At 43.0% G+C, this 230686-nt stretch carries 192 protein-coding genes and 1 other RNA gene (2 of these 193 running past the window's edge); 111 read left to right on the top strand and 82 right to left on the bottom strand.

Annotated elements, in window-relative coordinates; translation table 11 throughout:
• Nucleotides 1-1067: the 5' portion of a flavohemoglobin expression-modulating QEGLA motif protein gene (locus GNIT_RS13115; RefSeq protein WP_014109730.1), read on the bottom strand. 88 nt of this gene lie to the left of the window's left edge; only the first 1067 of its 1155 coding nucleotides appear in the window; the start codon lies at nt 1065-1067; its stop codon lies beyond the left edge, outside the window.
• 339 nt (nt 1068-1406) lie between these two features.
• Between GNIT_RS13115 and GNIT_RS13110 the strand changes: the two genes are divergently transcribed.
• The 5 genes from GNIT_RS13110 to ung all read left to right on the top strand — a co-directional run bounded on the left by GNIT_RS13110 (nt 1407) and on the right by ung (nt 7192).
• Nucleotides 1407-1619, top strand: a complete 213-nt coding sequence (locus tag GNIT_RS13110) for a hypothetical protein (RefSeq protein WP_014109728.1) — start codon at nt 1407-1409, stop codon at nt 1617-1619.
• 92 nt (nt 1620-1711) lie between these two features.
• The gene (gene thrA, locus GNIT_RS13105) at nt 1712-4177 is read left to right on the top strand and encodes a bifunctional aspartate kinase/homoserine dehydrogenase I (RefSeq protein ID WP_014109727.1); all 2466 of its coding nucleotides are present in this window, start codon (nt 1712-1714) and stop codon (nt 4175-4177) included.
• Entirely contained in the window at nt 4177-5130 is a 954-nt protein-coding gene (gene thrB / locus GNIT_RS13100) for a homoserine kinase (RefSeq protein ID WP_014109726.1), read from the top strand. The genes thrA and thrB overlap by 1 nt, the downstream gene beginning before the upstream one ends.
• A 49-nt stretch (nt 5131-5179) precedes the next feature.
• Entirely contained in the window at nt 5180-6463 is a 1284-nt protein-coding gene (thrC, locus tag GNIT_RS13095; protein WP_014109725.1) for a threonine synthase, read from the top strand.
• A 21-nt stretch (nt 6464-6484) separates the two neighbouring features.
• Complete coding sequence (gene ung / locus GNIT_RS13090) at nt 6485-7192, top strand: uracil-DNA glycosylase (protein WP_014109724.1); 708 nt, start codon at nt 6485-6487, stop codon at nt 7190-7192.
• Between the two features lie 74 nt (nt 7193-7266).
• On the opposite strand, the gene GNIT_RS13085 is transcribed toward ung, so the two are convergent.
• The 4 genes from GNIT_RS13085 to tal all read right to left on the bottom strand — a co-directional run bounded on the left by GNIT_RS13085 (nt 7267) and on the right by tal (nt 11640).
• Nucleotides 7267-8259, bottom strand: a complete 993-nt coding sequence (locus GNIT_RS13085) for a fatty acid desaturase (protein ID WP_014109723.1) — start codon at nt 8257-8259, stop codon at nt 7267-7269.
• Between the two features lie 179 nt (nt 8260-8438).
• Nucleotides 8439-8615, bottom strand: a complete 177-nt coding sequence (locus GNIT_RS17945; RefSeq protein WP_083822486.1) for a DUF3545 family protein — start codon at nt 8613-8615, stop codon at nt 8439-8441.
• 187 nt (nt 8616-8802) lie between these two features.
• Nucleotides 8803-10440, bottom strand: a complete 1638-nt coding sequence (pgi, locus tag GNIT_RS13075; protein ID WP_014109721.1) for a glucose-6-phosphate isomerase — start codon at nt 10438-10440, stop codon at nt 8803-8805.
• 246 nt (nt 10441-10686) lie between these two features.
• Entirely contained in the window at nt 10687-11640 is a 954-nt protein-coding gene (gene tal, locus GNIT_RS13070; protein ID WP_014109720.1) for a transaldolase, read from the bottom strand.
• A gap of 154 nt (nt 11641-11794) precedes the next feature.
• On the opposite strand from tal, the gene yaaA reads away from it, so the two are divergent.
• Complete coding sequence (gene yaaA, locus GNIT_RS13065; protein ID WP_014109719.1) at nt 11795-12616, top strand: peroxide stress protein YaaA; 822 nt, start codon at nt 11795-11797, stop codon at nt 12614-12616.
• Nucleotides 12617-12669: 53 nt separating this feature from the next.
• On the opposite strand, the gene GNIT_RS13060 is transcribed toward yaaA, so the two are convergent.
• The 4 genes from GNIT_RS13060 to GNIT_RS13045 all read right to left on the bottom strand — a co-directional run bounded on the left by GNIT_RS13060 (nt 12670) and on the right by GNIT_RS13045 (nt 15421).
• A complete protein-coding gene (locus tag GNIT_RS13060; protein WP_014109718.1) occupies nt 12670-13146 on the bottom strand; it encodes a DUF4426 domain-containing protein in 477 nt (158 codons plus the stop codon).
• Nucleotides 13147-13238: 92 nt separating this feature from the next.
• Nucleotides 13239-13781 carry a YggT family protein gene (locus tag GNIT_RS13055; protein ID WP_014109717.1) on the bottom strand — a complete coding sequence of 181 codons (543 nt, stop codon included), beginning with the start codon at nt 13779-13781 and terminating at the stop codon, nt 13239-13241.
• A gap of 17 nt (nt 13782-13798) precedes the next feature.
• Nucleotides 13799-14620 carry a pyrroline-5-carboxylate reductase gene (gene proC / locus GNIT_RS13050; RefSeq protein ID WP_014109716.1) on the bottom strand — a complete coding sequence of 274 codons (822 nt, stop codon included), beginning with the start codon at nt 14618-14620 and terminating at the stop codon, nt 13799-13801.
• A 111-nt stretch (nt 14621-14731) separates the two neighbouring features.
• A complete protein-coding gene (locus GNIT_RS13045; protein WP_014109715.1) occupies nt 14732-15421 on the bottom strand; it encodes a YggS family pyridoxal phosphate-dependent enzyme in 690 nt (229 codons plus the stop codon).
• Nucleotides 15422-15504: 83 nt separating this feature from the next.
• Between GNIT_RS13045 and GNIT_RS13040 the strand changes: the two genes are divergently transcribed.
• From GNIT_RS13040 to GNIT_RS13025, 4 genes are all read left to right on the top strand, one after another.
• Nucleotides 15505-16548 carry a type IV pilus twitching motility protein PilT gene (locus GNIT_RS13040; RefSeq protein ID WP_014109714.1) on the top strand — a complete coding sequence of 348 codons (1044 nt, stop codon included), beginning with the start codon at nt 15505-15507 and terminating at the stop codon, nt 16546-16548.
• A 63-nt stretch (nt 16549-16611) separates the two neighbouring features.
• Entirely contained in the window at nt 16612-17727 is a 1116-nt protein-coding gene (locus GNIT_RS13035; protein ID WP_014109713.1) for a PilT/PilU family type 4a pilus ATPase, read from the top strand.
• A 496-nt stretch (nt 17728-18223) separates the two neighbouring features.
• Nucleotides 18224-18559 carry a putative signal transducing protein gene (locus tag GNIT_RS13030; protein WP_014109711.1) on the top strand — a complete coding sequence of 112 codons (336 nt, stop codon included), beginning with the start codon at nt 18224-18226 and terminating at the stop codon, nt 18557-18559.
• A gap of 123 nt (nt 18560-18682) precedes the next feature.
• Nucleotides 18683-20827 (top strand): sensor domain-containing diguanylate cyclase, encoded by a 2145-nt coding sequence (locus GNIT_RS13025; RefSeq protein ID WP_014109710.1) that lies wholly within the window; start codon nt 18683-18685, stop codon nt 20825-20827.
• A gap of 31 nt (nt 20828-20858) precedes the next feature.
• Here GNIT_RS13025 and ruvX read toward each other — a convergent pair whose 3' ends face one another.
• The 5 genes from ruvX to GNIT_RS13000 all read right to left on the bottom strand — a co-directional run bounded on the left by ruvX (nt 20859) and on the right by GNIT_RS13000 (nt 24087).
• The gene (ruvX, locus tag GNIT_RS13020) at nt 20859-21278 is read right to left on the bottom strand and encodes a Holliday junction resolvase RuvX (RefSeq protein ID WP_014109709.1); all 420 of its coding nucleotides are present in this window, start codon (nt 21276-21278) and stop codon (nt 20859-20861) included.
• The gene (locus GNIT_RS13015; RefSeq protein WP_014109708.1) at nt 21279-21857 is read right to left on the bottom strand and encodes a YqgE/AlgH family protein; all 579 of its coding nucleotides are present in this window, start codon (nt 21855-21857) and stop codon (nt 21279-21281) included.
• Nucleotides 21858-21874: 17 nt separating this feature from the next.
• Nucleotides 21875-22822, bottom strand: a complete 948-nt coding sequence (gene gshB, locus GNIT_RS13010) for a glutathione synthase (RefSeq protein ID WP_014109707.1) — start codon at nt 22820-22822, stop codon at nt 21875-21877.
• Nucleotides 22823-22881: 59 nt separating this feature from the next.
• Nucleotides 22882-23610: a 16S rRNA (uracil(1498)-N(3))-methyltransferase gene (locus GNIT_RS13005; protein ID WP_014109706.1), complete on the bottom strand. Its 729-nt coding sequence runs from the start codon at nt 23608-23610 to the stop codon at nt 22882-22884.
• Nucleotides 23611-23895: 285 nt separating this feature from the next.
• Nucleotides 23896-24087: a hypothetical protein gene (locus GNIT_RS13000; RefSeq protein ID WP_041246429.1), complete on the bottom strand. Its 192-nt coding sequence runs from the start codon at nt 24085-24087 to the stop codon at nt 23896-23898.
• 523 nt (nt 24088-24610) lie between these two features.
• Between GNIT_RS13000 and GNIT_RS12995 the strand changes: the two genes are divergently transcribed.
• Nucleotides 24611-25435 (top strand): mechanosensitive ion channel family protein, encoded by an 825-nt coding sequence (locus tag GNIT_RS12995; protein ID WP_014109704.1) that lies wholly within the window; start codon nt 24611-24613, stop codon nt 25433-25435.
• 56 nt (nt 25436-25491) lie between these two features.
• On the opposite strand, the gene GNIT_RS12990 is transcribed toward GNIT_RS12995, so the two are convergent.
• Both GNIT_RS12990 and metK read right to left on the bottom strand, forming a co-directional pair.
• Entirely contained in the window at nt 25492-26304 is an 813-nt protein-coding gene (locus GNIT_RS12990) for a M48 family metallopeptidase (RefSeq protein ID WP_014109703.1), read from the bottom strand.
• 74 nt (nt 26305-26378) lie between these two features.
• Complete coding sequence (gene metK, locus GNIT_RS12985) at nt 26379-27530, bottom strand: methionine adenosyltransferase (protein ID WP_014109702.1); 1152 nt, start codon at nt 27528-27530, stop codon at nt 26379-26381.
• A gap of 442 nt (nt 27531-27972) precedes the next feature.
• Here metK and tkt point away from each other — a divergent pair, with 442 nt between their 5' ends.
• From tkt to GNIT_RS12965, 4 genes are all read left to right on the top strand, one after another.
• Nucleotides 27973-29967, top strand: a complete 1995-nt coding sequence (gene tkt, locus GNIT_RS12980; RefSeq protein ID WP_014109700.1) for a transketolase — start codon at nt 27973-27975, stop codon at nt 29965-29967.
• A gap of 47 nt (nt 29968-30014) precedes the next feature.
• The gene (epd, locus tag GNIT_RS12975; protein WP_014109699.1) at nt 30015-31028 is read left to right on the top strand and encodes an erythrose-4-phosphate dehydrogenase; all 1014 of its coding nucleotides are present in this window, start codon (nt 30015-30017) and stop codon (nt 31026-31028) included.
• Between the two features lie 29 nt (nt 31029-31057).
• Nucleotides 31058-32227, top strand: a complete 1170-nt coding sequence (locus GNIT_RS12970; RefSeq protein ID WP_014109698.1) for a phosphoglycerate kinase — start codon at nt 31058-31060, stop codon at nt 32225-32227.
• A 156-nt stretch (nt 32228-32383) separates the two neighbouring features.
• Nucleotides 32384-33283, top strand: coding sequence for a fructose bisphosphate aldolase (locus GNIT_RS12965; RefSeq protein WP_014109697.1), 900 nt, complete (start codon nt 32384-32386; stop codon nt 33281-33283).
• 97 nt (nt 33284-33380) lie between these two features.
• Here GNIT_RS12965 and ppx read toward each other — a convergent pair whose 3' ends face one another.
• The 3 genes from ppx to GNIT_RS12950 form a co-directional block, all read right to left on the bottom strand.
• On the bottom strand, nt 33381-34910 hold the full coding sequence (gene ppx, locus GNIT_RS12960; RefSeq protein WP_014109696.1) for an exopolyphosphatase: 1530 nt from the start codon (nt 34908-34910) through the stop codon (nt 33381-33383).
• Nucleotides 34911-36980, bottom strand: a complete 2070-nt coding sequence (gene ppk1 / locus GNIT_RS12955; RefSeq protein ID WP_014109695.1) for a polyphosphate kinase 1 — start codon at nt 36978-36980, stop codon at nt 34911-34913.
• A gap of 83 nt (nt 36981-37063) precedes the next feature.
• Nucleotides 37064-37567: a glycine cleavage system transcriptional repressor gene (locus GNIT_RS12950; RefSeq protein WP_014109694.1), complete on the bottom strand. Its 504-nt coding sequence runs from the start codon at nt 37565-37567 to the stop codon at nt 37064-37066.
• A gap of 93 nt (nt 37568-37660) precedes the next feature.
• Between GNIT_RS12950 and GNIT_RS12945 the strand changes: the two genes are divergently transcribed.
• The 10 genes from GNIT_RS12945 (at nt 37661) to prsR (ending at nt 52572) form a co-directional block, all read left to right on the top strand.
• Entirely contained in the window at nt 37661-39811 is a 2151-nt protein-coding gene (locus GNIT_RS12945; protein WP_014109693.1) for an ABC transporter permease subunit, read from the top strand.
• Nucleotides 39804-41375, top strand: a complete 1572-nt coding sequence (gene pstA, locus GNIT_RS12940; RefSeq protein ID WP_014109692.1) for a phosphate ABC transporter permease PstA — start codon at nt 39804-39806, stop codon at nt 41373-41375. Before GNIT_RS12945 ends, pstA begins: the two co-directional genes overlap by 8 nt.
• Nucleotides 41376-41484: 109 nt before the next feature.
• Nucleotides 41485-42291 (top strand): phosphate ABC transporter ATP-binding protein PstB, encoded by an 807-nt coding sequence (gene pstB / locus GNIT_RS12935; protein ID WP_014109691.1) that lies wholly within the window; start codon nt 41485-41487, stop codon nt 42289-42291.
• A 19-nt stretch (nt 42292-42310) separates the two neighbouring features.
• Nucleotides 42311-43024: a phosphate signaling complex protein PhoU gene (phoU, locus tag GNIT_RS12930; RefSeq protein WP_014109690.1), complete on the top strand. Its 714-nt coding sequence runs from the start codon at nt 42311-42313 to the stop codon at nt 43022-43024.
• A 219-nt stretch (nt 43025-43243) separates the two neighbouring features.
• Entirely contained in the window at nt 43244-44512 is a 1269-nt protein-coding gene (locus GNIT_RS12925; protein WP_014109689.1) for an inorganic phosphate transporter, read from the top strand.
• Nucleotides 44513-44537: 25 nt separating this feature from the next.
• Nucleotides 44538-45449 carry a hydrogen peroxide-inducible genes activator gene (locus tag GNIT_RS12920; RefSeq protein WP_014109688.1) on the top strand — a complete coding sequence of 304 codons (912 nt, stop codon included), beginning with the start codon at nt 44538-44540 and terminating at the stop codon, nt 45447-45449.
• Between the two features lie 204 nt (nt 45450-45653).
• The gene (locus GNIT_RS12915; RefSeq protein ID WP_014109687.1) at nt 45654-47471 is read left to right on the top strand and encodes a choice-of-anchor I family protein; all 1818 of its coding nucleotides are present in this window, start codon (nt 45654-45656) and stop codon (nt 47469-47471) included.
• Nucleotides 47472-48032: 561 nt separating this feature from the next.
• Complete coding sequence (locus GNIT_RS12910; protein ID WP_014109685.1) at nt 48033-49157, top strand: beta-ketoacyl-ACP synthase III; 1125 nt, start codon at nt 48033-48035, stop codon at nt 49155-49157.
• Entirely contained in the window at nt 49157-51193 is a 2037-nt protein-coding gene (gene prsK / locus GNIT_RS12905; RefSeq protein WP_014109684.1) for an XrtA/PEP-CTERM system histidine kinase PrsK, read from the top strand. The genes GNIT_RS12910 and prsK overlap by 1 nt, the downstream gene beginning before the upstream one ends.
• 11 nt (nt 51194-51204) lie before the next feature.
• Nucleotides 51205-52572, top strand: a complete 1368-nt coding sequence (gene prsR, locus GNIT_RS12900) for a PEP-CTERM-box response regulator transcription factor (RefSeq protein ID WP_174268980.1) — start codon at nt 51205-51207, stop codon at nt 52570-52572.
• A 54-nt stretch (nt 52573-52626) separates the two neighbouring features.
• Here the strand turns inward: prsR and GNIT_RS12895 are convergent, their stop codons facing one another.
• On the bottom strand, nt 52627-53307 hold the full coding sequence (locus GNIT_RS12895) for an AAA family ATPase (protein WP_014109682.1): 681 nt from the start codon (nt 53305-53307) through the stop codon (nt 52627-52629).
• Between the two features lie 174 nt (nt 53308-53481).
• On the opposite strand from GNIT_RS12895, the gene GNIT_RS12890 reads away from it, so the two are divergent.
• The 3 genes from GNIT_RS12890 to GNIT_RS12880 all read left to right on the top strand — a co-directional run bounded on the left by GNIT_RS12890 (nt 53482) and on the right by GNIT_RS12880 (nt 56380).
• Entirely contained in the window at nt 53482-54231 is a 750-nt protein-coding gene (locus GNIT_RS12890; protein ID WP_014109681.1) for a glutathione peroxidase, read from the top strand.
• Nucleotides 54232-54392: 161 nt separating this feature from the next.
• The gene (locus GNIT_RS12885) at nt 54393-55511 is read left to right on the top strand and encodes an alpha/beta fold hydrolase (protein WP_014109680.1); all 1119 of its coding nucleotides are present in this window, start codon (nt 54393-54395) and stop codon (nt 55509-55511) included.
• Nucleotides 55512-55513: 2 nt separating this feature from the next.
• The gene (locus tag GNIT_RS12880) at nt 55514-56380 is read left to right on the top strand and encodes a HEAT repeat domain-containing protein (RefSeq protein WP_014109679.1); all 867 of its coding nucleotides are present in this window, start codon (nt 55514-55516) and stop codon (nt 56378-56380) included.
• Nucleotides 56381-56425: 45 nt separating this feature from the next.
• On the opposite strand, the gene GNIT_RS12875 is transcribed toward GNIT_RS12880, so the two are convergent.
• Entirely contained in the window at nt 56426-56707 is a 282-nt protein-coding gene (locus tag GNIT_RS12875; protein WP_041246428.1) for an RNA recognition motif domain-containing protein, read from the bottom strand.
• A 129-nt stretch (nt 56708-56836) separates the two neighbouring features.
• A complete protein-coding gene (locus tag GNIT_RS12870; protein ID WP_014109677.1) occupies nt 56837-58051 on the bottom strand; it encodes a dipeptidase in 1215 nt (404 codons plus the stop codon).
• Between the two features lie 399 nt (nt 58052-58450).
• Here GNIT_RS12870 and GNIT_RS12865 point away from each other — a divergent pair, with 399 nt between their 5' ends.
• From GNIT_RS12865 to mutT, 20 genes are all read left to right on the top strand, one after another.
• Nucleotides 58451-59221 (top strand): SapC family protein, encoded by a 771-nt coding sequence (locus GNIT_RS12865; protein ID WP_014109676.1) that lies wholly within the window; start codon nt 58451-58453, stop codon nt 59219-59221.
• Nucleotides 59222-59503: 282 nt separating this feature from the next.
• Nucleotides 59504-59962 carry a division/cell wall cluster transcriptional repressor MraZ gene (gene mraZ, locus GNIT_RS12860; protein ID WP_041246427.1) on the top strand — a complete coding sequence of 153 codons (459 nt, stop codon included), beginning with the start codon at nt 59504-59506 and terminating at the stop codon, nt 59960-59962.
• Nucleotides 59959-60897 carry a 16S rRNA (cytosine(1402)-N(4))-methyltransferase RsmH gene (rsmH, locus tag GNIT_RS12855; RefSeq protein ID WP_014109674.1) on the top strand — a complete coding sequence of 313 codons (939 nt, stop codon included), beginning with the start codon at nt 59959-59961 and terminating at the stop codon, nt 60895-60897. The genes mraZ and rsmH overlap by 4 nt, the downstream gene beginning before the upstream one ends.
• Entirely contained in the window at nt 60894-61226 is a 333-nt protein-coding gene (gene ftsL / locus GNIT_RS12850; RefSeq protein WP_014109673.1) for a cell division protein FtsL, read from the top strand. Before rsmH ends, ftsL begins: the two co-directional genes overlap by 4 nt.
• A complete protein-coding gene (locus GNIT_RS12845; RefSeq protein WP_014109672.1) occupies nt 61216-63021 on the top strand; it encodes a peptidoglycan glycosyltransferase FtsI in 1806 nt (601 codons plus the stop codon). Before ftsL ends, GNIT_RS12845 begins: the two co-directional genes overlap by 11 nt.
• Nucleotides 63008-64588, top strand: coding sequence for a UDP-N-acetylmuramoyl-L-alanyl-D-glutamate--2,6-diaminopimelate ligase (locus GNIT_RS12840; protein WP_014109671.1), 1581 nt, complete (start codon nt 63008-63010; stop codon nt 64586-64588). The genes GNIT_RS12845 and GNIT_RS12840 overlap by 14 nt, the downstream gene beginning before the upstream one ends.
• Entirely contained in the window at nt 64585-65994 is a 1410-nt protein-coding gene (locus GNIT_RS12835) for a UDP-N-acetylmuramoyl-tripeptide--D-alanyl-D-alanine ligase (protein WP_014109670.1), read from the top strand. Before GNIT_RS12840 ends, GNIT_RS12835 begins: the two co-directional genes overlap by 4 nt.
• Complete coding sequence (mraY, locus tag GNIT_RS12830) at nt 65988-67076, top strand: phospho-N-acetylmuramoyl-pentapeptide-transferase (protein ID WP_014109669.1); 1089 nt, start codon at nt 65988-65990, stop codon at nt 67074-67076. The genes GNIT_RS12835 and mraY overlap by 7 nt, the downstream gene beginning before the upstream one ends.
• Nucleotides 67077-68516, top strand: coding sequence for a UDP-N-acetylmuramoyl-L-alanine--D-glutamate ligase (gene murD / locus GNIT_RS12825; RefSeq protein WP_014109668.1), 1440 nt, complete (start codon nt 67077-67079; stop codon nt 68514-68516).
• Entirely contained in the window at nt 68516-69811 is a 1296-nt protein-coding gene (gene ftsW, locus GNIT_RS12820) for a cell division protein FtsW (RefSeq protein ID WP_014109667.1), read from the top strand. Before murD ends, ftsW begins: the two co-directional genes overlap by 1 nt.
• Nucleotides 69804-70979, top strand: a complete 1176-nt coding sequence (gene murG, locus GNIT_RS12815; RefSeq protein ID WP_014109666.1) for an undecaprenyldiphospho-muramoylpentapeptide beta-N-acetylglucosaminyltransferase — start codon at nt 69804-69806, stop codon at nt 70977-70979. Before ftsW ends, murG begins: the two co-directional genes overlap by 8 nt.
• Nucleotides 70980-71089: 110 nt before the next feature.
• A complete protein-coding gene (gene murC / locus GNIT_RS12810; protein ID WP_041246861.1) occupies nt 71090-72520 on the top strand; it encodes a UDP-N-acetylmuramate--L-alanine ligase in 1431 nt (476 codons plus the stop codon).
• Complete coding sequence (locus tag GNIT_RS12805; protein ID WP_014109664.1) at nt 72517-73506, top strand: D-alanine--D-alanine ligase; 990 nt, start codon at nt 72517-72519, stop codon at nt 73504-73506. The genes murC and GNIT_RS12805 overlap by 4 nt, the downstream gene beginning before the upstream one ends.
• Nucleotides 73507-73510: 4 nt before the next feature.
• Nucleotides 73511-74407 carry a cell division protein FtsQ/DivIB gene (locus GNIT_RS12800; RefSeq protein ID WP_014109663.1) on the top strand — a complete coding sequence of 299 codons (897 nt, stop codon included), beginning with the start codon at nt 73511-73513 and terminating at the stop codon, nt 74405-74407.
• Nucleotides 74408-74424: 17 nt separating this feature from the next.
• Entirely contained in the window at nt 74425-75654 is a 1230-nt protein-coding gene (gene ftsA / locus GNIT_RS12795; RefSeq protein WP_014109662.1) for a cell division protein FtsA, read from the top strand.
• 81 nt (nt 75655-75735) lie between these two features.
• Nucleotides 75736-76893 carry a cell division protein FtsZ gene (gene ftsZ, locus GNIT_RS12790; protein ID WP_041246426.1) on the top strand — a complete coding sequence of 386 codons (1158 nt, stop codon included), beginning with the start codon at nt 75736-75738 and terminating at the stop codon, nt 76891-76893.
• Between the two features lie 151 nt (nt 76894-77044).
• Entirely contained in the window at nt 77045-77959 is a 915-nt protein-coding gene (gene lpxC, locus GNIT_RS12785; RefSeq protein ID WP_014109660.1) for a UDP-3-O-acyl-N-acetylglucosamine deacetylase, read from the top strand.
• A 205-nt stretch (nt 77960-78164) separates the two neighbouring features.
• On the top strand, nt 78165-79037 hold the full coding sequence (locus tag GNIT_RS12780; protein WP_014109659.1) for a M23 family metallopeptidase: 873 nt from the start codon (nt 78165-78167) through the stop codon (nt 79035-79037).
• Nucleotides 79038-79196: 159 nt separating this feature from the next.
• Nucleotides 79197-81893, top strand: a complete 2697-nt coding sequence (gene secA / locus GNIT_RS12775; RefSeq protein WP_014109658.1) for a preprotein translocase subunit SecA — start codon at nt 79197-79199, stop codon at nt 81891-81893.
• A gap of 43 nt (nt 81894-81936) precedes the next feature.
• Nucleotides 81937-82332 (top strand): 8-oxo-dGTP diphosphatase MutT, encoded by a 396-nt coding sequence (gene mutT, locus GNIT_RS12770; RefSeq protein WP_014109657.1) that lies wholly within the window; start codon nt 81937-81939, stop codon nt 82330-82332.
• Here the strand turns inward: mutT and GNIT_RS12765 are convergent.
• Nucleotides 82307-85387: an efflux RND transporter permease subunit gene (locus GNIT_RS12765; protein ID WP_014109656.1), complete on the bottom strand. Its 3081-nt coding sequence runs from the start codon at nt 85385-85387 to the stop codon at nt 82307-82309. The two genes, mutT and GNIT_RS12765, sit on opposite strands and share 26 nt — an antisense overlap.
• A gap of 11 nt (nt 85388-85398) precedes the next feature.
• Nucleotides 85399-86634 carry an efflux RND transporter periplasmic adaptor subunit gene (locus GNIT_RS12760; protein WP_014109655.1) on the bottom strand — a complete coding sequence of 412 codons (1236 nt, stop codon included), beginning with the start codon at nt 86632-86634 and terminating at the stop codon, nt 85399-85401.
• 286 nt (nt 86635-86920) lie between these two features.
• Here GNIT_RS12760 and GNIT_RS12755 point away from each other — a divergent pair, with 286 nt between their 5' ends.
• A complete protein-coding gene (locus tag GNIT_RS12755; protein ID WP_014109654.1) occupies nt 86921-87544 on the top strand; it encodes a TetR/AcrR family transcriptional regulator in 624 nt (207 codons plus the stop codon).
• Here GNIT_RS12755 and GNIT_RS12750 read toward each other — a convergent pair.
• The 8 genes from GNIT_RS12750 to nadC all read right to left on the bottom strand — a co-directional run bounded on the left by GNIT_RS12750 (nt 87541) and on the right by nadC (nt 94173).
• Entirely contained in the window at nt 87541-88440 is a 900-nt protein-coding gene (locus GNIT_RS12750; protein ID WP_014109653.1) for an aspartoacylase, read from the bottom strand. The genes GNIT_RS12755 and GNIT_RS12750 overlap by 4 nt on opposite strands.
• 115 nt (nt 88441-88555) lie before the next feature.
• A complete protein-coding gene (gene yacG, locus GNIT_RS12745) occupies nt 88556-88795 on the bottom strand; it encodes a DNA gyrase inhibitor YacG (protein WP_041246425.1) in 240 nt (79 codons plus the stop codon).
• A gap of 36 nt (nt 88796-88831) precedes the next feature.
• On the bottom strand, nt 88832-89584 hold the full coding sequence (gene zapD / locus GNIT_RS12740) for a cell division protein ZapD (RefSeq protein WP_014109651.1): 753 nt from the start codon (nt 89582-89584) through the stop codon (nt 88832-88834).
• A 65-nt stretch (nt 89585-89649) separates the two neighbouring features.
• Nucleotides 89650-90258 (bottom strand): dephospho-CoA kinase, encoded by a 609-nt coding sequence (gene coaE / locus GNIT_RS12735; protein WP_014109650.1) that lies wholly within the window; start codon nt 90256-90258, stop codon nt 89650-89652.
• Nucleotides 90255-91130, bottom strand: coding sequence for a prepilin peptidase (locus tag GNIT_RS12730; protein ID WP_014109649.1), 876 nt, complete (start codon nt 91128-91130; stop codon nt 90255-90257). The genes coaE and GNIT_RS12730 overlap by 4 nt, the downstream gene beginning before the upstream one ends.
• Before the next feature lie 222 nt (nt 91131-91352).
• Entirely contained in the window at nt 91353-92561 is a 1209-nt protein-coding gene (locus GNIT_RS12725; protein WP_014109648.1) for a type II secretion system F family protein, read from the bottom strand.
• An 82-nt stretch (nt 92562-92643) separates the two neighbouring features.
• The gene (locus tag GNIT_RS12720) at nt 92644-93108 is read right to left on the bottom strand and encodes a prepilin-type N-terminal cleavage/methylation domain-containing protein (protein ID WP_014109647.1); all 465 of its coding nucleotides are present in this window, start codon (nt 93106-93108) and stop codon (nt 92644-92646) included.
• A 207-nt stretch (nt 93109-93315) separates the two neighbouring features.
• Nucleotides 93316-94173 (bottom strand): carboxylating nicotinate-nucleotide diphosphorylase, encoded by an 858-nt coding sequence (gene nadC / locus GNIT_RS12715; protein WP_014109646.1) that lies wholly within the window; start codon nt 94171-94173, stop codon nt 93316-93318.
• A gap of 192 nt (nt 94174-94365) precedes the next feature.
• Here nadC and ampE point away from each other — a divergent pair, with 192 nt between their 5' ends.
• The 10 genes from ampE to GNIT_RS12665 all read left to right on the top strand — a co-directional run bounded on the left by ampE (nt 94366) and on the right by GNIT_RS12665 (nt 106806).
• Nucleotides 94366-95247 (top strand): beta-lactamase regulator AmpE, encoded by an 882-nt coding sequence (gene ampE, locus GNIT_RS12710; protein WP_014109645.1) that lies wholly within the window; start codon nt 94366-94368, stop codon nt 95245-95247.
• A gap of 382 nt (nt 95248-95629) precedes the next feature.
• A complete protein-coding gene (locus GNIT_RS12705) occupies nt 95630-96385 on the top strand; it encodes an FCD domain-containing protein (RefSeq protein ID WP_049787000.1) in 756 nt (251 codons plus the stop codon).
• A 95-nt stretch (nt 96386-96480) separates the two neighbouring features.
• Nucleotides 96481-99153, top strand: coding sequence for a pyruvate dehydrogenase (acetyl-transferring), homodimeric type (aceE, locus tag GNIT_RS12700; RefSeq protein ID WP_014109643.1), 2673 nt, complete (start codon nt 96481-96483; stop codon nt 99151-99153).
• 15 nt (nt 99154-99168) lie between these two features.
• Entirely contained in the window at nt 99169-100947 is a 1779-nt protein-coding gene (gene aceF, locus GNIT_RS12695) for a dihydrolipoyllysine-residue acetyltransferase (protein WP_014109642.1), read from the top strand.
• A gap of 111 nt (nt 100948-101058) precedes the next feature.
• Nucleotides 101059-102477 (top strand): dihydrolipoyl dehydrogenase, encoded by a 1419-nt coding sequence (gene lpdA, locus GNIT_RS12690; RefSeq protein ID WP_014109641.1) that lies wholly within the window; start codon nt 101059-101061, stop codon nt 102475-102477.
• Nucleotides 102478-103154: 677 nt separating this feature from the next.
• A complete protein-coding gene (locus GNIT_RS12685) occupies nt 103155-103397 on the top strand; it encodes a DUF1289 domain-containing protein (protein ID WP_420492361.1) in 243 nt (80 codons plus the stop codon).
• A 163-nt stretch (nt 103398-103560) separates the two neighbouring features.
• Nucleotides 103561-104388 carry an HDOD domain-containing protein gene (locus GNIT_RS12680; protein WP_014109639.1) on the top strand — a complete coding sequence of 276 codons (828 nt, stop codon included), beginning with the start codon at nt 103561-103563 and terminating at the stop codon, nt 104386-104388.
• A gap of 24 nt (nt 104389-104412) precedes the next feature.
• A complete protein-coding gene (locus GNIT_RS12675) occupies nt 104413-105225 on the top strand; it encodes a DUF481 domain-containing protein (RefSeq protein WP_049786938.1) in 813 nt (270 codons plus the stop codon).
• Nucleotides 105226-105326: 101 nt separating this feature from the next.
• Nucleotides 105327-106079 carry a DUF481 domain-containing protein gene (locus tag GNIT_RS12670; protein ID WP_014109637.1) on the top strand — a complete coding sequence of 251 codons (753 nt, stop codon included), beginning with the start codon at nt 105327-105329 and terminating at the stop codon, nt 106077-106079.
• A gap of 241 nt (nt 106080-106320) precedes the next feature.
• Nucleotides 106321-106806: a transcription elongation factor gene (locus tag GNIT_RS12665; protein WP_014109636.1), complete on the top strand. Its 486-nt coding sequence runs from the start codon at nt 106321-106323 to the stop codon at nt 106804-106806.
• A gap of 48 nt (nt 106807-106854) precedes the next feature.
• Here GNIT_RS12665 and GNIT_RS17940 read toward each other — a convergent pair whose 3' ends face one another.
• The 7 genes from GNIT_RS17940 to ssrS all read right to left on the bottom strand — a co-directional run bounded on the left by GNIT_RS17940 (nt 106855) and on the right by ssrS (nt 112069).
• Nucleotides 106855-107055 (bottom strand): DUF1289 domain-containing protein, encoded by a 201-nt coding sequence (locus GNIT_RS17940; protein ID WP_083822454.1) that lies wholly within the window; start codon nt 107053-107055, stop codon nt 106855-106857.
• 9 nt (nt 107056-107064) lie between these two features.
• Entirely contained in the window at nt 107065-108294 is a 1230-nt protein-coding gene (gene serA / locus GNIT_RS12660) for a phosphoglycerate dehydrogenase (protein ID WP_014109634.1), read from the bottom strand.
• Nucleotides 108295-108410: 116 nt separating this feature from the next.
• Entirely contained in the window at nt 108411-109064 is a 654-nt protein-coding gene (gene rpiA, locus GNIT_RS12655; RefSeq protein ID WP_014109633.1) for a ribose-5-phosphate isomerase RpiA, read from the bottom strand.
• 108 nt (nt 109065-109172) lie between these two features.
• Nucleotides 109173-109793: a 5-formyltetrahydrofolate cyclo-ligase gene (locus GNIT_RS12650; RefSeq protein WP_014109632.1), complete on the bottom strand. Its 621-nt coding sequence runs from the start codon at nt 109791-109793 to the stop codon at nt 109173-109175.
• 36 nt (nt 109794-109829) lie between these two features.
• Entirely contained in the window at nt 109830-110771 is a 942-nt protein-coding gene (locus GNIT_RS12645) for a nucleoside hydrolase (protein ID WP_014109631.1), read from the bottom strand.
• A 124-nt stretch (nt 110772-110895) separates the two neighbouring features.
• A complete protein-coding gene (locus tag GNIT_RS12640; RefSeq protein WP_014109630.1) occupies nt 110896-111789 on the bottom strand; it encodes a ribokinase in 894 nt (297 codons plus the stop codon).
• A 96-nt stretch (nt 111790-111885) separates the two neighbouring features.
• A non-coding RNA gene (ssrS, locus tag GNIT_RS17935) (6S RNA) lies at nt 111886-112069 on the bottom strand.
• A 554-nt stretch (nt 112070-112623) separates the two neighbouring features.
• Between ssrS and GNIT_RS12635 the strand changes: the two genes are divergently transcribed.
• The 3 genes from GNIT_RS12635 to GNIT_RS12625 all read left to right on the top strand — a co-directional run bounded on the left by GNIT_RS12635 (nt 112624) and on the right by GNIT_RS12625 (nt 115951).
• Entirely contained in the window at nt 112624-113193 is a 570-nt protein-coding gene (locus tag GNIT_RS12635; RefSeq protein ID WP_014109629.1) for a UPF0149 family protein, read from the top strand.
• 113 nt (nt 113194-113306) lie between these two features.
• Complete coding sequence (pepP, locus tag GNIT_RS12630) at nt 113307-114653, top strand: Xaa-Pro aminopeptidase (protein ID WP_014109628.1); 1347 nt, start codon at nt 113307-113309, stop codon at nt 114651-114653.
• A gap of 92 nt (nt 114654-114745) precedes the next feature.
• The gene (locus GNIT_RS12625) at nt 114746-115951 is read left to right on the top strand and encodes an FAD-dependent oxidoreductase (RefSeq protein WP_014109627.1); all 1206 of its coding nucleotides are present in this window, start codon (nt 114746-114748) and stop codon (nt 115949-115951) included.
• 55 nt (nt 115952-116006) lie between these two features.
• Here the strand turns inward: GNIT_RS12625 and GNIT_RS12620 are convergent, their stop codons facing one another.
• On the bottom strand, nt 116007-116465 hold the full coding sequence (locus tag GNIT_RS12620) for a PGPGW domain-containing protein (RefSeq protein ID WP_014109626.1): 459 nt from the start codon (nt 116463-116465) through the stop codon (nt 116007-116009).
• Nucleotides 116466-116520: 55 nt separating this feature from the next.
• Between GNIT_RS12620 and GNIT_RS12615 the strand changes: the two genes are divergently transcribed.
• Nucleotides 116521-117975, top strand: coding sequence for a phospholipase D-like domain-containing protein (locus tag GNIT_RS12615; RefSeq protein ID WP_041246424.1), 1455 nt, complete (start codon nt 116521-116523; stop codon nt 117973-117975).
• 59 nt (nt 117976-118034) lie between these two features.
• Nucleotides 118035-118847: an endonuclease/exonuclease/phosphatase family protein gene (locus GNIT_RS12610; protein WP_014109624.1), complete on the top strand. Its 813-nt coding sequence runs from the start codon at nt 118035-118037 to the stop codon at nt 118845-118847.
• A 1-nt stretch (nt 118848) separates the two neighbouring features.
• Here GNIT_RS12610 and GNIT_RS12605 read toward each other — a convergent pair whose 3' ends face one another.
• Nucleotides 118849-119754, bottom strand: coding sequence for a DMT family transporter (locus tag GNIT_RS12605; RefSeq protein ID WP_014109623.1), 906 nt, complete (start codon nt 119752-119754; stop codon nt 118849-118851).
• Entirely contained in the window at nt 119755-121389 is a 1635-nt protein-coding gene (locus GNIT_RS12600) for an amidohydrolase family protein (protein WP_014109622.1), read from the bottom strand.
• A 284-nt stretch (nt 121390-121673) separates the two neighbouring features.
• Here GNIT_RS12600 and GNIT_RS12595 point away from each other — a divergent pair, with 284 nt between their 5' ends.
• Together GNIT_RS12595 and GNIT_RS12590 are read left to right on the top strand one after the other, a co-directional pair.
• Complete coding sequence (locus GNIT_RS12595; RefSeq protein WP_014109621.1) at nt 121674-122798, top strand: alkaline phosphatase D family protein; 1125 nt, start codon at nt 121674-121676, stop codon at nt 122796-122798.
• A gap of 88 nt (nt 122799-122886) precedes the next feature.
• A complete protein-coding gene (locus GNIT_RS12590) occupies nt 122887-123402 on the top strand; it encodes a hypothetical protein (RefSeq protein WP_014109620.1) in 516 nt (171 codons plus the stop codon).
• On the opposite strand, the gene GNIT_RS12585 is transcribed toward GNIT_RS12590, so the two are convergent.
• The gene (locus tag GNIT_RS12585; protein WP_014109619.1) at nt 123378-124223 is read right to left on the bottom strand and encodes a LysR family transcriptional regulator; all 846 of its coding nucleotides are present in this window, start codon (nt 124221-124223) and stop codon (nt 123378-123380) included. The genes GNIT_RS12590 and GNIT_RS12585 overlap by 25 nt on opposite strands.
• A gap of 247 nt (nt 124224-124470) precedes the next feature.
• Here GNIT_RS12585 and gcvT point away from each other — a divergent pair, with 247 nt between their 5' ends.
• The 3 genes from gcvT to gcvP all read left to right on the top strand — a co-directional run bounded on the left by gcvT (nt 124471) and on the right by gcvP (nt 129099).
• A complete protein-coding gene (gene gcvT, locus GNIT_RS12580; protein ID WP_014109618.1) occupies nt 124471-125553 on the top strand; it encodes a glycine cleavage system aminomethyltransferase GcvT in 1083 nt (360 codons plus the stop codon).
• Nucleotides 125554-125641: 88 nt separating this feature from the next.
• A complete protein-coding gene (gene gcvH / locus GNIT_RS12575; protein WP_014109617.1) occupies nt 125642-126031 on the top strand; it encodes a glycine cleavage system protein GcvH in 390 nt (129 codons plus the stop codon).
• Nucleotides 126032-126174: 143 nt separating this feature from the next.
• Nucleotides 126175-129099 carry an aminomethyl-transferring glycine dehydrogenase gene (gcvP, locus tag GNIT_RS12570; protein ID WP_014109616.1) on the top strand — a complete coding sequence of 975 codons (2925 nt, stop codon included), beginning with the start codon at nt 126175-126177 and terminating at the stop codon, nt 129097-129099.
• A gap of 239 nt (nt 129100-129338) precedes the next feature.
• On the opposite strand, the gene GNIT_RS12565 is transcribed toward gcvP, so the two are convergent.
• Together GNIT_RS12565 and GNIT_RS12560 are read right to left on the bottom strand one after the other, a co-directional pair.
• On the bottom strand, nt 129339-130349 hold the full coding sequence (locus GNIT_RS12565) for a zinc-binding alcohol dehydrogenase family protein (protein WP_014109614.1): 1011 nt from the start codon (nt 130347-130349) through the stop codon (nt 129339-129341).
• A gap of 294 nt (nt 130350-130643) precedes the next feature.
• Nucleotides 130644-131054 (bottom strand): hypothetical protein, encoded by a 411-nt coding sequence (locus GNIT_RS12560; RefSeq protein ID WP_014109613.1) that lies wholly within the window; start codon nt 131052-131054, stop codon nt 130644-130646.
• A 145-nt stretch (nt 131055-131199) separates the two neighbouring features.
• Between GNIT_RS12560 and GNIT_RS12555 the strand changes: the two genes are divergently transcribed.
• The gene (locus GNIT_RS12555; protein WP_014109612.1) at nt 131200-132195 is read left to right on the top strand and encodes a LysR family transcriptional regulator; all 996 of its coding nucleotides are present in this window, start codon (nt 131200-131202) and stop codon (nt 132193-132195) included.
• A gap of 28 nt (nt 132196-132223) precedes the next feature.
• On the opposite strand, the gene GNIT_RS12550 is transcribed toward GNIT_RS12555, so the two are convergent.
• The 3 genes from GNIT_RS12550 to GNIT_RS12540 form a co-directional block, all read right to left on the bottom strand.
• Entirely contained in the window at nt 132224-132415 is a 192-nt protein-coding gene (locus tag GNIT_RS12550; protein ID WP_014109611.1) for a hypothetical protein, read from the bottom strand.
• A gap of 15 nt (nt 132416-132430) precedes the next feature.
• Nucleotides 132431-132769 carry a hypothetical protein gene (locus GNIT_RS12545; protein ID WP_041246855.1) on the bottom strand — a complete coding sequence of 113 codons (339 nt, stop codon included), beginning with the start codon at nt 132767-132769 and terminating at the stop codon, nt 132431-132433.
• 76 nt (nt 132770-132845) lie between these two features.
• Nucleotides 132846-133253, bottom strand: coding sequence for a DUF4149 domain-containing protein (locus tag GNIT_RS12540; protein ID WP_014109609.1), 408 nt, complete (start codon nt 133251-133253; stop codon nt 132846-132848).
• A gap of 477 nt (nt 133254-133730) precedes the next feature.
• On the opposite strand from GNIT_RS12540, the gene GNIT_RS17730 reads away from it, so the two are divergent.
• From GNIT_RS17730 to GNIT_RS12515, 4 genes are all read left to right on the top strand, one after another.
• The gene (locus GNIT_RS17730) at nt 133731-134360 is read left to right on the top strand and encodes a DUF642 domain-containing protein (protein ID WP_014109607.1); all 630 of its coding nucleotides are present in this window, start codon (nt 133731-133733) and stop codon (nt 134358-134360) included.
• A 270-nt stretch (nt 134361-134630) separates the two neighbouring features.
• Nucleotides 134631-135647, top strand: coding sequence for a GGDEF domain-containing protein (locus GNIT_RS12525; RefSeq protein ID WP_014109606.1), 1017 nt, complete (start codon nt 134631-134633; stop codon nt 135645-135647).
• A gap of 251 nt (nt 135648-135898) precedes the next feature.
• Entirely contained in the window at nt 135899-141916 is a 6018-nt protein-coding gene (locus GNIT_RS12520; protein WP_014109605.1) for a hypothetical protein, read from the top strand.
• A 131-nt stretch (nt 141917-142047) separates the two neighbouring features.
• Nucleotides 142048-144714 (top strand): tetratricopeptide repeat protein, encoded by a 2667-nt coding sequence (locus GNIT_RS12515; RefSeq protein ID WP_014109604.1) that lies wholly within the window; start codon nt 142048-142050, stop codon nt 144712-144714.
• Between the two features lie 35 nt (nt 144715-144749).
• Here the strand turns inward: GNIT_RS12515 and GNIT_RS12510 are convergent, their stop codons facing one another.
• Nucleotides 144750-145745 (bottom strand): potassium channel beta subunit family protein, encoded by a 996-nt coding sequence (locus GNIT_RS12510; RefSeq protein ID WP_014109603.1) that lies wholly within the window; start codon nt 145743-145745, stop codon nt 144750-144752.
• A 237-nt stretch (nt 145746-145982) separates the two neighbouring features.
• On the opposite strand from GNIT_RS12510, the gene GNIT_RS12505 reads away from it, so the two are divergent.
• The 3 genes from GNIT_RS12505 (at nt 145983) to GNIT_RS12495 (ending at nt 151459) form a co-directional block, all read left to right on the top strand.
• Nucleotides 145983-146813 (top strand): SDR family oxidoreductase, encoded by an 831-nt coding sequence (locus tag GNIT_RS12505; RefSeq protein WP_014109602.1) that lies wholly within the window; start codon nt 145983-145985, stop codon nt 146811-146813.
• A 246-nt stretch (nt 146814-147059) separates the two neighbouring features.
• The gene (locus GNIT_RS12500; protein ID WP_014109601.1) at nt 147060-149729 is read left to right on the top strand and encodes a TonB-dependent receptor plug domain-containing protein; all 2670 of its coding nucleotides are present in this window, start codon (nt 147060-147062) and stop codon (nt 149727-149729) included.
• Between the two features lie 305 nt (nt 149730-150034).
• On the top strand, nt 150035-151459 hold the full coding sequence (locus GNIT_RS12495) for a hypothetical protein (RefSeq protein ID WP_014109600.1): 1425 nt from the start codon (nt 150035-150037) through the stop codon (nt 151457-151459).
• A 64-nt stretch (nt 151460-151523) separates the two neighbouring features.
• Here the strand turns inward: GNIT_RS12495 and GNIT_RS12490 are convergent, their stop codons facing one another.
• The gene (locus GNIT_RS12490; RefSeq protein WP_014109599.1) at nt 151524-152723 is read right to left on the bottom strand and encodes a DUF547 domain-containing protein; all 1200 of its coding nucleotides are present in this window, start codon (nt 152721-152723) and stop codon (nt 151524-151526) included.
• 378 nt (nt 152724-153101) lie between these two features.
• Between GNIT_RS12490 and GNIT_RS12485 the strand changes: the two genes are divergently transcribed.
• The 4 genes from GNIT_RS12485 to acnA all read left to right on the top strand — a co-directional run bounded on the left by GNIT_RS12485 (nt 153102) and on the right by acnA (nt 158744).
• Entirely contained in the window at nt 153102-153578 is a 477-nt protein-coding gene (locus tag GNIT_RS12485; protein WP_014109598.1) for a pyridoxamine 5'-phosphate oxidase family protein, read from the top strand.
• 115 nt (nt 153579-153693) lie between these two features.
• Complete coding sequence (locus GNIT_RS12480) at nt 153694-154620, top strand: formate/nitrite transporter family protein (protein ID WP_014109597.1); 927 nt, start codon at nt 153694-153696, stop codon at nt 154618-154620.
• Nucleotides 154621-154664: 44 nt separating this feature from the next.
• Nucleotides 154665-155972, top strand: coding sequence for a class II fumarate hydratase (locus GNIT_RS12475; protein ID WP_014109596.1), 1308 nt, complete (start codon nt 154665-154667; stop codon nt 155970-155972).
• 60 nt (nt 155973-156032) lie between these two features.
• Nucleotides 156033-158744, top strand: a complete 2712-nt coding sequence (gene acnA, locus GNIT_RS12470; protein ID WP_014109595.1) for an aconitate hydratase AcnA — start codon at nt 156033-156035, stop codon at nt 158742-158744.
• 201 nt (nt 158745-158945) lie between these two features.
• Here the strand turns inward: acnA and GNIT_RS12465 are convergent, their stop codons facing one another.
• Nucleotides 158946-159338, bottom strand: coding sequence for a diacylglycerol kinase (locus tag GNIT_RS12465; RefSeq protein ID WP_014109594.1), 393 nt, complete (start codon nt 159336-159338; stop codon nt 158946-158948).
• A 53-nt stretch (nt 159339-159391) separates the two neighbouring features.
• The gene (locus GNIT_RS12460) at nt 159392-161719 is read right to left on the bottom strand and encodes a YgiQ family radical SAM protein (protein ID WP_014109593.1); all 2328 of its coding nucleotides are present in this window, start codon (nt 161717-161719) and stop codon (nt 159392-159394) included.
• A 268-nt stretch (nt 161720-161987) separates the two neighbouring features.
• Here GNIT_RS12460 and GNIT_RS18490 point away from each other — a divergent pair, with 268 nt between their 5' ends.
• On the top strand, nt 161988-163766 hold the full coding sequence (locus GNIT_RS18490) for a methyl-accepting chemotaxis protein (protein ID WP_014109592.1): 1779 nt from the start codon (nt 161988-161990) through the stop codon (nt 163764-163766).
• Here the strand turns inward: GNIT_RS18490 and GNIT_RS12450 are convergent.
• Both GNIT_RS12450 and GNIT_RS12445 read right to left on the bottom strand, forming a co-directional pair.
• Nucleotides 163763-164503, bottom strand: coding sequence for a sulfotransferase-like domain-containing protein (locus GNIT_RS12450; protein ID WP_014109590.1), 741 nt, complete (start codon nt 164501-164503; stop codon nt 163763-163765). The two genes, GNIT_RS18490 and GNIT_RS12450, sit on opposite strands and share 4 nt — an antisense overlap.
• 25 nt (nt 164504-164528) lie before the next feature.
• Nucleotides 164529-165449, bottom strand: a complete 921-nt coding sequence (locus GNIT_RS12445; RefSeq protein ID WP_014109589.1) for an aminotransferase class IV — start codon at nt 165447-165449, stop codon at nt 164529-164531.
• A 201-nt stretch (nt 165450-165650) separates the two neighbouring features.
• Here GNIT_RS12445 and GNIT_RS12440 point away from each other — a divergent pair, with 201 nt between their 5' ends.
• The 3 genes from GNIT_RS12440 (at nt 165651) to GNIT_RS12430 (ending at nt 169146) form a co-directional block, all read left to right on the top strand.
• Complete coding sequence (locus GNIT_RS12440) at nt 165651-166187, top strand: hypothetical protein (protein ID WP_014109588.1); 537 nt, start codon at nt 165651-165653, stop codon at nt 166185-166187.
• Nucleotides 166188-166249: 62 nt separating this feature from the next.
• Nucleotides 166250-168241 (top strand): MFS transporter, encoded by a 1992-nt coding sequence (locus GNIT_RS12435; protein WP_014109587.1) that lies wholly within the window; start codon nt 166250-166252, stop codon nt 168239-168241.
• A 224-nt stretch (nt 168242-168465) separates the two neighbouring features.
• Nucleotides 168466-169146, top strand: a complete 681-nt coding sequence (locus GNIT_RS12430; protein ID WP_014109586.1) for a PEP-CTERM sorting domain-containing protein — start codon at nt 168466-168468, stop codon at nt 169144-169146.
• Nucleotides 169147-169198: 52 nt separating this feature from the next.
• Here the strand turns inward: GNIT_RS12430 and GNIT_RS12425 are convergent, their stop codons facing one another.
• The 7 genes from GNIT_RS12425 to GNIT_RS18410 all read right to left on the bottom strand — a co-directional run bounded on the left by GNIT_RS12425 (nt 169199) and on the right by GNIT_RS18410 (nt 173561).
• On the bottom strand, nt 169199-169903 hold the full coding sequence (locus GNIT_RS12425) for a GNA1162 family protein (protein WP_041246422.1): 705 nt from the start codon (nt 169901-169903) through the stop codon (nt 169199-169201).
• A 3-nt stretch (nt 169904-169906) separates the two neighbouring features.
• On the bottom strand, nt 169907-170254 hold the full coding sequence (locus GNIT_RS12420; protein WP_014109584.1) for a DUF4810 domain-containing protein: 348 nt from the start codon (nt 170252-170254) through the stop codon (nt 169907-169909).
• Entirely contained in the window at nt 170251-170592 is a 342-nt protein-coding gene (locus tag GNIT_RS12415) for a hypothetical protein (RefSeq protein WP_014109583.1), read from the bottom strand. The genes GNIT_RS12420 and GNIT_RS12415 overlap by 4 nt, the downstream gene beginning before the upstream one ends.
• 3 nt (nt 170593-170595) lie before the next feature.
• Entirely contained in the window at nt 170596-170745 is a 150-nt protein-coding gene (locus GNIT_RS18290; RefSeq protein WP_014109582.1) for a hypothetical protein, read from the bottom strand.
• Nucleotides 170742-171560, bottom strand: coding sequence for a CsgG/HfaB family protein (locus tag GNIT_RS12410; protein ID WP_014109581.1), 819 nt, complete (start codon nt 171558-171560; stop codon nt 170742-170744). The genes GNIT_RS18290 and GNIT_RS12410 overlap by 4 nt, the downstream gene beginning before the upstream one ends.
• 109 nt (nt 171561-171669) lie before the next feature.
• Nucleotides 171670-172368, bottom strand: a complete 699-nt coding sequence (locus GNIT_RS18415) for a hypothetical protein (protein ID WP_238526898.1) — start codon at nt 172366-172368, stop codon at nt 171670-171672.
• Between the two features lie 8 nt (nt 172369-172376).
• On the bottom strand, nt 172377-173561 hold the full coding sequence (locus GNIT_RS18410; protein WP_238526897.1) for a hypothetical protein: 1185 nt from the start codon (nt 173559-173561) through the stop codon (nt 172377-172379).
• A gap of 190 nt (nt 173562-173751) precedes the next feature.
• Here GNIT_RS18410 and GNIT_RS12400 point away from each other — a divergent pair, with 190 nt between their 5' ends.
• From GNIT_RS12400 to GNIT_RS12390, 3 genes are all read left to right on the top strand, one after another.
• Complete coding sequence (locus tag GNIT_RS12400; RefSeq protein ID WP_014109580.1) at nt 173752-174207, top strand: DUF3015 family protein; 456 nt, start codon at nt 173752-173754, stop codon at nt 174205-174207.
• 91 nt (nt 174208-174298) lie between these two features.
• On the top strand, nt 174299-176188 hold the full coding sequence (locus tag GNIT_RS12395; protein ID WP_158307653.1) for an Lnb N-terminal periplasmic domain-containing protein: 1890 nt from the start codon (nt 174299-174301) through the stop codon (nt 176186-176188).
• A gap of 158 nt (nt 176189-176346) precedes the next feature.
• Entirely contained in the window at nt 176347-178521 is a 2175-nt protein-coding gene (locus GNIT_RS12390) for a penicillin acylase family protein (RefSeq protein WP_014109578.1), read from the top strand.
• Nucleotides 178522-178549: 28 nt separating this feature from the next.
• Here GNIT_RS12390 and GNIT_RS12385 read toward each other — a convergent pair whose 3' ends face one another.
• A complete protein-coding gene (locus GNIT_RS12385) occupies nt 178550-180337 on the bottom strand; it encodes an alpha/beta fold hydrolase (protein WP_014109577.1) in 1788 nt (595 codons plus the stop codon).
• Nucleotides 180338-180560: 223 nt separating this feature from the next.
• On the opposite strand from GNIT_RS12385, the gene GNIT_RS12380 reads away from it, so the two are divergent.
• From GNIT_RS12380 to GNIT_RS12365, 4 genes are all read left to right on the top strand, one after another.
• Complete coding sequence (locus GNIT_RS12380) at nt 180561-181127, top strand: DUF2780 domain-containing protein (protein WP_014109576.1); 567 nt, start codon at nt 180561-180563, stop codon at nt 181125-181127.
• A 16-nt stretch (nt 181128-181143) separates the two neighbouring features.
• On the top strand, nt 181144-181716 hold the full coding sequence (locus GNIT_RS12375; RefSeq protein ID WP_014109575.1) for a SixA phosphatase family protein: 573 nt from the start codon (nt 181144-181146) through the stop codon (nt 181714-181716).
• The gene (pnuC, locus tag GNIT_RS12370; protein ID WP_238526896.1) at nt 181709-182329 is read left to right on the top strand and encodes a nicotinamide riboside transporter PnuC; all 621 of its coding nucleotides are present in this window, start codon (nt 181709-181711) and stop codon (nt 182327-182329) included. The genes GNIT_RS12375 and pnuC overlap by 8 nt, the downstream gene beginning before the upstream one ends.
• 75 nt (nt 182330-182404) lie before the next feature.
• Complete coding sequence (locus tag GNIT_RS12365) at nt 182405-183058, top strand: AAA family ATPase (protein WP_238526895.1); 654 nt, start codon at nt 182405-182407, stop codon at nt 183056-183058.
• A gap of 5 nt (nt 183059-183063) precedes the next feature.
• Here GNIT_RS12365 and GNIT_RS12360 read toward each other — a convergent pair whose 3' ends face one another.
• Nucleotides 183064-183477 (bottom strand): secondary thiamine-phosphate synthase enzyme YjbQ, encoded by a 414-nt coding sequence (locus GNIT_RS12360; RefSeq protein WP_014109572.1) that lies wholly within the window; start codon nt 183475-183477, stop codon nt 183064-183066.
• A 78-nt stretch (nt 183478-183555) separates the two neighbouring features.
• On the opposite strand from GNIT_RS12360, the gene GNIT_RS12355 reads away from it, so the two are divergent.
• Entirely contained in the window at nt 183556-184548 is a 993-nt protein-coding gene (locus GNIT_RS12355; RefSeq protein ID WP_014109571.1) for an alpha/beta hydrolase, read from the top strand.
• Between the two features lie 77 nt (nt 184549-184625).
• On the top strand, nt 184626-186005 hold the full coding sequence (gene kynU / locus GNIT_RS12350) for a kynureninase (protein WP_014109570.1): 1380 nt from the start codon (nt 184626-184628) through the stop codon (nt 186003-186005).
• Between the two features lie 43 nt (nt 186006-186048).
• On the opposite strand, the gene GNIT_RS17930 is transcribed toward kynU, so the two are convergent.
• From GNIT_RS17930 to GNIT_RS12330, 5 genes are read right to left on the bottom strand one after another with little or no spacing between them, the layout of a single operon-like run.
• Entirely contained in the window at nt 186049-188487 is a 2439-nt protein-coding gene (locus GNIT_RS17930) for an endonuclease/exonuclease/phosphatase family protein (RefSeq protein WP_083822452.1), read from the bottom strand.
• Entirely contained in the window at nt 188484-189761 is a 1278-nt protein-coding gene (locus tag GNIT_RS12340) for a glycosyltransferase (RefSeq protein WP_041246421.1), read from the bottom strand. The genes GNIT_RS17930 and GNIT_RS12340 overlap by 4 nt, the downstream gene beginning before the upstream one ends.
• Nucleotides 189758-192022, bottom strand: a complete 2265-nt coding sequence (locus GNIT_RS12335) for a hypothetical protein (RefSeq protein WP_041246420.1) — start codon at nt 192020-192022, stop codon at nt 189758-189760. The genes GNIT_RS12340 and GNIT_RS12335 overlap by 4 nt, the downstream gene beginning before the upstream one ends.
• On the bottom strand, nt 192009-192179 hold the full coding sequence (locus GNIT_RS18190; protein ID WP_014109565.1) for a hypothetical protein: 171 nt from the start codon (nt 192177-192179) through the stop codon (nt 192009-192011). Before GNIT_RS18190 ends, GNIT_RS12335 begins: the two co-directional genes overlap by 14 nt.
• Nucleotides 192180-192189: 10 nt before the next feature.
• Nucleotides 192190-192744: a TVP38/TMEM64 family protein gene (locus tag GNIT_RS12330; protein ID WP_014109564.1), complete on the bottom strand. Its 555-nt coding sequence runs from the start codon at nt 192742-192744 to the stop codon at nt 192190-192192.
• A gap of 258 nt (nt 192745-193002) precedes the next feature.
• Between GNIT_RS12330 and GNIT_RS12325 the strand changes: the two genes are divergently transcribed.
• From GNIT_RS12325 to GNIT_RS12305, 5 genes are all read left to right on the top strand, one after another.
• Nucleotides 193003-193302 carry a BufA1 family periplasmic bufferin-type metallophore gene (locus GNIT_RS12325; protein ID WP_014109562.1) on the top strand — a complete coding sequence of 100 codons (300 nt, stop codon included), beginning with the start codon at nt 193003-193005 and terminating at the stop codon, nt 193300-193302.
• 52 nt (nt 193303-193354) lie between these two features.
• Nucleotides 193355-194323, top strand: coding sequence for an MbnB/TglH/ChrH family RiPP precursor modification enzyme (locus GNIT_RS12320; RefSeq protein WP_014109561.1), 969 nt, complete (start codon nt 193355-193357; stop codon nt 194321-194323).
• Complete coding sequence (locus tag GNIT_RS12315) at nt 194320-195258, top strand: HvfC/BufC family peptide modification chaperone (protein ID WP_014109560.1); 939 nt, start codon at nt 194320-194322, stop codon at nt 195256-195258. The genes GNIT_RS12320 and GNIT_RS12315 overlap by 4 nt, the downstream gene beginning before the upstream one ends.
• Nucleotides 195259-195421: 163 nt before the next feature.
• Nucleotides 195422-196414 carry a calcium/sodium antiporter gene (locus tag GNIT_RS12310; protein WP_014109559.1) on the top strand — a complete coding sequence of 331 codons (993 nt, stop codon included), beginning with the start codon at nt 195422-195424 and terminating at the stop codon, nt 196412-196414.
• A 125-nt stretch (nt 196415-196539) separates the two neighbouring features.
• Nucleotides 196540-198291, top strand: coding sequence for a monovalent cation:proton antiporter-2 (CPA2) family protein (locus tag GNIT_RS12305; RefSeq protein ID WP_014109558.1), 1752 nt, complete (start codon nt 196540-196542; stop codon nt 198289-198291).
• Nucleotides 198292-198373: 82 nt separating this feature from the next.
• Here the strand turns inward: GNIT_RS12305 and GNIT_RS12300 are convergent, their stop codons facing one another.
• From GNIT_RS12300 to GNIT_RS12265, 8 genes are all read right to left on the bottom strand, one after another.
• Entirely contained in the window at nt 198374-200101 is a 1728-nt protein-coding gene (locus tag GNIT_RS12300; RefSeq protein WP_014109557.1) for a serine hydrolase, read from the bottom strand.
• A 53-nt stretch (nt 200102-200154) separates the two neighbouring features.
• Nucleotides 200155-201027 carry a bile acid:sodium symporter family protein gene (locus tag GNIT_RS12295; protein WP_014109556.1) on the bottom strand — a complete coding sequence of 291 codons (873 nt, stop codon included), beginning with the start codon at nt 201025-201027 and terminating at the stop codon, nt 200155-200157.
• Nucleotides 201028-201108: 81 nt separating this feature from the next.
• A complete protein-coding gene (locus GNIT_RS12290; protein ID WP_014109555.1) occupies nt 201109-201867 on the bottom strand; it encodes an SDR family oxidoreductase in 759 nt (252 codons plus the stop codon).
• An 8-nt stretch (nt 201868-201875) separates the two neighbouring features.
• Nucleotides 201876-202946, bottom strand: a complete 1071-nt coding sequence (locus GNIT_RS12285; protein WP_014109554.1) for a phosphotransferase family protein — start codon at nt 202944-202946, stop codon at nt 201876-201878.
• Entirely contained in the window at nt 202946-204166 is a 1221-nt protein-coding gene (locus GNIT_RS12280) for an acyl-CoA dehydrogenase family protein (protein WP_014109553.1), read from the bottom strand. Before GNIT_RS12280 ends, GNIT_RS12285 begins: the two co-directional genes overlap by 1 nt.
• A gap of 182 nt (nt 204167-204348) precedes the next feature.
• Nucleotides 204349-204930 (bottom strand): thymidine kinase, encoded by a 582-nt coding sequence (locus GNIT_RS12275; RefSeq protein WP_014109552.1) that lies wholly within the window; start codon nt 204928-204930, stop codon nt 204349-204351.
• Nucleotides 204931-204976: 46 nt separating this feature from the next.
• A complete protein-coding gene (locus GNIT_RS12270) occupies nt 204977-207022 on the bottom strand; it encodes a putative bifunctional diguanylate cyclase/phosphodiesterase (RefSeq protein WP_014109551.1) in 2046 nt (681 codons plus the stop codon).
• 273 nt (nt 207023-207295) lie between these two features.
• On the bottom strand, nt 207296-209569 hold the full coding sequence (locus tag GNIT_RS12265) for an acyl-CoA dehydrogenase (protein WP_014109550.1): 2274 nt from the start codon (nt 209567-209569) through the stop codon (nt 207296-207298).
• A 331-nt stretch (nt 209570-209900) separates the two neighbouring features.
• On the opposite strand from GNIT_RS12265, the gene GNIT_RS12260 reads away from it, so the two are divergent.
• The 3 genes from GNIT_RS12260 to GNIT_RS12250 all read left to right on the top strand — a co-directional run bounded on the left by GNIT_RS12260 (nt 209901) and on the right by GNIT_RS12250 (nt 212007).
• Nucleotides 209901-210164, top strand: a complete 264-nt coding sequence (locus tag GNIT_RS12260) for a DUF3081 domain-containing protein (protein ID WP_014109549.1) — start codon at nt 209901-209903, stop codon at nt 210162-210164.
• 68 nt (nt 210165-210232) lie between these two features.
• Nucleotides 210233-211318 carry an LpxL/LpxP family Kdo(2)-lipid IV(A) lauroyl/palmitoleoyl acyltransferase gene (lpxL, locus tag GNIT_RS12255; protein WP_014109548.1) on the top strand — a complete coding sequence of 362 codons (1086 nt, stop codon included), beginning with the start codon at nt 210233-210235 and terminating at the stop codon, nt 211316-211318.
• A 74-nt stretch (nt 211319-211392) separates the two neighbouring features.
• On the top strand, nt 211393-212007 hold the full coding sequence (locus GNIT_RS12250; protein ID WP_014109547.1) for a toxin co-regulated pilus biosynthesis Q family protein: 615 nt from the start codon (nt 211393-211395) through the stop codon (nt 212005-212007).
• On the opposite strand, the gene glnE is transcribed toward GNIT_RS12250, so the two are convergent.
• Complete coding sequence (gene glnE / locus GNIT_RS12245; RefSeq protein WP_014109546.1) at nt 212004-215213, bottom strand: bifunctional [glutamate--ammonia ligase]-adenylyl-L-tyrosine phosphorylase/[glutamate--ammonia-ligase] adenylyltransferase; 3210 nt, start codon at nt 215211-215213, stop codon at nt 212004-212006. The genes GNIT_RS12250 and glnE overlap by 4 nt on opposite strands.
• Before the next feature lie 79 nt (nt 215214-215292).
• Here glnE and GNIT_RS12240 point away from each other — a divergent pair, with 79 nt between their 5' ends.
• Nucleotides 215293-216198 (top strand): DUF350 domain-containing protein, encoded by a 906-nt coding sequence (locus GNIT_RS12240; protein WP_014109545.1) that lies wholly within the window; start codon nt 215293-215295, stop codon nt 216196-216198.
• On the opposite strand, the gene GNIT_RS12235 is transcribed toward GNIT_RS12240, so the two are convergent.
• Nucleotides 216163-216546: a GIY-YIG nuclease family protein gene (locus tag GNIT_RS12235; protein ID WP_014109544.1), complete on the bottom strand. Its 384-nt coding sequence runs from the start codon at nt 216544-216546 to the stop codon at nt 216163-216165. The two genes, GNIT_RS12240 and GNIT_RS12235, sit on opposite strands and share 36 nt — an antisense overlap.
• 53 nt (nt 216547-216599) lie before the next feature.
• Here GNIT_RS12235 and hldE point away from each other — a divergent pair, with 53 nt between their 5' ends.
• Both hldE and GNIT_RS12225 read left to right on the top strand, forming a co-directional pair.
• Nucleotides 216600-218021, top strand: coding sequence for a bifunctional D-glycero-beta-D-manno-heptose-7-phosphate kinase/D-glycero-beta-D-manno-heptose 1-phosphate adenylyltransferase HldE (gene hldE / locus GNIT_RS12230; protein WP_014109543.1), 1422 nt, complete (start codon nt 216600-216602; stop codon nt 218019-218021).
• Between the two features lie 43 nt (nt 218022-218064).
• Complete coding sequence (locus GNIT_RS12225) at nt 218065-219114, top strand: XrtA/PEP-CTERM system-associated ATPase (protein WP_014109542.1); 1050 nt, start codon at nt 218065-218067, stop codon at nt 219112-219114.
• 7 nt (nt 219115-219121) lie between these two features.
• Here GNIT_RS12225 and GNIT_RS12220 read toward each other — a convergent pair whose 3' ends face one another.
• From GNIT_RS12220 to GNIT_RS12205, 4 genes are read right to left on the bottom strand one after another with little or no spacing between them, the layout of a single operon-like run.
• On the bottom strand, nt 219122-220807 hold the full coding sequence (locus tag GNIT_RS12220) for a TIGR03016 family PEP-CTERM system-associated outer membrane protein (RefSeq protein WP_014109541.1): 1686 nt from the start codon (nt 220805-220807) through the stop codon (nt 219122-219124).
• A 26-nt stretch (nt 220808-220833) separates the two neighbouring features.
• The gene (locus GNIT_RS12215) at nt 220834-221880 is read right to left on the bottom strand and encodes an XrtA-associated tyrosine autokinase (RefSeq protein ID WP_014109540.1); all 1047 of its coding nucleotides are present in this window, start codon (nt 221878-221880) and stop codon (nt 220834-220836) included.
• Complete coding sequence (locus tag GNIT_RS12210; protein ID WP_014109539.1) at nt 221877-223454, bottom strand: XrtA system polysaccharide chain length determinant; 1578 nt, start codon at nt 223452-223454, stop codon at nt 221877-221879. The genes GNIT_RS12215 and GNIT_RS12210 overlap by 4 nt, the downstream gene beginning before the upstream one ends.
• A 22-nt stretch (nt 223455-223476) precedes the next feature.
• Nucleotides 223477-224106 (bottom strand): XrtA/PEP-CTERM system exopolysaccharide export protein, encoded by a 630-nt coding sequence (locus GNIT_RS12205; RefSeq protein ID WP_014109538.1) that lies wholly within the window; start codon nt 224104-224106, stop codon nt 223477-223479.
• A 186-nt stretch (nt 224107-224292) separates the two neighbouring features.
• Here GNIT_RS12205 and GNIT_RS12200 point away from each other — a divergent pair, with 186 nt between their 5' ends.
• The 6 genes in view from GNIT_RS12200 to GNIT_RS12175 are tightly spaced (at most 35 nt apart) and all read left to right on the top strand, a layout consistent with a single transcriptional unit that may run on beyond the window.
• The gene (locus GNIT_RS12200) at nt 224293-225705 is read left to right on the top strand and encodes a TIGR03013 family XrtA/PEP-CTERM system glycosyltransferase (protein WP_014109537.1); all 1413 of its coding nucleotides are present in this window, start codon (nt 224293-224295) and stop codon (nt 225703-225705) included.
• A gap of 35 nt (nt 225706-225740) precedes the next feature.
• Entirely contained in the window at nt 225741-226586 is an 846-nt protein-coding gene (locus GNIT_RS12195) for an XrtA system polysaccharide deacetylase (RefSeq protein WP_014109536.1), read from the top strand.
• Between the two features lie 32 nt (nt 226587-226618).
• Nucleotides 226619-227653, top strand: a complete 1035-nt coding sequence (locus GNIT_RS12190) for a FemAB family XrtA/PEP-CTERM system-associated protein (RefSeq protein ID WP_014109535.1) — start codon at nt 226619-226621, stop codon at nt 227651-227653.
• 9 nt (nt 227654-227662) lie between these two features.
• On the top strand, nt 227663-228874 hold the full coding sequence (locus GNIT_RS12185) for a TIGR03087 family PEP-CTERM/XrtA system glycosyltransferase (protein WP_014109534.1): 1212 nt from the start codon (nt 227663-227665) through the stop codon (nt 228872-228874).
• Nucleotides 228874-230319, top strand: coding sequence for an exosortase A (gene xrtA / locus GNIT_RS17725; RefSeq protein ID WP_014109533.1), 1446 nt, complete (start codon nt 228874-228876; stop codon nt 230317-230319). The genes GNIT_RS12185 and xrtA overlap by 1 nt, the downstream gene beginning before the upstream one ends.
• Nucleotides 230319-230686 carry the start of a glycosyltransferase gene (locus GNIT_RS12175; RefSeq protein WP_014109532.1) on the top strand. 790 nt of this gene lie beyond the right edge of the window, so the window shows 368 of its 1158 coding nt (coding positions 1-368); its start codon is at nt 230319-230321; its stop codon lies off the right edge, out of view. Before xrtA ends, GNIT_RS12175 begins: the two co-directional genes overlap by 1 nt.

Here is a 230686-nt window from a genome sequence, read left to right as displayed (position 1 = left end):
AAAATGCCTTTTTCGATTAAATTTGTAATTTGCGGTAAATAATCAATGGATGTTTTACCGGTAAAGAGCAGATCGAAGTTAGGTTCATTTTCATAAGCATTCAGCATTTTATGAAAACCCTGCATATACAAATAATCTTTCACAAAACCCCCGCCTCTGTATATGCGTGAACACACAGCAAAAGCGATATCGTTGCTTGCCCCGTATTCTTCTTTAAGCAGTAGAAAGCTTTTTCTAAAGCTCTTTTCTTTTATCATCGACTGCACTGCAACGACTCGCAATGCTAATATTTTTAAGCGTTTGATAGTTAAATTATCGGATAAGTATTCGCTTAATATAGCCAGGCCTTCTTGAGTCATTGTATTAAGTGGATTGCCTATTTCTAGTATCCGCAATGGCTGCTTTCGGGCATTTAATGTGGTGACTAAATGCACGCCAATTTCGTGTTGCGCCAAGGCATTTGTGTCGCTAATTGACAGTTTTGCATTTTTGTTGAGTTTAATTGTATTGCCCGATACTAAGGCATTGGCAATCATGTTTTCTTCGATTTTTAGATTGTAGGGCAGCTCATTAACTTCAGCAAAATCGACAAGTATTTGTTTGATTTCTTCAAATTTTAATACTTCTTCATTTTCTTCATTAAGATTGCCAGGCAAATGCAAAATGAATTTTGCGTTGCCGATATCCTTCTGTGTTGGTTCGCCAAAGTAACGCAATGAATCATAAATAAAGTCGTTCGTGCCAATAGAGTTGAATTGGTCAACTTTATCTAAGTAGCTATTGATAGTATCGAAGTATATTTCGCTGAGATCTTCGTCAACGACATTTTCAAGCGGTAAGTTCAATAACTTTCTTTTAGTGGCAAACACATCTAATTTACTGCCATCATAAGTAAACTCAGGTTCAATCGAAAAATGACTATCGAAGAATGTTTTCTTCTGTTGATCAAAATTAGTCGGGTTTACAGCACTCAGGATATTGATGGTTTTTGTGATGTCGAAAAACTCACTATCAAACTCAATTAATCCCTGCGAAATTTTTGGCTTACCTTGATTGGCCTCAGTCACTTTATATCCTTTGATTATTATGGGCAATTAACCAGCTAGATTCTATCAAGGGGCCAGGTTCGTTGATACCATTAACTTTCACATCAAGCATCAAGACATCAAGGGGCCAGGTACCTTGAATTACGTGTTTGTAGTGTCAACGCAACTCACGTCCTTTTTCAACGCACCTGGCCCCTTGGTTTATTTCAACGTACCTGGCCCTTTGATTGCTTTGATTGAACAATATTTCATTTACTGGTAAATCTAGGTTGACATATAGACGTCTATACGGCAAATTGGCTGCATAAAATAAAAATAATACTAACGACAAAGAATTAAACTGAGAGGGTTGAGCTTCGTATGGTTTACATTGCACTGAAAAACGTCAATAAAAATACCCATGCAAGTGCTCGTGCACCTCGCGCAGCGCTTTATGCTGTGAGTCTTGCCGCATTCATTACAATGACCAACACTTTTTTGGTTTCTGTAAATACGCTATTTACTAGCGCGACAACAATGATGCGAACAATGACCAGTATGATGATTATCATGCCAATTAAGGGCATTCGTTAGGTTTTGCAAATTAAGCAATCAACGAAAGCCCGCCAAAAGCGGGTTTTTTTGTATCTGGGTAAAATAAGCTCAGTCGAGCACAGGAGAGTGACATGAAGGTTTTAAAGTTTGGTGGTTCGAGTCTCGCAGACGCAACTAGGTATATGCGTGTACTTGATATTAGTGCCGACACTCACCAAACGGAGGGTGCTGCCGTTGTGTTGTCTGCACCTAAAGGGGTAACAAATGCACTTTCTCTACTATGCGAACAAGCACAACGAGGCGCTGATTATGGCGAACTTTTCGCAAAATTAAACATGACGCTGAACGGTATTGCGGATGATTTAAATAAGAGCCTGGACAATTTCTCCTATCAGCCTCTTAGCGAGTTTATTACCGAAAAGTTAGCGGTTCTCGAACAACAGCTCAAAGGTATTGCACTACTAAAAATTTGCCCAGATCAAATTACTGCGTCCATTTTGAGTTTAGGCGAGTACGTTAGCGTGCGCATTTTCAGCGAAATTTTGAATGCAAAAGGGATTAGCAATAATATCATCGATCCTGTTGACTGCATTGTCGCTCACGGTGATTACCTTGACAGCATTGCAGACCTGAGTGCGAGTAAAGCTCGCTTTGCAGATATCGATACCAGCGGTGCGTCACTCATTATTATGCCCGGCTTTGTTGCTGTGAATGAGCTTGGTGAAAAGGTCACATTAGGGCGTAACGGTTCTGACTATTCTGCAGCAATCTTAGCTGCCTGCATTGACGCTAGCTGTTGCGAAATTTGGACCGACGTTGATGGAGTTTACAATGCTGATCCGAATCAAGTCGACGGTGCTGTTCTACTCGACAAATTGACTTATCAAGAAGCCATGGAGCTGTCTTATTTTGGGGCGAAAGTATTGCATCCCAAAACCATCGGTCCTATCGCTCAGTACAGCATTCCCTGTTTAATCCGCAACACCCTAAATCCAGCGGCACCCGGAACGTTAATTAGTCATGAAGCAAGCGAAAAATGGACTAGCGTTAAAGGGATTTCGCACCTTGAAAATGTGGTGATGTTCAACATTGCTGGGCCTGGAATGAAAGGCATGGTCGGCATGGCCAGTCGTATATTTGACGTCATTTCAACGGGCAACATCTCAATCAGCTTAATAACCCAAAGTTCATCTGAGTATAGCATCAGCTTCTGTATCCAGAATAAAGATGCCGACCGTGCATTAGATTTGTTAGAAGACAGTTTTGCACTTGAGCTTAGTAATCATCTGCTAGAACCTATAGAAGTGCGTAAAGAGCTCGCTATCGTTACCTTAGTAGGGGACGGTATGCGTCAATCTCAGGGCATGGCGGCTAAATTCTTTAGCGCACTTGCTCAGGCTCGCGTCAACAATGTTGCAATTGCACAGGGTTCATCAGAGCGTTCTATTAGTACCGTGATTGAAAACGCGAAAGCTAAGAAAGCGGTAAAAGTGATACATCAGAATTTCTTTACTAAAAAACACACAATTGACGCATTCTTGGTGGGTTGCGGAAACGTTGGCAAAGAATTGCTTCGTCAAATTGCACAGCAGCAACCGGCCTTGATGGCGAGGGATATTAGATTAGAAGTATTTGGTGTCGCGAATAGCCGCAAGTTGTTATTAAACAGCAAAGGTGTCGATTTAAATGCCGATTGGCAAGCAGAGCTCGCTCAAGCTGATGAAGGATTTTCTGTCGCCCGCATCCACAAATTTGCGAACGACAACAGTCTAGTTAACCCTGTTATCATTGACTGCACGAGTAACGCTGTCATTGCCGATTTGTACGTTGAAATGATGACCTCAGGTTGTCATGTTGTGACGCCAAATAAGAAGGCGAACACCGCTTCAATGGCGCAGTATAAAAAGCTACAGAGAACGATGCAGCAAACCAATCGACAATATTTGTATGAAACGACGGTTGGTGCTGGTTTACCGGTTATCGATAACTTGCAAAAGTTAGTAGCGGCGGGCGACGAACTTGAAAGTTTTGAAGGTATCCTGTCAGGCTCGTTGTCCTATGTGTTCGGCAAATTGGATGAGGGCATGAGTTTATCTGAAGCTACCTTGATAGCGAAGGAAAACGGTTTTACTGAGCCCGACCCGCGCGACGATTTGTCTGGAATGGATGTGGCGCGTAAACTGCTCATCATGGCACGAGAGTCGGGATTAGAGTTAGAACTTGTCGATATCGAAATTGAGTCTGTGCTGCCGCCAAGCTTCGACGATACAGGAAGTATTGAAACATTCCTGAGCAATCTGTCTTCTTTGGATGCTGACCTCAAAGTAAGAGTCGAAAGCGCAAAAGAAGCGGGCAAAGTGTTGCGCTACGTTGGCTCAATTAAAAAGAATAAATGTAAGGTTTCTATTCAAGAAGTCCCTCTTAATCACCCATTAGCTGCGGTTAAAGACGGAGAGAATGCATTGGCTATTCACAGCAAATACTATCAGCCTATACCCTTCGTTATTCGCGGCTATGGCGCAGGCGCAACGGTAACCGCAGCGGGCGTATTTGCTGATGTCCTTCGCACCATGCCATGGACTCAGGACTTCGCATAATGACTGTAAAAACAACAAAAGCATTTGCACCTGCCTCTATTGGCAACGTCAGTTTAGGCTTTGATTTATTAGGCGCAGCACTCCATCCTATCGACGGTACAACGCTAGGAGATTGGGTGTCTGTAAGCGATGCTGATGAGTTTTCATTAAGTGTCGATGGTCAGTTTGCCGATAGATTACCTCCGGGAACTGAAAACAATATCGTCACCAAGTGTTATGCTTATTTTCAAAGTAGCTTAAGCTCAAGTGGGCATGCTCCGCTCAAGGTCAAAATGCACTTACATAAAACCTTGCCTATTGGCAGCGGTTTAGGCTCAAGCGCAAGCTCGATAGTTGCTGCGTTTCATGCGATGAATGAGCATGCTGGTAAACCGTTTTCTGAAAACACTCTGTTGGTGATGATGGGGGAATTAGAGGGGCAGATTAGCGGTAGCGTACATTATGATAATGTTGCACCAAGCTATATCGGCGGACTCGTGTTGATGACTGGTGAGGACTCACCCATTGCGGCGAAGCTTCCTTGTTTCGAAAACTGGTATTGGCTTGTGTGCTATTCTGGTATTTCGGTCTCGACGGCTGAAGCAAGACGATTGCTGCCTAAGCAATATACACTATCAGACACGCTAGATTTTGGCCGCCAACTCAGCGTATTCGTGCACAGTTTATACGCGAAAAATGAAGTGCTAGCGGCGAAAATGATGACCGACGTAATAGCTGAACAACATCGAAAAGTGCTGCTTCCTCGTTTTGATGATGCACGAGAAGCCTGCATGCGCAGCAATGCTTTAGCGTTCGGTATTTCAGGATCAGGCCCAACCGTGTTTGCGGTAGCGAGAGAACTTGAAGACGCAAAAAACATGCAGGCATGGTTAGAAAAAGAGTATATTCAGAACGACGATGGCTTCAGCCATATTTGTAAGTTAGATATTGAAGGGGCCATCCTCATTTCCTAAGTAGTGTTAATGCGGCCGTGAATAGAACAAAAACCAAAGGTTTGGACAAGTGAATTTAGTAAATTTAAAAGATGCGAGTGATAAAGTAAGTTTTGCCGAAGCGGTAAAGAAAGGCTTGGGTAAAAACCAGGGTTTATATTTTCCTCAAGAGATTACGCCCTTTGAGAATATTAACGACGTGTTGGCGTTGCCTTTTGTCGAAAGAAGTATTCGAATATTAAAGCAACTGATTGGTGACGAGTTACCTGATGAGTTGTTAAGTAAGATTGTTACCACTGCATTTCAATTTGGCGCACCTTTGGTAAAGGTCACCGAAAATATTTATAGCTTGGAGCTTTTTCACGGTCCAACATTGGCATTTAAAGACTTTGGCGGGCGCTTCATGGCGCAGTGCTTAGATAACATTAGTGCAGGTCAGCCAATCACTATTTTAACTGCAACGTCGGGTGACACCGGTGCTGCAGTTGCTCATGCTTTTCATGGCATTGACAACATTCAAGTTGTTATTTTGTTTCCTAAGGGGAAAATTAGCAAACTACAAGAGAAGCTATTTACTACCTTAGGTGACAATATTCATACCGTTGCAATCGAAAGTGATTTTGATGCTTGCCAGCAGCTAGTTAAAGCGGCATTTGATGATCCTGAAGTACGCGATGGACTGCACTTAAACTCAGCTAACTCGATTAATATCAGCCGTTTGTTCGCACAAGTTTGCTATTATTTTGAAGCGATTGCACAATTACCAAAAGAACAACAAGACAAGGCTGTTTTTTCCGTACCAAGCGGCAACTTTGGTAATTTAACAGCAGGTATGATTGCTAAGTCGCTGGGACTGCCTATTAAGCGCTTTATTGCGGCAACTAATGCAAATGACACTGTACCTCGTTATTTGCAAACAGGTGAATGGGCACCCAAGCCTACCGTTGCTACGATTTCGAATGCCATGGACGTTAGCCAACCAAATAATTGGCCTCGAATCGAAGCATTAATTGAGCAGGGATATATCGATAAAGATAGCCTGATTGGTGAGGCGATTGACGAAGAGTATACTCAAGTTGCGATGCGTCAACTCGCAAGCTTAGGTTATGTTTCAGAACCACATGCGGCCATTGGCTATCGTTCATTATCGCGGTCTTTAACTGGCGATGAAGTGGGTATTTTCTTAGGAACTGCACACCCAGCTAAATTTAGAGAAACCGTTGAAAACGTGCTAGGTCAGCCTATCAGCTTGCCACAGCCACTGGCTGATTGTGTCGGTAAGCCAGATTTCTCTGTGGAAGTTGAGAACAGCTACGAAGCGCTAAAGTCGCATTTATTTTCGATCTTGAAATAAGTCAGTATAGGAGCAACCTGAATGCAATCTTGGGATCCGCTCCTCGACCTTAAAGGGGTCAGCGTTGATGAAAGTGCTAAGCTAAACAACATTAGCGATACATTTACCGCAGGCTTACGAAGCGCCCTTGCTCATGTAGCGATAGAACGAGCTGCGGGCAAGGTTGTCTATCCGGCTGACGCAGAGGTGTTTAACGCTTTCAAACTAACTCAAGCTGACGCCTTGAAAGTGGTGATTTTAGGACAGGACCCATACCACGGCCCAAACCAGTCCCATGGTTTATGCTTCTCGGTTCGCAAAGGGAATAAAATCCCACCCTCGTTGCGCAATATCTACAAAGAACTCGCAGCAGACATTCCTAATTTCGTGATACCTAGTCATGGTGATTTAAGTCACTGGGCAGAGCAGGGCGTTTTATTGTTGAATACCGTGTTGACGGTCGAGCAGGGTCAGGCTCATTCTCATAAAAAAATAGGTTGGGAGGAATTTACTGACGGCGTAATTTCAACAATTAACCGTGAGTGCGAGAATCTGATATTTTTGTTATGGGGTGCGCCAGCACAGAAGAAAGCAGCACTCATTAATGAAAAACGGCACACTATTTTGACCGCGGTTCACCCATCTCCGTTATCTGCACATCGTGGTTTTTTTGGCTGTCAGCATTTTAGCAAAACGAATCAGATACTCAGCTCACAGGGTAAGAAGCCAATTGATTGGCAGCCTAAATAGATATTTATCAATGGGCTTTGCAAGATGACATTTTGCAGGTAGAAAAAAGGCGAGTTTCAACTCGCCTTTAACATTTACTTTGTGTACGCGTTGGCGTTTTTAATGCTTTCGAAATCGTTGAATCGGACACCTTCTCTTTTCATCAATTCATTAATTTTAGCGCTAATGAGCTGTCTTATGTAGAAAGGCTGATTTGGCGCATAGTGATGAATGGTATGGGTTTTGCCAAAGTTAAAACAAAACAAATGGAAGGGCGCGAACAAACGACTCGTTAGCACGTGCGTTTGTTCGAAAACATTATTTACACCGCCGTAGTAATGCATAGATGATGTCACGAAGTTTAGCGACGTGGAACGGACAATATTAGGTAGCACTAAAACCACCATTAAGAATTCAAACACACTCAATATCGAGAGCCCCCAGCTTGGCATATAGGCCGCTAGTGGGAAAAAGAAGTTAATTAGATGATAAAGTATCACGCTGTAAAGTACGATAAAATATGAAGTCGTAATTGGGAAGCCTGCGTTAAATACTTTTGAAAAGCTAAAATCTTTTATTTCTTGTTTGAAGCGGGCTTGATTAATGACAAGTCCTAACAAGCCATCGACAATGACTAATGCTCTTAGAAATGGGTTTTTGATCCCGTTTCCTACGAGTCTTTCTTCTAAGTCCTGATTAGTGCCTGATGTGTAATGATGGTGAAGGTGTATTTTTCTACGATACCAAGGATTTATCGTGTTAGGGCGCATCATCCAAACAACCAGCATCATAAAATTGTGGATAAGAGGTTTTTTGCTGAAGTATTGTTTATGAATTAAATCATGCTCTATTTCGTGAGAAATAGAAGTAATCACAGCAGCTAGAATCACGCATAACCAAGCAGGTATGAGTGCCATGTAGTAAAGTGAGCCAACGCCAATAAGGGCGGCGAGTGAAAGTAGAGTTATCGACAGACCTAAAACATTCTGATATGACAAAAAAGCGTACTTACTTCTAAGTAACTTTTCTTCAGTTTTGATTGCTCTTACGATGGTCTTAATAGTTTCTTTTGCGTCTTGATTTGTCATAGTCTAAAAATTAAACGTTCACATACGCTGACTATACCTGAATTTATCAAAAACCCGAAGAGCATTGTTGTAAATTTAAGGTATATTTGGAAAGCAAAACGTACGAATACGCAGTCTCGTTCTTGCACAAAATTAACGCAAAAAAAATGCCACTCTCATTAGAGTGGCATTTTATGGTGCTATCGCATCATTTCGTTTAATTCGTATTCTAGGTTCATATCCAGATCGCCTAACTCTCGTTCGAGTTTATACTGATCTTGGATAGCTTCAATCTCTCGCCATTTTCGTTTTTTGCTTTTAGTTTTAACTGGACGGGACTCTGTGTCGATTAATGACAATAACTCGGATCTTTCCACGGGCATCTCCTTATCGAAACCGCTTACTACATAAACCATGAGTTCTATGAACAGCATTGAGCCTCGCTGTTCATGCTTCATATGTACCATAAAGAGTGCAAAATTAAAACACATTAATTAACATTAATTAACGTCTTGTTTGCACCTTTATGACATTAGCAGCGGTTTTTTTAAAGAATAGCGTCTATTATCCTCGATTGAATTGGGCAATGAGAGCAGCCGTTGAAGCATCCAAGTGCTCGTTATCTTTTGCCCCCTTGATGACATCTAAAACATCATTCCCTAGCACTTTACCGAGCTCAACACCCCATTGGTCGAACGAGTTCAAGTCCCATATCGCGCCCTGAATCAGGACTTTATGTTCATATAGCGCGACTAAAGCCCCCATCGTTTTCGGATCAAGTTGGTCAAACAACAAGGTATTACTTGGTTTGTTGCCAGGCATCGTTTTATGTGCCGCTAGGATTGAACGCTCTTTGTCTGATAAATCTTGATCCGCTAGATCTTGGTAACACTCTTCAAACGTTTTCCCCTGCATCATGGCCTGTGTTTGTCCGAAGCAGTTTGATGCTAGCATTGCATGATGAGTATTATCTTGATTTGGGACCTTAATTGGCAACATAAAATCAGCAGGGATGGGTAGGTTGCTTTGATGAATTAATTGATGGAATGAATGCTGGCCATTGGTCCCCTCGCTACCCCAAATTATCGGGCCTGTACCATGATCTACGGTCAATCCATTCAGTGTTGTGGACTTACCATTACTTTCCATGTCAAGCTGCTGTACGTAGGCAGGGAAGCCCCTTAAATAATGATAATAAGGTAATAATACATGGGATTGAGCCCCCATGAAATTACGGTACCAAACTCCTAAAACCGCTAGAATCACGGGTAGATTGGATGCAAAAGGCGTTGTTTGAGTGTGCACATCCATTTCATAAGCACCCTGTAGAACTTGTCTAAAGTTATCAAAACCGATGGCTAGACAAATGGGTAGGCCAATCGCTGACCAAAGAGAGTACCTGCCGCCGACCCAATCTGCCATTGGAAATACATTCTCGGCGGCCATACCAAATTCTGTTGCTGCTTTGACATTGGATGACACCGCAACAAAATGTTTGGCAATATCAGCCTCAGTTGCACCTTGCTGCAGAAACCAAGCTTTTGCGGTTAAGGTGTTTTGCAACGTTTCTTGCGTACTGAATGATTTTGAGGACATGACGAATAGCGTTTCTTTATAATCACATTCAGATAAGACGTCGTGGATATGGCAGGCATCCACATTTGCTACGAAGCGAACGTCTAGGGCTTTGTTCTGATGTGATTTTAGCGCTTCGGTGACTATTTTCGGGCCAAGGAATGAGCCGCCAATGCCAATGCAGACTACCTTTTTAATCGATTTTCCCGTGCAGCCTTTGTGTGCGCCTGATTGGACACTTTCGGTGAATGCTTTCATTTTGTCCAGCGTAGCAAAAACACTGGGCATAACGTCTTCACCATCGACCATAACAGGCTCACCCGAAAAGTTTCTTAACGCGGTATGAAGTACTGCACGATGCTCAGTAGTATTGATTATTTCACCTGAGAACATCGCGGTGATTTTCTCACTTACCTGACGTTGTTCAGCAAGCTCAAAAAGCGCAGTCAACACGTCTTCGGTTATTCGGTTCTTGCTATAATCAAGCGTGATGCCGCAAGCGCTCGTTGTGTATTTAGCGGCGCGATTTTTATCATTGGCAAACCAGTCGCGCATATGTTGGCGCTTTACACTGGTTGAGAGTGTCTCGAGTGTTGCCCATGCTTGAGTATGACGAATACGTTCCACGGTTGAGTCTCCATTTTTGAAATTTTGCCCATTAACAGATGGGTATAAGGCATACTAAATTAAGAGCAAGCAGCGCATAAGTTACAATTTGAATGTATGCAAGCCCTAGACGGTGTCAACCGAGCAGAACCACAAAGCGGATGATCTGCTCGACTGTTTTTTTATAAAAATTAGTGGCGCATCGACTTTACACGCTATTGTTTGCATTCATCAGAATACATTTAGCAGTATGTAAGTCACTTGAATCTATAACATTTTGCTCAACAAGGCTTCTAATTTGACTTGATCGCCTGCAAAGTTGCGAATACCTTCGGCCAATTTTTCAGTTGCCATTGCATTTTCATTCATATCCCATTTAAATTGGGCTTCCGTTATTTTATCTCCGACATTTTTTACTTTACCACTGTCGACTAAATATGGCTTTACCTCACCCTGTGCGTTAGAAAGTTCTTCGAGCAATTGCGGACTAATGGTTAAGCGATCGCAGCCTGCTAGACACAGTATTTCGTCAATATTACGGAAGCTCGCGCCCATGACTACAGTTTTGTAACCGTATGACTTGTAATAGTTATAGATTTCGGTCACTGAAACGACACCTGGATCTTCACTGCCTGCGTAATCTGTTTTACCTGTGCTGGCTTTGAACCAATCTAAAATTCGACCCACGAATGGTGAAATTAAAAATACACCCGCTTCAGCACAGGCTCTAGCTTGGGCAAAGCTAAACAGTAGCGTTAGATTACAGTTGATGCCTTCTTTTTCTAGAATCTCTGCCGCTTTTATTCCTTCCCAAGTCGACGCAATTTTAATTAATATACGAGACTTATCGATACCGGCATCATCATATAATTTAATCAGCTTGTGAGCTTTTTTAACGGTTGCTGCCGTATCAAAACTTAGTCTAGCGTCGACCTCGGTCGAAATACGACCAGGAATGACGTTGACGATTTCATTACCAATGGCGACAGCTAATTTGTCGCCAGCGTCAACGAGCTGTTGTTCAGCGTTGCTTGATTGGGATTTTGCCCATGCCACGGACTCTTTGATTATCTCAGCGTACTGAGGCAACGAAGCGGCTTTTAGCAGCAATGAAGGGTTGGTTGTGGCGTCTACCGGTTGGTACTTTTTAATCGCTTCAATGTCGCCAGTATCCGCGACTACTGTCGTGAGAGTGCGCAATGATTCAAGTTGTGTTGTCATTTTTATGCCTTAGAATGAAATAATGCGTCTAGATTACCGATTGTGGCGGCAGCTGGCTATAACAGATTGATGGTTTTTATATGATGAAATATAGAAATGTGTAAAATTGCCCCCATATTCTTAACGTACACACAGAAAAGGACAGATAGTTACTATGTTAATGGTTGTTTCCCCAGCGAAAAATCTCGATTTTAAATCTCCACTGCCAACTGAAGAGTTTACTCAACCTAGCATGTTGAGTGATGCAAAAACGTTGGTCAAAACCTGCAAAAAACTAGCGCCGAGTGATTTAGCTAGCTTGATGCATATTAGTGACAAACTATCGATATTGAATGCAGAGCGATTTTCAAGTTTTACAACGCCTTTTACGCCTGATAATGCGCGCCAATCTATCTTTGCCTTTAACGGAGATGTGTATTCAGGACTCGATGCAAAAACCTTATCAGAGGACGACATTCAGTTCGCACAAAAGCATTTAAGAATTTTATCTGGGCTATATGGTTTACTGCGCCCACTCGATTTGATGCAAGCATATCGCCTTGAAATGGGAACAAAACTAGAAAACTCTCGCGGAAACTCATTATATGAGTATTGGGGAGACTCAATCACCAAGGAGTTAAATAAAGCGTTGCAGGATTCTAAGGATGCCAGCGAGCCTAAAAATAAGAGTCGCGCTCAAGAAGAGGGCGGTAATGTACTGGTGAACCTAGCAAGTAATGAGTATTTTACTTCAGTGAAGAAGAAACTGCTTGATGCAACCATCATCACACCTCATTTTAAAGATGAAAAAAACGGAAAATATAAAATTATCAGTTTTTACGCTAAAAAAGCGCGTGGCCTTATGGCGAGATATATTATCGAAAACCGCATTACCTCAGTATCGCAATTGAAAAACTTTGATAGTGCAGGATATCAATACAGTGATGCAGAGAGCACTGCCACAGAACTTGTATTTAAAAGAGCGGAGCAAGGCTGAAACTAAAAAGCCTGAGTCCGATGGTGTATCGAAATCAGGCTTTGATTGCCGTTTCAGTCTACGTACATTTCTTGCTCTAGTTGCAGCGTTTGTGTCTCGTTGCCTTGCTGAATATTAATGTCGAAACGAAACTTCTCTTTGTGCGCATGAGAGAAGACAGCCAAATAATAAATAGCGTCACCCTCTGTTACCTTCTTGAAAGATAACTTTTTGCTGTTGCCTAATAAATTTCTGGCGGTACCTGTAATCGATACGTTTTGTGCAGTCTTATCCTTGCTGTCTAATACTGAAATGTTCACCAACGCGCTGTATTTACTGCGTACGATGTTATTGGCTTTCGCAATTTCAGGTGTTAAAAAGGTGGTTGAAAGTACAATGTGATGTACTTCCCAGTTACCTAACAACGTTTTTTCCTCAGCGTTAGCCGTGGATTGCAGTAACAGTGATGCAAGCGCCAGTAAGGCTAGCGTTAAGGCTACATGCGCTTTTGGTATGAAACTCTTACTTAGCTGAATGACTGAGAATGTCATGACTTCTCCTTCTCGTAAATCGTATCGTTAAAAGTAAATAACGCATGCAGTAACTCTTGTTAGAGCTGCATGCGGTCTATATTAAATTGGCATTACAATAAGTACGGTAAATATTGACCAATCAGATCTAACGCAAATTGAAGTGCTAAAATCAGGATTAGCGGAGAAAAGTCGAGCCCACCCAGTGTTGGCAAAAATTGACGAATGGGCGCTAGCAAAGGGTCGGTCAGCTGATGTAAAACAAAACGAATTGAAGGACCAATGTTAGGTGCAAAACTCAATATCATGTTGGCAATTAACGCGATAAAAAGCAGCCAAAATGCACTTTTCAATAGGCCAAACAGCACTAAAATGAGCGTCGACAATACTGGAAACATCGTGCCGCTAAGTATAAAAATCACAACAAACTTTGCCAGAATTATTAAAAATGCAAACAAGAATGTGGCCGTGTCGAACCTACCTAAAGACGGAATAACCCGGCGCAAAGGGCCAACAGCCGGCTGGGTCGCTTTAACCACAAATTGACTAAACGGATTATAGAAATCAGCGCGCGCCCATTGCAGCCAAAGCCTTGCCAAAATAATCATGGCATAAGTATCAAATAACAAGGTAATTAAATTATTGAACGCTAACATCTTGGATTCCGTTTGAGTTAAAAGTCAGATGACATTTCTATCGCTCTTGCAACAGCAGCCTGCATGGCTTTGCTGACAATCGCTTCTAGGTTGTTTTCTTGGAAGGTACGAACTGCTTCGTGCGTTGTCCCCCCTTTAGATGTAACTTGGGCTCTGAGTTCACTTATTTCAAGGTCTGGATTATGACAAATCATTTCTGCACTACCCAGCAAGGCTTGTTGCACTAGTAAGCGCGAGTCATCTTTACTCAGCCCCATTTTAATGGCTTCATCCTGCATTGCTTGTGCGAATAAGTACAAATATGCTGGGCTGCTTCCCGCCGCTGCAATAACCGTATTAATCTGGCTGTCTTCTTTTACCCACAGTGTTTTACCAACATGGTTCATCACATGAGCAACAAAGTCGCGATCGCTCTGGGCCACTGAATCTGGAGCGTAAAGCCCGGTCATACCTTTGCTGAGAGAGGATGGCGTGTTTGGCATAGTGCGCACGACTTGATCGTAATCGCCTAGCATCTCGATTAGCCGATCAGTGGTTATGCCTGCCGCAATTGACACCATGATTTTACCATCAAGCGATGTCTTCTCTATCAAATCTGCACAGGTTGCTGCCATGATTTGCGGTTTAACCGACAAAATGACGACATCACCGGCTTCACATGCCTCAACGTTTGATTGAGTCGTGTTAATGCCAAAATCCTTTGATAGCGCATCTAATTTCGGAGTAGATGGATTGGATGCAGTAATCAGCTTCGGGTCATATCCGCCATTCACTAAACCACTGATAATGCTTCGGGGCATATTACCCGCGCCTATAAAACTTAACTTACGTGCTTGCATGTTTCTCCTTCATATTTGTTAATTAATGAATATTGTTTTAGCAACAAATGGGCGGCAACAAACTCGTGCCGCCACACATAATTGTGTCTGCATTAATTGCTAGCGTCATAATTAATCGCGAGCGCCAAAAATAGCAGTACCAACACGAACGATTGTGGAGCCGCATTCAATTGCCGCTGGTATGTCACCGCTCATTCCAATGGATAGGGTATCAAATTGTGGATACTTTTGCTGGCAAGTGGCGAATAAAGCCTGCACTTTTTTAAAAGAGGTCATCTGTTCCGATTTTACTTTGCTTGCTTTTGGAATGGCCATTAAACCTCTTATGCACACTCGGTCTAGCTTTTCGCAATCTGACAATAGCGGCATGAGTTCGTGCGGTAATATACCTGCTTTCGTTTCTTCTTCGTCTATATTAATTTGAATACAGATATTCAACGGTTTGGCATAGTGAGGGCGCTGTTCATGTAAACGCTTTGCAATTTTATAGCGATCGACGGAATGCATCCAATCGAAATTTTCTGCCACTAAACGACTCTTGTTTGACTGCAACGGGCCGATAAAATGCCAAGAGATATCAGTTAAGTGCTTTAGTTCAGCTATTTTGTCGACGCCCTCTTGGACATAATTCTCACCGAAGGAACGGTGTCCTGCTTCATACGCAAGGACAATATCCGATACGGGTTTGGTTTTACTTACGGCTAACAATTCAATATTGTTCGGATCACGACCAGCCTGCACCGCGCACTGTTTTATTTGAGCATGAACTGACAGAAGGTTTTCGGCAATATGATTTGTCATAAATTGATTTCTCAAGTTTTAGTATTACAAGATTAATTTGTATCAGCGTTCGCATCAGCAATTATTTTTTGGAGTAACCTACATTGGACATTAACGAACTACTCGCTTTTAGTGTAAGCAACAAAGCCTCAGATTTACACCTATCTGCAGGATTGCCTCCCATTATCCGTGTGGATGGTGAAATGCGACGTCTCAATGTTGAACCACTTGACCACAAACAAGTGCATGCTTTGATTTTTAGCATCATGAATGACCACCAACGTAAAGATTACGAAGAAAACCTAGAATGCGATTTTTCTTTTGAAATAAAAGATTTATCTCGTTTCAGGGTTAATGCTTTTGTGCAAAATCGCGGTGCTGCAGCTGTTTTAAGAACTATTCCAAGTGACATTCTAACACTAGACCAATTGGGTGCACCGGAAATATTTAAACAAATCATTAATCAGCCGACGGGCATTGTTTTGGTAACAGGTGCAACAGGCTCAGGTAAAAGTACCACACTTGCTGCAATGGTTGACCATATAAACACGCATAAGCGAGAGCATATTCTCACCATTGAAGATCCAATAGAATTTGTGCACAAGAATAAGATGTGTGTAATGAATCAGCGTGAAGTGCATCGCGATACGAAAAGCTTTAATAACGCGTTGCGCTCGGCGCTGCGTGAAGACCCAGACGTTATTTTGGTCGGTGAATTACGAGATTTAGAGACTATCCGTCTTGCAATATCAGCGGCTGAAACTGGTCACTTAGTCTTCGGAACGCTTCACACGAACTCAGCGCCAAAAACTATCGACCGTATTATTGACGTGTTCCCAGCGGAAGAAAAGTCGATGGTACGTTCAATGCTGTCTGAATCGTTGCGAGCGGTAATTTCACAAACCTTAATGAAAAAGGTTGGTGGCGGTCGAGTAGCTGCACATGAAATCATGATAGGTATTCCTGCCATTAGAAACCTCATACGTGAAGACAAAGTACCGCAGATGTATTCTGTGATTCAAACGGGACAGCAGCACGGCATGCAAACAATGGATCAATGTTTACAGCGCTTGGTTGCGATGGGCGTTATTACAGCCAATGATGCAGCATCTAAGTCGATAGATAAAGCGCCATCAATAGGTATGTAAGGCATTTGCAGATGCGGTGCGTTATGGGCAAGTAATGCATCCAAATAGCTCAGAGGATCAAGTATGTTAGGTTTACATCAGTATTTACAAGACATGGTGGTGCACAGTGCATCAGATTTATTCATTACGGTAGGCATGCCAGTCAGTGCTAAAATTAACGGACGCATGACACCGCTAACGACGATGAATTTAACTGAGCAAGAGGCGCTGGAGCTGGTTCACGATACAATGAATGAAAAGCAAAAAAAGAGCTTTGCTGATGACAAAGAGTGTAATTTTGCTATTTCGATAGACGGCATTGGTCGTTTCAGGTGCAGTGCTTTTTGGCAGCGAGATCAAGCGGGAATGGTTATTCGCCGCATCGTGACACAAATTCCAAATGCAGACGATTTAGGTTTACCACCTGTATTGAAAGACATCATCATGTCTAAAAAGGGCTTGGTGTTGTTCGTGGGCGGCACAGGCACCGGCAAATCTACCTCTCTAGCAGCACTCATCGGGCATCGAAACCAGCACTCTCATGGGCATATCCTGACCATTGAGGACCCAATTGAGTTTGTGCATGAACACAATAACTGCGTGGTTACTCAGCGTGAAGTAGGCATCGACACGCATACATTTGATGACGCGTTGAAGAGCTCATTGCGTCAGGCACCTGATGTTATTTTGATTGGTGAAATTCGCTCTATGGAGACCATGGAGTATGCAATGTCTTTCGCTGACACGGGTCATTTATGCGTCGCGACACTGCATGCGAATAATGCGAACCAAGCAATTGAGCGCATCATGCATTTAGCTCCACAAAACCTGCATCAGAAGCTGCGTTTCGATTTAAGTCAAAATATTCGTGCTATTGTTGCTCAGCAATTGGTCCCCACTATCGATGGTAAAGGTCGAGTTGCTGCAATAGAGATCCTTTTGAATTCGCCGCTAGTGTCAGATTTAATTCAGCGCAATGAGATAGGCATGCTTAAAGAAGCGATGATGAAAGGCAAAGAGCAGGGGATGCAGAGCTTTGACATGGCTTTGTATGAGCTGTTTAAAGAAAATCGTATTTCCGAAGAGCAAGCGATGCATAATGCTGACTCACCGAATGATTTACGCTTAATGATTAAGTTAGATAGTCAGGAGGGCACCGGTTTGGGCAGCTTGTCGAACGTATCATTCGATATGGGCTAATGGGAATGTTGCTAGTCTTCACTTCTTAGTTTGTCTACCAAGCCCCGCTATCAGCGGGGCTTGTTGTTTAATTTTATCTGCTCCACAGTGCAGCAATATTGATCACCGTAATAATTATCCTTGAAATTGCACACTTGAACAGTCTCTTTTTGTCTGATCAGCAGCAGGCGCTTGTTTAGTTGTATGATGATATCGTACATTGTGTTTTCCTTGTTTGAATATTAGTTTAGTTGGCGGGAGTTGCACTTAAGTGCTTTACCGCGAGCGTCTTTCATAACTGCAGAGTAAGATGAATTGGCTATCATTAAAAACGATAAAAACAAATCATTCTAATCGCTTTTTTTGGATTGGCTGTTCGCTTGATAACTTGAGTCAAAACGGTGTGAACGCACTACTTATTTTTTTAGAGGTTTATTTCGAAATGCACTATTTAGCCTGCGTTACAGTCGGTTTTAGACAAGAGTAAAAATAATAATAATCTGTAAAAGGAGATTCAATGCAGCGATTTTTTTGCCATCATGACAGATTTCATGTTTACCAAGTAAAAAGTATTTTAGATGAGGCTGGTATTCCCTGTTTTGTTAAAAATGAGCTAGTTCAAGGCGCTATTGGTGAAATACCACCGATGGATTCTGAACCAGAAATTTGGCTTCAGGATGACGAATGGCAACCGAAAGCGCAAAGAGTCCTAAAACGTTTTTACGAAGAGCAAGCCGAAATAAGCCCTGATAATAAAAATGATTGGGCTTGCTTGCATTGTGGACAGATGAATGAATATCAATTTGCAATTTGTTGGCAATGCCAAAACCCCAGAATTAGCGCTGAAAAATAGCTACCTCGGGACGGAATATTTCTTAATGTTTGCGTATTTAAGATAATAATTATTATTGAAAAGCTTTTACTCATTGTTGATTAAAAGCTTGTTCAACAGCGCTACTGGGTATATATTTTTACCATGAAAAAAATTGATTTTAGCAGTATCAACACGCAAGTTGTCAATAAGCGGTTTATATATATTATTGGAGCGTCTTTAGGTACTTTCGCTTTTATTTTTAATGCCTTCTTTGTCGTCAATATAGTGGGTGATATTCCTATATATTTCGGCAGCGCGTTTGTTCTTCTAAGTCTGCTGGCCCTGCCTTTTCATGTCGCCCTGTTGGTACTGTCAGCAAGCTTGGCTCCCCTTGTGATCTTTGATGGTGCTTCAAGTATAGCTTGGTTGCATGGCGTGCAGTTTTTTGCGATCGCGTTACTACTTTATGTTCAAATACGTTTCTTAACCGCACTGCTGCTGTTCTGGCTGCTCATTGGCTTACCTATAGCCAGTATGATAGTAGATTCCAATTTATCGCTAAGCTACCAAATTTCTGTTTTTATTGCCTTGCCCTTCGTGCTCAGCGGCCTTATTAGCGGAATGTTCGCTATTTTGGTTTACTGGTTGCTTCCGGTGAGTAGCCAGTTCAGGCAGAACCCTGTTTTGCCCAAGTTTTCAAAGGTAGTATTGGAGTTTAATCTTGTCAGCGTTATGCTGCCGTTTTTTGTGGTTCTATTGTTTCTTATTTGGCGCTCAACACATGACAGTCAGATTTCACTTAGTTTAGAACTAGATAATGCGTTAGAGGAGCTAAACAGGAGCTCTACTGTATTGCTAGACGACAAAGTCCATGCCTTAACGTCAACTGCAGCTTTGTTACTCAACGAAAAAAACATTCAAAATCACGCTAATATCCTTGATACAGTCGCAAACGCGAGCGCTGATATAGAGAGTATGATCGTCACTGATGAAGCTGGGGGTATACTCCTTGCTGCGCCTGCTCAATATGCAGCAAAATTACCTAACCTGTCGCAGCTTAATATTGCTTTTCGAGCGTATTTTCAGCAAACGAAAGAGCGCAAAATTCCGATCATATCAGAAGCAATAAGAGGTAGGGGCCTTGGATCGCTAGATATTGTTGCCATTACAGCACCAATCCTATCAGAGAGGGGCTTTGAAGGATTGGTTCAGGCTGCGATTAAGATTGATCGCCTTGTTGATCAAAGTGTCATTAATGCGGTTCAAAATAGTCAAATAGCCGTTATTGTTACGGATGCTATGGACTCTATTATTTATAGCTCTCCAAGATTAGATTTACAAAAACTTGATGCGTTTCAAAAAAATCAAGATGATGCGGCTAATACATTTCTCCTACCTAAAATGATAGTTTCTGAAAAGGACTACCTATACCGTTCTCTGCTAAGCCCAGCGGGATGGAAAATATACACGCTGACAGAACCTCGGCGAATTTTCAAAGACACGAATATGTATTTTATATTCATGATCATGATTTTTGTTCAAAGTATTATATTAATTGCCATATTGTCGAGAGGCTTGGCATCGAATATCGTTCGACCCTTACGCAATCTTGAGGCTTTTATTAAAGGAAAGAAGCTGCCGGATAAGCTGATTGCAGAGGCTAAAGTAAGCCAAGAAATGTTTCTCGTAACCGAGAGTGTCATTAATGCTCAGAAACTTACAATGGATTTTCAAAAGGAACTAAAAAAGCAGGTTGAAGAAAAAACAAAAGAGCTGCTTAGTTTAAACTCAGAGCTTTTAAGAGTTTCAAGGACAGATTCATTAACGGGTTTATTCAATCGAGGTGCTTTTGATACCCTCGCGCATGAGGCATACATGTATTGTCGGCGTAATAAAAAATCATTTACTTTGACGCTTATCGATATCGATTATTTTAAGAATGTTAACGATACACATGGCCACAATGCCGGTGATCAATGCCTTGTAAATATTGCTAATATTATTGCTAGTATGTGTCGCCGCGATACTGATATTGTCGCCAGATACGGCGGGGAAGAATTTGTATTATTTTTTGCTAGTGATAAACCTGGTGAACATATTGAGCATATAAAATCGATTGCGCAAACGGTATCTGAACATGTAATAAGCCACAATGATTGTGATATCCAATTAACGGTTAGCTGCGGTGTGGTTCGGGTTGAGAATGATTTTTCTAAGGAGATGATTGAGCTTATTTCTTTGGCGGATCAACAATTGTATTTAAGTAAGGATCAAGGGCGTAATCAGGTAAATTCAATCAGCATCTAAAACAAGCGCGGTATCGCTTGCAGTAAGAGCTTCAATACTGTTCGCTAACCCAACTTTCAAATATCAAGCAGGCTGAAACGCTGTCTACTTTCTCTTTAGTCAATTTCTTAAAACCGCCTAATTCAAATAAGCGCGCTTTTGCATCAACCGTACTCAGGCGCTCATCGTGTGTATGCACAGTAAGACCAAATCTACCATGTAAACGATTAGCAAATTTTCGAGCGCGCTGCGTAATCTCCTGCTCGCTACCATCCATGTTTAAAGGTAAGCCAACAAGCAGGTTGTCGGGTTGCCATTCAGCAAAAACATCGGCGATTGTTTGCCAGTTTGGAATGCCATCATTTGCTTTTAGCGCTGACAGAGGGGACGCAGTGCCAGTAATTTTTTGTCCTACTGCCACACCAATGCTTTTAACACCGTAATCAAAGGCAATAGTGGTAAAGTTTTTCATCTACGCATGGCCAACATCTTGAGTCAATTGCCAAACATCAACACCTAGTTTGTTGACTGCGGCTTGCCATTTTGCATGAATAGGTGTGTTGAACAATAAGTCATCATCAGCTTCTACGGTTAGCCAGGCATTTTCCTGCAGTTCTTGTTCAAGTTGTCCCGCTTCCCACCCTGCATGACCAAGTGCAATCAGCGCTTTGTTAGGGCCTAAATCATTGCCTAATACCGTTAAGATATCTTTTGAAGTCGTTACCATTAATGCTGGCGTTAGGGCAACGCTTGAGCTCCAACCCTCTTGAGCTTCGTGCAGCACAAAACCTCTGTCCTGATGGACAGGGCCGCCACAAAGCACAATTTGTTCACTCTTTTTTTCTTCAACAATAGCGTGTTCATCAGTTTGCGATATAAGTTCACGAAACGTCATGGTTGAAGCGAGATTAATAACGATACCCATCGCGCCCTCTTTCGTATGCTCGCAAACATAGATGACGGTGCGCTCGAAGAAACCGTCCTCTAATGAGGGCATCGCTATCAGCAAGTGGTTCTCCAAATTATTTTCCAGCATATTTAAGCTCTTCATGTATCTCGATCTTTTCCTTATTGAAGTCGTTTTTCAATCGCATCGAACAAGATGCCACAAATATTGATGTCGTAAGCGCTTTCGATTTCTCTTACACACGTAGGACTTGTAATATTAATTTCAGTCACTTTACTACCAATCACATCAAGCCCAACAAATAGTAAACCTTGGGAAGACAAGTTTGCAGCAATTTTGTTAGCGATCGCAAAGTCTGAATCAGACAAAGGCTGCGGCCGTCCTGTGCCGCCAACCGCTAAATTACCGCGTGTTTCATTCTTGGCGGGTAGTCTTGCTAGCGCATAGGGGATAACTTGGCCATCAACAATCAAAATTCGTTTATCGCCGTCCTTTATTTCAGGTAAATACTCTTGAAACATTGCATAGCGAGTGCCTAATTCGGTCAACGTCTCCATAATGACGCCTAGGTTGTTACCATCTTCTTTGACTCTAAAGATTGAAGTGCCGCCCATGCCATCGAGCGGCTTACAAATGATTTCTTTGTGTTTCGCATGAAACGCTCGAATCAATTTGTTATTGCTGGTAACTAACGTGTCTGGAATAAGCTCAGGGAACCAAGACGTAAAGAGCTTTTCATTGAAATCTCTGAGCGCCGAGGCTTTATTTACCACAAGACAGCCAAGGTTCTCTGCAAGCTCAAAAATTTGCGTTGCATACAAAAATTCACTATCAAACGGTGGGTCTTTTCGCATTAGCAAAGTATCTAGGTCACCCAAGCAAATATCTTGTTCCGATTCAAACGTATACCAATTTGCAGGTTCATTCTGCACTCTAAGTATTTTGCTGGTTGCACGGGGTTCGCCATTCAAAATATATAAGTCACCCATTTCGATATAGTAGAGCTCATATCCACGTTTTTGTGCTTCGGTGAGCATGGCAAAACTAGTGTCTTTTTTTATATTGATGGCGGAAATCGGATCCATCACAATGCCAAGTTTAATTGTCATAAGCTTATTGGTCTCTTGTCTTTAACTTCAATATTGTTACTGCGGAGCACGATTTCAAGCTATAGATCACCAAATAGTGCCTGCATTATAGAAATACTAGCCAAAGCGGCAGTTTCCGTGCGTAAAATGCGAGGGCCTAAATTTACAGATTCAAAGCCGGTTTGTTCACAAGTGTATATTTCTTGCTCCGAGAGCCCTCCTTCAGGACCGATTAATAACCTAAAACCTTTCGGAGGTCTTGTTAAATTCGACATATATTTGGAACTACCCGGCGTCAACATCACTTTTTGCTGATCTGTGGTTTGGCCTAACCATTTTTGTAAGGTAATAGCCTGATGAAGCGTTGGGAGAATATTTCGGCCCGACTGTTCACAGGCTGAGATGACTATTTTTTGCCATTGTTCGTGTTTCTTTTCCCATCGCTCCGATGAAAGCTTAACTGCGCAGCGTTCTGTTATCACTGGCGTTATTTCAGTAACCCCTAGCTCAACAGACTTTTGTAAGGCAAAATCCATTCTATCGCCTTTCGAGACGCCTTGAGCTAAATGGATATGCAGAGGAGATTCACTGCGCATCGAAAGCTGCGAGCCAACTATAACAACGACTTGTTTTTTGCTGATACTGAGTATTTCTCCGCAGTACTCATTCCCATCGCCATTAAAGAGCACAAGCGGGTCACTTTGTTTCAAACGCAAGACATTATTAATGTAATGACTGAGCTGCGAGTCGAGCTCAATTTCATCATCAACTTGCAATGGCAAAGGTGTATAAAAACGGGAAATTCGCATAATTTTTAGAATTAAAAAGAAATAATATCGCGATCCTATCACAACATTATTATTAGCGATGTTTTTATGAGTTATTTTATATAGGCCAAAAGCTCACCTTTTTTAGCGTTTGCGCTCTACAGCCTCCTCTTGAGCAAACGCTCTGCCGCTTCCTTTTGAGCGAAAGTGGTATTCGGCCAGTTGCTTAACGCACAGTTGTAAAAGAGCATGCAAGTGAGCATGACGAATTAACAATACAATTGAGCTAGTCCGAACAGGCTACAAACGCAATAAAACGAGGGCGAGTTAATGGTTTGACTGCGCCCTTGTATATTCGACAGCTCTTGATGCCGGTGGACTAGATGTTTCTATACTATGTTTTGCGTTAGCAAACTTGCCACGAGCTTTAGGACTGTTTCTGCCTTTCGATTCGCACAATGCGAATGCCAGTAAGGCTACAATAATGAGGGAGATTACTACAAAAAAATACGTTGCCATTTCTTGCTCCTAGCTTTCCTTGTTGTGCGCTTGACTACGATTTTGGATTCCTATCGTAACGCTTTATTGATTACGTCCATGTTTTCAATATCTTTTTTGTACACAGTTAACGGCGGACGCCAAACTGTCTTGTTCTGAAAATTTTTGATAACTATAAAATACAGTACACGCAGTAGAAATGTTTTCCAATGCTAAATTTCAATTGTATTTTAATTGCACAATTACAAAGTCCGGCAAGTTTAGTCAAAGCATCAAAAATATCAACCTTTAATATAGTATTTTTTTAACTTTTTATCGTGCATTCAGAATGACACTTAGCATACAAAATCAATACTGGAATCCTTTTTATTTTTTGAGAAGTAGTGCTGTAAAAAAGCCATTGGTTTGAAGTGAACGGCATAGTACTTAGGCGTTGAGGAGATCTCTTTATTTTGCTTTATTAAAAATAAATGCTATTTTGGCAAAAGTTTGTTACGAAATATTGCAAACAATACCAAAATAAAAATTACATAGGATTTGTACCATGTTTGATTTCACGCAAGAAGATATGACGAAGTATCTAGATGATTATATTCTGCCATTCGCAATTAACCTTGCTATGGCGATTGTCATTTACGTCGTTGGTAAGTTAGTTGTTAAGGTTTTAGTTTCTGGTTTTGGCAAGTTACTAGAAAAATCGAAATATGATGATATGTTGATTAACTTCCTCAAATCGATTTTTAACGCAATATTAATGCTGTTTGTCATCATTGCTTCTCTCAATGAGTTGGGCGTTGATACGACATCATTAGCTGCAATAATAGCTGCCGCTGGCTTAGCGATTGGTTTATCGTTGCAAGGTTCGCTTCAGAACTTCGCTGCCGGTGTGATGCTTTTGGTATTCCGTCCTTTCAAAAAGGGTGATTTTGTCGATGCAGCCGGTGTTGCAGGCTCAGTAAAAAGTATTGGTGTTTTTTCTACCATAATGAATACGCCAGACAATAAAGAAATTATTGTTCCAAACGGTAAAATCTATGGCGACAACATTATTAACTTTTCTGCAAAAGACACACGTCGCGTGGATATGAAGTTCGGTATTGGGTATGGCGACGATCTGTTGCTAGCTAAAAAGCTGTTGGAAGAAATGATTGTTGCTGATGAACGCGTCCTAGCTGATCCAGCTCCAGTAGTTGCGGTTGCTGAATTAGGCGATAGCAGCGTTAATTTCGTTGTTCGTCCTTGGGTTAAGTCAGGTGACTATTGGGGAGTTATGTTTGGTTTTACCGAAGCGGTTAAATTACGTTTCGACGCCGAGGGCATCTCAATCCCATTCCCGCAAATGGATGTACATGTTCACAAACAAGACTAGTTTTTGTTAGCTTGTTGATAAAAAGGCCCTTTGGGCCTTTTTTTATTTTCTTCGTTTTATTTTTGACAGTTCGGGCGCTTGTCTGCAGCTTTATAGCTAGCTAATGCCGCCTGCATATTGGCTTGTAAATCTTCAATTCTTGTTGCCGGGGAAGGGTGAGTAGAAAAGAATTCAGGTTGAGTATTACCACCACTTGCTTTCGCCATATTCTTCCATAGTTCAACCGACTCCAGTGGGTTGAAGCCTGCTTTTGCCATTAGCTCTAAACCTATTTCGTCTGCTTCACTTTCGTGTTTGCGGCCAAATGGCATGGTAACGCCATACTGAAAACCAAGTCCTAAACCCGCCATTATTAGCTGACTGCTTGCCACTTCATTAGTTTGTAAGGCAACATTCACTGCTTCTTGGCCTATTCCTATTAAGGTGCTTTGCGAAACTCGTTCATTGCCGTGATGCGCTATGACGTGTCCTACTTCATGACCCATAACCGCCGCAACTTGATGTTGATTAACGGCTACTTCTAATAAGCCTGTGTATACGCCAATTTTACCGCCAGGTAGCGCAAATGCATTCACTTGGGGGTCGTCAAAAACAACGACTTCCCATACGCCGGCAAATACGTCTTTAGACACATGCGCCGTAATACTGTCAGCAATACATTGGACGTAATCATTCTGCACAGGTTTATTGGAAATTTTGATGTTCTCTTTCATGCCAGCGAAAGCCTGCACACCCATTTCGCTTAACTGCGACTCTGGAAATAAGAGCACTTGTTTGCGCCCTGTTGGTGATGTTGCACAAGAGCTTAGCGTTAGTGTAGTAATAACGGTAAGTGATGCCAGTGCGAAGCGGTTAAATGTGAAGTTCATGGGATTTCCTTGTCTAAAAAAATACCTCCATAAGGGAGGTATTTAATAAAATATACAATTGCCTATGCTAGGTACTATAACCCAGCAGCATGCTTTAGGTCATCGGCTTTATCGGTTTTTTCCCACGGAAACTCTTCACGCCCAAAGTGACCGTACGCGGCAGTCGCCTTATAGATTGGTCGTTCTAAATCCAACATCTTAATTAGGCCGTAAGGGCGCAAATCGAAATGGTCTCTCACTAGTGCAGTGAGTAACTCATCCGATATTTTGCCGGTACCAAAGGTCTCAACGTTAATAGACGTAGGTTCAGCAACACCGATAGCGTAAGAAATCTGGATTTCACAACGGTCAGCCAACCCCGCTGCCACAAGATTTTTGGCAACGTATCTCCCGGCATATGCGGCCGAGCGGTCTACTTTAGATGGATCTTTACCAGAGAATGCGCCGCCGCCATGACGAGCCATGCCGCCGTAAGTATCGACAATAATTTTACGTCCAGTGAGTCCGCAATCGCCCATCGGGCCGCCAATAACGAAACGACCAGTTGGATTAATGTGAAACTTAGTTTTATTCGATAGCCATTGCTCAGGTAAAACAGGTTTGATGATTTCTTCCATCACAGCTTCACGAAGCTGTTCGTTTGTCACTGAATCACAATGCTGTGTAGACAGCACAACAGCGTCAATACCAACAGGTTTGTTATCTTCATAAATGAAGGTAACTTGGCTTTTTGCGTCGGGTCGTAGCCAGCTAAGTTTGCCGTTCTTACGCAGCTCAGCCTGCTTTTGCACTAGTCTATGAGCGAACGTCACAGGCGCAGGCATCAAAACTTCAGTCTCGTTGCTTGCATAACCAAACATTAAGCCTTGGTCTCCGGCACCCTGTTCTTCTGGGGATGAGCGATCAACGCCTTGATTAATATCGTTTGATTGTTTACCAATTGCGTTTAAAACAGCGCATGAATCGCCATCAAAGCCCATGTCAGAGTGTGTGTAGCCAATCTCTTTCACCGTTTTGCGAGTTAACTCTTCAATATCAACCCATGCTTTGGTATTAATTTCACCGCCAACGAGTACCATGCCAGTCTTAACGTATGTTTCGCATGCCACACGGGCTTTGGGGTCAATTTCTAAAATGGCATCAAGAACGGCGTCTGAAATTTGATCTGCAATTTTATCTGGGTGACCTTCAGATACCGACTCTGATGTAAATAAATGACTTGCCATGAATTATCCTATATTTGTTTCAGCACAGGCATATCGAAACCTATACTTCAATTCTCGTTAAGCGAAAACGACAGATGATTGATGAACTTAACGCTGTTTTTATATCATTAAACAACGATTTAAATGTTCAGGGTCCTTGGCTGGTATCGGCAAGGAATCAACTATCTCGACTTGTTAAACGTATTGTAGAGCAAATTTCGTAATTTACCAATATTTACTTCTAGACGTCTAAAGGTCTATTGATACTGAAGCTGTTTACGGTCTGCAACGTAATTTGGATTTTATCAAATAGTTGTTAGTCAAAAAAATGAGAGCAGAAAAGCCGAATAATGATTGAACAAAGCGACCTACTGTATAAGAATACGCGCTCTATTTGAGAATGCTCTGTATTTTCTGAGGTAATCTCACACGCAATAAGTAATTGAAGTTTCTAGGAGAGCTCATGCCATCACGTCGTCATCTAGCCAACGCCATCCGTGCGTTAAGTATGGACGCTGTTCAAAAAGCGAAGTCAGGTCACCCTGGTGCACCAATGGGAATGGCAGATATTGCTCAAGTATTGTGGACAGATTTTATGTCGCACAATCCACAAAACCCGAATTGGGCAAACCGAGATCGCTTTGTGCTGTCGAACGGTCATGGCTCAATGTTGCTGTATTCATTATTGCATCTTACAGGTTACGAATTACCCATTGAGGAATTAAAACAGTTCCGTCAATTACATGCAAAAACACCAGGTCATCCTGAATATGGTTATGCGCCAGGTGTTGAAACAACCACGGGTCCATTAGGACAAGGCATCACTAATGCCGTTGGTATGGCGATTGCTGAAAAAGTGCTTGCTGCACAATTTAACCGCGATAAATTTGCAGTTGTCGATCACCATACTTATACATTCCTAGGCGATGGTTGCTTGATGGAAGGCATCTCACATGAAGCTTGTTCTCTTGCGGGTACGTTAGGTTTAGGCAAGCTAGTTGCGTTTTGGGATGACAACGGTATCTCTATTGACGGTGAAGTCGAAGGCTGGTTTAGCGATGATACGCCAAAACGTTTCGAGTCTTACGGCTGGCAGGTGATCAGTGGCGTTGATGGTCATGACCCTGAGCAAATTAGTGCTGCTATTGAGAAAGCTAAAGGGGATACGACGCGACCAACGTTAATTTGCTGCAAAACAGTGATCGGTTTTGGTTCACCAAACAAGCAAGGCAAAGAAGATTGCCATGGTGCACCACTAGGTGATGCTGAAATTGAGCTTGTAAGAAAAGAACTGGATTGGCCATACGCGCCATTTGAAATTCCGGCTGACGTTTATGCTGGTTGGGATGCAAAACAAAAAGGTGCTTCAGAAGAAGCGGCCTGGGAAGCGCTATTTGCTGATTATCAGCAGGCTTATCCTGAGTTAGCCCAAGAGTTTGTTCGCAGAAAAAACAACGCATTACCAGAATCATGGAGTCACGAGTCAGCTAAGTATATTCGCAGCCTACAAGATAATCCTGAAAACATTGCAACACGCAAAGCATCACAAAATGCACTTAATGCATTTGGACCGTTGTTACCTGAACTATTAGGTGGCTCTGCCGACCTTGCTGGTTCAAACTTAACTATTTGGTCTGGTAGCAAGGGTGTAAGTAAAGATGATGCATCAGGCAACTATCTATATTACGGTGTTCGTGAATTTGGTATGTCGGCTATGATGAACGGCATTACTCTCTACGGCGGTTTTAAAGCTTACGGTGCGACCTTCTTAATGTTCATGGAATATGCTCGCAACGCTGTAAGAATGGCGGCGCTGATGAAGCAGCCTTGTATTTTCGTATACACTCATGACTCTATTGGCTTGGGTGAAGATGGACCAACGCATCAGCCGGTAGAGCAAGTTGTTTCATTGCGCGCGACACCAAACTTAGATAACTGGCGTCCATGCGACCAAGTTGAATCTGCGATTGCCTGGAAAGCGGCGATTGAAAGAACTGATGGGCCAACAACGCTGATATTTACTCGCCAAGGGTTACCACAGCAAAACAGAAGTGCGCAGCAATTAAGTGACGTAGAACGAGGTGGCTATGTGCTAGTTGATAGCGATTCGGCGCCGCAAATTATCTTGATTGCGACAGGTTCTGAAGTACATTTGGCGGTTGAAGCGGCAGCGAAACTAAACGCTGAAGGTTTACCAACGCGAGTAGTATCAATGCCATGCACTGACTTGTTTGATCGTCAATCAGCAGAGTATAAAGAAAGCGTGTTGCCACGAGCGACTACCAAACGCGTGGCGGTTGAAGCTCTTGCCAAAGACACTTGGTATAAATATGTGGGCCTAGATGGCGCAGTTGTGGGCATGGATACCTTTGGCGAATCTGCGCCAGCAGGCGATTTGTTTGCTTACTTCAATATTACAGCTGACGCAGTTTACAACGTTGCTAGAGGATTGAAATAAGGTTTGAGAATCAAGGTTAATTTGCTTGTAGAAATGAGCGCGGTGTAATGCTGCGTATCGCTATAAATGGTTTCGGTCGGATTGGCCGAAACGTCTTGCGTGCGCTCTATGAGTCTGGACGAAATGACCAAATTCAAGTTGTTGCCATTAATGAAATTGCGTCTCCAGAAGGCGTCGCACATCTTTTAAAGTACGACACTGCTCATGGCCGTTTCAAGGGCACTGTCGACTATACAGATCAATGTTTGATCGTTAATGGTGACAAAATTCCACTCTTTCAAAAGAACAACATTGAAGAGCTTGCATGGTCAACGGTCAATGTTGATATTGTTTTAGAGTGTACCGGTGTATTTAGTTCGAGAGAGTCGGCTCAGCAGCACATTGACAATGGTGCTCGGAAAGTTTTGTTTTCGCAGCCGTGCGGGCAAGATATGGACGCGACAATCGTCTTCGGCGTCAATCATAAAACTTTAAAACCGAGTGATGTGATTGTGTCGAATGGTTCATGCACGACAAATTGCATTGTGCCTATTATTCAGGTGTTAGACGAGGCGTTCGGTGTCGAAAGCGGCACAATTACGACTATTCATTCATCAATGAATGACCAACAAGTGATTGATGCTTATCATCCTGACTTGCGTCGAACACGCGCCGCAAGCCAATCCATTATCCCCGTGGATACGCGCTTGCATGTGGGAATTGAAAGAATATTACCGCGTTTTGCGGGTAAGTTTGAAGCAATAGCCGTGCGAGTACCGACGATTAACGTCACTGCTATGGACTTGAGTGTCACCCTGCGCGATAAAGTTACGGTTAGTGATGTTAATGCGGTTTTGAAGAAAAGCGCGCATGGCGAGTTAAAACGCATTATCGATTACACCGAAGAACCTCTGGTATCAGTAGATTTTAATCACGATCCACATTCTTCTATCGTTGATGGTACACAAACGAGAGTTAGCCATAAACAACTGGTTAAAACATTGGTTTGGTGTGATAACGAGTGGGGCTTTGCAAATCGGATGCTTGATACGGCGTTACACATGCATCAACTTGACAGTTAATTTTTAAAAACGTCTGAAAGGAAAAGGTTATGACTATTCGTAAAATGCAAGATCTAGACTTACAAGGGAAGCGAGTACTGATCAGACAAGATTTGAACGTACCGGTAAAAGACGGCGCGGTGACTTCTGACGCTCGTATTCGTGCATCACTACCCACTATAAAGCTTGCGTTGGATAAAGGCGCAACCCTAATGTTGATGTCTCATTTAGGTCGCCCTACAGAAGGCGAATCAGATCCCGCTTTTTCATTGCAACCAGTGGTAGATTACCTAAATAAAGCGCTTGATGGCGGCGTAGTATTAGCGACCGACTACCTGAACGGATTTGATGTATCGTCAGCAAAAGTGACGGTACTCGAGAATGTGCGTTTTAATAAAGGCGAGAAGAGTGACGACGAAACTTTAGCTAAACAGTATGCCGCTTTATGTGACGTATTTGTAATGGACGCATTTGGTACTGCGCATAGAGCTCAAGCATCTACCCATGGCGTTGCAAAATTTGCTAAAGAAGCCTGTGCTGGGCCACTGTTATCAGCAGAACTTGAAGCTTTAGGTAAAGCATTGGACAACCCAGCGAGACCACTTGTTGCGATAGTAGGTGGTTCAAAAGTATCGACCAAATTAACGGTGCTTGAATCCTTGGCCGGTAAAGTAGATCAGCTTATCGTTGGTGGTGGGATCGCGAACACATTCATTGCTGCACAGGGATACAACGTCGGTAAATCGTTGTTTGAAGAAAGCCTAATTCCAGAAGCTAAAAGACTTATGCAGGCTGCTAAAGACAATAATGGTGAAATTCCGGTGCCAACTGATGTTGTAACCGGCACCGAGTTTTCGGAACTAACACCAGCTGCGCTGAAAGCGGTAGACAGCGTTGACGATGCCGATATGATATTCGACATTGGGCCAGAGACGGCAAAAGCCTTAGCAGCTATTATCAAGAAGGCTGGCACGATTGTATGGAATGGACCCGTTGGCGTTTTTGAATTTGATCAATTTGGTGAGGGAACCAGAGCTTTAGCGATGGCGATTGCTGACAGCGATGCTTTTTCGATTGCTGGTGGCGGCGACACACTCGCTGCGGTTGATAAGTATGGTATTGAAGATAAAGTGTCTTATATTTCCACTGGCGGCGGTGCATTTTTAGAGTTTTTAGAGGGTAAAACACTACCGGCCGTGGCTATTTTAGATCGAGATTAAAGCGGTACTTGCTGGTTTCAGCGCCTTGCTAATGACTAAATCAGAAGTGGCAAGGCCTATAAAATCAAGCTAACATAGCGTTTATCAGAATACACAGACCATGATATGGGCTAGTTACAAACTGTAAAGAACTCACAAATACGAAAGGAGCGTTGGATGACAACTCAAGCACAACAAGACATGTTGGCAAAAGTAAAAAATGAAGTTGGCTTTATTGCCGCATTGGACCAAAGTGGCGGAAGCACACCGAAAGCGCTAAAGCTATATGGTGTTGATGAGTCTGCTTACGCTAACGACGAAGAAATGTTTACTTGTGTACACGATATGCGCACTCGTATTATGACTAGCCCTGCATTTACGGGTGAGCGGGTATTGGGTGCAATTTTATTCGAGAACACCTTGGATCGTGAAGTTGAAGGACTATCTAGCGCGCACTATTTATGGCAGCAAAAAAATGTAGTGCCATTCTTAAAAGTGGATAAAGGTTTAGAAGACGAAGCAAACGGCGTTCAGCTAATGAAGCCTATGCCTGGTTTGGATGACTTACTGGCAAAAGCGAACGCACAAAGCGTATTTGGAACAAAAATGCGTTCTGTAGTGAAATTGGCTAATGAAGCAGGCATTAACGCTCTTGTTGCACAGCAGTTTGCAGTTGGAAAGCAAATTTTAGCAGCAGGTTTAGTGCCTATCATCGAGCCTGAAGTGGACATCAACAGCCCAGAAAAAGCGAAGGCTGAAGCATTGTTAAAAGCGGCTATTTTAGCCGAGCTCAATGCCTTGTCTGATGATCAACACGTAATGTTAAAACTCACGTTACCAGAGTCAGCGAACTTTTATAAGGAATGCATCGAACACCCTAAAGTGATTAAGGTTGTTGCGCTTTCTGGTGGTTATTCTCGCGATGTTGCTAATCAGAAGTTAAGTGAAAATAACGGCATGATTGCTAGCTTTTCACGAGCATTAACTGAAGGCGTGTCTTTTCAGCAATCGGATGAAGAATTTAATAAAACCTTAGATAATGCAATTGAAGGTATTTATCAAGCATCAAAAACGTAAGCTACTTGTCGAGAAATTGATATTTTAGCTTGAATCGAAGAAGAGTCACTTTTTACTGGATACTCAATAGAAAGTGACTCTTTTTTTGTCTCTAAGTTTACTTAATACGAATACTCATTCCTGTCGCTTCAATATAACGGTTCTCTTGCTGCAAGTCGGCCAATAACAAAGGCGATAAATCAAACCAGTTTTCAGGAAAGCTGAGAATAATTTTCTCCTCTACAACTTCCAATCCAAATTCAGGCAATTGGCTTTCTTGTCGATTAATATTAAGCAAAATACCGAGCCTAAGTAAGACCAGTAATTTCAGAACAACGGCTTCGCTGTAGTTTACGAAAGCGGGTAATTCCGCAAGTTTGATTTTTTTTCTCTGGTAACGAACTAATGCCGCAAGTAGCTTCTGCTGTTCTTGGTTAAAACCAGGTAAGTCGCTCTGTTCGATAATATAACTAGAGTGGCGCTGCACGCCTCTAGAGTTGATTTGCAAGCCCACTTCGTGCAACAACGCTGACCAACCTAGCAGATGTCGCAAATCCCCCTTATCAATATCCCAGCTTTGTGCAGCTTGTTCATAAATCTTGATGCAGGTGGCCCATACTTTTTTTGCGAAGAGAGTGTCTACATCGTAGCGTGTAGCTAAGCTTTGCGCTGTGCGTTCTCTGATGTTTGTATTTGCACCCGTGTCATGTGCCTCGTATAAGACTCCCTCGCGCAACGCTGCGCTACTAACCCCCATAGTCTCTAAGTTCAAACTACGAAAAATTGCAATGAGAATACTTAGTCCCGCAGCAAATACTGGTTTTCTATCATCTGTTAAGCCTGGCAAGACCAAGTTGTCAGAGTGACCACATTCACAACACGCCTGCATTAATTCATTCATGCCAGTTTTGGTTATCGCCACATCGCTTTGGCTTTCGGCTTGTGCCGTTAACACTGAGCAGATTGATCGGATAGTGCCCGATGCGCCAATGTTAGTTTCCCAATTGAAGCGTTTTAAGTTACCGACCACTAGTTCAATTTCTAGTCTTGCGCTGGTTATCGCGGCCTGAAACGCTTTTTTAGTCAGTGTGCCGTCAGCGAAGTAGCGTTGCTGATAGCTCACACAGCCCATTTGCACACTTTTGCACATTACCGGTAGTAAGTGTTCACCAACAGCAAACTCTGTTGAACCACCGCCAATATCAACGACCAATCGATTGCCTTCTGATTGGGTTGTGTTTGCAATACCGGTGTAAATTAAACGTGCTTCCTCTGGGCCTGAAATGATCTCAATAGGGTATGGAAACACTTTGCGGGCTTTGGATAAAAAGACTTTGGCGTTACGTGCTTTTCGCAGTGTATGCGTAGCGACAACGCGAACATGCGAGGGGTCGAGCCCTTGCATACTTTCCGCCATACTTTGTAAGGTTGTTAGACCGCGCTCCATGGCTTCATCGGAAAGAATGTTTTTCTCGTTCAAGCCCTCTGCCAGTCTTACTTTATTTTTTATCTTTTGTACGGTCTGCAACGACCCGGCAACGACTCTAGCAATCACTAAGTGAAAGCTATTAGAGCCAATGTCCAGAGCAGCATAAAGATTGATGTCACGAGTTTCGACATCTTCAAAAACGTTTTCTAAGGTTTGCAATTAAAGCGCTTCCTTTTTAGTAAGGTAGTTGTGTATTTCTATTTGTGAGCGCAAGTTTTTGCGATTACCACGTTTAACGTAATTATTTATTTGATGCTCATCGATTACTCGCGCTTTGAGGGTATCTTCGAATTGCAAGTCCAAGAGGTCCTCAATCATTTCGATTGCATCTGGGTCATAAACAGGACAACCCACTTCAATTCTATATTCCATATTTCGCGTCATCCAATCGGCTGATGAAATATAAACGCGTTTATCGCCCCCGTTCTCAAATACCATAATACGCGGATGCTCTAAGTAGCGGTCAACAATACTAATGACTTCGATATTTTCACTCAGGCCTTTAACTCCCGGTATAAGAGAACACATGCCGCGAATAATGGCTTTGATTTTAACGCCAGACTTACCGGCGTGATAGAGGTTATCAATTAACTCTTTATCAACGAGGTTGTTTATTTTAAGCGTTATTTTACCCTCATGCCCTTCAGTAACACGCTGAATTTCTTGTCTAATTAACGACTGGATTTTGTTTCGTGCATTAATCGGAGAAAGCTGGAGATGCTGAAACTTCATCTTTTTATAAGGGTTTTGAATCATGTCAAATACTTGAATGCATTCCAATGCAAGCTCTTGGTTGCAAGTAAACAAACTCAAGTCAGTGTATATCTTTGCTGTTTTTTCGTTGAAGTTACCCGTACCGAAATGCGAGTAATGTTTCATTAAACCGCGTTCTTCGCGAGAGACCACACAAAGCTTACTGTGAATTTTTACATTAGGGTTGCCTAAAACCACCTTAATGCCAGCGTCAGTCATCCTTTTTGACCATGCAATGTTTGCCTCTTCATCAAAGCGCGCTCGCAATTCAACAACCACCGTGACGCTTTTGCCGTTGTCTACGGCGTCAATAAGTGAATTGATAATGCGTGACTGCGAAGCAACACGATAAATGTTGAGGCGAATATGCTTTACCTGCGGATCGAATGCTGCTTGGCGAACAAATTCGGTGAAATGTAAGAACTCGTGGTACGGATAGTATAAAAGAATATCTTTGCTAGCGATGGCTTGAAAAACAGTATCATGCGTAGAAAAAGCCTTGTTCGATATTTCAGGCAGAGTAGGGTTTTCAAGATAGCTGCGGCCTACATTAGGAAAGCCAATGAAGTCTTTAAAATTACGATAGTGACCCGCAGTTTGGATCGTGTCAGCCGACGAAATTCTCAAGCGCTTACGTAAGTCTTGGATCATATCATCGGGCATACCGTCGTCGTGAATAATGCGGACAGGTTCCGCTATTAAACGTTGCTTCATCCCTTCGGACATTTTTTCTACGTAACTTTCGTCAATTTCATCATTGATCGAGTATTCGGCGTCTCGGGTTATTTTAAACGAGTAGGCGTCCGCAGAATCGAATTTAACAAAGCCAGTAAAAATGTCAGATAAACAGAGCTTGATAAGGTCATCGATCAAAATGATTTGTTTTTTCTTTTTGCTTTTTTCCGGCGGTAACACAATAAATCGACTGATTGCATTGGTGGGTATTTCGACCACCGCATACTTTGTGTTGCGGCCCTCTCTGCGAAGGGCTACGTCAAGATAAACTGAACTATCATTTAAGCGTTGAATGAGGTGGCCTTTGCTATCAAGCAAAATAGGGGCGACATGCAGTAACACCTTACTTTTAAAATATTTGCGAGCCCAAATAAGTTGACTTTCACTCAGCTCAGAATGTCTAAGAATGTGGATATTGTATCGGCGCAAAGAAATAGTAATGTCGCGGTGGATCGCATCAAAGCGTTTGGATAAATGATGCACTTTTTCTTGGATGCGTTTTAAAAGCGCTTCAAACACATGCGCTTGTTCTTCGTTTCCATCGTTGTGAGAAATGGTGATTTGTCGCTTCACGTCGGCAAAGCGTACACGATAAAATTCATCTAAGTTGTTTGAATAAATGCCTAAAAAGCGAATGCGCTCGATGATGGGGTTATTTTCATCTGCAGCTTCTTGCAGAACTCGCTCGTTAAATGAAAGCCAGCTCAATTCTTTTGGGTAGTAAAGTTCGGTTTCGTTCATTTTTACTCTTTTAATTCTAATTAAGTCAAATAGCAGCGCTGTGCATCTCCATGCATATTAATGCCAAAATATGACAAGCATTGTTAACTTTTTTCGATTTCTACCATTAAGTCATCGGTAATGTCTTCTATTGCTAGTTTTACTTTATCTAAGTCCATTTGAGGCGACACTGAAACAACGACTTTTGCGGTAAAAAGGGGGCTGCCCCAGTTTGGCGCACTTTCGCACTGCGTGGTCATTTCAACAATATTAATATCAAAGGACTTTAACGTTGAAGTGATATCACTGACAATACCTCTTCTGTCATTGCCGGTGACCAGAATAACGGCTTTTGAATCAAGTGAACTCTCGAATGTGTCAGTAGGAATGAGCGTGATATGTAAATCCGCGAGTTGATGACAGGCATGAATTAACTCATTATGTTTTTCTTGCGGCAGCATAACTTCGATAAAGCCAGCAAATTGTCCCGAAAGTTGACAAAAACTACTCTTAAGCCAATTCCCTTCAGCATCAATAATGCACTTAGCGATCGCGTCAACTAAACCGGGTTTGTCTTTACCAATTAAAGTGAGTACCATTGATTGCATAATAGAATTTTCCTTAACTATTGATTTGTTTTGAGTATAGTGCTTTAGTAGCGCCAAGTCATTCCGTGTTTTCTAAGCAATTTAATATTCTAAATGAACCAGCAAGAACAACATCAATTCAACACTCGCAGATTCCGCAAAGATTGGGTAACGCAAAAGGTGGTAACGGGCTTTGGCTGGTTAGTGTTGGCTACGTTTTTGTTGTTGATTTGGCATATATTCAGTAACGCCTTCCCTTTATTTAAGTCTCCTAAACTCGTTTTAGAAAATACGTCTTTGCTCGCAGAAACAAGTAAATTGTCAGGCATCGTAGAGTTGAACAATGGCGTTCATTATGTAGCTATCGATAAATGCGATCTGATCTTATTGAACGCATCGGCCTCTGGGAATGAGTCAACAGAGCTTATTGAAGTTAAACGCTTTCCATTTACTTGCCAACATCAAATTCTAAGTCAAGATCAGGGCGACTTAAGTTATATCGGCGTGGTGTCGCCCAATAATTTATTTGAGCTATATCGTTTATCTCACGAAAAACAGCAATATAGCTTAACGCTGGAAAGCTCTATTGGTTTAAACCCAAAGACGATTAACAATGAAAAGCCATCTGCTGAAAAGCTGAAGTGGGAGTTTTCAAAGTCAGGCAATTTTGTCATGCTAAGCCAGCTTGAAAATTCTACGCTCAACACGTATTGGTTTGATAAAAAACACCCTTCTTCTTTTCAACATTTCATTTATCAAGATGTCGTTCAATATAAAAGTATACCTAGGTCTCGGCAGCTGCTGGTAATATCAAACAATATTATGTCGCTGTTTAATAGTACCAATGAGGTCATTGATCAGCAGCTCTTATCTCGTGATGTCGCGCGAATCTTTCTGTCTCGCAGCCAACGTTCATTCTTCACCCAAGATCCACAGCACGTGTTAAGCAAATGGATAATGTTGAATGAGCAAGGGGATTTTGTTTTTCGGCATAATGAAGCTGACATTAGCGAACTCGACGAAGCAATTGAATATATGGCTTTTGATAGCGATTCTAACGCTGCACTGGTTTTTTCAAAAGCGGGTAATACTGCGTTTGTTAATCGTATGACAAATGAGTTATTTCGTTCTCAAAACTTAGCATTTCCCGCGTCGGGTTTGCAATGGTTTGGAGACCGTCTTTATGTATTTCAGGGGAATAAAATGCATTCTCTTGATATACAAAACTTGCAAGGCATCACTACCATTAAGAGCTTGTTCTCGGAAGTCTGGTATGAAGGTTACGAGGAACCAGCATACGTATGGCAAACAAGCAGCGCTACTGAAAACTATGAAACCAAATTTAGTATCGTGCCGTTAATAGTAGGTAGTCTGAAGGCCTCATTTCTTGCTCTGTTTGTCGCCATTCCGCTCGCCTTAGGTGCAGCAATATACACATCATATTTTGCCGACCCAAGTGTACGCCAGTATCTCAAACCAACAATAGAGATGCTTGAAGCTGTGCCTTCGGTAGTGATTGGTTTTATCGCTGCAGTTTGGATGGTGCCGATAGCGGAAGAGTTTTTACTGTCAGTCATTCTGTTTATCGTGTCTCTCCCTGTTTTGCTAGTGACAGCAGCGTTATTGCAATCGAGAATAGCAAACATATTGGATGATAAATTTGATCGACGTTGGGAAATTCTTGTCATTGCTTTAGCCGTGGTGCTGTTAGGGCTATTTTGTTTTTCACTCAGCGATGTCTGGCGTTTTATGTTATTCGGTGCTCCAGAGTTAGGTGAACAGGCTGACACTATATTAAATATATCAAAAACAACAATAGTTGTTGCCATTGCGCTAGGTGTTGCTATCTCGCCAAGCATCTATTCCTTAGCTGAGGATGCTTTATTTGAAGTGCCTGAAAGTATCAAACAGGCCTCCTTTGCATTAGGAGCTACTCGGTTACAGACACTGCGCAGGGTGATTATAGCGGTTGCGTTGCCGAGCATTCTCTCTGCCATTATGCTGGGATTTGGTCGAGCTTTCGGTGAAACGATGATCGTGCTGATGGTAACTGGAAATACACCTATAAGTGATTGGAATATCCTTGAGGGCCTGCGTTCGATGACCGCCAACTTAGCAATTGAGCTGCAAGAGTCTAATGTAAATAGTAGTCATTTCAATACCTTGTTTTTAACCGCTAGTATTCTGTTTATTTTTACTTTTATTGTTAACACTGCGGCAGAAATTTTACGCAAGCGATTGCGCAAGGTGTACACGGATGCGTAAATTAAGTGCAAACGATAAGCAAACCATTTCGAGCTTCTCGAGCGGCCTGAGTGCTGCCATTTTGCTAATAGTATTAATCAGTTTGGTGTCTTTCATTGTATTAAAAGGCTCCGCCTATTTCTGGCCGGTGCAAGTATATGGAGTAACTACCTACAATGCGGACTACAATCACATTGATGGTGCTTCTGACCATGCATTAGATTCGGCGCGACGTGCTTTTGTGCCAAGTGCGCTTGATATTGATGAGTTTAATGAGGCTCTAGCGAATAAACTCAGCGCGCAGTTTGCCGGTTCGAATTTACCAATGCCTCGAATCGTTATAGAGAAGGTCGATGCTATCTATCAGATTAATTTGTATTCTGGTGCAATTCAATACGGAAATTTTCAGCAAATAAGTACGCCGGACAGTGAACGATATCAGCTTGACGAATTGAATAATGTTGTCGCTGATGTGGCGATTTTTCAAAATGAGCTGCGCGATATACAAAACAATTATTTGAGCATTTTACATCGTGATATCGCTCAACTAAATCAATCCGATGTTAGCGAGCAGGCTCCCGCTCGACTGAAGGAGCTGGAACAGTTTGAGTATTGGCAGCAAAAAGCGGATGTATTGAGTCAAAAAATAGCGTCTTATCATTTGGTGTTTATAGATGCCTCTGGGCAGCCCTTCGATATACTTGTAAAAGATATTCGCCTGCTTTTTCAACCTAATATGATGAATTTATTCGACAAAGTGTCCTACAGTGGCAAAAAGATTATAGAGTTTGTGTCGGATTCTCCAAAACAAGCATCGACTAGCGGTGGTGTTTTCCCTGCATTATTTGGGACGGTAGTAATGGTGTTACTGATGGCAGTTATTGTTGCTCCTTTTGGTGCAATGGCCGCTATTTATCTGCACGAGTACGCACCGAATAATATGACAACGTCAATTATCCGAATTTGTGTTAGCAACATGGCGGGTGTGCCGAGTGTTGTATATGGCGTGTTTGGCTTGGGGTTCTTTGTATATACACTTGGAGGTTCGATAGACACACTGCTATTCAGTGACGCATTGCCTTCGCCTACGTTTGGCACTCCCGGTTTGTTTTGGGCTGCATTAACGATGGCATTGTTAACGCTTCCTGTTGTGATTGTTTCTACCGAGGAAGGTTTGCGCCGAGTTCCAGAAGGATTGAGAGCCGGGAGTTACGCGTTGGGCGCAACTAAAATTGAAACTATTTGGAAGACGGTGTTGCCCGTTGCCAGCCCAGGTATAATGACGGGAGTTATTCTTGCCATTGCCCGTGCTGCTGGAGAAGTTGCGCCCTTAATTCTTGTCGGTGCGGTAAAATTTGCGCCGAGTCTGCCGGTGGATGCTGAATTTCCGTTCGTACATTTAGAGCGTCAATTTATGCATCTAGGGGTTTTCATATACGACGGTGCATTCCACAATCAAACTAATACACAAGGTTCATCGATGATGTTTGCGAGCTGCATGTTGCTGCTGTTAATCGTTTTCATCTTAAATTTATTTGCTATTATCGTGCGTAATAGACTGCGCGCTCGATACGTTCGCATGTAGTCTTGCGGTCTGTAATTATCTGCTCGCTAAAGAAACCGGTGGAAATAGCAAAAGATGGCCACAATGATGGTCAAAATATAAATAGTCACAGGAATAGTAAACAACGCCCATGTTAAAACTCTTTGAAACTGAAACTCTGTCTCTTGATGATCTTACCGATGAGCAAACAGCCATCAAAGTGCAGGATTTCAGCGTGTGGTTAAATGACAGTCTCGTATTGAACAAGATCAATATGTGCATTCCGAAAAATAAAATCACGGCAATGATCGGGCAAAGTGGCTGCGGCAAATCAACCCTGTTGAGCAGTTTAAATCGAATGAACGAACTCAATCAAAAGTATGCTTTTAGTGGCGAAGTATTGTTAGACGGGCGTGACATTTACAATAAGAAGGAAAATGTCGCCAAGTTGCGCACGACAGTTGGGATGGTTTTCCAACGACCAAATCCATTCCCAATGAGCATATATGAAAATGTGTGTTTTGGACTTCGAATTCAAGGCAAAACTGAACGCAGAATGCTTGATGACATTGTTGAACGTTCTCTGCGCAATGCGGCACTGTGGGACGAAGTAAAAGACCGTTTGTTTGATTCAGCACTTTTGCTCTCAGGTGGCCAGCAGCAGCGTTTAGTTATTGCAAGAGCACTCGCACTGAAACCTGAAGTGCTGTTACTTGATGAACCGACATCGGCGCTTGATCCGCTGACCACTTTGCATATCGAAGAACTTATTAATCAACTCAAAAAGACAACAACAGTGATTATTGTTACACACAACATGCAGCAAGCGGCGCGGGTTTCTGATTATGCTGCGTTTCTGCATCAAGGCGAGCTTATCGAATATTCCGATAGCGATTCGTTATTTACCATGCCAGATAAAAAACAAACTGAAGACTATATAACCGGCCGCTATGGTTAGTTAAGGAACGCATTAATTCATGAAGCGACATTTAGAGTTAAATACGCACATATCGGGCAAGTTCAACCAAGAGCTTGAGAACCTGACCAACTCTGTTTTGACTATGGGAGGGGAAGTTGAGCAACAGTTAATTGATACGATTACTGCGATCCGTGAAAACAATGCGAGTTTGGCTGAGCGAGTCCTGCTAAACGATTTAAAAGTTAATTCGATGGAAGTGCAGATAGACGACGAGTGCATGCGGATTATCGCTAAACGAAATCCAACCGCTAGCGACCTTAGGTTAATCATGACAGTTTCTCGAGCCACGACTGATATTGAACGGATTGGTGACGAAATATGTCGCATCGCCAAACTGGTCACTAAAGATAGATTGCCTCCTTCCGATGTGGTCCTCAGCGGTTTACTGATGATTGCTGAGAAAGTCGTTTTTATGATGCGCGGAACGTTCGATGCATTTGCCCGCCAAGATGAGAAGTCGGCGATTGCCGTTTATGAACAAGACGACAATATAGATAAAAAACATAAAGCATTGCTCAAACAAACGGCAATTGAAATGCAAAATGATCCGACAGAAATGCAAACTTGGTTTGATGTACTTTGGGCAATTAGGTCATTGGAACGAATTGGAGATCGCTGTAAAAACTTGTGTGAATACATACTCTTTCTTACCTACGGTAAAGATGTTCGGCATTCTTCGATGAAAAAAGTCGTTAAAAAATTAATGAAATAATGAAACAAATAATCGATTTTCTAAATTTTTATACTTTTGTACGCTTGCGATCATTCTCGCATGTTGTAACATAGCCGCGTCTTAATCATGAATCACAACTATGATTTTTAATTTCCCTTACAATTTTATTTTCGGACGCTTAGTGCGAAGTTCAAGCAATACAGGCTTGTTCACAATAAAATCATCGATAAAAACCTCACCTCTAGGCTTTTTAATATTATGGATATAATCACCAGTTACGGTTTGCTACTAGTACTTATGGCGGCAGTTGTCGGCTTTTTTATGGCTTGGGGCATAGGTGCAAATGATGTTGCAAATGCAATGGGCACCTCTGTAGGTTCAAAAGCAATTACGCTTAAACAAGCTATCATTATCGCAATGATTTTTGAATTTGCAGGCGCTTATCTTGCTGGTGGAGAAGTCACATCGACTATCCGAAAAGGCATAATTGATGTTGCTTATTTTACTGATATTCCTGAATACTTGGTCTTAGGGATGATAGCCTCGCTACTCGCGGCGGGTATCTGGTTAGCTGTCGCATCTTACTTTGGATGGCCAGTGTCCACCACTCACTCCATCATCGGTGCTATTGTCGGCTTTACCGCTGTAGGTGTCAGTCCAGAAGCTGTCGCATGGAGCAAAGTGGGTGGCATTGTGGGCAGCTGGGTAGTGACGCCAGCAATCTCAGGTATCATCGCCATACTGATATTTATTAGCGCCAAAAAACTCATTTTAGAGCGCACAACACCGCTGATCTATGCTGTTAAATATGTGCCTATCTACATGGGGCTTGCTGGTTTCATTATGTCGTTAGTGACCATTAAAAAAGGTCTTAAACATGTTGGTCTAGGATTGCCAACAGAGCAGGGCTACATGTTAGCTGTTGCCATCGGTGTAGTAGTGGGCTTGATCGGTATGGTTTTAATACGCCGTCTACACGTTGAAAAAGCAGCAACTACTGAAGAACAAACCATAAGCGTTGAAAAAATATTTGCTATTCTAATGGTACTTACTGCCTGCTGTATGGCATTTGCTCACGGTTCGAACGATGTAGCAAACGCAATTGGTCCTTTGGCTGCTGTTGTTAGCGTTGTTGGCAATAATGGCGAAATTTTGAGTAATGCCGCATTAGCATGGTGGATTTTACCGCTTGGTGGTTTAGGTATCGTGGCGGGTTTGGCACTGTTTGGCCATCGCGTCATGAAAACGATAGGTCAAGGAATTACACACTTGACGCCGAGTAAAGGCTTCGCTGCTGAGTTAGCCGCGGCCACAACGGTATTGATTGCATCAGGCACGGGCCTTCCCATATCTACGACACAAACACTCGTAGGTGCAGTGTTGGGTGTAGGTATTGTACAAGGTGTCGCTGCATTAAACGGAAGAGTTATCCGCAGTATTATTGTGTCTTGGGTCGTAACGCTGCCTGCTGGCGCCTTATTATCAATTTCTTTCTTCTTTATTTTAACATTTGCCTTTGGTGTATAGTTTTCAATTGGTATAAACTTCCCGAATGAAACTACCCAACTTAAAACACCTTTATTACCTCACAGTGCTGCATAAAGAGCAGCACTTTCTTCGTGCCGCAGAAAAATGCAATGTTAGTCAGTCAACATTAAGCGCTGCTGTGCAGAATCTTGAAGACAGCATCGGTCAGCAGCTGCTCGAGCGAGAGCACAAAAATTTTGTGTTTACTGATTTTGGTGAAGCACTGGTTGAAAAAAGCAAATTGCTGCTCAGTCAAACACACGAATGGATCGAGTTTGCAGAGTCGGCGGGGGATTGGAAGTCAGGTACATTGAGGATTGGTGTCATACCAACAATTGCACCCTTCCTATTTGAGGGCTTGATTAAAACAATCCATGCGAATTTACCCAATATCAACTTGCAGTTACGTGAAGATACTACCGACAATTTACTCGGCAGTTTAGGGGATGGCGAACTCGATTTGCTTATTCTCGCACTTCCAATGCAAACACCAGGTTGTCGTCAGCTCATTTTGGGGCATGACCCATTTCATTTGATAGCACACAAGAACAGTGCCATTGACCTAAAAGTAGCGCCGTCAGTTGATTCTCTTCCAAAGGACAGTATCTTTTTACTGCAAAAAGAGCATTGTTTGACGGATCATGCTGTCAGTGCCTGTGGTTTGAAGCACAAAGAGCAAGTGAACTCGCTAACTGCAAATAGTTTACATACGCTCGTATCACTGGTTAATTGCGAAATGGGCTACACATTTCTACCCGAAATGGCATTGCAAAAAAATATACTGAATGCTACAAACGTTGTTAGCTTGCCGGCTGAAGACAACGCTTTTAGAGATATCGGACTCGCATGGCGCAACGGAACAACGCGAATTCAATTGTTTAGGCACATCGGTAAAATGGTGGCGCCTTTGCTGCCGCAGCCGATTGATATTTTTTAACTAGAAAAGTTCGTGTTGATTCGTGTAGAACATATGTTTGGTGCATGTCATTAGAGCTTAATTAGGCCGTCATAAGATTGTCATGATGATTTGCCAAAATGCTCTTGTTAAGAGCACGACTTTAATCATGCTAGGTTGTTATTGAACAGACAATCTATTTAGTGGTATCGTCTTTAATATAATAGAAATTTGAGGGAACAATAAATGTTACAGTCAAAATTTAAAATTAGCCTACTAGCGATTGCTATGGGTTTTGTACTGACAGGATGTGGCTTAGATGGTGATGATGGTGTCGTCGGCGAAGCGGGCTCTCAAGGTCCACAAGGCGAGCCAGGTGCTGATGGTGCCGATGGCCAAGACGGCCAGGACGGTCAAAGTGGTCAAGACGCTTCGACCGGTGTGACGCTTTCTCTAGTTGCTAGAGCATTTCTAGGCGCTCAAGGTTCAGCTGAAATTGTTCAATATCACAAAGAAAGTCAGACCATTTACGCAACTAATTCTGCTACAAACAGTATTGCAATTATTGCAGCCGGCTCTATTACATCCGCAGACCTCACCAATCCGATCAACTCCATTAATTTGACTGTGGCATCGATTAATTTACCTGCTACAGCCGGCACGGTTCCGCTAGGTAAGGTTACGAGTATTGCAATTTCTGGTGATTTGTTAGCTGTAGCGGTTCCAGCCGCGACAAAAACAGACAACGGCTTTATCCTGTTTTATAACGGTTTAGCAAATAGTGCACCGGCATTTTTAGATAGTGTAGAAGTGGGCGCATTGCCAGATTCAATCGCGTTTACACCAGATGGTGGAAAGCTAGTTGTGGCAAATGAAGGTGAGCCCAACGGCGACTATTCAATTGACCCTGAAGGCACATTATCTGTTATCGATATTCTTGCTAATGGTGAACCAGAAGAAACCGCAGACACCGTTACATTTACTAGCCTCAATGGAACTCAGGCTGAATTAGAAGCGCAAGGTATGCACTTTCCAAATCCAGACGGCTTGACTATAAACGGTAATGCAATAACTACGACAGTTGCTCAAGACCTCGAACCGGAATATGTTTCAACGGCCATCGGCAAAGCGTATGTCACGTTGCAAGAAAATAATGGCTTAGCCATATTAGATCTTGAAGATCTGTCCGTACAAGTTATTGGTTTAGGCAGCAAGAGTTGGTCAGGTTTAAATTTTGACGGACAAGAAAACGGTGCTGTAAGCTTTGCTAAATATGAAGGTTTAAACGGCGTTTATATGCCAGATAGCATTGCAAACTACGAGTGGAAAGGCGCTACGTTTCTAGTCACCGCTAATGAAGGCGATGCAAGAGAGTACTTCTTTGACGTTGCTGACGAAGAGGCCTGCACAACAGCAATGGGTCAGTCATATGACGCTGAAGCAGGTTGCTTGTCTTATTCTGACGAAGTGAAGTTAGAAGACCTAACGGCACAAGCAGGTTCTGCACTTGAAACCTTACAAATGGACGGCCGCTTAAACGGCCTGCGAGTAACTAAGGAACTAGGTGATGCAGACGGCAATGGTGAATACGAATCAGCCTACACTTACGGCGCTCGCTCATTTACTATATGGGACCAGAACGGCCTCGTAGTATTTGACTCAGCTGATGACCTAGAACGGATTACTGCATCGGTACATGGCGCTCAGTTCAATAATGACAATGACGTAAACGAAGGTGACTCTCGTTCAGAAAACAAAGGCCCAGAGCCTGAAGCGCTTACAGTAGGCACTATTGGCGCGCGCACATACGCGTTCATCGGCGCAGAGAGAATGAGCGGCATTTTTGTATATGACGTGACTAACCCGTTTGAAGCATTTTTTGCTGACTACATCATTAATCGCGATTTAACTGAAGGCAGCACTGCAAACGACGTGATTGGCGACCTTGCCCCAGAAAGCATCGTTTTTGTTCCAGCTGAAGACAGTGCAACAGGCGAAGCGTTAATTATCGTAGGTAACGAAGTTAGCGGCACGGTTAGCGTGTTTCAAGTAACACCCAACTAAGTAATAAAAGCTAATAAAGCGCAACCGCCTTCGGCGTTTGCGCTTTTTTTTGTCCAAATATCTAACTCTACATATCTTCTGCGGTCTGCCCCAGTAAGTCATAATCACTGGTAAGATCTCCTAATATACGCGGCTTATCCTCCACCTAAAAACATCGACACAAGTGAAACCTACAACATAGCAAGCATTCCCTTTAAGCCTGCCGCTAGAAAGTGTCAATCGGCAGGACGCCGATTGCCAAGCGCCACATGGATGTGCTCGAGCGACTTTCTAGCGGCAGGCTTAAAGGGAATGATTGCGGTGCCAAACCGAAGAACGATGGACGATGACACGGATACAAGCGATGCCAAACCGAAGAACCTTGCACGATGGCATGGATACATATGGTGCAAACCCGGCGAACTCCTCTTGTATGCCAGGAACGCTTATATTTTCGCAAGGAAGCGTTCGACGAAATGCACATACACGCAATGCATCCGTTGTATTCAATTTAGTTTATGCAATAATGACAAAAATGTAATAAAGCGCTAAGCTAACGCAAAAAAATAAAAGGTTGAGCACATGACACGACAAGTGGTTATTAGTGGTACCGGACTGTGGACACCGCAGCACAGTATTTCTAATGAAGAGCTAATTGATAGCTATAATGATTACGCGGACAAATTCAATGCTGAAAATGCAGAGAAAATAGATGCCGGCGAGATTAGTGCCAAGCCACATTCAAGCGCCGAGTTTGTTGAAAAAGCTTCAGGTATCAAAAGCCGTTATATTTATGAAAAAGAAGGCGTATTAGATATTAATCGAATGCGTCCCGTAATTGCTGAGCGCAATGACGAGCAAATTTCAAATCAGGCTGAGATTGCTGTTGAAGCCGCGAAAAAGGCCATGAAGGCAGCTAACAAAACAGCGGAAGATATTGACGCTGTTATTGTGTCTTGTGCTTATTTGCAGCGCTCATATCCGGCTATTGCTATTGAAGTTCAGGCTGAGTTGGGTATAGAGGGCTTTGGGTTTGACATGCTTGTTGCATGCTCTGCAGCAACCTTTGGTATGCATCGCGCATATGAAATGATCAAGGCTGAAACAGCCAAAACGGTATTAGTAATAAATCCCGAATTGGTATCTCCGCAAATTAATTATACCGACCGTGACAGCCACTTTATTTTTGGCGATGTTGCGACCGCTATTATTTTAGAGTCCGAAGAAACAGTCACTAGTGAGAATGCATTCAACGTGCTTTCGACTAAAGCATTCACTCAGTTTTCTAGTAATATTCGTTCAAATCACGGTTACTTGAATCGTGCAAATGATACTGACCCCTATGGTGCTGATAAGCTGTTTCATCAAGAAGGGCGAAAAGTATTCAAAGATGTTTGTCCATTGGCTGCTGAACACATTAGAGAGCACTTGGCTAAACACGATTTACTTCCTGAAAATCTAACACGTTGGTGGTTACACCAAGCAAATATCAACATGAACACGCTAATTAGCAAGCGTTTGTTGGGACGTGAAGCAACTCGCGAAGAAGCGCCAATTGTACTCGACCGTTATGCAAATACCGCTTCAGCGGGTTCGGTCATTGCCTTTAACTTGCACAATGAAGATTTAGCGAAAGGTGATTACGGCATTCTTTGTTCATTTGGGGCTGGCTATTCGATCGGTAGCTTGTTAGTACAAAAACGATAATGTTCGCCGACTTAGGATATGCAATTGCAGCACTAGGGTACTTTGCTCTGTTGCTGTTGCTTTTTACAGGACGTAAATCCGGTATTGCCAAATACCTTTTAATAGCGGCCACCCTGACGACCTGCTTGTGGGCAGCAAGTAACATAAGCCTGTTAGGTTGGCAAACACACATCAGTCATTTTTTTACCGCTGATGCCCTGCGCCAGTGGATATGGATGCTGTTTCTAGCAGCTTGCTTGCGGTCCGATTTTAGCTCGTTTAAAGAAATTATTCTGCGTCCTACTAGTCTGTCGCTGTTAGTTTTACCGACAGTGGCCGTTATCGCTGGTGCAAGCTCAGCACTGCCTTATTTATGGCAGTATTCATTACATACCTTAATTGCCCTGCAGATGCTTATTGTGCTGGAATTAGTGTATCGCCAGTCTGGTGAACAGAAGTGGGCGTATAAACCTCTAGTACTATTTTTAGGTGCTCTGAGTTTGTTCGATTTTGTAACCTACGCAAATGCGACAATGATTAATCAAATTGGTGAAAACTACGTGTATGCCCGAGGTTACATTTACGTCGCGCTGCTGCCGTTTTTGATCCTTGCAATTCGACGCATTAGCTATTGGGGCGTTGCCATTTTCGTGAGCCGAGATGTTGTGTTGCACAGCACGCTGTTGTTGGTCGCTGGTGGTTATTTGTTTTTAATGGCATTGGTTGGCTATTTAGTTAAGTTCTTAGGTGGCTCTTGGAGTTACCCACTGCAGTTTGTGCTTGTCGGCGTCTCCTTGCTTTTATTAGTTAGCCTATTTTTGTCGCATAATTTTCGTACCAAAATAAAGGTATTTATAACTAAACACTTCTACGCAAACCAGTTTGACTATCGAGTTGAGTGGGTGAAACTCACCAATATATTAAGTGAACAGCAAGATAGTTTAACTGACGCGTATCAAATGTCGCTGAATGGAATGCTTCAGGCGGTAGAGTATGAGAGTGGCGTACTATTGAAACTGAACAAAAATGGGTGGCAGCAAGTTTCGGCAATTAACGTTGCAGACAGGCGAGACTACGATCTCGCAAAAGTAGATATTTTGCAGTCATTTTTTGATCAAAAAGCGTGGATAATCGATATCGGTGAGCTTCGCGTTAAACCGCATCAATACGAAGAGCTCGAAGATAAAACATATTTTATGGAATCATTTGATTATCAGCTAATAGTTCCGATCTTTAGGCATGAGAAATTATGGGGAATGGCACTCCTTGATGCAGAAAGCGACCACGTAAAGTCACTAAATTGGGAATTGCGCGACTATATTAATGCAGTAACGGCTCAGCTTTCTAACTATATCTTCCAGTTTGAAGGTGCTCATGCATTAGCTGAGAATGCACAATTTGCAGCCTTCAGTCGAATGTCCGCTTTCGTACTACATGACTTAAAAAACGTAATGGCGCAAATTGATCTCATTCTGGCGAACGCTCAACAGCATAAATCTAACCCAGAGTTCATAGACGATACCTTTGAGACACTTGAGCATACTAAAAGCAGGATGGACAAGATGCTTAAGCAACTAACGGAAAAGAAGACCAGTGAACGCCAACGTCAACTTCAGACCGACGTTGCGGCTATTTTGACAAGCGTTGTTGAACAACGTTGCCAAGGCTTTAAACCGCTGCCGATAGTTGAGAGCGAGTCAGCGTTATTAGTGCAAATAGATGCCGAAAAGTTTGCTAATGTCATGTATCATCTTATTAGCAATGCACAACAAGCAACCGCTGATAATGGTGAAGTCAAAATTCAGGCATCATTGACAACCGTGAACGAGCAAGACTTTATTGTCGTTAAGGTTATCGACACGGGCGAGGGGATGTCGGCAGAGTTCATAGAAACTCGCTTGTTTAAACCTTTTGATACCACCAAAGGCAACGCGGGGATGGGTATTGGCGCTTACGATGCTAAGAACTACATCGAAGAGATTGGCGGTGTGATTTCCGTTGAAAGTGAAATTGACCAAGGAACGGTATTTACGTTAAGTATTCCCGTGATGGATTAACACAAGGCGTTATGATGGATAAAGTATTAGTAGTTGATGATGACTTAGGTATTCAAAAGCAATTAAAATGGGCATTATCTGAATTCGATACAGTTTTTGCGGGTGACCGCAGTTCGGCAATAGCCCAACTTAGACGATTCGAACCCACCGTTGTTACGCTTGATTTAGGCTTACCACCCGATCCTGCTAATGCCTCTGAAGGCTTGAAAACTTTGCAAGAAATTATGGCATTGGCACCGCGCACCAAAGTTATTGTGGTAACTGGAAACAATGAAAAAGAGAACGCGCTTAAAGCTATCGACATGGGAGCTTACGATTTTTATCAGAAGCCCATTGATTCAGACACCATCAATATATTGATAAAGCGAGCATTGAAATTAGCTGAATTAGAGAATGAGAATCGACTGTTAACGCTGTCTAGTCCTTCTATGGGGCGCATCATCGGAAACAGTGAAGCGATCCAATCCATCAGCCGTAAAGCAGAAAAAATTGCACTTACCGATATTACCGCCCTTTTATTAGGGGAAAGTGGCACGGGTAAAGAAGTATTCGCTAGAAGTATTCATGAGCATAGCCACCGCAAAGCAAAGCCTTTTGTAGCAATTAACTGTGCATCAATTCCTGAAAACTTGCTTGAGAGTGAGCTGTTTGGCTACGAAAAAGGAGCCTTTACTGGCGCAAATAAAACAACCTTAGGTAAAATTGAAACGGCTCAAGGCGGCACGCTATTTCTCGACGAGATTGGAGATATGCCTTTGGGTCTGCAGGCTAAAATGCTTCGATTCTTGCAAGAGCGTGTTATCGAACGAGTTGGCGGCAGAAGCGAGATAGCCGTAGATATTCGGGTTGTTTGTGCTACACATCGCGACTTGCAAAACATGGTAAAAGAAGAAACCTTCCGAGAGGATTTATTTTACAGGGTCGGGGAAATCATTATTTCTATTCCACCATTGCGTGATCGCGATGAGGATGTCGTGTTGTTAGCAAAAACCTTTTTGAACCAATACAAAGAGGAGTATGGCACTAAAACAAAAGGCTTTAGTGATGAAGCCGTTGACGCCATGTTGAGCCATTCTTGGCCCGGTAATATTCGAGAGTTGCAAAATAAATTGAAGTCAGCCGTGGTGCTAGCCGAGGGTACAGTCATCAATGCCGACGATCTTGGTCTCATGATTAAAGCGAAAGAATCAGAACCGATGGTGCTAAACCTTCGTGAGGTGCGGGAGCAAGCCGAGAGTAAAGCTATTCGCCGAGCTTACAATCAGTCAGAACAAAATATTTCTAAAGCGGCAGAGCTGTTGGGCGTTACAAGACCCACACTTTACTCGCTAATTGATAAATATCACTTGGAAGATTTGAAAACACACACCCAAGGATAAGTCATATTATTTGAGCAAAAACCATGGTGTTTGCTCAATATTTTTACTTGAGGATTATGCGTAGTGAACTCGTGAGTCTTGTGATTCTGCGTGTTCATATCGAACAATATCAGTAAACAGGCTGCGAAGCTCATCTGCTGCTTTGCCTTTTGGCTCGCACTCGAGTACGGATCGCCCTGATTCTTCGCTGTCATCGTAGATATGGCGCTCGTGCAGCACCTGTTTTGCAATCGGAATATCGTACAAACTTGCGCTTTGTTTCGCTTCTTCAACTCGAGACTGCTGGTTTGGCTGAGAAGGGCATTGGGTAAACACAATGAGCGCTTCCAACTGCTGATTCACCATTTTACAGCTCTGCACCATTTCATCTAAATGAATGAGTGTTTTTAAGTCTCGACGTTTAGGGCGCATCGGTAAGAGAGCGACATCAGCAGTAGACAGTGTCGAGCGCAAAGCCAACATATCCTGTGCGCCACAGTCAACAATCACATACTGATACTGGCTATTATAACCCAGCAAATGATTTCGAATTTTGCCATTTAGCTGCACACAATCAATTGGGAGAGCATTCAGATTATTATTTCTCAACTTAATCCAATCAGCCGTTGTTCCCTGTGTGTCGCAGTCTACTAGCAACACTGTTGCCACTTTTTCCACGGCTAAAAAAGCAGCTAAGTTTTGCGCAATACAGCTTTTACCGCTACCGCCTTTTTCACCACCGACTAAAATTATCATAGTTCATCCTTCCCAAATAGTATTAAGGTTAATACTTTGTTAACCAACAAAATTATCCTATACCTACTTACTTATGTGATATCGGCCTATTAAAAGTTACACCTTTACTGGCTTTATTGTGAATATCTATTAATATTCACGGATGTAACTCAATACCCTAAGTAGAGGAATAATATGGCTCAACCAACAAGTTTACCGAATCAAGAAGGCAAGAAAGTCCCCGACGTCACTTGGCCTGTGAGGAGTGGAGACGAATGGAAGAAAATGTCGTCAAAAGAAATCTTCAGCGGTAGGAGGGTTATCTTATTCTCTCTTCCAGGCGCTTTTACCCCGACATGCTCATCTACCCATTTACCGCGTTATAATCAATTAGCTAGCACCTTCAAGAAGCTAGGCATCGACGAAGTCTGTTGTATGTCGGTCAATGATACATTCGTTATGAATGCGTGGCTTGCTGACCAAGAAGCTGAAAACATTACGGTTATTCCAGATGGTAACGGTGAATTTACTCATGGTATGGAAATGCTAGTGGATAAAGGCGACATTGGCTTTGGTAAAAGAAGCTGGCGCTATTCCATGGTAGTTGATGATGGCGTGGTAGAAAAAATGTTTATCGAGCCGAATATACCGGGTGACCCATTTGAGGTGTCTGACGCTGATACTATGCTTGCCTACCTTTCACCAGGAGCAAAAGCACCAGAAGAAGTGTCACTGTTTACTAAGCCAGGTTGTCCGTTCTGTGCTAAGGCTAAAGTCATGCTTAAAGATTCAGGATATGACTTTGAAGAGATCGTGCTAGGAACTCAAGCGACGCTTGCTTCATTAAAGGCAGTGTCTGGTCGTGATACGGTTCCACAGATATTTATTGGCGGTAAGCATATTGGCGGCTCTGAAGAACTTGAAGCTTATCTAAAGAGCGTCTAGCTCGACTCACTGATTAGCAAAACCTATTTATTTCAAGGCACATGTTTAAAGACTGTGCCTTTTTTGTTTTTGCAGAGGATAAAATGCCGTAGACTCCGCAACATAGTATTTAGCATAAACCCAGCTAGAATTAAAAAATGCATAGACAGGAATAATATTTGATGGGATTTAGTATCGCGAAAATGACGAGTTTTAACCATATTAAAGCCATAATCTTTATTGTATTTGTAGGCTTTTGGAATACTGCTGTTCAAGCGCAAGAGCCTGAAGGTAGCCGACTTGCTTTGCCGGTGCAGCTTTTTGAAGATTTTTCGACTCTCTATCAAACAGAATTGGGAAGCGTCAAACCTTGTGAAGACAGTGTAGGCTTGTATGAATACAAAGTGTGTTCACCGGCACTGCGAAATGAAGGCAATTCTCCATTTATTCTGTATTCGAAAGGCACGCCTAGTCAAACCGGTAAACGGCAGCGCGCCCCGATCGTAGTGCTCTTTCATGGTCTATCAGACTCGCCATTTTCGGTGCGTGGAGTGGCGGAACATTTGAATAGTATGGGCTTTACAGTAGTCGCTCCGCTTAATCCGGGCCACGGCAAATTGAATGCAGCGAGCGATATGCGCGATCCCAATTTACAGCAACGCTGGTACATGCATGTTAATAGCATCATGGAGCTGGTTAGCTCTTATTCAGAAAAAAACTACATTGGTGGTTTTTCAACAGGGGGAACACTCGCAACTCGATACATGCTGCTGCATCCAGAAGAGGTAGATGGTCTGTTGTTGTTTTCCGCTGCGCTGGCACTCTCTGATAGCGCAGAGAATCTAGGCAAAATATGGGGAATGAAGTGGATTGCTAAAATTGTCGACGGTGATTTTGTTAGCGCGGGCCCACATCCTTATCGTTATCCTGAGGTAGCGGGTTACGCTGGACTAACGCTTGCGGATGTTATTTTTGAAGTGCGTGATTTATTGGACAGTAGCACCGTTTCAAAGCCAATTTTTGTTGCGCACTCTCTTGCCGACATTATAGCGCCTTACTCCGGAGTCGAGGCGCTAATGAGCAAGGTTAAGGGTGATCATCAGGTTTTCACCATTGATAGCTCTTATGACACCTGCCATCAGGATTTGGTCGTGAGTCCTATGATGATGGTTGGTCTTAAAGTAGATAAAACGCAGCTCAACATCAGTGAACGCTGCGCAGTGCCAAAACCTAATCCTTTATTTAACAATATGATGGCAATGTTAGATTATTTTTTTGTTCAACAGTTAAAAGGTAGTTAGGCTTGAAAAAGGTTCGCTTTGACTTAAAGTATGAAAATAAAAGTGAAACCAGTATTTCTGTCGTCGAAAGGTACAGACGAGCAATTGAGCAGGAATATCGAGACAGCGGTTGGGAGGGCAGTTGGGATAACAGCCTTGCTCTGGTTCATTATCGAGGTGGCGAAGAAGAATTTCGACTAGGAAAAGCCTATCTCTGCAGTGACGATCCACTCGACCGGACAGTTGGTGCCGACATATTAGGCCAATTGGGCTGGCGCGACGAAACGTTTTTAGACGAGAGTGTCAGTTTACTCATATCGGCACTAAAGGATAAAGTTGATAGTGTTGTTTATTGCGCTTGTGTTGCTCTTGGTCATCGCTCTGATCCAAGAGCAATCACTCACGTTATTGAACTCGCAAAAAATCCTAGTACAGAAATTAGGAACGGAGTCGTATTTGCATTGCTAGGTCACACCTCGAAAGAAGCTATCGATACGATGTTAATGTTAACTTGCGATGATGATCCAGAGACGAGAAATTGGGCGATGTTTGGATTGGGCACACAAATAGACACGGACACACCTGAAATAAGAGAAGCACTAGTGAAAGGCACGTCTGACGATGACAGCGAGATTAGAGGTGAGGCATTAGTCGGGCTGGCAAATAGAAAAGATCATAGAGCACAAGAACTGCTATTAAATGAATGGAAAACTTACGAAGACGTTAGTATTTTGAGCGTCGAGGCCGCTGAGCTAATAGCAAGTCCAAGATTGTACTCTAGCTTATTAGAATTGTCCGCAACCTTGGATTTAGAGGATGACTTCTTTTTTGAGTCACAGCTGCAGCTTGCAATCGAAGCTTGTAAGCCTCAAATACTCAAGGCTGTTTAAGCAAATTATCGCAGGCAGTGCCTTTGATATACTAAAAGAGTGCTGCTAAATGTCAGTGCTCTCGTCTTTGTTACTTGCATCGCCTGCATGTTGTTCAGCTTTCTTGACGCGTATTTTAACACCGTCAAGTTCAATGTTATTGAGTTTACCGATCGCTATTTTAGCTTCACCATTTTTTGGCATTTCAACAAACGCAAATCCTTTCGATTTGCCCGTCGCTTTATCCATCACGACACTACAAGATTGCACTGAGCCAATCTCGGTAAAAAGCGCGTTAAGCGACTCTTGGGTTGTAGTTCGTGCTAGATTTCGTACGATTAGTTTCATTGCGAGATACCTCTAAATTAATTTACGCGATTATACATTAACAAGGCGAGTTTGCTGCAACTAAAGTTAACACTGCCTTCAGGTTTTATAAACCGATGGCAGTGCAGATTATCTTTACTTCAGTTGTTGCTAATTTGCTTTCGCAACCGCCTCAACGTCACGCCATACGCGCAGCACGTTTTCGTTCAGGATCTTTTTAATGTCGTTTTCGGAATACCCGCGCTCTAGTAATCCTTCTACCAAGTTCGGAAAGTCAGAAACATCTTTGAGATTAATCGGCAATGAGTCGCCCACACCATCGTAATCAGAGCCGATACCAACATAGTCAATCCCGACTAACTGTACCACGTGGTCAATATGATCAAGCACAATTTCAAGAGTGGCAAATGGGTAAGGACTTTCAGTGTTATATTTTTCCTCAAAGTCTTTAACTTCTTGACTATCTTTACCAAACACTTTGGCTAATTCGTCTGCTTTTTGCGTTCGGTTGTCACGCCATGAGCGTGCTACAGGGCTCACAAAGCTTGAGCCGAAGTTAATCATAATAACGCCTTGGTTTTTTGCTAAGGCTTTAATCATGTCGTCGTTCATATTGCGTTCAAACCCAGGCGTAAACGTTCGTAACGATGAATGTGACGCAATGACAGGGGCTATGCTTATATCAACTGCCTGATAAAATGCAGCGTCTGATACGTGTGAGATATCAACGATGATGCCAAGTTTGTTCATTTCCAGCACCATTTCCTTGCCGAAAGGACTTAAGCCTTTCCACTGCCTACGCAGGTCGTAAGAGGAATCGCTAATGTGGTTGCTCTGGCTATGGGCCAAGGTGATATATCGTATTCCGCGTTCATGAAACATGCGTAAGGTGTCGAGAGAACCTTGCACAGGGGAACCGTTTTCCATCCCCATCGGCAGCGAAATTTTATTATCTTTGAAATTTTGCTCTACATCGGCCACAGAATATGCCAACGCAAATTTATCGGGAGCACGGCCCACAATGGCTTCAACATAGTCAATTAACCTGTGTGCCAAAGCTGTCGACTCAGGGGAGTTATCCAAGCTTGCAGGGACGTAGATGGACATAAAAGGCGCATTTAAGCCTCCTTCGACTGCTCTTGGGTAATCAAAATCGCCATCTTCTGTACTTTTTGTTACGTCTACCCATTGATTTTGCAGTCGGTAGGGCACATCTATATGTCCATCAACAATAATATTTTGTTGCGTGATTCGTTTTGCTGCCTGAGCGTTGGTTTCGTTAATTGGTGCTGAGACTGTTGCATTGCAAGCAGTTAGCATTAGTGATGACAGTATCGTCAAGATAGCGGTGGATTGTTTTCGCATTGGCAGTCCTTTTGGATTAGTTATTTTAAAAGGTATTCTTAGTCAGTTACTTTTGTGTATTTCTTTTGCTTTTAATTGTTGTTTTACTGAAAACGATTAATTATCACAATTAGAATAAAAATTGTACGCTTTCAAGTTGGCGATATCAGTCACCTGTGAAGTATTGTGCAACTTAACACAAAAAAAGCCTAATTTTACTTGTTAATATTAGGTTACAGAGTGACTTCTAATTTTGTTTAAGCGATAATCAACATCTTTATCCTTTGGGTAAGATTCGAATTTTCATCGTCATGAAACTGGTTATTCGTAAACCTTTCATGGCAGTTTCATGACTGAACGATGTAGTGCTAACGATTAGAAATAGCCGCATCAAAAACAAGTAAAGAGAACTAAAACAACATGGCTATTAATTATATTCCGTTGGACAAAACAAAGCACAAAGATCTAAAAATCATTCCTCAACTAGATCTTAGCTTCGCAAAAGAGACGCATCTCGCAGCCGCAACTATTCGTGAGTTCGCGCATTTGGCATCAACAATGCCAGTAGTCTTCATTGAAGATCCGACTAACAAAAATATTCACACTGTCGCAATGCTTGGTGTTGATCAGAACGTTAACTTGTTTTGGTCAGAAGAAAGATGGCAGGGGCCACATGTACCATTGAATATACAGCGTTATCCTTTTGATATTCGTCCTGACGGCGACAAGTTGGGTGTATTCTTCGATGAAAACAGTCATCTAGTTGCGGATGAAGGTGAAGCTTTATTCACTGAAGACGGCGAACCGACTGATTTCTTAAAAAATCGTCAACAATTCCTAGCAGAATTAGCAAACAGTGAAATGCTGAACCAACGTTTCGTAAAACGCGTTGTGGAGCTTGACCTGCTAGAGAATATTCAAATTGGTATACAGTACCAAGATGGAACAGCTCGTAACGTTACAGGTATCATGAGCATCAATGAGAAGAAGCTTAATGAACTAGACGATACTGTTATTCTTGAATTACATAAAGCCGGTTTCTTAGGCGCGATGTATGCAGTGATGATGTCGTTGGCTCAATTGAACCGTTTAGTTGAATTATCGAACAAAGGCGACAAGCCGATCAAAACAGTTCAGATTAGACCGGTGCCGAAAGAAGACAAAGAAGCGAAAGAAGAAAAGAAAAGCTAAGTTAAGCGCTTAAAATATAAGCAGCTAAAAACTAACGTAAAAACCACCTTCGGGTGGTTTTTTTATATCTTAAATTTATGCAAAGCCTGTGTTTATGTACAGTTCAGGGTTGTAACTATTTACCAACTTTGATGCAAATGTGCTTGACAGTGGGGCATGATGGTACATAAACTGTCAAAAGTGGGTCAAAGTGGCGAAAAATGGTTTTTTTCGATAATGTGCAACCAGCTTAATAAAAATAATAAAAATATGAGCTACTAATAATAATAAAAGGCTAGGGGAATGTTCCGCGGCGCTAACGCAATTAATCTGGACAGCAAAGGTCGGCTAACGATACCTACAAGGTATCGTCAGTCGCTGTTGGATGATTGCCAGGGACAGCTGGTCTGCACTATCGATACGTCACAAAACTGTTTGCTACTTTACCCCCTCCCCGAATGGGAGGAAATTGAGCTTAAACTTAGTAAGCTTTCTAGTACTAATCCACAAGAACGTCGTCTTCAACGCCTGTTACTCGGCTATGCAATGGAAGGCGAAATGGACAAAAGCGGGCGTATATTACTCGCTCCTACACTTCGTCAACATGCCGCTCTCGACAAACAAATCATGCTTGTTGGCCAGCTCAATAAATTTGAGATTTGGGATGCGGACGTTTGGCAGAAACAAATTTCTGAAGACATCGAAACCGAAAAGCAAGGTCAATTTGAGCTTACTGAACGTCTTCAGGATTTCTCACTATGACAACCGACACGTTTGTTCATCGCGCAGTACTACTCAATGAATCAATCGCTGGCTTAAACATTAAGCCAGATGGCATTTATATTGATGCTACGTTCGGGCGCGGCGGTCATAGCGCTGCAATTCTCAAACAACTTTCAAGTAAAGGCAGGCTCATTGCATTGGATCGTGACGATACTGCAATTATGTCTGCTCAACGTTTTATCGACGACCCTAGATTCAGCATTCATCACGTCGCATTTTCAAACATTGAAGACGTGGTCAACGAACTTGAGCTGATGTGCAACATTGATGGTGTATTAATGGATATAGGGGTGTCGTCCCCACAGCTAGATGATGCCACTCGCGGCTTCAGCTTTCAAAAAGACGGTCCACTGGATATGCGTATGGACCGATCTAGCGGTATCAGTGCCGCCGATTGGTTAAATAAAGCCAGTCTTGAAGAAATCACCATGGTATTAAAAACCTATGGCGAAGAAAAATTTGGCAAGCGAATTGCCCATGCCGTTCTCGAACAAAGAGTCATTAAACCCTTAGAAACTACGTCTGAATTTGCTCAACTTATTGATAAAGCGGTGCCAGTAAAGGATAAATTTAAGCATCCAGCTACTCGAAGTTTCCAAGGCGTTAGGATTTTTATTAACGGTGAACTAGATCAATTGAACCAAGGCTTAGAAGGTGCGGTCAAAGTACTTAAGAGCGGCGGTAGATTAGCGGTCATCAGTTTTCATTCGCTTGAAGATAGAGTGGTAAAGCGCTTTATTAGAACAATGAGCAAGGGTAAAGATGTTCCTCATGGTATGCCAATAATGCAGCATGAGATTGATGCAGACAAGGTGGTGAAAGCCATCGGTAAAGCCGTTAAACCTTCCGCTGAAGAAATTGCGCAAAACGTGCGATCTCGCAGTTCAGTGCTTAGAGTGGCGGAAAAATTATGAACATGCCCAGTACCAACTTCAACTTGCTGTTGCTTATTACCTCTGATTTAGGTCGTAATTTGTTAAAGGTTATTTTGTTCATTGCTGTTATTGCAACCGCAATAGGTGTGGTATTGAGTGCCCATCACAATCGTCAATTGTCGATGCAGCATGAGTCTTTAATTCAAGAAAAAGATGAGTTAGATGTTGAGTGGCGTCACCTCATCATTGAACAAAGTGCCTTAACTGAGCATAACCGCATTGAGCAGCTAGTGAGTGAAAACCTAAATATGCGTCGTCCGGGTCCGGAAGACGAGGTATTGGTGCGAGGGAAACCGAATGGCAGGTAACGCGAATCGGCGTGTATCTGCTAAAAGAGCAACAAGCAAAGACCGCCAAGCCAAACAAAATACGTCTCCTATGCTCATGCAATGGCGTTTTCTCACGATCTTGTTTAGCGTGATATTAGTCTTTGTTTGTTTAGCCGCAAGAGCCGCTTTCATTCAGGTAATAGAGCCCGATCTATTAATCCAACAAGGCGATAATCGCACTATTCGAGTGCGTGATAATCCCAGCTACCGCGGTTTGATAACCGATAGACACGGCGAACAGCTCGCTGTAAGCGTACCTTCAAAAGCAATATGGGCCGATCCGAAAGTAGTCAACGCCTTTGATAGCGATACCGGTGAAACGCAGTCACTTGATACTCGCCGATTCCAAGCGCTGGCTGAAGTGTTAGGTCGAGATGTGCAAAGTCTTTATGACAAGGTCGATAATCCGAAGCGCCGATTTGTATATATTCAACGCCAAGTAACGCCAGCAATGGCTAATTTTGTTGAAGAGTTGGCTATCCCCGGTATCTATTTGCGTAATGAATCTAAACGGTATTATCCGACCGGAGAAGTTTCTTCGCATGTCATCGGCTTTACCAATGTCGATGACAAAGGTATTGAAGGCATTGAGAAACTGTATAACGACTGGTTAACAGGCACACCCGATAAACGTAAAATTCGTCGTGATGCAAAGGGCCGTCAAGTTGAAATTATTGAGCAGCACGCCGGTGAAAAAGCCGGTGATTTAATGCTGACTATTGATCAACGCATTCAAGCGCTCGCTTACCGCGAACTTAAAGAAGCGACACTTTACTTTAAAGCAGCGTCGGCATCAGTGGTGATTGTTGATGTGCATACGGGTGAAATTCTCGCGTTAGCGAATACGCCATCATATAACCCAAACGACCGTGCAACAGTATCAAATCACCGCTTACGCAACAGAGCGATAACGGATGCTTTTGAGCCCGGTTCATCACTAAAGCCAATTGCAGTACTAGCTGCATTGGAATATGGCACGGTTCAAAAAGACTCTATTGTTGACACATCACCCGGTTGGATGCGTTTGGGCGGCAGCCGAGTGGAGGACCCGCGCAACTATGGAAAAATTACTCTTACAGAAATTATTCAGAAATCTAGCAACATGGGCACCTCGAAGTTGGCGTTGTCAGTAGACAAAAACTTTCTCATGGATACCTATTATAATATGGGCTTAATGAGCGATACCGGCACCAACATGGTGGGAGAATCAAACGGGATTTTTCACGAGCGTAACCGTTGGTCTGAGCACGAGCTGTCATCGTTATCATTCGGCTACAATATTTCGGTCACGACGGCTCAGCTTGCCAGAATGTATGCAACTATCGCAAACGGCGGAGTAAAAGTACCGTTGTCGATTATTAAGTCGAACGAGCCAGCATTAGAATTACCAGAGCGCGTCGTTAGCCATGAAAATGCAATGGCTGTATTGGAAATGATGGAAAGCGTGACGCAGGAAGGTGGCTCTGGCACAAAAGCAAGAGTACCTGGTTATCGTGTTGCGGGTAAAACCGGAACGAGCAGAAAGGCGGTAGCTGGCGGATACGGAGAAGAATACGTTAATATTTTCGCGGGTATTGCCCCCGTTTCTGATCCACAGATAGCAGTGGTTGTGTTGATCAACGAACCAGGCGGCGACTTATATCACGCTGGCGACACAGCGGCACCTACGTTTTCAGCGATAGTGTCGGGTACGTTGCAAATGCTGAATGTGCCGCCTGACGACAACGCGAAGACCGCGAGTATCCACAGAGGGGGTCAGCATGACGTCCAATGAAGATAAGTTACATACTCGTTCAATCGCCTCAGTACTGGCGATTTTTGACATTTCAATTGCTGATACTGACATTGCAGATATTAAGATTGACAATATTGTATTGGACAGTCGCGAAGCGGATCAAGCTTCGATGTTTATTGCGCATCAAGGCACTCATGTTAATGGCAATAAATACATTCAAAATGCGCTCGATAATGGTGCCAAATTCATTCTCGTTAATACCGACAATACTGAAAAGCATGGTGAAAAGGAGAGCGTTGGGGAAGCACTCATCGTCCGTTTTTATGAACTAGAAAAACACATCGGTTCAATATGCAGTGCCTTCCATCAGTATGTTTCCAACAAACTACAGTGCGTTGCCATTACCGGCACTAACGGGAAAACATCGGTTGCCCACATTTGCGCTCAGCTGTCGGCAGCATGTGGTGAAGATGCTGGCACAATAGGCACTATGGGTGTTGCTTTTTATGCCAAAGGAAAAGCTGCCGTCAAAATTTCAGACACCATAAATACCACTCCAGATATTGCCTCAGTGCATTACTTAGCTCATTTAGTTGCACACCGGGGAGGAAAACGTCTTTGTATTGAAGCATCATCACATGGTCTGCATCAAAAAAGACTCAGCAGCTTTAAAACTGAGGTCGCAGCCTTTACCAATTTAACCCAAGATCACCTAGATTATCATCCTAGCTTAGCAGAGTATGCGCAGGCGAAACGTCTTTTACTTAAACAGGACGGCGTGCGATATGTCGTCTTAAATGCTGATGATAAAGAAAGTCACCATTGGATTGAAGAAGCGCCCCGGGACACTACTATTTGCCTTTGTGCGGTCGAGCAACCTTCATCAGAAGCATTGCTTCAGTTGTATGCGAAGCATCCTCAAAACTTTACTTACTGCATTGCGCTAAATCCTCGTTTTACGCCTAATGGAAGTGAGTTTGAACTTGAAACAAGTTGGGGGAATGCAGCCGTTTCTCTTCCTTTAATCGGTCAATTTAACATTGCTAATTTACTGACTGCACTGAGCGCGCTGCTTCTGCAAGGCGGTAGTTTTGAGCAACTAGTTAATGCCGTTTCTCACTTAGCCGGTGTACCGGGACGGATGGAAGTCTTCGAGTCGGCGAAGCATGGCAATATGATTGTCGATTATGCACATACTCCAGATGCGCTTAAACAGGCGCTATTGGCGGCGCGTCAGCATGTCATTGGACAGTTAATCGTGATCTTTGGCTGTGGTGGCGATCGCGATAACGCTAAACGCAGTCAAATGGGCAAAGTGGCTGAAGATTTGGCGGATAAAATAATTCTTACGCAAGACAACAGTCGCAGCGAACTGCCTGAAGATATCATTGCTGATATCCAGCAAGGTATAACAAAAAAGTCAAAACTAAGTATAGATTTAGAAAGAACCTCTGCAATCAAGCACGCTTATTTGAATAGTCATTCTGACGATTTGATTGTGGTTGCAGGAAAAGGCCATGAAGAATACCTCGAATTGAACTCAGTACGCGAATATTACAATGAGAGGGAATATGTTAAACAATTAACCATGGAGTTAAGAGGATGATTTCCGTTTCATTATCTTGGATTGCTGAAAAAGTAGAGGGAAGCCTCAATACAAAAAGCGTCGAAGAACTGCAAATTAAAGGCGTTAGCACGGATACGCGAACATTAGAGCCCGGTGATTTGTTCATCGCGCTGGTGGGTCCTAATCACGATGCTCACGAACACTTATTTAAAGCCCTCGAAAAAGGTGCCGCAGCGGTTATTGTTAACCGTCTTGTTGACTGTCCACTGCCGTTGATATTAGTTGACGATACCAAAATCGCTTTAGGTAAACTGGGTGCCGCCGTCAAGCAAGAAGTTAACCCTAAAACCGTTGGTATTACTGGCAGTAGTGGTAAAACAACAGTAAAAGAGATGGTGGCATCTATTTTGTCAGTGAAGGGTAAAGTACTTTTCACTAAGGGTAATTATAACAACGACATTGGTGTTCCCCTCACCTTATTGCGACTTGAAAAACAGCACGAATATGCCGTGATTGAAATGGGCGCAAACCATCTGGGTGAAATTGCCTATACCACTAATTTGGTTAAGCCTGACGTGGCGACTATTGTCAATGCAGCAGCATCACACCTTGAAGGCTTTGGTAGTTTGTTTGGTGTGGCTAGAGCTAAGAGTGAAATCTTCAAAGGGCTTGGTACAACAGGTACGGCAATACTCAATCGCGACAGCCAGTTTTATTCATTTTGGGAAGGTAAAACCTCGCATTTGAATTGTTTAACATTCTCTCCAGAGTCGGAAGACGGCGACTATCATGCTGAAGATATTGCTATGGGCATGGATGGCTGTGCTGAGTTTGAGTTAGTTTGTCCCGCTGGCAGAGCGGCAATACGGTTAAGTATTCCCGGCACGCATAACGTCGGTAACGCCTTGCTCGCAGCAGCAATGTCTATTTGCGTTGGCGCAAGTTTAGAAGAAGTGCAGCTCGGTTTATTCAATATGCGCGAAGTAGGCGGGCGATTAAATGTGAAGCAGTTGACCAACCAGGTTCGTCTTTTAGATGACACCTACAACGCAAACGTTGCGTCAGTAAATGCAGCCATTGATTTGTTGGCAACCTTTCCTGGTAACCGTGTTTTGGTGCTTGGCGACATGGCTGAACTGGGTGATAAGGCAAGCTATTATCACGAGCAAGTGGGTGAGTACGCCAAATCAAAAGGGATTACTTCAATATATTCAATCGGTGTTTTAAGTCACTACGCAAGCGAAGTTTTTAACGAAAATGGGTTTCACTTTGACAACAAAGAATCACTTGTTTCAATGCTAAATGAAAATTTATTTGGTGAGCAGAGAGACATCAGTATCTTAGTGAAAGGGTCGAGAAGTTCAAAAATGGAATTAGTTGCAAAAGCAATCGAGGAAAGCCCTGTGGGAAAGTTCGAAAGGCGTAGGGAGCGTATAGCATGTTAATTTGGCTAGCCGAGTGGCTATCAAAGTTCGATGCCGGATTTAACGTCGTACAATACTTAACCCTGCGTGCTATTTTGAGCACGTTAACCGCCTTGTTAATCGCTATTCTCATTGGTCCAAAGATGATCCGCTGGTTGCAAACGATGCAGATTGGACAAACTGTGCGTGATGATGGACCACAAAGTCACTTGTCAAAAGCAGGCACTCCCACAATGGGGGGCTTGCTTATTTTAGCTGCTATATTAATTAGCGTTCTTTTATGGGCAGACCTAACCAATAAATATGTTGTTGTAACGCTCGTTGTTATCGTCGCGTATGGCTTAGTGGGTTTTGTTGACGACTACCGAAAAGTAGTACGTAAAGATCCTAAAGGCTTAATTGCGCGCTGGAAGTATTTTTGGCAGTCGGTGATCGCTGTCGTCGTTTCAGCATTTTTGTACTACACGGCTAACCCTCAAATTGCTGCAGAAACTGCATTAATAGTTCCGTTTTTCAAAGAAGTGATGCCACAACTCGGTGTGTTTTACATGGTTATTGCCTACTTTGCTTTAGTTGGCACCAGTAACGCGGTGAACTTGACCGATGGGCTGGATGGATTAGCTATTGTTCCTATCATTTTAGTTGCGGGTGCATTTGCTATTTTCGCTTATGTCACCGGAAACATTAACTTTTCAGCCTATCTCAATATTCCGTTTATACCTATGACCAGCGAGTTGGTGATTGTGTGCACGGCAATCGTCGGCGCGGGCCTCGGATTTTTATGGTTCAACACTTATCCAGCCCAAGTTTTTATGGGCGACGTTGGTTCACTCTCTTTAGGCGCAACACTCGGATTATTAGCCATTTTAGTACGTCAAGAAATCGTGTTTATTGTCATGGGAGGCGTTTTCGTCGTTGAAGCACTTTCTGTGATACTGCAAGTTGGATCTTTTAAAATGCGGGGCAAACGTATTTTTAGAATGGCACCAATACATCATCACTACGAATTAAAAGGCTGGCCGGAACCTCGCGTGATTGTGCGGTTTTGGATTATTTCATTAATTTTAGTCCTGATTGGACTGGCAACTTTGAAGCTGAGATAAATGAATAGGGATTTGGCACATCAATCAATTGCCGTTATAGGCTATGGTATTACCGGGCGCGCATGTGTCCGGTTTTTGCTTTCTCAAGAGGCAAAAGTATGTGTGCTTGACCGCGATATAAATATTCAAGCTAAGGTCGACGAAGAGCTGATTGACGAGAAAAATGTTAGTGCCGCTGTTTTTGAGCCTTCAATGTCCTTATCTGAATTTTCAATTGTGGTTGTCAGCCCTGGCGTTAATCCGCATCAGCCTTGCTTTCAACAATATCGTCAACAAGGCGGTACTCTCATCGGTGACATCGAACTATTCGCTTGGTTTAATAAAACACCGTTAATTGGCATTACAGGTTCAAATGGTAAAACTACGGTAACAGACATGTTGGGCAAAGTGCTTACCCATGCAGGTTTACAGGTTGAACTGGCAGGAAACTATGGCAAATGCGCAATTGACCTATTGTTAGAAGAAGCGAGCAGAGTAAAACCACTAGATATCGTGGTGTTGGAACTATCAAGCTATCAGTTAGAAATGACTGAATCACTGCGGCTTGAATTTGCGACTATTCTGAATATTACTGAAGATCATTTAGATCGTCACGGTAGTTTTGATGCATACAAATTAGCTAAACAACGCATTTTCAGTATGAGCAAAAATATAATTGCATGTCGAGATGAGGTGCTTAGTTATCCTGAAAGTCATGTTGGAAACAACACCGTCAACAGCGACCAAGAAACTCGGCAAAAAACAAAGCGAATATGCGCTGAAGTTGGTTTAAAAAGCACAGACACAGGTTATTCAATTAGCAAAGATCAAAAAACATCTGAGCCTTTTGTTCAATTTAACGGTGTAAGCTTGTTTATGCTGTCTGACCTGCAGCTAAAAGGTGCTCATAATTATATTAACGCCATGATCGTGCTCGCTATATGCGATCAACTGATGCTCGATAGAAAGCTAACTATTGAAGCCATTTGTGCTTATCAAGGTTTGCCGCATCGTTTTCAAACTATCCATGCGTCGAACAAAATTGATGGCGATAAAGTGTCAAACATTTCGTGGATCAATGATTCGAAGGCAACGAACGTTGGCGCCTGCCAAGCTGCTTTAGCCTGCTTTAAAAATTCTGATGATTATCTCGTGCTTATTGCCGGCGGCGACGCAAAGGGTGTTGACTTATTGCCACTGAAAGAATTGATCGATACTCAAGTTAAACACCTCATCGTATTGGGCAAAGATGCGCAAAAGTTCATCCAGCTTGTACCTAAAGCCATTCGCGTTCGTGATCTTCAGCAAGCCGTATCAACAGCAATTTCGCTGTTGCAAAAAGCGGATTATGAAAACGCCGTCGTTCTGCTTTCCCCAGCATGCGCGAGCCTTGATATGTTTAGCAACTATCAAGAAAGAGGCGATGTTTTTGTGAATGCAGTGAAAGAGCAGGTGGCATAATGGCGAATACCAATATGCAAGCGAGCACTAGATTGTCTGCCCTTTTTGCTGCAAGGCATGAAAGCTTAGCTGATAGCGATATTAATCAAAATCGTCCGTACGATCTTGTTTTGGTGTTAATCGCATTAACATTGTTTGCTATTGGTTTTGTGATTGTCACCTCGGCCTCAATGCCGATTGCTGAGAGGCTGCATGGCAATCCATTTTACTTCGCTATTCGCCACGCCATCTATATTGGTATTGCAATCATCGCTGCTATGATCGTACTGAATCTGCCGATGAACTTCTGGCGGGTTGCCAACCCGTATCTACTTTTATTCGCCATCGTTTTATTAGTTGCCGTGCTTATCATTGGCCGCACCGTGAATGGCAGCACACGATGGATTGTCATTGGTCCAATTACGATACAGGCCGCTGAACCCGCTAAGCTGTTTTTCTTTTGTTATTTAGCTGGCTACTTGGTGAGAAGATACGAAGAAATTACTGAAAATTTTAAGGGATTTGTTAAGCCATTAGCCGTCTTTTTCTTACTCGCAGTGCTATTGCTGAATCAACCAGATTTGGGCACGGTTATTGTTATGTTTGCCACTACCATCGGTTTATTGTTTTTGGCTGGTGCTAAATTATGGCAGTTCTTTGGTCTAGTTTTTACCGGCGTTTTAGCGGTTGTTGCTCTCATACTTTTTGAACCCTACAGAGTTAAACGTGTGACTGCATTTCTCGATCCTTGGGCCGATCCATTTGGTTCTGGTTATCAGTTGACTCAGTCATTAATGGCTTACGGTCGAGGTTCTTGGTTTGGTCAAGGTTTAGGGAATAGCCTGCAAAAACTCGAGTTTTTGCCCGAAGCCCATACCGACTTTATCATGGCAATATTGGCCGAAGAGCTCGGTTACATCGGCGTGTTAGTCGTGTTGATATTGATCCTTTCCATGGTTGCCATCGCGCTTCGTATTGGCAATCGGGCGATGGCGCAAGAACGTCCTTTCGATGGGTTTTTAGCTTACGGTATTGGAATCTGGTTCAGTTTCCAAACTGCCGTTAATGTAGGGGCAAGTACAGGTATCTTACCAACTAAAGGTTTAACCTTGCCGCTTGTCAGTTACGGCGGTTCTTCACTCATTGTAATGTCAGTTGCGGTTGCCATTTTGTTGCGCATCGACTTCGAATTAAGAGTTGATGGTGTGCAGGCACTCAAGCGTGGCGGTAGCAAAAGAACGAATAAGAAAGGCAGCAGCAGAAAGGCGGAACAAAAAAAATCTCAGGTTACCGAAGAGGCTGCTGATAATGTCTAAGGTTACCGATATTCAAGGAAACTCAGCGTCAAAGCAAAAAAAGCAGTATAGCCATGGTGATGTGTTGAAGAAATCCAATCCTTCACGTAAGCCATTGCTAGTTGTTATGGCAGGTGGAACAGGCGGACATGTTTTCCCTGGCTTAGCAGTCGCACACGAAATGACAAAACAAGGTTGGCGAATAGAGTGGTTTGGTACCGCGGATAAAATGGAAGCTGACGTTGTTCCTAAACATGGCTTTCCCATTCATTTTTTGGATGTAAAAGGCGTTCGGGGGAAAGGCCTTGCAGCGAAGATTTTCTCTCCGTTTATGCTGATTTCAGCAGTTTGGCAAGCCAGAAAAATGCTTAAAACTTTGCAGCCAAATGCAGTGCTAGGTATGGGTGGTTTCGCAAGTGGTCCCGGCGGCATTGCAGCTTGGACATTAGGTATTCCGATTGTTATACATGAACAAAATGCTGTATTTGGCATGACCAATAAATGGTTGGCTAAAGTTGCAAAACGGGTGCTGTGTGGTTTCAACGTGCAGGCATCTGCCAATGCGAGTCGGTCACCGAGCAATGTCGAGTTTGTAGGTAACCCAGTAAGAGCGGAGTTTTTTCACGCAGCTAAAACGCAGCACGCTGACAACGCTTATCGCTTTCTCATTGTAGGTGGCAGTTTAGGCGCGCTGGCGTTAAATCAACAAATCCCTAAAGTGGTCACGCAACTTCGTCAAAAATATACCATAAGTGTTGTGCATCAAGCGGGCAAGGGCAAATCAGAGCCGGTCAAAGCGCAATACACGCAGCCAGACGATAGCGTAATTGAATTCATCGATGACATTCCTGCTGAATTTGCTAAGGCTGACATAGTGATATGTCGCGCCGGCGCGTTGACAGTTGCTGAAGTTGCGGCCACTGAAAGTTGCGCTATTTTTGTGCCTTTACCAATTGCAGTCGACGATCATCAAACTTACAATGCGAGATCATTGAGTGACAACGATGCCGCAATACTCATTCAGCAAGACAAACTTGCGGAAAACTTGTATTCGCAGTTAGATGCCTTGTTGTCAAATCCAGATAAGATAAAAGAGATGGGGCGCAAAGCGAGAGCGCTTTGTATTCAAGACGCCACACTCAAAGTAGCCTCTGCTATTATGCAGGAAGGTTTAAGGGACACATTGTGAGTATTGAAAATAATTCACCAGCAGGCGCGGTTGAGCGACCTAGTAAAAAAGCTATTGAGAAATCTATTGCTGAGTCAACCACTGAGCAAAGCGACAATAGTGTGGCATTGATGCCGCACAAAATGCGTCGGGTGCAAAAACTGCATTTTATTGGTATCGGTGGCGCGGGAATGGGTGGCATTGCCGAAGTTGTGCTCAATTTAGGCTATCAAGTGTCAGGTTCTGACATGAAGCATAGCAGCATGACCGCTCGTTTAATCAAGCTAGGTGCGGAAATTTTCATAGGTCATGCTGCTGAAAATGTGCAGCAAGCGGATGCAGTTGTTGTGTCCAGCGCAATTAATAAAAGTAACCCTGAAATTCAAATTGCGACCGAACTGCGTATACCGATTATTCGTCGTGCAGAGATGTTAGCTGAACTGATGCGCTTTCGCTATGGCATCGCGGTAGCGGGTACGCACGGTAAAACCACTACAACGAGTTTGATAGCGACCATATTTTCACAAGCCAAGCTAGACCCGACGTATGTTATCGGTGGACTACTTAATAGTGCCGGCACGAATGCAAAATTAGGGGCGAGTAAATACCTGATTGCTGAAGCTGACGAAAGTGACGCTTCATTTTTACATTTGCAACCGACACTGTCGGTGATCACCAATATTGAAGCGGATCATCTCGAAGCGTATCAAGGTGATTTTTCTAAAATGAAAAACGCTTACGTCGAGTTTCTCCACAACTTACCTTTTTACGGTTTAGCGGTTGTCTGTGGTGACGACGAAGTAGTGCAAGAAATCTTGCCTAAAGTCGGCAGAAAATACTTAACTTATGGTCAAGCAGACGGTAACGATTATCAAGCTATTGACGTTAAATATGAACTGAATTTCAGCCACTTTACGGTTAAACGCAAAGATAAAACTGCACTGCATGTAAAACTCAGTTTGCCTGGTATTCACAACGTGTTGAACGCTACAGCGGCTATTGCGGTGGCCACTGATGAAGGTATCAGCGATGCAGATATTCTCTTAGCACTACAAAGTTTCCAAGGTATCGGGCGTCGTTTTCAAGTACTGGGGCAATTTACTCAGGACTATGGCAGCACAATTTTGGTCGATGATTACGGTCATCATCCAACGGAAGTTGCAATGACGATTGCTGCGGCGCGCAACAACTGGAAAGAAAAGCGCGTGGTTATGATTTATCAACCGCATCGATATTCTCGGACCCGCGATCTATACGAAGATTTCGTAGAAGTTTTGTCGCAAGTTGATGTGCTATTACTGCTCGATATTTATGCCGCTAGTGAGGAACCTATTGACGGTATCGATAGCAAGTCTTTGTGTCGTTCTATTCGCCAACGTGGCAATTTAGAACCCATTTATGTGAGTTCACAGCAGAACCTATATAAAATTTTAGCTGATGTGTTAAGTGACGGCGACGTTGTTTTTGCACAAGGTGCTGGCAACATTGGTGAAATAGCGCAATCGCTGTCCATCGCTGAATTGAGTAAAGTAGCGTTGTTGAAAAAAGCGAGCGATGCATGAACCAACGAGTAAATAGCGTAAACGAAAAAAGCGCAACCGACATCGGTGCAATTAGCAAGGACGTGTTTGGCAAAGTAGCTGTGTTGTTCGGCGGCAATTCCGCTGAACGAAAAGTCAGTCTGGCATCCGGCACGGCTGTGCTCAACGCGCTGCAAGCTGCTGGTGTCGATGCACATAAGTTTGATCCTGCAGAAAATCCAATCGGTGATCTTATAGCACTGGGATTTGACCGCGCATTTATCATTTTACACGGTCGCGGCGGCGAAGATGGAAGCATGCAAGGTGCTCTGCAGTTGTTAGGTATTCCGTACACCGGTACAGGCGTTTTGGGTTCAGCTTTAGCCATGGATAAAGTTTATTCGAAACAAGTATGGTCAACTTTAGCATTGCCAACCGCGCCATATAAGGTGCTTACCAAGGATCAGGTAAATGCAGCCTTAAAGCCAGATTATGCTGCACTTTTAGCAAAACTGTCGGGTGTTGCGATGGTAAAGCCTGCGCGTGAAGGTTCGAGCATTGGCATGGCGAAAGTCAGTCAGCCTGACGAACTTGAAAGCGCTGTAAAACAAGCGCTTGAATATGATGACGATGTGTTAATTGAACAATATATCAATGGACCAGAATATACGGTCACTATTTTGAACGGTGTGGCACTTCCTTCCATTCGCATGGCGACACCGCACGTTTTCTATGATTATGATGCCAAATACAACGATAAAACCACCGAGTATCATTGCCCTAGTGGCTTAGACGACACGACTGAAAAACAGGTAGGTCAACTTGCTCTTAGTGCTTTTCAAGGCTTATCAGGTAGAGGCTGGGGAAGGGTTGATTTAATGCGTAATGAGCACGGTGAATTCATGTTACTTGAATCCAATACCGTGCCGGGTATGACTGAAACAAGCTTAGTACCAAAGGCTGCAAAACAAGCGGGATTGAGTTTCGAGCAGCTCGTATTGCAAGTTCTTACGTCAAGTTTGGAGTAGCGAAGTGACGAAGGGCGATTTATCAAAAACTGGACGCAATGTTCGCAGAAATACCGCGAACAGCAGCAGTCTTGTTCATCGCTCAAATCGAACTGAATCCAGCGATGAGTTAGACTCATTAGATGATGAGATAGATTTATTCGATGAAAATGAAAGAACAGGTGAAACAGGATCTTCAAATAAAATCGTTGGGCTAATCGTTTTTACGTTTGTGATCGTCAGTTTTATTTACGGTGGTATTCAAGTTAAACAATGGCTTGAAGATGAGCAGCAGCTGCCGGTGCAAAAAGTTATTTTTAGCGGTGAAAGACGCATTTTGGTAGACGCAGAAATGGAAGCGCTTATCAGACAGAATCAAAAAGGCAGTTTTTTTGCATTAGACGTGAATAAAGTACATCAGCTTTTAGAGGATATGCCTTGGGTTTATCGGGCATCAGTGCGCAAGCGCTGGCCAAGTAGTTTGCATATTTATCTCGTTGAGCAGCAGCCGGTCGCAATTTGGAATGAAGATCTTTTGTTGAATACTGAAGGTGATATTTTTGATGGAGGTGATCCTAACAAAAAATTACCTCAATTATTCGGGCCGGGTGGCAGTGAAAAAACGGCACTAGCCGGATTCAATGCAATGCAGTCGCTGTTGGGCTCGACTGGACTAACAATTAACGCTTTATTTTTAAGTGAAAGATTCGCTTGGAGAGTAGAGCTGAGCAATGGAATACGCCTAAATATAGGGCGTCAGCAGTTTATCGATAGATTGCAGAATTTTATCGATATATTTCCGCTGTTACAGGCACAAAATAAGGCGATTAATTACATCGATTTGCGGTATGATATAGGGCTTGCCGTGGGCTGGCAAAAAAATGATAAAAAAGAACAAGAAATTACTGAAAATAATGATTAAAATGAGCGATATGAAACATGTCTAAAGCTACTGAAAGAGACCTAATTGTCGGTTTAGACATCGGAACCAGCGTAATCAAAGCAATTGTCGGCGAATTACTCGACGATGATAGCATTAGTATTATTGGCGTTGGCACACACAAGTCCCGAGGAATGGACAAGGGCGGTGTGAATGACTTGAACCTTGTTGTTCAGTCAGTAAGACAAGCGGTTAATGAGATGGAATTGATGGCCGACTGCAGTGTATCTTCAGTATTCATGTCAATTTCAGGGCGTCACGTTCAGTGTCAAAACGAGAGCGGGATGGTGCCAATCAATAATCAAGAAGTCACGCAAGACGATGTGGATAACGTTATCCACGCCGCACGCTCTGTGCCAATGGCAGCCGAACGTAAGTTACTTCATGTGTTACCGCAAGAATTTGTTATCGATGTGCAAGAGGGGATAAAAAATCCCATTGGCATGTCGGGCGTAAGAATGGAAGCCGCTGCGCATATTATTACGTGCGCTGAAGATATGGCAAAAAATCTGGTCAAGTGTGTTGAAAGTTGTGATTTGAGTGTCGATCAAACCATCTTCTCAGCCTTGGCTTCAAGTTACGCCGTATTGACGGATGATGAGCGCGAACTAGGTGTCTGCGTGATCGATATCGGTGGCGGCACTATGGATATCGTGATTTACACCGATGGCGCTATTCGCCACACGGCAGTTATTCCGTTAGCGGGTAATCAGATTACCAGCGATATTGCGAAAATTTTTCGCACGCCAATGAGCAATGCGGAAGACATTAAAACAAAATATGCATGTGCACTGAAAGATATGGTGAGCATGGAAGAAAGCATTGAAGTACCTAGTGTTGGTGGACGACCTGCAAGAGTGATGTCGCGCCATACTTTAGCTGAAGTGATTGAACCAAGATATCAAGAGCTATTTGAATTAGCTTACGAGCAAATCAAAGCGAGTGGTTTAGAAGAACAAATTGCTGCAGGGCTTGTCATCACTGGCGGAACAGCCAAGATGGAAGGCGCTGTAGAGTTTGCCGAGGAAATTTTCCAAATGCCAGTAAGGGTTGGGAAGCCTCACTCAGTCAAAGGTTTGGCTGAATATGTTGATGATGCCTGTTTTGCTACGGCAGTGGGTCTGTTACAGTATGGTAAGCAAAATATAAACAATAAAAGAACGTCTTCAAAGAAAGGCGAAGAAAGCGTATTAAAACGCATCCAAAGCTGGTTTAAGGGCGAATTTTAGGGGGCTCTTAACCGTTAGCGCTAAAACAATTTGAAACCGAAATAATAAAAGAAATAGGTTTCAGTATACCGGAGAAGCAGAATGTTCGAACTAATGGACAGTCAAAGCGACGAAGCCGTCATTAAAGTAGTTGGCGTCGGAGGTGGCGGTGGTAATGCCGTCGAATATATGGTTCAGCACATGATCGAAGGCGTAGATTTTATCGCCATGAATACCGATGCGCAGGTATTGAAGACATCGAGTGCTCACATCAAACTACAAATTGGTAACGAAGTCACAAAGGGTTTAGGCGCTGGCGCCGATCCAAATGTGGGTCGAGAAGCTGCTCAAGAAGATCGTGAAAAAATCCGTCAAACGCTGGAAGGCGCTGATATGGTTTTCATTACGGCTGGAATGGGCGGTGGAACGGGAACTGGGGCAGCTCCAGAAGTGGCTAAAATTGCTAAAGAAATGGGAATATTGACGGTTGCTGTTGTGACTAAACCATTCCCATTCGAAGGCAAAAAGCGTTCTGATTTTGCTAATCAAGGCATTGCCGAGCTTTCTAAGCACGTCGATTCATTGATCACGATCCCAAATGAAAAACTCTTAAAAGTGATGGGTAAAGGCACGCCTTTGCTACAGGCTTTTAGTGCGGCGAATGATGTACTTCGCGGCGCCGTACAGGGTATTGCTGAGCTTATTACTCGTCCTGGTTTGATCAACGTTGATTTCGCCGATGTGAAAACTGTGATGTCAGAAATGGGCACGGCAATGATGGGCAGCGGTGTTGGTAGAGGTGAAGATAGAGCTGAAGAAGCTGCAGAAGCTGCAATCGCTTGTCCTCTGCTAGAAGATATCGACCTATCTGGTGCTCGCGGCATCTTAGTTAACATCACAGCAGGCCTAGACTTTGCTATCGACGAATATGAAATCGTGGGTAATGCGGTTAAAGCATTTGCTTCAGAAAATGCGACAGTTGTTGTTGGTACGGTCATCGATCCTGAACTCACTGATGAAGTTCGCGTGACTGTTGTCGCCACTGGTATCGGCGCAGAACGCAAGCCTGACATCAGTTTGGTCAATGATAATGCGCGCGTGAGTGCTGTAGGTAGAGACTACACGTCTGGTTCAAGAGACCATAAGTCCTCGGGCAGCACTGATGGTAACCAAGCGTTAAAGTTAGACGACGAAGCTCAACCAAGTAATGAATTAGAGTATCTTGATATTCCAGCATTTTTGAGAAAACAGGCTGATTAGACTAATAAATTATAACTAGATTCATGTTTAGTTGTAGTGGTCTGAACAGTCACTGTTTTTAAAAAAAAGCTTGTAATATTGTAACTCTTTGACAATAAAGTGATTGAGTAATATAATATGCGCCGTTTTTCTGTTTGGTGAATAAAACAAAATGATAAAACAACGTACTATTAAAGAGTCTGTTAAAGAGACGGGCATCGGTTTGCATAAAGGACGCAAAGTCACAATGACTTTACGTCCTGCCCCTGCGAACACCGGTATCGTTTTTCGTCGCGTTGATTTACAACCGCACGCAGACATTCAAGCCAAGGCTGATGCCGTTGGAGATACAATGCTGTGTACTTGTATCACTAATGCTGAAGGTCACTCCATTCATACCGTAGAGCACCTAGCTTCTGCGCTGTCTGGTTTAGGCATTGATAATATTATCGTTGAAGTTGATAGCCACGAGCTTCCTATAATGGACGGCAGTGCATCTCCTTTCATCTTCTTGCTCCAGAGTGCCGGTGTACAAGAGCTAGATGCCCCTAAAAAATTCATCAAAGTGATCAAAACTGTGCGCGTCGAAGACGGCGATAAGTGGGCAGAGTTTAGGCCTCATGACGGCTTTAAAGTTAATTTCGAAATTGATTTTGAACATCCAGCTATCGCGGCCAGTAGACAACGAGTCGAACTCGACTTTTCTGTTGATTCGTACGTTGACGAAGTTAGTAGAGCCAGAACCTTCGGTTTTATGAAAGACTTAGAACTTATGAACTCGATGAATCTTGCTTTAGGTGGCAGCATGGATAATGCTGTCGCGCTAGATGAATATAGAGTGTTAAATCCTGAAGGCTTGCGCTGCAGTGACGAATTTCTTAAACATAAAATATTGGATGCTGTTGGCGACCTCTACTTGGGCGGACATAGCCTAATTGGTGAGCTTGTTGCTTACAAAACAGGCCATGGTTTAAATAATAAGTTATTAAATGCAATACTTAATGATGCCAGCGCATGGAAGTATGTAGAGTTTGAGAATGAAGACAGCTTACCCATAAGATACATCGAACCTTCCTTAGCCTTTTAATCTCTCGCTTGTATCGATTGGCGTGTAAGAAAGCGGCTTGAACAGCAGTAACAGGTATAAATTAAGATAAGTAGGTGCGCTTGGTAAATGTTTCTATCTGCCGATAAGAGAGTTAGACTGCAGGCACAATAACGTAATAAGGGTCGTTTCGCGACATTGTTACGGTACAAAGGTACGATTAAAAGCAAACATATAAAGGGTAATGATGAGTTTTACGATACTTTACAAAGGCAAGAATCGCAGATTTGTGAAGCGGATATCCGCTCGCAAGCTGTTGAGCTTGTCTGTAATAGCATCGATTATCTTCCTTATCTCTAGCCGCTCAACTGAATCCGTCTATGAAAATCATGTTCGCGTTAACGTCATAAAGACAGGCTTAGAGCAGCAAGCAAATCTAGTCGATCAATTAAAAGTTAACACGCAACAGCAAGTTGGCGGGATCGTTAATCAGTTAGCTATCCTGCAAAACCGAATTAATCAGATGGAGTTGCTCACAGCAACCATGGCTGAAAAGGCCGGTCTGAACAAAGAAGATTTTACGTTGAGCGAAGAAATGCAAACGCTGAACGCCACCGAATCATCTTTAACAAATCAAATCAATAAAATGTCTGAGACATTAGATTTTAAAATTCAGCAACTCACCGCCCTTGAATCTTTGATGTTAGGCCTCAATATAGAAAGAGAAAGTGAGTTAGCAGGACGTCCAGTCGATACAGGTTGGTTGTCTTCTTATTACGGTGTTCGCAAAGACCCATTCACTGGCCGCCCATCTATGCACAAAGGCTTAGATTTCGCAGGCAAAGAAGGTGAAGACGTTATTGCAACAGGTGCTGGTGTTGTAACCTGGTCTGGCGACAGATATGGATATGGAAAACTAGTTGAAATTGATCACGGAAACGGTTTAAGAACAAGATACGGTCACAACGCCCAATTGTCGGTTGAAGTCGGCGACGTTGTTACTAAAGGTCAAGGTATCGCATTAGTTGGCAATACTGGTCGATCAACAGGTGCACATGTGCATTATGAAGTTCTCAAAAACGGTCAACAGGTCGATCCTCTACCATTTATCTATCGCTAAAAAACTGATATTTAGTTTTCTCCAGTTCAATTCCACTCCTGACTCATTTAAATAGCTCAGTTCAGTGCTAAGCTTATCTAGTACGCCCTAGTTTATTCGCTGCATAATTGTTACTATGTTGCGCGTTTTATTTTAGTCATTTTTGGAAAATCATATAGCATGTTATCAAGCACCTTGAAAAAAGTATTTGGCAGTCGTAACGACCGTTTACTCAAAAAGTTAAAAAAGACAGTTGTTGCTGTTAATGAATATGAGAAAACATTCGAAGAACTTTCCGACGATGAGCTAAAGGGTAAAACAGCTATATTCAGAGAGCGCTTAGAAAAAGGCGAATCGATGGATGCAATAGCAGCAGAAGCGTTCGCAGTCGTTCGAGAAGCCAGTAAGCGTGTTTTCAAAATGCGTCACTTTGATGTGCAAATGAAAGGCGGTTTGGTTTTACACCAAGGAAAGATTGCTGAAATGCGCACGGGTGAAGGTAAAACCTTAACCTCTACTTTACCCTCTTATTTAAATGCAATTTCGGGCAAAGGCGTTCACGTTATTACGGTGAATGATTATCTCGCAAAGCGTGATGCCGACGGCAGCAGACCACTATTTGATTTTCTTGGGCTAACTGTGGGTTGTAACATTCCTGGTTTAAGTCCTGCAGAAAAGCGTGCTGCTTATGAAGCTGACATCACTTACGGCACCAATAATGAATTTGGTTTCGATTATCTGCGCGATAATATGGCGTTTAGTCCACAAGACCGAGTTCAGCGCGGACTGCATTTTGCGGTTATCGACGAAGTCGACTCAATCCTTATCGATGAAGCAAGAACACCACTGATTATCTCAGGCGCGGCAGAAGATAGCTCTGAGTTATATAGAAAGATTAATCTGATTATTCCTGAGTTGCAGCAGCAGGAGAAGGAAGATGAAGAAGACAACATTGGCGATGGTCATTACACCATCGACGAAAAAGGCAAACAAATACACTTGACCGAAACGGGTCAAATCTTCGTTGAAGAATTATTGCAAAAGCACGGGATCTTAGACGAAGCAGAATCTTTGTTCGCTGCTGCGAATATTTCCTTATTACACCACGTGAATGCCGCTTTGCGCGCTCACAAGTTATTTGCAAAAGATGTTGATTACATTGTTAAGGGTGACGACATTATCATTGTTGACGAACATACCGGTCGCACAATGGAAGGACGTCGTTGGTCCGAAGGCTTGCACCAAGCAATTGAGGCCAAAGAAGGCGTAAACATCCAAAATGAAAATCAAACCTTAGCGTCAATTACCTTTCAAAATTACTTCCGTCTATACGACAAGCTGTCAGGTATGACAGGTACTGCTGATACAGAAGCATTCGAGTTTCAGCACATTTACGGTTTAGAAACGGTTGTTATTCCAACCAACAAGCCAATGGTGCGTGATGACCGAGCGGATAAAATTTATCTTACCGCTGCGGAAAAATATGATGCCATCGTCGAAGACATTCTAAGCTGCGTTGAACGCGGTCAACCAACTCTTGTTGGTACCGTTTCAATTGAAAACTCAGAACTACTTTCCAGCGTCTTGAAAAAGGCAAAAATCCAGCACAAAGTACTCAATGCAAAATTCCATGAGCAAGAAGCGGATATCGTTGCAAACGCCGGTATGCCGGGTGCAGTGACTATTGCTACGAATATGGCGGGTCGTGGCACGGACATTGTGTTGGGTGGTAATTTACAAGCTGAAATTGAGAAGCTAAAGAATCCAACAGAACAGCAGTTAGAACACGTTAAAGCAGAATGGCAGAAACGTCACGATGCAGTGTTAGCCTCTGGTGGTTTGCATATTATCGGCACTGAACGCCACGAGTCGCGTCGTATTGATAATCAGCTACGTGGTCGTTCAGGTCGTCAAGGTGACGCAGGCTCTTCACGTTTTTATCTATCGCTTGATGATGCACTGATGCGTATTTTTGCCTCTGAGAAGATGGGTAATATGATGAAGCGCCTTGGCATGGAGAAAGGTGAGTCAATCGAACACCCATGGGTTTCTCGCGCTATTGAGAATGCACAACGTAAAGTTGAAGGGCGCAACTTCGATATTCGTAAGTCTTTACTTGAGTATGATGATGTTGCGAACGATCAGCGTCGCGTTATCTATGAACAGCGTAACGAGTTGTTAGATGACGGTGACATTGGTTCAATGATCGCTAACATCAGAAAAGATGTTGTATCAAACGTTATTAGTGAATATATACCACCACAGTCTTTAGAAGAAATGTGGGATGTTGCAGGCTTAGAAGAGCGTTTGAAGAGCGACTTCGCCGTCGATGCTCCTGTGCAGCAATGGCTTGATAACGACGATAAATTATTTGAAGAAACCATTAGAGAGCGCATTTTCGACGAAATTGTGAAAGCTTACGAATTAAAAGAAACCACCGTGGGCCCAGAAGTTATACGCAACTTTGAAAAAGCGGTTATGCTGCAAAGCCTTGACGGTTTGTGGAAAGAGCATTTAGCGGCGATGGACCATTTGCGTCAAGGTATCCACTTACGTGGTTATGCTCAGAAAAATCCAAAGCAAGAATATAAGCGCGAATCGTTTGAGCTGTTCTCGCAAATGCTAGACACTCTCAAAGTAGACGTCATCAGCATATTAAGTCGTGTGCAGGTTCAGCAACAGGCAGATGTAGAAGCGGTAGAAGAACAACGCCGTGCTGCTGAAGTTGAACGTAAATTTGAACACGAGTCGGTAACAGAGCCAGAAGCTGAGAGGCCTGCTGTTTCTCAGCGTACTGGTCCAAAAGTGGGCCGCAACGATCCTTGTCCGTGTGGTTCAGGTAAGAAGTACAAGCAATGTCACGGTAAGCTGTCTTAGGACGCTTACCCAGGCTATTTAATAAGAGAATTATAGTCTTTTTATGAAACAAGTTCATGTTGCAGTAGGTGTTGTCCGCAGGGGCAGCACCTTTTTTATATGTAAACGCGCTGACGATCAACATCAGGGTGGTAAATGGGAGTTTCCTGGCGGCAAAGTAGAGCTTGGAGAAACTGTAGAGCAAGCCTTGAATCGAGAACTTTATGAAGAAATCGATATAAGTATAAAGGTGTCGTCCCCATTGATTGAAGTTGCCCATGAATATACCGACAAGCGTGTTCTGCTTTCGGTGTTGTTAGTTGATGAGTTCAACGGTGAACCATTTGGCAAAGAGGGCCAAATGCATCGCTGGGCCGACGTCAGCGACCTGAAAGAAATTGACTTTCCTGACGCTAACATCGCTATTGTAGATGCTATTCTGGCGCTGTCTGCTTCTTAATATTAAAGAATAAGCTATACAGCACCGGCACAACACCGAGTGTCAGCAATGTGCCTATCGCTAAGCCAAAGGCGAGTGCGCTGGCCATACCAAAGAACAAGGCGTCCTTACTTAGAATCAGAGGCAGTAAGCCCAGAATTGTGGTCACGGTAGACATAATGATGGGGCGCAATCTGCGCATACATGCTTCTACTATGGCTTCGTACTGATCTTCTGTTTCTTTGCGTTCAATATCTATTCTATCTATCAACACAATAGCATTGTTAACAATGATGCCTGCGAGTGCATACAAGCCTAAAATAACCATGAAGCCAAAGTTTGCCTGCACGCTAAGTAAACCAATAACGGCACCGATTAAAATGAGTGGCACGGTTAAAATCACTATGCCGGCTCGGCGCAATGAATTAAATTGAGCGATTAATACTAGCATCACTGCTGCCAAACACAGCGGTAGGTTGGCATTCAATGATGCCTGAGATTCCTTTGAATCTTTTACTACACCGTCAAATTCAAGACGATGAGCAGGCGGAAGCCTTTCTCTAATTTTATCAAATTCAGGCTGTAAAATAGGCACCATATCTTCTGCTGTCATATTCAAATTTTTTGCTTCAATCGTGACGGTTCTAAATAAGTTTTCACGGGCAATTCTGGCGTATTGTGGGCTGAAATTGATGTCTGCAACTTGCTCTAGGGGCACGTTGACGTTCCTTGATGCAGAATACACATTAATACCGTAAATGCGGCTAATGTCATATCTATCCTCAGCCTTCCCTCTAATGATGATAGGAATTAAATCATCGCCTTCACGAAATTCTGAAACAACTCTGCCAGAGAAAAAGGTTTCTAATGATCTCGCCACATCGGCTGATGTAACACCTGCTCGTTTCGCTCTCGCTTGATCTATTTGCACGTCAATTTGGGTAATTTTATTTTCCCAATCATTTTTAATTTCGACGGTACCTTCCAAATTACGGAATATTTCTTCAATCTCTAAGGCCGTGTTGTAAATGTAGTCTTTGTCGGGCCCTATAATTTGCACATCAATTTTATTTGAATCAGAAGGGCCTAAAAACATCTTAGTAACGCGAGCATTAACCTTTGGAAAATCATTGGCAAAATCTTCTCGAAGGCTTTTGATCGTTTCATTCTGGTATTGGCGGTCAACTAGGTTAAGCATGACGAAGGCTTTGCTCGATTCAGGCGTTATCGGGGTGAGTGATAATACAAACCTTGGCCCCCCGAAACCGCCGTAGGCTGCATAGTTTTCTACATAGGGGTAACGCTCTTTATCGTCAAGAACATCAAACACCTTTTCCAGTACATCTTCTGTTTCACGCATTGACGAACCCGCGGGTAAATCAATATAGGCCAATACCTGAGCGCGATCAGAATCAGGAAAGAATTTTACCGGTACAGTGCTCATCGCAAAACCTGCGCCTAAAAACAGTAATATCGTCAATGCCATGGTAAACGCGCGATATTTCAATACGAAACGCAAAATCGATTTGTACACTGGATTGATAAGGTCAAAGAAGTTTGCCACTTTGGCTTGAAAACCGGACTTCTTCTTCACAGCTTCGTCCTTAATAAACAAGAAGCATAAATACGGCGTAACCATGAGAGAAAGTAACCAAGAGGTGAAAAGCGAATAGATAATGACGATAGAGACAGAACGTGTGTATTCACCAGAGCTACTTTCAGCTAGCATCAGCGGTAGAAAGACTAGCATCGTGGTAACTGATGATGTTAATAGAGGGATCGCTAAGGTTCTGCCTATGTCAGATACGATCTCTCGGCGTTTTTCGCCATTCTCCAATCGTTTCTTGAAATCTTCAGCAACAACAATCCCATTGTCGACAAGCAAGCCGAGTGAAATAATAAGTGTTGCCAAGCTCATACGCTCAAGCGCCATGCCGCTAAAATTGAGCACGGCGAGTACAATTAAAACAACGGCCGGTACTATCGCACCGACAATCAAGCCAATGCGGACGCCAAGAAATAAGATGACGACGGCAAGCACAATAGCTAATGTTTGAATAACGTTGATAGATACGCCGTCTACCGCAGCATTGACTTGATCGGCCTGTCGCGTGATCACGTTAAGGCTAATACCTGCCGGCATTTGCTGCTCTAGTGCGCGTAACATTTTCTCTAAGCGGGGCGTATACTCGGTGACACTAAAGCGATCATTCTTAGCCACTGCGAGCACAATTGCGCGTTCGCCGTTAAAGTAAGCGGTTTGAAATTCAGGTGTTTGAATGCTTCTATAGACCGTAGCGATATCTTCTAAGCGAATTGAGTTATTAGTATTTGGTAAGGTGAAAATGACTTCTTTGATTGACTCGATGCTAGTGAAATCGCCGCTGGGGACAATGCTAAAACTCTTTCCGTTCAGGTTAACGTTACCGCCAGAACGAATAACGTTCTGTTGTTGCAATGTATCGAGCAATTGAGAGGGAGATACCCCTAATTGCGCCGCCTTCACGTCTGACACTTCAATTACTATATTTTCTTGCTGTGCGCCGAGTATGCTAACGGACTGTGTGCCATCAACGGTATAAATCATGTCGCGAGCATGCTGCGCCATATCGAACATGTCGCCCATAAAAATGCCGTCATCGGCCTGCAAGGCAACGGTCAATATTGCAACATCTCCAAAATTATCATTAATAAAATGCGGCGGCGTGCCTTCGGGGAATTCGCTTCTTACCTTGTCTAATTCGTTTCTTACCTTGTCCCAAATTTGGTCTAAGTCGAAATAGCGGTCATACAAATCGACGTAAACAACTGATGTGCCTTGCATTGAAATTGAACGAATTTCTTCAACTTCGTCGACATTTCTAACGCCTTCTTCAACCGTTTTTGTGATCAGAAGTTCGATTTTTTCAGCAGGCATACCGGGGAAGTTTGTAGTAATAACTGCTTCTCGAACTTTGATAGAAGGATCTTCTTGGGCCGGCAGTGAAAAATAGCTAACACCACCAAACACCATCAATGACAGTACAACGGTCATGACTAGACGGTTATAGCTCAAACCAATATCGGATAAATTCATGCTTGTCGCCTTTATTGGTTATATATTTGGGTAGAGGTTTCAACGACCGAAATAGCCTGATTGGGTCTAATAAAGTCGACGCCAGTTTTCACTATTTTTGCATCGGAAAACTGATTGATGTTGGGCTGTTGCTTAAATTTAATAATGGCGGTCTCAGGCTTTAATTCAACAATTTCAATATAATGTTTCTCAGCGATAGTGTTTTGATTTTGGTTTATGCTGTTGTTGGAAATAGGTGTGTCTTTGTTAGCTGTTTCTGGGTTATCAGTTTGCGAACTTGTTGAGCTAGTTTGTTGAGTGGCAACAAAGTATAAATAGGGACCTACTTTGTCTGTGGTAAAGGCGCTAAAGGGCACTTCAAAGTATTCGGCGCTGTCAAATAAGCCGCTGATCGACAGAATAATTTCGGCTGACATTCCAGGATAAAAACCGGTATGGTTGTCGTTAAATGTAATAGTAATTGGAAATGCATTAGCAATGGATGCTTGAGCGCCAATTTCTGTGAGGGTTGCTGCGTAGCTTTTTGTAGCGCTCAGCGAGGGAAGAACCACATTTACTTGGTCGAAAAGGGCGACTTTGCCAATTAAACCCTCCGGTATTGCTGCATTTACTTCTAGGAGAGCATTACCTTGAATACTCAACACCGATGCACCAGGAGAGACCTGCTGCGAAGGCTCAACGAAACGTTCTGATACGCGACCAGAGTAGGGTGCGACAAGCGTTGTATCGGAGAGATTTTCTTTTGCGATATTAAGTGAGCTTTCAGCAACTTCTACACGCTGTTTTGCTATCTCAAAACTAGCTAACGCGCCATCTAACGCAGCCTGTGACACAAGACCTTGTTCTCTGAGCGTTTGGTTTCGTTCAAAAGTTTGCTTGATATCAAGCAATGCTGCGCTTGCTTCACCTAAGGTGCTTTTGTTTTGTTGTACTGCCATTTTGTATAGCGTTTTATCTAATTCAGCTAGCACGTCTCCCTTTTCAAAGGACTGTCCTAAATCCACGTGCATTTTAGACACCACACCGGTGACTTCAAATGAAATTGATACGGCGTCGGCTGCTTGAATAGTGCCGGTTAAGTGCCTTTTGACACCATCTGAAGCAGGCACTAGTTTAGTCGTCCATACTTTTTTGGGAGGCCCAGACTTTGTAGCGTCGCTTTGCAGCATGTCTTCATCGGAACCGGAGCATGCACTTAATATAAAAAGGCTAATCACTAACAGCACCGCGGTTTGTGTAAAACGCATTATTTTTCCTTTCACTAAAGCAATTGCTTTATCTGTTTGATTTCAACTAATTGTCAAGTTTATGTTCTGCACCTTATAGATAGCCTTAGTGCAGATATTTGTATTAATTGTTGATATTACATTTAAGTACTGTACAGTACAGTACCATAGCCTTTTGGATTTGTCAGCACACAAAAGCAAGAAGCGAAAATATTTAATAGCGAACGTTGCATAAGCGTTGTGCTAAGAATGTTGATAGAATTGAGGTGTGTTTTAGTGATGATTACAATAATGAATAGTGGTAAATATGAGTCGTAAAGATGCTGAATGCAGGATATTAGCCGCAGCGAAAAGCCTATTCTTCGAGTTTGGTGTGGCCGCTGTGACCACTGATATGTTGGCCAAAGCGGCAAAAACATCAAAAATGACCCTGTATAAGTACTTCCCAAACAAGGAAGAGCTTTTAGAAGCGGTGGTATCGAGGGAAGTTGCTAAAATTTACGAGCCCTCAAAAGTAGAAGTACACAGCCAAGTAGATTACCAAAACATGCTGCAGTCTTTTTGTCTAAATATCGTTGATATTATATTTGACCCAAAAGTGGTGAGATTTGACCAGCTAATGATCAGTCAGGCATTGTCGAATAAAGAAATGTCGCAGGCGCACTACAATCGCTGCTATGTACCAGCAATCCAAGAACTTGCGCGCTTGATTAAAACAGGCCAAGAGCACGATTACTTGAAAGCGCTCCAAACACCGGAAGATATTGCTGATATGGTCTTGTCTTCAATCGCAGGCCTAACTTATACCAAAGCACTCTTTGGTTTTACTATTAGCAAGGAAAAGCTAGAGGCGAAGGTGCTAAGCGTGCTAGGCGTGTTATTTAGCGCAAACGATGTGCCAGCGCAAAATAACACGCAACAAGTGATTTAAATAACGGTCTTACGCGCTAACGCAAAGGCAATATTCAGATGATAATAAGCAGACTCGCCAATAAAGTGCGGGTATATGTTGTCCTCACCTTCCCAGACGAGAGTGTCGCCTTCAAAGCTTAAAAATGTAGGCTGGCCTTTATTTAACACTATGAAATCATTATTTTGCAAACTTGGATGGATCATCGCTAACTTTTCTCCCTCAGAGCTTAAAGGGAAATAGACTTCTTCAGTTAAACGAAAAGCATCAACCGCATCTAATTGACCAAGCATTTGCTTGTTCCAAAGGTCACAAAAAGCAACGACAAGCTTGGTCATTTTTTCTGTTTGCAAATAAGCAGCAGGGCGCAGCACGCCTTGTGGCTGTGGTCCTATTTCAATCATGAGCCCTTTCTTACCGATGCTGCATAAATAAGGATGTTGTTTATACGGAATGTGGTCTTCAATTAGAATGATGGCTTCAGGCATGTTGGTCTTAACGTACCTTGCCATCTGCTGATGAAATTCGTCAGATTCCAAAATAATTAAGGTTGGGCCCATGTTACTAGTGGTATTGTGAATATCGATAACAAGGTCTCTGGTGGGCTCGTACTTTGGACCATAAGCCAAGTTAAATTCGATAGCTAGTTGGTGTTCCAAGTTTTCGCCCGATAGCGCGCTTAATTTTTCTTGGCTAAATTGGCGATTTAAATCCTCTTCAACGTAGCGAGCACGTCTTTGAATCGCGAGTTTGTTTACTAAGGCTAATTCAATGCCAATATCACTTTCTTGACCCAGCAGTTGCGCGCGTATTTTTTTATTCGACAGCAAGTTTCTAAGGTACTCAATACCAGACATTTCATTACCATGGGTACCAGCGGTAATTAAGATTTTATGTATTTCAATATGTTCTGACATCGCGTGGTTCACCTTTTTAAATAAGTAGGCTAAAAATGGTATTTTGCTGAATTGGTCTAATACTAAAGAGAACTGTTTTGTGAACTAGGTGCAGGGCGCAAGCCATAAAAACACCCTAGTTTTTGAAAAAATCCTGCTCTTGCTGTGCTAGCAAAGCCTCAATATCTTCTATATCAATATTCATATCGGGTACAGAGGTTTCTGCATCTTTATTTGCGCCAGAGGGGATCGCGTTTTCTTCGTTGGCCCATTGGCCTAAGTCAATCAATTGGCATCGTTTGGTACAAAAGGGTCTAAACTGGTTTTCCGTTGTCCATTCGACTTCTTTTTTACAGGTAGGGCAATTTACTTTCATATTCTTTGGCTATTTTGTTAATGGGTTGAAGATAGTCTAGCAACACGCAATGTCAAACTTGATATCGCCTGGTACGCCGCCTGCAGAACCCTCATCAGCGACGAGCTGCATAAAGCGAATACCGTATCGATACTTGTTGCCGCTCAGTACAGGGAAGTAACCTTGACTGTTAGAGCAACGCACTCGGATAAGATCAATTTTATCAGTGACCACACCTTGATAGAAGCCATTGGTACCGACAACCTCTTCATAGCGCCCGCGTTCACGCAAATATTGCATCAATAAGGTAATGTTTTCACGTACCAATGCTAACTGGTTTACCCACATCGTAATGTCTTTGTTGCGCACGTCTTTGGCCTGCTTTAGCCAACAAAATAAATGCGGTAAATCAAAGCTGGTTGCACCACCGGGGATCGAAAAACGCTGACGAATACTGCCAAGAAAGCGATCGTCTTTTAAGCTAGAGCCGAGTTTGTTAGTGCGCTTAAGATCAGACAACAGACGATGTAAAGTTTTTAGCGCATCCTCCAGCGCTGAGGCGTCGATGTTTGGATGGGTAGACCAGTGCACTAGATTTTTTTCATGCACGTCGATGTCACGAATGAAGTCAGTACGCACATCCAATCGTTCGAGTAAGTCCATTAAGGTAAACAACACATCAAAAAAATGCAGGCATTCAAATTCACTATCGAATGTTGCGGTGTGATCCAGTTGTTTAAAAAGCTGTTCTAATCGCAAATAGTTTCTCACTTTTTCGCAAAGCGGAAATTCGTAGACTGCGATTGGCATTCAGCGCTCCTTTTGGTTGATTTGGATAGTAATCGTTATAACTGGCGTAAACCCTTCGACACAGTTTACAGGTTTTTGTTCACAATGTTTAGGTACATTTGATGTAAATCCTGTACTTGTGCGCTGAGCCACTCTAGGTCTTTGTTGTTTACTATCACATCGTCAGCGGCGGCCAACCTTTGCGTTCGGGAGGCTTGCGATGCAATGATGCTCTCAATAATCGCTTGCTCACTGTTATCTCTGGCAACCGCTCGCTTTATTTGGCTTGCTTCATCGATATCTACCACTAGCGTGCGAGAAACCATGGCGTTGAGCTTGTTTTCAACCAGCAGTGGAACACTGAGAATACAATAGGGGGATGTGGCACTTGCAGTTTGTAGCTGCATTTGTTCGCGAATAAGTGGGTGCAGTAGGGCGTTGAGCCAGTCTTTTTTCGCATTGTCTGAGAAAACGATAGTGCGAAGCTTTTGCCTGTCGAGCTCTAAATCAGGGGTCAGAATGTTATCGCCAAATTTTTCGACAATAGCGGCTAAGCCTGGAGTACCCTTGGCAACCACTTCTCGAGCAATGACGTCGGCGTCAATAATGTCGATGCCTAGTTTTGCAAACAGGTCACTTACGGTGGTTTTACCCGAGGCAATACCGCCAGTGAGGCCGATAACTAATTTGCTCATAGCGTGGATAAATACCAGTCGGCAATAAGGTCACCATACAGCATTGTTAACCAACCTGCAGCAGCTAAGTATGGTCCGAAAGGAATGGCTAAGTCGCTGTCTTTTTTCTTAATAAACATTAGGGTGATGCCGACAACGGCACCTACTACTGATGATAGCAATATAATAATCGGCAAGTGCTGCCAGCCCACCCAAGCGCCCAGAGCAGCAAGCAGCTTAAAGTCGCCATAGCCCATGCCTTCTTTGCCCGTAAGCAGTTTGAAAGCCCAGTAGATTGACCATAAGATTAAGTAGCCGATTATTGCGCCGATGATGGAGTCAATGGGTGAGATTGTGCTCTCGAAGCAGCTAATACCTAGTCCAATCCACAGCAATAGTAGCGTGAGAGAATCAGGCAGCAACATTTTATCTAGGTCGATAAAGGTCATTGCTACAAGCAGCCAAGTTCCTAAAATGAATGCAGCGCCGGTTAAACCAAAGCCTAATTGATAAGCAACGACAGCAGACATGACGGCGGTTAGTAGCTCAACGGCAGGGTAGCGTGCTGAGATAGGATTAGCACAACCACTGCATTTGCGTCCCAGCATCAGCCAGCTAATAACGGGAATATTCTCCCATGCTCTAATTTTATGTTGGCAATTAGGGCAAGTTGAATCCGGCTTCACTAAATTAAACGTGGGTGCGGGAGGAAGTTCTTTATCTGGATTCTGAAATTGCTCAATATCACGCTGCCACTCGCGTTCCATCATTATCGGTAAGCGATAGATAACCACGTTAAGAAAACTGCCTACTAATAAACTAATACAGAAAGTAGTGATGACAAATGCCAGTGGGGATGCTGCTAATAATTCAAACAACGCAATATTTTCCATTTGAGTGACTTTTGCCTTTAAGATTGTGCTGATTCTTGGGTTTATATTATGCTATCGGCTTGCTGAATAAAAGGCTATGGCTTTTATCCAAGCAGTGTTTTTGCTAACTATGACGCAAAACGTACAAAAATAAATAACTTGGTGAATGACATAGCAAATGCCTAGGTATCAGCAAACAATAAAAAGCCAGCGTAAAGCTGGCTTTTTAAACGTGAATTGATGTTACACCACATTACCCATTTCGAAGATAGGCAAGTACATGGCTACAATTAAGCCACCGATAACCACACCCAACACGGCCATGATCATTGGCTCGAGTAAGCTAGTTAAACCGTCTACCATATCGTCAACCTCGGCCTCATAGATAGTTGCTATTTTTTCTAGCATGCTGTCTACAGAGCCTGACTCTTCGCCTATCGCGATCATTTGCGTGACCATGGGCGGGAAGATATTAGTAGCGCGCATTGCAACGTTCATTTGCAAGCCGCCGGCAACTTCTTTCTTGACGAACAAAATGGCATTGCGGAAGACAGCGTTACCAGATGCGCCTGCTGCGGAGTCAAGAGCTGCGATTAGCGGAACACCAGCTGCAAAGGTTGTCGAAAGCGTTCTGGTAAAGCGCGCAACAGCGGCTTTTTTCAAAATATCACCAATGACTGGAATTTTTAGGATCTTTTTGTCAACGCTGTCACGCAGGGCAAGCGATTTTCCGTGCGCCTTTTTAAACAGTATGGCGGCAATGAACACACCTACACCAATAAACGGGCCATAGTTCTGCATGCCGTTAGACAGGCCAATAACGAACTGTGTGAAAACCGGGAGTTCGGCGCCAAAGCCAGCAAAGATTTCTTCAAACTGTGGTACAACGAATACTAAGAGGATTGTCGTTACAATGAAAGCAACCACTAATACCGCGATGGGGTAAAACATGGCTTTCTTGATTTTCGATTTTAACGCTTCTGCTTTTTCTTTATACAGGGCGATACGATCATAAATAGTTTCTAGTGCACCCGACTGCTCGCCTGTTTCAACGAGGTCACAATAGAGGTCATCAAATTTGTCAGGATGTTTGCGCAAGGCTGATGAAAGTGGGTTACCTGATTTTACTTCATTGGTGATTTCGCCCAATAAGTCGCGCATCGACATTTTTGAATGTCCAGAACCAATCATTTCTAAACTTTGAATTAGAGTAACACCTGCGCCAAGCATGGTTGCTAGCTGACGGGATAATACTGCAATATCTTGTGCAACAACTTTATCTTTTCTGCCAAATAAAGGTTTTGCTAATTTTTTAACTTTAGTTGCAGATACACCTTGTCGACGTAATAAGTTTTTTGCTTCTTGCAAAGAACCTGCAGTGATTTCACCTTTGCCTGCCCGGCCGGTTTTTGATGTGCCTGACCAAGTATATGTTTCTGCTGTTTTTGCCATTGTATTAACTCATTTTTGCTGTCAGAGAACAAAAAGCCCAGAGTTAGACTGGGCTTTGATTATCTATATCACTATGGAAGTCTTAGCAAATTGTTGTTGGGTCACACACTGCACCCCAAGAAACAGCACCGGTGGCTACGTTAACAGTTGGAGTAAGAACGTAAGTGCCAGCGCCTGGAATTCCCATTACTGGTGGAGCTGTAGCCGTTATTACACCAAGCGCAGTACTAAGACCAACAACTCTTTCAGTGGCTGCATTAGCAGCTGTTCCTGTTACGCCAGTTCCAACAGCTACAAGAGCTGGAATACCGTTGGTACCTTCATTACAGCCAGCTAGGCGCAAAGCTTGTGTTGCGCCACTAGATAACTGCACACACACCTCAACGGCCGTTTTAGCCGCCGCTGTCGCATTGGTAACTTCAGTAAATTTCGCTTTCTGCGTATAACCCTGATAAGCAGGTAAAGCAATTGCAGCAAGAATACCGATAATCGCAACAACGATCATTAGTTCGATTAATGTAAAGCCTTTTTGAGCTGAATTTTTCATGTTGTCTCTCCGTGCGTGGTCAACGCGTTTTAAAATATTTGATTTAAAGTAAGTTAAAAAGGTAAGTGCGGTAGTGCTTACCTCTTAACCTCGAGACCAAGTATAAGAGGAGAGTTGAGTTTGTGAAGTATGCAGGCGCATACTCAAGTGTTGGTTTCGACACATCCAATCATACCTAAGGGCGAATTATGGCTATGTCGAGGTGGCTTAACTAACCGTAATAAGAGACAAATCTATAGCTGTTACATGTTTAGTCAATGCGCCTGAAGAGATATAATCCACGCCTGTTGTGGCCAATTCTTGCAGCCTGTCAAAGGTAATATTGCCAGACACTTCTAGCTTACACTTTCCTGCATTAATGACGACTGCTTCTTCGATCAGTTTTGTACTAAAATTATCCAACATTATGATGTTGACACCCGAATTTATTGCTTCATTTAGTTCTTGCAAATTCTCAACTTCCACTTCAATAGGTAAGTTTGGGTGCATCAGTTTTGCCTTGGAGACCGCATTTTTAATGCCTCCACAGGCTTCAATGTGGTTTTCTTTAATTAAAAAAGCATCGTATAAACCCATTCTATGATTCATACCTTGAGCGCATGCAACCGCATACTTTTGTGCTTGACGCAGGCCTGGTATGGTTTTGCGAGTATCAAGAAGCTTTGTTTTTGTGTTTTTCAGGTATTTGACATAGCTTGCTGTGGTCGTTGCGGTGCCGCTTAGGGTTTGCAGAAAATTTAGTGCTGAGCGTTCGGCGGTTAATATTGCTCTTGCATTGCCTTGGATATAAACAATTGTGTCGTTTGCATTCAGCTTATCGCCATCCTTGCATTGCCAATCAAGCATAACGTCCGGGTTAATTTGCGCAAAAACTTCATCTCCCCATGCTTGGCCACACAAAACACAGTTCTCACGTGTGATTATTTTCGCTGACATCGTTGCGTCGGCGTCAATCAGCATGGCAGTAATATCGTTTTCTATCGATATGTGCCCTCCGAGGTCTTCTAATAATGCATCTTCGACTTGCTTTGGGATATTTAATTGATATTGATTGATGAGCGGCATGATAAGGGACACTTATTTTAAGATGTTACAAAAGGGATTAATGGGGGAAGTTTACTGTTTTATGTACATCATTGAAACTGAAATTCAACTAGACTTGGGTTAGGCTAACAATCGCAGTCGTCAGTGAAATAGCTTTGCACTTTGCGTTGTCGCTCATATACTTTGCGCAGTTTCTTATATAAAGGAAGATTTATGACTCTTATCTCACTATTAATTGTAATGGCCTTAGAGCGCGTCACATCAAAAGCACCCGAGTGGCATGTTCATGCACTGGTTGGCAAATACATTAAATTTTTACAGGGCCGTCATTGGTTCAGCGATACTGCGTCTATGTTTTCTTTATTGCTTATCATATTTTTACCAGCGCTTTTGGTTTGGGGTATTGAGCAGGCGGTTGACAATGGATTGCTCACATTTGCGCTGCAGCTTGTTGTACTTTGGGTGTGTTTAGGCTGCCCGATTACCCGTAAAAATTATAAGTTTTATTTACAAGCTGCAGAGCGTAAGGATTTTGAAGCCTGTTCTTTGCACAGTGTTGCATTCGGCAATGAAAGCGGAGACCTAGACAAAGTAGGTCAGCAGTTGGTGTTTATTAATTACCGACAGTATGCCGCCGTTATCATTGCTTTTGTGCTGCTGGGCGTTCCTGGTGTCATCATTTATTCAATAGCCAAAGAGCTACAGTTGTTTACACATAGAATGGCCGCTAACGACAACAACCCTGAAGAGGTTAAAGACGAAGTGATGGGTGAATGCACAGATGAAAATGGTGAACTGTCCATTGATAAAATAATGCATGTGATTGATTGGGTTCCCGTGCGCTTAACAACCTTTGGCTTTATGGTAGTCGGTCATTTTTCAAGAGCACTCACCTATTGGTTGCCTGCGTTAGTGGATACAACATCTAGTGCAAAAACAATATTAAATAATGTTGCCGTTGCTGCCGAAGAGGTAGAGGCAGATCAACAAAACTGCATTGACGAACCGTGTATGTTAGTGAGATTGGCAAAGCGCAATGTACTATTTATCCTCGTCGGCGTGTCAGTGCTGACTATGGTCGGAGCAGTTGCCTAAATCTTTCTTGAGCAAGCGTAAATATTTCTTTTCAAAATAGGCAGCCTTTATCAATAAAGGGCTGCCTAGCTTTTATTCGATGCATCTTCGTGCATATATCCCTTCAATCATTCTTAATTCATTAGCAATTTAAGCTGAGCTCTACTACCTTGATAAAGACAGGGCTTGTCGAATGGATAAAAGTTGCTTACACTAGTTTGGTTAATTGGTATTACCATTTGCTCTAAATGGCGAGCGAATCACACAGTTTTGTTAACAAGTTGAGCAATAAATAGTAGTCCGTTCAACGTAGCAAAAACGCATATAAAGGTAGGGCATAGAAGTGCACGCAAGTATTAAGCACCAAAAGTTGTCTGACGTCATCACAGAACGTCTGGAGTCCATGGTTTTGGACGGGACACTTGTTGCTGGCGAAAAGCTTTTACCTGAGCGATTGCTAGCCGAAAAATTTCAAGTTTCACGCCCTTCATTGCGTGAAGCCATTCAAAACTTGCAAGCGAAAGGCTTGATTGAGCGCAAGCAAGGGGGGGGCACGTTTATTACCCAAAACCTTAGCGCTAAAATGACCGATCCTTTATTAGCGCTTGTTGCATCTCGGCCAGAAACGCAGTTCGATTTACTCGAGTTTAGGCATGCGCTGGAAGGGATGGCGGCATATTACGCAGCTCTGCGAGGCCAGCCAGAAGATTACCAGGCCTTGAACAACGCTCTAAACAGCCTCCCTAGTTTGCAGCACTCAAACGTGAACGCGGCAAAACTTGGCTCAAGCCAAGCCAATGATAATCCCGAGCAAGAAGCTGAAGCACTAGTAGAGTTTTATCTAACTATGGCAAAAGCTGCTCACAATATGGTGCTTTTGCACGTAATGCGCAGTATGCGAGGCATGCTAGTTGAAAATATTAAACGAAATTTAGAAATGCTGCGTGCTGGCGCTGATGTAGAAGTGCAAATACGTGAGCAACGCCATGCCATTGTGCAGGCCATCAGTTCGCAAGACCCTGAAGCAGCTCGTAAAGCAAGCAACAAACACTTGGGTTTTGTTGAAAGTACCTTATTAGACATCAACAAACGCGATGTGAAGTTACAGCGCGCGATGCGAAGAATTGAAGTAAAAGAAACTGGAAAGACAGCCTCTTGAATACGACTTACGCAAGAGTCGGTATGACCTTAGGCAAACACAACGAGGCTTCAGTTAGCCTCGTTTATCGTTAAAATATAATATAGGAAAGCACCATGACCGATGTGATGCATCCCGACGTGGATCCAACAGAAACGCAAGAATGGTTAGACGCACTTGAAGCAGTTTTAGCAGAAGAGGGTATTGATCGCGCTCATTTTTTGCTTGAGTCCTTAATTGAAAAAGCCCGACGCAGCGGGGCACACTTGCCTTACGACTCAACTACTGCGTACATCAACACCATTCCTGCGGGCCAAGAACCGAACATGCCTGGTGACCAAACTATCGAAGCTAAAATTCGTAACGCCATTCGCTGGAATGCAATGATGATGGTGCTGCGAGGCTCAAAAAAAGACCTAGATTTAGGCGGGCATATCTCAAGCTTTGCCTCATCTGCAATGCTTTACGATGTGGGCTTTAATAACTTCTTCCGTGCGCCGAATGATAAAGACGGTGGTGATTATTTGTTCGTGCAAGGTCACGTATCGCCGGGTATTTATTCTCGTGCTTTTATTGAGGGTCGTTTGTCTGAAGGTCAGTTAGACATGTTCAGACAAGAAGTGGGCGGCGAGGGCTTGTCTTCTTACCCGCATCCAAAATTAATGCCCGATTTCTGGCAGTTCCCTACGGTATCGATGGGCTTAGGTCCAATGCAGGCTATCTATTTAGCACGCTTCTTGAAATATCTCACTAACCGTGGTCTGAAAGATTGTTCTGATCAGCGCGTTTGGTGCTTCATGGGTGACGGTGAAGTTGATGAGCCTGAATCATTAGGAGCTATTGGTTTAGCTTCTCGTGAAGGACTAGATAATTTAACTTTCGTTATCAACTGTAACTTGCAGCGTTTGGATGGTCCGGTTCGTGGTAATGGTAAAATTATCCAAGAACTTGAAGGCACTTTCCGCGGCGCAGGTTGGGAAGTTATTAAAGTGATTTGGGGTCGTTACTGGGATTCACTGCTAGCCCGCGACACCTCAGGTAAATTGCTCGATGTTATGAATGAAACCGTCGACGGCGAATACCAGAACTTCAAGGCTAAAGGCGGAGCATATACCCGCGAGAACTTCTTCGGCAAATACCCTGAGTTAAAAGATATGGTTGCTAACATGTCTGATGAGGATATTTGGCGCTTGAACCGTGGGGGACACGATCCTGTTAAAGTTTATGCCGCTTACAAACGCGCAACAGAAACGGTGGGTCGTCCACAAGTTATCCTTGCTAAAACTGTGAAAGGTTACGGCATGGGTGCAGCGGGTGAAGGTAAAAACATTGCACACAACGTGAAGAAGATGGATCACGAAAGCGTGATGCATTATCGCGATCGTTTGAACATTCCTTTATCTAATGAAGAAGTTGAAAACTTACCTTATTTCAAGTTTGATGACGATAGCCCTGAAATGAAGTATTTACGTGAAAAACGTGAAGCTTTGCATGGTTATATGCCAGTGCGCTTGGCCAAGAGTACTCACGACTTACCGGCTCCGCCATTAAAAGCATTTGATGCGATTACTAAAGGGTCGGGCGACCGTGAGATTTCCACGACAATGGCCTTTGTTCGCGTTCTCACTGTTCTGTTGAAAGACAAGCAGATGGGTAAAAACGTAGTGCCAATTATTCCTGATGAAGCGCGCACGTTTGGTATGGAAGGCTTATTCCGTCAAGTAGGGATTTATTCCAACTCGGGTCAGAAGTACATTCCACAAGATAAAGACCAAGTTGCTTACTATCGTGAAGACAAAGAAGGCCAAGTACTGCAAGAAGGCATTAACGAGTTAGGCGCAATGTCGTCATTCGTTGCTGCTGGTACTTCTTACTCTACGAATGATTTGCCGATGCTGCCGGTTTACATTTACTACTCGATGTTCGGTTTCCAACGTGTGGGCGATATGGCGTGGGCTGCAGGTGATAGCCAATGTCGTGGTTTCCTAGTGGGCGGCACAGCAGGCAGAACGACGCTAAACGGCGAAGGTTTGCAGCATCAAGATGGTCATTCACATGTGCAGGCTGGTTTGATACCAAACTGCATCAGCTACGATCCAACCTATGGGTATGAAGTTGCTGTGATCACGCAAGATGGCTGTCGCAGAATGTTAGAAGAGCAAGAAAACGTGTTCTACTACATGACGGTTATGAACGAAAACTATGTACAGCCTGAAATGCCGAAAGGCTGCGAGGAAGGCATCATCAAAGGTATCTATAAGTTAGATACAGTTGGCGCCAAGAAAGCGAAACTTAAAGTAAAACTGCTCGGTTCAGGCACCATATTAGTGCAAGTTCGTAAAGCGGCTGAGCTTCTTGCTGAAAAGTACGATGTTGAATCAGAAGTTTACAGTGTGACCTCTTTCAACGAATTGACTCGTGACGGCATTGATTGCGAACGTTGGAACATGCGAAACATTGATAAAAAAGCACGCGTTCCTTACATAACGGAAGTATTGTCTGATGGAAACGATGGCCCAACGATAGTCGCTACCGATTACATTAAAGCCTATGGCGAACAAGCCAGAGCATTTGTACCTGGCGCATACCGTGTGCTAGGCACCGATGGCTTTGGTCGTTCAGATAGCCGTGAAAATTTACGTAGTCACTTTGAAGTAGATGCCAACAACGTTGCGTATGCAGCGCTGTACGAGCTTTACAAAGCAGGTGATTTTGATAAGAAAGCACTTGCAAAAGCGATTAAGGATTTGGGTATTGACCCAGATAAAATTAATCCGCTTTACGCTTAATTAGGGAGAATAAATATGGCAAATTTAATAGACATTATTGTTCCTGATGTTGGCGAAGATGAAGTTGAAGTTATTGAGATCTTAGTTGCCGAAGGCGATTCAGTTGATGTAGAAGCATCAATTGTGACGGTTGAAAGTGACAAAGCCAGTATGGATATTCCGTGCACTGAAGCCGGCACGATTAAGTCACTTAAGGTAAAAGTAGGTGACAAAATTAAGCAAGGCGATGTGTTAGGTCAAATGGAGTCTGGCGCTGCGGAATCAAACGATGATGAAAGTAAATCTGAAAAAACTGAATCGGATGATAGTAAGAAAGAAGAAGCTAAATCGGATGATAGTAAAAAAGAAAATGCTAAATCAGAGGATTCCAAGTCAGCATCTTCAAAATCAGAAGAATCTAAAGCAGCTAAATCTAAATCAAGTGGCAGCAAAACAATTGAAGTGACGGTGCCAGATATCGGCGATGCCACTGACGTAGAAATTATAGAACTTTTAGTTGCCGAGGGTGACACGGTTGCAGCAGAAGACGGGCTAATTACGCTTGAAACTGATAAGGCAACAATGGACGTGCCAGCACCTGAAGGTGGTAAAATTGTTAGCTTATCTGTAAAAGTTGGCGATAAAGTATCCAAAGGCTCACTGGTATTGATGTTAGAAGTTGAAGATGATGAAGCAGATTCAAGTGAAGACGATACTGATTCGAGCACTGAAGATTCAAGTGATGCGGCTGCCAGCAAGTCTGATAATAGTTCTTCTGAATCATCTTCAAAATCGTCAGATACAAGCAGTGCACCAGCGCAAACACAAAAGGCACCGCCAGTACCCCATCATCCGTCAGCGGGTGGTAAGGTAAGCACAGGCAAAGTACATGCATCGCCTTCGGTTCGTCGTTTAGCGCGTGAGTTTGGCGTTGACCTTACACAGGTTGAAGGCTCAGGACGTAAAAACCGTGTTCAAAAAGAAGATGTGCAGTCGTTCGTTAAATATGAACTTTCACGTCCGAAGATGAATCCAGGCAGTTCAGCAGGTTCTGGCAATACAGGCGGCGGTTTACAAGTGTTGGCGCAGCCTAAAGTCGATTTTGCCAAGTTTGGTGAAGTTGAAGAGGTGCCATTAACGCGCATTCAAAAACTTTCGGGTCCTAATCTACATCGAAATTGGGTCACTATTCCGCACGTTACTCAGTTTGACGAAGCAGATATTACCGAACTAGAAGAGTTCCGAAAGGAACAAAACGCGATCGCTGAAAAGCGCAAGCTTGGCGTGAAAATCACACCGCTCGTCTTTATGATGAAAGCCGTTGCCGATGCAATGAAAGAATATCCAGCATTCAACAGTAGTTTGTCTGAATCTGGCGAAGCTTTAGTAATGAAAAAATATTTCCATATCGGCATTGCTGTAGATACCCCTGGGGGCTTAGTGGTTCCAGTTGTTCGTGATGTTGATAAAAAAGGCATCATGGAAATTTCTAAAGAGTTAATGGAAATCAGTGTTAAGGCCAGAGACGGCAAATTAAAATCGGCAGATATGCAGGGCAGTTGTTTCACTATCTCTAGCTTGGGCGGTATTGGCGGCACGGCATTTACGCCAATTGTAAATGCGCCGGACGTGGCCATTTTGGGCGTTTCTAAATCAGAGATAAAACCAAAGTGGAATGGTAAAGACTTTGAGCCTCGTTTAATGTTGCCGTTGTCGTTGTCATATGACCATCGCGTGATTGATGGTGCAATGGCCGCGCGCTTTGCGGTTCACGTAAGTGGTGCATTGTCAGACTTAAGACGTATTTTGTTATAAAACTTTTTTTGGGAGCAGTTTGCTCTTAAAACAAAAAATTTTGCAGGTTGACGCGCGAATCGGTAAGATCCGCGCGAAGCAAGCATCTAATCATATAATTTTGAGGTCATAATGAGCGAGATTAAAACTCAGTTGGTCGTACTAGGCGCAGGTCCTGGTGGATATTCTGCAGCATTCAGAGCAGCCGATTTAGGCATAGATACAGTTATCGTAGACGTTCGTGAAACGCTCGGTGGTGTGTGCTTAAACGTAGGTTGTATTCCTTCGAAAGCACTATTGCACGTTGCTAAAGTGATCCAAGAGGCTAAGCACCTATCTGCTCACGGTGTCACTTTTGGCGAACCCACGTTCGATCTAGACAAAATTCGCGATTGGAAAGACAGCGTTGTCACGCAATTGACCAAGGGTCTTGCTGGCATGTCAAAAATGCGCAAAGTAAAACACGTGCAGGGCTATGGTAAATTTACTGGATCCAACACTATTGAAGTTGAAGGTAACGACGGTAAAACGACAATTACGTTTGACAATGCAATTATCGCAGCAGGTTCTGAACCGGTTAATCTACCGTTTGTTCCAGATGACGAGCGCGTAATCGATTCAACTGGTGCATTAGAAATGCGCGACATCCCTGGCAAAATGCTTGTTTTGGGTGGCGGTATCATCGGTCTTGAAATGGGTACTGTTTACCATGCCTTAGGTTCAAAGATTGACGTTGTTGAGTTTTTAGATCAGTTGATGCCTGCTGCTGACAAAGACATTGTCAAAATGTACATGAAAACCATCAAAGACAAATTCAACACGATGCTTGAAACTAAAGTGACCAATGTTGAAGCTAAAGATGACGGATTGTATGTCACGTTTGAAGGCAAGCAAGCACCTGCTGAACCGGTACGTTACGATCGAGTACTGGTTGCTGTGGGTCGTAAGCCAAATGGTTCGCTTGTTGCTGCTGAGAAAGCTGGCGTGACGGTAACTGATCGTGGTTTCATCGACGTTGATAAACAAATGCGCACAAATGTTTCGAACATTTTTGCGATTGGTGATCTTGTTGGCCAGCCGATGCTTGCTCACAAAGCGGTTCACGAAGGCCACGTGGCTGCTGAAGTCATTGCGGGTAAGAAGCATTACTTTGATCCAAAATGCATTCCTTCGGTTGCCTATACTGAGCCAGAAGTCGCTTGGGTTGGTTTGACAGAAAAAGAAGCGAAAGAGCAAGGCGTTAACTACGAAGCTGCCACATTCCCATGGGCTGCATCTGGTCGCGCAATTGCATCTGCCGCAACTGATGGTTTGACCAAACTGATTTTTGAAAAAGATTCAGGTCGCATCATCGGTGGTGCCATTATTGGTACTAATGCTGGCGAAATGTTAGGTGAAATCGGTCTAGCGATTGAAATGGGAGCTGATGCTGAAGATATCGCATTAACTATCCACGCTCACCCAACGTTAAACGAATCAATTGGCCTTGCAGCTGAAATATTCGAAGGCAGCATCACAGATATGCCAAACCCAAAAGCCAAGAAAAAATAACATTGCTTTAGGTTGTAAACACCAAGCCGATACTTTTGCAGTATCGGCTTTTTTTTGCTTAAGAAAAAGTCATAGAGAGGGGGCGTCGGAGGTGGGTTCACCCCAACAGACCCGCTGTTCGCCATCCCTGGCCGCTCTCTAATGGCATCCTTGCCATTAGAAGGTCTGTTGGGGTGAACCCACCTCCAACGCCCCCTCTCTATGACTTATCGCGCCGTGGCGCCTGGTTTGCTGTATTGGCATCGTGTTTTAATACTTCCCCATGGTGCCTGATTTGTTATATCGGCATGGCTTAAAATCAACCCCCTAGCGACAACAGCGCACATAACTAGCAAGCTATAAAGGCATCCCCTTCACTTGCCAAAATTTTCAAAGGACAGGACGTCCTTTGTAAGCGGTCAGGATGACGAACAGCGTATTTTGGCAAGTGAAGGGGATTCCTTTATAGATTGCGGCCCATGAAAAGCCAACAGCGATGCCGATGAGTCAACAGGGATGTATGATGAGTCAAACAGCACTTTTTCGTTCGAGATGTCGTACTAGAAAGTCATGTATTCAAAAATATCAGCATCAACAGTTTTTATTTGATTCACAAGCAGGGTAATTGTGTGTTAAAAATAAATTCGCGATTGTAAGAAAGCACACCATTGAGTGAGACCCTTGTCATTATGAGCGATATGCAGCAGCTAGAGTTTTTTGCTATCCCAAGCCCATGTATCGGTGTTTGCCAATCAGGGCCGCGAGGCTATTGCAAAGGCTGCTTTAGAAGTCGTGAGGAACGGCTTCATTGGCTGGATATCGATGATCAAACTAAACGCATCATTGTAAAAGCATGCAGTCGTCGTAAGCAGTCATGGTTGCGCAAGCAAGCAGAGTCAAAACCACAGCATTCAGCAGGTGAACAGCAAGATTTATTTTAATTTGATTTTGCTACTTCTGAAAAAAAAGCCAAATAAATAGACAACTTAAGGTCACGCCACTGGTTAAAGGTATAGATTACTTGTGCAAGGTATTGTTGTTACCACCCTACAAAAATTTGGTTAATATATACTCCACGCATTGTACAGAACTAAGATCGGAACTATGCCAATTAAGCCTCTTGTTAAATTTGCGTCAAAATCGTTTACTCTTCCAGACACCTGCGTGAACTTGAGGGTTGCCTTAGATGACACGAGAAAAGACTTAACTGACATAGCGCAATTAATTTCTGTCGACCCTTCGTTAAGTGCAAAAATATTAAAATTAGCGAACAGTGCCTTGTTCAGGTTTCCCAGCCAAATTGAAACAGTGCCAAAGGCACTTAATGTCATTGGCGGTGAGGCTGCGTACAATATTTCGATTGCAGAAACAGCCAACATTGCTTTCAAAACGTTTAATTCAACCACTATAGATTTTGCCGACTATTGGCAAAAAGCGGTAATGTGCGGCGTGATTGCTAAATGTATTGCTCTACAAACGCAGTCAAGGGGAAGCGAGCGCTTCTTTGTTTTAGGTATCCTGCAAGGTCTGAGCGAACTCATTGTGGCTAGTAAGCACGCGAAGGCATATGCAAAGTATCAGAATGACACAGAAATATGTGCACCGTTAGCTAAGCAAATGAAACACTTTGGCTTTACTTTTCCAGAGTGCAGCGGCCACATTATTGAGGAATGGAAGCTCCCACAATCACTTTTTATTCCCTTAAAAGGATTAAAGCATCCGCCTAGCGGAAGAATGAACTTGGAAGAAAGCATCGTTTATTTCGCAATAGCAATGTGTGAATGCGAAGGTAAGGATATTGACCTTGAAAGTCTCCCTCAAATTAATAATCAAGCTATAGAGACTGTTGGCTTGAGCGATGAAGATTATGATATGATCATAAACTATTCGCGCTTGGAAACTTCTAATATTGCGAACCTGATAAATTCGTAAACACTGAATAGCTATACCAACAACATGTCTAAATTAAAATTACTCACCCCATTGGGGTGTTTTTGTGTGACCCTCACTTTGTCGTTTCAGGCAAGTGCGTCCAGTGATCTCTTGAAAAAGTTGTATCTGAAAGAAAAAAGACAAAAAGAAAACCCAAAAGAAGTAACGCTTAGCGGTGAGCTGGGCGTCCTGACGGCCAGTGGCAATACCAATACATCTACATTCAAAGGAGCACTTACTTCAGAGCATGAAATGCCTCAGTGGAGTAACCGTTATTATAGCGAAATCGCCTATCAGCAGAATGAAGTTGATGGAAGCACTGTTGTAACCGCTCAGCGATTTTTGGTAAATGCCCAGTTAGATTACAAGCTGCCTTCAAAAAACAATAGGCTGTTTCTTTATGGCGAATATGATGACAATCGGTTTAATGGTTTTCGTTATCAAGCCGCGGTTGCTGCAGGTTGGAGTTCACACGCTTGGAAAAGTGAAGAGAGCCAATTGAGATACAGTGTTGGGCCCGGCTATTCCTATGCTGAACGAGAAATAATAGACGAAGAAAATCACAAATCCTACGATACTTTCAATGAAATGATCGTAAGAGCGTCTCTTGATTATCGCTTGGAGCTGAATGATACTGCTAAGTTCAGACAATTTGTTAGCACGGAGGCGGGGCAGGAGACTAATCGCTCACGGTCTGAAACGACTCTGACCACCAGTATTATTGAATCGTTAGCAATGAAACTGTCTTTTGTGATGATTTATAATGACAGTACACTGCAGGTAAATGATGATTTGAGCACTGAAACAAGCATTTCCTTGGTGTATCAGTTTTTTTAACTTGCCATAATTTAAAATGTAGATATTATGTGGCCGCGCTAAATGAAGGCTATGCTATTCGCTGTTTCTAGCCTTCTTCAAAATATAATATGGGAAAATCTATGAAACTTTCAACTATATCGGCAGTCATTGCCTTAGGTCTATTTGCGTCTGGTGCGCAGGCAGAAGAAGAAAAAGAATTTACAATGGACGGTGAGCTTGGTTTCATTTTCACTTCTGGTAATACTGAGACCACGTCAGCAAATGCAGCGTTAAATGCAACTCAAGAGCTTGAGCAGTGGAGCAATGTATTTACTTTCAAAGCATTGTATAAAAAAGATACCGTTGATGGTGTTGATACAACGTCAGCTGACAAGAAGTTTGCGTCTGGCCAAGCTAACTATAAGTTAGAAAATCCTGATCACCGCTTATTTGGTTTTGCTTCATACGAAGATGACCGTTTTAGTGAGTTTGATTATCAAGCAACAATTGCAGCGGGTTGGAACCAAAAGCTTTGGGCCGATGAGACAAGTAGCTTCCAATACAGTATTGGTCCTGGTTACTCATTTGCGGACCGATTCGTGACAGATACTGCTGGCAATGTAACCACTGAATCAGAAAATGGTTTTCTTGTTCGTGGTGCCTTTGCTTATGCATACACGATTTCAGAAACAGCAAAATTCACTCAATCGTTTTCGACAGAAATCGGTGAAGAAAATACAAAATCTCGTGCAGAAAGTGCCGTCAGCGCTAAAATTGCTGGTGGTTTGTCAATGAAAGTTGCGATCAAATTTGACCACAACTCAGACGTGACCGGCGAGCGTGACAACTTAGATACTGAAACATCAGTTAACTTGGTTTACACGTTCTTCTAAACGCAAAGTTAATAAAAAAACAAAGCTCCGTTTTCAGTCATGTTGAAAACGGAGCTTTTTAGTTTTTCTTATTAATCGAATCTTCTATTTTGCTATATTCTTAGCCAACTTCATTTCTTAACTGCGATTCATTGCGTGTTGATAAGTCGGCATCTTTGGCTTTTATCAAGTATCATCCAAAAAAAAAGCACGAGCTTTTGGACTCACTCAGTTTGAAGAGCAAGCTTGATCATGGAAACCTATGTCTTACAAAAACAAGTTAATAGAGCACTTGATATGCGAACTAGAAGCAAACTATCAAACAGCATTGACGGCAGCAAAGAGAGCGCATTCAACGGCAACCGATAAAGCTAATATTGCAGAAAATAAATATGACACACTGGCGTTAGAAGCCGCCTATTTAGCAGAGGGACAAGCTAAACGCGCATCAGAATGTCGTGCTGATTTGGATGCGATTAAAAAGCTGGGTCCCGTGGATTTCTCGCAAAGTGATGCTATTGCAGTTGGTGCCTTGCTTAGCTTGATAGACCAAGAAAAAAAACCATTGTTGCTATTTTTAGCACCAGTGTCGGGCGGCCTCAAATTTATATTCGAAGAGCAAACCATCGTAGTGATTACGCAATCATCCCCATTAGGTAAAAAGTTATTGGGAAAGTTCGTTGATGATGAGTTTGAGTTTGGAAGCGCTCAGTATAAAAAGCATTACTTAATTATGAATGTTGTTTAACATTCGAGTCGATTGAATGACTCACAACGACTACTAGCGCTCTTGCTTTCAACTATTCTGTTGATGACTTTGTGATTGACCGCTTCGCCGTTTTTCGGCTTGCTCAAGGATGATCAAGCGCTCTGCGCTATTTGCGTTGCCCCAGGCTAATATCTCGTCTATCGATCGTTTGCACCCCACGCAAATGTCTTGCAAGTCAAGACAGCAGTTTCTAATGCATGGGGAGCTAACTTCGGCACGGTTTGTCATATATGGACTTTAATGCAGGAGACGTGTTTTTATCGTCCCTTCAATAGCTTCCAATTGTGCGAAAGCATCGTCGGCTCTGTCTGCTTCAACGTCGATGACAACGTAACCAACTTCTTCGACGGTTTGCAAATACTGAGCAGCGATGTTGATATTTTGATCAGCAAAGGCTTGGTTAATTTGAGTCATCACACCAGGACGGTTAGCGTGTATATGCAATAAGCGAGAGCGATTGATATGCGATGGCAAAGACACTTCAGGGAAGTTGACGGCGGATAGGGTTGAACCGTTGTCACTGTACTTCGCTAACTTTCCGGCCACTTCAATCCCAATATTTTCTTGTGCTTCTTGTGTGCTTCCGCCAACATGAGGCGTTAATATGACGTTGTCAAAAGCACGCAGCGGTGACTCAAACTCTTCACTGTTTGATTTGGGTTCGATAGGGAATACGTCAATAGCCGCACCATTTAACTTGCCCGATTCAAGTGCATCGACTAAGGCGTCAATATCAATGATGGTTCCGCGTGCAGCATTGATTAAAATAGAACCCTGTTTCATTTGCGACAGTTCTTTTGCGCCAATCATATTTTGAGTGTGTGCTGTTTCTGGAACGTGTAGCGTAACAATGTCAGAAGTATTCAACAGTTGTTTCAGCGACTTAAGTTGAATTGAGTTGCCTAACACTAGCTTATCTTCAATGTCGTAAAACTGAACGCGCATGCCTAAGTGTTCTGCGAGAATACTCAACTGAGTGCCAATGTGACCGTAGCCAATGATGCCTAAGGTTTTGCCTCGCGCTTCAAAAGAACCAACGGCAGACTTATCCCATTCACCTCTGTGCGCTTTGGCATTTTTAGCTGGGATACCTCGTAACAAAATAATTATTTGGCCTAATACCAATTCAGCAACCGAGCGGGTATTTGAAAACGGTGCATTAAATACGGGGATGCCACGTATTAAAGTTGCCTTTAAATCAACTTGGTTTGTACCGATACAGAAACAGCCTACTGCAACTAATTTTTTCGCTGCGGCAATCACTTTCTCGTTAAGCTGGGTTCTTGAGCGAATCCCAATGAAGTGAACATTTTTGATTTTCTTAATAAGCTCATCTTCGGGAAGCGAAGTTTTCAAGGTTTCGATGTTGGTGTACCCATTGGCCTTTAAAGTTTCAACGGTACTGGGATGTAAACCCTCAAGCAAAAGGATTTTGATTTTTTCTTTGGGAAGCGACACTTTAGTCATTGAACGAAAACCTTAACACGTAATATGAATTTACTCAGACATCTAGACGTCTGTTGGATGCAGTGCAGCAATATAGCAAATTAAAACCAAACTGCACAGTTTTTATTCACGCACTGCTAACTCTTTACAACGCCTTGTTCTGTTCCTGTGAGAACAATGTCGGCGCAGCGGTCAGCGAATAGCCCATTAGTCACAACACCCACGATGTTGTTTAACTGATTCTCTAGTTCAACTGGGTTTAAAATTTCTAAGTTATGCACGTCAAGAATGATATTGCCGTTGTCGGTTACAACACCCTGACGATAGGCTGGATCGCCGCCTAATTTTACAATTTCTCGGGCAACATAAGAGCGAGCCATGGGTATCACTTCAACCGGAAGAGGGAAGCGCCCTAATATTGGAACATGCTTGGTGTCGTCAATGATACAAATAAAGGTTTTCGCCACTGCAGCAACAATTTTTTCACGCGTTAATGCAGCCCCGCCGCCTTTAATCATATGCTTATGTTCTGTAATTTCATCTGCACCATCGACATAAATGTCAAGGTCGTCTACTGAGTTCAAATCAAAGACCTCTATACCGAGTTTTTTCAATCTTTGTGTAGAGGCATCTGAGCTGGAGACTGCACCAGCAATATCATTCTTTTTGCTAGCAAGTGCATCAATAAAAAAGTTAACGGTAGAGCCTGTTCCAACTCCAACAATGGTATCAGGCTGCACAAAGGCAAGTGCAGCTTCAGCGGCTGCTTTTTTCTTCTGATTTTGGTCCATTTTCAATATCCTCGTGTTGTCATTGCAACCGTAATGAGTTGCAGCTAAATAATAAAGCTAGGTTGCTTGCGTTGAATTTAGTCTTAAACCTTCTCGAATACAAAGAGTTTACGAAAAAGAATAAAGTTTACTTGATGTGAGTATATAAGGCAGCGGAATATCCCAAGTTTCAGTGGGTAAAGTTGACGTTAGTTGCAGTTCATGAGCGAGTCCAGCGACAGTTGCTTGGTGTTTCTTATTCTGCAAGGCCACTAAGGTGCGATCGTAAAAGCCTCCGCCCATTCCCAGTCTATTTCCACTTGTGTCGAATGCGACCAATGGCGTTAATATTAGTTGTAGATTTTCTAAAGGACAAACATAGCGAACGTCCAGCACAGGCTCTAAAATACCAAGCTGGTTGTGACGCATTTTCGTGTTTGGCGTGTACGCCTGAAACAACAGCTGGCCTTTGCAAAAAGGGTGCAAAATAGGAACGAATACGTTGCGCTTTAGTGACCACAAATGATCAATTAGGGCTTGGGTATTAATTTCGCCATTGAATGAGAGATATAACGCCACGTTTTGTGCATTTTGAAAAACTGCATGCTCTTGAAATTGCTTAACGAGTTGTTTGCCAGCTTTCATTTGCTGAGCTGTTGAAAGCGCCAGACGTTTATTACGGAAGGTCTGGCGTAGGTCTTTTCGTATTTTAGCGCTTTGGGTTTGCATATTCATCGCTGCAGCGGCCATATCACTCGGTGTACTAGCTAAGATTGAAACACTCCTCTACAGAGCGTAACGATTAATGAATAGTTCTGTGAGGCGAGGATGATCAACTTTTGTGGCAAAGTTGACGCTTGATGCTTCGAGCCAATCAGGACTAGCAGTCGTTCCGTAGGGTGCAAAGCTTGTTTGTCCTTGGTTCAACTTATCAGTAGAAACGCGAACGTTGCCTGCAGTCATCTCAAATAAAGAAGGATCAATCATATACGCTAATGGAAATGCATCGTGAAAATAGCATTGTTCCGTTTCTTTACCCTTTGAGTAGAACTCGGTATAGAACTCGGCTGCTTTTTTTACAAACCCACCGAGTGTTGGATTCTTTTCGGCCAATATACTCGTAAAATCTGGTTGGAAGGGGAGGTCGTAAGTAACGTCTAAACCAAACATATTGACTTCCCAATCAGCAGCTAAAACAATTTCCGCAGCAAAAGCATCGTTCCAGATATTTGCTTCAGCGACAGGCGTTACATTACCCGCAACAAAAGCAGCGCCACCCATTATATTCACACTTTTTATGAGTTTCGGTAAATTTGGTTCTAAGCGCAGGGCTAAGGCTAAATTACCTAAAGGTCCAACAGCAACAATCGTGATTTCACTTGGATATTTACGCGCCATCTCGACGATAAATTCAGCTGAACTACGCGGGTCGATTTTACCTACTGGAGCAGGGTGATTAATATTGCCAAAACCATCGTCACCGTGCACAAAATGAGCGTACTTCGATTCAGGTCCTACCCATGGCATTGCTACGCCTTTGCACACAGGAATATCTACTTCGGCCAGTTCGCAAAGACTAAGTCCGTTTTGCGCAGCCATCGATACAGGCACATTGCCAAAAACAGTGGTTAGACCGAGTACTTCTATTTCGGGTGACTGGAAAGCAAAAAATATCGCCATTGCATCGTCAATGCCCGGATCCGTGTCTAATATAATTTTGTGTGTCATAGTTGTCTCGTTTCTCATTTTATGAATATTTGCTCACAGCAAATAAGCTCTTTTTATTATTTTAAATGTTTATTATTGTAACTGTTTATTAATGTAAATAGTGCCAACCGGTAGTGAAGAATACCTATTGTGTTTGTAAAAAAGCAATGACTTCGTCAACGCTTGGAATGGAGGGCGCAGCGCCTGCTTTCATTACTGCTAATGCCGACGCCGCACAGGCATATTTTAAGGCTTCAGCGATGCTTTTGTTTGCTTGATAGGCAGCTAGAAAAAAGCCAATGAAGGTGTCACCCGCTGCTGTGGTATCGACGGCTTTGACTTTGAATGCCGCACAGAATTCTTCGTTATCGGCTTCAAAGAACCACACGCCAGCTTTGCCTAATGTGAGCAGGACCTTGGTGTTTGGATAATTTGATTTTAGTGAGCGTTTAATTGCTTCGACGTCATTTTCACCAGTGAGTTGTTCGGCTTCAACCTCGTTTACTACTAGCAGCGTTAGTTTGTCCAATGGTAGTTGTTTAACCGATTCAGTCATTGGCGCTGGATTAAAGGCAATGTGCAACTGTCGCTTGTGCGCTTCTGTGATGATTTTATCAATGGCGTTGGTTTCGTTTTGCAGTAACACCCAATCGTTTGGCTTGGCAGTGGCTAATGCGCTAGCGATATGGTCATCGCTAATACATTGGTTAGCACCACCGAATAAAATAATGTTGTTTTCCGCATCAGGGGTAACTTGAATAATGGCATGGCCAGAGGCAACATCACTCATTTCGCGAATAAACTCACAGTTTACACCCGCTTCTTTCATTTGTTCGATGAAGCCGCTGTCCGAGCTGCCGATAGCCCCAACGTGAAAAACGTTGTTATTTGCTTTAGCCAATGCAACCGATTGGTTCGCGCCCTTGCCGCCCAAGATTGATTGGTAACTGCTTGATGAGAGAGTTTCGCCTGGTTGTACGAAGTGGGGAACAGAATACACGTGGTCAATATTGATTGACCCAAAGTTAAAAACCGCCATGGTTATGCCTTGTGGTTATGCCTTGGAGTTATGCGCCTCAGTTTCTAGGCTGAGTAAAAGCAAGACATTGTAGAATAAAATGTTGAATACAATATGGTGCTTCCCAAAATGTCGCCGTACACTTTTCGTCCGTGTGCCGATAAGGACACGGTGGAGGTATCTACATTACCGCAGGTTTCTCGATACGGGTCGAGCTTACACAATAGTAATAGTGTCAACTTCCGAAGTTTTAAGCATCGGCCAGGAACATGAAATGCACTCGCAAACATTCCAGGAAGCATTGGACCCTGCGAATTTCGCTAGGTGTCTAGATACTACATGAAACTACGGCGTGAATGAAGTGTTTCTCAGAACAGTTTGGTGTAGCTGCAGATTTACAAGTGCTTGAAAACCAAACAATTTGCCGTCAACCTTATTCGTATAATGATTTATTGTAAAGTCTTTCTTTAGCTAAGTTGTTGAATTTGTTGTTTTTAAACTTTTAATGCAACAGGTGCTTATCAGAAGAACTCATTATATTTTATACGCGGTTAGCTCACCCTACCTATAGACTTTGGTTGTTAAATTTTTGTCCAACGACAATCTTGGAAATAAGTACTATGAAAACGTAATCTTAAAATTAATTGTGCTCGTCTAGCAGGCAGGCTTGGCATTAGCCTCACAAGCTGCATTTACTGTCTTGACTGTGTCATACCATGTTGAATTCAAGCCATCGTTTTAGATGGTTTTTTTGTCTATCACTCCTATCAAAGCAAAAGTCTAAAAAGTCGACGATCATTCCACTTTGATTGCCTATTTGGTACGATAGAGGCTTATTGATGAAAGGATATATTCGTGTCAAAAACCACTACAAATTACGAAAGTTTTTCTACCATGCTCTCACAAGAAAACATCATTGTTGATGCAGCTGAAGTGCAAGGAATTTTATGCGGCATGTTAGCGGGCGGAATGACTGCTGATGATCAATCTTGGATTGAAGCCTTAAGTGACGTCATCAATCAAGGCGATGGCTTTAGTGGTAAAGCAAAAACGCAAATAGTGGCTTTATTTAACGAAATTTGTCAGCAATATGTTGACCCTGAATTTGCGCTTACGCTCTGTCTTCCGGATGACGCGTCGCCAATTAACGATCGTGGCACTGCTTTGCTGCAATGGGTACAAGGCTTTCTGCTAGGCTTCGGTTTGCATCAAGCAGACTTAACGGCTTGCTCTGCGGACGTGAAAGAGGGGCTTGAGGACTTCACCGAGATTGCGCGCATGGACGAGGAAATGAATGATGACGAAGAATCCGAGCAGGCCTTATTTGAAGTTATCGAATACGTTCGCATTACAGCGATGCTCTGCTTTACTGAACTGGGCAAGTCACCCTTGGAATCAGATAATGTGACCAATTCGGTACATTGACCGTATAAGCACTATATAACTAACAATCAGTGAGCAAGCATAAAATCTTTTGTCCATGATTGCTCTTATCAACTTCTATTTAGCAATATTTAGTAAAGGAATATCGCCAAAAAATGACAATATCTCTGTCAGAGTTTCAGCAGCGCCGTGCACGTTTATTATCCCAATGTGAGCCCAATAGTATTTGTATTGTGGCCGCGAGTTCACTTGTCACGCGTAGTAATGATACAGAATATCCTTTTCGCCAAAACAGTGATTTTTGGTACTTAACTGGGTTTAATGAACCTAATGCTTTCCTAATTTTATCAAATAATGCGTTCTTTAAATATAATGGTGAATCACCCGCGGTCGAAAAAGAAACGTCATCTATCGTCTTCGTCCAACCTACTGACGAGCATGCGGAAATATGGCACGGCAGACGTCTAGGGGTGGATAACGCCGCTAGTAAGTTAGGTACGGATTTAGCCTTCGATGTGGACGACATTGATGAAGAATTAGTTGATATAATTGATGGCCACAAACACCTTTATTTTTCGTTTGATGCTGACCCGCTTGTCGAATCTACTATTAGCGCCGCGCTCGCAGAATGTCGAAATGCACCGAAGCAGAGTAAAGTTGCTCCTTCAAACATGCACGACATTCAGTCGCTTCTGCACGCTATGCGCTTGTTGAAATCCGATGCTGAAATCATGCTGATGCAGCGCGCAGCTGATATTTCAGCGATGGCGCATGTCCGAGCAATGAGATTTTGCCAACCAGCAAAGTTCGAGTATCAGCTCGAAGCTGAAATTCATCACGAGTTTGCAATGCAAAGCGCACGCTCACCTGCTTACGGTACAATCGTGGGGGGCGGCGAAAACGCATGTATTCTGCATTACACTGAGAACGCCGATGAACTCTCATCCGGTGACCTAGTGCTAATTGATGCAGGATGTGAGCTTGAAGGCTACGCCGCCGACATTACCCGCACGTTTCCAGTAAATGGTAAATTCAGTCCGGTGCAGAAAGTGTTGTATCAGTTGGTGTTAGATTCACAGCTGGCGGCATTGGAGCAACTTAAACCAGGCAATACAATTTCACAAGCGATGAAGGCCTGTGTTCGAGTCATCGTTGAAGGACTAGTCGAGCTGGGTATTTTAAGCGGGTCGATTGAGAAGAATATAGAAAAAGAAACGTGGCGTTCATATTTTATGCATGGCTTGGGACACTGGCTTGGTCTTGACGTGCACGATGTTGGCATTTATAAAATAAACAATGCGGACCGCCCCTTGGAAGCGGGCATGGTAATGACGGTTGAACCCGGTATTTACATTCCTGTATCAGCCAACGTCGACGATAAATTCAAAGGTATCGGCATACGTATTGAAGACGACATTGTTATCACTGTCGGCGGCAATCATGTTATGACCAGTAAAGTTCCGAAGACAGTGAGCGAAATTGAAGCGTTAATGGCTAGCTAAATGACAAAGCATCACGATGTCGTCGCAATAGCGTTGGGTAAAGCCCCCATATCAATCAATACATTGGTAAATTTTGCCAAGGGAGAGCGCAGGTGAGTTTGGTTAATGTAGATGTTGCTATTGTGGGCGCTGGTATTACTGGGCAAACGCTCGCTTTGGCACTGGCGCGAAAGGACTTTAAAGTTGCTATTATTGACGCTAATGATATTGCGCAAGGTATCACTGAGGCGTTCTCACCAAGAGTGAGCGCCATTAGCAAAGCAAGTGAGCGAATATTCAAGAATGTGGGTGCTTGGCAAAATATCCAGCGCATGCAAGCCTATACCGAAATGCACGTATGGGAAGATCAGGCATTTGGTCGCATCGCCTTTTCTGCGCAAGAAAACAAGGTTGAAAACTTGGGTCATATCGTTGAAAACAATTGCATTGTCCAAGCATTGCTCGAAACAGCAAAAGCGGCGAACAATATTCAGCTGTTTCTCGGGCAAAAAATTACAACGATTAATCGCAGCAAAGAGCAACAATTTATCAATCTTGAAAACGCCGATATGGTAGCCGCGAAGTTAATTGTAGGCGCGGATGGAGGCAGCTCATTTGTGCGCAAAACAGCAGGTTTCCCCGTCACCTTTTGGGACTATGACCACACCGCGATTGTCGCTAATGTTAACACTGAACAAGCGCATCAGAACATCGCTAGACAGGCTTTTACCCCTACTGGGCCTTTGGCGTTTTTACCGCTGTCATCGCCGAATGTATGTTCGATTGTTTGGTCGCAAGATACCCGAGAAGCAGAGCGCTTATTGGCTTTGACCGACGAAGAGTTTTGTAAATCACTGCAGGTAGCACTCGACAATCAATTAGGTAAATGTGAGCTTTTGACAAAACGCTTCAATTATCCTTTGAAGATGCAGTATGCACAACAGTGGGCTGACACTGGTATTGTACTGGTTGGAGACGCGGCGCATACCATTCATCCTTTGGCAGGACAGGGCGCTAATTTGGGCTTGCTGGATGCGGCTGCATTAGCGCAAGAACTGGGTGCATTAAAAGAAGCTGGTAAACCGTTCCATACCAAAAAAGCGCTGCGGCCTTATGAACGTTGGAGAAAAGCCGAGGCGGCTAAAGTTGTGGCTACCATGGAAGGTTTCAAACGACTGTTTAATGGCACCGATCCTGCACTGAAATTAGCGAGAAATGTCGGCTTGACGGCTGCTAATGCTATTGGTCCCATCAAAAAATTCTTTATTCAACAAGCCATGGGCAGTGCGGGTAAAATGCCTAGATTAGCAAAGCGCTAATTGTTGAAATTTTTAAACAAAGATACCTTGAGCTATGTCTTCTTTTTCTGGAAACTTAATCAAAAATAAACGGTTCTTTTTTAGCTTTTATTCTTATCCAATTCAGAGTGGCGCGAACCGAATGTCGCGAAAGAATGCGCTGTTCCATTTTGTCTTTACCCGGAAACGGGAGCAAGCTGAGACCTATTAATATAGTAATTAAGCCCTGACCGGGTAAAACTAGCATCAAGATCCCGCACACCAACAAGCCAATCCCAAGAATGATTTTTGCAATTTTAACTGCGCAGGCTACACTTCTACTGATCGAAGTTAAGTGAAGGTGATTAATGAGACCCTCCTCAGACGTTTTTCGACGCACGAAGTATTGTTTATCCATTTGTGTAATAAAGTAGGTTATTACGACAAAGTATGCGATAGAGGCTGTTGTCGTTAATGCAACTATCAAGAATATAAAATTAGCGCCAAAAGTATCCGTTAGGTAGGTTGCAATATTGCTGTAATATTCTTTAAGCACTTTTGTTTTCCGTCATTGATTTAGCAGTGCATTATTTAAGTTTAAGTTGAGTTTTATGCAAGTATTCGAAGAATTGCTAGAGTGGATTTCCATCCATTGGGTAACCATAACAGTTATTTTGCATGTTAGCTCATCTCTTCTGACATCGTTGCATGTACTTTTGTTCAAAGAAAACGAGCGCACATCCCTCGCTTGGATTGGCCTAGTGATTTTCTCACCTGTTGTAGGAACGCTATTTTATTGGTTGTTTGGCATCAATCGTATTAAGCGATTAGCGCAAAAAGAACATCCGCAAAACGTCAAACAAGACTTTTGTAATCAAGAAAAATCCATTGATTTTCATGAATTACCTGAAAATTGGCACTCCTCTATCATTGCCGGATACACCATTCATCCAGTCAACTGCGTTGCAGGTAATCGAATTGAGCCGCTCGTAAATGGTGATACTGCTTATCCAGCGATGATCGAATCAATTGAACGCGCTAAGGACTATATCGTTCTATCAAGTTATATATTTGATTTCGATCCGCTCGGAGAACAATTCGTTAATGCTCTAGCTGCCGCACATGAACGAGGTGTCACGGTGAACGTACTTTTAGACGGCATTGGCGTTGGCTACAGCTGGCACAAATCAGACCGAGCGTTAAAAAAACTGGGTGTGAAAACCGCCCGTTTTTTACCCGCAATTTCGTTTACCAGTATTCGCTTTATTAACTTAAGAAACCATCGCAAAATACTCTGCGTAGATGGCGAAGTTGCCTATATCGGTGGCATGAACATAAGTAAAAACAACGTCGTTAAAAGAGCTTCACATCCGGTTGACGATATTCATTTTAAAGTCATTGGCCCCGTGATTGATCAAATCAGTCAAGTATTTAAAGAAGATTGGTTTTTTGCGACAGGATCCTTAATACAATTTCCATCCTTCAAGCCAAACACCGATGAACAAAAAGACAAAAACTCAGTCGTCGCCCGTGTAATTCAAGATGGCCCTGATGAACACCATAATAGGGCGCGATGGACATTGATCAACGCTTTAGCTTGCGCGAAAACAAGCGTAAAAATAATGACGCCTTATTTTATTCCAGACCAAATATTGATGACTTCACTGCATGCAGCCGCTTTGCGAGGTATATCTGTAGAAATTATTGTGCCCGAACACAGCAATATTCTTTTTGTGGACTGGGTAATGGAAGCTAATTTTCCCAGAATAACCCAGCATGGAATAAAGATTTACAAGAATAAAAGACCTTTTGACCACAGCAAAATTGTCATCATTGATGACATTTGGTCTTTCATAGGGTCAACTAATTGGGATCCGAGAAGTCTGGAATTTAATTTTGAAATCAACTTAGAGTGCTTTGATACAGATTTCAATGCCAAATTAACAGCCTTGTTTGCTTCAAAGAGAGAAAATTCTGAGCTCGTTATTGAGGATGAATTATACCGTTTAGCGACTTACAAAAAAATTCGAAATAACCTAGTTCGTTTATTTTCACCTTATTTGTAGTTAGACCCGTACAAATAATTATCTCGCTGATGCAATATTGATAAAAGGCTAAGGTTTTCATGATTAAAAGTCGTTTCATCAGGCTTGAATCCCTAAAGATTATGGGGAGCGCTCGAAAGTTAGCGATGGGACCTGACATAGAGGTATTGTTGTGGAACGTGTTTAAGTGCAAGAAAAAGGGATGGCAAGAAGACTTTGTAAAGCTCATGCACAACAAAGATCTCGTTCTATTGCAGGAAGCTATTTTAAATTCCCCCTTCGATAGCTATTTTAATACGTCACTTGAGCATCAGTGGATAATGGCACGTAGTTTCAGAAACGCACATACTAAAATAGAAAATGGCGTTAAGACTGGGTCGACCGTTGCAGCAAAAAAGCATCATTTTTCAGTGTCGACTCATAGTGAACCGATTACAAAAACGAAGAAAATGTTGCTGGCAACTGTGTACCCATTGAATCCTCCTGAGCAGTCCTTACTAGTGGTTAACTCTCATATTATCAATTTTGTTTCTTTCGAAAAATTTAAAGCGCATATAGACAAGGTTTTTCAAGCTTTAGAGCATCATGAAGGCCCTATATTGTTGGCTGGCGATTTCAATACATGGAATTTGAAAAGGTTGAAATATTTCAATAAGCTGGCACTATCGTTTTTGTTAGAGGAGGTAGAAATGGTGCGTCAGCCAAGGCTTAATCATCTGTTTAAGCATCTTGACCATATTTACTGCCGAGGACTAGAGGTGGTTGATGTGCATGTGCATAAACACATTAAATCGTCGGATCATTTTCCAATAAGTTTATCGTTGCGGACAGTAGACACAGGCGATGCGATTTGCTCGGGGGAGCAAATCAAGCTGCCCTCAAAAATTCGCTAATTTAAGTATTCAGAACCGCGTTTTTGCGCATGAATAACGCTATTTTACCCATTGCCACAGCGTTGCCGAATAGCACAACAATAACGCCAATAGCCGACAATATCGTCCACTGATAACCTTCAAACAAGGTCGAAATTGCCAATGCGATAATAGGGTACACCAATACGACGTAAGCCGCTTTGTCTGAGCCTATCTGCTGCAGTAGTTTCATATAGGCTCCGAAGGCTAAAACAGAGCCAAATAGGGCCAAATAGAGCAAGGCATAGTAATAACTTGCCACTGTCGGCAGCGTAAAACTAGCGCCGCTAATGAACGCGAAACCAAAAGTAAAAATGAGGCTATAACTCATTGCCCAAAAGTTCATTTGAATAACCGGTGTGCCAACATCGAGTATTTTTTCTGACACTACATTACCCACACCCGCACTAAGAAAAGAAGCTGCAGCAAACAACAAGCCTACAGTAAGCCCTTCGTTCACACTCATTGCTTCAAATTCAGGAATGAATATCATGGCGATGCCAATCAGCCCGAAAGTAGCGCCGATGACCACTTCTAAACGCATTGGTTTGCCTAACAAAACGCGGCGTAAAACCACATTAATATAGATGACGCTTGAGCTAAGCAACGCCAGCAACGCGCTTATTATATGATGTTGTGCCGCGTACAAAAATGAATAATCTAAGGTATAAAAAAGTATTCCTACCAATATCAGCTTTTTATGGGTCTCTAAAGGCATTCTAAGCGGAAGCTTGCGAAACCAGCACCAAAAGCCCAAAATTGCTGCGGCAATGCTAAATCGAAAAGCGACAGAGACCGCAGGGTCAACAACATTAATTTGATAATTAATGGCAATCCACGTTGAGCCCCAGATCATGACTGTCGCAAGAAAGAGTAATGGATTCGACATCTATTTTTTAGCTTCTTCTACCATTTTTCTAACGTCACTTAGCAGGGCTTTTGCATCATATACAATGCCATCTTTAATCGTGTAATCAACGCCGCCGGTGCGAGTTGGCTGGTTGTTTTCATCTAACTGATAGTGCCCTGTACCGTATAACACTTTGAAATTGCGCAATGGATTTTCTTTAATAATCACCATGTCAGCTAGTTTACCAATGCTAATTGAGCCAATTTGGTCATCCATACCCAACGCTTCCGCGCCATTCAGCGTTGCAGCTTGAATCACTTCATAAGGGTTAAAACCGGCTTCGCGCAGTAACTCTAATTCGCTAATGTAGCCAAAACCGTAAATTTTGTAGATATAGCCAGAGTCAGAGCCTGTAGTAACACGTCCCCCATGGTTTTTGTAGTCGTTTAAAAATTGCATCCACAGCTTAAAGTTTTCTTTCCAAGAAATTTCTTCATCGGTGGTCCAATCAAACCAGTACGAACCGTGTGCATATCTGCTTGGCTTGAAAAATTCCCATAACGTGGGCAGTGTATATTCATCATGCCAGTCAGCGTTGCGCTCACGCATCAAATCACGACTTGCCTGGTAAATAGTCATGGTTGGATTAATGGTGAAATCTAATTCAATCAGTTCGTCGCGAACTGCGTTCCATTTTTCAGAACCGTATGGCGCTGCTTGCTTCCATAGCTTGCCGGCTTCGGAAAAACGGTCTTGCTCATTGTTGTAATTGTAGCTTGCGGGGTAGTTTTGAATAGTCTGATCTTCGAACAGTGCTTCGGGCAATCCATACCAATGTTCCATGGTGGTTAGGCCTAATCTGGCAGAATCTAGCGCATTCATGCTCATTACGTTCAGTTGAGCGTGGTGCATCATGGTACCCAGTTTCTGCTTTTTAGCTTCGTCTAAGGCTGCTTCCATGACCTTCGGTGTGGCGCCAAAGAACTTAATTCCTTTTGCGCCTTGCTTACCTGCATTTTTAACCCAATCCCGCGCTTGTTTAGCGGTAAAAATAGGCTTGTCACTGCCCATGCCGAAACCTAGATAAGGAATAATGCGAGGAGCAACGATGGTATTTTTGGCACTTCGTTCCGCGTGATCAAGTACCCAATCGAGGCCATTAAAGCTGCCCGGCTCGCGTACAGTGGTAATGCCGTGGCCTAACCAGAGTTTAAAAACATACTCTGCAGGGATATTGTCTGCTGAACCACCGATGTGGCCATGCATGTCAATAAAGCCTGGCATAACGAAATAACCCGGCAGCAACATTTCTTTATCGCCATCACGCAATATGGGGCGATTATTTGACTTGATAGGAACGCCGGGGTTGCCTACATTTACGATATTAGTAATACGATTTTTTTCAATGACGATGTCGACAGGACCGCGGGCTGGTGCGCCTTCACCATTAACGATAGTGACTGCGCGCAGAATTAGACGCTCGTACGGGCCTTCACCTTCACCGTCTTGTTTTGTGGGTGCTGACGCCCCGGGCGCTGCAAATGATGCGGATGCAAATAAGCTGAAAGCTATTGCAAGCGCGATTTTAGCAATTGATTTTTGTATGACTGCTTTATTTATCAGTACTCTTGAGAATACCGTGTGCTTAAAAAGAAACGTTATTTTAGCTAGCATAAGGGTCTGCCGTTTTATTATTTTGCGTTAGTATACGATGAAATTAGCCAATGGTCATTGCAAGTAGCGGTATCTCAATATTTAAAAAAAACTGTTAATGTTGTAAATGTGCCCAATGTCATAATAGTGTATGAATATTAATTTACATAAATTAAAGCTAATAGCGTCACTATTTTGTAATATACTCAAGTCTATACTTAGAAACTGCTTCGTGGATGCGGCGTGTTTTGAAGAATAATTTTTATTTGAAATATAGATATTCAACATTAATCAGGGACGGTTACATGCTCATCAAAAGCAGACATTTCATTATTACTCTTATTTTGTTATCCATGCTCTCACTCACCGGCTGTGCTCAGAAGTTACCGAGTGCTGTCGCAGAGTTAGATAATCGTTTTATCTTTGCGTTCGCTTCATGCGCTCGTGAAAATGAACCTCAGCCGATTTGGACGGAAATAGCGAAGGTAAATCCTGAACTATTTTTGTACATCGGCGACAATGTTTACGCTGATGTTTACGAAGTAAATGGCAAACGCAGTATGCAGCCAGTCACCACCAGAGCCAGGTTTGATGAAGCCTATGCTCGAGCCAATGCGATCCCTGAATTTGCAGCGTTTAGAAAACAGGTGCCCTTAATGCTCGGCACTTGGGATGATCACGATTATGGTAAAAACGACGGAGGCAAAGAATTCGCGATGAAAAAGGAAAGCCAACAAGCTTTCCTTGACTTCTTTGAAGTCGCAAAAGACGACCCCATGCGCCAGCAAGAGGGCGTTTATCAATCAAGAATGTTCAACGATGACGGTAAGCGGGTGCAGCTAATCATTCTTGATACACGCTATCATCGCGACCCTATTATTAAACGACCCGATGGACGACCTAAAAATAAAGGCCCGTATTTACCTGTCACAGATGAAACAACAACTATACTTGGCGAAGAACAATGGTCTTGGTTAGCACAAGAATTAGAAAAACCCGCGGATGTTCGTTTTATAGTGACCAGTATTCAAATTGTTGCTTATGAGCACGCTTGGGAAGGTTGGGGAATTTTTCCACATGAACGTGATCGCATGTATCAACTGATCACGGACAAAAAGGCAAACGGAGTTGTGTTTCTTAGCGGTGATCGCCACTTGATGGAAATTTCCAAGGACGAGGGCCAACTTGGTCACAAAGTGCCTTATCCTATCTGGGACTTTACCTCCAGCGACATAACTAGAGATTTTGTTGAAGTTGTTGAGGATAATACATTCAGGCAGGGCGCAGTCGTAAGAGATACTAACTTTGGCGAAGTTGTGGTTAACTGGGCAGACACTACACTAGATTCCAACATTGTATTAACCGCAAGAGATCGCAACGGTGACGTGTTAAATCAACAAACGATTTTGTTGCGTGACCTGCAAATGTAGAATCTCCGGTTATTGGTTGTAAGCAATATTTGCGCAGTGAGATTACTGAAGTAAGTAACCTGTGCCAACAACAAGCAGCGATAAAAAGATGAGTAGTACTTTGTCCCAAGTTAACGTTAACGTGCCTTTCGATGGAAGGCGCTTTTTGTTGCAGGCAAATATTAGCAGCGTCGTTGCTTGTTTCCTGCTTATCTTGCTACTTCTGCAAAACCAACCTGACGCTAAACCAATTCAATACATGCTGCTTCTTATTGCTACATCAGCTTTATGCGTGCTGTCAGTGTATTTTTGGACGCGCTACAACCTTACTAAACGCAGTATGTTAAGCATTAATTCTGATTTTATTTCGTGGGTAAATAAGCATAAGAATGCGCGAGTTAAGTGGTCTTTTATCCGAACGGTGAATATTGTCGATTTATCTAAAAAGCTTGGGCGTTCAAAATATTTGGTTTACGACTTTGTGCTAGATGCACGAGAGTCTACGCTGCCAAGTCCAATGACTTTATATGCAAGAGACTACAAAATTTCTCATCCTGAGTTACTTGAGTTGATTGAACAAGCCGCGAAAAAATACAACTTTCAGGTGATCCTCGAGCGGATATAGTCTGACAGCGTTTTGCTAACCTGTGGATGTTGAGTATCTTGGTTAAATAAACAAATTTTTATTTTTCCTAAGGCCGGCAGGCGTTTATTTTTTAAAATATCGAGCTCTGGCGGCACACTACTTTTTGCCAACACCGTTACTCCCAAGCCTTGTTTGATGGCGGCAATCAAGCCGTAAAGGTCAGCATTGGTGTAGCTTATTTTCCAAGCGTTGGTTTGCTGCTTTAGCTGCTGAATCACTCGAGATCTATATACGCATCCATCTGGCGCGAGCACTAAAGAAAGCTTGCTTGAATTGAGCGGCTGCTTTGCATCGCCAACCCACACCAATTCATCCTCTATTAGCAGTTCACCTTCAATTGTGTCTTCCGGATTAACGAGGGCAAGAATAAGATCGAAGTCCTTTCGGTTGTTGGCATTGAGCAATTGCCGACTGAGTGCGGAGGTGACATCGAGGGACACGTCTGGGTAGCGGACATTAAACTCACCAACGATGCTGGGTAGCAAGCGCGTCGCGAATTCGCCGGGGATGCCAAGCCTTAACCGTCCTCTAAGCTGTCCGTCTTCTAAGCGTCGAAATATGTCGTCGTTAATTGCCAGCATTTGTTTGGCTTGATCAAACAACCATTGCCCGTCAGCATTGGCTTGATAGCGTTGCCCCACTTTGTCAAAAAGCTTCTTGCCGAGCTGGTTTTCTAGCTTTTTAATTTGTAGGCTGATGGCGGGTTGCGAACGACCAAGTAATTCTCCCGCTTTGCTATAACCACCTAGTTCTATGATGCTGACGAAGGTGCGCAAATTGTCTAACGATAGTTGTTTCATGTGTTTCTCTGATATTTTTTGCTGTTTCCGCAATATGTTCTGTGGTTGTTTCCCGAAACAGCAGCCAAGGTGATGGCAGATGCTTCTGACTCTGTGCTTTGCCTTTGCGATTTTCTGTATCAGTAGTTCTAATGCATTCTAGCTAATACATTTAAAAAGTAAATGTATTCATTAGGACTTTTAATTGGATCTTATGTGTTGCCGTTTCTATACTGGGTTTATAAATTATTACTACGAGATACTGCAAATGAATACCACAGCACTTCATGGCGCGCACATTAAAGCTGGCGCAAAGATGGTTGATTTCTTTGGTTGGGATATGCCAATCAACTATGGTTCACAAATTGAAGAGCATAACGCTGTGCGCCAAGACGCAGGTATGTTTGATGTGTCTCATATGACCATTGTTGATGTTGTTGGTGCTCAGGCAAAGGATTACTTACGTTATTTGTTGGCTAATGATGTTGAAAAACTTCAGCTGAAAGGCAAGGCGCTATATAGCGGTATGCTGAATGACGAAGGTGGTGTTGTTGATGACCTCATTGTTTATCACTTTGAGTCTACTAATTATCGCTTAGTGGTTAACTCTGCGACCAAAGAGAAAGATTTGAATTGGTTGAACAAAATCGCTGACGGCTTTGATGTGTCGATCAATGAGCGTGACGAATTCGCCATGATTGCGGTTCAAGGTCCAAATGCGCAAGCAAAGGCGCAGAGTCTGTTTTCTGCAGCGCAAAAAGAAGCCGTTGAGGGTATGAAGCCTTTCTTTGGTGTGCAGGCAGAAGATTTATTCATTGCAACAACGGGTTATACCGGTGAAGCGGGCTATGAAATTATGGTTCCGGTTGCGCGAGCTGAAGAGTTTTGGGACCAGTTGTTAGCAGCGGGTGTTGTGCCATGTGGACTGGGAGCTCGTGATACACTGCGTTTAGAAGCCGGCATGAATTTATATGGTCAAGACATGGATGAAACAATTTCTCCACTTGCTGCCAATATGGGCTGGACAATCACTTGGGAACCGAGTGAACGAGAATTTATGGGGCGCAAAGCGTTAGAAGCCCAGAAAGCTGCGGGCCACGAAAAATTAGTTGGCTTGGTAATGACCGAGAAAGGTGTACTGCGCGCAGGTCTAAAAGTGATCACATCAGCCGGCGAGGGCGTTATAACCTCAGGTACATTCTCACCTACATTAGGTTACAGTGTTGCTATGGCACGAGTGCCGGCAGGAACTGAAATCGGCAGCACCGTTGATGTTGAAATGCGTAAAAAATTAGTAACGGTAAGTGTTGTGAAGCCTAGCTTTGTTCGTAACGGAAAAAGTGTGCTATAGGCATCATCGAGGCCTAGCGTGTAGCCTCAAACAGAATTGCAGTAACAAAAAAACATTATTAATTATTTAACAACAGTTAGGAAAGAATATGAGCAATATACCAACAGAATTACGTTATGCCAGTACTCATGAGTGGGTTCGTTCAGAAGGTGACGGCGTATTTACCGTAGGGATTACTGAGCATGCACAAGACTTGCTTGGCGATATGGTGTTTGTTGATTTACCAGACGTTGGCGATGCTGTCGTAACGGGTGATGATTGTGCGGTTGCTGAATCAGTAAAAGCAGCTTCTGACATTTACGCACCGATTACGGGTGAAGTCATTGAAGTAAACAGTCTATTAGAAAACTCACCAGAATTGGTTAACTCTGATGCATTTGGTGAAGGTTGGATGTTTAAAATCCAAGCAGAAGACCCTGCTGAAGTTGAAGGTTTGATGGACGCAGAAGCTTACGGCGCGTCAATCGACGACGACTAACTCTGCACCATGCTAGATTGAATGTCAGCTTTTTATAGCTTCATTTAATATTGCATTAGCTTCTATCGCTCAATCCGAGCTTCCGCGTAAAGTGTGAAGTTCGGCATCCTTATTTTTAAATTTTGTTTTTAGGTCGCCAGTTTATGAATGATTCAAATACACCCGCTTCGTTGTTAGATTTAGAACAACCGAACGATTTTATCCGCCGCCATATCGGTCCAGGCAAGGGTGAAATGGAAGAAATGCTGTCGTTTATCGGCGCTGATTCATTAGACGATTTGATGAAGCAAACTGTACCAGCCGGTATTCGTTTGCCAGAGCCACTTAATGTGGGTGAAGCGCAAACAGAAGTGAATGCGCTTGCCGAATTAAAAGCGGTTGCAGGTAAAAACGTGATCAATCGTTCTTTCATTGGCATGGGTTACAGTAATACACATACGCCGAATGTTATATTGCGCAACGTGTTAGAAAATCCAGGTTGGTATACGGCTTACACGCCATACCAACCAGAAATTGCGCAAGGTCGTTTGCAAGCTATTCTTAACTTTCAACAGGTGACGATTGACCTAACAGGCTTGCCTTTAGCGTCGGCTTCATTGTTGGATGAAGCGACTGCTGCCGCTGAAGCGATGGGCTTAGCTAAACGCGTATCTAAAAACAAAAAATCGAATAGCTTTTTCGTGTCTAAAGGCGTTCATCCACAAACACTCGACGTTGTTCAGACACGCGCCGACATGTTTGGCTTTGAAGTTATCGTTGGCGAAGCATCTGAAGCTTCAAGTCACGATGTGTTTGGTGCATTGTTGCAGTACCCAAGTTCAACGGGTGAAATTAAAAATATCACACAAATTATTGCCGACGTACAGGCGAACAAAGGCATTGTAGCTGTTGCGTCTGACTTAATGGCGTTGACGATGCTGACACCTCCGGGTGAGCTTGGTGCCGACGTGGTGCTAGGCAGTGCGCAGCGTTTTGGCGTACCAATGGGATACGGCGGTCCACATGCTGCATTTTTCGCAACAAGAGACGATTATAAGCGCTCTTTGCCTGGTCGAATTATCGGTGTATCAAAAGACACTCGCGGGCGTCCAGCATTGCGCATGGCGCTGCAAACACGTGAACAGCATATTCGTCGTGAAAAGGCCAACTCAAACATTTGTACCGCGCAGGTATTACTTGCAAACATGGCGTCTTTCTTCGCTGTGTATCACGGCCCTGTAGGCCTAAGCACTATTGCCAATCGTATTCATCGGTTCGCCGATATCTTGGGAGCGGGTTTGGTCAGCAAAGGCGTTGAGTTAGCGCATGATACTTGGTTTGATACACTTACCGTGAAGGTAGCGAACAAATCTGAAACCCTAGAAAAAGCGTTAGAGAAAGGCATGAACCTGCGCGCCGATCTTGAAGGCACCGTCGGTATCAGTTTAGATGAAACGACCAATCGTCAGGATATTCTTGATTTGTTCGACGTGCTCATTGGTGAAGATCACGGACTCAGTGTTGAAGCGCTTGACTCCGATATCATTGCAAATGGCTCTTGCTCCATTCCACAAGAACTAGTGCGTACTAGCGCATTCATGACGCATAAAGTATTTAATAGTTATCATTCAGAAACAGAAATGCTGCGTTATATCAAGTCGCTTGAAAACAAAGACTTAGCGTTGAACCACAGCATGATTTCATTGGGTTCTTGTACCATGAAACTGAATGCGGTGGCTGAAATGATTCCAGTAACGTGGCCAGAATTCGGTCAATTGCACCCATTCGCGCCACTCAATCAAGCACTTGGTTACAAGCATATGATTGACGAACTCAGCGACTGGTTAATTAACATCACAGGCTATGATTCACTGTCTATGCAGCCAAACTCCGGCGCACAGGGTGAATATGCAGGCTTGCTTGCGATTACTCGCTATCATGCTAGCCGCGGCGACAGTCACAGAAATGTGTGCTTAATTCCACAGTCTGCACATGGAACAAACCCTGCTTCAGCACAAATGTTGAGCTTAAAAGTAGTTGTGGTTAACTGTGATGCAAAGGGTAACGTTGACTTAGCTGACCTTCGTGCGAAAGCGGAAGAGGTTAAAGATAATCTGAGTTGCGCGATGATCACATACCCATCTACACATGGTGTATATGAAGAAACAGTCAAAGAGATCTGTGACATAGTGCATGAATTTGGCGGTCAGGTTTATATGGACGGCGCAAACATGAACGCTCAAGTAGGCGTAACGTCACCGGGCTTGATTGGCTCTGACGTGTCGCACTTAAACTTGCACAAAACCTTCTGTATTCCACACGGTGGTGGCGGCCCAGGTATGGGTCCCATTGGCGTTAAAGCGCATTTAGCACCATTCTTACCAAGCCACAGTGTGATAGGTTTAGAAGCAGGTGGTACAGGTGAAGATTTAGGCTCAAATGGCGCTATTTCAGCAGCACCATGGGGCAGTGCCTCGATTCTTCCTATCAGCTACATGTACATCAAAATGATGGGCAGTGAAGGTTTGAAAAAGGCCACCGAAGTTGCCATTTTGAACGCCAATTACATTGCACAGAAATTGGAAGGTCACTACCCAATTCTTTATAAAGGCAACAACGGTCGTGTTGCTCACGAATGTATTATTGACTTACGTCCGTTGAAAGAAGCCTCTGGTGTAACTGAAATGGACGTGGCAAAGCGCTTAAACGACTATGGTTTCCACGCACCAACAATGAGCTTCCCAGTAGCGGGCACGCTCATGATTGAGCCGACGGAATCAGAAGCCAAAGTAGAGCTAGACCGATTTATTGAAGCGATGGTGTCGATTCGTCACGAAATTGCCAAAGTAGAGTCGGGCGAGTGGGATGCAACGGATAACCCTTTGCACAACGCACCGCATACATTGGCAGATATGTGCGATAACAATTGGAACAGAAGCTACGATCGTCAGTTAGCTGCTTATCCTGTTGATGCTGTGGCGAAAGATAAGTTTTGGCCAACGGTTAACCGTATCGATGACGTTTATGGCGACAGGAACTTGATTTGTTCTTGCCCGGATTTGGATTCTTATCGTGATTTTGCTGAGTAATTGGCACTTGTAATTAAGGTTGTGACTATCGGCCTCAAATATTTAGTGTTTTAACATGATAAAGGCGAACCTTCTCAGGTTCGCCTTTTTTGATTTTGGCTTCTCCCGTTTTAAGGTTTACAGTAATGATAGCGGCTTGTCTGCCTTGCGCTGTATCGGCAGTATATAAAAGGCCTTGTGTATTAAAAGTGCCGTGCTGCAAGCCGCTGCCAATAGTAATTTTTTACTATGATTCGTTTTTAAAAGCCTTCTAAAACAAGTTTACCGCGTGATGTATGCGACTCTAAAATTTGGTGTGCTTTGTACAAGTTTTCTGAGTTAATAGTGCCTAAGTTTTGGCCTAGTGTAGTTTTAAGTGTACCCGCATCAATTAGCTCGCTAATTTCATTAAGTAAGTTGTGCTGCGCTGTTATGTCTGTAGTGGTGAATAGCGAGCGAGTAAACATAAACTCCCAGTGCACTGATATACATTTACGTTTAAATTTTAAAATATCGAACGAGTTTGGATCATCTATTAATGCGAACTTACCTTGGGGCTTAATACAGGCAACTATTTCGTCTTGATATTGGTCGGTGTGAGTTAAACCAATAACGTAGTCAAACTCTTTTAAACCAAGCTCTACTCGTTGCTCGTTTAGGCTTTTTGAGTGATCGAGTACATGATCTGCACCTAACTCTTTTAACCATTTAACACTTTCTTCTCGTGATGCAGTGCCCACAACGGTGAGATCTGTAAGTTGTTTAGCTAGTTGCACTAAAATAGAGCCGACACCACCGGCGGCGCCAATCACTAAAATAGATTTATTACTTTTTTGCTTATTTTTAGCCACCTCTAGGCGGTCAAACAACATTTCGTAGGCGGTAATACTTGTTAATGGAAGTGCCGCTGCTTGCGCATCAGTTAGTGAGCTCGGCGCGCGACCAACAATGCGTTCATCTACGAGTTGAAACTCAGCGTTACTGCCTTGGCGTGATAAATCGCCGGCGTAAAACACTCTATCGCCTATGTTAAAAAGCGATACGTTGTTACCTACTGCTTTAACTATACCAACGCCATCCCAGCCCAGTACTTTGTATCCCTGCTCAGGCGCTACATTTGCGCGAATCTTTGTATCTACGGGATTTACCGAGATAGCATTTACTTCAATAAGTAAGTCGTGCCCGGTGGCCGCTGCGGTTTCAAGCTCAATGGCTAGAATAGACTGTGGAGTAAGTGTTGGAGAGTTGTGGGTATAGCCAAATGCTTTCATAGCGGTTCCTTATGAATATTCACATGTAAATGCCTTTTGTATTTTAGCTACTATAGCGCAGTTGGAAAATAGAAAAAGACATGGAGAACTAAAGTACTTTTAAATTTAAATTGAAAATATGCGCTCATTTAACGATTTACAAATTTCTATTGATGTTGCCGTCCTGTCATTTATATTGCTTTGCAAACTGAACTATACAATGAATAAAAAAATCCCCTCGACAAAAGAGGGGATAAAGTTTGAAAACACAGGAAGTTTTCAATATTTGCTCTCGGGAGAGTGCGATAATACAGGCTACTGTGTGCGTGCTAACCTTATTTCTAAGGGATCTTTAATACGGTTTTTGGCAATGGAAAGCTCGTGTTGCGCTCTTTGCAAAGCCTCTTGAACTTCATGAAACTTCACAGTTGCTGAGAATAACGCTTTCGCACTTATTTCTCCTGCCTCAAATTGAGCATTAATAATAGTCAACAAAACTTCGCTTTTGATAGCGTCATGTTCGAGGGCTTTTACAAAAGCTTCACTATTATCCAGTGCTATTTTTTCCGGCGTTTCAATTAGCTCAATTGTTTTTGTTTCTGTCGGACGAATTTGCACACTAGCAGCGTCTGCGTCTTGCACAGCAAGCAGAGAAAATAAAAATAAGGCGGCAACACCCGTGAATACGATTTCTTTAACTGCGCCGCTGAATACATGTAATCTCATGATTTAATTCCTTGCGTTTTTCTTTAATGAGGTAAGTTTACGCAACAAATTCATATAACAATAATTATATAAACATATGAGATGCATTTTCAAACGTGATGTATTATCGTGTAAGTAAATTGACCCCGCTTCTTAGAGATTTGTTATGCGTCCACACGAACTGAATTTGCTCATTATTTTTGATGCCATTATGACCGAAGGTAGCATTAGCCGCGCCGCTGAAAGGTTGGCAATGACGCAGCCAGCGGTGTCGAATGCGGTTAGTCGCATGCGCTCAGCTTGGAAGGACGACTTATTTGTAAAAAGTGGCCGAAATATTAAACCCACCATAAAAGCCAGCAACATGTGGGAGCAAATTAAAAAACCGATAGACGACTTGTCTTCTGTGATCAAACCGAGCCTATTTGACCCGTTAATATCAACAAGAACGTTTAGAATTGCTGCGTCTGATATCGTCGTTACTATGATGATATTGGAACTGCGAAAATATATTGAGGAACACGCCCCCAATATAAGCCTGCACATGATCCCCTATACCATTGTTAACGCAACCGAGGTGTTAGATGACGCCAGTGTCGATCTAGTCATTGGAGGCGGTACAAATCTTCAGCAGGTTAATATTCGTAATGAGCTGCTTTTTAATCCGCACTACATTTGTGCCATGCGCCCAGGTCATCCACTAGCAAAAAGCAAATTAAAACTGGAGGAGTTTGCAAAAGCACAGCATTTACTTGTGTCGCTGTCAGGCAATGTAACAGGTATTACAGATGAAGTTTTAGCTCAGCAAGGACTGTCTCGTAAAGTGGCGATGTCGGTAAATCAGTTTAGTATGGTGACACCGTTGTTAGCTAACAGTGATTTAATCTGTGTTGTACCGCTAGGTGCGGTTGCCAGCGGTATTATTAGCGGCGAAATAACCGGAACCTTGCCGCCAATCGATCTGTCACCGCCAGGTGCAAGCATGCTGTGGCACTCACGGCAAGACAAGGATGAGGGACTGATTTGGTTGAGAGATCAGGTTCGTCGAATTATTAAAGAAGCTGAAGTGCGCAATATCAATGAATCGATGCCTAAACTCTGTGGCAGCAGTAAGGAGTTGTGTGCAAAACTTAATACTGTTGTTATTTCGCAAGCCCCTTAAAATCGACATGGTGGTAAATTGTCCGTAACTATTCACTGCCGTATTTATTTTGAGCGTCGAGCAAAATCTCCTGTGTGATTAGTCTTTTATAACGACGCTGTCTTCGCCTTGCTTTTGCTGCGTTTGCACGCCATTGGTTACGCTTGTCTACCACAATATCGTCAATGTCGTTAGCAAAATTAACGTTTGCAGCATCTTTTGGAGAAGTTCGTTTACTCATTATTCTGCTTCGTATTTAAAATGAAAAAGTGTGTTGTTTTTGACGCCATTTAAGCGAGGACTCATTCAACTGAGTTAAATCCACTTGGCCATTAATAATGCGCCTGCATAACGAAACAGCTGCTTTCGCTTGAGTGGCGTTTAAATGTTGGTAAGCGGGTGCCTTTATAAATTCGTACCACGCACCTTCACAAATAGTATCGAGCACGATCCGTTGGAAGCAATGGTCATGTTGAACGGGCCATTTTTTTACACTTCCTTTGCCTTGCTCTACTTTTACCTGCTTAGCCAGTGAGGGCATTACATCGCGCGTAAGTGTTAAGTACTCTTGTATTGATTCTGCTGTGCTGCTCATGCCTTTTGCGTCACTCGATTTTTTTTGGTTTGCTGTATTTTTAGGTAGCATTACGGCTAAACGTAAATAACAAGCTTTACGTGATGAGCCATAAAACAATCACCATCGCTATTAACTGCACGGTATTAATCAACACAGTTATTCTATGATACCGATTAAAATCTGCTTGCCTGCCCTCGTCCGTCGCTTTGTTTGCTAACGGCATAAACACTTGCCGTGACACAAAAAAACCAAGTGCCGAAGCAGTAGTAACCACCAGTAACCACGCGCCGAAGTTCTGACTGAGCAAAAGATACGCGATACCAGCTAAGGCTGTGCTAAGAATGCCGAAATACAAATAATAAAACGGAAAAAACTTTCTGATAAAGGGGCGAGCAACGTCGTTAGGTAACTTAATAAAAATAAGTGGCGCAAACAAAACTTGGAAAGCTACCATACCACCCAAAATAATGGCTACGACTAATAATTGAATAAACTCGAGCATTCTGATTCCTCAACAGTAATATTATCTTTTACGCAAAATATGAATAAAGGGCTCAAGCAGGACAGGTTATTATAACATGGGCGGTGTCTCAGATGCTTGCCACTGCCGTGGTTTGTATGCACTAACGCTAGACCTTCATAAAGTTTGATAGAGATTAGTAGTCTATTTGACCTAACCGCCGCCTTCGCGAGCAGGCCGGAGTTTTTATTTGCAATAGCAGGTGATGTGAACGGTCTGCAATCTGTCATTTTTTACCTGATCAACTGGCTCTTAAATACGGCAAAGCAGACGTATGGCGTTCAAAGTTTAAAGGAAGCTTTAGCTACAATAAAAGTGTCAGTTTTTTTTACAAATCCCTTTTAAGTATAAGTTAATTATAATTTTTTCCAATGAAGTTATGGGGTTATGATTTGGTCTTAAAATTGCTTAAGACGCTTGATTAACTTTAGTCCTATAGTCGTCTTTGGAGATCTTAATATGAAAAAAATGTTATGTAGTACTGCAATGTTGTTAGGTATGGTCTTGTTATCAGCCACTGCAAATGCAAATTTAATTGTAAACGGCAGCTTTGAGCAGCCTGGTGAGGGAGTAAGAACGAATTTTGCAAACGCTCCAACAATTGCGGGATGGCAAAGCAGCAGATCGTTTGAAATCTGGGACCTATTCGGGCTTCCATCGTATGATGGGTTCCAACATCTTGAATTAAACGCAAGTGGCACTGGACCATGGTCAATTTGGCAGGATTTTGAAACCGAAGCAGGTAATTGGTACACATTGAGTTTTGCTGCGGCTGGTCGAGGAAATAGCGATAGCTTGTCAGTTGAACTAGCGAATAGCGCTATTTGTCTTGGACAAAGATGCCGCTCAACGCCATCGTTTATCGAAGATACTGTTGAGTTGACCAAAAATGTCTGGCAATTATTCACTTACAGTTTCCAAGCACAAGCAGACCGCAGTCAAATAAAGTTTACCTCTGTTACACCGAATAGTTCTTTAGGTAATTTTATTGACGACGTTCGCGTTGTTCCTTCACCCTCTATTGCCCTATTGTTTGGAATGGGATTGTTAGGTTTAGCGTTAAGCGTTAGACAACGTAAAGCTAAATAATTAGTTATCTAATTAGGTTGTTTTAAATGATGCGAGGACGTTAAAAACAACACAATATAAATATAAGTTAAAAAGCCTGCATTGAGTTGACTCAACAAATTGGTCACGTCAACAAGCAGGCTTTTTTTTTGAAATACTGAGTTCTAGCAAAATTTCATGCTAAAGAACAAAAATCGCTACACTAATAAATTTGTAAGCGCACTCAATTATCGCTAATCTCTAGTTCAGCTAATAATCGCTTTTTTTGCAAGACTCAGTGGGATGTAACCGATGGCAAAGACCGACATAGAAAAATCATTTCAAACTCTCAAAAGCACTATACCTTTGTTGTTGAAATATAATATTCCCGCTATCCCCACCAATTATGCCCTCTGGTATACGTATGTTTCTAACGATTCTCCACAGTTAAATCAGGACATTGATGAAAACCTGCAAAAAGGTTATCCGCTTTCCGTGGCGAAAACAAAAGAGTTATATCGTAATTATTTATCTGAAAAGCAGGAAGTCGATGCTTGGCAATTGCGCCAAAGCATGGAAGCAATGTTATTAGAAGTGTCGCAATCGATGAAAGACACAAAATCTGACACGACTGAATTTAAATCCTTAATGGACGCTAATCTCGATAACTTGTCGAAAGTAGAAAAAGAAGGCTTGTCAGTTACCGAGGTTATGGCATTGGTACGCAAGATGGTGCATGAATTACAAGCCATTAGGCAAAAAACTATTAGTTTTAGTGGTTCATTAGTCAAAGCTGAAAAAGAGATAGAGTCGCTAAAATTAAAGCTGCAGGAAAGTCAACACGAAGCCTTATACGATGCTCTTACAGGCTTATGCAACCGACGTTATTTTGATTCAGAAATCGAGAGCAAAATAGGTATCGATAAGATGTCATTAATGCTTATAGACATTGATCATTTTAAAATCATTAATGATACCCATGGGCATTTAATGGGAGACTTAGTACTGAAAGCGGTCGCTAAAAAATTACAATCCGGTTGCCGTGAAGATGCACAAGTCTTCCGCTACGGCGGCGAAGAATTTGTTATATTGATGCCAGGTGCAGACTTACAAAAAGCAAGGCATATCGCAGATGTAATGCGACGCTCAATTGAGAAAATTGCGGTAAAAGATAGGCGCACTGGCAACGTGCTGGGTGACGTAACTGTATCAATTGGCGTTGCCCAACGAACCAAAGGTGAACAGCCCCATGACTTGGTGGAACGCGCAGACAAACTGCTTTATAAAGCAAAAACGCTTGGACGTAACCGAGTAATGCCAATCAGTTAAGTAGCATCTAAATTCCAAGCTGAAATTATGTCACACCTGCTTAAGCTCCCATAAATTATTTGAAGCGAACCAATTGGTTCGCTTTTTTTCGCGTTACCCCAGACTTTCGTCTACCTAGTACCGACCTTTGTATAGTTATGAAATATAAAACATAGGTATACAATCATCCGAGAAGTAAACAGTTTCTTGTGCACCAGCACTTTTTTGATATTAGGTAAGCTAACCAGTAATATACTCATGGAGCAATAGTCATGCGCAGTTTAGGAAAATTATCCCCCATCACTTTGGCTATTCAGCAACATAAAGCGCATGCGTATAAAGCGTCATGGTTAGCTGCTTGCTTAGCAATTTCTTCACCAGCTATAGCAGGCGTTCAAACACCTGAAAACACCAAATGGATAGGGACATCTCCTAGCCAAGAATTCATTGATCAATTTCAGTTTACACCTGAACAAATCAAAAATCAGATTGATGAAGATGGTTTTGGCGCTTTGCGTTTTGGTGTAACTGACCGCAATATTTGGGGTGCCAACCAAACGAGCACCAGTATTGACTACAGCCTTACTTCAAGCCAATGGAACTCTGTGTTTGGGCGTCCACCAACCGCGAGATTAGGCGTTGGTGCTATAGCAGAAGCTTGCCTGCCGCTTGTCGGTTGCGCCAAAGCGGGAGCCGCCGCGGGTATAGAATTAGAAACTTATGTTTTACCGTATTTAAAAATGGAATTTGATCCTGGCACTTTTGATGCAAAAGTTGAATATGCACCCTCAGCCGTCTATCAATATGAAGGTTTGGGAGTCGACTTCTCCAAACTTGATACGAAATCAAATTTAGTTGATAGCAAGTCAGAATTTAGATTAGACGCGCCGTCGTTATTCTTAGAAACTGGCGTGAATATAGAAGCGAACATAAATCTGTTCGCTGAAGCCTGTTTACTCGGCTGTTTTCTTGATGAAACCTTCAATTTATATAGCACAGACTTCAAAGTTCCATTAATTAAGCTCGATACAGGTTCTGGAGAAAAACCAGGGTCTGAGGCTACTTTTATCGTGTTTAACCCTAATCCAGACGAAGTTTTGGTTAATATTGGTAATCTCATCGCCAACCCTGGAGGTGAGTTAATAGAGACATTTAAAGACAGCCTCTACACCGACGCAACGCCGCTTCTTGTCGGCACAGTCGATGGCCAACTAAGTGAACAGTTAAGCGGTGAAAATAAAGAGAAATGGCAAAATGCAAAAGACTCAATAAGTTCAGCGCCTATTTCAGTTGGTTTTTCTCTACCTTTTTCTGAAGATGATGGCGCAAGCGTTGGCTTTTCAGGCGGTACTGCAAGCAAGGTTATCGGCGGTGAATTGTTAAGCTTACAACTCGATTTGGATCAAGTTTTAGGTTACGCATTTGGCCTTAAAGATGGTGCTAAATTTTCACTTGATCAGTTCGGTGTTGATACCGGCCCAGTGACTGGCAGCATTGAGCTAGGTGATGCCAAAGTTGGTCCTGTTATTGAGTTAAAAACCGATGTATCACTTTCTCCAGAGTTAATGGTCAATCTTGAGTTTGATAACGAAGTGCGCATTCGCGGACAAATTGGCAAACAAACGTCCTATTATGGCGTATGGGATGACTTACCTGAAATTGCATTAAGTGCCGAGTCAAACATATTAGGCGTTAACGAAAACGTAAATGATAAAACCGTTAGTGCAACACCAACATTTTCAGTCAACGCGAACCTGAGTAATCATACTTACTTAGACTTGAAAGCAAAAGCCACTATTGACTTGTTATCTGTTGAAATTGATATCGAAGGTGACGGCTTGCCTGGTTTAGAGTTTGGGCCAGTACTTTCCTATGAAGCAAAATCTAGCAGCTTATATCAGGTAGATTTATTTAAGGACACGTTTGCCGTAAATAATTGGAATGCACTGGCGAAGAATGCGGAAGGCGTCGAGTCTGAAACGGCACAACAAGGTATTGCTGGAAAAGCGCTTACCTTCAACGCCTTTGGCGAAATTGTTTTCCAAGCTCGGGCCGAAGGTGGAAGTAGTGATTCTTTCTATGACAATGATGATCGTATTGACGTGGATCTAAGCACCAGCAAAGTATTAGCTGCTCAGCGCACGAAGCACCAAAGAAACCTTTACGACAATTCAGCTAATAGCATCCAGCAATTAGCAGCGGGAGATACTGTCGTTCAAGACAGCATTTTCAATGAATTGAAAATTGGCAATAAGTCTGCCGCACATGTTATGCAAGACGGACTCTTTACCAACGATGGCGGCAAAACCTTCACAGTCGAAGCGGGGGGAGGGTTAGAGCTCGGTAAGGACAATAATTATAAGGTGCGAAGCCTTGCAAGCGAGGGGCTTGCTGGACAAACGAGTACCGTAGCGGGTGTGATCAATAACGGTAAATTGCAGGTTTTTGGTGACGTTTACAGTAATGCCGGTGTTGAGAATGACGGTCATAAATTTATCAACGCAGCATCAGGAAGCAATGGCACGCCAAGCTTATTGGTAGGGGCGAACGGCTGGTTGAAGTTTGATGGTCAATTTATTAACGAAGGCGTTATTAATAACTACGGTGCGATTGAGTTGACGGAAGAGAATAATAAATCTTCGAATTTGTTTGCCAATTACTACGGCGGCGAAATCGACGTACACGGTTCATTATCGCTGGAGCGTAAAGAGCTTGAAAGCTTAAACAACGCCGGCACGTTGAGAGTTTTTGCGGGTGGAGAACTTGAGATAGAGAGAGCACAGCAAAGACAGTTTACCAATTACGTTGATGTGAATAATACGGGTAATTTAGTTATCGATGCAGGTGGCGAATTGCGTATGACGAAAAGCGCAGCTAACTCAGCTGGCGCCGAGCTTCTCAACGTAGGTACAGTATCTAACAGTGGTTACGTATTGAACGACGTTGGGCAAACCATTACTAACGGGACAAAAGACGCCGACTTTACTACTCTATTTGGCGCAAATGGAGATTGGCGTAATAGCAATGCTATGGCCTTACGTACCACGAATCTTGCTGCAACAGAGGCAGCACAGCAGTTGTTTTTAGACGAAAACAAAAAAATGGAAACCGCAGCTCAAGTCAATGCAAACGATAGACTGTTGTGGATTGATTCAGACGCTTACGTAAACCGTGAAACAAGAACGCAGGACTATGTCGAATCAACTCACGCCTTAAACGACCTCAGAAAGAGTGGTGGCACGGTTGATGTTGCGGCAAAAGTTGTCCAAAACCTAGTGGTGGCTATGACCAGTGATGGCTTCGGCGTTTGGGAAAACGAAAGTGGAAGCTTACTGGTTAATGAGGGCAATATTGAAAACAACGCCGTTATGGTCAACCACGTTGGCGCAAGCACTTACAACAGTGGTGCCTTAGACAACAATGGCTACCTGTTGAACACTGGGCAGTTGATCAACAACAAAGGCCCAGAACAAAACCCTGCTGTACTCTCTAATACTGGCCGTTTGGAAAATGGCACCGAACAAATTGGCTTGGCAAATATATCCGAAACCACCAATTTGGGTCGTATCGAAAACAGAGGTGAGTTGGTAAATCACGACACACTGGTTAACTTTGGTTCAATTAACAGCGTTGATGACGGTAGCGGACAAACGGCCAGTACACGCATCGAAAATAATGGCTCTCTCTCGAATTTAGGGCAGTTAAGCAATAACGCAGCAATGACTAACGCTCAGGGCGCAGAGGTTAACAATTACGCCACAATTACCAATACCGGCGTTATTGATAATCATGGCTTCTTTAATAATGGCGTTAAGGGCAGCGCTATTGGTCAAAGTGATATTGCAGGACAAGGTCAAGCTGCTCAAGATTTCTACGCTTCTGTGCAGTCCTTGCAAAACGATAAACAAGCTCTACAGAATGTTAACCAGAAATACAACAACGAGCTTGCACGTCAATCAGCGAATGGCTTTAAAGGTACCGTAAATGCAGATAGCTCTAAAGCTTGGGCAATACACCTTTATGAAAAGTACCTAGTTTCTAACCTAGCGACCGACAGTTCTAGCGATATCTACGGCCCTAACAAAGGCTCTTTAGCGAAAGATCGTGATTTTATCCGCTCAGAAGTTATTAAATATTCGGGTAACGCTCAGCTTAATGCAGCATGTGCAACGGACCTACTGGCTTGTTACAAGTACTATTATGGCGCGCGTAGAAGTGGAGGCGGTATTTATGGCAATGATAGTGGCATAAACTACGATTTTTCAAATAGTGCGGGTTTTGCTAAAGATGGTACTGGTATACAAGCATTTTCAATGTTTAACGACAGTAATTTCTTTGAAAATAATCAGGGTACTTCGAGCGATGAAAATCGCTTTGAGTGGACGATGTTGATGATGATGGAGGCTGAGGGTCTAAATATAGGTGCATTAGATTGCGCTAGAGATAGTAACTGTCGTGGAGAGAGTTATGAGCCTTGGAATAATGCTAGCAATCAACAAACGCGCAAATCGTACTATCTCAGCTATGGCCGTGGTCTAGCGACATCAACAAACGGTGATGACTTTACACCAGGTGATATCAATGAATTAGAAGCGTTATATGCACGTTGGACCGATAAAGTGTTCTTTAAATCAGAAGACTATCTGCGCAATGGCATTGCGCTTACCCTAACCGATGTGAATGCTTCATCTAACGCTGCTGCTGCTGATTTGGTGAAACTTTATAAAGCAATGTACTCCAAAGGAAATACGTATACGCCAAGTGGTTTAATTGAGACTATCCAACAAAAAATAGCGAATTTACCAACCAAAGACTTTGGTGACCTTGTTGCATCCTTAACTGATATAAAAAGTGCAGATGTCGATCAACTTATAAGCGGTTTAGGATCAGCATTAGGCTCGGCTGGCTTTGATCTCGAAGGCATCACGTCAATGGATGCTAATCTCGACAACAGTGGCACCTTCAATAACCGCGGCGTTGTGAACAACAGCGCAATCATTTCGAATAGTGAAACGGGCGTTATTAACAACAGTGGCGTACTCATGATCGGCAGCACCGGTAAAATTGAGAACGACGGTGAAATTAATCTTGAGAGTTATGTGCTAGATACTTTTGATTCACCTACCGGTCCGGTTGATCAGGTGCAAGAAGGACTGTTAATTTCAAATGGTATTATTAATAACCGCGGTGTTATTGATATTTCTGCTGGAACTTTGGTTAACGGCACAATGAAGAAAGTTGGCGTTGATGGCGAACTTGCCTTAGTTAACTCACAAACGATGATCACGAACGATGGCAGCATCAAGTTATCTGGTCAAAGCAAAGTTGAGAATGGTCAGCTATTTGTTAACAAGGCCTTGTTAATTAATAATGCGACGATTGTGAACAATGGCTTGATTGAAATAGGTGCGCAAGATTCGTTCAAAGTGAATGATGAAAATGGCCAGTTTCTTGGCAATATCTATTCATCTAACACTCTCCAAAATAGAGGCAACTTAATTAACCAAGCAGGTTCGACGTTAAGCAATAACGGCATCCTGCAAAACTCTGGATTAATTGAAAACCAAGTGGGTGCAACATTCACCAATGCAGGCTTATTGAATAACGCGACACCTGGCAAGATAACATTTGCTGAGGATGCAACGATAGGCGGCATACTGATTAACAATGGCCTTATTGCAATGGATGCGGGTGAATTACTTACGCTGACTGGGAATATCTCTGGTAGCGGCACCTTTGCCGGCGATACTTCATTACTGGGAGCCTCTGTGAATCCGGGGAATAGCCCAGGCTTAATGACGTTCATCGGCAATGTAAGTGCCAATGATGTTGACTGGGTAATGGAGATTTGGGGGACCGAACGAGGCATAGGTTATGATGCTATCGATATTGATGGTAATTTCAATATATTAGGTGATATGTCGCTTTCGATATTGTCTTTATTAGATTTTGATACCTTAATTAGCCAAGACTTTAGCTTCTTTGACGTTAGCGGTGATTTATATGATGCAGCTGGTGGCTTACTCACAGCATCATTCGAGTTCTTTGGCTTTACCGATGAAATGGAAGGTAACTGGACTGGAAACTGGCTCAAAAGACACACTGGAGGCTGGAGCTTAAACCTCTCATTTGATGGCGATAATATTGATATTTATGATGACTTGCGTGCTTCTGTTAGCTCACCAGGCGGACCGACTCAAGTATCTGCTCCAGGTTCGTTATTGTTAATGCTCTCAGGTTTACTCTTTTTAGGATTACGTAAACGCGCTAATAAGAAAAGTAACTTATAATATAGTCTGCTTAATAAACAACTCCTCTTATCGGGGAGTTGTTTAGACTAATATTAGTGCTAGTGCATTACCTTTTATTGCAGTAGATTATTAACAAGTTAGTGCGCATGTTAACCATGGAGTTCCAAATATTGTTTCGCCCTACAGCCATCATTATTATAAGTTTGTTTTTGGTCAGTTGTTTCAGCCCTAAAACACCGCAAGAAATCGTTGAGCAGGCTGAAACCTTGGTTGCTAATAAACAATATAATCAGGCCATAATCGTTTATAAAAATGCAATAGAGCAAACACCATCTTTTATAGAAGCTCGCTTTAACTTAGGCTTAATTTATTTTTCCTTAGGCGATCACGCTTCTGCAGAAAAGTATTTCCTCAATGCTTATGATGCTGATTATTCTAAAGAGGAGGTTGTGCTGTTATTGGCCGCGACTTATCTTCAGCAAAATAGTATGACTGCGCTCAAACACCTTCTGGATACTCACAGCAAACCCAATGTCAATTCAGAATTTGACCTGCAATTAGCATTGTATAATGTTCAATATTTGGCGCGAAACAGTAAGCTCAAACAGGCTCAGAAAATACTGGATGATATTCTTCTCAACCTCTCGCAATTAGAACGGGAATGCGAATTATGTTTGCTCACTCAAGCACATTTGCAAAGCTACAACGCCCCTACAAAAGCCATAGATACAATCGGTAAATTACTATTGGCATTTCCTGAAAACGCACAAGCGTATTTATTGCGTGGGCAACTCTACTTCGCTTTGCGCGATCCGTCCGAAGCGATGAACAATTTTAAACGTTTTCAAGAGCTGCAGCCTAAAGCGGGTTTCGTTCAGCTTTTAATCGCGGTCACCGCATTTCAAATGAAAGACATTGTCAATGCCACCAAGTACGTTGATGACCTAATAGCGGCTAATCCAAATCAAGCCTTAGTTAACCATTTAAAGGCACTGTTAGTTTTTGAGAAAAAAGACTACGAGGCAGCAAGGGTTTATGCAGAACGGTCGATTGACCGAGGTTTGAAATCACCCGCAAATTACTTGATGGCCGGAGTATCGGCATATTATGAAGATAAAATGGAAATAGCCTATAAGCATTTACAAAAAGCCGTTACTTTCTATCCGGAAAATGACCAACTTCAACAGCTACTGATGTTCATTCAATTCCGATTTGGTTACCTAGAAGAGGCGAGCGCAAGTTATAAAAAACAAGATCAACGCAGCGTACAAAACCTACTGTTTGGTAATTTAATGGCGTATAGATTCATCCAAGATGGTCAATTTGATCAAGCTGGCAGCATTCTTGATTACTTAGGCAATACGCCTATGTCTCAGCCTGCCATTCGTTTACAAACGCAAGCTTTACAAAATCAACTCAAACTTGAAGAAGCAATTCCGTTAACTGAGTTAGTTACAAGCACTCAAGATAAGCCTTCAGAACAGAAGTTGCTTCAAATAATATTGTTCATACAGTCAAACGCCATAGCTCAGGCAAAGGATGAAGCACAAAAGTGGTTATTACAGGATTCTCAAAATCTAGATGCGCTAAATGTTCTCGCCTATGTCTTTCAACAATTACAGGAGCCCGAAAAAGCACGGCCACTGTTAAAGCAAGCGCTGGAAATAAACCCACTTAATACGCTAAGCTTATTCTTCTTCGCTGAGGAGGCGTTGTCACAATCCAATTACCAGCAAGCAAACTTGTATTATCAGACTATTTTGCAAGCGAACCCGCAAAACCTTTCAGCGTTGCGTTCTTTGCTGAAGCTTACCTTCAAACATCAAGGCTCACCAAATTGGGAACAACTGCTCGCATCACTTGATTTAGCGCTTATTTCGGATGATCAAATTATCGCGCTTAGCGATGCAATGTTTCAATGGCAGGACTATGCGCGGCTAGACACGTTTTTGATGGAATATAAACCACAATCGCAGTGGTCTGACTTAGTCTGGATGGTATGGCTCAAAAATAGTTTTTCATTGTCGGGTGTCGATAAATTTAACAGTAATTTTGAGATTTATTTCAAAAATAATCCACTAAAAGACCACGTAATGTTTGCTTTATCTGTTCTTGAAAACCAAAGACAATTCGAGCAAATGTCAGCACTTATTGAACGACTACCTGAGCCAATGCAAAGCACTGACGCTGTGCAATTACAAAAGGCCATGGTGATGCTAGAACTTAAACAGTTTGAGCAAGCTGAGGCCGTTATAAGTCCGCTGGAGAAGAATCAAACGGTGCGAGCTGCAACCTTGTATATAAATGGTCGTACAATGGAGGATGCAGGCGACCTAGTGCAGGCGGCAAGCTACCTTACGGCTTATTACGAAGACTTACCTAGTTTTCATTCGGTTAATGCGTTGGCAAACGTGCTTGTGAAAGCAAATAGAAGCGAGCAACTGTTGTCAGTTGCCAAGGAGTATGTAGAAAACTTCCCGCAAGATAATACTGCATCTCTATCTTTGGCACTTAAGCTGGCGCCTAGCCAGCCTGCGTTCTCATTGAAATTGTTAGAACGCGAACAGATCCAGTGGCTAATTGAGCGCAATTGGAAACTATCAAATAATATTGCATGGCTTTACTTTACTCAGCGAGCTCCAGAAAAAGCGATAAAGTATTCCACCAATGCATTGATGCTTAATGCGGATAATAACCAAGTGAAATTAGTGCACGCTAACATACTGATGGCACTCAATAGAGAAGCCGAAGCATTGCTGGTGCTGCAAGACGCGAAACAGCCCAATAGTGACATCACAAGCTTGATAGATAAGCTGCTGCTAGCCACGCAGAGCTAGCAGCGCCAACGTTTCATATTGAAATACGAGGTTTTCTATTGACCAAAACGCTCCGCGTCAGCTGGCTTATTGGCAACAATTGTTTCAATCCGTTCGACCACTTCTGGCCTTAGCTTTGAGATAGCATCCATCGCGCTTAAGTTGTCCTCGAGCTGGCTCAAACGAGACGCTCCTAGTATAACTGTGCTCACGTTCGGATTCTTCAAGCACCAAGCAATTGATAAATGTGTCATGCTGATATCTAGCTCTTTTGCTAATGCGCTTAACTGGCGAATTTTGTCTAGCTTATTTTTACCATCTTCGCTGGTCCATAAGTCCCGCAACCATTCATAGCCAGGCAGCGCGAGGCGGCTATCGTCAGGAATGCCATCGTTATATTTTCCGGTTAATAAACCGCTGGCCAGTGGCGACCAAATAGTCGTACCCATGCCAAATTCTTCATATAATGGGGTAAACTCCCCATCCACTTTATCGCGATGTAATAAGTTGTACTGAGGCTGCTCCATGGTTGGTGGTGTTAAGTGCTCTTGTCTTGCAATCGCATGAGCTTGTGTAATTTGCTGTGCTGACCACTCGGAGGTACCCCAATAAATGACTTTACCTTGTTGCACTAAATTGTGCATTGCACGCACTGTTTCTTCAATCGGGGTGTCAATATCCGGTCGATGGCAAAAATACAAATCGAGGTAATCAACACGTAAGCGTTTGAGAGCTGCGTCACACGCATCGCGAACGTGTTTGGCACTCAGTCCTAATTGCATTTGTTTATCGCCACCCCAGAATACTTTAGAGGACACTGCATAGGTGTCTCGCGCTAATCCAATGCCTGAAATTGCGTCTCCCATTATTTTTTCTGATTCGCCTGCCTCATACCCTTCGGCGTTATCAAAAAAATTTATGCCACCATCGTAGGCTGTTTTTAGCAGTTTTTTAGCATCATTCATATCAACTTGCTTGCCAAATGTGACCCAAGATCCTAGTGACAATGCAGAAACTTTCAGTCCGGCTTTACCTAAGCGACGATATTCCATTTTTATTTCCTTACTAAATTTTTTGACCAAACTAGTCTTGTCGTATCTTGACCACAGGCAATAAAAAACGCAAGTTAAGTATTCCCTAGTGGTATTCAATCTTTTTTCCTCCCCGGTTATCGACAGCACTTATAGCGGCCAATCAAACAAAATGAATATTATCTTCGGTTAACTCTGAGTATATTCAAGATAGGCACATTATTTTCAAGCTAATCCAAACATTCAAGGAAACCCATCATGAGCAAAAATAGTTTTAAAGACAAAGTTGTATGGATCACCGGCGCATCGTCTGGTATCGGTGAGGCTTTGAGCAGAGAGTTTGCGAATAAAGGTGCGAAGTTAGTGTTGTCTGCTCGCAATGAAAAGCAGCTAGCAAAAGTTAAAGACGATTGCGTAAATTTAGGTGCCAGCGCAGAGGCGATCTTAATTGTGCCTTTAGATGTTGTTGACTATGACGCTATGCCGAAAGCGGTAAGCCAAGTTATTGAGCATTTTGGTAAAATTGATTTTTTGATAAACAACGCTGGTATGTCGCAGCGTTCACTTTGTGTCGATACCGATATGTCGGTGTATCGGACTATGTTTGAAGTGAATGTATTAGGACAGATTGCACTTACAAAGCAAGTGTTACCTGTAATGTTGTCACAGGGCACGGGTCACATTGCTATTACTTCTAGTGTTGCTGGTAAAGTAGGTGCGCCATTGCGAACAGGATATTGCGCCGCCAAGCATGCTGTGATGGGATTCTTTGATGCATTGCGCACCGAAGTGGCGAGTGATGGCATCAAAGTCACTACAATCACGCCAGGGTTTATTAGAACGAACATTTCTGTAAACGCATTAAATGGTGATGGTAGCCCTACAGGTAAAGTGGATAGCAACATTGCTGCTGGCATGGATGTAAATGAATGTGGCGCGGTAATTATGGAAGGCTTTGAAAATGGAATTGAAGAGATTGTCGTAGGAAATGGCGAAGAAATGGGCTTGCTAACTTTAAAGCGAGAAAATCCAACAGCGACCTTTAGGGCTTTAGAACAAATGGCTGCTCAGATTAAGCTAGATCAGTAAGCGTATTGGCATGAGTTCTTGATTGAGGCTATTAACGCATGTTTAATAGCCTTTTTTGTCTTTAGACTTATCTGGTCTGACCATATGAAATAAAAATGCTAACATATAACTAACATATAATTTACAAACGGTTCCGTTAGGCTTATGATTTCGATAGGGCGCAACTTAAATAGCGCCAAATATAAGAAAAATCACACAAGCACTACAACAAAATAGGTAAATTTTTACCTAAAATAGGGAACACATATGAAGTTAACCACACGCAAATCTGCACTCGCTGCCTGCATTGCTGCCAGCTTCGCACTGATACCGCAAGTTGCGCTTGCACAAGAAGATGATTCTGAAAAAGCCGAAGAAAAAGCCGTCGAATTAATAATAGTAACGGGGAGTTATGTTCGTAGAAATGAAAACTACGAATCGCCTTCACCTATGGCGGTGGTTGACAGCGTAGATATTGACTCTATTGGTGCGAAAAATATAGCTGATATCACGCAGACTCTCACGATCAACACGGGTTCTGAAAATAACCCTGATGCATTTACACAAAATGCGACTGCGGGAACATCAAACATCAACTTACGCGGATTAGGTGTTGCATCAACGCTTGTGCTACTCAATAACAAACGTCAGGTAGTTAATGCACAACAAACCAATGAAGGTTTGAACTTTGTTGATACTAGTTCCCTAGTACCGATGATTGCGATTGACCGCATGGAAGTAATCAAAGACGGTGCTTCTGCTCTATATGGCTCTGATGCTGTTGCGGGTGTTGTTAACTTTATCACGAAACGAAATTATGACGGTGCGAAACTAAGTTTCGATTACCAAGACGGTGCTCACGGCGACAACAGTGAGTATAACTTGCAGGGCCTTTGGGGTGCTGTTGGCGACAATGGTAGCGTAATGGGGGCGTTGAGCTACACAAATCGCTCACCTCTATTCATTAGCGATAGACGTTTGTCTCGTCCAATAGACGATACCAGTTCTTTAGGTAACCCTGGTTCATTCTTTGGAGTACCAGGCCTACCTGCAGGTGCGCCGGTAATTGACCCAACGGGCTGTGCTGAATTCGGTGGTAACCCACTTGTGATCCAACCTGCTGGTGCTATCGATGTGGGCCTATGTCGTTATGACTTTGGACTCGGCTATTCTTATGTACCTACAGAAACGCGTTTAAATGTGTATTTCCGCGGTACCTACGACTTTGACAACGACGTTTCTTGGACCTCAGAAATCAGCTTTGCACGTAACCGTGCTGAACGTGGTGGAGCACCTAGTTTCCCAATCTTGACTGGTCCAGTAGTGCCAGCGACGCATCCAAATAACGTGTTTGGTGCTCCAGTCGTATTTTTCGGCCGTGCCGAAGGAAATGGCTTTGAAGCTGATCCAGCAAATACAGAATCAGATACCTTTAGATTTAATACAATGCTGACCGGTGAACTGGATGATGGTTTCTGGGAACTTAGCTATACCAACGCTAGTAACGACTTCTCGTTTAGAGTTGAAGATGTTATTAAAGACAAGTTTACACTTGCACTGAACGGTTTAGGCGGTCGCGGTTGTGATCCTGTATCGGGTACGCCGGGAACAGGATTATGTGAATATTTCAATCCATTCGCTACGTCATTTACAACGTCTCCTAATTCACAAAATGTCATTGATTCATTCTCTGGTGAGCAAGTTATTGATTCAAACTCAGATCTTGAAGTCTTAGAGGGCTTTGCGTCAATTAGTGTGTTTGATATGGATGGCGGTGCTGCGGGTCTAGCTTTCGGTGCTCAGTATAGAAAAGAACAGCTTGGACAAGATTACGACGCATTGTCAAATGAAGATTCATTTACCTTCGTTATTGGTAACCCTGATTTTAAAGATAGCCTAGACGTAATTGCAGCGTTTGCAGAACTTGCATTGCCTGTTAGCGATACGCTAGATGTCCAACTCGCATTGCGTTATGAAGACTACGGAAGCTCGATTGGCGATACGCTTGATCATAAAGTTGCGTTTAATTATCGTGCAACCGATGACTTCTCTTTAAGAGCTTCACTGTCTTCATCATTCAGAGCGCCATCAGTATTTATGCGCAATGGTGGTGCAACTAGCTTGCAGCAACTATCTGATCCGTTAATCGGTGGCGGAAATGCGTTTGCTGCTGTAAGAACCTCAGGTAACGCTGACCTTACTCCTGAAGAGTCTGATGCATACAATATCGGTTTCTCGCTAGCGCCTTTAGAAAACTGGGCAATTGAGATGGATTATTGGAACTTTGACTTTAAGAACCTGATAATCCAAGAGAATGCACAAGCTATTTTGAACTTAGATCCAAACGATACAACGCGCCTAATACGTGCAGGAGACCCAGCAACGGGTCCTTTAGTTGGCGTGAGAAATACCTTTGTTAACGCGAGTTCATTGACAACATCGGGAATAGATTTTGTATCTAGTTACAAAATCGAAACTGATGGCGCTGGTACGTTTACACCCAACATTAACGCAACGTATATTACTAAGTACGACTTAGACGATCCACAAGCGGGTAAAATTGATGGTGCTGGACGTCGTAACTTCTCGAACATTGGTGTTTCTTCACCAGAGTTACGCGCAAACTTGGGTTTAGGCTGGCAAATGGAGGCGTATAGCGCCAATCTATTTGCACGCTACGTGAGCTCATATGATGATGATCAAAACTGTACTAACGGGACGTGTTTAGAAATTGATAGTCATGTTACTTATGATGCTCAGTTTAATGTTAATTTGTCGGCATTGTTTGACACATCAACAGAATACGTCTTAACAGTGGGTGGTATTAACATTACGGATGAAGAGCCTCCTCAAGTGTTTACTAACAGTGGTTTCGACTCAAAAGTGCATGATCCTCGTGGTCGTCAGCTTTATGCTCGTATAGCAATTGAGTTTTAACATTTAGTATTGTTTGTTAATAGAAGCCCGGTTTATACCGGGCTTTTTTATACCTGCTCAACAGTTTGTTTTATTGTATGTTTGCATATCCCCGACGTTGGCTGTATTTGCTCCATGTCGCACTCCAGAGTTTGTAAGTCCTGCCGTTAAATAGTTACTGTCGCCCTATGTGGTACAGATTTTCAATGGCCTGTTGTATACCAACAACACAATGTTTATTCTATAAACACGCTTTCTGCTATATCATTCTCATCACATTAGCCATTGACGCGAATAATACACTGTTGCTCAATATAGGAACTTTTATGGAACATAAGAACGTTAGCTCTCGCTCAACATCACAAAAAGCACTGCGCCTAAATTTGGATGACAAAAAATACGGCACTATTGTCGAAATCGGTGCAGGCCAAGAAGTCGCGCGTCAGTTCTTTTTAGCGGGTGCCGCCGCTGGCACCATTGCTAAAACCATGTCAGCTTATGATATGAAGTTTTCTGATGCCATTTATGGCGTGCAGGAGGACGGTCGTTATGTCAGCAAGGCTCGGGTTAAAGCGATGATGGCTCAAGAGTTTGATTTGGTGCTTGAGCGTGTGAGCGATGTGCGGTCTAAGTCCTCACGCTATTTTGCCTATGCAGCTACCGTTGCTGCAAAAAGTTTTGGTCGCCAGAATGAGTGTCATGCATGGTGCGGTATTCGCATACAGATGTACCCGGGTGCTGAGCCATCAAACATTAAAGTTCATGTGCGTATGAAAGACGATAATTCGGAAGCGCAGCAACAAGCCTTAGGAGTCTTAGGCGTTAATCTCATTTATGCTGCTTATTATTATTTCGAAAATCCAAAAATGATCATTGATTCTCTGACTGACAGCATAAAGCCAGGTCGTCTTGAAATTGATTCAATCGAGTTTTTAGGGCCCTATTTTGAAGATATCGATAACCGCGCAATTAACCTGCATTTAATTCGCAGTTGGAAAACTCGCGCAATTATGTTTAATGCTGATGGTTCGATTGGTGTGCCAGCAGAGATGTTGTACAAAAAGAATGTATTAACTATAAGAGGTTCATTTCGACCAGTAACCAATCTTAACGTAGACATGATTGAACAGGGTAAAAAGGCATTTTACGAGCAGCAGGGCGTTGACGAAGGAAATACAATTGCTATTGCTGAGATATCACTAAATGATGCTAGGGGTCATGACAACCATGTTCCTGAAGAAGACTTAGTCCAGCGCGTTCGTTTGCTCAACCAACTTGGCTACAATGTGATGGTGTCTGACTATACGCGCTATTTTTCATTGCGCGCTTATTTCCGCCAGTACACTAAAATGCAAATAGGTATCGTGGTGGGTATGATCAATCTCAAACAAATCTTCGATGAAGAGTCTTATGTGGGCGTTGAGGGCGGCATCTTAGAAGGTTTTGGAAAGCTATTCCCAGACAACACGCGCATGTTCATTTACCCTGAAATCAACGCCGAGGGTGAACTGCGGGAATTTACCGACGTTAAGGTACCAGAACATTTGCGTTTTTTGTATCGTCATTTATTAGAAAACGACTTCTTAGCCGGCATTGATACCAGTAATGTAGAGCTATTCAAAATTTATTCGCGTGATATTCTGAAGCAGCTCAGGAGTGGGAAAGGTGGTTGGGAAGAAAACGTGCCGAAAGCTGTCGCGGACGAAATCATAAAGTCTGGCTTATTTGGTTTTAAAAAGAAGCGTAGATAGTCATAAATAATGTAAGAATAAGCTGAGCCAGGCTAAACTTTAGAGTAACCTGGCTCTCGTTGTTCTATTTACCGTTTTTAGATTCTTTTATATCTTTAATTTCGACGGTACCCTGAGTTTGGTTTCTATTTTGCTTAAGCATTAATAATGTTTCGAGCTCCGAATCGGAAAAGCGAATATCCATTTTAGCTTTAGATTGAACGTCGTCAGATAAGTAGCTTTGAATCTGCACTACCTGGCCGCTATCGTTTATTGTTGATGATTTTACTGAGTCGAGCAGCGCCGCTGGGTTCGTCTGATTTCCGCCACCAAAATTGCGCTGATCACCGAATAAATCTGCGAAGTTCCAATCAACAATATCAAAATCTATTTTTTTTGCTGACTTCATAGCTGCCAATGCAGTTTCAACATCCCCGATAGCAAGATCTTGTAAGTGATCGCGCAAAATTTCTTTATCATTGTTAAACAGCATCATGTTGTGTTCGTATAACTCTGACACTCTTACTTTACCGCTGCTTCCTACTGCGGTGCCACGATTAGAGTTAACAAAACGTTTCCCATTTTCTTCGAGTGCTCGCCAAACGCTGTCACCTTCGTAAGATTTTTCCCTTATATTTGGACCTCCAATATTTCCCTGAAAAAATCCATATAAAATATTGTGTTTTTCTGGGAATTTTTTATAGACAATATTATATTGGATATCATTCAAGCTTAATGAGACACCCGATACCTTGAGTACTTTTTTGGCGAGTATTGAGTCGTCGTCACCGTAATCTAAGACATTTTTTAGACTTGTTTTTGGATAAACTTGGCTCAGTTCTTCCAATAATGCGAAATTATACAAGTTGAGCCAGTATGCGAGTTGCTCATTCCGATTTAATAAGTTTAGCGGAGTTTGGTCAGGGAACGCTTCTAAGCTTTCTACAAGGTCAGAAAGTATGGCGACAACCTCAGGGTTTTCTAAGTTTTTAAAATAAAAACGATTCCCTTCAAGTGCCGTATATCGATTGACCTTTACTTTAAATCTGGTCCCCATATTGTTGCTTGATTTAGGTGCCTTAGCTCTTGTTGAAGGCCCAGACTGAAAGAAATGTGGCTTTATAAAAGCATCCAGATCTGCATAACCAATCGATAGCTTTGACCGTGGATCCTCACCTTGAAAGGGCTCTGGAACCTCACTCTCAGTAGCGTGTAAACAGCTTGAACCAATCGATAGCAGCACGCCTAATAACATTGCACCGCGCAGTCGCGATTTCTTTATCATAAACTTCATCCTTAATTCTATTTTTCACTTAGATTTTGCGCGGATAACATCTAAAAGTTTCACGTTTCTGAAGCTTCCCACCGCATTTGTTTTATATTAGCGTGTTCGAATAATTTGTCAAAACTGGAAGCGGCCTACCAATTAAGTGCAAACTTGGGATCAGTGAGTCGCTTATCGCTGCTAAGCACACTATGTAAAATTTTCATGTAGCTTGTAACTATTCCACCAATAATAATTCCCCTCTCAATATTTAAATTTCTAAGTTATTGATTATATTATTTTTTTAAAATAATAATACTGGAATGATAAGTGCAGCACTTTATTTCTAATGCAGAACGCATGTATGAATATTCTGGTAGCAAAAAAGAGAGGAACTATATGTCACAACAATTAGTGAATTTATTATGGAAAAGTATTCAAGAAGATGGTCAAGTGATGGTCGGGTTGCAAGGAAATGAAGAGCACAGCGAACCAATGCATGCATATTTAGATGAAAATGCAGACGATCGTTTGTGGTTAATCATGAAGAAAGACAACCGTGTTGCCGGCGGCGGGAAGAGCATTGTGCAATATATTGGTAAAGATCATAAATTATTTGCTTCAATAACAGGAGAGCTGGCGGAAGAAAGAGATCAGTCGATGCTCGATATGTTTTGGTCAAATGCGGCAGAGGCATGGTTTGACGAGGGCATTGATGATCCGAACCTACATTTCATGCGCCTAGATGTAAAAAGCATTGAAATATGGAACAAAAATCCAACTTTCACAGGTGTACTCAAAATGTCGACGGGCTCAAAGGTCGACCCTGAGGACGCAGGAGACCACACCTTAGTTGAGTTTAAAAAACGAGCATAGTGCTTAGCGATATAGGATGTCGTGGGCTCACCCTTGGGGTGAGATGTGGCGGCAATGTTTCTATTCATGAAGCGAAAGCTATGCCGCTAAGTTTCATGTAGCAAAAGGTGTTTACATGGCGCAGAAAGATATAAATGACAAAGATAATGAAACGGCACTCGTAGGCAAGGAAGCCAGCGAAAAGGCCGAAAAGCGCGAAGAACGAGAAGAGCGCGAAAACAGTCAGACGGAAACAGAAAAGTCACTGACCGGCACGGAGCGACAGGCTGTTGCAGAGCACGGTAGGCTGTCATCGCTCACCGTTTACTCTATTATTTTACGTGAGGGGCAAGAGGAGCTGGAACGGCCAATGTCATCTTTATGGTGGTCAGGTATCGCAGCAGGCATCGGCATCTCAACGTCCGTAATGGCTGAAGGCATTATCCGCAGCAGCATCGGCTCAGATCATCCTTATCTGTCTATCATTGAAAGCATTGGTTACACGCTTGGTTTTGTGTTGGTCATTCTGTCCAGATTGCAGCTATTTACTGAAAACACTTTGACGGTAGTACTGCCGTTGCTTGCTCGAACTACAAAACGTCGTCTCGGCTGCACAGCTCGGCTGTGGGCAGTAGTGCTTGGTGCAAACCTTGTTGGCACTTTTTTAACAGCAGCTATTTTTGTGCACGGGGGGATCCTCACCGAGGGGATCCTCGCGGCTATCTTTGAAATATCGCGGCACGTCGCTGAACTGACTCCGACGGAAACTTTACTGCGGGGTATCCCTGCAGGCTTCATTATTGCGGCACTTGTCTGGATGCTGCCCTCAGCGAAAGGTTCAGAGATATTTGTGATAATTATGTTCACATGGTTGATTGCTGCTGGAGAGTTTACTCACGTCATCGCTGGCTCTAACGAGATCTTTAGCCTAGTCTTAAACGGTGAGCTAGGTCTGATAACCGCATTATCCAATCACATTGGTCCAATGTTAATTGGTAACATTGTGGGTGGTACAGGACTCTTTGCAATGTTAGCGTATGTTCAAATACGTCAAGAAATGTAGATTACGAGTTAGATTGGTAATATCAAACGTTTTAGGGAGGATTTATGCTTTATGGAAAAGAAACAAAAAAAGCACTAGATAATTTTCCAATCAGCGGCATAAGGATGCCAACTGATTTTATTCACAGCTTAGCGATGATTAAGCGCGCCTGCGCAGTGGCAAATGCAAAAGAAGGCAAGTTAGATGCTGCATTATCAAAAGCCATAATCGCTGCAGCGACGGATGTTATTAATGGCGAATATGATGATGAATTTGTGCTAGATGTTTTTCAGACAGGCTCTGGCACTAGCACAAATATGAATATGAACGAGGTGCTTAGTGAGCTATGCAAAATAAAATATGGCGCAAAAGTTCACCCGAATGATCACGTTAATATGAGCCAAAGCTCAAACGATACCATTCCAAGCGCCATTCACGTAAGCGCGTACACAGCGCTTAAAAGAGATCTACTACCGAACTTAAACCTGCTGAGCGATACCTTGATGGATCGAAGCATTTCACTCACCTCTACGCTTAAAACCGGACGCACCCATTTAATGGATGCACTGCCAATGACTATGGGCCAAGAAATCGGCGGATGGCAGAAGCAAATTATAAGCAACATCGAAAGAATAGAGACAAGTTACCGTCGGCTAGGGCAGCTAGCATTGGGCGGTTCGGCAATTGGCACAGGACTTAATTCCAGCTCTCAATTCACGGCGTTAGCATGCGAAGAGTTGAGCGAACAAACAGGACTTGAGTTTGTTCCTAGCGATAATTTTTTCGAAGCCATCAGCTGTCAAGATACAGCAGTGGAGTTGAGTGGTCATCTTAAAACGCTAGCAACGTCGATGATGAAAATAAGCAATGATTTACGCTGGCAGAACAGTGGTCCTCTTGCGGGACTCGGCGAAATTTCCCTACAAGAACTGCAGGCTGGCAGCAGTATCATGCCAGGCAAGGTTAACCCAGTAATTCCTGAAGCTGTGTGCATGGCTTGTGCGCAGGTAATGGGCAACGATGTTACGATTACTGTTGCAGGACAGGGAGGGAATTTTCAGCTAAATACCTATTTGCCGGTAATAGCCTATAATTTACTACAGAGCATTAATATTTTGGCGAATAGCGCAAAAGTTCTAGCCACAAAAGCGATATCAACGTTCGAAGTGAATGATGAGAATTTACAGGACATATTGGCATATAACCCAATCTTAGTGACGTCGTTAAACAGTATTATCGGTTATGAAAAAGCAGCTGAAATTGCAAAATGCGCATACAAAACCAAAAGACCGATTATCGATGTAGCAATAGAAATGACTGATATTGACCGAGAAGAACTTAGTAAATTGCTGGATCCTAAAAACTTAGTTTAGTTGCCAAATAAATGAATAAATGAGCTCCAAATTAGAATTCAAACAAAAGAGGGAAGCAAAGTGAAGTCATCGAATAAATATATATCTACCCTAACTGTGCAAGACAAAAAGTATCAATATTTTGATTTGAACAGCGCAAGTACCAACATAAACCGATTACCTCTGACTGCTAAAATCTTGTTAGAAAATTTACTACGCCACAGCAACGAACAATATGTTCAGCCAGAAGATATTGAAACGCTAGCAAAGTGGGACACAAACTCTTCACTAGAAACTGAAATTGCTTTTGTTCCGTCCAGAGTCATATTGCAGGACTTTACAGGCGTGCCCGCCATTGTTGACTTAGCTGCAATGCGTGATGCAATGCTAGATTTAGGTGGCGACCCAAACAAAATTAACCCGCTCAAGCCGGTCGACTTAGTAATAGATCATTCTATTATGGTGGATGAGTTTGGGCGTCAAGATTCATTTAAAAACAACACTGAAATTGAAGTAAAGCGCAATAAAGAACGCTACCAGTTTTTGAAATGGGGTCAAAGCGCCTTCAACAACTTTAAGGTTGTGCCACCAGGAAAAGGCATTGTTCACCAAGTGAATTTAGAATATTTAGCGCGAGTCACATTTGTTGAGGAGCGCGATGGCGAGGAAGTTTTATTCCCAGATACGCTGGTAGGAACCGATTCTCACACTACCATGATCAACGGTTTGGGCGTGCTCGGATGGGGAGTTGGCGGCATAGAAGCTGAAGCTGCCATGTTGGGTCAACCCGTTACCATGTTAATACCAGAAGTTATTGGCATGGAATTGACCGGAAAGCTGCCGGCGGGTGCCACGGCAACTGACTTGGTGCTAGCTGTGACGCAACAGCTGCGGGCGTTTGGCGTGGTAGGTAAATTTGTCGAATTTTTCGGTGCAGGGGTTAAACACTTAACCGTTGCCGATCGCGCAACCATAGCCAATATGTCTCCCGAATATGGAGCGACATGTGGTCTTTTCCCTATCGATGAGCAGACGACTAAATATCTCGCATTAACGGGCCGTAGCAAGCAACAAATAGAAATCATAGAGGCCTATTCTAAAGCGCAAGGAATGTGGGGCAGCGAAGCTCAGAAAGATGCGCAATATCACGATACTTTGCAGCTTGATTTAAGCAAAGTTGTCCCTGCTATCGCTGGGCCCAAACGCCCACAAGATAGAATTAATTTGGACGATGCCTCATCCGCATTCAAAAAATGGTTAACGGAGCAAAAGGAACTGGCTATTGCACCAAACAACAGCCAGCAAGGTCGCTTCGAGAGCGAAGGAGGCCCGCTAAATGAGGATTCAAAAACCAGCGTTTCCTGTCACTATAATGGGCAAGATTTCGAACTAGATGAAGGTGCCGTTGTGATAGCAGCTATCACTAGTTGCACCAACACTTCGAATCCATCAGTGTTAGTCGCAGCCGCGCTATTAGCAAAAAAAGCCAATGAATTAGGCCTGAAGGTTAAGCCTTGGGTAAAAACCAGTTTTGCGCCTGGGTCGCAAGTGGTCACAGAATATTTGAATAAAGCAGGCTTATCGAAAGAACTCGACCATATGGGCTTTAACTTAGTTGGATATGGCTGCACTACCTGCATAGGCAATTCGGGCCCACTGCCAGAACCTATTGGTGATGCGGTAAGAGAGGGTAAGTTAACGGTCACCTCAGTATTATCAGGTAACCGTAACTTTGAAGGTCGAATACACTCTGATGTCAAAGCAAACTACTTAGCTTCACCGCCGTTGGTCGTTGCATATGCTATTGCTGGTAATATGAATATTGATGTCACCAAAGAGCCTTTAGGCACTAGCAAAGATGGCAAACCTGTTTACCTTAGAGATTTATGGCCAAGCCAAGAAAATATTCAAAAGATAGTCACAGAAGTAGTTAATGAATCGATGTTTACCGAAAAGTACGGAAGCATTTATGAAGGCGGTGATGTATGGCAAAACCTTGAAACGGTCGACGCCAATATCTACAACTGGCCTGACAGCACCTATGTGAAAAAGCCAAGCTTTTTCACTGACATGCCAGCCCAGCCAGAGGACGTAAAAGCTATCGAGAATGCGCGTTGTCTACTGAAATTGGCCGACAGTGTTACCACTGACCATATTTCACCAGCGGGCTCAATTGGCAACGATACACCTGCAGCAGAATACTTGCGCAAAAACAACGTTGAGGAAACAGACTTCAATTCTTATGGTTCACGCCGCGGAAATCATGAAGTGATGATGCGCGGAACCTTTGCCAACGTAAGACTGCGCAATGAACTTGCTCCTGGAACCGAAGGCGGTTTTACTCGCAAACAGCCCAGCGGTGAAGAAATGACCGTATTTAAAGCATCTCAGGAGTACATTTCCGAGAATATTCCCACTATTGTGGTTGCTGGTAAGGAATATGGTACAGGCAGTTCGCGTGATTGGGCTGCAAAAGGACCACTTCTGTTGGGCGTAAAGGCTGTCATTGCCGAAACTTACGAGCGTATTCATCGGTCGAACCTAATCGGTATGGGAATTTTACCCCTGCAGTTTTTGTCCGGAGAGGGGGCTCACACTTATGAACTCGATGGTACCGAGCGATATTCTATTGAAGCCGTTGAAGCTAAGCAGAAACAAGCAAAAGTGAATGTTATAAGAGAGGATGGCAGTGAAATCAGCTTTAATACTGATATTCGTATCGATACACCAAACGAGTTTGAGTATTTCCGACATGGCGGTATTTTGCAGTATGTGATCCGTTCTTTGCTTTAGAATAAGCAGAGAGGCAAGTTAAAAAGATTCTCAATCGTTGTGAAGCCCCTCGAAAGTAGACAAACTTTTGGGGGTATTCACTAAACCTGATATGCAAGTATCTGTAAAATAGCGTTAGCGTAGCTATGAGTTACTCGTATGAAAAAAGAGGCTTGGCCTAACTAAACTGCCGAAGGAAAGGCAAACCCACGATTATTCGCTCTAAATTGTAAAAAACTCATAAATAGATACGGCCCAAATCACAATAGCCAGCAGTAGCGCGGTGAAAACACCGGCGGAACCTAAATCTTTGGCTCTGCCGATCAACTCGTTGTAATCGGGGAAAACAGCGTCAGATACGGCTTCAATGGCAGAATTAATAATTTCTGCAAATAATAAAAATACTAAGCAGCCAATCAGCATGAACCAGTGCGTAAGTGATTCTGAAATATAAAAACTTGCGGGGCTAACTAACACTGCAATGATCAGATATTGTCGAAACCCCGACTCATGTGTCCATGCTGCTTGATACCCTTTTAGTGAACATAAAATAGCACGGGGTAATCGCCTCATGCCTGATACATTCTTAGCAATATTAGGTATTTCATCTCGCATCTTATGTATATCGCTTTTAAATATTTATTCGATGTGCCTAAAGTCGGTGAAATTCATCGACTAGAGTTTCTAGCTTTCGGCTTACGTGACTTTTTATTAGTTTGAGCAAGTTCTGCCTTTGCAGTTTGTCCGCCCTGCACATTATGCGGCTGGTTATCACTAAAGCGTGTTAAACCCTGCTGATGTTTAGGTGTTTTCGACACTTTACCTTTAGCATAAGCCTTGTTGGCTGAGCGCTTCGCAAATTCTTTCTGCTCGTGCCCCTTGAGTTCATTTCTGCTCTCGTAAGGTACTAAGCACTTTGGTCCGTTTCCGATAAGGTGAGACTTGCCCATTTCAATTAATGTTTTGCGCAATAATGGCCAATTGGCCGCATCGTGATAGCGTAGAAAGGCACGGTGCAGTCGGCGATGAATTTCACCTTTAGGCACTTCAACCACTTCACTCTGGTGATTCACCTTGTGTATCGGGTTTTTGTTGGTGTGATACATCGTCGTGGCGTTAGCCATAGGCGACGGATAAAAGTTTTGAACTTGATCCAGTTTAAAGTTGCGCTCTTTTAGCCACAGCGCAAGGTTTAGCATATCTTCGTCATTTGTGCCTGGGTGGGCAGAAATAAAGTAGGGGATCAGAAACTGTTCTTTGCCGGCTTCTTTGGTGTACTTGTCGAACATTTCTTTGAAACGGTCATAAGTGCCCATGCCCGGCTTCATCATTTTGTCTAATGGCGCTTTTTCTGTATGCTCAGGTGCAATTTTTAAATAACCACCAACGTGATGCGTCACTAATTCTTTTACATAGTTAGGATCTTCAATTGCTAGATCGTAACGCACACCAGAGGCAATAAGCACTTTCTTAACGCCTTCGACATTACGTGCTTTTTTATATAGTTCAACAGTAGGCGTTTGGTCGGTGTCTAAGTGGCCGCAAATATCCGGCCATACGCAAGAAAGACGTCGGCATGTTTGCTCTGCTTTCGGGCTTTTACAGCGCAGTTTATACATGTTTGCGGTTGGGCCGCCAAGGTCTGAAATGACGCCTGTGAAGCCGGGTACTTTGTCACGTATTTGCTCTATTTCACGAATAATGGATTCTTCTGAGCGACTCTGAATAACCCGACCTTCATGCTCTGTAATCGAGCAGAACGTGCAGCCACCGAAGCAACCACGCATAATATTGACTGACGTTTTAATCATGTCATAAGCAGGGATTTTCGCTTTGCCATAGCTAGGATGCGGTACACGCGCGTAAGGCAAATCGAAAACGGCATCCATTTCTTCAGTTTCTAGCGGGAATGCCGGTGGATTAATCCAAATAATACGGTCGCCATGGCGCTGCGCTAAAGCTCGAGCACAGCCTGGGTTTGTTTCTTGATGTAAGATTCTGGATGTGTGGGCGTAATGCGTTTTTTCTGCTCGCACAACGTCGTAGGGCGGCAACAACACATAGGTTTTTTCCCATGGTTTGCGTCGCTCAGTTTTTGAGGTAAAGGGTTGAATTACTATCGGTTTCGCTTTTTCTGCATCTCTTGCGGCTTGTTTGTCTTCTTCGCCCTGAATAGCGCACTTGTCTTCGATCATTTCATAAGGACTGATGATCGGTTCTATTTTGCCTATGGTGTCGACGTGAGTCGAATTGACGCCTTGCCAGCCCGGAAGCGGTTCTTTGCGAATAACGGCGGTGCCTCGAATGTCCTGCATCTGGTCAATCGTTTCACCTGCGGCGAAGCGAGAAGCCATTTCCAGCAATGGTCTTTCTGCATTGCCAAACATAAGCATGTCTGCTTTCGAATCAAATAACACCGAACGTTTTACTTTATCTGACCAATAATCATAGTGCGCGATGCGGCGCAAACTCGCTTCAATGCCGCCGATGACAACAGGCTTTTTGTAGGCCTCTTTACATCGTTGCGTATAAACAGTCACTGCTCGATCTGGACGTTTGCCGCCTTCGTTATTTGGCGTATAGGCATCGTCATGACGGAGTTTGCGCTCGGCAGTATAACGATTGATCATCGAATCCATGTTGCCAGCGGTTACACCGAAAAATAAGTTAGGCTCGCCCAACTGCATAAAGTCGTCTTTAGAGTGCCAATTCGGCTGTGAGATAATACCTACACGGTAACCTTGAGCTTCAAGTGTGCGACCAATAACCGCCATACCGAAGCTTGGATGGTCAACATAAGCGTCACCGGTGACAATGATAATGTCGCAGCTATCCCAACCAAGTTGATCCATTTCCTTGCGCGACATAGGTAAGAAAGGCGCAGGATCAAAGCAGGATGCCCAATATTTAGGAAAAGAAAATAATCCTCGTTCAGCCTTCATCCTTGGCGTTTCTGATTTTCTGGATGCGGACTGGGTTGTTGGGGTTGTTGGCATAGCTTTCTCTGTGTGATCTTATGTGTTGGAGTAAATTTGTGACAAATTCAGTGTTTTATTTTCTTGATCATTATATCAGAGAAACAGTTAAGGATAGTCTTTAATAATACAAAGCCAAGTTAGCGTGATTTCGTGTGAGTGTAAGGAAACTGAAACACTTAAATTTTAATCTACTTCTCGTTTGATTGCGCGTTGATTGAATAACTGATATTCAAAAGTATCAACCATTGTTTAGTTTTGCTTTTTGATGCCGTTAAGTAATTAGTGAATGTTTCAAAAAACAAATGAAAAGGCTGCCAACGTGTTTAACTTCCTTACCAAATCGTCAGACAACATTGTTGCCGCCATAAATAAAAGCCAAGCGGTTATCGAGTTTTCTACAGACGGCACAATTAAAAGTGCAAACGCCAATTTCTTAAATTTGATGGAATATACTGAAAAAGAAATCATTGGTAAGCATCATAAAATATTTGTGACGCAAGAGGATATCCGCAGTGACGAATATCGAAATTTTTGGCATAACCTCGCGAAAGGGCAAGCGCAAACTGCAGAATTTAAGCGATTAGCAAAGTCTGGAAGAGAAGTGTGGATCCAGGCGTCATACACTCCGATATTGAAAAACGGTAAAGTCGAGAGGATCATAAAGTTTGCGTCTGACATTACAGAGCAAAAGTTAATCAAATCTGACTATGCCTCGAAAGTCGAAGCAATTAGTCGCTCGCAAGCTATTATCGAGTTCGATTTGTCTGGCAATATTTTGGCGGCAAATAAAAACTTTTTAGATATTTTTGGCTACACGTCTGAAGAACTGATCGGTAACCATCATCGAATCTTTGTCGATACTAAGTATGCTGCGACCGACAGCTACAGAACATTTTGGCGTGATTTAGGAAGTGGCCAATTTCAAACGAATGAATATGAGAGGTTTGCAAAGGACGGCAGCAGCGTATGGATACACGCAACCTATAATCCAATTCGAGACCCTTCCGGTAAAGTGATAAAAATCGTTAAATTTGCAAGTGATATTACAACGGAAGTAAAGAAACGGGCCAAATTTGAAATGCTATCTATGGTTGCCAATGGTACCGATAATTCCGTTATTATTACCGATGCCAAAGGACTTATTGAATACGTAAACCCGGGGTTTGAAAGGTTGACTGGTTTCTCTGAAGCTGAGGTTTTGGGCAAAAAGCCGGGGAGTGTTTTGCAAGGTAAAGAAACGGATGCGCGCACGGTGCAGCGGATTCGTGATTACATTGCGAGAGAAGAACCGTTTTACGATGAAATATTAAATTACTCAGTCGACGGCAAGCCCTACTGGATCTCACTTTCTATTAACCCAATTTTTGACAAGCATGGCAAGCTAGAAAAGTACATTTCAGTGCAAGCAAATATTACTCAAGTTAAGCAAATGGCACTCGATTTTACGAGAAAGATAGAGGCTTTAGGTGATGCATTGTTGTTTATGGATATTACGGCGCAAGGCCAATATATGGATGCCAATCAAAAAATGCGCGCGAGACTTGGTACCAGCATTTCACCTGAAGAATTCTGTAACTATGCGATGAATGGATTGAGTGCCGCCGAGCAGGAGCTCATGAAAACAGTCGGAGTGGTGTCAAAAGTAGTGGCTTATGAAAGTGCAGGTCAATCTTTCACTATTGACGGTCGCTTTTGTTCTTTGCTTGATTTCGAGCGAAAGGTATCGCAAATCATGTTTGTAGGTATTGATATTACCGATAGAAAAGTTGCTGTGAGTCAAACCCAAGAAGCAATGAAAAGTGTGTTGGAGGCAAGTAAAACAATCAGTGAAATAGTTAGCACGATTAACGGTATTTCAGAACAGACTAATTTATTAGCGTTGAATGCCGCAATTGAAGCAGCGAGAGCTGGAGATGTCGGTCGCGGATTTGCTGTGGTCGCAGATGAAGTACGCAATCTTGCAGCAAATTCGCATAAGTTCAGCAGCGAAATAGACAATTTAGTCAAAGTTACGGTGACTCAAATTGATGAGTTAGCAAATTTACTTAAGAAGATTGATAATTAAGTAATCAGCAATGCTTTTGCTTTCATCTGCTCATAGTAAGGCATCACTTCATCTACCACTTTCATTTGTGCTGGCGTTAGCGCAATGCTTTGTTTTTTCGCCTCAGCAAATCCCGTTGATTTTTCGACGCTGTGATACCAATGTTCAGCCCAAACGCCGTCGCTGTCTCGTGGGCCAAGAGGCCAATTGAGCATGGCATTTTTAACTTCTTCTTCGCATGTAATTTCAAGTGCTGCACACATAGCGGGGATCATTTTGTGTGAGTTATTCAACACCGTTGCTGAATCGATAATGGGAATGTTTTGCCCAGTCAATTCGCTGATTGCTTCATAGAGTTCGAACTGGCGTTTTATACCAATGTCCTCAGCCGTGCATTTTCCTCGGCTATTTGTGTAAGAGTTCACGACGTAAGCAGGGTCGCGGATCAACATGCAGTGTCGTATATTTTTAGTCCAACTTAAATCGCAATTTTCCAGCATGTGTTGGGTCATGTGTTTTTGATACTGTATTGGACTATTACAGGGGCCTTCACGCAAACTCTTAGCGACTTCGTCATAGTTTATCGATTGTGACGCTAGCACTTCATTAAACATGGGGTGGGGGTGTTGGGTTGTTTTCAAATAGTAAGCATAAAAAGGTTCATCGACAACGCTGCAGTCCGGTCTGTTTTCCCAGCTTCTCATCATGGCGGTTGAAATATTTCGCGGTCCAGACCACATCGCAATTCTAATCGTCATTATTGTCTCCCAGCGTAGTTCATAACTAACATGTTTGTTCGGCGTGCTGTGCTTCTATGAGCGAGACATAGAGTTTTTCTAGGTGTTTGGTGACGGTGCTAGCACCTGCACCAATCTTGCGCCCATCTACTTCGGATACTGGCGTTAAGCCAGCAAAGGTCCCAGTAATAAACGCTTCGTCAGCAGCGTAAACATCGGCGAGGGTGAAGTTTTTCTCATATACAGGAACGCCGTTGTGTTTGCACACGTTGATGACGTTGCGGCGCGTGATGCCGTCAAGACAGAAGTCACCACTTGAGGTCCATACTTCACCGTCGCGCACAATAAAGAAATGCGTAGAGTTGCAGGTTGCAACAAAGCCATGGGGGTCAAGCATTAGTGCTTCGTCAACTTGCGCTTTGGCGGCCTGAATACAGGCGAAAATGCAGTTCAGTTTAGAGTGCGTATTGAGTTTGGGATCTTGCACATCAGGATAGCCTCTTCTGACATGAGTAGTAAATAAGCGCACACCCTCACCTTCAGCCATCGCTAGCGCTGTCTTATGTTCTGCGATGATTACGATGGTGGCTGGTGAAATGGTGACTCTAGGGTCTTGATAAGGTGTGGCCTTGATGCCGCGAGTCACCATCAAACGAATGTGCACACCGTCGTGCATGTTGTTAGCGTCACAGGTGGCGTAAATCCTTTTGACTAGGGCTTCCTTGGTAACGCCAATATCCATATCAAGGGCTTTTGCACCGTCATATAGGCGACGCATGTGTTGTTCGATAAAAGCGAGATAGCCTTTGTGCAGTCGAATGCCTTCCCAGACGCCATCACCTAGAATAAAGCCACTGTCAAAAACGGATATTTTGGCGTCCTCGCGGGGGAAAAGTTCGCCGTTAATGTTAATTAGAATGTTTTGATTGCGAGGGTCGTCTTGATACTGATGAGTGCCTTTGGCCATTTTTTTCCACGCCTGTGTTGATTGTTTAGTTTATAAAGCTAGTATTGAAGGTAAGTATCAAACTCGCAAAAAAACGTTCGTAATAAGGTAGTAAAAAATTCGACAAATTGAAATACTTATACAAATAAACTTTTTGTTGCTTAAGCGATTGACCAGCTTAGCGAATACCTTGAATCTCACTTCTAAAACTTAGGAAAAGTTATGTTATCTATAAAACGTTTGTTCAGTCTGTTAGTTATTTCTCTATTTTTGGGAGGCTGCGCTAGTTACGACTATCCTAGTCAAGTGACTGTGGGAGAAAAGATGGTTAAGGCGTCTGGCGAGAGTTTGGAGGGGGAGACTGTTGTCATGCCCAATGACTTTACAGGCCAGCAAACACTATTACTTTTCGGTTATGTGCAAGACTCTCAGTTTGATATAGACCGTTGGTTAATTGGTTTAGACATGACGGAAACACAAGTGGCTGTGTATGAAATACCGACGATTAAAGGCATGCTGCCAAGAATGTTTAAAACCTTCATCGACAGCGGTATGCGTAAAGGTATACCAAAAGAGCTATGGAAAGGTGTGGTAACGGTTTATGACGATGGCGACAAACTACAGCGTTACACCGGAAACCAAAATCCGAATAATGCGCGGGTGATGCTGTTAGATGCAAGTGGACATGTACTGTATTTTTATGACCGAGGCTTTTCAGTTGAAGCTCTGAACGGCGTAAAAGCGCTCATAAAAAGTTAGATCGTATTTCACTAATTATGCGTGTAATCTAGGCTCTTCATATTCATTTAGTACGGAATGCTATGCACGAGAATATACCGAAGGGTGAAGAGCCTTCAGCCAATAAAGAGCCTTCAGCCAGTAAAGAGCCATTAATCATACCGCCAACAAAAAACCAAAACCCAGACCATTTCAAAGGCGGTTTACTCAGCAGTAAGCGCTTTCTTCCGCTATTTGTAACTCAATTTTTTACAGCATTAAACGACAACGTTTACAAGCAGGCTGTGCTATTGCTGCTGATATTTCAAGCTGCGACGGTGGCCGATGGCGCCTTATATTCAAACTTGGCAGCCGGTCTTTTTATCCTACCCTTTTTCTTATTTTCCGGCATGGCGGGTCAACTGGCTGAGAAAACGGAAAAGTCGAAACTTATCCGAATCGTTAAGTTATGCGAATTGCCTATTATGGTTATCGGTGCAGTTTCGATAATGACTCAATTGGTTTGGTTGATGCTAGTTACTGTTTTTTTTATGGGCCTGCAAAGCACTTTCTTTGGCCCTCTCAAGTACTCTATTTTGCCACAGCACGTTGCACGAAATGAACTCACCAAAGCAAATGGCTTAGTTGAATCTGGTACTTTTGTGGCCATTTTACTCGGCACCATATTTGGTACTTATTACATTACTCAAGAAGCGGGACCAACGTATATTAGCATCGCAATTTTAGGCTTGGCGGCGGTCGGTTATATTTGCAGTCGGTTCATTCCCATTAGCGAAGCGAATGAGCCTAACTTACGCTTTACGTTTAACATTATATCTTCCACAAAAAATGTCTTTCAGGCGCTGAATGCTCAAACTGAATCGGTTGGAAAGTCGGTTGTTGGTATCAGTTGGTTTTGGTTGATAGGCGCGATTATTCTAACCTCGCTTCCAAACTACGTGAAACACGTGATGGGCGGTGATGAACTGGTAGTTACCAGTGCACTCGTTGTATTCTCTTTGAGTATCGCGATTGGCTCGCTGCTTTGTGAAAAGCTCTCGCGCTCTAGAATCGAATTGGGAATTGTGCCTTTTGGTGCCATCCTGATTACACTATTTTTGTATTTGTTAAGCCAAGAGCCCGCAATCACAGCCTACTACGAACCCACTGATGTTCTGCTTACCTTAAGCCAAGTAGTAAATACGGGTGATATGCTGTGGCATCTGGTATGGATGGGGGCGATTGGTATTGCTGCTGGCTTCTATACGGTGCCGCTGTATGCGTTAATTCAACAGCGTACAAGCGAAGACAGTCGTTCACGAGTTATCGCTGCCAATAACGTGTTGAACGCTTTGTTTATGGTGGGAAGCGCCATTTTAAGCATTGTGACCTTATCTGTTTTTGAATGGAGTATTCCACAGCTGTTGTTGTTATTAGCCGCTTTGAATCTGCTCATTTCAATTTATATTTATACCAAAGTGCCTGAGTTCTTTCTTCGTTTTGTTATCTACATACTGGCTATTTGTATGTATCGAGTGCGCACTACTGGAGAGAAAAACATTCCAGATGAAGGTCCGGCAGTGGTCATTGGAAATCACGTCAGTTTTGTTGACTGGATGTTTATTTTAGCCGCTTCACCAAGGCCCATTCGATTTGTGGTGTTTGCACCTATTTATCACTCTCCAGCGTTGCATTGGTTATTCAAAATGGCTAAAGCGATCCCGATTGATAGTGAAAAAGCGAACCCAGAAGCATTTAAGAAAGCTTTTGATGATGTTGCAGAGGCACTCGAAGGTGGTGAATTAGTTGGGATTTTTCCTGAGGGTAAATTAAGCGATGATGGCTCAATTGATGTATTTCGTCGCGGTATCGAAAGAATTATCGAACGCTCACCTGTGCCGGTTATACCGCTGCATCTCGGTGGTTTGTGGGGCAGCATGTTTAGTCGTAAAACTAAATGGCGTTTGCCGCGTCTTAAATGGTCGTTGGTCTCGGTGTCGGTTGGCGAGCCAGTTGCTGCGCGGGATGTGAATGCGGATGATTTACGCATGCGTGTTGAAAAACTTAAAGCGCTTTATTCGCCCGACGCTGAGTGATGTCATAAACATAAAAAGCCAGCAATAAAGCTTAGTAATGAGACTGAGGTTAAATGGTCGATGTTCAGCAACGCTAATTCATCTTACATGTGTCAGGTTTTTTTACAATAATAAAGCTGGCGTGTGTAAGTTATTGAAAAAATTAAGTTTAAAAAATGGTATGTATCATGCATATTCACATCGAACATTGTTGTTTTAATTAAATGTAAATTAGGATGTAGTAGATGAATATATGGAAAAAATTAACAGCTGTAGTTGCGATTGCAAGCTTTTCGCTTTGCACCAACGCTGCCTTTTTATATACCGAAGATTTTAACGATGGGGTTGCCGATGACTTTACAGGCAATACAAATGTTGAATCTTTTCCTTCGCAAACCTTTCTAGGTATGTTGAGCACTGGTAGCGCTAGTGAGAACAGCGCGTTTTTGACGATTGACGGTTTGAGTGGCTTTGGTTACAACCTTCTTACTATTTCGTTTGATGTGTACGCATTTAGAAGCTTAGATGGTGGTAATGATGCTTTCTCCCTTAGCTTTAATGGTGACAATGTTTTTACTGATTCTTTTAGGTTAGTCAAACGAGCGGGCGGTAACAACACACACACCGGACCAACTAATGGCACCTTTGTTAGTTATGACATCAATGACTTCGGTTTTTTGCCGGCATATGTAAACAACCCAGGCGTGTCTATCTACAGATATACTAAAACATTTACCAGCTTTGGCGACGCTGTAAGCTTCGGTTTTATAGGTAATACAGACCAAAGTTGGTATGGAACTAACTGGAGAGATGAAGGTTTTGGTCTTGATAATGTTAGAATAACCGCAGTGTCAGCACCGGCAACTTTAGGTTTATTTGGCTTGTCATTAATGCTGCTTGGTTTCGCTAAGAGACGACGCGCTTAAAGATAAAGAAGTTAAAGACCCGCTTTCTTAAAGCGGGTTTTTTTTGTTACTTTTAGTTACTCACGGCAACAACGCCGGCTTTGTTTTTATTTACAGCTTGAGCTTTTTGGTCCATTCCTGACTGAGCGTGATAGCCGCCATAAGGCATGGTAGAAAGAGCGGTGTAGTTAACTTGTTTAGCCAAGGGTACGTAGTCAGTCATCGCCGTATTGATTGCAGTAGATATAATCGCACCAATTAAACCGCCACCCGAATTACCTCCTCCAGTATCGACAACAACGGTATCGGCATATTGCCAGAGCACCTCTTTGCTGGTAGTCGAAACCAATTCATACGCTATGCCTACCGTAACGCTGCCACCGACCACGAAATAAGATGTATCCCATTGGTTTATAGTTACATACATAATAGCGTCAGCACCGTACATGGTTTTAAATAAACCAGCATCAACACTAGCTAATTGAGCACCATCTACAATACCTTGTTCTTGAATCAGTCTATTTGTAACTTCAATAGGCAGCACGTAATAACCCATGCGAGTAAGCGGTTCAGCAACGGTTGTTGCATAATATTCCGTTGCTTCCGCAGCCGTTGTATTGTTGACGGCAGGTATCACTAATATGGAAACGGGTCTAGCTTGGTACATTTTCGGAAATGCTTCTTCTTTAGTAACAAATGAACCGGCACAACCACTTAAGCCCAGGGCGACAACGCTTAGCATAGAAACGAGTTTTATTGTTTTTATCATCTTAGTCATTGCTTAAGCCCCATTTCTTTTTTTCAATTCAAGCACGAGTGTTTTTGATTCAGGGTAGAGTGCAAGCTCTCTGTCTAATAAAGTATCCGCATTGTCAGGGCGACCGCTCTCAATTTCCATAATGGCTAATTCGACCAATACACCTGGTGGAACACGGATCCCTTTTTTGTCACTGGTCGCAACAATATCGTTAAGTGACTTAACGTGCTGCTTGCGCGTTGCTTCTCCTGGTTCTTTTTTATAGTTGTATAAGCTGTCAGAATAATTGCCCCAGTACAAACCACCTTGCGTGCTATTGCATGCTGATAGCAACACCACAGCAGCAACAATAATTAGTCCTTTAATTTTCATTTTACATCTACCTCAAATGAATTTCCGTTGGTGATATAGAGCTTTCGGTTAACTACTAATGCACCATTTTTATACACTTTAATTACGTTTGTGCCTGATGTTACTTCAAATTTGGCGACTTCTTTACCATCCAGTATAAAAGTTTGAATGTTGTCTCCTAGCGTAATCTGCGGATTTGTATTGATTTGCAATGACGCGCCTTCAAAATTACCTGTTAGCAATACGTAAGCTTTAGTGTCATCAACCTGAGTCACGGACTCATAGGACGATGTACAGCCGAGCATCAAAAAACTAAACAGTACAAAGATTAACCCTTTCAACGAGTTTGATTTACGCATGTCTTACTCCTTTTCCGTAACGACTAGTTGAGCCAAGTCCGTTTGCGCCGGTAACTGCTTATTCAGCGAAACAATGGATATTTCATTATTGCCTGTGCCACTTAATAGCTCGACAGTTGCGGTAGCAATTGGTTTACCCGCCAACTCAATCATGAATCCAGTTTGTGGGTTTTTAATTTTTTACCTTTTTGCAAAATGGTAAATTCGTCGCCCACTGAGATACCTTGGGAAGCACCACCCGTCATAATGTATTGACCATCTTGTTCAGCAATTAAGTAGGCCTTCCAAGGCGTATCAAGTAAGTTTTCCATTAAATCGCTGACTACTTTCGAAATGGCGGCAGAAATCGCTTTATCGTTCAATGTGGAATCGAATGCCGCGCGCTCACCCACGCCAAATGTGGTGTTTGCTTCAGCTCGGGCTTCGCCGCTGCCTTCTTCAGAAAACACGATCTGACCGGTGGTTGTATCAATGAGTCTTACATTCACGGTGGCGATGGCTTGTTGAATTTTGTTACGACTGAATATGCCTGTCTCGCTCGTCGTTTTGCGACCAAATTCACTAATTGAGCCAACAATCAGATAGTCGGCACCGACGATCTGTGAGGTCATGCCTTCAAGCGCTTGTTCGCTTTTTACTTTGTCTAGGTCGTCTCTTTCGAACATTAAGAATTGACCGGAATTAGTTAAACGAGCGCTTAATATATCTGACGCTTGTTTACCTATATTGTCGAAGCTTCTATCAACGAAAATACTGCTGCTGTTCTTTGTTTCATCAGTAAATCGAGCAATAGCGACCTTACGCTTTAAGCCCATAGCAGGAGCTTGCGCAATCGTAGGGCTAATAGCAGCTTGGGTATTTTGATTTGCGTTGACCGTTTGCTTGGTTGAGGAAGTGCAGCCAGCAGTTAGCACGAGTCCTAAAGCTACGACTACAGAAATTTTGGCTCTATTGAAATGACTTTTCATTTATATCCTTATAACGTTGGTATGCTGGGATCATCAATATAATGGTGACCTTATAAAATTACTAGACTTAAAAAGTGGTTGCTACCACCCCGTAACAGTTGCTTATCGTTTACTCTACATCACCTTTTTTTTCTGACGACTCTTGTGCCGCTTCATTGCGTAAATATCCAGCAGCTTCTTCATCTTCTTTAAACGTTATCTTCTGGTCGACGTTTGCACTTGGATCAAACGCTCTCGACTGCTGATTTATTTGGTGTATCTGACTGGCGTTGGATAAATCCCGTTCATTAGTTATCGCCGCAATCGCTTCTCTTTCCTTTAAGAAAGTCTTGATCTCACCGACAATACCATTTAACTCCTGATCATTTTTTGCCATTGACATTATATAGCGCGGTTGCTCAAGGTTTTTCATACCGCTTGTTGCAAATATTGATGTCTTAATTCGAGTTGTAATAATCCAAGGTGTAATGCTTGAACGCACTACGGTATTTTCTGAACGAGTACTATCGTGAATAGACATACCGGTAGACAATTTTGACTCAGTATAAGTTCCCTCAGTATTTAGGTGCATTAATAAAGAAGTGAAATGCATTTCTCCCCAGAATAAATGTGAAGCTGCATCGAGTATTTTTGCTGCGCTTTTGAATGTTAGCCAAGCAAACAGGGTAAAGGTAGCTGAACTTAATGCTTGCAAAAATAAGGTTAAATTTTCATTGTTGGTTGCTGATTTCCAGCCATCAAAAGCAGCTATTGCAGATATGATGTTCTGACCAAGGTAATAAAATGATACCGCACTGATAACAAACATAATTTGACCTATGGTTGATAGGGCGGTTTTTTACCGTTTTGATTGGGTGTATTGTCTTCTTCAGCAAGGGCAGGTTGAGTCTCAATTAAAAGCTGTCCGTTAAAGCTTCCTTTACCATCTGATTGCTCTATAAGCTTTGGGTCAAATTCGCGATAGATACGATTTGGCATTTCCTTATAGCGTCTATTAGCCAATACGATGTTTTCAATGTTGATAAAAACTTCGTTTGGATGAACTGATTCCTGCATGTTTTCGCGATATTCGCTGACTTCTGTTTGCGGTGAGGCTTTTGCCATTCTGGCAAACAGCAGCGGTAAAACAGCGGCAAGCACAATTAGGGTAGATAGAGTTAATAAACCAAGGTTTGCCCACGCATTAAAAATACCTGAGGTTTCAGTAAATATCTGTTTCGTTTGGTCCGAGACTATCACCCACTCATCAAGGTATACGCCAGCAACAATAGGTACTAAAATAGATACAGCAATAATGATGCCGAAAGAGGCTCCACCGCTACTTTTTAATACAGTTCCCCGTGTTCTTTGAATTGTTCGTGCTGCAGATGACCATGACGTAACTAAATATAGAAGCAGTAACGTTCCCATGATTGGCATAGCGAAAAGCTCAGAGGTTTCGCCTGCTAAACCAGCGGTTACAATAAAAAAGACGATAAAAAATGACACAATACCGGTTAAGTAGTTAATAACCATTCCAGCGATTTCTTGAGCCATCATCCGCAGTGGATGGGGTAAGAAAGTGAGCTTTGGAAAAATACTATGAACAAATCGACCTAAAAAGCCCACTGGTTCGACGAACGTTGTGTTCTTGCGGCCCATCATCATAGAGTGCAAGGTTTTTGCATCATACTGAAGTGCACTTCGCTCGTATTTTGCTGATTCTTGCTCGGAAGGGGATTTGTTTTCGGCTAAGGATGTAGGAACTGAGCGGCCTACGAAGTATCTGAACAATTGAATGAAACCAACGCTAGTGTGTCTCATGCCGCTTAGCAATAGGTAAAAGCCAATAATGACATAAGCCCACCCAACCACTTTATCTGCCTTTAGCTCACTTGCTACCTGAACCAATGTGAACACACCAAGTAAGGCAACGAGCACTCCTGCAATGGCTTTAAACAAACCCTCTTTTTTAAATGGATTTTTAATCCCTAAGGTTTGTGAGCCGAAATCATATGCCATTCTAATATCCCTTTATAAACGAACGCTAAATTAAAGTCGGCTATTATAAGCATCTTTTAAAAAAAGCAAGAAAATTTATTTACGTTGTTGAAAATTATACAATATCTGAGAAAAACATTTGTTGTTTAGAGCTGAAAAATATGGAAAGATGCCGCCGCGAGGAATTGTAAACATACAAAAAGGAAGATATATGAAAAATACATTTAAATTGTTAGGCGCTGTCGTCGTTTTGTCCGCTGCTTTCTCATTCAATACTCAAGCAGAAGTCAACCCATGGCAAGACTGTGGTATCGGTGCAACAATTTTTCCTGACAACGGTACGGCATCTGCAATTTCAAATATTATTTGGGATTTAGGTACAACCGCTGTTACTTCTGCTTCAGCATCTGTTGAGTCATGCAAGGGAGCTGGTGCTCAAACAGCACAATTTATTAACGATACTTATAACGAACTTGAAGAAGACATCGTTAAAGGTAATGGCGCTCACCTTACCGCAATGATGGATATGATGGCGTGTTCAGACTCTAGTGCTATTCGTAGCGAGTTAGGTAAAGCGCTGGCTAACGATGATTTCAACTCTGCTGAAACTATCCTAAAAGCTCAAACACTATATAATATTGCTCAGTCAGCTTGCTCTGCTAGCTAATTAATTTTCCTCGCAATACAAACGGCCGCTTTTCTTGTTTGAGATGAGCGGCTTTTTAATTTATAAGACCATCAGCAATCAATATTTAAAAATGAAAATAATTTTTTTTATTATGCTCACGTTATGCTCCATGTCTGCTTTTGCGACAGAGTTGCGAGACATATCCAATTCACGCACATGGCAGAAATTGCTGCACATGAGCGGCAGTGGCTCAGATGAGCACAATCATGCCGTCGACAGCAAAAATTTGCGTTCTAGTCTTTATGATTCAGAAATTGAAACTACTGCGTTCTTTTTAAGCCAATCTGAACATGACTTTGCACATGACGAATTATTGCTAACGTTAGCAGCGATAAAAGAGGACCAAATCGAAGCAAATGGTTTTTCGTTTCGCTGCAATTATCCGGCTAGAACTTATTTTCTAGCCGAAAAGGGGTTGGTTAAAGCATTTGAATTACAAGAATGTCCTGAGCTACTAAAGTGGATTGGAAGTGAGGAATTTGATATCAGTATTGTTTATGCAGACGGTTATCTTGGCAATCCTGCTTCTTTTTACGGACATTTGATTTTAAAGTTTGATCATGAAAACGGTGCAAAATCGCTGTTAGATAACAGTCTAAATTTTGGTGCAAGCGTACCCGATAATGAAAATCCAGTTATTTATATTTTGAAAGGCCTGACAGGAGGGTATGACGCAAAATTCAGTTCGAATTACTTTTATCGTCATAACCTGAATTACCGCGAGGTTGAGTTGCGTGATTTATGGCAATATCAACTTGAGCTTTCAAAGCGTGATGAAATATTACTGGCAACACACGCATTTGAAGTGATGCGCACGAATTACACTTATTACTTTACGCATAGAAATTGTGCTTACCATCTAGCTAAAATTCTGGAAGTAATCAGTGACCAAGACTTGATTGACAATCAACATCCGTTTGTGTTGCCCATTTCTGTTTTTAAACGATTGACCGAAATTCAAATTGCGCAACAAGAGGCCATTCGAAAAATCCTCTACCATCCATCAAGGCAAACCCGTTTTCGAGAAAAGTTTGCGACTTTATCAGTGACAGAGAAGTCTTTATTACAGGAGTGGGTAGGCGTAAATCGAAAATTAAACGTAGATATGCTTGACCCTAGAAGACAAGTTGCAGTGCTTAATACCGCATACGATTATATAGAATATGTGTTGACACAATTAGATAAAGAGAGTGCTGAATATGCGTCAATGCGAAACAAAAAAACGCAGCTTCAACGCGCTCTGATTGCTTATCCTCCGCAGTATGCAGAACAAAAAATACGTACTACGGAAGATAAAGTGTTGCCGCATTCTGGGCATCGTCCGTCATTGCTAAGAGCAACAATTGGACGTGAAGCTGAACAAGACTTTTTGGAACTACAGTTACGTCCCGCATTTTATGATGAATTATCTTTAGGTGGTGGTAAATCTCCGAACTCTTCCGTGTCGATGGGAGATTTACGATTACGCTATCAAGACGGTGATTTAAGTTTATCCAGTTTAAGCTTACTGACTATTGAAACTTTCCCATTAGGTGGCAGCGGACTGCCGAATGACACTGACCTTGCATGGAAACTAAGACTGGGCGTTGAACAAAACTTTATCGATGGAGTGGACAATAGCAATGAATGGTTTGTTGAGTCTGCCGTAGGTTGGACATTCGGTAATTCACCAAACTTCGTCAGTTATGCAATGATTGAAGGTAGGGCGCAAACACCGAATAAATTGGCTGAGCGCTTTTTTGTTATGCCCAAAGTCGGATTTGTGACTACCTTGTCGGCTCATTCTAAGTTAGCTTGCTATTTAGGCTATGCTGCTTCAACCGACATTGGCGCACAAAGACATAGAAGAAAACTGTATTGCGCAACGTCATTGCTGCAAGATGAAAATCTGGACATAAGATTGAGTTACGACGCTTATTTTGAAAAATCGGTAAAGCTCGGTTTTAGTTGGTATTGGTAAGCTAAAAATTGATTCGTAACTATAGTGAAATAACAGAAATAATTTGGAAACAGGTGAACGCGAGCCAGCAAGATCAATTATATGCTTCCGATGAGAGCCCTTTACAGGCATGGTAGCGATCGCTATAGTTGCTGAAATCTTAAAAAGGATAAGTCTACATGAAATTGTTTTCCCTTATTTTAGTCTTTGTTTTTTCTAGCTTTTCGTCGCTTGCAAGCGACGCTGACTTAGCGCGCTGGCAAAAACAGGCCGGTGAAGTCACTATCACTCGCGACACTTGGGGTATTCCTCATGTTTACGGAAAAACAGATGCCAATGCTGTGTTTGGAATGATATATGCGCAAGCAGAGGATGATTTCAATCGTATCGAATTAAACTTTCTGAATGCCATGGGCCGATTAGCTGAGGCTGAGGGTGAAAAAGAGCTCTATCGCGATTTACGCATGAAGCTATATATCGACCCTGTAGACATGCAGCAAAAATATAGCGAAAGTCCTGCTTACCTGCAAAAGCTGATGAATGCTTGGGCTGACGGCCTTAACTATTACTTGCATACTCACCCTGATGTGACGCCAAAGGTGATCAGTAAATTTGAGCCCTGGATGGCCTTAACTTTTACCGAAGGCAGCATTGGGGGTGATATTGAGAGTATCAACATTAACGGACTTGCCAATTTCTATGGAGCAGCTAAAGCTGAGCCTAAGGTTGCAGCATTGACGCAAGATCCTAACGCAGAGCCACAAGGTTCAAATGGCTTTGCGATAGCGCCAGAAAACACTAAAAACGGCAAAGCGCTTCTGCTAATCAATCCGCATACCTCATTTTATTTCCGCGCTGAAGTTCATATGCGCAGCGATGAAGGGTTGAATGCCTACGGCGCCGTTACGTGGGGACAATTTTTCATCTATCAGGGCTTCAATGAAAACACAGGCTGGATGCACACGTCGAGTGGAGCTGACTTCATTGATGAGTACTTGGAAACAGTCGAAAAGCGGGCTGATGGCCATTACTATAAACATGGTGATACTTGGAAGAAACTGCGTGAAAGAGAAATCACCTTGGCCTATAAAGCTGAAAAGGGACTAAAATCAAAAACGGTTACCGCTTACTACAGCCATCATGGTCCAATAGTGCGAGAGCTTGATGGCAAGTGGGTGAGTGTCGCATTAATGCAGAACCCAATTGACGCACTCAAGCAGTCGTACGGTCGTACAAAAACCACAAACTACGCGGATTATCGCGAGAATATGCAGCTGCACACTAATTCTTCAAACAATACCTTGTTTGCTGATGCCGAGGGTAATATCGCGTATTTCCACAGTAACTTCATTCCTCGTCGCGACCCGTCCTTTGATTGGAAGAAACCCGTCGATGGTAGTAATCCAGCTACTGACTGGCAGGGTCTGCATACACTTGATGAGACCGTTGGCGGTCATAATCCTAAAAGCGGTTACTTAAACAACACAAACAATTGGCCATGGATGATGGCGGGGCCAGAGCATAGCCCTAAGGCCATAGATTATCCGAGTTATATGGAGAACTATCCAGAAAACTACCGCGGTATCCATGCTATTGAGGTGCTTGACGGCAAGAAGGATTTTACGATTGATAGTTTGGCGGCTGCGGCTTATAGCAGTCGTTTAACTGCGTTTGATGTTTTACTACCTGTTTTATACAAAGCGTATGACGCTGAGCCCAATGCAGATCTTGCTCCTCAAATAGCGTTATTGAAAGCTTGGGACCATCGCTCTGGCGTTGACTCTACAGCTACTTCATTAGCTATCATTTGGGGCCAAGAACTGCGTCGTAAAGCTGCTGATAACGAGGTTGCGCGAGCTGAAGCTGAAGGAAGAGGCCTGAGCTTTGACGAGTATGTTGCTGAATATACGGCGAAAATAGGCGTAGCTACGTTGTCAGAAGCTAAAGCGAAACTGATTGCCGACTTCGGCAGTGCAGAAACACCCTGGGGCGAGATAAATAGATTTCAGCGCTTAACTGGCGATATTGTTCAACCGTTCGATGATGCGGCTCCAAGTATTCCAGTTGGCTTTGCATCTGCTCGTTGGGGCTCGCTTGCCGCCTATGGTCAGCGCACGTTCAATGGCACAAAGCGCATATACGGGACACGGGGCAACAGCTTTGTGGCAGTCGTTGAGTTTGGTGATAAAGTGAAGGCGAAGGCTATTACTGCTGGTGGACAAAGCGGCGATCCTGCTAGTCCGCACTTTAATGATCAGGCGCCACTGTACTCAGCCGGTAAATTACGCGACGTGTACTTTTATCCAGAAGACATTAAGAAGAATACAGAACGTAAATATCATCCTGGTGAATAAATAAGGTCACCAGAAAGTTTAACGAGACCTACTGGCTATCATCGGTATCTGCATCGATGATAGACTCTTTTACAAACTCTACTTCGCGCATATCCTGTATTGCACACTCATTATTAATCGTTTGTTCCGGATCGTTTAAAAATGACAGTATGACTGTCTCAACACACTTATCTTCATAAACTAAATTATGTGACTTTAATGGCCAAACCCTTAAGTGCTGTGTTTTGTTTCGCATAGGCAGCTTCGCATGAAAATCAATAGCCCAAATTGATGGCGTAAATGGGTCGAGGTCGCCCGCCAGTATCAACACAGGTAAAGTCAACTGCTCGTGATCGAAGTTTTTAATGTTGTTCACAGCGGCCTTTATATTCCATATTTGGCATAGCTGTGGGTCGAGTTTGATTGCGGGTAGGTCGTCCCAGTAGGGCAGTTTATATTTTTTTGCATTTTCAGTCGCTAACGCAAAATTCGAAAACGGAATTTCTTCATAGCAAGCGTAACTGGAATACGCACCCTCTGAAAACCACGTGTAGTTTTGTAGGTCGATTGTTTCGCTAATCAGCGCGCTTAGTTTTGCATAGTCTTTGTTTAATGCATCTTTGATGATTTGTGGAAAAGCAAAAATAGCATCGCTGTCATAGCTGTTGTTAAATAGCGCATATGCGACTAATTCGGGGGATACTTTGACTGTCTTTTGGCCGACCGTCCAACTTTCATCGTAATAATCAACATTAAGTGTGGGCGGCTCTTGCTGTATCTGCGCCATAAACGATTCAAACAAAGTAACTGAGGCGGTTCCGTCGGCCAATCGACACCTAGGGTCGGCGTCGCATAAGGTGAATGGCTGGGTGAAAACTTGTACGCTATGCTCGGCTAATTCCGCATACGGATCAACTTCAAAAGGGTAAATGCTGTCCAATATCAGTGAAGCGGTATGTTGAGGGTATTGCTCAGCGTAGCGTAATGAAATGCGCGTGCCGTGTGAAATACCCAGCAGGTGCCACTTTTCGAATTCGAGCAATTGACGCAGCGTGTCAATATCTTTTACGGCATAGTCGGTATTATAAAAGTTGGCGTCGACCCCAAGAAGTTTCTTTCTATTGGCGCAGTTAGTGATTGTTTTAATCACACGTTTATTGTCTGGTTTGTAAGGGTATGTGGTTAGCAAATCGATTTCTAAATCGGTGATAGCAGGACAATCAAGGTCTGCGATGGATAAGCCTGACCCACGCATTTCCATTAAAATTAAAGGGCGACCATTTTGTAGAGTGCTGGTTTCGATACCTGAGTAATACATGGCGGGGTCGTCATCATATTCGTCCATCAGATAGATAGCGCTGCCAGGGCCGCCACCGCCTGTGATAACAACGGGATCGCCGGTTACTGGGCCAGCGGGTTGCAAAATCATAATAGGAATAGTCACAATGCGTGCAGGTTTTTTTAATGTGTGCGCTTCGTCAGGGTTTTCTTTAACAAATAAAGTGCCGCAATCGGCCTGATATTTATCAAATTTTTTAAGGAACGGACAAGGCTCAGTTTCAATTCGAGGTAGTATTGCTAGCGGCTTTTTTTTACTCGCAGGCTCGTGTAATTTTGCCACTTTTTCAGGTGCTAGTGTATCTTTAGGAAGCTGGTCTGGTTGTGGGTGATCTGTTTGTGCATAAAGAAAGGAATGAAAGCCTGTCAGCAAACAAAGTAAGAGCGCTATAGTATTTTTTACCTTGAATGAGCGTGAGGTCAACGACCGAATTACCAAATGGTCGCACATGATAGCGAATTTACTGAAACTGAAAATAAGTCTTTCTCCATTTATCATTGCACACCTCATGCGACATAACGCTTCAATATTATGCCGAGATACGCCTCAACTTCATAGTTAAATTGTAGACGCATGATGGTTTTACTATAAGGGCCGCACAAGCTGTTTCTTTGTCTTGAATTAAGAATACCGTCTACGCGCTATTTATCCTATAATATTGGCCATAAAAGTAGTGACTAATTCAGGTTGCTCCAACAACAATCGTTAAGAAGGAATTACCATGAATAAATTTGCAGCCCTGATATTGGTTTCATCACTTACGTTTTCTGCGGCTTCACATGCTGAAGAAAATTGGTTTGACTCTTTTAAAAGCATGTTAGGTTTTGGTGAAACTGCTGAAGAAGTTGCCGCTGAGGCACCAGTGGAAGCAGAAGCAGCAGCGCCGAGTATGATGGGTATGATTGGTGCGCTGACTGAAAATCTGAATGTCAGCTCAGACCAAGCAGAAGGCGGTATAGCCTCGCTAATGAACTATGTTAAAAATAATGTTTCAAGCGATAAATTCTCAGAATTATCATCATCGCTTCCTGGGCTTGACCAAGTGTTAAGCGCAGTACCTGAAATTACCGCGGCTTCTGAGGGCGGTATGGCCGGTTTACTTAGCAAAGCGTCTGAATATAGCGATAAGTTGAAAAGCTTAAACGAAGTCAAGCAGCAGTTTGAAGCTTTGGGACTTTCTCCTGAAATGATCACAGGTTTTATTGAACAAGCGAGAGCCTATTTGGATACGCCTCAGGGTCAGGAAGCCAGACAGTTACTGACAAGCAGCTTATCAAGTTTGATCTAGGCGCTTACAAAACAGTATGAGCATTGGAAATCAAAAATTCGGTTTTTTTATTATTAGCGTTGGCCTGTGTATGGCGTTTTTCACAAGCGCGCAAGAGCCGTTGAATGCTAAAGATGTTGAGAACCGTAAAGGTAATTTGGTGTTTTTAGTTAGACACTTTGAAAAACAATCTCCAAATACTCAAAGTAAACATACAAAAGATCCAGAGCTTACTGAGCGAGGGCTGGCTAGGGCGCAAGCCCTGGCTGCCTTCTTAGCAGAAAAAAATATCACTTCCGTATTTTCTACCAACTACAAAAGAACCTTACAAACAGCCTCGCCGACCGCAGAGCAATATGGCATCAACATCACTTTTTATAATCCGAGTGATATGGCTGAGTTTGCGCTGCAACTAACAGCGTTAGCTGGCGCTGGTAATGGCAATATCCTAGTTGTTGGTCACAGTAATACCACGCCACAGCTGCTTAAGTTGTTAGGTGGTCCAGATAAAGTGCTGTCTGAAGACGACTATGGCGATGTGTTTTATTTGTCTCTATTTGGTACTGAAAAGACGGTAGCAAATTCATTTCAACACGTCATGATTGAGTAATACTTCATTGACACTATCTGACTTTTTAAGCGCTTTTTTTGGTTCAAATCTGATCGAAATCATCGCCGCAGTTAGCGGCTTTATTTGTATTTTTTTACTCATCAAAGGCAATATTTGGAACTTTGCGTTTGGTTTTGTACAGGTCACGCTTTATGTGTGGGTGTTTTACCAGGCGAAACTCTATTCTGATGCGGGTCTGCATGTGGTTTACATGGCGCTGCAGATATATGGGTGGTGGCACTGGTCGAAACACTTGGCAACATCAACAACCGTGTCCGTTAAGAGCATGTCACATAAAAAATTAGCAGTATATTCGCTAAGTGCACTGCTCAGTGCTGCATTGCTGGGAAGTCTTATGCACACCTATACAAACGCTAGTTTTGCCTATGCGGATGCATTCACTACGTGTGCTAGCTTGGTCGCCTTTATTTTGATGACGCGCAGATATATCGTAAATTGGTTTTTTTGGATTGTCGTTGATATTGTGGCGATAGGCATTTATTTCCAGAAAGAGCTTTATCCAACGCTCATTTTATATGGGTGCTTTTTAATCATGGCTATTATTGGTCTATATTCCTGGCACAAGCAGTATAAAGCTGCGCAAAGTGCGTAGACTACGAACCACATAAAAAATCGTAGTAAAACAAAAATGAAGCCATCTTTAACAAACGTATGAGTGAAAGTATTAGTGAATAAACCATTGAATATATCTACTGCTGAGTTACGAGATGGTCAGGCTTTGTCGCAGAGTGCAGGGCAGGCTCATCAGCAAGCAGATGAGCAGTATGATGTTAGTTCGCAGAACAAGTGCGACTCTGCATCAGCAGCTATCCAGAAAGTCGTATTTATGGGCGCGCCCTCCACCGGTAAATCGACCATTTGTCAGGCTGCCGCAAAACATTTTAATACCGCACATGTTGATGAGTTTGGGCGCACCTATTGGGAGCAGCATCAAGATGATCGTCGCTTAACGCCCGAGCAACTGCTGTATATCGCAGAGGAACATATTGCGATTGAAGACCGTACCCTAGCAAAAGCAAACAAGTATTTATTTGTTGATACGAATGCACTAACTACATGGCATTTTGCACTTGATTATCATGACTCTGCTCTGCCTGAGCTTTGCGTGTTAGCTGACAAAAGCAAAGAGAGATATCAGCACGTATTCTTATGTGCTGACGACATTCCATTTGAAGATACATGGGAGCGTTCCGGTGACGTCAAACACCAAGAGTTTCAGGTTTTTATTACGAACGAACTAGAACAACGAAATATCGCCTATACTTTACTTACGGGCTCAGTGGAACAGCGCTTAGCCAAGATAGTTGAAACACTTGCTTAGTCTTTTTACAACAAAGTAATAATGATGCTTCTGCCGCCAGCATGATCACGATGCTCACCTAAATAAATACCTTGCCAAGTTCCTAGCAGCAAGCGTCCTTGGTTGATAGGGACAGAAACACTGCTTCCATATAGCGAAGCCTTAATGTGAGCCGGCATGTCGTCAGGCCCTTCATAAGTGTGTTTGTAGTAAGGCGCATTTTCCGGCACCATGACATTGGTGTGAGCTTCAAAGTCTTCTCGTACGGTGGGGTCTGCATTTTCATTGATGGTAAGAGAAGCCGATGAATGTTGAATGAAAGCGTTAAACAAACCACAGTTAACGGCAGGTAGATCAGGACACGCCTTTATTAATTCATCTGTGATTAGGTGAAAGCCACGCTTTCTTGCGCGCAATTTAACTTGATATTGATAACTCATGTAAAAATATACTGCTTGACGGTGGAGATATCTCTATACTTTATACAGTTTTTTACTGCAGTCTAGGATGAGTTAAAAATGCAGCGTAAATTTTCGGTTGTTCATTGGCGTGAAGCTTTTGTATTAAGTCGCTTCCAGCACCCTGTTTTAGCTACGGCCTTGTTTGTCGTTATTTGTTCGCTTACTCCTGCTCATGCTAGTGATGTGAATGAAGAATCGTCACTCAAAAAAACAGAGGCATCTGCGTTTGTTGAATTTCCATCGGCACCTAAAAATACACCTTACAGCATGGTTGCCGGCCTAGATTCAATGAAACCTACGTCTACATTTGTTTATGCAAATGAGCATGCCGATCAATACGCTGCCTACTGGCGCGCCGCTAATGTGAACGGCGAAACTGACAATTCTTCCAAGGGTGTTGTTGTGTTTATTCACGGTGGCTGCTGGTTAAGTGCATTTGATATGTCACATGCGTATGCGTTTGCCACTGGCGTGTCGCAGGCTGGGTATGACGTATGGTCAATTGAGTATCGGCGAGCAGGTAATGGCGGAGAATGGCCTGTTGCGCTGCAGGATATTACACTTGGATTGCAAAAGATTGAGGTACTAGCCCAAGCAGGTGTTAACTTGGAACATATCACTATCGTCGGCCACAGTGCGGGTGGCCATTTAGCAGCAATGTTGGGGCTGCAGCTAATTGATGTGTTGCCGGTTTCGGTTAAACAAGCGGATGTTATTGGTTTAGCTGCCATTATGGATGTATCGCAATATGCCAATGGTGCGAATAGCTGTCAGACGGCAACGCCCCAGTTTATGGCGGGAATGCCAGATGAACAACCTCAATCTTACTATCTGGCAAACCCTCAAAATTTTTCAGCGATAGGAGAAAAGTTGGGGCATTTCCAACTGCTACAAGGCAACGCAGACACCATCGTTCCAGAGTTGCAAGCACATCATCAAAATGCAAAAACGATAAAATTGGACGGCGTTGGTCATTTTGATTGGATCCATCCTGGCAGCGATGCGTTTAAACAGTTACTCCGTCAATTAGATATTAACGCTAAAAAGTAAATTGGCGTTCTCGACTTAATCGACGAGCTTATGTCGGCCAGCTCTAATTAGTTAATAAAATATAAGTGGTACAACACATGTCTTCAACTACATCTCACCTGCAAAGTGAGCAAGCAGCAAAGCGTCAAGCGATAGCAGATGTGCAAACGTCGAACTACGTATTTCCAAACTCAGCCCCGAATGGCGAGCATACACACGCGACGGAAAAGCTAAACAAGTCGCATGCATTGGGGCTCGATAAGCATGATCCAATTGCGCATCTAATAAAGCAGTTTGAAATCCCGTCTAACACTATCTATTTAGACGGTAATTCGCTTGGGCCTTTACCGATTAGCGCAAAAAAAGCCGCGATGGATGTGGTTGAAAAGCAGTGGGGTGAAGATTTAATTACCAGTTGGAATAAGCACGCTTGGATTGATTTACCTACCACGGTAGGCGATAAAATTGCACCGCTCATTGGCGCAGAAAAAGGCCAAGTTATTTGCTGTGATTCAATATCAGTGAATTTATTCAAGCTATTGGCAAGTGCACTGCAACTGAACGGCTCACAACGTCATATTGTGCTTTCGCAAGAAGATAACTTTCCGACCGATTTGTACATGGTTGAAGGACTGCAACAAATGTTGGGTACGCAACAGTGTTCTTTACTTACCTGTGATGCTGATGAATTGGAAACAGTGATAGTAGAAAAAGGCAGCGAAATATCTGTGCTCATGCTAACTCACGTTAACTTTCGTTCGGGTAAAATTCATGACATGCAAAAGCTAACGCAATTAGCTCATGAGCAGGGTGTATTGGTGATTTGGGATTTAGCGCACAGCGCAGGCGCAGTCCCTGTAGACTTGGATAGTTGTAAGGTCGATTTTGCGGTAGGCTGCGGCTACAAGTATTTGAATGGTGGACCAGGAGCGCCTGCATTTATCTATGCTGCGAAACGCCATATTGCAAAATTGAAACAGCCATTAACCGGCTGGATGGGACATGCGAATCCGTTTACTTTCGACCCCAGTTATTCACCCGATATGGGTATTAAAAAGTTTTTAAGCGGTACGCCCAGCGTTATCTCTATGGCGGTATTAAGCGCAGCACTGGATCTTTTTGAACGAGTGAACATGACGCAAATTAGAGAGAAGTCGGTGGCGATGACAACGTTTTACCAGCAGCTAATTGCTCAGGCTCCAAGCTTATCAGAACTCGTTCTGGCATCACCGAATAAAGCGAGTATTCGCGGTTCGCAACTTGCGTATAAACATCCTCATGCGTATGCATTGTGTCAGGCACTCATTGCGCAAGGTATCATTGCCGATTTTAGAGCGCCGGATATTCTGCGCTTTGGGTTTTCGCCAAGTTTTTTAAGTTTTGAACAGTTGTTTGATAGTGTTGAGAAGTTAAAAGTGATTGTTGAAAGTGAGCAATATAAAGAGCCTGAGTTCAATCGAAAGAATGCAGTGACCTAATACAACTCAATTCGGTGTAGTTGCCCTAGCTCATGGCCTCATCTTACGGCAATTGCACATCAATAATTAACGGTAAGTGGTCGGAGGCATTGCGAGTGAGATAGGTGCGAGGAACCTTCACATCAACTGTTTTGAAAAATAAGTTAGAAAACACATGATCAATACGAGTACAAGGAAGTCTACTCGGAAATGTTTTTAAAGGGCGGTGTCCTTTTAGCTCTACTTGAAGGTCTTGGAATTGTTTAGTGATGAGACTGTAGGCAGCTGAACGATGCGAAAAATTGAAATCGCCGCACACAATAATAGGATCATTCGGATCAACCCCCGCTAGCCAGTCTTTGCCCAATAGCGCCTTGACCTGAGGAAGCTGTTCGATTTTTCGAAAGCCAAAATGTGTATTAAAAATTTGTATATTGTAGTCGTTTAGTGCTACTGACACCCAAATTGCGCCCCTTGGTTCAAACCATGGCTTTTTAGCGATTAATGGTAGATTGCCTGCTTTAATAAGTTTGATCGGAAGATGCGTAAGAATAGCATTGCCATATTGTTCTTCTTCAACATGGATAACCGGATGAAAATGATATTCCATCTGCAAATATTTACTAATGATATGGGCTTGGTCGGCATGCTGGGTTCTGGGGCGCCCAACATCTAGCTCTTGCAAAGCCACAATATCCGGTTTGTAATGCGCGATCACTTTCGCAATGCTTTTCGGAGCAAGTTTACCGTCCATGCAAAAACAGCTATGGACATTATAGGTGAGGATCCTGAGTGAGGTTTGTTTTGGACGTTTTTGTGAACTAAGCGGCTTGAGCTGACTATTTTCAGCGAAAGGTTTTATGTTTCGACCTAATGTGTGTAAACCAATCTCATATAAATCAGCTGGCCTTAAATATGCCTTTTGCTTAACCGGCATTGGAGTGTCATAGGGTAGCAAAGCAAATGCGCGTGTTTCCTCTGGACCTGGGCCCCCATGTGAGCCATTTTCCATTGCAAATGTACAATAAGGTTTATCTGGGCTGAAGCCGCTGATCAGCAATTCGCCGGATTCAGCATGCTGACATAAACGCATAATATCCTCAGTTATCTCTTCCAAGAAAGGGTGATTTTTACCAAAAATTTTGGTTCTATCTTTTGGCAAATCATATTCCGCATTTTTAGTGAACGCCTTAATTGTTAATTCAGCGCCCCTGACATTCTCCTTGTTGCAAATAAAGATGAGAGGAATTTTGGCATCGCGCACTAAGGCCATTGCGAGTTTTTCTGTCTGTTTCCGGCTCAAAGGATGCGCCAGATAGATTGATCCTAAGGGTCCTGTTGCGGTAACGATAACTGATTTTTCTGAGGAGGGAAGCGTTGAAAATGCAACATTGTTAAACGGCGTTAATTTTTGCATCCATTTACCTCCTAGATATCTTGCTCTATGCGACTCAGTGCCCTGTATGTGAGTAATAACGGTGTCACTTGTTAGCGGCTGCTCAAAATTGGAAAATACGCGATTAATTGCCTGACTCACCGTTTCACCATATAGTCTTTCATATGGTTGCGTTTCCTCTTGCCCATGATCTGAATAAATCCAAATTTCATAGTCTTTTTGGGACGAAGATTTTGCGGCCCGCCAAATACGACCGATAGCATCATCGATGCCTTTTAAACTCCAATGGGCGAAGGCTGAACCGGGGCCACGGCGATGCGCCTGCTCATCGTAACCGAGTAGGTTTAAGTGAATAATGGGTAATCCCCTCGCTATGTCTAGCTTGGCGCCGATCGTCACTAATTCTCGCAAAAGAATACTAATAACGACTCTGGTAGGGACAAATTTTAATTCTCTCATTAGGTTTTTCCGCGCGATGATGCCGCGAAAGAAATCAACAAACGCCAGTAAAAACTCCACAACAATCAGCACGGTTACTCTGAGAAAACTATATAGATTTAACACAATAAAAATAATCATCTTCCATACTGGCGTCATTTTCATTAGTTGAGACCAGCCTATTGAAGATGCACAAAAATTAGCTTCTTTAGCGCCCCCACGGTAGATATTAGAATAGGAGCTGCCCCCTTTAAGAAGCGGTTCAGCTTGTTCTTTTAGTTGCTTTTCTACGTCAACAGAGGCCTGATATTGGTTCATCTGAACCACTTTGTCGGAAGTTTGAGATTTAAAACTAAACGCTGGAACCGCTGTTTTGACGCCATAGAAAAGTTCGGCCTGCACGGCAGGGGTGGTAGATGGTGCACCTGAGAATAATACCTCTAGTTGATAATGCTCTTTATTCATCAGTTTTTGCAGAAACGGCATACGCTTTTTGCTTAACGCTGACTTTAGCTGAGAGTAAGATAGGCCGTCTATCTGGATCATGATCAGGCCCGTTTTTACCTTTGATGGGCCCACTGGCTTGAGCCCAAGCAGACATATCAACCATTCGCTGCGATTAAACCAACCGTGCAATTTGCGAAACCATAATTCAATTTGATAGATCATTGCTTATTATCTTGTTTCAGAGCTTGCACTGCAGCCTTTAGGAAGCCACTTAAAATCTCGAATTCCGCTTTTATTAACGATGTTATTTCAGTCCAAGTCTGATGTTCAAAGCGGCGATGGACGTATTGCTTGCCCAGCAATTGATGGTAAATGTTCAATGCTTTTTGTGCACTTAAATCAAGTGAGTAATTTTCTGCTGTTTGTCGCGCGGATCGGCTCAGGTCTCTGCGTGTAGACTTGGGTAAGTTAATAAACTCGTGCAATGCCTCGGAAAACTCCTGGCTACTGGCGGATGCTGGCAACAGCCTGCCGTTCTTATTATCCTCTACCAACTCTCTTACACCTGGTGCATCGAGGGCAATCACAGGAACTCCAGCGGCCATTGACTCACTCAACACCATGCCTTGGGTTTCACTTTGAGAACTAAATACAAAAACATCCATCGCTTTGAATGCGCTTGATGTAAAGGGCTGTTGAAGAAAACCAATTTTATGCAAACGCTTGCTCAAACCAGCTTGCATAAATATTTGCAGTATTGCTGATTCTGAGGGCCCTTTACCTACTATAAGAAAGTGTGCAGAAGTTTCCTTTTGTATAAATTTCACTACTGAATGACACAAATAATCGAGGTTTTTTTCAGGCGCTAGGCGCCCTAAATGACCCACCACAAAAGCATCTTTTGGAATTCCAGCGATGGCTCGGAAGCCAGCGCCATCTCCTTGCTCAGCTTCCGCTAAATCAACTCCCGTGGGGATCACATCAATGGGGGTTCTTACTTCTCGTTGGACTAATATTTTTGCAATGCTTTCACTTGGGGCAAACACATAATCACACATATTGGCATAGCTCGTTGCTAGTTTAATAACAAAGCGCTTTAGTGTTTTGGAATCGCCTGGCACATAGTGTGAGTATTGTTCATACATAGTATGGTGCGTGAAAACTAAGGGTAATTGATAAGTGTTGGCGACTAATCTTGCTGTTGACCCGATTAAAAAGGGATGATGAGAATGAACAATATCAGGTTCGAATTTTTCTATCGCATTACCTAAAAAATGAGGAACGGGTAACACAACAGAAAAATCACTGCCATTGAAATGTTGAATAGCTGGAATGCGGATCACATTATCCTCATTCTCAGGCGTTTGTGGAAATTCCGGAGCAATAATCAACACCTTATGACCCTGATTGCGATAGTAACGGCTAAATGCGTCAACTGATCGAGCAACGCCGCCAATGTGAGGTAAATAAGTATTAGTCATCATCAAGATATTCATCGCGGCATCTCAAAAAACACGTGATTTTCATCAGTTTTAGGGTGCAGGACTTTCTGCCCAGGAAGGCGCACCTCGATGGTCGGCGCGCTAGAGTGCCATTTACTTTGCCAACTAATCTTGTGTCGCAATTGCACATTCTCAGAAGGCAGGGAAACTGGTTCAATTGTCACTGTTACATCACCAAAGGAGGTAGGAGCTGGACCAAACTTTAGGGTTTGTTGGCTGATTAGCCACTGCTCACTTATTCCCGCCCCAAGTACTAGTCGATCATGCTCTTCTCGTACAAATGTATTTCGCATGATCATGATCCAATCAGCCGCAGCCCAAACATGCTGGCCATCACCCATACAGCCGCCTCCTGTTTGCGGATGAATTGCTTCAGGCCATTGTCCTGTAGGGCTAGCGAGCTCGGCAATTCTTTGTATTAGTTGCTGGTATCGAGTGTCTCCAGCTCTCATCAATACCTGGGCAATGTGCAAGGTTAGATAGGCATTAATGCCTGAGTGCGTCATATCCTGAAAGAAACCATTGTCTACACAACATTTGTTAAGTAGAAACTCAACTGTGTGCAGAATGCGTTCATCTTTTTCACTACACAATTGAGCAGGATAAGCCATTGCTAAAGATCCGATTGCACCAGCGTCCATTCTGCGATTCGGTGCGGCAGGTATTGCGCGAGTTGCGAGGTTTTTCCCTGCTTTGTTTATATTAAGATCAACGCAATGTTGGAATTCTTTGGCAGCACGTTGATATTTTCCGCTGAGTTTGGTGTCTCCAGCCAGATTAAATAGTGTCTTTGCAGCCAGTAAACCTGCGATACCCCAAAAGTTATCCCAGTAATAGTAATTATTTGGGCCAAGGTGTTCAGCGCTAAATCCTGCAGGCAGCAGTCCGTCGTGGGCATCGCCTATGCTGGGAAGGCGTTTATTGATTATCCAATCTGCGCCACGTTTTATCATTGTCAGCCACTTGGTTTTTGGTGCTTGTCCCGTTAACTGGCAGTAGCGCTGTAAGATCCAAAGTACTTGTCCATTTGAATCCCACTCACCTTCTTGCGAATGAAAATAGCCTGACCAGTCTTGTCTGGATGAAAATTGGTCAAGCGCTTGTTCTGCTCTTTTAATTAAGCCAGTGCAGAGCAGGGCTTGAAGAACAAAAACCGCATCTCGAAACCAAAAACGTTTATACGTATAAGGACCAGGATAAATATCCTTAGATGAATGCAATAGCAGAGTTCGAAGCGCGACATCATACAATGACTGGAATGTCTTATCTGGTATTTTCAGGACCGCGGCGGTTTTTAAGTGTTGCGACCAAGGCTTGCTCTGAATATCGGTTTTACTATTTTGCTGAATAAGAGGAATATGGACGGATACCTGACCCATACCCGTGTGCGCGTCTAGCGTAAACATGGCTGCCGCTGTCAACATACCAACCCTACATTCGCCTTCCAACTGCTCAGCTTTTCCTAATTGCAATAATACATCTCCGTGCTGGAAGTCGGAAAAGTGATGGCTATCGACAGTGCGGCTGAACTCCACAATTTTATTATTATCGATTAACCATTGATTCCGCTGTTCATTTAACTTAGCAGAATCGATAAAACTCACACCCTCAGGATTATATGGACGAAGAGCAATGACTATATACGCGGGTTCATCGTAGCTGGCATCGACGTTTATGATACACGTCGGTTTACTTTTGATTAGTTGAACACTCACCTGACTTTTAAGAAAACCTTGCGAATTTTGCACTTTTGTTATGATCTTGAGCTCATTATTCAAACTTAATTTTTGTTCAGCATGTTTCTCTTTTGATGGTAGCAAAGCTTTGTTGGTAGAGGTTACTAACCAAACATCTACAGACCATCCATCAATAAACGGAGTGATTAAACCACGAGGGTCAACGATAGGTAAATCTGAGTAGTCTGGAAGACCCACCGCAGTCCAATTGCGATGGCTGAGATTAATATGTGTTATTGAAAAAGCCCTCGGGATGAAGGAAATATCTCGGGGGTCAAATTGTCGCTCAATCCAAAACGGCCATACCCAATCTAAGTTATGCTGTATTACTCTGTTATTGATTAAGCCGCGTGCGTGCATGAGCGCACCGGCTCGGAGGAGTTCAACAGGTTCATTGAATTCAGACGGTTGAATAAAGCGTTGTAATTGACTTAATAGGTTAATCGGATCTAAAAAACCATGCCGTCTAGCAGCATACTTGACCAATATTTTCCAAGGTACCCACCTAAACGACATCATCTTTACCCTTGAGATTATGTTGGCGAGATTCATAACGAGTCAGTGCTTTCTGAGAAAGCCGACTGATATAAATCACAGCAACAAGTAAAAATAATAGTGCGAGTGCATAGAACAACAATATTTCATTGGTCGCCACTAAATCGCCGCCAATCAACATATAAATATCGTTAGCAAGCGAGCCCGCATAAACAATAAAAACCGTATTCGGAATAATTCCAATAAACGTACCAATGATAAAATCTGAAAAAGAAAAAACGGGCTGCTCCGAATAGATAATTTGAGAGTTTCAGCGGAAAGAAGGGAACCAATCGGGTTAATAACACCACTTTCCATCCAACCATGACAAATTCCTCATTGATTACTTTCATTTTCTTGTGGCTATGCAAATAGTCTTTCACTGACTGCTTAAATAAATGTCGCGAAATGAGAAAAGCGATTGCTGCGCCAAACGTCGTTGCTACCATAATGATTATGGAACCCATCAATGTGCCAAATAGAAAACCAGCACTGAGAGTCAAGAGAACGCTAGGTAACAAAAACACGACGAACAGCATGTCTAGGAAAATAAAAATAATAGGAGCCCATAGGCCCAGATTTTGTAAGCGATTGACAAAGTTAAGCAGTGGGATCTGCAAATCAAAGTGTAATAACAGTGATAAAATTAGACCTGTCAGCAAAGTACTAGGAACAATTAACCATAGCATTGATGAAGTTTTCGTCATTTGCACTCCCCCGATAAAAAAGTATCTTAAATCCTTGTTTTCAACGCTCCTTGATCTTCATCAATATTTTTTATCATTGTATTTTCACGTTCAACGTTATTAACTGCAGGGGCATTGGTTATAAAGAGGTTTGACTTAATTTTACCAAGGCGTGAAATTTTATATTCCATTTCACGGTTTATATACTTATCCTGTTAGCGCAGGTCATTTTAAAAAAGCGCTTTTTAAAGCTATTATTTATATTATGAGGATTTACCTATGAAAACTAATTTAGCCGTCGCCGCAGCACTAGCCACTATTATGACTTCGGGCGTAATCGATATTGCAGAAGCCGCAGACAAGCAAAAGAAAGAGAAATGCTACGGCGTTTCCGCAGCGGGTCAAAATGACTGCGCAAACTTAGCTGGCACGCACAGCTGTGCGGGCCAAGCAAGCACTGATAACGATATTGGTGAATGGCGTCTCGTACCAGGCGGCACGTGCAAAGAACTCGGCGGTTTTGATCGTAAAGAAGCCAAAGAGATGTTTAAAGCAATGCAAGCAAAGAAAAACAGCTAGTAGATACGAAATTTACATATTTACTCAAGCATTCAGCGTATGACACATATGTATGAATAGCAGTCGAAAAACAAAGCCCAGCAGCCTTATTGGCGTTGGGCTTCGTCATTCTCACTATTCAGAAGCTTTGGCGCCTAAAGGAGCACCTGAGAGAGCCGGAAACTCACAGTACGAGGAAGACGGCACCCAAACCATCGATTTTGTCGAAGTGCATGCCGAAAATTTTTTTGCTGCAGGCGGTGCAACGCATGCGCTAATTCATGAAATTGCGCAGGCCTATCCACTGAGCGTACACGGTACGTCTTTAGGATTAGGCTCTACGGTACCGGTCCCTGAGACTATTTTGCAGCAATTCACCAAGTTAGTAAAAAGCACACAACCCATGCTGGTATCAGAGCATTTATGCTTTAACCGCGCTGATATTAACGGCACCGTATTGCATAGCGGTGACTTGCTTCCTATTCCCTATAATGGCGATTCACTGCGCACTATCGTTGCGCATATTCAGCAAGTACAAGAAAGTATTCAACGCCCTTTATTGATTGAAAATTTATCTGCTTATATCACGCCAAACCAGCTATTAGCGCATAGCAAAGACGATATGACGGAGTTTGAGTTTTTAGTGAGTATGTGTGGATCGGCAGGGTGCGGTTTATTGCTCGATTTGAACAACCTTATTATTAACGAACTGAATAGAAAAACGGCGAATCCCCTTGATGTTATTCAGGAGCGATTGCATGCATTACCGCCTCATATTGTGGGTGAAATCCATGTAGCAGGCTTCACCGACCAGCAGCAACTGTCAGCAAGCGCTAATGAGGCCAGTAGCCAAGCTCAGTTTATTATTGATGATCATGGCGCGGCAGTTTCTGAGCAATGTTGGCAACTATACGAATATGCGCTGCAAAAATTTCCGGGAACGCCAACCCTAGTTGAGTGGGACACTGCCATTCCCGAATGGTCGGTATTGCTAAATGAAGCTAGCAAAGCTAGGGCGATAGCTCAGGCCATTACGCGATGAACCAAGATAATTCAAATCGAGATAGTGCGAATGTAAATAGTGCGAGCATAAATAGTGCGATAGGAGAAAGCGCGAATCAAGAGTACCAGCGGCAGTTGGTTGCGAAAATCTTTCAAGTTGAGCCTTCACGGAATGTGGAAGACAACCCAGTAGATGCAGATAAGCCAAAACCACAAAACATCATGACAGCAAAAGCCTCTAATTCTCCAATCAAGACGGCTACTGAAACGGCGCTCAATGTATACACCAACAACTTCATCGAAAACGGCATTCGCGCATTAAGCATCACTTTTCCGACCGTTGAAGGTTTTATAGGTGAGGACAGCTTTAGAATGCTGTCGCGGCGCTTTCTAAAGTACGAAACAAAAACTAGCTTTGATTGGGCTGAATATGGCAGCAGTTTACCGGTGTTTATTGCAGATCAAGAGGCGCTGGAGGAATACCCATTTTTAAGTGAAGTTGCAGAGCTTGATTGGGCAATACACAAAGCGCAGCGTGAACCAGACAAAACATTCGCGGCAGCAAGCTTTGCTCTTCTCGAAAGTGGAGATACGAGTTTACTTCGCTTTTTACCCGCACCTGGTTTGCAGGTGCTCAAATTTTGGTTCCCAGTAAGCGATTTGTATCGTCTTATACATGACCCATCTTTGCAGTCAGCACAAGGTGCGTTAGCTCGACAAACATTGTTAACAGAAATAAAGATATCCATAAGCAGTGCAATAAATAACGCATCACCAAGGTCTCTTATTCTGTGGCGCCCAGAATACAAAGCGCAGTTTGAATATTTGTCAGAAGCTGAGTCTGATGTCATGCAGCAATTAGTTGAGCAAGCCTCTGTCGACGAGATTATCGACAGCATTGGTAAGCATAATATTGACCTCGTAGCGTGGTTAAGCAAAGCAATATCGAATAAATTCATTTTTTGTGTAGCATAGAAATCAACAGTGCGGGTTTCTAGAATTTTGGAAGACCGGCTAGTAGCCGTGCTAAACGAACATATATACGTTGTGACCTATGTTTATATTCGCTATTGTCGGTGGGGAATTTGGCTTTTAAAGTAACAATAATCTGAATGAATGAGAAAAGTAGGGTGTGCTTATGCTAGATGTTTTCTATCTCATTTTGGGAGTTGGACTGCTTACTGTTGGTGGCAACTTCCTAATTCGAGGCGCGCTTGGTATTTCTATGCGAGCGGGTATATCACCGCTACTTACCGGACTCGTGATTGTTGGTTTTGGCACTTCAATGCCAGAACTTGTCGTGTCGGTTGGTGCAGCGTTAAGCGGGCAGCCTGATATTGCTATTGGCAACGTTGTTGGCAGTAATATTGCGAATATTCTATTAGTTTTAGGACTCTGTGCTGCTATTACGCCGCTTTTTATTTCAGCATTGTCACTTCGCCGTGATGCTGTGGCGGTAATGGCTTCAAGCTGTCTATTTATGTTAATTGTGCTTGACGGCAGCCTAAGCTGGATTGACGCCACTATTCTATTAAGTGCGCTCGTTGGCTATTTGATTTGGGCTTATCGTACTGAGAAAAAAGCAAACATGCCTTTGGCTCACGTGCTTGAGGATGAGATAACTGAGGATGAGGTAACTGAGGATGAGATAACTCAGATAGCCGTAAAACCTAAAGCGATTATTTGGACTGTTGCTGAAACGATAGGCGGTTTAGCACTGCTGATAGCAGGCTCCCAGATTTTACTCAAAGGCGCTGTTGGTATTGCCATTGGATTGGGTGTGTCAGAGGCTGTGATTGGACTAACATTAGTGGCGGTGGGAACCTCCTTACCTGAACTGACAATTTCAGTTATCGCAGCCTTTCGCAAACATGCAGATGTAGCGATTGGCAATATTCTTGGTAGCAACATTTTTAATCTATTGGGCATACTTGGTGTGTCTGCAATTTTACAGCCTATTGCTGTTGCAGGAAGAGTCATAACCTTTGACCAATGGGTCATGCTAGGCTCATCTATTTTACTGTATATCTTCCTACTCAGTGGCCGCAAGCTCAGCCGAGTTGAAGGTGGCCTTTTGTTGCTCGGATATTTTGCCTACATCGCGGTGAGCTATATCTATTTTCCAAACTAAGAACTTAGGCGTAGTGAATGATCAACAACAGTGTTATAAAAACGCTATGTTGACTATACTGTGTTGAAAGCTTCTAGGTTTCGATTTGAAATACAGGGCTCCACATTCTCCATCAAGGACCATAAATGAGTTTATTGAGCTCTGTCGCGATATTTTTAGGCGCTACGCTAGTTGCTGTTCCCTTATTCAAAAAGTTTAAACTCGGCGCCATTCTCGGCTATCTGATTGCCGGCGTCGTGATTGGCCCTTCTGTATTCAATCTCGTTAGCGATCCCTACACTATTTTACACTTTGCCGAACTAGGTGTTGTGCTGCTGTTGTTCGTGATTGGTTTAGAACTTGAACCCGCGACACTTTGGCGCATGCGCAATCAAATTGTTTTTATTGGTGGTTCGCAGTTATTGATATCAGCGGCAGCGATTGGTTTATTTTGTCACTACGTAGTGGGTATTAATTTTGCCGCTAGCTTAGTGATTGGGCTTGGTTTAGCGCTTTCTTCCACGGCATTCGCTATTCAATTAATGAACGAACAACGGATACTGCATACTCTGCCAGGCCAGAAAGGCTTTTCAATCTTATTGATGCAAGACGTTGCCGTTATCCCCATTTTGCTTCTAGTAGCAGCGCTCGGTTCGGCACAAACTGAATCAGCGCCAGCTTGGTACATCAGTGTGGGCGCTGTTGTTGGCGTATTACTAGTGGGACGCTTTCTAGTTAACCCATTGCTGAGGGTGGTAGCGCGCTATGGCAGCTCCGAAGTGATGACAGCAGCTGCGTTATTTATTGTGTTAGTGACCGGTATGGCAATGGACCAAGTTGGGCTATCGATGGGCATGGGGGCATTCATTGCTGGCATTTTACTTGCGGACAGTAGCTTTAAGCATCAGCTCGAAACGGAAATTGAACCCTTTAAAGGTTTATTGTTAGGACTCTTTTTCATTGCGATTGGGATGAACTTGGACCTGCAGCTACTGTTTAATGAACCTGTTTTCATTGTGAGCATGAGTATACTGCTAGTTATTGTGAAAGCGGCGATTATCTTTTCTATTTTACGTGTGTCTAAAGAAAGATCGACCGATTCGATGCGCATTGCAATCATGCTATCACAAGGCGGTGAATTTGCTTTCGTGGTAATGACGCTAGCCCTGTCGAATACGGTTTTGGACGCCTCTATTGCCGGTCAAGTGAACCTGATTGTCGGCTTATCTATGGCCCTCACTTCACCCGCAGTGATTGTTTATAGTCTGTTCTTCAACACTAAAAATTGTCCCGCAGTTTACGACTCTTTCACGGATACCTCTGAGCCCAAGGTAATCATTGCAGGCTTTGGTCGTTTTGGTCAAATTACGGGGCGTATTTTGGCAGCCAACAGCATTCCTTTTACGGCCATGGACAAAGATGCAGAACACATCGAGTTTGTTCGTCAGTTTGGCAATAAGGTGTATTTTGGTGATGCCACGCGTATTGACCTCTTAAAGAAAGCCGGCATCGAAAGCGCCAGGGTATTGCTAGTTGCGATAGACAACGCCGAGGAAATTACCGAGCTTGTAAAGCTGGTCCAACACGAATATCCAAAGGTGAAAATAGTTGCTCGGGCGCGTAATCGAATGCATGCTATTGAATTGTCTAAACTGGGAGTGAGCTACTTTGTCCGTGAAATTTTTGACAGTGCATTGTCTGCATCAAAAGAAGTGCTCAAAGCCTATGGCTATACACAAGGGCAAGCCGACGGCATGGCCACAATTTTTTCTGAGCACGACAACAAAATGCTCGACCGTGTAATAAAAGAAAACCTTGGCCTCAATGATATGATAAAAAAGACGAAGCAAGGCAGAGAAGAACTGCAGCAGCTGTTTGAAGAGGATAAACAAGACTAGCGGCAGTCCCTTAATGTATAGGATGAACGCCTGAGAGTGGAATTCATCGTAAACTCATGTGCTGCTTGCTAAGATTTGATTGTTATTGCTTTAAGAAATGCATGTCGCGATATTCGTGCCGCTCCTTTTCTGCGGCAACGAAGGGATGCATTTTCAAACCGGTCACTTCATTTTTAAAATTAGTTTCGATTATCAGAAAGGCATCTGAAGCCGCGTTTTTATTGTCCCATTCTACTTTGAAGCGGTTTCCTTCGTAAGGAGTGACGCTGCCCTTGAGCGTGATCATGCGTTCAGATTCTATGCGCAAAGTACCTTCATTAAGCCGGCCTTTCGCTGTTTCAGGTGCCGTAATTTTCATACTGCCAAACCAGGTATCTTGATAATTGCCAATTAATTGTTGCTGACTCACTCGCATCGGTAGCGAAGGCTCAGGCACGGGCTGGTAATTGGCAAAATACTCAGCTTCCTGCTCCGCCTGTAGATCGAAGAAGGCCTGAACCCAATCATTAGGCGTTGTGTCAGGGAGCCTTTGGATTGGAATGAATGATTTCAAAATGTGCTGCATCACTGAGGAACGAGCTCCGTAATTAGACCCATTATTTAATACAACAACGCCTACCTCGAGTTCCGGTAGCAAGGCCACATAAGCTTGATAACCGGAGAGTGTGCCTGTGTGCGAAACCAGCTTGTAGCCATGCATGTCGGCAATGCGCCAGCCATAGCCATAAGTATTGAATAAAGTACCGTCTAGCGCTTCCTCACTGTCGCTTACATCGAGAATTGTGTTTGGTGACCAAAGTGCATCCAATACATCCCTCGAAAACGGCAGGGTGTCAGGTGCTAAATGCGCTTTAACCCAATTACTCATGCTCTTGGCGTTGCAAACAATTCCCCCTGCGGCAACAGACATTTGCTGTGCTTGCTGAATGCTGTTTCTGGGGATTGCATAAACACCTTTTTCATCATTATGCGCATAACTCATTGCCGTATTGTTTAATTTCTTTGCCGGAATGTCGCCAGCGAAACAGGTCATATCAAGAGGGTTAAAAATGAATTTTTCAACGAAATCACCGTAGCTCATACCAGACACTTTGGCGATAATCTCTCCAGCGCTAATGTACAGCACGTTGCTATATGCGTACTGTGATCTAAAGCTGGTTTGTGGCGTTAAGTAGCGCAGGTTGTGTATGACTTCGCTGCGTGAGAAGCCTGAGGGCTCTGGCCAAATCATGCTGTCACCAGCGCCAGAAACCAAGCCGCTGTGATGTACCAGCAAATCTTTAATGGTGAACTCACGCGTTACCCAAGCGTCCTGCATTTGAAAGTTGGGCAGATACTGTGTGACCTTATCGGTCCAAGTGAGCTTGCCTTGATCGACTAAAATGCCAATCGCAGCGGCGGTGAATGCTTTGCTAGTGGAAGCGAGTCGAAAATAGGTTTCAGGGGTAACGCGGCTATTGTCTGCAATATTACGCAATCCCGCACTTTCTAAGAAAATAAGCTTGCCCTTATGAACGACTCCAACAGACATACCGGGCGTATAGAAAGTACGTAGCGCTTTTTGCATAAGCTGTTTGGTGGCAAGTGCGTCAAAGCGAGTAGGCTCCGTTTCGCTTATATCCGCTGTTAAAATAATGCCATCATTTAGAGGGGCTGAAGCGAGAGAAATTGCGGGTAAAGTAACGAGAAGGACCCACAAAGCAGCAAGGAACTTGGTATGCATGATGCCCTTTGAGCTTGTGTTTTTATTCAATGAAACACAGCTATAGTCACTGGATTTTCTAATTCTAATGAGCTTCAATCCGTTCATAGTGGGTTCCGCCGATATTAATTGAGTCGTTTAAGTGATGCCTTTGTGCTTTGCTAGTCTGCTACTGCAGGTGCCAACGTCATCTTATGATAACCCACTAATAAAAACGCGCCAAGATACATGGTGACGCCATAAATGCCAGCGGCAATGCTATAGGCACTATTTTCGATAAAGGTAATAGCAATCAGCATAGCCATTGACGCGTTTTGTGTGCCAATTTCAATACCTAGCGTTAGGCCATCTTTTTTAGACAAAGAGAAGGCTTTAGCTAGCAGCACGCCCATTATCGTCGCACCAATATTCAAGCTAAACGTAATATAGAAGATGTCGGGAAAGGATGCCTGCATCATTTCTCTTTCTTGATAGGCAATGACCACAATGAGCATCAACATGAATATTGTTGAAAAATGTCTAAAAAACGGCTCTGCCCGCCTAGCTACTTTTGAGAAGAAGTGGCGCAGCAGCATACCTAAAGAAATCGGCACGATTAGCAAAATAACTAGCTTCATCGAAATACCAATGAGTGAGAATTCAGTGGTATCGCTTTGTGTAAAGTGATTGATTGAAAACTTAATCAAAAATGGCGTAGTGATAACACAAATCACGGTAGTGATTGCGGTTAAGCTCACCGATAGCGCCAAATTAGCGCGGGCAATGTGGCTGATCAGGTTTGATGTTGTGCCGCCTGGGCAGGCCGCTAAAATCATTAAACCAATCGCAATTTCTATTGGTGCCGAAAATGCGGTCACCAAAGCAAAGGCAAATAGAGGTAACAATATGACCTGTCCAAGTAAACCCGCAGCAACGCTTTTTGGCACTTTTGCAATACGAATAAAGTCTTCTTTTACGAGGCTCAAACCCATACCAAACATGATAACGCCGAGTATGGCAGGCAGCAGAACTTGCGTGAAAATAGTATCTTGCAAATTGACGTCTCTTTATAATTATTATTAGTTGAGCTTATTTACCGTTTATGCACCGATATTGCGCTTCACTGAGTATTCTCGCTAGCTCATCTTCGCTAGCCACGATAAAGGAGCCACGCGCATAATCCGATTAAGAATAGCCCAAGGCCACGCGGGAACATAACTATTTCCGCCTTCTTTTTCAATCGCTTTAATAATTGCTTTGCAGCCTGTTTCGGTGTCGACCATAAACGGGACTTTTTCTACTTTCTCGTTAATTTCGCTGCGAATGAAGCCGGGGTGGATGGTCGATACTTTGATTGGTGTGCGCATCAGATCAATGCGAATACCTTCTGATAGTGAGGTAATCGCAGCTTTTGTCGCCGCATAAACGGTAAGCGCTCGGCGAAACCCGCGCACAGCACTGATAGATGAAATAGTAACAAGGTGACCTGAGTTTTGCTCTCTGAATATTTCAACAGCGGCTTCGCATTGTGCAATTGCCGATACAAAATTGGTGATCGCGGTTTCTTTATTAGCTTTAAAATAGCCGGTACCAATTGATGCACCTTTGCCCATGCCTGCGTTGACAATAACGCGGTCGAGGGAGCCCATTTCCTGTTTGAATTCGTTAAAAACAGTAAACACGGCATCGTGATCATTCACATCTAGTGACTTTATCAAAACGGTGATATTGGGGTTAACTTCTTCCAGCTCTGCTTTTAACGTTTCTAGGCGGTCTACGCGTCTTGCGCACAAGGCGAGGTTACGCCCCATTTTCGCATAAAGTACCGCCATGCCTTTGCCTAAACCAGAGCTCGCACCGGTGATTAAAATATTTTGTCTAAGGGTGGATGACATAAGGCTCTCTATTTATTGTTTTTATTAATGATTTTTCTGCAGCGGTGCAGCAAGTAGTGTACAAATACCCACAGATTTTTGTACTGAGGGTTGCGTGTTTGTTTGTGATGATAACGATAGTAAATTTGCTGCACAATCGCGGCTAAACGAAACAGACCGTACACTTCATAAAAAGCAAAATCCTCCGTTTTTAAACCTTGTTTGTCGCAATAATACTGAATCACTTCTTTACGTGTCATCATGCCAGGCAAATGTGTTGGCTGGCGCCTAGTGCTTCTCGCAAGCCAGTCATCATCTGCCTGAACCCAGTATGCGAGGCTGTTGCCTAAGTCCATGAGGGGATCGCCCAAAGTAGCCAATTCCCAATCCAAAACACCGATAATTTCTTGAGGGTTTTGCGCATTCAGTACTAGGTTATCAAAGCGATAATCGTTGTGAGTAATGCAAATTTTTTCATCTTTAGGAATGTTGTTAGCAAGCCAATCGGTCACTTTCGTGCCTTTGGGTACATTCCACGTTTTTGCTTTTTGATAGCGCCCAGTCCAGCCTGAAATTTGTCGCTGTGTATAGCCTTCACCTTTGCCGATGTGCGTTAGGTTGGCGGCTTTGTAATCCACGTTGTGAAGTTCTATTAAACCGTCGAGTGCCGATTCACAGAGTTTTCGGGTATCCTTTGCAGAAATGACAAAGCCTTTGGGCATATTTTGACGAGGAATGATGCCGTCAAACTTTTGCATAATGTAAAACTCTGCACCAATAACCGACTCGTCATCAGTATATCCCAACATTTCAGGTACTTTGGGATATACCTCCTGCAATGCTTTTTGCAGGCGGTACTCACGACCCATGTCGTGTGCGCCTTTCGCTTTGGTGCCTGCGGGCGGGCGGCGCAGAATGACCGACTTGTTTTCAAAGTCGAGACAGTATGTCCAGTTAGAAGCGCCTCCTGAATATTGTGTAACGGTCGGTGTGCCTTTTAAATCAGGAATATGAATATTTATCCATTCCACTAGAGAGGCAACGGGAAGCTCTTCACCAGGGCGAACGGCTCCCGCTTTATCAATAATCTTGTCTGTCATTATCTGTATTTCTTCAGCTCTAAGCGCGTGACCATGCCCATGTGCACTTCATCAGGGCCATCGGCTAGTCGTAATGAACGTGCACCAGCAGCAAAGCGAGCTAATGGGAAGTCTTCACACATGCCTGCACCACCGTGAATTTGAATCGCCATATCAACCACTTCTTCCATCATTTGTGGCACCACAACTTTTATCGCAGAAATATCAACCATGGCATTTTTGACGCCTAAATTGTCAATTTTCCAAGCGGCTTGAAGTGTTAGCAAGCGAGCCTGTTCAATTTTCATTCTCGCCATTGCGATGCGTTCACCATTACCGCCTAGCTTGATAATTGGTGAGCCGAACGCAACGCGGGACAAACCACGCTTAATCGCTAATTCGAGGGCTTTTTCTGCAGCACCAATTGCTCGCATGCAATGGTGAATGCGGCCCGGGCCTAAGCGTCCTTGAGCGATGGCGAAGCCTTTGCCCATGCCAACTAATAGGTTTTCTTTTGGTACTCTCACGTTGGTGAAATGCATTTCACCATGACCGAATGGCGCATCATAGTCGCCGTAGGCTGTGAGCATTCTTTTGATTTCTATACCCGCTGTGTCCAGCGGTACAAGGACCATACTGTGCTGGTTGTGCTTGTCGTTTTCAGGGTTTGACAGCCCCATGAATATGCACACTTTTGCATTTGGGTGGCCTAGTCCAGTGGTCCACCATTTTTTGCCATTTAATACTAATTCATCGCCGTCTAACTCAATAGTAGCCGCCATGTTGGTAGCGTCAGATGATGCTACATCAGGTTCTGTCATGCCAAACACGGAGCGTATTTCACCGGTTAATAGCGGTGTAAGCCATTTATCTTGCTGCTGTTTATTACCAAAGTGATACAACACTTCCATGTTGCCAGTGTCGGGCGCGTTGCAGTTAAAAATTTCGGGTGCAAAAACATAACGTCCTGTCTCTTCAGCAAGCGGAGCATATTCGAGTGTTGTTAAGCCTTGCGCAAGCTCAGCATCGGGCAGAAAAAGATTCCATAGACCTGCTTCTTTTGCTTTCTCTTTAAGGGGCTCTATAGCCGGATGTACTTTCCAAGTTGTCCAATCGCCTGTTGGATTCAGCTCGGCTAATTCTTGATATACCTGCTGTTCAATTGGGGCAACGTGGGTGCTTAAGAAATCGCGAATTCGAGTGAGATAATCTTGCGTTTTTGCATTGTGCGAAAAGTCCATGTGATGTCCCTTATTGTCAGCGTGTAAAAGTAGTTACATTGAGAAGCACTGAATTGATAAAACATTCAATTGCTAAACTACATACTAGACGATAATCGGACATCAGCGAACTTTGTTTTATTTGGGTTAATTGATAAATTTGAATGATATTAACGCTACTAGCGCTACTAGCGCTACTAATGCTACAAAAGCGGCACTTTTTCTGTGAAGTGTTTGCGGCACAAGGACACATATTTCTCATTGCCGCCCACGTCCACCTGAGCGCCCTCAGAAATAGGATCGCCGTTGATGTCGAGACGTGCCACAAAATTTGCTTTGCGTCCGCAGTGACATACGGTTTTCAGCTCTGAAAGCTTATCAGCCCATGCAAGTAGGTATTGACTGCCTTCAAAAGTATCGCCTTTAAAGTCGGTGCGCAAACCATAAGCTAATACAGGGACTTTTAGTGCATCTACTATTTTGAGGCACTGTATAACCTGCTGTTTAGTTAAGAATTGGGCTTCATCAATAAACAAGCAGCTGATTTTATGTTTGTCGCACTCCTTGCGCATTTCAGCAAAGAGGTCGGTTTCTGAGGTAAATAAATTCGCTGGCGATTCAAGTCCAATACGCGACGCTATTTTACCTTCACCGTAGCGGTTATCGAGCGCAGCGGTGAATAAAGTAATATGCATACCACGTTCTTTGTAGTTGTATGCAGACTGAAGTAGTGAGGTTGATTTGCCGGCGTTCATTGCCGAGTAGTAGTAGTAAAGCTGTGCCATTAATCGTGATTCTTATATTGTTGTTGCATGGTTCTTTTCAGATGGCTTAAAAACTGTCAACCCAAGTGCTGAGTTCGTCACTTTTCATAGGCCGCGCAAATAGATAACCTTGAATATACCTAATTCCTAAGTCTTTTAGAACAGCCAATTCTTCTTCGGTTTCAATTCCTTCAGCAACCGTTATGGCTTGGAATTCGTCAGCGATTAACTTTGTTGCGGAAATAATGGTGAGATCTTTTTTATTGAGGGCCTGTAAAAAGCTACGGTCAATTTTGATAACATCGAACGACATGGTTTGCAGTTGATTTAAGGATGAAAAACCGGTACCAAAATCGTCGATTGATACGTGAATGCCGCGCTCGGTAATTGCTTTTAACTGGGATTGCGCAAGTTCTCCGTTTTCAAGCATCACGCTTTCCGTGATTTCTAAGTGCAGGCGATCTGCTGGTAGTCCAGTATTCTCTAAAACCTCGTCAATAAGGTCAATAAACTGCGAATCTAATAATTGCAGTGAAGACACGTTAACCGACACTGATGGCTTATTCGTAAACGTCCATTTGGCAGCAATGCCACATGCTTGGTGTAACACCCATGCGCCAATCTCGATAATACGTCCCGACTTTTCTGCGATCGGAATAAATTCTGCAGGTGAGATGCTTTTGCCTTTATGTTCCCATCTTAACAAGGCTTCAATTGCCCACGGAGCATGTTCTTGGATATCAACAATGGGCTGAAACACTAGCGAAAATTCATTGTTAGCGAGGGCGCTTTTTAAACCATCACGAATAACTTGGTCATGTTGAAAGTCGTCGAACAAGGCGGGAGAGAAATAGGTCGCATCTCCTTTCTGATGTTTCTTCTGATAGTACATCGAGATATCGGCATATTGGATTAATTCATGCGGTTCTTTGCTGTCGTCGGGGTACTTCGCGATACCGATGCTTGCGCCAAGGGTAATTTCATTAGAGGCAATGGAGATAGGGCAGACAATACTGGTCATAATGTCTTTCACTAAGCTAGAAAGGTTGGTTTCGCCTAAGTACTTGGTGCAAATTAAAAATTCATCTCCACCCCAACGGCACAGTAAGTTTTCAGCTCTGTTGTCCAAGTTCATCAGTACTTCCACTTCCTGCAAGCGCATGGCAATTTCGCTTAATACGGAGTCACCCACTTTATGACCAAAGCCGTCGTTGACATCTTTGAAACCATCGAGGTCGACAAATAAGAGGGCGTATTGTTCAGTGGAATGAGGATTGTTATTCGAATTGCTTTGCAGGGTTTTCTTTAAACTTTGTAAAAAGGCATTACGATTCATTAAGCTAGTTAAGGGATCTAAATTCGAGAGCCGGTAAATTTCTTCAGTCCGCTTATCTACCTTACTCTCGAGCAAGTGATTGTAATTGTCCAACTGCTGATTAACTGACAAAAGCTCACGGTTTACGCGATCCACTTCTTTCTTCTCAACATCCATTAGTGCTAACAGCGATGCGTTTTTGTTTTTTAGCGCGAGTGTTTCTGTAACAAATTTACTTGCGTGCCCCGACGAAATCACCATTACGGCCCAAAATCCAATGCCTAATGATGAAATGAGAGGAAAGTAACTATATTGACTAAAAAAGCCCATAATCGCAAAAGGAAGTATTAAGCTTGATATATAAAATATGGATAAGCTTCTTGAAGCTGCAAGGATCGTGGTTGTTCCGCCCGCAAGTGCGGACAAAACGATAGTCGTAACTAAAATCTCCGTGTCTTGCATGTGTAGCGCTAGCATAATGCTATAAGTTGCCCAAATACAGCTATTTACTATGATACCTAGGGTAAATCGGACCGCGGCAGCGCGAACATTGAAGTTATCTTTTTTGATTTGAGCTTTTGTATATAAATTTTCGAATAAACGCAGAGTATGAGAACAAAGTAACGCAATAAAAATAGTCGTCTTTGTTTGTTGGTATTCATCACTTTCAAAACCAAAACAAAAAACTGCCATGCACAACAGCGTAATCGCTAAGCCTCCCAACGCATTCCCATTGAGGAGCTGCAATCGAGCTTTTGTATCTTGTTTTGTTGAATTATAAATATCGCTGTGACGCATTAATCTGCCTGTTGGTCGTGTCTTTTAACTATAAAATTGCCTCAACATAATGTCGCAATATTCGGTTGATAACTTGATTAATGCGACACTCTACTTCTTGGCAATACTCGACTCTATAATAAATTACTAGGCAATGATTCCATTTGCTACTGCTTTACACGTTGATAATGCAAACATGTGAAGGGTGAGTCAATCTAATATTCGCATTAAATAAAAAAGACGTCCTCTATGGGACGCCTTCTAATCTGCATTTTAAAACATTTACACCAGAGTTTACGCTGCTTCGGTGTTGCTATCGCCTTTGACCGCGGTGTTGCTTGCACTTGGACCGTCAGTCTCTTCCGCACTTAATAATTCCATGTCAAAAGTAAACTCATCAACACGTACAGAAAGCTTACGTTTATCGTTGTATTCTAACAATGTTGTGCGTTCTGCGTCAGTTAAGGTACCCGCTGTGTGCATTGTATTCACCGCGTGTTCAAACGAAATGAATGGCACAACAGGTGACTTGCGTAGGGCTTTTTGTACTTTCGACAACAACGGCATTGCAGCGTGCTTCGCTTTAAATGCTTGTTCGTTGATATCGTTTCCGTCGCCTGGCATTACCTTAACAAGGTGCGTTAACTGTTCTTTGATACTGCTGTCTTGCATTGATGCTGCTGACAGTTCACGTACCAAGTCATCAGAAATATGGCTGACTGAAGACGTATAAGTATTGGTCAATAATCTCATCAAACCACGCGTTGGTGTATTCGGGAAGTTATTGATGAAATCAACAATCGCTTTTTCTGCTTGTTGAAGTGACCACTCCATTGCGTAACGGAAGTAGGCTTCAGCTTGTGCACGGTCTTTAACGCGCTGTTCAAAGAAACGAATTGATGCCATTGCACCGTACAAGTAGCTCATTACGTCGCCTAAACGAGCAGACAGTAATTCCGCTTTCTTCAGTTCGCCGCCTAGTACTAACAATGATAAATCGGCAAGCGGTGCAAGTTTAGCAGCAAGTGCATTTACACGTTTTTCGTAAGGACGAACGATTGGGAAGTTCGACTCTGTTGAACGTAAAAACGGTAAGTAACTATTTGCCATGCTTCTAAACGCATTATTAACGCTGAACTTGATTGTCTTACCAAGTACCTTGTTAAATTCTGCATCAGCTTTGCTGTCATCACTGTGGATCAGGTCAACCATTTCTTTCAAATGTGGGTGACAACGCATTGTGCCCTGACCAAAAATCATCAAGCTACGCGTTAATATGTTTGCACCTTCAACCGTAATCGCGATTGGTAGCGCAGCATAACCGTTTGCCAATGTATTTTGAGGCCCACGCTGAATGGCTTTACCGGCTTGTACATCCATGGCTGAATTCAGTACGTCACGACCTAGCTCAGTCATGTGATATTTAGCTATTGCTGTTACTACTGCCGGAGATAGACCTTCGCCCAAACCTTCGGTAGTTAATACACGCATTGACTCAAGTAAGAATGTTTTACCCGCAATATCGGCTAGCTTATCTTGAATACCTTCAAAACGGCCGATTGGCACACCAAATTGCTCACGTACAAAAGAGTACTCAGCAGTTGATTTAAATGCAGACTGCGCAGATGCAACGCCCATTGCTGGTAATGAAATACCGCGACCTGCACCTAAGCAGCTCACTAGCATTTGCCAACCGCGACCGATGTTCTTTTCGCCGCCAATGATAAAGTCCATTGGAATGAATACATCTTTGCCGCGAGTTGTACCATTATAGAATTTCACGCCCATTGGGTCGTGGCGATTACCTAGTTCAACACCTGGGTGAGATTTTGGTAAAAGTGCACATGTAATGCCGCGCTCAACTTTATCGCTTAGCAAGTGCTCAGGATCGAATACCTTGAATGCTAAACCAAGCACTGTCGCGATTGGTGCAAGCGTAATGTAGCGCTTGTCCCAAGTAACGCTAAGGCCGACAACTTCTTTGCCTTCCCACATGCCTTTAGTCACAATCGCTGCATCTGGAATTGAACCAGCATCAGAGCCTGCTTCTGGGCTTGTTAAGGCAAAACATGGAATGTCTTCGCCAACTGATAATTTAGGTAACCAGTAATTTTGCTGGGCTTCAGTACCATAATGCATTAGCAGCTCGCCTGGGCCTAAAGAGTTCGGTACCATTACCGTAACGGCTATTGCGCCACTCGTTGCTGCAATAGTGGCAACAATTGTCGAGTTTGCGAAAGGGCTGAATTCAAGACCACCAAATTTCTTTGGAATGATCATTGAGAAAAATTTGTTCTTACCAAGGAAATCGATAATTTCTTGTGGAATGTGTTTGCTGTTACCGAGTTCGAATTCGTCGATCATGGTTAACAGCTCAACAACCGGACCGTTTAAGAAAGCTTGCTCGTCTGCGCGCAATACTGCTTGAGGAAGGCTGCGCAGGGCATGCATGTCAGGTTTGCCTTGATAAATAGACGATTCAATCCACACGTCGCCAGCATCTAATGCTTCTTGCTCTGTGACTGAAATTGGTGGTAACACTTTTTTAAGGTTTGTTCTAATACTCATAATTAACTTATCCGCTCATCTGACCAGTTGAATAATCTATACTACATGAAAATAAGTAAAGATCAAAAATATTTGATTAAAAAGTGCGCAATTAAATCTAAGTAATCAATGACAGCAGTGTATATAGCGTATTTACTGATAAAAAGGGGACGCAAACTTTTAGTCATGATAATGGCTGCTGTGATAATTCTGATCTTGTAACTTGGCATTGGCTGTATCAATGTGCATGCAAGAACGTCGTAATAAACTATTATGAGTACATACTTGACTTGGTTTATACAATATCAATTGAATACTGCGATGTAGTTCAAAAAAGCGCAAAGGGAAAAAAATGAAAAATAGTTTAGACAGTAAAATGATACTTCGAGTCTTCGAGAAAATTCGTCAACATGGAGAGCACCACGATGACGGTTCATATCACTTAAACGGCATAAAAGCGTTTACTGATTTCGATGGTTACACGCTTTATTTGGAAGATGCTTTGGTTAAACTTAGCTACGGTTTTCATAACCAATACCACTTTGACTACGACAGCCCTGGCAACTATGAATCGTTTGAAAAAAAACTAGAGAGCATAGATAAAGAATATGAATAGGCTCAGTCTTGCTTTATATGCTCGCTGTGACGTTGTAGAATAACGAAAAATACGTCAATGAGTCTATTGTGGATACGCCTGAAACGAATAACAAGAATAACAACTACGCAAAGGGAGCAGTAAACGCTGAACAGAGCGTAGTTGTGTCAGAACACACGACGGCAAATGAGCAAGATGCCGCAGCTGCGTCACAAAAATCGCCTAAATCAGCAAAGCCCTATAAACCCGTCAAAACAGTCATGGCACCTCGCTTCACTGCTGCGTTCTTTCATCCGAAGTATTGGGGTGTATGGTTCGGCGCTGCTTTGCTTTACATTGTTACTTGGCTACCCTTGTCCATCATTAAATTGTTAGCGAGAGTCATCGCCAAACTCATTACTGTTTTCGTTCCCAAACGCATTCAAATTGCCAGACGCAATCTCGAGCTTTGCTATCCCCAATGGTCTGTACAAAAACGTGAAAAGGTATTAAAGGATAATATTTTTCGTACATCAATGGGCTTATTCGAAACTGGCATGGGTTGGTGGTGGCCCGAGTGGCGGGTTCGTCGTCATGCCGAAGTTGAAGGTCTGGAAAATGCGCTCAAGGTGCTCGAGTCGGGGAAGGGCGTATTTGGCTTAACCTTGCATAACGTTAATTTGGAAATTGGCTGTCGCATTATTGGTTATGCTTACCCTTGCATTGCTTTTTATCGCAAGCATAACAACCCCCTAATCGATTATATGCAGTATCACGGTCGTAATCGTTCAAATAAATACATGATTGATAAACGCAATGCTAAAGCGCTTATTCAAGCCATGAACGAAAATGAATTTTGTTTGTATTTCCCTGATCAAGACTATGGCAAAAATACCAGTATATTTGTTCCCTTTGGTGGTGTTGAGCAAACGGCAACGACCACAGCAACGCTTATGTTTGCGAATCGAGCTAACTGCATACCGCTAATGGTTGTGTCGCAATACAGCAAAAAGGGTTACAAAGTAAAAATAGGTACACCAATCGAGTATTTGGCCGATAAGAACCAAGAGCTTGCGTTGACTAAACTTAACGAAGATGTGTTAGCGATAGTCAATCAGCAGCCAGACAGCTACTTGTGGATGCACAAGCGTTTTAAAACCAGGCCTGAAAATGCACCTGAGTCTTTGTACAAGTAGTTTCAACTTAGGGATGCGCCTGAATTGAAAGTGAAGCCAGTTTTGTCGACACTGGCTTTGTTACAGAGGTAAAAATGGCAGATAAGAAAGTATCCGCGTTTTGGATAAAACATTTAGTGCTGGCGTTTATCGTTTTGGCGGGCGCCTTAATCGTTTTGATGTATGTACCTGAAGACACCGGTGAGTCGGGTGCGGGTGGTGCTGATTCAAAAGAAAATATTTCTGATAACCTTGCCCGCTTTTATGAAGAGTTTCGCCTGTCTTCAAAGGACCCGATACAAGAACAGTACGGCGACTATGTGATTGCGCTAGAGGCGCCAGAAGCGAGTCAAACTGAGCAGCTGATAGCCATCTCAACCGTTAATTCACCGCCTGAAGAGAATTGGCAAGGCCAATACAAATATCGAAGTTTTGCACAAGGCACGACAATTAGAACTGAAGCAATGAAATATGCAGAACAAGAAGGAATGCAGCTAATTTGGGATCTTAATCAAGATTTCATTATTCGCCAGCGTTTCTTGTCCGAAAATAGTTTAGTGGCAACGCTCGATGAAATTGCAGGCGCTATTGACGCTAACTTCATACCACAAGTTAACGTGTATTTTTGCAACAAAAAACGCGCTATCGTTATCGCCGAAAACGCAGGAACTTACGTTACAGACAACTGCAAAAAGGCAGGTTTCGACTAGCCCTCAAATACCTTTACAAAAGTGTGTTGAATAATGGCCATGTGCTTGTCTAAATCTGGGACTGGTTTATGTCGACCAAAAGCGCCTAAGCTGAGTTTATGCAGCTGATTGCGAATAAATAAGTAAGCTTGCTGCAGCGCATGGTTTTCATCTTCGCTGATAACGCCAACATGTGCAAGGGAGTCGAGTATCCGCAAATTGTCGGTCCACTGTGTCAATTCATTAAATTGATGACTGTGAAGCAGCACCCAATATTGCGTTAAAAATTCCAAATCTGTAATACCACCCGACGTTTGCTTTAAGTCTGCATTGTTTTCATCAGACTTGTCGAGGTGAACCCGCATCTTTTCGCGCATGTCCGCAACGTCTTTGCGCAATTCACTCATGACTCTTTTTTTCGAAAGCACCTCTTGGCGAATTTTTTTAAATGTATTTTCAAGAGCATCGTGACCATAAACATAGCGAGCTCTCACTAATGCTTGATGTTCCCAAGTCCAAGCGTCGTTTTTTTGATAATTATCGAAACTATCAATATGGCTTATCAATAGGCCTGAATTACCTGATGGACGTAATCGTAAATCTATTTCGTAGAGTTCGTTTAAATACGTTTTTGTAGTGAAAATATGCGTGACGCGCTGTATCAGCTTTACAAAAAACTCACTGCACGACACTACTTTCGGGCCATTGGTCATGACAGATAGGTTAACGTCATGTACAAAAACGATATCGAGATCAGAGCCATAGCCTAATTCAATGCCTCCTAACTTCCCATAGGCAAGCACTCCGAGTCCTTTGTGTTGCATCGAATAGCCTTCAGGCGTGCCGTAGCGAGTTGCAATCTGCACCCATGCAATATCAATGACCTGACCCAGCAATACTTCTGCGAGTACGGTGAGTTTGTCGCTGACATTATTAATAGGCAGTGTGCCGGTAATGTCTGCTGCTGCAATGCGCAACTGTTGGGTTAACTTGAAATAGCGCAAAGCATCCATTTGCGCTTCAACATCATCAGGCTCGACTCGGAGCAACTGAAGGCGAAGCTCATTTTCATACTCGTCGCGCCATGTTGATATACCCGCATGATCAGTCTGTAAATAGGCTGGATGCAGAAGCTCGTCTAACAGCAGTGGGAAGGCTTTGATTTGTTTAGCTACCCAGTGACTGTTCGCAGAAAGGCTCATTAAACGCTTTCTTACCGCAGGATTTTCGAGCAGTAAATCTAGGTAAGTTGTGCGACCAACAATGGTTAAGAGAATATCGAAGATTCGCTCAAACAACTCGCTAGCATGCTTGATTTCATCGTCGTTAGTAACAGTACCTGATTTGTCGATATCAGTGACTAATGCATCGGCTGTATTGTGGCTAGCAAGAGTCGCGTCAGTTTGCTCAGCGTTTTCCTCATAAGTCAGCACTTCGTAAAGCAACTGAGGCACGAGTTTGTTAAGCGTGTTGTTGCCTCGCTGACCAATGTCGTGTTTGGTGCATTTGCGTTTAAACTCGACTAGTTGCGAGCTGAGTTTTTCAGCTACTTCTGACTCGTCTATTAGGGTAAAAAACAAGCTCTGCATCTCGTGTACGTCTAGCTCTAATGACCACAAATCGCGATAAATTTGATTTAAGGCTTGGTTCTCATCTTTACTTTCGTTGTTGTCTTCAATCAACAGCATAAAGTGGTGGTTAATGCGCTTCATGTGCTGGTGTATGGGGTCAATTTTTTCTAATGGCGCATCTAGCTCAATTTCGATAGACGCGCCGTCTGACTTGATGGACGCTTGTGTGTTGGCGTACAGCATATTCGCTAACAAATACGAAAGTCGAGCTTGATCCACTTCATCATCGGGTAATTGCTGAGTTTGCTCATCGTTGAATGCTTGAAGGTAATTCTCTATTTGACGCAAAAATAGGTAACTTTCTTGCAGCTCGGCCGCATCTTTGGGTGGCAAAAACTCATGTTCAACTAAGGCCGCGAATGAAGCTAATATCGACTTAGTTTGACATTCAGTCACTTTACCAGCGTGGATCATTTGCAGGGATTGAACAAAAAATTCCACTTCTCGAATGCCGCCTTTGCCTAGCTTGATATTGTTCGTCAAATTGCGCCTTGCTACTTCATTCGCGATCAATTGCTTCATATTTCGCAATGACTCAATAGTGGTGAAATCAAGGTACTTGCGATATACAAAGGGGGTAATAATGCTCTGAAGTTCTTGCACCGCTTCTGAATCAGGATTAATAACGCGCGCTTTCTGCATGGCGAATCTTTCCCATTCGCGGCCTTGCTCGAGGTAATACGATTCAAATGCCGGCATCGAGACGACCAGAGGGCCACTGTCGCCGAGTGGACGAAGGCGCATATCAACACGATAAACTTGTCCGTCTAGGGTGGTTTGATGCAGTGCGGCTATTAGTTTTTGCGCTAGGCGAGTAAAAAAGGTCTGGTGATCAATCGGCTTGCGAGGATGGTCGGTTTCACCGGATTCGGGATAAACGAATATCAAATCAATATCTGAAGAGAAGTTGAGCTCACGGCCGCCTAATTTACCCATACCAATGATAAGTAATTCCTGTTGCTGTTGCGACACGCGGGAAGAGGCGTTTGGATTGTCTACAGTCTGACTAACAGCTGCTGGCTTGCCGTAGCGTTCGCAGGCTTTTTGGTAAAGCCAGGCATTTGCTGTGTTAATTAGCGCGTCTGCGAGATGGGAAATCGCTAATAAGGATTGTTTAATGTCTGCGTTGTAAAGCATATCGCGCCACGCAATCGACAGCATCGTTATATGTCGAAACTGTCGTAATACTGCATGCAGGGTCGCTTCGTCATTTTTTGCGGCAGGTTTATACTCAATTCCTCTCTGCTCAATCCCTCTTTGCTCAATCCCTCTCTGCTCAATCCCTCTTTGCTCAAGCTGTCCCTGCAAAGCCTCATAGTATTCTTGGTATTGTTGGCCATCGTGATTTCTTTGCTTGATGATAGCGGGCAGTTTCTGCATAAATTGCAGAGGATAGAGTTGAGCGGTTCTGGCAATAAAATCGCTCAGTCCAAATGCAAGCTGAATATCGGCTTGGTGTTCGCTGACTAACTCAAGATAGCTAGCGTGGAGGTCGGCAGCTTGCTCGTTGCCTGATATCGCACTCTGCAACTTAGCTGTAAAATCGTCAAAGTGAGATTTTGCGCGCTCATCTAAAATATTCGGTAATTTTTGCATTTAACAACATGTGCTTATTCTTCAATACGGGTATTATGGTACAGTTTTCGATTAAATGTGAAGTTAGGATTATCCCAATATGGAACAACTGGTAAAATTTGTACCATTCTCATCAGATCTTTTGATTTATTTAGCCATTGATCTTTCAATCGCCGTTCTTCTGTTACTCGCAATTCGCTCATTTTCCGGCGTGTTCTCAAAGGTAAGCGTGAGAAATGAATTGGGTGAAAAAGATAACTTTGCATTTGGTATCAGCATGGCCGGTAGAATGTTATCGCTCACTATCGTTTTATCAGCAGTAGTTGGACGTCATATGCATTTGGGCTATGAAGTTGCCGCATTAGGTATGGTGGTATTTGGTGCTGTCGGTATCGTATTGGTCAGAGCGGGTCGCTTTGCCCACGATAAAGTGGTGCTTAACCGCCTCGACAAAAACCAAATGATCGCTGAAAAGAACGTATCAGTAGCCTTGGTGGATGCTGCTAGTTCAATTGCCAGCGCAATTATTATCAAGAGTATTATCGACTGGGCAGTAGGAACCGATGTGAACACCTTGATTGCGATTTTTTCTGGTACAACGGTGGTGTTAAGTGTATTGCTATTAACAACTCGTTTGTATGAGCGTCGATTTGCCAACAACAATCAAGACAACAGTTTTCAGGATACTCTATGTAAAGGCCATCTGGCACTTGCAATTCAGCATTCAGGAAACTTAATTGGTACAGCTATAGCGGTGTCGTCAGCAGGGTCGATTTTAGCTTACGAACCAGAGTCCTACGTTAGCAACATAACGGGGTGGCTATTGGTTGGACTGACGTTTGCAGTTTCACTTATTATATTAGCAAGCGTGTCTAAACGCATCATATTGGCCGGTGTTAACTGGAAAAGAGAAGTAGATTTGCAGCATAACGTTGGTATTGCGAGCATCGAGTTTGTGTTGAGCATCGGTTTAGCATTGTTGATTGCAGGACTGTTTTCTGGCTAAGGTATCCGCTGCTTTGAGCATAACATTTTCCTGAATAAGCTTAGTATCAAGCAGTTCATACTCTGATGGCAGCTTTGAGGAGCCCGCAATAAGGCGGTCTTTAAATTCTCTTGTTTGCTTTTTTAACCAACGTTCCAATTTTAAAGCGTCTGATTGACTGCCTACCTGAGCACAAAATAGTAATACCAAGGGGCCTTTTCCTTTCAAAGCCTTTGCGCATTTGGGACTGTTAGTCGCGTGCTCAAGAAAACGCCGCGATACATCTACTGAAATGCCGCAATACAGCTGATTTAATTTGTTTTTTATGAGATAGATAAACCAAGGTTTATCGGACTTTTTCTGATTCATTGTTATACTCTCCAGCAATTCAAAAAAAATAGCAATTCACAAGACAGTTAATCATGCAAATACCTGATTTTAGCAAAGCGAACATTCTCATTATTGGCGACGTAATGCTCGACCGTTATTGGACCGGACCTACTGCGCGAATATCCCCTGAAGCACCTGTTCCCATAGTGCGTGTAGACGATGTGGAAGACCGTCCCGGCGGCGCTGCAAACGTGGCTATTAACGCCGCGACTTTGGGTGCTAACGTGGTATTGATGGGAATGACGGGGCAGGATGAAGCTGCTCAAATACTCATCGATCGCTTAGCGGCGATGAACGTCACCTGTGAATTTTCGAAAGTAGCGCATCAGGACACCATTACAAAACTGCGAATAATGAGCCGTAATCAGCAATTGCTGCGCTTAGACTTCGAAAAGAGCTTTGCTAAGGACGATAAATCAGAGTTACTCGCTAAGTTTGAAGAGCGTGTTCAGCACACCGACCTCGTGGTGCTGTCTGATTATAGTAAAGGGTGTTTGTCAGACCCCCAGTCAATTATTTCCCTTGCGCGTAAATACAATAAACCGATTATCGTTGACCCTAAAGGCAGTGATTTTGCCAAATATAAAGGGGCAACGCTAATTACGCCCAATATGTCGGAATTTGAAGGTGAAATGGGGGTTTGTGAAAGCGAAGATGAATTGTTTGATAGCGCTCAAGTCCTGAAGCAAAAATGTGAGCTTGAGGCGGTATTGATCACGCGCTCTGAAAAAGGGATGTCGCTGTTCCAAGAGCAGGCCTATCATTTACCCGCGCATGCTAAAGAAGTTTATGATGTAACCGGCGCTGGCGATACGGTTATCTCTACCCTAGCGTGCTGCATAGCGCTTGGCCTGCCTCTTGGAAGAGCATGTCAGTTTGCCAATCATGCTGCTAGCGTTGTTGTCGGTAAGCTTGGAACATCTACAGTATCCACTACCGAGCTTGCCATAGCGGTCAGCACGCAGGTGCATCAGGGCGGCGGTGTGATGAATGCACAGCGGCTTCGTCTTGCTGTACAGCAAGCACAGCTGAAAGGCGAGCGGGTGGTCATGACCAACGGTTGTTTCGATATTTTACACTCGGGTCATGTTGCTTATTTAACAGAAGCTGCAACATTGGGTGACCGTTTGATCGTTGCCGTTAATACAGACGATTCAGTGCGTAAATTAAAAGGAGAAGGCCGACCCATTAATAACCTGCAGCGCAGAATGGCGGTGTTGGCAGGCTTAAGCGCAGTGGATTGGGTGGTGCCTTTTAGCGAAGAGACACCGCAGTCACTGATTGCTGATATTTTGCCTGATGTGCTGGTAAAAGGCGGTGACTACCAGATACATGAAATAGCCGGTGGCAAAGAGGTTATCGCCAATGGTGGCGAGGTGCGCGTGCTTTTATTCGAAGAGGGCGTATCAACCACCGGAATTATTTCACAGATTGTGAATGCAGACGTAAAATAGTGTATATTATCCACGATTTTAAATAGGGACATACAATAAAACCATGTACGAAAGTTATTACGGACTTAATTCAAAACCTTTTCAGCTAACGCCTGACCCAAGCTTTTTTTATGCCAGTAAACTGCATAAACGCGCTATGTCATATTTGCAGTATGGGCTATCGCAGGCAGAAGGTTTTATTGTCATTACGGGTGACATTGGCACCGGTAAAACCACAATAGCTAACAGTCTCTTAGATAGCCTCGGAGAAGAAATTTTTGCTGCACAAATTGTCACACCCAAGCTGTCACCCGATGAAATCGTGAAAATGGTCGCATCTAAGTTCGACCTTAACGTGTCAGGCAAAAGCAAAAGCGAAATACTTGAAGACTTAGAGCGTTTTTTGAATCAATTAGCTGCTCAGGGCAAACGCGCCTTACTATTGGTTGATGAAGCCCAAAACCTGCCCTTAGAAACGATAGAAGAACTGCGCATGCTGTCCAACTTCCAAAAAGCAGGTAAGCCTTTATTACAAAGCTTTCTGTTGGGGCAAGACGAGCTTCAACCGATACTGCGTGCACCGAATATGGAGCAGTTTCGCCAACGTATTGTTGCCTCATGTCATTTGGCCCCACTGAATGCCGACGAAGCTCGAGAATACATTGAATTTCGTTTGCAGCATGCGGGTTACTCTGGTGAAGGCTTATTCAGCGATGAATCGTTTACTGTTATCCATGAATTTTCTCGTGGTGTACCGAGGCGCATGAACACCCTCATGGATCGTATTTTGCTGTATGGATTTTTGGAAGAAGTTGTCTTTTTCGAAAAAGAGCAGGTAGATGTGGTCATTGATGAAGTGAAGTCGGAGATGTTTGTACCTGAAAACACGATACCAGCAAAAGATGAAGTATTTGATGCTAGTGCTGAGGAACTGAGGTTTACCGCCAAGGGGACAGAAATTCACGAGGCAAAGTACTACAAAGATATGCTACACGAGCTAGTGGATGCTTTAGATGATGCGTTGAAGCATAAGATCAAGCTAACCCAGTATATTGATAAGTTGTTGAAGAAGAAGTACCAAGCTTACGTCAGATTGAAGGACAACGATGAGTAGGTGCCAGTTACTTAGATAAATTGTATTTCAGGGTCAGTGAAACGCGGCGTTCTTGAATGTCGCCACTGAGGCCGCCGAAACCGCCACCCAAACTGCCACCCAAACTGCCACCAATTACGCTACCTTCTGTTTCGCGTTGTAAGTAAGAAAAAGCCAGGGATAAGTCAAAATAGCGTCCGATTTTACGATCAAGCCCTATTTTACTGGTGAGTACTTCTGAAGTTCCTCTTTCACCATTAAATATGTCGTCTGTGACCGCCGCGTTGGTGGTCCAGCTAATATTCGTTTTCTGGCCAATGGCAAAGGCAATTGATGTACCACCAGAGTAAGTTCTTGATAAGCGATCCGACTCTAAATAATCATTAGTTGCATAACGACCATTGATAGATACTTTTGTTCTGCGCAATTCTGTGCCTAACTGCCACGAAAGCGCTTTTCGCAATATCAGGTCATCATTAATCTCTGAGTTTTGACCGCTAAATTGCACAAATTGCTCATTAGGCTGCAATTGATAATTGAGCGAACTTGGTTGAAAGCAAGCCGCTAGATCTGAAATACCGTCGACACAAACAAAAACGCCTAAATTACCGGGCTCGGCAATTAATCTTGAGAAACTAGTAACTTCTTCTGAATACGTGACCTGAGTTCTCAGTTTTTTGAGGCGGTGCTGAAAACTAAAATTACCGCTTTCTCCAAAGAAGCGGCGTGTGTAGCCCGCGCTTATTTGTGTTCTTGGTGTAAATTGCCAGTTTATATCAGCCCCAACATATCCTTTGTTATTTTCATCTTCTGCCACGGAATCGTTGTCGGCTCTGTTCCATGTAAGGGCAATTCTTTTATTTTCGGCTTCTCGCCAAACCAACCCAGCGCCCACAGAATTAAACTGTCGCGCGTTGGAAAAAACATTGTTTTGTGACTTTATCTGATTGGCTTCGTGACTGGCCGTAGCAATAACACCTAGGTTGCTGATAAGTCGATAAGACATGTCGCCGTTAGCGCGGCGGTTCGTATAGTCTCCGTTAACGCTGCGTTCGGATATACTAAAGTCGGTGTTAACTTGAGCGCTGAAACGTTCGAAGTTATCTCCTGTGTAGGTATTTGTATTTACGCTCAGAACGTTGCTGTCTAGGCGATTGAACGAATTTTCACGCCGTTCGCTTTCCGTAATAGAATAATTAACTTTGGTTGTATGCCCAAAATAATCGCCTCTCGGCAGGGTGAAATCAGCGCCGAAGCGATTAGAGCGTGTTTTTGATAAGTTCTCAGCATTCAGCAGGAAGCTATCGACTAAAAAGCCGTTTGCAGCTGCGCTTTGATAATTTAAAGCGCCACTAGCGGTAAACGTTAACAGGTTTTGGATCGCAGCAAAACTGCCGCCATAAGCGTAGTTAGTATAATTATTGGTGATATTTGCATCTTGCAAACTGCGTCGAACATGGTTGTGAGTTGCTCGCCAAAACCCATTGCTGCGTTTCGATTTAAAGTTAAGTGATATCTGAGGGCGTAAAATGTAATTTTCAGAGTTAATGGTTTCTTGTCGCTCATCAGAATAAATATCTTGATAGACAAATTCGTTGTCGACACCAATGGTCCAATCCAGCTCATTAGCAACCGCGGTAGAGTTGACCGTTTGCATGATCAAAGGCGTGCAAGCAAGTATTGATGTCGCTAAGTACTTCCTTTTAAACTGCATCAGTTAATCACTTCCTTTTGTTTAAGTTACGCTTTTGGAGCAGGCTGTTCTTCGCCTTCTCTGTCGGATCCGTAATAGTGGTAGCCATAATAACCAGTTTGCTCTGATGTATTGAGCGATTTATTAACAACAAAGCCAATTGCCATATTAGGATTTAAACGTTCCACTGTCTTTTGAATGTCCGATAATCTTGAGCGGCCTTCTTCTACTACAACAACGGCTTGACCAGCGAAGTTGGCCAATACAGCAGACTCATTGATACCAATAATGGGTGGTGTGTCTATGATCACAACGCGGTCAGCATAGCGCGTGGAGAACTCTGTAATTAGATCGTGCATCGCCTGACTGGCTAACAATTCTGTTGATAAGTGATGCGACCGTCCAGCTGGAATAATCCGTAATTTATCGATGTTAGAACGAAACATGACTTGCCCAATTTTCTTCACATCACCTAGTAAATACTCCATCAAACCGGAGCGCTCTGTTAGGCCTAAGGTTCGCAGCGTATTCGGTTTTAAAACATCAGCGTCGACAAGCAACACGCGTTTGTCTTTTTCTGCAGCAATACTTAATGCTAAGTTAACGGCTGTGAAGGTTTTTCCTTCGCTTGGACGCGCGCTGGTAACCATAATAATATTGGCATTAGTGATTGTTTTCGACAGTGCCCCGAATGCGTTGGATAAAAGCTTGCGCTTTATTTCGCGATACTCTTCATTAATCTGGCTGCGGGTGCTGTGCAAAGAGACAAATCCGCGTTTTTCTAAGCTAGCAATATCAATGTCAAAAAACCGCTCTGTGGTAAGCGTATCGTCGCTTTGCCCGCTACTCCCAGCTTCTGCGCTAGCAGGCGACACTATTGCATTTGCTTCAATTGCATTTGCTTCAACTTCACTGGCCTTAATTGCACTGGCTTCAATTGCGCGGGCTAGGGTAGGTTCAGGTTCATCCTGAGACAAACTCTCTGCAGCTAAATTTTCAAGTTCCTTTGCTTCATCATTTAAGAGTTCAGCTTCCTTTTTCAAACGCTCAGCTTCTTTTTGGCGAAGTAAGGCTTTTTCTATTGTATTGTTCATAATGGAAATTTGCTCGCTAAATCAATGTTCATTACATCTACCACTACTAAGCCAGCGTATAGCAAAAGAATAGCACCGGACGATAATGCAAAAATAAAGATACGCATTTTGTTTCGTTTTTTGATTTTTACTATATCTAAGTGACCCACCATGCCCCAAATAGGGAAACCGGTTAAGTCACTGAGCTGTTGGCCGCGAACTAAAACCGGCTTAACCATGCTCATTAAGAACGCAATGCCCACCCCCATACCGAAACCAACAAACAAAATACCTGTGTAGAATAAGATACGTTTTGGACCGCTAGGTTGACTGGCAATCAGAGGCGGTCGAATAATCCTGAACTGCAAATCTTCAGACTGAACATCTGCGCGGCGCGTTAAGTCGTTAGACTCTCGACGCGACAGCAGTTCTTCATATTTCTGCTTTTTAATTCCGTAATCGCGGTTGAGAGCAGTTTGTTCCGCTTCTATTTGCGGCACTAAGTCAATTTTGGATTGTAAATCTTCAATCTTGCGCTTGGTATCAGTTTTTCTGACATTCAATGACGCGAGCAGCCCCTCTAAGCGGGTAATTTCAAGGCTTAGTTGACGGTCTGACTCGGTCAGCATAGACGGGGCATCACCGGTGTCTTGTGCCATAAACGCATTAATTTCTTTTTCTCGCTGTTCTTTGAGTGAGTCTAACAAATTTTGTGATTCAATAACGTCAGGATGTTTTTCGGTAAATCGCAGCTTCAGTTCGTCCAAACGTCCTTCCAAACCCAGTATACGGTCGTCATAACGCGTAGTTAATACTTGTTCTCCGTCATTGCTGCGAACGCCAAAACCGTCGGCTGCCTTTTGTGCTTGACGAGTTTGTCCTCTCATCGCGTTAATTTGCTGCTGAGTTTCTTTAATCGTGAGTTCGGTACCTTCCAGCAGGCTGCGCAAAGACTGAAGGTTGTTGTAGAAGGTGCCTTCTCCGGGGAGGATCTCAGCATACTGTTTTTTGAAGTCAGCAAGGCGTTGCTCGCTCTCTGATAAGCTGGATTCGTATTCTGCAATTTGGTCATCAAGGAATCGAGTGGTTGTATCAACGTCGCGACGGGAGTTGCCTAATGAGCCTTCAACAAACAAATCAAGTGTTTCTTGTACTACAGTTCTTGCCATTCCAGGGTTTTGATTAGAATATGAAATGGTGTAGATGTTGTCGCGACCTGTTCCCGCAAGGTTTATATCGTCGGTCAAGTTAGTAATGAGTTTATTGTATGCTTCGTCGGTAGTTACGGTGATGTCTAAATCAGACTCGCGAGCAATCGTTTCTACGTTTGAGCGACTTAGCAGCGTTTTTGCCATCATCTGAATTTCTTGTTCAGGATTAGTCCCGAATGCTAAACCCCTGAGTATTGGCTGTAGCACTGAGCGAGTATCCACGAATACCTGTGCATCTGACTCATAAACGTCGGGCAAAGTAGAAACATAAAAAAAGCCAATAGGACATATCAGCCATGAACATATCATCACGTATCTTTTCTTTATCCATATCCCTCGGATAAAGTCGAGCACCATTTGAATGGTTTGTTCTAAATCTTGCATGTATGTACTTCTCTAAATTAGATTAAAACCAAGCTTCTGGAATGATGATGATGTCGCCTGGGAGCATATCGATATTTTCCCTAATATCGCCGTCTTTTATGAGGGCTTCGATATTTATCTCATATGTGGTTTGTTGGCCTTCGATAACACGCACCAATTTCGCGTTATTACCGCTTGCAAATTCAGTCAAACCACCTACCGCGATCATCAGATCGAGTAGGGTCATGTTCTCAGTGTAATTAACGGCGCTGGGGTTTGTTGCTTCACCAATCACGCGAACTTGTTCGCTGAACGGTCCTTGAAAACTGGCAACACTCACCGTCACTCTCGGATTATTTATGTAGGTGGAAAGTTGTTCTTCTAGCTGGCGCGCAAGCATGGTTGGGGTTCTGCCAGATACTTCAACATCCTCAACCAATGACGTGGTGACTTTCCCATCTGGACGCACAACAAAACTGCCAGATATTTCTGGATTTCGCCAAACAAAAATCGTGAGGTTGTCTCCTGGGCCTATAAGGTATTGGTAATCATTAACGTTGGTTGTTAATGACGCTCGCGTTGTTGCTTCCGGCAGCTTATTAACGCTACATCCTGTCATAACAAAGGTGGTAAGAACCAGTCCGACGATGCCTAATTGACGTGCTTTTTTCATCCCTAAATTTCCTTCACAGATGTTGATGATATTCACAAAGTTTATCATAAATCATAAATCAGTCATTTACCCGAGCGTGAAACCTATTATAATGCTCGACGAATTAATATAAGTTTATCTTAAATAAATCAATTATCATACGTCTAAAACGAGAGTTTGTATAATAGTCGTTGGTAAAGGGAAGTTATGGCATCGTCAAACAAAAGACAGAATAAACGTTCAACGGCGCTAGTGCTAACTGAAGCAGTACTTGTATCGTATGTAAGCTATATTGCGAGCTTCGTTTTGGTCAGTCTACAAATTACGGCTAAGCCAAACTCTGAAGCGCTGGCAATAAATATTTTCCTCCTCATGATGGCAATCTTAGTCTGCTCTTTGTCCGTTGGTTTATACGAAACCAAACTTCGAGAAACGTTTAGGGGCATTATTCGACGCATTTTTGTGAGTTTAGTTTTAAGCTTCTTCATCGTCGAAATTGTAACGAGTGCACTCTTTACACAACTTGATCTAGACGCCTACTTTCTGCCTACCGCTGTTTGCTTCAATATAGTGACCCTAGTTTTTTTCCGCTACTTTACGAATCGTTTAGGCCTGATGGGTTTGAGCAGTTCGCGCATTTTGGTGCTGGGCGCTGGCGTTAGAGCTTCTATTATCGAAAGCAGAATGCGCCGAGACGTCGACCGTTTAGGCTTTGAATTAGTCGGTTTTGTTCCGATCCCTGGTGATGACCGCCAAAGCGGTGTACTGAGAGAAAAAATCATCCATGTAAAAGTGGACGATTCCTTTAGACAATTTTTAACTGACAATAATATTGAAGAAATTATTGTCGCCTGTGACCAGCGCCGTGGCACTTTGCCTGTATCGGTATTATTTGATTGCCGCTTAAGAGGCATAGAAGTAACCGATTTGCTCGATTTCATGGAGCGCGAACGCGGCCAAATAGTGGTTGACCTGATGTACCCAAGTTGGGTGATTTATTCAAACGGGTTTCATTCTCAAAATTATCTGCGTGAGTCAGTCGACTACGTGCTTAACATTACACTCGCCACTTTTGTAATGTTTTTTGCCTGGCCATTTATGCTGATCACTGCACTCATTATTTACATCGATGATGGTTTTCGCACTGGCGCTTCCGTTTTTTATAAGCAAGAGCGGGTGGGCAAAGACGGTAAACTGTTCAACATTCTAAAATTCCGAAGTATGCGGCCAGACGCTGAAAAAGACGGCGCTAAATGGGCTACCAAAAATGACAATAGGGTTACAGGAATTGGTAACTTTATTCGCAAGTATCGCATCGACGAACTACCGCAATTGCTGAACGTGCTCAAAGGTGAAATGTCATTCATCGGCCCGCGGCCAGAGCGCCCCGAGTTTGTTCAGCAGTTGGTGAAGGAAGTGCCTTATTACAATCAGCGCCACAATGTAAAACCAGGCCTAGCTGGCTGGGCACAATTGAATTACCCCTACGGCGCTAGCGTTAGAGATTCACTTGAAAAACTCAAATTTGATTTATATTACGTGAAGCATCAAAGCTTACTTTTAGACATTTTAATACTGATCAGAACCGTTGAGATTGTTTTATTTGGTAAAGGTCGATAATCGTTAAATCGATTTTTGAACAGGGAAAATAAACTATGCAGGTTCACCCCAAAAGACTTAACGCGATGACAGTAGATGTTGAAGATTACTTCCACGTATCTGCGTTTGAATCGGTTATTTCGCCCTCAGACTGGTCTAGTATCACGCCGCGCGTTGGCAATAATACACACCGCTTAATTGACTTATTTAACGAACACGGCATAAAAGGCACATTTTTTACGCTTGGTTGGGTGGCGGAACATTGTCCAGATGTCGTGAAACGAATTGTTGATGAAGGTCATGAGTTAGGCAGTCACGGTTCTAACCATCGACGCACAACAACCATGACGCGTGACGAAGTATTTGAAGATATTCGTATTAGCAAAGACAAGCTCGAACAAGCCTCAGGCAAAGCATTGCTAGGATATCGTGCGCCCAGTTTTTCTATTAATAAAACTAATGAGTGGGTGTTTGATATTCTGGTTGAACAAGGCTTCAAATACAGCTCAAGTACTTACCCAATAGAACATGACCTATATGGCGTGCCGGATTGGCCAAGATTTAAGCATGTGCGCAAAGAAGGCATTATTGAAATACCTGTACCGACCATAGCCAGCAATGGCAAGAACACCGGTATTGGTGGTGGTGGCTATTTTCGTCTTTATCCTTATTGGTTATCAAACCGACGTATAAAAAGATACATGGAAACAACCACAGAACCGTATAACTTCTACTTTCATCCTTGGGAAATAGACGCAGATCAGCCTCGCGTTGAAGGGGCTCCGTTTAAATCAAAATTACGACATTACGTTAACCTGCACGCAATGGAAAAGAAATTGGTGAAACTTATCAAAGACCATGAATGGTCAACGATGGCCGAGGTTTACGGAATAAACAAGTAGCAGAACGACAAAGTAACGGACTAACAAAATAGATGATCAGAATAGCAACACACGATGATGCGGCCATATGGAACGCATTTGTAGAAAACCATGAACTGGGTAGCTTTTGCCACTTGTTTGGTTGGCGCAGGGTTATTCACGACTCTAGCGGCCACAAACCGCATTATTTGCTCAGTATCAATGAAGAAGGCCTGTTAGATGGCCTTTTGCCGTTATTTGAAGTCAAAAGTTTTTTGTTCGGTCATCAGCTGTGCTCCACGCCATTTTGTATGTATGGCGGCGCCATTGCGAATTCAGTAGAGGTTAAAAACGCGTTAGAGCAGCAGGCTTGCAAGCTTGCTCAAGACTTAGGCGTAGACTATTTAGAGCTTCGCTATCAATCGCAACAAGCTGAATTAGTTGAGCAAGGTTTTGTTGAAAAGTCGGTACACAGCTACTTTGAAACTGAATTGAAAAACAACGATGACGATATTTTACTGAGCATTAAAAAGAAGCAACGCGCCGTTGTGCGTCACTCATTGAAAAACGAATTATCTACTACTGTCGCTCAAGACATCGATACCCTTTATCACATTTATTCTACAAGCGTTCGAAATTTAGGAACGCCGGTATTTTCAAAAAAGCTATTCAAGCTGTTGCTCGATGAATTCAAAGATAAGGTTGATGTGTTGACCGTCTCACACGACAACACTGCATTATCTAGCGTGATGAGCTTCTACTATAAAGACACCGTGATGCCTTACTATGGCGGCGGCTTAACGGCAGCGCGCGGTGCTAAAAGTAACGACCACATGTATTATCAATTAATGTGTCACGCTGCGAAAAGAGGCTGCAAGCTGTTTGATTTTGGCCGAAGTAAAAACGATTCGGGTGCGTTTAAATACAAGAACACTTGGGGCATTGAGCCAAAACCACTGTTCCACTACTACCATTTGGTCAAGGCGCAAGAGCTGCCTAACCTGAGTCCCAACAATCCTAAGTACCAGATGTTGATCAATACCTGGCAGAAGCTACCGTTGAAAGTGTCACAAATAATCGGTCCGTTTTTGTCCAAGTACGTGGCATAGGGATAAGTAATGATGAAGCCGGCGCTACTGTTTCTAGTTCATCGAATTCCATTTCCGCCAAATAAGGGGGATAAAATTCGTTCGTTCAATATGATGAAGCAGTTGAGTCAGGCGTTTGATATTCATCTCGGTTGTTTTATTGACGATGACGAAGATCTCGGTTTCGACAAAGACTTACTCGCGTATTGTAAAAGCATAAAGTGCATTCAGCAAAACAAACTGCTCTGCAAAGTAAAGGGTTTGGCGGGGTTTGTGACTAGCAAGCCTATTACTTTACCTTACTATCACAGCCATGAAATGCAGCGCTGGGTTGACGAAACCATTGTTGAGCAGCAAGTGCAGCGTGTTCTCATCTTTTCAGCTGCCATGGCTCAATTTGTCGAGCCACATTTACCCAATATAAAGCATAGCGTGCTTGATTTTGTTGATGTTGATTCAGACAAGTGGCGCCAGTATGCGGCAGAAAAGAGTGGCATCAAAGCGTGGTTTTACAATCGCGAAGCACGCTTGCTGCAAAGTTATGAAACTAATATGGCTAATGCGTTCGACTTTAGTACTTTTGTTTCAGATGATGAAGCAAGCATGTTTACGTCACTTATTCCAAAGGCGCTCGATAATAAAGTGCTAGGCGTCAGGAATGGGGTTGACACAACTTACTTCGATCCTCAGGCGGGGCTTGAAGCCGTTGATAACATAGCGGACAATAGCGTTGCCTTTACCGGCGCCATGGATTACTGGGCGAATGTGAACGCAGTGATGTGGTTTGTGGAAAACGTATGGCCGCTTATCCTGTCTCATGATAACACCGCTCAATTTTATGTGGTGGGGTCGAAGCCTAGCGCAGAAGTGCAAGCATTGCATGGTAAACACAATATTACGGTTACTGGGCGCGTTGAGGACGTGCGACCTTACATTGCACAAACCAAAGTGTCGGTAGCACCGCTTCGTATAGCACGTGGTATTCAGAATAAAGTGCTAGAAGCACTCTCAATGGCCAAACCGATTGTGCTGTCGAGTATGGCGGCTGAAGGTATTGCTAAGCCGCTAAGTAGCGATTATCAAGTTGAAGATTCCCCTGAGGCCATGGCACAAATCATATGTGACTTACTGGCGAAAGAAGCGTTGGTTAGTGAAAGTAACAGAGCCTTCGTGGTTGAACACTTTTCATGGGAAAGTGAAATGCACAAGTTTTCAGATTTACTTAATGGAGTACGAGTTTGATGAGTCAAAATAAAAGGATTGTTTTGCAGTTTGGCGTATTTTTGGCTGCCTGGTTTGTGCTTTATTTCTCAACACTCGTGAGCATGGTGGAAGTATGGGGTTCATCTGAAACCTACAAACACTGCTTCTTTATCGTGCCGGTAGTCCTGTATTTATTCTACGAACGTAAGTCGGAGTTTGTGCATACTCAGCTACAGCCAAATTACTGGGTGCTGCTAGCTCTATTTGCTGTGCAAGTGATAAACATGTTCAGCGAATTGCTAGGCATCAATCTGTTTACTCATGCTAGTGCCTACTTGTCTTTGGTGCTTATTGTCTGGCTTTGTTTTGGCAATCAATTTGTATATCGATTCGCCTTTCCTTTGTTTTTCTTAGCCTTTACCATTCCTTTTGGTGATGAATTGGTACCTGTACTGCAAGATATTACGGCGTATTTAACCGTCGAAATGCTGCAGCTAGTAGGTATTCCTATTTACCGAGAAGGTTTGTATTTGTATGTGCCTAACGGCACGTTCTTAGTGGCTGAAGCATGTGCTGGTATTCGATTCTTAATTGCATCGTTTGCCTTGGGTACTTTGTTTGCCTATCTTAACTATAAAACGCGTTGGAAAATTGTCGCGTTTGTTTTTGCGTCGCTTATTGTGCCAATTATTGCTAATGGTATCCGTGCGTTTGGCATCGTTGTTATTGGTTATCTAACCGATATGGAGCATGCCACAGGGGCCGATCACTTAGTGTATGGTTGGTTCTTCTTTGCGTTTGTCTTGCTGTTACTTTTTGGCATTGGACAAATTGGTCGCGAAAACACCCAAAGTGAGAAAATTGAAGGCGCGCCCACAGGCACTGTTAAGGTTATGCCTATCCAGAACTTGATAATGTCGCTGCTAGTCGTTGCGACGGTCGGCACCTACACCACTTTTTATATCAATTCCATACCGCCAGTGCCTTCGTCCAACTTAACAAATACGCTCAATGCTAATGAAGCCTTCACGCCACAAGAACTTTCTTGGCAACCTGATATGACCAACCCACATGAAGAATGGTCAGGCGTTTACAAGACGAATAATAACCAAACGCCGATTTACGTTGCTAAGTATTATTTTGACAACGATGAGCATGAAATGGTCAGTGGCTTGAGTCGTTATTACAATATTGACAACTTCACGCGGAAAACAATTGATAGAGAAATGACGTCAAAAGGCCAAGTGAATCTGATTGAGTTGGTCGACATTCGAGGCAACAACGTTGCTTTAGTTTATTGGTTCGAGGTAGATGGCAAGCGCACCGCAAGCTCAATTCCGACAAAAGTGAATCAAACCATCAGTAAGCTAGCGGGCAATCATGGGGCAGGTGTGTTTATTGCCGTTCAGGTGAATAGCGAATTGCCATCAAGAGAAGCCAAGATAAAGGCGATGGAAGCGGCAATTGAAGGTTTTCAGTACTAATGAAAATTAAACTCATGCACCTTGTCTATAGCTTCGATGTAGGTGGCCTTGAGCGTATTATCGCAAACTGCATCGCCAGTTTGCCGGATAATTATGAGCACACCATTGTGACGCTTACCAATTATTCGGAAGAGTTTGTGGCGCAACTTGCTAAGTCGGTAAAAATGATAGCCTTAAACAAACCGCAAGGGCAGAGCTGGGGCACGTTTAAGCAGTTTTATGCTGTATTGAAACAAGAGAAGCCCGATATTTTACATTCTTATAATCTGGCTAGCTTGGAGTTTCAAACCATGGCTGCGCTAGCAAGAGTGCCGTTTCGACTGCATGCTGAACATGGACGAGATGTTCACGACCCGGATGGCACAAA

Origin of the sequence: Glaciecola nitratireducens FR1064 (genome assembly GCF_000226565.1) — a bacterium.
GTDB lineage: Bacteria > Pseudomonadota > Gammaproteobacteria > Enterobacterales > Alteromonadaceae > Glaciecola > Glaciecola nitratireducens.
Note: the sequence above shows the minus strand (reverse complement) of the source record. Positions and strands in the feature narration are given on the sequence as shown.

Bases quoted from the DNA above. Each gene is read 5' to 3' on its own strand.
- gcvT (WP_014109618.1), top strand. From the start codon at position 124,471: ATGAATACCACAGCACTTCATGGCGCGCACATTAAAGCTGGCGCAAAG.
- GNIT_RS12755 (WP_014109654.1), top strand. From the start codon at position 86,921: ATGAGTCGTAAAGATGCTGAATGCAGGATATTAGCCGCAGCGAAAAGC.
- pstB (WP_014109691.1), top strand. From the start codon at position 41,485: ATGTTAAAACTCTTTGAAACTGAAACTCTGTCTCTTGATGATCTTACC.
- GNIT_RS18410 (WP_238526897.1), bottom strand. From the start codon at position 173,561: ATGGCATATGATTTCGGCTCACAAACCTTAGGGATTAAAAATCCATTT.
- GNIT_RS12555 (WP_014109612.1), top strand. From the start codon at position 131,200: ATGCGTCCACACGAACTGAATTTGCTCATTATTTTTGATGCCATTATG.
- GNIT_RS12435 (WP_014109587.1), top strand. From the start codon at position 166,250: ATGCACGAGAATATACCGAAGGGTGAAGAGCCTTCAGCCAATAAAGAG.
- GNIT_RS12235 (WP_014109544.1), bottom strand. From the start codon at position 216,546: ATGAATCAGAAAAAGTCCGATAAACCTTGGTTTATCTATCTCATAAAA.
- gcvP (WP_014109616.1), top strand. From the start codon at position 126,175: ATGAATGATTCAAATACACCCGCTTCGTTGTTAGATTTAGAACAACCG.
- GNIT_RS12290 (WP_014109555.1), bottom strand. From the start codon at position 201,867: ATGTCATCCACCCTTAGACAAAATATTTTAATCACCGGTGCGAGCTCT.
- GNIT_RS12680 (WP_014109639.1), top strand. From the start codon at position 103,561: ATGCCAATTAAGCCTCTTGTTAAATTTGCGTCAAAATCGTTTACTCTT.
- GNIT_RS12485 (WP_014109598.1), top strand. From the start codon at position 153,102: ATGTCACAACAATTAGTGAATTTATTATGGAAAAGTATTCAAGAAGAT.
- GNIT_RS12185 (WP_014109534.1), top strand. From the start codon at position 227,663: ATGATGAAGCCGGCGCTACTGTTTCTAGTTCATCGAATTCCATTTCCG.
- GNIT_RS12890 (WP_014109681.1), top strand. From the start codon at position 53,482: ATGGCTCAACCAACAAGTTTACCGAATCAAGAAGGCAAGAAAGTCCCC.
- GNIT_RS13030 (WP_014109711.1), top strand. From the start codon at position 18,224: ATGCAGCGATTTTTTTGCCATCATGACAGATTTCATGTTTACCAAGTA.
- GNIT_RS12990 (WP_014109703.1), bottom strand. From the start codon at position 26,304: ATGAACTTCACATTTAACCGCTTCGCACTGGCATCACTTACCGTTATT.
- GNIT_RS13035 (WP_014109713.1), top strand. From the start codon at position 16,612: ATGTTAGGTTTACATCAGTATTTACAAGACATGGTGGTGCACAGTGCA.
- proC (WP_014109716.1), bottom strand. From the start codon at position 14,620: ATGCAAGCACGTAAGTTAAGTTTTATAGGCGCGGGTAATATGCCCCGA.
- GNIT_RS12510 (WP_014109603.1), bottom strand. From the start codon at position 145,745: ATGGAATATCGTCGCTTAGGTAAAGCCGGACTGAAAGTTTCTGCATTG.
- yaaA (WP_014109719.1), top strand. From the start codon at position 11,795: ATGTTAATGGTTGTTTCCCCAGCGAAAAATCTCGATTTTAAATCTCCA.
- GNIT_RS12195 (WP_014109536.1), top strand. From the start codon at position 225,741: ATGCAGGTTCACCCCAAAAGACTTAACGCGATGACAGTAGATGTTGAA.
- GNIT_RS12445 (WP_014109589.1), bottom strand. From the start codon at position 165,449: ATGGCCAAAGGCACTCATCAGTATCAAGACGACCCTCGCAATCAAAAC.
- serA (WP_014109634.1), bottom strand. From the start codon at position 108,294: ATGACTAAAGTGTCGCTTCCCAAAGAAAAAATCAAAATCCTTTTGCTT.
- GNIT_RS12995 (WP_014109704.1), top strand. From the start codon at position 24,611: ATGTTTGATTTCACGCAAGAAGATATGACGAAGTATCTAGATGATTAT.
- GNIT_RS12525 (WP_014109606.1), top strand. From the start codon at position 134,631: ATGGCAAAGACCGACATAGAAAAATCATTTCAAACTCTCAAAAGCACT.
- GNIT_RS12685 (WP_420492361.1), top strand. From the start codon at position 103,155: ATGCAGCAGCTAGAGTTTTTTGCTATCCCAAGCCCATGTATCGGTGTT.
- GNIT_RS12665 (WP_014109636.1), top strand. From the start codon at position 106,321: ATGTCTTACAAAAACAAGTTAATAGAGCACTTGATATGCGAACTAGAA.
- GNIT_RS12400 (WP_014109580.1), top strand. From the start codon at position 173,752: ATGAAAAATACATTTAAATTGTTAGGCGCTGTCGTCGTTTTGTCCGCT.
- gcvH (WP_014109617.1), top strand. From the start codon at position 125,642: ATGAGCAATATACCAACAGAATTACGTTATGCCAGTACTCATGAGTGG.
- GNIT_RS12270 (WP_014109551.1), bottom strand. From the start codon at position 207,022: ATGCGTCACAGCGATATTTATAATTCAACAAAACAAGATACAAAAGCT.
- GNIT_RS12415 (WP_014109583.1), bottom strand. From the start codon at position 170,592: ATGCGTAAATCAAACTCGTTGAAAGGGTTAATCTTTGTACTGTTTAGT.
- GNIT_RS12970 (WP_014109698.1), top strand. From the start codon at position 31,058: ATGACTATTCGTAAAATGCAAGATCTAGACTTACAAGGGAAGCGAGTA.
- GNIT_RS17930 (WP_083822452.1), bottom strand. From the start codon at position 188,487: ATGATCTATCAAATTGAATTATGGTTTCGCAAATTGCACGGTTGGTTT.
- aceF (WP_014109642.1), top strand. From the start codon at position 99,169: ATGGCAAATTTAATAGACATTATTGTTCCTGATGTTGGCGAAGATGAA.
- GNIT_RS12285 (WP_014109554.1), bottom strand. From the start codon at position 202,946: ATGACAGACAAGATTATTGATAAAGCGGGAGCCGTTCGCCCTGGTGAA.
- nadC (WP_014109646.1), bottom strand. From the start codon at position 94,173: ATGCCGCTCATCAATCAATATCAATTAAATATCCCAAAGCAAGTCGAA.
- GNIT_RS13055 (WP_014109717.1), bottom strand. From the start codon at position 13,781: ATGTTAGCGTTCAATAATTTAATTACCTTGTTATTTGATACTTATGCC.
- GNIT_RS13005 (WP_014109706.1), bottom strand. From the start codon at position 23,610: ATGCGAATTTCCCGTTTTTATACACCTTTGCCATTGCAAGTTGATGAT.
- GNIT_RS12910 (WP_014109685.1), top strand. From the start codon at position 48,033: ATGACACGACAAGTGGTTATTAGTGGTACCGGACTGTGGACACCGCAG.
- GNIT_RS12280 (WP_014109553.1), bottom strand. From the start codon at position 204,166: ATGGACTTTTCGCACAATGCAAAAACGCAAGATTATCTCACTCGAATT.
- GNIT_RS12595 (WP_014109621.1), top strand. From the start codon at position 121,674: ATGCTCATCAAAAGCAGACATTTCATTATTACTCTTATTTTGTTATCC.
- GNIT_RS12490 (WP_014109599.1), bottom strand. From the start codon at position 152,723: ATGATAAAGAAATCGCGACTGCGCGGTGCAATGTTATTAGGCGTGCTG.
- GNIT_RS12730 (WP_014109649.1), bottom strand. From the start codon at position 91,130: ATGGAAAATATTGCGTTGTTTGAATTATTAGCAGCATCCCCACTGGCA.
- glnE (WP_014109546.1), bottom strand. From the start codon at position 215,213: ATGCAAAAATTACCGAATATTTTAGATGAGCGCGCAAAATCTCACTTT.
- GNIT_RS12885 (WP_014109680.1), top strand. From the start codon at position 54,393: ATGGGATTTAGTATCGCGAAAATGACGAGTTTTAACCATATTAAAGCC.
- thrA (WP_014109727.1), top strand. From the start codon at position 1,712: ATGAAGGTTTTAAAGTTTGGTGGTTCGAGTCTCGCAGACGCAACTAGG.
- GNIT_RS12335 (WP_041246420.1), bottom strand. From the start codon at position 192,022: ATGATGTCGTTTAGGTGGGTACCTTGGAAAATATTGGTCAAGTATGCT.
- GNIT_RS12310 (WP_014109559.1), top strand. From the start codon at position 195,422: ATGCTAGATGTTTTCTATCTCATTTTGGGAGTTGGACTGCTTACTGTT.
- ftsA (WP_014109662.1), top strand. From the start codon at position 74,425: ATGTCTAAAGCTACTGAAAGAGACCTAATTGTCGGTTTAGACATCGGA.
- GNIT_RS12585 (WP_014109619.1), bottom strand. From the start codon at position 124,223: ATGAAACAACTATCGTTAGACAATTTGCGCACCTTCGTCAGCATCATA.
- GNIT_RS12375 (WP_014109575.1), top strand. From the start codon at position 181,144: ATGAGCATTGGAAATCAAAAATTCGGTTTTTTTATTATTAGCGTTGGC.
- GNIT_RS12600 (WP_014109622.1), bottom strand. From the start codon at position 121,389: ATGCTAGCTAAAATAACGTTTCTTTTTAAGCACACGGTATTCTCAAGA.
- GNIT_RS12340 (WP_041246421.1), bottom strand. From the start codon at position 189,761: ATGAATATCTTGATGATGACTAATACTTATTTACCTCACATTGGCGGC.
- ung (WP_014109724.1), top strand. From the start codon at position 6,485: ATGCAATCTTGGGATCCGCTCCTCGACCTTAAAGGGGTCAGCGTTGAT.
- GNIT_RS12320 (WP_014109561.1), top strand. From the start codon at position 193,355: ATGAATAGCAGTCGAAAAACAAAGCCCAGCAGCCTTATTGGCGTTGGG.
- GNIT_RS12420 (WP_014109584.1), bottom strand. From the start codon at position 170,254: ATGAAAATTAAAGGACTAATTATTGTTGCTGCTGTGGTGTTGCTATCA.
- GNIT_RS12840 (WP_014109671.1), top strand. From the start codon at position 63,008: ATGACGTCCAATGAAGATAAGTTACATACTCGTTCAATCGCCTCAGTA.
- secA (WP_014109658.1), top strand. From the start codon at position 79,197: ATGTTATCAAGCACCTTGAAAAAAGTATTTGGCAGTCGTAACGACCGT.
- GNIT_RS12225 (WP_014109542.1), top strand. From the start codon at position 218,065: ATGTACGAAAGTTATTACGGACTTAATTCAAAACCTTTTCAGCTAACG.
- hldE (WP_014109543.1), top strand. From the start codon at position 216,600: ATGCAAATACCTGATTTTAGCAAAGCGAACATTCTCATTATTGGCGAC.
- GNIT_RS12875 (WP_041246428.1), bottom strand. From the start codon at position 56,707: ATGAAACTAATCGTACGAAATCTAGCACGAACTACAACCCAAGAGTCG.
- GNIT_RS12520 (WP_014109605.1), top strand. From the start codon at position 135,899: ATGCGCAGTTTAGGAAAATTATCCCCCATCACTTTGGCTATTCAGCAA.
- mraY (WP_014109669.1), top strand. From the start codon at position 65,988: ATGTTAATTTGGCTAGCCGAGTGGCTATCAAAGTTCGATGCCGGATTT.
- GNIT_RS12385 (WP_014109577.1), bottom strand. From the start codon at position 180,337: ATGATAAATGGAGAAAGACTTATTTTCAGTTTCAGTAAATTCGCTATC.
- GNIT_RS12505 (WP_014109602.1), top strand. From the start codon at position 145,983: ATGAGCAAAAATAGTTTTAAAGACAAAGTTGTATGGATCACCGGCGCA.
- GNIT_RS12355 (WP_014109571.1), top strand. From the start codon at position 183,556: ATGCAGCGTAAATTTTCGGTTGTTCATTGGCGTGAAGCTTTTGTATTA.
- GNIT_RS13015 (WP_014109708.1), bottom strand. From the start codon at position 21,857: ATGAAGAGCTTAAATATGCTGGAAAATAATTTGGAGAACCACTTGCTG.
- GNIT_RS12380 (WP_014109576.1), top strand. From the start codon at position 180,561: ATGAATAAATTTGCAGCCCTGATATTGGTTTCATCACTTACGTTTTCT.
- rsmH (WP_014109674.1), top strand. From the start codon at position 59,959: ATGACAACCGACACGTTTGTTCATCGCGCAGTACTACTCAATGAATCA.
- GNIT_RS12265 (WP_014109550.1), bottom strand. From the start codon at position 209,569: ATGAGTATTAGAACAAACCTTAAAAAAGTGTTACCACCAATTTCAGTC.
- GNIT_RS12590 (WP_014109620.1), top strand. From the start codon at position 122,887: ATGAGTAGTACTTTGTCCCAAGTTAACGTTAACGTGCCTTTCGATGGA.
- murG (WP_014109666.1), top strand. From the start codon at position 69,804: ATGTCTAAGGTTACCGATATTCAAGGAAACTCAGCGTCAAAGCAAAAA.
- GNIT_RS12330 (WP_014109564.1), bottom strand. From the start codon at position 192,744: ATGACGAAAACTTCATCAATGCTATGGTTAATTGTTCCTAGTACTTTG.
- GNIT_RS17940 (WP_083822454.1), bottom strand. From the start codon at position 107,055: ATGACAAACCGTGCCGAAGTTAGCTCCCCATGCATTAGAAACTGCTGT.
- GNIT_RS12675 (WP_049786938.1), top strand. From the start codon at position 104,413: ATGTCTAAATTAAAATTACTCACCCCATTGGGGTGTTTTTGTGTGACC.
- lpxC (WP_014109660.1), top strand. From the start codon at position 77,045: ATGATAAAACAACGTACTATTAAAGAGTCTGTTAAAGAGACGGGCATC.
- tkt (WP_014109700.1), top strand. From the start codon at position 27,973: ATGCCATCACGTCGTCATCTAGCCAACGCCATCCGTGCGTTAAGTATG.
- GNIT_RS12500 (WP_014109601.1), top strand. From the start codon at position 147,060: ATGAAGTTAACCACACGCAAATCTGCACTCGCTGCCTGCATTGCTGCC.
- GNIT_RS12315 (WP_014109560.1), top strand. From the start codon at position 194,320: ATGAACCAAGATAATTCAAATCGAGATAGTGCGAATGTAAATAGTGCG.
- aceE (WP_014109643.1), top strand. From the start codon at position 96,481: ATGACCGATGTGATGCATCCCGACGTGGATCCAACAGAAACGCAAGAA.
- GNIT_RS12495 (WP_014109600.1), top strand. From the start codon at position 150,035: ATGGAACATAAGAACGTTAGCTCTCGCTCAACATCACAAAAAGCACTG.
- GNIT_RS12205 (WP_014109538.1), bottom strand. From the start codon at position 224,106: ATGAAAAAAGCACGTCAATTAGGCATCGTCGGACTGGTTCTTACCACC.
- mutT (WP_014109657.1), top strand. From the start codon at position 81,937: ATGAAACAAGTTCATGTTGCAGTAGGTGTTGTCCGCAGGGGCAGCACC.
- GNIT_RS13060 (WP_014109718.1), bottom strand. From the start codon at position 13,146: ATGACATTCTCAGTCATTCAGCTAAGTAAGAGTTTCATACCAAAAGCG.
- GNIT_RS13110 (WP_014109728.1), top strand. From the start codon at position 1,407: ATGGTTTACATTGCACTGAAAAACGTCAATAAAAATACCCATGCAAGT.
- GNIT_RS12610 (WP_014109624.1), top strand. From the start codon at position 118,035: ATGATTAAAAGTCGTTTCATCAGGCTTGAATCCCTAAAGATTATGGGG.
- GNIT_RS13085 (WP_014109723.1), bottom strand. From the start codon at position 8,259: ATGACAAATCAAGACGCAAAAGAAACTATTAAGACCATCGTAAGAGCA.
- GNIT_RS12250 (WP_014109547.1), top strand. From the start codon at position 211,393: ATGGCAGATAAGAAAGTATCCGCGTTTTGGATAAAACATTTAGTGCTG.
- GNIT_RS12325 (WP_014109562.1), top strand. From the start codon at position 193,003: ATGAAAACTAATTTAGCCGTCGCCGCAGCACTAGCCACTATTATGACT.
- lpdA (WP_014109641.1), top strand. From the start codon at position 101,059: ATGAGCGAGATTAAAACTCAGTTGGTCGTACTAGGCGCAGGTCCTGGT.
- GNIT_RS12565 (WP_014109614.1), bottom strand. From the start codon at position 130,349: ATGAAAGCATTTGGCTATACCCACAACTCTCCAACACTTACTCCACAG.
- GNIT_RS12845 (WP_014109672.1), top strand. From the start codon at position 61,216: ATGGCAGGTAACGCGAATCGGCGTGTATCTGCTAAAAGAGCAACAAGC.
- GNIT_RS12640 (WP_014109630.1), bottom strand. From the start codon at position 111,789: ATGGCGGTTTTTAACTTTGGGTCAATCAATATTGACCACGTGTATTCT.
- GNIT_RS12550 (WP_014109611.1), bottom strand. From the start codon at position 132,415: ATGAGTAAACGAACTTCTCCAAAAGATGCTGCAAACGTTAATTTTGCT.
- GNIT_RS12480 (WP_014109597.1), top strand. From the start codon at position 153,694: ATGGCGCAGAAAGATATAAATGACAAAGATAATGAAACGGCACTCGTA.
- GNIT_RS12670 (WP_014109637.1), top strand. From the start codon at position 105,327: ATGAAACTTTCAACTATATCGGCAGTCATTGCCTTAGGTCTATTTGCG.
- GNIT_RS12200 (WP_014109537.1), top strand. From the start codon at position 224,293: ATGGCATCGTCAAACAAAAGACAGAATAAACGTTCAACGGCGCTAGTG.
- GNIT_RS12835 (WP_014109670.1), top strand. From the start codon at position 64,585: ATGATTTCCGTTTCATTATCTTGGATTGCTGAAAAAGTAGAGGGAAGC.
- phoU (WP_014109690.1), top strand. From the start codon at position 42,311: ATGAAGCGACATTTAGAGTTAAATACGCACATATCGGGCAAGTTCAAC.
- GNIT_RS12895 (WP_014109682.1), bottom strand. From the start codon at position 53,307: ATGATAATTTTAGTCGGTGGTGAAAAAGGCGGTAGCGGTAAAAGCTGT.
- coaE (WP_014109650.1), bottom strand. From the start codon at position 90,258: ATGAGCAAATTAGTTATCGGCCTCACTGGCGGTATTGCCTCGGGTAAA.
- GNIT_RS13000 (WP_041246429.1), bottom strand. From the start codon at position 24,087: ATGGCAACGTATTTTTTTGTAGTAATCTCCCTCATTATTGTAGCCTTA.
- GNIT_RS12950 (WP_014109694.1), bottom strand. From the start codon at position 37,567: ATGCAATCAATGGTACTCACTTTAATTGGTAAAGACAAACCCGGTTTA.
- pepP (WP_014109628.1), top strand. From the start codon at position 113,307: ATGACAATATCTCTGTCAGAGTTTCAGCAGCGCCGTGCACGTTTATTA.
- GNIT_RS12650 (WP_014109632.1), bottom strand. From the start codon at position 109,793: ATGGCCGCTGCAGCGATGAATATGCAAACCCAAAGCGCTAAAATACGA.
- GNIT_RS12760 (WP_014109655.1), bottom strand. From the start codon at position 86,634: ATGCGTTTTACACAAACCGCGGTGCTGTTAGTGATTAGCCTTTTTATA.
- GNIT_RS12475 (WP_014109596.1), top strand. From the start codon at position 154,665: ATGCTTTATGGAAAAGAAACAAAAAAAGCACTAGATAATTTTCCAATC.
- GNIT_RS12805 (WP_014109664.1), top strand. From the start codon at position 72,517: ATGAACCAACGAGTAAATAGCGTAAACGAAAAAAGCGCAACCGACATC.
- thrB (WP_014109726.1), top strand. From the start codon at position 4,177: ATGACTGTAAAAACAACAAAAGCATTTGCACCTGCCTCTATTGGCAAC.
- GNIT_RS12275 (WP_014109552.1), bottom strand. From the start codon at position 204,930: ATGGCACAGCTTTACTACTACTACTCGGCAATGAACGCCGGCAAATCA.
- GNIT_RS12765 (WP_014109656.1), bottom strand. From the start codon at position 85,387: ATGAATTTATCCGATATTGGTTTGAGCTATAACCGTCTAGTCATGACC.
- GNIT_RS12465 (WP_014109594.1), bottom strand. From the start codon at position 159,338: ATGCGAGATGAAATACCTAATATTGCTAAGAATGTATCAGGCATGAGG.
- GNIT_RS18490 (WP_014109592.1), top strand. From the start codon at position 161,988: ATGTTTCAAAAAACAAATGAAAAGGCTGCCAACGTGTTTAACTTCCTT.
- GNIT_RS12215 (WP_014109540.1), bottom strand. From the start codon at position 221,880: ATGAACAATACAATAGAAAAAGCCTTACTTCGCCAAAAAGAAGCTGAG.
- kynU (WP_014109570.1), top strand. From the start codon at position 184,626: ATGTCTTCAACTACATCTCACCTGCAAAGTGAGCAAGCAGCAAAGCGT.
- ftsW (WP_014109667.1), top strand. From the start codon at position 68,516: ATGGCGAATACCAATATGCAAGCGAGCACTAGATTGTCTGCCCTTTTT.
- epd (WP_014109699.1), top strand. From the start codon at position 30,015: ATGCTGCGTATCGCTATAAATGGTTTCGGTCGGATTGGCCGAAACGTC.
- GNIT_RS12425 (WP_041246422.1), bottom strand. From the start codon at position 169,903: ATGACTAAGATGATAAAAACAATAAAACTCGTTTCTATGCTAAGCGTT.
- GNIT_RS12460 (WP_014109593.1), bottom strand. From the start codon at position 161,719: ATGCCAACAACCCCAACAACCCAGTCCGCATCCAGAAAATCAGAAACG.
- GNIT_RS12605 (WP_014109623.1), bottom strand. From the start codon at position 119,754: ATGTCGAATCCATTACTCTTTCTTGCGACAGTCATGATCTGGGGCTCA.
- GNIT_RS13045 (WP_014109715.1), bottom strand. From the start codon at position 15,421: ATGACAAATCATATTGCCGAAAACCTTCTGTCAGTTCATGCTCAAATA.
- ftsL (WP_014109673.1), top strand. From the start codon at position 60,894: ATGAACATGCCCAGTACCAACTTCAACTTGCTGTTGCTTATTACCTCT.
- GNIT_RS12725 (WP_014109648.1), bottom strand. From the start codon at position 92,561: ATGGCAAAAACAGCAGAAACATATACTTGGTCAGGCACATCAAAAACC.
- ruvX (WP_014109709.1), bottom strand. From the start codon at position 21,278: ATGAAAAACTTTACCACTATTGCCTTTGATTACGGTGTTAAAAGCATT.
- GNIT_RS12360 (WP_014109572.1), bottom strand. From the start codon at position 183,477: ATGAGTTATCAATATCAAGTTAAATTGCGCGCAAGAAAGCGTGGCTTT.
- GNIT_RS12540 (WP_014109609.1), bottom strand. From the start codon at position 133,253: ATGCTCGAGTTTATTCAATTATTAGTCGTAGCCATTATTTTGGGTGGT.
- GNIT_RS12190 (WP_014109535.1), top strand. From the start codon at position 226,619: ATGATCAGAATAGCAACACACGATGATGCGGCCATATGGAACGCATTT.
- prsR (WP_174268980.1), top strand. From the start codon at position 51,205: ATGATGGATAAAGTATTAGTAGTTGATGATGACTTAGGTATTCAAAAG.
- pstA (WP_014109692.1), top strand. From the start codon at position 39,804: ATGCGTAAATTAAGTGCAAACGATAAGCAAACCATTTCGAGCTTCTCG.
- gshB (WP_014109707.1), bottom strand. From the start codon at position 22,822: ATGACAATTAAACTTGGCATTGTGATGGATCCGATTTCCGCCATCAAT.
- GNIT_RS12750 (WP_014109653.1), bottom strand. From the start codon at position 88,440: ATGTCAGAACATATTGAAATACATAAAATCTTAATTACCGCTGGTACC.
- GNIT_RS12220 (WP_014109541.1), bottom strand. From the start codon at position 220,807: ATGCAGTTTAAAAGGAAGTACTTAGCGACATCAATACTTGCTTGCACG.
- prsK (WP_014109684.1), top strand. From the start codon at position 49,157: ATGTTCGCCGACTTAGGATATGCAATTGCAGCACTAGGGTACTTTGCT.
- GNIT_RS12945 (WP_014109693.1), top strand. From the start codon at position 37,661: ATGAACCAGCAAGAACAACATCAATTCAACACTCGCAGATTCCGCAAA.
- GNIT_RS12440 (WP_014109588.1), top strand. From the start codon at position 165,651: ATGTTATCTATAAAACGTTTGTTCAGTCTGTTAGTTATTTCTCTATTT.
- GNIT_RS17730 (WP_014109607.1), top strand. From the start codon at position 133,731: ATGAAAAAAATGTTATGTAGTACTGCAATGTTGTTAGGTATGGTCTTG.
- GNIT_RS12395 (WP_158307653.1), top strand. From the start codon at position 174,299: ATGAAAATAATTTTTTTTATTATGCTCACGTTATGCTCCATGTCTGCT.
- GNIT_RS12780 (WP_014109659.1), top strand. From the start codon at position 78,165: ATGAGTTTTACGATACTTTACAAAGGCAAGAATCGCAGATTTGTGAAG.
- GNIT_RS12390 (WP_014109578.1), top strand. From the start codon at position 176,347: ATGAAATTGTTTTCCCTTATTTTAGTCTTTGTTTTTTCTAGCTTTTCG.
- GNIT_RS18190 (WP_014109565.1), bottom strand. From the start codon at position 192,179: ATGTTGATTGGCGGCGATTTAGTGGCGACCAATGAAATATTGTTGTTC.
- GNIT_RS12645 (WP_014109631.1), bottom strand. From the start codon at position 110,771: ATGACACACAAAATTATATTAGACACGGATCCGGGCATTGACGATGCA.
- GNIT_RS13025 (WP_014109710.1), top strand. From the start codon at position 18,683: ATGAAAAAAATTGATTTTAGCAGTATCAACACGCAAGTTGTCAATAAG.
- murC (WP_041246861.1), top strand. From the start codon at position 71,090: ATGCCGCACAAAATGCGTCGGGTGCAAAAACTGCATTTTATTGGTATC.
- murD (WP_014109668.1), top strand. From the start codon at position 67,077: ATGAATAGGGATTTGGCACATCAATCAATTGCCGTTATAGGCTATGGT.
- ftsZ (WP_041246426.1), top strand. From the start codon at position 75,736: ATGTTCGAACTAATGGACAGTCAAAGCGACGAAGCCGTCATTAAAGTA.
- ppk1 (WP_014109695.1), bottom strand. From the start codon at position 36,980: ATGAACGAAACCGAACTTTACTACCCAAAAGAATTGAGCTGGCTTTCA.
- GNIT_RS12870 (WP_014109677.1), bottom strand. From the start codon at position 58,051: ATGCGAAAACAATCCACCGCTATCTTGACGATACTGTCATCACTAATG.
- GNIT_RS12720 (WP_014109647.1), bottom strand. From the start codon at position 93,108: ATGAAAAATTCAGCTCAAAAAGGCTTTACATTAATCGAACTAATGATC.
- yacG (WP_041246425.1), bottom strand. From the start codon at position 88,795: ATGAAAGTAAATTGCCCTACCTGTAAAAAAGAAGTCGAATGGACAACG.
- GNIT_RS12560 (WP_014109613.1), bottom strand. From the start codon at position 131,054: ATGAGATTACATGTATTCAGCGGCGCAGTTAAAGAAATCGTATTCACG.
- GNIT_RS12705 (WP_049787000.1), top strand. From the start codon at position 95,630: ATGGTTTTGGACGGGACACTTGTTGCTGGCGAAAAGCTTTTACCTGAG.
- GNIT_RS12920 (WP_014109688.1), top strand. From the start codon at position 44,538: ATGAAACTACCCAACTTAAAACACCTTTATTACCTCACAGTGCTGCAT.
- metK (WP_014109702.1), bottom strand. From the start codon at position 27,530: ATGGCAAGTCATTTATTTACATCAGAGTCGGTATCTGAAGGTCACCCA.
- GNIT_RS12965 (WP_014109697.1), top strand. From the start codon at position 32,384: ATGACAACTCAAGCACAACAAGACATGTTGGCAAAAGTAAAAAATGAA.
- xrtA (WP_014109533.1), top strand. From the start codon at position 228,874: ATGAGTCAAAATAAAAGGATTGTTTTGCAGTTTGGCGTATTTTTGGCT.
- GNIT_RS12450 (WP_014109590.1), bottom strand. From the start codon at position 164,503: ATGACGATTAGAATTGCGATGTGGTCTGGACCGCGAAATATTTCAACC.
- zapD (WP_014109651.1), bottom strand. From the start codon at position 89,584: ATGCCAATCGCAGTCTACGAATTTCCGCTTTGCGAAAAAGTGAGAAAC.
- GNIT_RS12300 (WP_014109557.1), bottom strand. From the start codon at position 200,101: ATGAACGGATTGAAGCTCATTAGAATTAGAAAATCCAGTGACTATAGC.
- rpiA (WP_014109633.1), bottom strand. From the start codon at position 109,064: ATGGACCAAAATCAGAAGAAAAAAGCAGCCGCTGAAGCTGCACTTGCC.
- GNIT_RS18290 (WP_014109582.1), bottom strand. From the start codon at position 170,745: ATGATTGAGTTGGCGGGTAAACCAATTGCTACCGCAACTGTCGAGCTA.
- GNIT_RS12210 (WP_014109539.1), bottom strand. From the start codon at position 223,454: ATGCAAGATTTAGAACAAACCATTCAAATGGTGCTCGACTTTATCCGA.
- GNIT_RS18415 (WP_238526898.1), bottom strand. From the start codon at position 172,368: ATGTTTGTTATCAGTGCGGTATCATTTTATTACCTTGGTCAGAACATC.
- GNIT_RS12260 (WP_014109549.1), top strand. From the start codon at position 209,901: ATGAAAAATAGTTTAGACAGTAAAATGATACTTCGAGTCTTCGAGAAA.
- tal (WP_014109720.1), bottom strand. From the start codon at position 11,640: ATGACAACACAACTTGAATCATTGCGCACTCTCACGACAGTAGTCGCG.
- GNIT_RS12925 (WP_014109689.1), top strand. From the start codon at position 43,244: ATGGATATAATCACCAGTTACGGTTTGCTACTAGTACTTATGGCGGCA.
- mraZ (WP_041246427.1), top strand. From the start codon at position 59,504: ATGTTCCGCGGCGCTAACGCAATTAATCTGGACAGCAAAGGTCGGCTA.
- ampE (WP_014109645.1), top strand. From the start codon at position 94,366: ATGACTCTTATCTCACTATTAATTGTAATGGCCTTAGAGCGCGTCACA.
- GNIT_RS12410 (WP_014109581.1), bottom strand. From the start codon at position 171,560: ATGAAAAGTCATTTCAATAGAGCCAAAATTTCTGTAGTCGTAGCTTTA.
- GNIT_RS12305 (WP_014109558.1), top strand. From the start codon at position 196,540: ATGAGTTTATTGAGCTCTGTCGCGATATTTTTAGGCGCTACGCTAGTT.
- GNIT_RS12430 (WP_014109586.1), top strand. From the start codon at position 168,466: ATGAATATATGGAAAAAATTAACAGCTGTAGTTGCGATTGCAAGCTTT.
- GNIT_RS12240 (WP_014109545.1), top strand. From the start codon at position 215,293: ATGGAACAACTGGTAAAATTTGTACCATTCTCATCAGATCTTTTGATT.
- GNIT_RS12865 (WP_014109676.1), top strand. From the start codon at position 58,451: ATGGCTATTAATTATATTCCGTTGGACAAAACAAAGCACAAAGATCTA.
- GNIT_RS12545 (WP_041246855.1), bottom strand. From the start codon at position 132,769: ATGAGCAGCACAGCAGAATCAATACAAGAGTACTTAACACTTACGCGC.
- GNIT_RS12915 (WP_014109687.1), top strand. From the start codon at position 45,654: ATGTTACAGTCAAAATTTAAAATTAGCCTACTAGCGATTGCTATGGGT.
- GNIT_RS12615 (WP_041246424.1), top strand. From the start codon at position 116,521: ATGCAAGTATTCGAAGAATTGCTAGAGTGGATTTCCATCCATTGGGTA.